Source organism: Acinetobacter sp. LUNF3 (assembly GCF_022699605.1).
Taxonomy (GTDB): domain Bacteria; phylum Pseudomonadota; class Gammaproteobacteria; order Pseudomonadales; family Moraxellaceae; genus Acinetobacter; species Acinetobacter johnsonii.
Window position 1 is genome coordinate 172,483 of record NZ_CP093968.1, and the last position, 230,686, is coordinate 403,168.

197 protein-coding genes, 12 tRNA genes, 3 rRNA genes, 3 pseudogenes and 1 riboswitch (2 of these 216 running past the window's edge) are annotated in these 230,686 nt (G+C 42.1%); of the genes and pseudogenes, 139 read left to right on the forward strand and 76 right to left on the reverse strand.

From position 1 onward, the window contains the following. On the reverse strand, positions 1-57 hold the 5' portion of the coding sequence (locus tag MN200_RS00865) for a hypothetical protein (protein WP_005401885.1). It extends 498 nt beyond the left edge of the window; the window shows 57 of its 555 coding nt (coding positions 1-57); the start codon lies at positions 55-57; its stop codon lies beyond the left edge, outside the window. Between the two features lie 335 nt (positions 58-392). Here MN200_RS00865 and MN200_RS00870 point away from each other — a divergent pair, with 335 nt between their 5' ends. Further along, the gene (locus MN200_RS00870) at positions 393-1,313 is read left to right on the forward strand and encodes a DMT family transporter (protein WP_058868687.1); all 921 of its coding nucleotides are present in this window, start codon (positions 393-395) and stop codon (positions 1,311-1,313) included. A 399-nt stretch (positions 1,314-1,712) separates the two neighbouring features. Here MN200_RS00870 and MN200_RS00875 read toward each other — a convergent pair whose 3' ends face one another. The 3 genes from MN200_RS00875 to MN200_RS00885 are packed head-to-tail and all read right to left on the reverse strand — an operon-like array spanning position 1,713 to position 4,638. Further along, on the reverse strand, positions 1,713-2,282 hold the full coding sequence (locus MN200_RS00875) for a Sua5/YciO/YrdC/YwlC family protein (RefSeq protein ID WP_010325660.1): 570 nt from the start codon (positions 2,280-2,282) through the stop codon (positions 1,713-1,715). Between the two features lie 45 nt (positions 2,283-2,327). Then, complete coding sequence (dprA, locus tag MN200_RS00880) at positions 2,328-3,461, reverse strand: DNA-processing protein DprA (RefSeq protein WP_058868688.1); 1,134 nt, start codon at positions 3,459-3,461, stop codon at positions 2,328-2,330. A 22-nt stretch (positions 3,462-3,483) separates the two neighbouring features. Continuing rightward, on the reverse strand, positions 3,484-4,638 hold the full coding sequence (locus MN200_RS00885; RefSeq protein ID WP_058868689.1) for a LysM peptidoglycan-binding domain-containing protein: 1,155 nt from the start codon (positions 4,636-4,638) through the stop codon (positions 3,484-3,486). Between the two features lie 120 nt (positions 4,639-4,758). Between MN200_RS00885 and def the strand changes: the two genes are divergently transcribed. The 9 genes from def to MN200_RS00930 all read left to right on the forward strand — a co-directional run bounded on the left by def (position 4,759) and on the right by MN200_RS00930 (position 15,669). Continuing rightward, positions 4,759-5,292: a peptide deformylase gene (gene def / locus MN200_RS00890; protein ID WP_004684452.1), complete on the forward strand. Its 534-nt coding sequence runs from the start codon at positions 4,759-4,761 to the stop codon at positions 5,290-5,292. 90 nt (positions 5,293-5,382) lie between these two features. Beyond that, positions 5,383-5,820, forward strand: coding sequence for a DUF2946 family protein (locus MN200_RS00895; RefSeq protein ID WP_058868690.1), 438 nt, complete (start codon positions 5,383-5,385; stop codon positions 5,818-5,820). A gap of 72 nt (positions 5,821-5,892) precedes the next feature. After that, the gene (locus MN200_RS00900) at positions 5,893-7,938 is read left to right on the forward strand and encodes a TonB-dependent copper receptor (protein ID WP_058868691.1); all 2,046 of its coding nucleotides are present in this window, start codon (positions 5,893-5,895) and stop codon (positions 7,936-7,938) included. A gap of 712 nt (positions 7,939-8,650) precedes the next feature. Then, positions 8,651-10,188: ribosomal RNA gene (locus MN200_RS00905) — 16S ribosomal RNA — on the forward strand. 61 nt (positions 10,189-10,249) lie between these two features. Next, a tRNA-Ile gene (locus MN200_RS00910) sits at positions 10,250-10,326 on the forward strand. Between the two features lie 103 nt (positions 10,327-10,429). Beyond that, a tRNA-Ala gene (locus tag MN200_RS00915) sits at positions 10,430-10,505 on the forward strand. Between the two features lie 435 nt (positions 10,506-10,940). Further along, positions 10,941-13,834 (forward strand): 23S ribosomal RNA (locus MN200_RS00920). Between the two features lie 175 nt (positions 13,835-14,009). After that, positions 14,010-14,124: ribosomal RNA gene (gene rrf, locus MN200_RS00925) — 5S ribosomal RNA — on the forward strand. Together the 16S, 23S and 5S rRNA genes with 2 tRNA genes alongside form the textbook arrangement of a ribosomal RNA operon. Before the next feature lie 252 nt (positions 14,125-14,376). After that, positions 14,377-15,669 carry a glutamate carboxypeptidase gene (locus MN200_RS00930; RefSeq protein ID WP_242759924.1) on the forward strand — a complete coding sequence of 431 codons (1,293 nt, stop codon included), beginning with the start codon at positions 14,377-14,379 and terminating at the stop codon, positions 15,667-15,669. A gap of 273 nt (positions 15,670-15,942) precedes the next feature. Here the strand turns inward: MN200_RS00930 and MN200_RS00935 are convergent, their stop codons facing one another. Continuing rightward, complete coding sequence (locus tag MN200_RS00935; protein WP_010325666.1) at positions 15,943-16,170, reverse strand: hypothetical protein; 228 nt, start codon at positions 16,168-16,170, stop codon at positions 15,943-15,945. Between MN200_RS00935 and MN200_RS00940 the strand changes: the two genes are divergently transcribed. Together MN200_RS00940 and MN200_RS00945 are read left to right on the forward strand one after the other, a co-directional pair. Then, positions 16,169-18,574, forward strand: a complete 2,406-nt coding sequence (locus MN200_RS00940) for a YgiQ family radical SAM protein (protein ID WP_058868701.1) — start codon at positions 16,169-16,171, stop codon at positions 18,572-18,574. The two genes, MN200_RS00935 and MN200_RS00940, sit on opposite strands and share 2 nt — an antisense overlap. Positions 18,575-18,979: 405 nt before the next feature. Next, positions 18,980-19,522 (forward strand): DUF2726 domain-containing protein, encoded by a 543-nt coding sequence (locus tag MN200_RS00945; protein WP_005401019.1) that lies wholly within the window; start codon positions 18,980-18,982, stop codon positions 19,520-19,522. 61 nt (positions 19,523-19,583) lie between these two features. Here MN200_RS00945 and MN200_RS00950 read toward each other — a convergent pair whose 3' ends face one another. From MN200_RS00950 to mdtD, 4 genes are all read right to left on the reverse strand, one after another. Beyond that, entirely contained in the window at positions 19,584-19,940 is a 357-nt protein-coding gene (locus tag MN200_RS00950) for a RidA family protein (protein WP_004692897.1), read from the reverse strand. A 538-nt stretch (positions 19,941-20,478) separates the two neighbouring features. Continuing rightward, positions 20,479-21,540, reverse strand: coding sequence for a DNA polymerase IV (gene dinB, locus MN200_RS00955; RefSeq protein WP_058868702.1), 1,062 nt, complete (start codon positions 21,538-21,540; stop codon positions 20,479-20,481). A gap of 136 nt (positions 21,541-21,676) precedes the next feature. Next, positions 21,677-22,390, reverse strand: coding sequence for a GH25 family lysozyme (locus MN200_RS00960; protein ID WP_058868703.1), 714 nt, complete (start codon positions 22,388-22,390; stop codon positions 21,677-21,679). A gap of 170 nt (positions 22,391-22,560) precedes the next feature. Beyond that, positions 22,561-23,955, reverse strand: coding sequence for a multidrug transporter subunit MdtD (gene mdtD / locus MN200_RS00965; RefSeq protein WP_058868704.1), 1,395 nt, complete (start codon positions 23,953-23,955; stop codon positions 22,561-22,563). 160 nt (positions 23,956-24,115) lie between these two features. Between mdtD and MN200_RS00970 the strand changes: the two genes are divergently transcribed. Further along, complete coding sequence (locus MN200_RS00970; protein WP_058868705.1) at positions 24,116-26,023, forward strand: choice-of-anchor I family protein; 1,908 nt, start codon at positions 24,116-24,118, stop codon at positions 26,021-26,023. Positions 26,024-26,189: 166 nt separating this feature from the next. Beyond that, positions 26,190-27,164, forward strand: coding sequence for a hypothetical protein (locus MN200_RS00975; RefSeq protein WP_004978518.1), 975 nt, complete (start codon positions 26,190-26,192; stop codon positions 27,162-27,164). A 59-nt stretch (positions 27,165-27,223) separates the two neighbouring features. Here MN200_RS00975 and MN200_RS00980 read toward each other — a convergent pair whose 3' ends face one another. Beyond that, a complete protein-coding gene (locus MN200_RS00980; RefSeq protein WP_004692887.1) occupies positions 27,224-27,844 on the reverse strand; it encodes a TIGR00730 family Rossman fold protein in 621 nt (206 codons plus the stop codon). Positions 27,845-28,179: 335 nt separating this feature from the next. On the opposite strand from MN200_RS00980, the gene MN200_RS00985 reads away from it, so the two are divergent. The 6 genes from MN200_RS00985 (at position 28,180) to MN200_RS01010 (ending at position 37,011) form a co-directional block, all read left to right on the forward strand. Next, a complete protein-coding gene (locus tag MN200_RS00985; protein ID WP_004978531.1) occupies positions 28,180-29,760 on the forward strand; it encodes a TerC family protein in 1,581 nt (526 codons plus the stop codon). Between the two features lie 70 nt (positions 29,761-29,830). After that, positions 29,831-30,298, forward strand: a complete 468-nt coding sequence (locus MN200_RS00990; RefSeq protein ID WP_242759925.1) for a YchJ family protein — start codon at positions 29,831-29,833, stop codon at positions 30,296-30,298. A 59-nt stretch (positions 30,299-30,357) separates the two neighbouring features. Further along, complete coding sequence (locus MN200_RS00995) at positions 30,358-31,002, forward strand: trimeric intracellular cation channel family protein (protein ID WP_004692884.1); 645 nt, start codon at positions 30,358-30,360, stop codon at positions 31,000-31,002. 102 nt (positions 31,003-31,104) lie between these two features. Then, positions 31,105-32,424 carry an MFS transporter gene (locus MN200_RS01000; protein WP_242759926.1) on the forward strand — a complete coding sequence of 440 codons (1,320 nt, stop codon included), beginning with the start codon at positions 31,105-31,107 and terminating at the stop codon, positions 32,422-32,424. Positions 32,425-32,962: 538 nt separating this feature from the next. After that, positions 32,963-35,182, forward strand: a complete 2,220-nt coding sequence (gene parC, locus MN200_RS01005; protein ID WP_010325678.1) for a DNA topoisomerase IV subunit A — start codon at positions 32,963-32,965, stop codon at positions 35,180-35,182. Positions 35,183-35,331: 149 nt separating this feature from the next. Further along, complete coding sequence (locus MN200_RS01010) at positions 35,332-37,011, forward strand: AMP-binding protein (protein ID WP_151835740.1); 1,680 nt, start codon at positions 35,332-35,334, stop codon at positions 37,009-37,011. Between the two features lie 51 nt (positions 37,012-37,062). Here the strand turns inward: MN200_RS01010 and MN200_RS01015 are convergent, their stop codons facing one another. After that, on the reverse strand, positions 37,063-37,443 hold the full coding sequence (locus tag MN200_RS01015) for a hypothetical protein (RefSeq protein ID WP_242759927.1): 381 nt from the start codon (positions 37,441-37,443) through the stop codon (positions 37,063-37,065). 107 nt (positions 37,444-37,550) lie between these two features. On the opposite strand from MN200_RS01015, the gene MN200_RS01020 reads away from it, so the two are divergent. Together MN200_RS01020 and ppa are read left to right on the forward strand one after the other, a co-directional pair. After that, a complete protein-coding gene (locus MN200_RS01020; protein WP_005401007.1) occupies positions 37,551-37,955 on the forward strand; it encodes an MAPEG family protein in 405 nt (134 codons plus the stop codon). 118 nt (positions 37,956-38,073) lie between these two features. Next, positions 38,074-38,601: an inorganic diphosphatase gene (ppa, locus tag MN200_RS01025; RefSeq protein ID WP_058868713.1), complete on the forward strand. Its 528-nt coding sequence runs from the start codon at positions 38,074-38,076 to the stop codon at positions 38,599-38,601. A 102-nt stretch (positions 38,602-38,703) separates the two neighbouring features. Here ppa and MN200_RS01030 read toward each other — a convergent pair whose 3' ends face one another. After that, positions 38,704-40,029: an OprD family outer membrane porin gene (locus MN200_RS01030; RefSeq protein ID WP_010325681.1), complete on the reverse strand. Its 1,326-nt coding sequence runs from the start codon at positions 40,027-40,029 to the stop codon at positions 38,704-38,706. Between the two features lie 459 nt (positions 40,030-40,488). Between MN200_RS01030 and MN200_RS01035 the strand changes: the two genes are divergently transcribed. After that, positions 40,489-41,259, forward strand: a complete 771-nt coding sequence (locus tag MN200_RS01035) for a TorF family putative porin (protein WP_058868714.1) — start codon at positions 40,489-40,491, stop codon at positions 41,257-41,259. Between the two features lie 346 nt (positions 41,260-41,605). Further along, on the forward strand, positions 41,606-42,376 hold the full coding sequence (locus tag MN200_RS01040) for a TorF family putative porin (RefSeq protein ID WP_058868716.1): 771 nt from the start codon (positions 41,606-41,608) through the stop codon (positions 42,374-42,376). A 71-nt stretch (positions 42,377-42,447) separates the two neighbouring features. On the opposite strand, the pseudogene MN200_RS01045 reads toward MN200_RS01040, so the two are convergent. Continuing rightward, a pseudogene (locus MN200_RS01045) lies at positions 42,448-43,098 on the reverse strand (ATP-binding protein); the annotation flags it as partial. 114 nt (positions 43,099-43,212) lie between these two features. On the opposite strand from MN200_RS01045, the gene MN200_RS01050 reads away from it, so the two are divergent. From MN200_RS01050 to MN200_RS01075, 6 genes are all read left to right on the forward strand, one after another. Beyond that, positions 43,213-43,908: a heteromeric transposase endonuclease subunit TnsA gene (locus MN200_RS01050; protein WP_032047828.1), complete on the forward strand. Its 696-nt coding sequence runs from the start codon at positions 43,213-43,215 to the stop codon at positions 43,906-43,908. Beyond that, on the forward strand, positions 43,905-45,794 hold the full coding sequence (locus tag MN200_RS01055) for a Mu transposase C-terminal domain-containing protein (RefSeq protein WP_032047827.1): 1,890 nt from the start codon (positions 43,905-43,907) through the stop codon (positions 45,792-45,794). Before MN200_RS01050 ends, MN200_RS01055 begins: the two co-directional genes overlap by 4 nt. After that, entirely contained in the window at positions 45,791-46,642 is an 852-nt protein-coding gene (locus MN200_RS01060) for a TniB family NTP-binding protein (RefSeq protein ID WP_000073961.1), read from the forward strand. Before MN200_RS01055 ends, MN200_RS01060 begins: the two co-directional genes overlap by 4 nt. A 19-nt stretch (positions 46,643-46,661) precedes the next feature. After that, entirely contained in the window at positions 46,662-47,753 is a 1,092-nt protein-coding gene (locus MN200_RS01065; RefSeq protein WP_000622362.1) for a TniQ family protein, read from the forward strand. Positions 47,754-47,772: 19 nt separating this feature from the next. Continuing rightward, positions 47,773-49,188 carry a hypothetical protein gene (locus tag MN200_RS01070; protein WP_004777765.1) on the forward strand — a complete coding sequence of 472 codons (1,416 nt, stop codon included), beginning with the start codon at positions 47,773-47,775 and terminating at the stop codon, positions 49,186-49,188. Between the two features lie 68 nt (positions 49,189-49,256). Continuing rightward, positions 49,257-49,895, forward strand: coding sequence for a hypothetical protein (locus MN200_RS01075; RefSeq protein WP_000530048.1), 639 nt, complete (start codon positions 49,257-49,259; stop codon positions 49,893-49,895). Here the strand turns inward: MN200_RS01075 and MN200_RS01080 are convergent. Beyond that, a complete protein-coding gene (locus MN200_RS01080; RefSeq protein ID WP_001289337.1) occupies positions 49,884-50,987 on the reverse strand; it encodes a hypothetical protein in 1,104 nt (367 codons plus the stop codon). The two genes, MN200_RS01075 and MN200_RS01080, sit on opposite strands and share 12 nt — an antisense overlap. Positions 50,988-51,474: 487 nt before the next feature. Between MN200_RS01080 and MN200_RS01085 the strand changes: the two genes are divergently transcribed. The 11 genes from MN200_RS01085 to MN200_RS01135 all read left to right on the forward strand — a co-directional run bounded on the left by MN200_RS01085 (position 51,475) and on the right by MN200_RS01135 (position 62,465). Next, positions 51,475-52,155 carry a DUF305 domain-containing protein gene (locus MN200_RS01085; RefSeq protein WP_023188004.1) on the forward strand — a complete coding sequence of 227 codons (681 nt, stop codon included), beginning with the start codon at positions 51,475-51,477 and terminating at the stop codon, positions 52,153-52,155. Positions 52,156-52,245: 90 nt separating this feature from the next. Then, a complete protein-coding gene (gene fdx / locus MN200_RS01090; RefSeq protein ID WP_023188003.1) occupies positions 52,246-52,587 on the forward strand; it encodes an ISC system 2Fe-2S type ferredoxin in 342 nt (113 codons plus the stop codon). A gap of 84 nt (positions 52,588-52,671) precedes the next feature. Beyond that, complete coding sequence (locus MN200_RS01095; RefSeq protein WP_023188002.1) at positions 52,672-53,115, forward strand: hypothetical protein; 444 nt, start codon at positions 52,672-52,674, stop codon at positions 53,113-53,115. A 49-nt stretch (positions 53,116-53,164) separates the two neighbouring features. Then, a complete protein-coding gene (locus tag MN200_RS01100) occupies positions 53,165-54,364 on the forward strand; it encodes a TolC family protein (RefSeq protein WP_023270954.1) in 1,200 nt (399 codons plus the stop codon). 13 nt (positions 54,365-54,377) lie between these two features. Then, on the forward strand, positions 54,378-55,847 hold the full coding sequence (locus tag MN200_RS01105; protein ID WP_242759928.1) for an efflux RND transporter periplasmic adaptor subunit: 1,470 nt from the start codon (positions 54,378-54,380) through the stop codon (positions 55,845-55,847). A 17-nt stretch (positions 55,848-55,864) separates the two neighbouring features. Then, entirely contained in the window at positions 55,865-58,999 is a 3,135-nt protein-coding gene (locus MN200_RS01110) for a CusA/CzcA family heavy metal efflux RND transporter (RefSeq protein ID WP_242759929.1), read from the forward strand. Between the two features lie 12 nt (positions 59,000-59,011). After that, positions 59,012-59,344, forward strand: coding sequence for a hypothetical protein (locus MN200_RS01115; protein WP_023187998.1), 333 nt, complete (start codon positions 59,012-59,014; stop codon positions 59,342-59,344). A gap of 40 nt (positions 59,345-59,384) precedes the next feature. Next, the gene (locus tag MN200_RS01120; protein WP_023270952.1) at positions 59,385-60,098 is read left to right on the forward strand and encodes a HupE/UreJ family protein; all 714 of its coding nucleotides are present in this window, start codon (positions 59,385-59,387) and stop codon (positions 60,096-60,098) included. Positions 60,099-60,108: 10 nt separating this feature from the next. Then, positions 60,109-60,798, forward strand: a complete 690-nt coding sequence (locus tag MN200_RS01125; protein WP_023187996.1) for a hypothetical protein — start codon at positions 60,109-60,111, stop codon at positions 60,796-60,798. 76 nt (positions 60,799-60,874) lie between these two features. Then, a complete protein-coding gene (locus MN200_RS01130; protein WP_023187995.1) occupies positions 60,875-62,182 on the forward strand; it encodes an MFS transporter in 1,308 nt (435 codons plus the stop codon). A 94-nt stretch (positions 62,183-62,276) separates the two neighbouring features. Next, positions 62,277-62,465 (forward strand): heavy-metal-associated domain-containing protein, encoded by a 189-nt coding sequence (locus tag MN200_RS01135; protein ID WP_023187994.1) that lies wholly within the window; start codon positions 62,277-62,279, stop codon positions 62,463-62,465. Positions 62,466-62,529: 64 nt separating this feature from the next. On the opposite strand, the gene MN200_RS01140 is transcribed toward MN200_RS01135, so the two are convergent. Next, positions 62,530-63,402, reverse strand: a complete 873-nt coding sequence (locus MN200_RS01140; protein ID WP_023187993.1) for a DMT family transporter — start codon at positions 63,400-63,402, stop codon at positions 62,530-62,532. Positions 63,403-63,427: 25 nt separating this feature from the next. Beyond that, the gene (locus tag MN200_RS01145; RefSeq protein WP_023187992.1) at positions 63,428-64,018 is read right to left on the reverse strand and encodes a pyridoxamine 5'-phosphate oxidase family protein; all 591 of its coding nucleotides are present in this window, start codon (positions 64,016-64,018) and stop codon (positions 63,428-63,430) included. A 167-nt stretch (positions 64,019-64,185) separates the two neighbouring features. Between MN200_RS01145 and MN200_RS01150 the strand changes: the two are divergent. Then, positions 64,186-65,058 (forward strand): annotated as a pseudogene (locus MN200_RS01150) (LysR substrate-binding domain-containing protein). Positions 65,059-65,113: 55 nt separating this feature from the next. Here MN200_RS01150 and MN200_RS01155 read toward each other — a convergent pair. The 3 genes from MN200_RS01155 to MN200_RS01165 form a co-directional block, all read right to left on the reverse strand. Continuing rightward, positions 65,114-66,706: a hypothetical protein gene (locus tag MN200_RS01155; protein WP_023187991.1), complete on the reverse strand. Its 1,593-nt coding sequence runs from the start codon at positions 66,704-66,706 to the stop codon at positions 65,114-65,116. 133 nt (positions 66,707-66,839) lie between these two features. Beyond that, the gene (cueR, locus tag MN200_RS01160; RefSeq protein WP_023187990.1) at positions 66,840-67,298 is read right to left on the reverse strand and encodes a Cu(I)-responsive transcriptional regulator; all 459 of its coding nucleotides are present in this window, start codon (positions 67,296-67,298) and stop codon (positions 66,840-66,842) included. Between the two features lie 10 nt (positions 67,299-67,308). Beyond that, positions 67,309-69,795: a heavy metal translocating P-type ATPase gene (locus MN200_RS01165; RefSeq protein ID WP_242759930.1), complete on the reverse strand. Its 2,487-nt coding sequence runs from the start codon at positions 69,793-69,795 to the stop codon at positions 67,309-67,311. 120 nt (positions 69,796-69,915) lie between these two features. Here MN200_RS01165 and MN200_RS01170 point away from each other — a divergent pair, with 120 nt between their 5' ends. Then, a complete protein-coding gene (locus MN200_RS01170) occupies positions 69,916-70,230 on the forward strand; it encodes a metalloregulator ArsR/SmtB family transcription factor (RefSeq protein WP_023187988.1) in 315 nt (104 codons plus the stop codon). Positions 70,231-70,454: 224 nt separating this feature from the next. Here the strand turns inward: MN200_RS01170 and MN200_RS01175 are convergent, their stop codons facing one another. Together MN200_RS01175 and MN200_RS01180 are read right to left on the reverse strand one after the other, a co-directional pair. Further along, positions 70,455-72,143, reverse strand: a complete 1,689-nt coding sequence (locus MN200_RS01175) for a hypothetical protein (RefSeq protein WP_023187987.1) — start codon at positions 72,141-72,143, stop codon at positions 70,455-70,457. A gap of 40 nt (positions 72,144-72,183) precedes the next feature. Continuing rightward, a complete protein-coding gene (locus MN200_RS01180) occupies positions 72,184-73,188 on the reverse strand; it encodes a cation diffusion facilitator family transporter (RefSeq protein WP_023187986.1) in 1,005 nt (334 codons plus the stop codon). Positions 73,189-73,638: 450 nt separating this feature from the next. Here MN200_RS01180 and MN200_RS01185 point away from each other — a divergent pair, with 450 nt between their 5' ends. The 6 genes from MN200_RS01185 to MN200_RS01210 all read left to right on the forward strand — a co-directional run bounded on the left by MN200_RS01185 (position 73,639) and on the right by MN200_RS01210 (position 81,584). Beyond that, a complete protein-coding gene (locus MN200_RS01185) occupies positions 73,639-74,820 on the forward strand; it encodes an efflux RND transporter periplasmic adaptor subunit (protein WP_023187985.1) in 1,182 nt (393 codons plus the stop codon). A gap of 3 nt (positions 74,821-74,823) precedes the next feature. Continuing rightward, positions 74,824-77,988 carry an efflux RND transporter permease subunit gene (locus tag MN200_RS01190; RefSeq protein ID WP_008942230.1) on the forward strand — a complete coding sequence of 1,055 codons (3,165 nt, stop codon included), beginning with the start codon at positions 74,824-74,826 and terminating at the stop codon, positions 77,986-77,988. Beyond that, positions 77,985-79,466: an efflux transporter outer membrane subunit gene (locus MN200_RS01195; protein ID WP_008942231.1), complete on the forward strand. Its 1,482-nt coding sequence runs from the start codon at positions 77,985-77,987 to the stop codon at positions 79,464-79,466. Before MN200_RS01190 ends, MN200_RS01195 begins: the two co-directional genes overlap by 4 nt. 76 nt (positions 79,467-79,542) lie before the next feature. Then, a complete protein-coding gene (locus tag MN200_RS01200; protein ID WP_008942232.1) occupies positions 79,543-79,926 on the forward strand; it encodes a hypothetical protein in 384 nt (127 codons plus the stop codon). Between the two features lie 7 nt (positions 79,927-79,933). Further along, positions 79,934-80,476, forward strand: a complete 543-nt coding sequence (locus MN200_RS01205) for an ester cyclase (protein ID WP_023270948.1) — start codon at positions 79,934-79,936, stop codon at positions 80,474-80,476. A gap of 16 nt (positions 80,477-80,492) precedes the next feature. Continuing rightward, complete coding sequence (locus MN200_RS01210) at positions 80,493-81,584, forward strand: cation diffusion facilitator family transporter (protein ID WP_008942234.1); 1,092 nt, start codon at positions 80,493-80,495, stop codon at positions 81,582-81,584. A gap of 185 nt (positions 81,585-81,769) precedes the next feature. Here the strand turns inward: MN200_RS01210 and MN200_RS01215 are convergent, their stop codons facing one another. From MN200_RS01215 to MN200_RS01245, 7 genes are all read right to left on the reverse strand, one after another. Further along, positions 81,770-83,689, reverse strand: a complete 1,920-nt coding sequence (locus tag MN200_RS01215) for a hypothetical protein (RefSeq protein WP_058868718.1) — start codon at positions 83,687-83,689, stop codon at positions 81,770-81,772. A 44-nt stretch (positions 83,690-83,733) separates the two neighbouring features. Next, a complete protein-coding gene (locus MN200_RS01220) occupies positions 83,734-85,128 on the reverse strand; it encodes a dsDNA nuclease domain-containing protein (RefSeq protein ID WP_023187982.1) in 1,395 nt (464 codons plus the stop codon). Positions 85,129-85,130: 2 nt separating this feature from the next. Next, on the reverse strand, positions 85,131-85,592 hold the full coding sequence (locus MN200_RS01225) for a Mov34/MPN/PAD-1 family protein (RefSeq protein ID WP_005314752.1): 462 nt from the start codon (positions 85,590-85,592) through the stop codon (positions 85,131-85,133). Between the two features lie 5 nt (positions 85,593-85,597). Then, positions 85,598-87,310 (reverse strand): ThiF family adenylyltransferase, encoded by a 1,713-nt coding sequence (locus MN200_RS01230; RefSeq protein ID WP_046128204.1) that lies wholly within the window; start codon positions 87,308-87,310, stop codon positions 85,598-85,600. Continuing rightward, positions 87,310-88,323, reverse strand: coding sequence for a nucleotidyltransferase (locus MN200_RS01235; protein ID WP_046128205.1), 1,014 nt, complete (start codon positions 88,321-88,323; stop codon positions 87,310-87,312). The genes MN200_RS01230 and MN200_RS01235 overlap by 1 nt, the downstream gene beginning before the upstream one ends. A gap of 113 nt (positions 88,324-88,436) precedes the next feature. Further along, positions 88,437-88,616, reverse strand: coding sequence for a hypothetical protein (locus tag MN200_RS01240; protein ID WP_001141890.1), 180 nt, complete (start codon positions 88,614-88,616; stop codon positions 88,437-88,439). 205 nt (positions 88,617-88,821) lie between these two features. After that, positions 88,822-89,904: an XRE family transcriptional regulator gene (locus MN200_RS01245; RefSeq protein WP_046128206.1), complete on the reverse strand. Its 1,083-nt coding sequence runs from the start codon at positions 89,902-89,904 to the stop codon at positions 88,822-88,824. Between the two features lie 428 nt (positions 89,905-90,332). On the opposite strand from MN200_RS01245, the gene MN200_RS01250 reads away from it, so the two are divergent. The 3 genes from MN200_RS01250 (at position 90,333) to MN200_RS01260 (ending at position 92,487) form a co-directional block, all read left to right on the forward strand. Next, entirely contained in the window at positions 90,333-90,980 is a 648-nt protein-coding gene (locus tag MN200_RS01250; protein ID WP_046128207.1) for a hypothetical protein, read from the forward strand. Positions 90,981-91,074: 94 nt separating this feature from the next. After that, positions 91,075-92,043: an IS30 family transposase gene (locus MN200_RS01255; RefSeq protein ID WP_005804963.1), complete on the forward strand. Its 969-nt coding sequence runs from the start codon at positions 91,075-91,077 to the stop codon at positions 92,041-92,043. A 168-nt stretch (positions 92,044-92,211) separates the two neighbouring features. After that, entirely contained in the window at positions 92,212-92,487 is a 276-nt protein-coding gene (locus tag MN200_RS01260) for a hypothetical protein (protein WP_032047823.1), read from the forward strand. Between the two features lie 168 nt (positions 92,488-92,655). Here the strand turns inward: MN200_RS01260 and MN200_RS01265 are convergent. Both MN200_RS01265 and MN200_RS01270 read right to left on the reverse strand, forming a co-directional pair. Then, positions 92,656-93,501, reverse strand: a pseudogene (locus MN200_RS01265) (magnesium chelatase domain-containing protein); the annotation flags it as partial. 65 nt (positions 93,502-93,566) lie between these two features. Continuing rightward, a complete protein-coding gene (locus MN200_RS01270; RefSeq protein ID WP_058868719.1) occupies positions 93,567-93,794 on the reverse strand; it encodes an accessory factor UbiK family protein in 228 nt (75 codons plus the stop codon). A gap of 276 nt (positions 93,795-94,070) precedes the next feature. Here MN200_RS01270 and glnK point away from each other — a divergent pair, with 276 nt between their 5' ends. From glnK to MN200_RS01305, 7 genes are all read left to right on the forward strand, one after another. After that, on the forward strand, positions 94,071-94,409 hold the full coding sequence (gene glnK / locus MN200_RS01275) for a P-II family nitrogen regulator (protein ID WP_004281042.1): 339 nt from the start codon (positions 94,071-94,073) through the stop codon (positions 94,407-94,409). Between the two features lie 59 nt (positions 94,410-94,468). After that, the gene (locus MN200_RS01280; RefSeq protein ID WP_058868720.1) at positions 94,469-95,863 is read left to right on the forward strand and encodes an ammonium transporter; all 1,395 of its coding nucleotides are present in this window, start codon (positions 94,469-94,471) and stop codon (positions 95,861-95,863) included. Between the two features lie 151 nt (positions 95,864-96,014). Continuing rightward, a complete protein-coding gene (gene nrdR / locus MN200_RS01285) occupies positions 96,015-96,473 on the forward strand; it encodes a transcriptional regulator NrdR (protein WP_004692852.1) in 459 nt (152 codons plus the stop codon). A gap of 14 nt (positions 96,474-96,487) precedes the next feature. After that, positions 96,488-97,591 (forward strand): bifunctional diaminohydroxyphosphoribosylaminopyrimidine deaminase/5-amino-6-(5-phosphoribosylamino)uracil reductase RibD, encoded by a 1,104-nt coding sequence (gene ribD / locus MN200_RS01290; RefSeq protein WP_058868721.1) that lies wholly within the window; start codon positions 96,488-96,490, stop codon positions 97,589-97,591. After that, positions 97,588-98,886, forward strand: a complete 1,299-nt coding sequence (locus tag MN200_RS01295; protein WP_004692850.1) for a DNA adenine methylase — start codon at positions 97,588-97,590, stop codon at positions 98,884-98,886. Before ribD ends, MN200_RS01295 begins: the two co-directional genes overlap by 4 nt. A 23-nt stretch (positions 98,887-98,909) precedes the next feature. Continuing rightward, positions 98,910-99,569 carry a riboflavin synthase gene (locus MN200_RS01300; protein WP_004978564.1) on the forward strand — a complete coding sequence of 220 codons (660 nt, stop codon included), beginning with the start codon at positions 98,910-98,912 and terminating at the stop codon, positions 99,567-99,569. Positions 99,570-99,714: 145 nt separating this feature from the next. Beyond that, a complete protein-coding gene (locus tag MN200_RS01305) occupies positions 99,715-100,263 on the forward strand; it encodes a VTT domain-containing protein (RefSeq protein WP_242759933.1) in 549 nt (182 codons plus the stop codon). Between the two features lie 86 nt (positions 100,264-100,349). On the opposite strand, the gene MN200_RS01310 is transcribed toward MN200_RS01305, so the two are convergent. The 3 genes from MN200_RS01310 to MN200_RS01320 are packed head-to-tail and all read right to left on the reverse strand — an operon-like array spanning position 100,350 to position 102,865. Beyond that, entirely contained in the window at positions 100,350-100,985 is a 636-nt protein-coding gene (locus MN200_RS01310; protein ID WP_125273430.1) for a hypothetical protein, read from the reverse strand. Between the two features lie 31 nt (positions 100,986-101,016). Beyond that, on the reverse strand, positions 101,017-101,424 hold the full coding sequence (locus MN200_RS01315; RefSeq protein ID WP_242759935.1) for a DNA polymerase III subunit chi: 408 nt from the start codon (positions 101,422-101,424) through the stop codon (positions 101,017-101,019). Continuing rightward, positions 101,417-102,865, reverse strand: coding sequence for a leucyl aminopeptidase (locus MN200_RS01320; protein ID WP_242759936.1), 1,449 nt, complete (start codon positions 102,863-102,865; stop codon positions 101,417-101,419). Before MN200_RS01320 ends, MN200_RS01315 begins: the two co-directional genes overlap by 8 nt. A 158-nt stretch (positions 102,866-103,023) precedes the next feature. On the opposite strand from MN200_RS01320, the gene lptF reads away from it, so the two are divergent. The 4 genes from lptF (at position 103,024) to MN200_RS01340 (ending at position 108,062) form a co-directional block, all read left to right on the forward strand. Beyond that, positions 103,024-104,124 carry an LPS export ABC transporter permease LptF gene (gene lptF, locus MN200_RS01325; RefSeq protein ID WP_242759937.1) on the forward strand — a complete coding sequence of 367 codons (1,101 nt, stop codon included), beginning with the start codon at positions 103,024-103,026 and terminating at the stop codon, positions 104,122-104,124. Positions 104,125-104,126: 2 nt separating this feature from the next. Next, a complete protein-coding gene (gene lptG / locus MN200_RS01330) occupies positions 104,127-105,197 on the forward strand; it encodes an LPS export ABC transporter permease LptG (protein WP_242759938.1) in 1,071 nt (356 codons plus the stop codon). 123 nt (positions 105,198-105,320) lie between these two features. Then, complete coding sequence (gene gpmI / locus MN200_RS01335) at positions 105,321-106,868, forward strand: 2,3-bisphosphoglycerate-independent phosphoglycerate mutase (RefSeq protein ID WP_131229850.1); 1,548 nt, start codon at positions 105,321-105,323, stop codon at positions 106,866-106,868. An 18-nt stretch (positions 106,869-106,886) separates the two neighbouring features. Further along, on the forward strand, positions 106,887-108,062 hold the full coding sequence (locus tag MN200_RS01340; RefSeq protein ID WP_131229852.1) for a S41 family peptidase: 1,176 nt from the start codon (positions 106,887-106,889) through the stop codon (positions 108,060-108,062). A 4-nt stretch (positions 108,063-108,066) separates the two neighbouring features. Here MN200_RS01340 and MN200_RS01345 read toward each other — a convergent pair whose 3' ends face one another. The 3 genes from MN200_RS01345 to MN200_RS01355 are packed head-to-tail and all read right to left on the reverse strand — an operon-like array spanning position 108,067 to position 111,729. Further along, positions 108,067-109,488 (reverse strand): sigma-54 dependent transcriptional regulator, encoded by a 1,422-nt coding sequence (locus tag MN200_RS01345; protein ID WP_242759939.1) that lies wholly within the window; start codon positions 109,486-109,488, stop codon positions 108,067-108,069. 15 nt (positions 109,489-109,503) lie between these two features. Continuing rightward, the gene (locus MN200_RS01350) at positions 109,504-111,072 is read right to left on the reverse strand and encodes an ATP-binding protein (protein WP_242759940.1); all 1,569 of its coding nucleotides are present in this window, start codon (positions 111,070-111,072) and stop codon (positions 109,504-109,506) included. A gap of 21 nt (positions 111,073-111,093) precedes the next feature. Then, positions 111,094-111,729 carry a response regulator gene (locus MN200_RS01355; protein ID WP_010325697.1) on the reverse strand — a complete coding sequence of 212 codons (636 nt, stop codon included), beginning with the start codon at positions 111,727-111,729 and terminating at the stop codon, positions 111,094-111,096. Between the two features lie 215 nt (positions 111,730-111,944). Here MN200_RS01355 and MN200_RS01360 point away from each other — a divergent pair, with 215 nt between their 5' ends. Beyond that, complete coding sequence (locus MN200_RS01360; protein ID WP_125273423.1) at positions 111,945-113,000, forward strand: serine hydrolase; 1,056 nt, start codon at positions 111,945-111,947, stop codon at positions 112,998-113,000. Between the two features lie 86 nt (positions 113,001-113,086). On the opposite strand, the gene thrC is transcribed toward MN200_RS01360, so the two are convergent. The 4 genes from thrC to xerD form a co-directional block, all read right to left on the reverse strand. Next, complete coding sequence (thrC, locus tag MN200_RS01365; RefSeq protein WP_242759941.1) at positions 113,087-114,226, reverse strand: threonine synthase; 1,140 nt, start codon at positions 114,224-114,226, stop codon at positions 113,087-113,089. Positions 114,227-114,291: 65 nt separating this feature from the next. Then, complete coding sequence (locus MN200_RS01370; protein ID WP_131229857.1) at positions 114,292-115,596, reverse strand: homoserine dehydrogenase; 1,305 nt, start codon at positions 115,594-115,596, stop codon at positions 114,292-114,294. A 127-nt stretch (positions 115,597-115,723) separates the two neighbouring features. Then, positions 115,724-116,533 (reverse strand): DsbC family protein, encoded by an 810-nt coding sequence (locus tag MN200_RS01375; protein ID WP_078390102.1) that lies wholly within the window; start codon positions 116,531-116,533, stop codon positions 115,724-115,726. A gap of 126 nt (positions 116,534-116,659) precedes the next feature. After that, positions 116,660-117,577 (reverse strand): site-specific tyrosine recombinase XerD, encoded by a 918-nt coding sequence (gene xerD, locus MN200_RS01380; RefSeq protein ID WP_010325702.1) that lies wholly within the window; start codon positions 117,575-117,577, stop codon positions 116,660-116,662. Positions 117,578-117,757: 180 nt separating this feature from the next. On the opposite strand from xerD, the gene MN200_RS01385 reads away from it, so the two are divergent. The 5 genes from MN200_RS01385 to ftsW all read left to right on the forward strand — a co-directional run bounded on the left by MN200_RS01385 (position 117,758) and on the right by ftsW (position 122,875). Then, complete coding sequence (locus MN200_RS01385) at positions 117,758-118,018, forward strand: FeoA family protein (protein WP_010325703.1); 261 nt, start codon at positions 117,758-117,760, stop codon at positions 118,016-118,018. Beyond that, positions 118,015-119,874, forward strand: a complete 1,860-nt coding sequence (locus MN200_RS01390) for a ferrous iron transporter B (RefSeq protein WP_131229859.1) — start codon at positions 118,015-118,017, stop codon at positions 119,872-119,874. The genes MN200_RS01385 and MN200_RS01390 overlap by 4 nt, the downstream gene beginning before the upstream one ends. Positions 119,875-119,901: 27 nt before the next feature. Continuing rightward, complete coding sequence (locus MN200_RS01395; protein ID WP_058868734.1) at positions 119,902-120,153, forward strand: DUF6587 family protein; 252 nt, start codon at positions 119,902-119,904, stop codon at positions 120,151-120,153. A gap of 159 nt (positions 120,154-120,312) precedes the next feature. Then, positions 120,313-121,659, forward strand: a complete 1,347-nt coding sequence (gene murD, locus MN200_RS01400; RefSeq protein ID WP_058868735.1) for a UDP-N-acetylmuramoyl-L-alanine--D-glutamate ligase — start codon at positions 120,313-120,315, stop codon at positions 121,657-121,659. A gap of 19 nt (positions 121,660-121,678) precedes the next feature. Further along, positions 121,679-122,875, forward strand: a complete 1,197-nt coding sequence (gene ftsW, locus MN200_RS01405; protein ID WP_058868736.1) for a putative lipid II flippase FtsW — start codon at positions 121,679-121,681, stop codon at positions 122,873-122,875. A 152-nt stretch (positions 122,876-123,027) separates the two neighbouring features. Here the strand turns inward: ftsW and gluQRS are convergent, their stop codons facing one another. The 6 genes from gluQRS to MN200_RS01435 all read right to left on the reverse strand — a co-directional run bounded on the left by gluQRS (position 123,028) and on the right by MN200_RS01435 (position 129,477). Further along, entirely contained in the window at positions 123,028-123,948 is a 921-nt protein-coding gene (gluQRS, locus tag MN200_RS01410) for a tRNA glutamyl-Q(34) synthetase GluQRS (RefSeq protein WP_242759942.1), read from the reverse strand. Between the two features lie 2 nt (positions 123,949-123,950). Further along, positions 123,951-124,478, reverse strand: coding sequence for an RNA polymerase-binding protein DksA (gene dksA, locus MN200_RS01415; protein WP_004692816.1), 528 nt, complete (start codon positions 124,476-124,478; stop codon positions 123,951-123,953). 209 nt (positions 124,479-124,687) lie between these two features. Continuing rightward, positions 124,688-125,485 (reverse strand): 3',5'-cyclic-AMP phosphodiesterase, encoded by a 798-nt coding sequence (gene cpdA / locus MN200_RS01420; RefSeq protein ID WP_078425930.1) that lies wholly within the window; start codon positions 125,483-125,485, stop codon positions 124,688-124,690. Between the two features lie 10 nt (positions 125,486-125,495). Continuing rightward, positions 125,496-126,116: an NUDIX domain-containing protein gene (locus MN200_RS01425; RefSeq protein ID WP_168159852.1), complete on the reverse strand. Its 621-nt coding sequence runs from the start codon at positions 126,114-126,116 to the stop codon at positions 125,496-125,498. A 75-nt stretch (positions 126,117-126,191) separates the two neighbouring features. Continuing rightward, on the reverse strand, positions 126,192-128,084 hold the full coding sequence (gene thiC / locus MN200_RS01430) for a phosphomethylpyrimidine synthase ThiC (protein WP_224467684.1): 1,893 nt from the start codon (positions 128,082-128,084) through the stop codon (positions 126,192-126,194). Between the two features lie 144 nt (positions 128,085-128,228). Then, a riboswitch (TPP riboswitch) is annotated at positions 128,229-128,356 on the reverse strand. A gap of 68 nt (positions 128,357-128,424) precedes the next feature. After that, a complete protein-coding gene (locus MN200_RS01435) occupies positions 128,425-129,477 on the reverse strand; it encodes a hypothetical protein (RefSeq protein WP_242759944.1) in 1,053 nt (350 codons plus the stop codon). A 280-nt stretch (positions 129,478-129,757) separates the two neighbouring features. Between MN200_RS01435 and MN200_RS01440 the strand changes: the two genes are divergently transcribed. Then, entirely contained in the window at positions 129,758-131,086 is a 1,329-nt protein-coding gene (locus MN200_RS01440; protein ID WP_242759945.1) for a TolC family outer membrane protein, read from the forward strand. An 89-nt stretch (positions 131,087-131,175) separates the two neighbouring features. Continuing rightward, complete coding sequence (gene phoU / locus MN200_RS01445; protein ID WP_004692799.1) at positions 131,176-131,892, forward strand: phosphate signaling complex protein PhoU; 717 nt, start codon at positions 131,176-131,178, stop codon at positions 131,890-131,892. Positions 131,893-132,296: 404 nt separating this feature from the next. Here the strand turns inward: phoU and MN200_RS01450 are convergent, their stop codons facing one another. Continuing rightward, positions 132,297-132,569 carry an oxidative damage protection protein gene (locus tag MN200_RS01450; RefSeq protein WP_004978611.1) on the reverse strand — a complete coding sequence of 91 codons (273 nt, stop codon included), beginning with the start codon at positions 132,567-132,569 and terminating at the stop codon, positions 132,297-132,299. 12 nt (positions 132,570-132,581) lie between these two features. Beyond that, complete coding sequence (argH, locus tag MN200_RS01455; protein ID WP_242759947.1) at positions 132,582-134,015, reverse strand: argininosuccinate lyase; 1,434 nt, start codon at positions 134,013-134,015, stop codon at positions 132,582-132,584. Here argH and MN200_RS01460 point away from each other — a divergent pair. The 31 genes from MN200_RS01460 to MN200_RS01610 all read left to right on the forward strand — a co-directional run bounded on the left by MN200_RS01460 (position 134,006) and on the right by MN200_RS01610 (position 164,322). Beyond that, positions 134,006-135,160, forward strand: a complete 1,155-nt coding sequence (locus MN200_RS01460; protein ID WP_171518781.1) for a histidine kinase — start codon at positions 134,006-134,008, stop codon at positions 135,158-135,160. The two genes, argH and MN200_RS01460, sit on opposite strands and share 10 nt — an antisense overlap. Positions 135,161-135,211: 51 nt before the next feature. Then, positions 135,212-135,952, forward strand: coding sequence for a LytTR family DNA-binding domain-containing protein (locus MN200_RS01465; RefSeq protein ID WP_004978616.1), 741 nt, complete (start codon positions 135,212-135,214; stop codon positions 135,950-135,952). 117 nt (positions 135,953-136,069) lie between these two features. After that, positions 136,070-136,990, forward strand: coding sequence for a hydroxymethylbilane synthase (hemC, locus tag MN200_RS01470; RefSeq protein WP_242759949.1), 921 nt, complete (start codon positions 136,070-136,072; stop codon positions 136,988-136,990). A gap of 12 nt (positions 136,991-137,002) precedes the next feature. Next, a complete protein-coding gene (locus MN200_RS01475; RefSeq protein ID WP_242759951.1) occupies positions 137,003-137,782 on the forward strand; it encodes a uroporphyrinogen-III synthase in 780 nt (259 codons plus the stop codon). Next, positions 137,779-138,621, forward strand: coding sequence for a hypothetical protein (locus MN200_RS01480; RefSeq protein ID WP_242759952.1), 843 nt, complete (start codon positions 137,779-137,781; stop codon positions 138,619-138,621). Before MN200_RS01475 ends, MN200_RS01480 begins: the two co-directional genes overlap by 4 nt. A gap of 4 nt (positions 138,622-138,625) precedes the next feature. Continuing rightward, positions 138,626-139,819: a heme biosynthesis protein HemY gene (locus tag MN200_RS01485; RefSeq protein WP_242759953.1), complete on the forward strand. Its 1,194-nt coding sequence runs from the start codon at positions 138,626-138,628 to the stop codon at positions 139,817-139,819. Positions 139,820-139,826: 7 nt separating this feature from the next. Further along, positions 139,827-140,255: a thioesterase family protein gene (locus MN200_RS01490; protein ID WP_058868750.1), complete on the forward strand. Its 429-nt coding sequence runs from the start codon at positions 139,827-139,829 to the stop codon at positions 140,253-140,255. A gap of 127 nt (positions 140,256-140,382) precedes the next feature. Beyond that, positions 140,383-140,730 carry an H-NS histone family protein gene (locus MN200_RS01495; RefSeq protein WP_171056712.1) on the forward strand — a complete coding sequence of 116 codons (348 nt, stop codon included), beginning with the start codon at positions 140,383-140,385 and terminating at the stop codon, positions 140,728-140,730. Positions 140,731-140,927: 197 nt separating this feature from the next. Beyond that, positions 140,928-141,638, forward strand: coding sequence for a type II secretion system protein N (gene gspN / locus MN200_RS01500; RefSeq protein WP_058868751.1), 711 nt, complete (start codon positions 140,928-140,930; stop codon positions 141,636-141,638). After that, positions 141,638-142,462 carry a type II secretion system protein N gene (locus MN200_RS01505; protein WP_242759954.1) on the forward strand — a complete coding sequence of 275 codons (825 nt, stop codon included), beginning with the start codon at positions 141,638-141,640 and terminating at the stop codon, positions 142,460-142,462. Before gspN ends, MN200_RS01505 begins: the two co-directional genes overlap by 1 nt. A 39-nt stretch (positions 142,463-142,501) precedes the next feature. Beyond that, entirely contained in the window at positions 142,502-144,859 is a 2,358-nt protein-coding gene (gspD, locus tag MN200_RS01510) for a type II secretion system secretin GspD (protein WP_114392533.1), read from the forward strand. Between the two features lie 86 nt (positions 144,860-144,945). After that, a complete protein-coding gene (locus MN200_RS01515) occupies positions 144,946-145,689 on the forward strand; it encodes an FHA domain-containing protein (RefSeq protein ID WP_114392530.1) in 744 nt (247 codons plus the stop codon). Positions 145,690-145,773: 84 nt separating this feature from the next. Continuing rightward, complete coding sequence (gene gph, locus MN200_RS01520; protein ID WP_242759955.1) at positions 145,774-146,442, forward strand: phosphoglycolate phosphatase; 669 nt, start codon at positions 145,774-145,776, stop codon at positions 146,440-146,442. A gap of 111 nt (positions 146,443-146,553) precedes the next feature. Beyond that, entirely contained in the window at positions 146,554-148,047 is a 1,494-nt protein-coding gene (gene trpE / locus MN200_RS01525; RefSeq protein ID WP_114392526.1) for an anthranilate synthase component I, read from the forward strand. A gap of 98 nt (positions 148,048-148,145) precedes the next feature. Then, positions 148,146-148,221, forward strand: a tRNA-Thr gene (locus tag MN200_RS01530). A 54-nt stretch (positions 148,222-148,275) separates the two neighbouring features. Further along, a tRNA-Tyr gene (locus MN200_RS01535) sits at positions 148,276-148,359 on the forward strand. 41 nt (positions 148,360-148,400) lie between these two features. Then, positions 148,401-148,476, forward strand: a tRNA-Gly gene (locus tag MN200_RS01540). A gap of 17 nt (positions 148,477-148,493) precedes the next feature. Then, positions 148,494-148,568: transfer RNA gene (locus tag MN200_RS01545), tRNA-Thr, on the forward strand. Positions 148,569-148,714: 146 nt separating this feature from the next. Beyond that, entirely contained in the window at positions 148,715-149,905 is a 1,191-nt protein-coding gene (gene tuf / locus MN200_RS01550) for an elongation factor Tu (protein WP_010325730.1), read from the forward strand. Between the two features lie 48 nt (positions 149,906-149,953). Next, positions 149,954-150,029: transfer RNA gene (locus MN200_RS01555), tRNA-Trp, on the forward strand. Positions 150,030-150,105: 76 nt separating this feature from the next. After that, the gene (gene secE / locus MN200_RS01560; protein WP_004692774.1) at positions 150,106-150,546 is read left to right on the forward strand and encodes a preprotein translocase subunit SecE; all 441 of its coding nucleotides are present in this window, start codon (positions 150,106-150,108) and stop codon (positions 150,544-150,546) included. Between the two features lie 7 nt (positions 150,547-150,553). Beyond that, complete coding sequence (gene nusG, locus MN200_RS01565; RefSeq protein WP_004692772.1) at positions 150,554-151,087, forward strand: transcription termination/antitermination protein NusG; 534 nt, start codon at positions 150,554-150,556, stop codon at positions 151,085-151,087. A 118-nt stretch (positions 151,088-151,205) separates the two neighbouring features. Next, on the forward strand, positions 151,206-151,634 hold the full coding sequence (rplK, locus tag MN200_RS01570; RefSeq protein WP_004668262.1) for a 50S ribosomal protein L11: 429 nt from the start codon (positions 151,206-151,208) through the stop codon (positions 151,632-151,634). Positions 151,635-151,637: 3 nt separating this feature from the next. Further along, on the forward strand, positions 151,638-152,333 hold the full coding sequence (rplA, locus tag MN200_RS01575; protein ID WP_010325731.1) for a 50S ribosomal protein L1: 696 nt from the start codon (positions 151,638-151,640) through the stop codon (positions 152,331-152,333). Between the two features lie 301 nt (positions 152,334-152,634). Beyond that, the gene (gene rplJ, locus MN200_RS01580; RefSeq protein ID WP_010325732.1) at positions 152,635-153,141 is read left to right on the forward strand and encodes a 50S ribosomal protein L10; all 507 of its coding nucleotides are present in this window, start codon (positions 152,635-152,637) and stop codon (positions 153,139-153,141) included. 48 nt (positions 153,142-153,189) lie between these two features. Beyond that, positions 153,190-153,555, forward strand: coding sequence for a 50S ribosomal protein L7/L12 (rplL, locus tag MN200_RS01585; protein ID WP_004692767.1), 366 nt, complete (start codon positions 153,190-153,192; stop codon positions 153,553-153,555). Between the two features lie 301 nt (positions 153,556-153,856). Then, positions 153,857-157,945, forward strand: a complete 4,089-nt coding sequence (gene rpoB / locus MN200_RS01590) for a DNA-directed RNA polymerase subunit beta (RefSeq protein WP_010325733.1) — start codon at positions 153,857-153,859, stop codon at positions 157,943-157,945. A gap of 141 nt (positions 157,946-158,086) precedes the next feature. Continuing rightward, a complete protein-coding gene (rpoC, locus tag MN200_RS01595) occupies positions 158,087-162,286 on the forward strand; it encodes a DNA-directed RNA polymerase subunit beta' (protein WP_010325734.1) in 4,200 nt (1,399 codons plus the stop codon). A gap of 88 nt (positions 162,287-162,374) precedes the next feature. Beyond that, positions 162,375-162,929 (forward strand): tetratricopeptide repeat protein, encoded by a 555-nt coding sequence (locus MN200_RS01600; RefSeq protein ID WP_242759956.1) that lies wholly within the window; start codon positions 162,375-162,377, stop codon positions 162,927-162,929. Positions 162,930-163,276: 347 nt separating this feature from the next. Beyond that, positions 163,277-163,816 (forward strand): hypothetical protein, encoded by a 540-nt coding sequence (locus MN200_RS01605; protein WP_005400975.1) that lies wholly within the window; start codon positions 163,277-163,279, stop codon positions 163,814-163,816. A 149-nt stretch (positions 163,817-163,965) separates the two neighbouring features. Beyond that, positions 163,966-164,322, forward strand: a complete 357-nt coding sequence (locus MN200_RS01610; protein WP_078425777.1) for a DNA transfer protein p32 — start codon at positions 163,966-163,968, stop codon at positions 164,320-164,322. A 47-nt stretch (positions 164,323-164,369) separates the two neighbouring features. On the opposite strand, the gene MN200_RS01615 is transcribed toward MN200_RS01610, so the two are convergent. Then, entirely contained in the window at positions 164,370-164,888 is a 519-nt protein-coding gene (locus MN200_RS01615; RefSeq protein WP_242759957.1) for a DUF4442 domain-containing protein, read from the reverse strand. A gap of 82 nt (positions 164,889-164,970) precedes the next feature. On the opposite strand from MN200_RS01615, the gene MN200_RS01620 reads away from it, so the two are divergent. The 5 genes from MN200_RS01620 (at position 164,971) to htpG (ending at position 170,768) form a co-directional block, all read left to right on the forward strand. Beyond that, a complete protein-coding gene (locus MN200_RS01620; RefSeq protein WP_242759958.1) occupies positions 164,971-165,855 on the forward strand; it encodes an alpha/beta fold hydrolase in 885 nt (294 codons plus the stop codon). Positions 165,856-165,956: 101 nt separating this feature from the next. Further along, positions 165,957-167,327: a Na+/H+ antiporter NhaC family protein gene (locus MN200_RS01625; RefSeq protein WP_004978663.1), complete on the forward strand. Its 1,371-nt coding sequence runs from the start codon at positions 165,957-165,959 to the stop codon at positions 167,325-167,327. 315 nt (positions 167,328-167,642) lie between these two features. Continuing rightward, positions 167,643-168,245 (forward strand): OmpW family outer membrane protein, encoded by a 603-nt coding sequence (locus MN200_RS01630; RefSeq protein ID WP_004978667.1) that lies wholly within the window; start codon positions 167,643-167,645, stop codon positions 168,243-168,245. A 160-nt stretch (positions 168,246-168,405) separates the two neighbouring features. Further along, positions 168,406-168,750 carry a lysozyme inhibitor LprI family protein gene (locus tag MN200_RS01635; protein ID WP_184117849.1) on the forward strand — a complete coding sequence of 115 codons (345 nt, stop codon included), beginning with the start codon at positions 168,406-168,408 and terminating at the stop codon, positions 168,748-168,750. 98 nt (positions 168,751-168,848) lie between these two features. Further along, positions 168,849-170,768, forward strand: coding sequence for a molecular chaperone HtpG (gene htpG, locus MN200_RS01640; protein WP_242759959.1), 1,920 nt, complete (start codon positions 168,849-168,851; stop codon positions 170,766-170,768). A gap of 180 nt (positions 170,769-170,948) precedes the next feature. Here the strand turns inward: htpG and MN200_RS01645 are convergent, their stop codons facing one another. The 4 genes from MN200_RS01645 to MN200_RS01660 form a co-directional block, all read right to left on the reverse strand. Then, entirely contained in the window at positions 170,949-172,100 is a 1,152-nt protein-coding gene (locus MN200_RS01645; RefSeq protein WP_242759960.1) for a hypothetical protein, read from the reverse strand. Positions 172,101-172,177: 77 nt separating this feature from the next. Next, positions 172,178-174,217: a hypothetical protein gene (locus MN200_RS01650; RefSeq protein WP_242759961.1), complete on the reverse strand. Its 2,040-nt coding sequence runs from the start codon at positions 174,215-174,217 to the stop codon at positions 172,178-172,180. Positions 174,218-174,227: 10 nt separating this feature from the next. Next, positions 174,228-174,407 carry a hypothetical protein gene (locus MN200_RS01655; RefSeq protein WP_017397192.1) on the reverse strand — a complete coding sequence of 60 codons (180 nt, stop codon included), beginning with the start codon at positions 174,405-174,407 and terminating at the stop codon, positions 174,228-174,230. 274 nt (positions 174,408-174,681) lie between these two features. After that, positions 174,682-174,843, reverse strand: a complete 162-nt coding sequence (locus MN200_RS01660) for a hypothetical protein (RefSeq protein WP_004692748.1) — start codon at positions 174,841-174,843, stop codon at positions 174,682-174,684. Between the two features lie 459 nt (positions 174,844-175,302). Here MN200_RS01660 and MN200_RS01665 point away from each other — a divergent pair, with 459 nt between their 5' ends. Continuing rightward, a complete protein-coding gene (locus MN200_RS01665; RefSeq protein ID WP_242759962.1) occupies positions 175,303-175,503 on the forward strand; it encodes a dodecin family protein in 201 nt (66 codons plus the stop codon). Positions 175,504-175,601: 98 nt separating this feature from the next. Here the strand turns inward: MN200_RS01665 and MN200_RS01670 are convergent, their stop codons facing one another. After that, a complete protein-coding gene (locus MN200_RS01670; RefSeq protein WP_039890315.1) occupies positions 175,602-176,291 on the reverse strand; it encodes a DsbA family oxidoreductase in 690 nt (229 codons plus the stop codon). Between the two features lie 234 nt (positions 176,292-176,525). Between MN200_RS01670 and MN200_RS01675 the strand changes: the two genes are divergently transcribed. The 3 genes from MN200_RS01675 to MN200_RS01685 all read left to right on the forward strand — a co-directional run bounded on the left by MN200_RS01675 (position 176,526) and on the right by MN200_RS01685 (position 178,323). After that, complete coding sequence (locus tag MN200_RS01675; RefSeq protein WP_242759963.1) at positions 176,526-177,041, forward strand: hypothetical protein; 516 nt, start codon at positions 176,526-176,528, stop codon at positions 177,039-177,041. 147 nt (positions 177,042-177,188) lie between these two features. Next, positions 177,189-177,938 (forward strand): hypothetical protein, encoded by a 750-nt coding sequence (locus tag MN200_RS01680; RefSeq protein ID WP_242759965.1) that lies wholly within the window; start codon positions 177,189-177,191, stop codon positions 177,936-177,938. Positions 177,939-178,050: 112 nt separating this feature from the next. Next, on the forward strand, positions 178,051-178,323 hold the full coding sequence (locus MN200_RS01685) for a hypothetical protein (RefSeq protein ID WP_005400961.1): 273 nt from the start codon (positions 178,051-178,053) through the stop codon (positions 178,321-178,323). 57 nt (positions 178,324-178,380) lie between these two features. Here the strand turns inward: MN200_RS01685 and MN200_RS01690 are convergent, their stop codons facing one another. Then, on the reverse strand, positions 178,381-179,079 hold the full coding sequence (locus tag MN200_RS01690) for a hypothetical protein (RefSeq protein ID WP_242759966.1): 699 nt from the start codon (positions 179,077-179,079) through the stop codon (positions 178,381-178,383). 285 nt (positions 179,080-179,364) lie between these two features. Here MN200_RS01690 and tehB point away from each other — a divergent pair, with 285 nt between their 5' ends. The 4 genes from tehB (at position 179,365) to MN200_RS01710 (ending at position 184,505) form a co-directional block, all read left to right on the forward strand. Beyond that, positions 179,365-180,234, forward strand: coding sequence for an SAM-dependent methyltransferase TehB (gene tehB, locus MN200_RS01695; protein WP_242759967.1), 870 nt, complete (start codon positions 179,365-179,367; stop codon positions 180,232-180,234). Positions 180,235-180,313: 79 nt separating this feature from the next. After that, positions 180,314-181,543 (forward strand): DNA cytosine methyltransferase, encoded by a 1,230-nt coding sequence (locus tag MN200_RS01700; protein ID WP_242759968.1) that lies wholly within the window; start codon positions 180,314-180,316, stop codon positions 181,541-181,543. After that, positions 181,518-183,656, forward strand: a complete 2,139-nt coding sequence (locus tag MN200_RS01705; protein ID WP_242759969.1) for an ATP-binding protein — start codon at positions 181,518-181,520, stop codon at positions 183,654-183,656. The genes MN200_RS01700 and MN200_RS01705 overlap by 26 nt, the downstream gene beginning before the upstream one ends. Further along, complete coding sequence (locus MN200_RS01710; protein ID WP_242759970.1) at positions 183,657-184,505, forward strand: hypothetical protein; 849 nt, start codon at positions 183,657-183,659, stop codon at positions 184,503-184,505. It abuts the gene before it with no gap. Positions 184,506-184,555: 50 nt separating this feature from the next. On the opposite strand, the gene fadA is transcribed toward MN200_RS01710, so the two are convergent. Together fadA and fadB are read right to left on the reverse strand one after the other, a co-directional pair. Then, on the reverse strand, positions 184,556-185,728 hold the full coding sequence (fadA, locus tag MN200_RS01715) for an acetyl-CoA C-acyltransferase FadA (RefSeq protein WP_242759971.1): 1,173 nt from the start codon (positions 185,726-185,728) through the stop codon (positions 184,556-184,558). A gap of 12 nt (positions 185,729-185,740) precedes the next feature. Further along, positions 185,741-187,894, reverse strand: a complete 2,154-nt coding sequence (gene fadB, locus MN200_RS01720; protein ID WP_242759972.1) for a fatty acid oxidation complex subunit alpha FadB — start codon at positions 187,892-187,894, stop codon at positions 185,741-185,743. A 479-nt stretch (positions 187,895-188,373) separates the two neighbouring features. Here fadB and lpxO point away from each other — a divergent pair, with 479 nt between their 5' ends. The 6 genes from lpxO to pgsA all read left to right on the forward strand — a co-directional run bounded on the left by lpxO (position 188,374) and on the right by pgsA (position 193,975). Continuing rightward, positions 188,374-189,288 carry a lipid A hydroxylase LpxO gene (gene lpxO, locus MN200_RS01725; RefSeq protein ID WP_125273387.1) on the forward strand — a complete coding sequence of 305 codons (915 nt, stop codon included), beginning with the start codon at positions 188,374-188,376 and terminating at the stop codon, positions 189,286-189,288. 218 nt (positions 189,289-189,506) lie between these two features. Further along, complete coding sequence (locus MN200_RS01730; RefSeq protein ID WP_010325754.1) at positions 189,507-189,914, forward strand: PH domain-containing protein; 408 nt, start codon at positions 189,507-189,509, stop codon at positions 189,912-189,914. A gap of 155 nt (positions 189,915-190,069) precedes the next feature. Beyond that, on the forward strand, positions 190,070-190,414 hold the full coding sequence (locus MN200_RS01735) for a DUF2185 domain-containing protein (protein ID WP_242759974.1): 345 nt from the start codon (positions 190,070-190,072) through the stop codon (positions 190,412-190,414). Between the two features lie 159 nt (positions 190,415-190,573). Beyond that, positions 190,574-192,373, forward strand: coding sequence for an excinuclease ABC subunit UvrC (uvrC, locus tag MN200_RS01740; protein WP_242759976.1), 1,800 nt, complete (start codon positions 190,574-190,576; stop codon positions 192,371-192,373). A 113-nt stretch (positions 192,374-192,486) separates the two neighbouring features. Next, complete coding sequence (locus tag MN200_RS01745; RefSeq protein WP_242759977.1) at positions 192,487-193,281, forward strand: thioesterase family protein; 795 nt, start codon at positions 192,487-192,489, stop codon at positions 193,279-193,281. Between the two features lie 106 nt (positions 193,282-193,387). Then, entirely contained in the window at positions 193,388-193,975 is a 588-nt protein-coding gene (gene pgsA, locus MN200_RS01750; RefSeq protein WP_058868783.1) for a CDP-diacylglycerol--glycerol-3-phosphate 3-phosphatidyltransferase, read from the forward strand. A gap of 53 nt (positions 193,976-194,028) precedes the next feature. On the opposite strand, the gene MN200_RS01755 is transcribed toward pgsA, so the two are convergent. Continuing rightward, positions 194,029-195,831 carry an ABC transporter ATP-binding protein gene (locus MN200_RS01755; protein ID WP_131229874.1) on the reverse strand — a complete coding sequence of 601 codons (1,803 nt, stop codon included), beginning with the start codon at positions 195,829-195,831 and terminating at the stop codon, positions 194,029-194,031. Between the two features lie 128 nt (positions 195,832-195,959). On the opposite strand from MN200_RS01755, the gene MN200_RS01760 reads away from it, so the two are divergent. Continuing rightward, positions 195,960-196,592 carry an alpha-ketoglutarate-dependent dioxygenase AlkB gene (locus MN200_RS01760; RefSeq protein ID WP_131229876.1) on the forward strand — a complete coding sequence of 211 codons (633 nt, stop codon included), beginning with the start codon at positions 195,960-195,962 and terminating at the stop codon, positions 196,590-196,592. 6 nt (positions 196,593-196,598) lie between these two features. Here MN200_RS01760 and MN200_RS01765 read toward each other — a convergent pair whose 3' ends face one another. Next, positions 196,599-197,369: an IclR family transcriptional regulator C-terminal domain-containing protein gene (locus MN200_RS01765; RefSeq protein WP_004692725.1), complete on the reverse strand. Its 771-nt coding sequence runs from the start codon at positions 197,367-197,369 to the stop codon at positions 196,599-196,601. Between the two features lie 446 nt (positions 197,370-197,815). Between MN200_RS01765 and MN200_RS01770 the strand changes: the two genes are divergently transcribed. Genes MN200_RS01770 through MN200_RS01780 form a run of 3 tightly spaced genes read left to right on the forward strand, consistent with a single transcriptional unit; the run spans position 197,816 to position 201,149 of the window. After that, positions 197,816-199,897 (forward strand): FUSC family protein, encoded by a 2,082-nt coding sequence (locus MN200_RS01770; RefSeq protein WP_131230978.1) that lies wholly within the window; start codon positions 197,816-197,818, stop codon positions 199,895-199,897. Between the two features lie 2 nt (positions 199,898-199,899). Further along, positions 199,900-200,106 (forward strand): DUF1656 domain-containing protein, encoded by a 207-nt coding sequence (locus tag MN200_RS01775; RefSeq protein WP_005400946.1) that lies wholly within the window; start codon positions 199,900-199,902, stop codon positions 200,104-200,106. A gap of 35 nt (positions 200,107-200,141) precedes the next feature. Then, entirely contained in the window at positions 200,142-201,149 is a 1,008-nt protein-coding gene (locus MN200_RS01780) for an HlyD family secretion protein (RefSeq protein ID WP_058868787.1), read from the forward strand. A 122-nt stretch (positions 201,150-201,271) separates the two neighbouring features. Here MN200_RS01780 and ruvX read toward each other — a convergent pair whose 3' ends face one another. The 3 genes from ruvX to recN form a co-directional block, all read right to left on the reverse strand. Then, entirely contained in the window at positions 201,272-201,715 is a 444-nt protein-coding gene (ruvX, locus tag MN200_RS01785; protein WP_058868788.1) for a Holliday junction resolvase RuvX, read from the reverse strand. Then, a complete protein-coding gene (locus MN200_RS01790) occupies positions 201,708-202,262 on the reverse strand; it encodes a YqgE/AlgH family protein (RefSeq protein WP_058868789.1) in 555 nt (184 codons plus the stop codon). Before MN200_RS01790 ends, ruvX begins: the two co-directional genes overlap by 8 nt. A 112-nt stretch (positions 202,263-202,374) precedes the next feature. Then, entirely contained in the window at positions 202,375-204,036 is a 1,662-nt protein-coding gene (gene recN / locus MN200_RS01795; protein ID WP_058868790.1) for a DNA repair protein RecN, read from the reverse strand. Between the two features lie 392 nt (positions 204,037-204,428). Between recN and MN200_RS01800 the strand changes: the two genes are divergently transcribed. From MN200_RS01800 to MN200_RS01810, 3 genes are all read left to right on the forward strand, one after another. Next, positions 204,429-204,752: a pyrimidine/purine nucleoside phosphorylase gene (locus tag MN200_RS01800; protein WP_004692718.1), complete on the forward strand. Its 324-nt coding sequence runs from the start codon at positions 204,429-204,431 to the stop codon at positions 204,750-204,752. 142 nt (positions 204,753-204,894) lie between these two features. After that, complete coding sequence (gene rlmB, locus MN200_RS01805) at positions 204,895-205,644, forward strand: 23S rRNA (guanosine(2251)-2'-O)-methyltransferase RlmB (RefSeq protein WP_004692717.1); 750 nt, start codon at positions 204,895-204,897, stop codon at positions 205,642-205,644. A 33-nt stretch (positions 205,645-205,677) separates the two neighbouring features. Then, positions 205,678-206,595 (forward strand): DMT family transporter, encoded by a 918-nt coding sequence (locus MN200_RS01810; protein ID WP_242759978.1) that lies wholly within the window; start codon positions 205,678-205,680, stop codon positions 206,593-206,595. A gap of 14 nt (positions 206,596-206,609) precedes the next feature. Here the strand turns inward: MN200_RS01810 and coaE are convergent, their stop codons facing one another. From coaE to pilB, 4 genes are read right to left on the reverse strand one after another with little or no spacing between them, the layout of a single operon-like run. Then, entirely contained in the window at positions 206,610-207,209 is a 600-nt protein-coding gene (coaE, locus tag MN200_RS01815; RefSeq protein ID WP_242759979.1) for a dephospho-CoA kinase, read from the reverse strand. Positions 207,210-207,215: 6 nt separating this feature from the next. Continuing rightward, a complete protein-coding gene (locus MN200_RS01820) occupies positions 207,216-208,076 on the reverse strand; it encodes an A24 family peptidase (RefSeq protein WP_242759980.1) in 861 nt (286 codons plus the stop codon). Further along, positions 208,076-209,302 carry a type II secretion system F family protein gene (locus MN200_RS01825; RefSeq protein WP_242759981.1) on the reverse strand — a complete coding sequence of 409 codons (1,227 nt, stop codon included), beginning with the start codon at positions 209,300-209,302 and terminating at the stop codon, positions 208,076-208,078. The genes MN200_RS01820 and MN200_RS01825 overlap by 1 nt, the downstream gene beginning before the upstream one ends. A gap of 30 nt (positions 209,303-209,332) precedes the next feature. Beyond that, positions 209,333-211,045 carry a type IV-A pilus assembly ATPase PilB gene (pilB, locus tag MN200_RS01830; protein ID WP_242759982.1) on the reverse strand — a complete coding sequence of 571 codons (1,713 nt, stop codon included), beginning with the start codon at positions 211,043-211,045 and terminating at the stop codon, positions 209,333-209,335. Between the two features lie 279 nt (positions 211,046-211,324). On the opposite strand from pilB, the gene tpiA reads away from it, so the two are divergent. The 11 genes from tpiA (at position 211,325) to MN200_RS01885 (ending at position 218,574) form a co-directional block, all read left to right on the forward strand. Further along, positions 211,325-212,116, forward strand: a complete 792-nt coding sequence (gene tpiA, locus MN200_RS01835) for a triose-phosphate isomerase (protein ID WP_242759983.1) — start codon at positions 211,325-211,327, stop codon at positions 212,114-212,116. Between the two features lie 13 nt (positions 212,117-212,129). Then, positions 212,130-212,459 carry a preprotein translocase subunit SecG gene (gene secG, locus MN200_RS01840; protein WP_168159357.1) on the forward strand — a complete coding sequence of 110 codons (330 nt, stop codon included), beginning with the start codon at positions 212,130-212,132 and terminating at the stop codon, positions 212,457-212,459. 53 nt (positions 212,460-212,512) lie between these two features. Continuing rightward, positions 212,513-212,597: transfer RNA gene (locus MN200_RS01845), tRNA-Leu, on the forward strand. Positions 212,598-212,646: 49 nt separating this feature from the next. Then, positions 212,647-212,723: transfer RNA gene (locus tag MN200_RS01850), tRNA-Met, on the forward strand. A gap of 73 nt (positions 212,724-212,796) precedes the next feature. Then, a tRNA-Met gene (locus tag MN200_RS01855) sits at positions 212,797-212,873 on the forward strand. Positions 212,874-212,941: 68 nt separating this feature from the next. Then, positions 212,942-213,018: transfer RNA gene (locus tag MN200_RS01860), tRNA-Met, on the forward strand. Between the two features lie 89 nt (positions 213,019-213,107). Next, a tRNA-Met gene (locus tag MN200_RS01865) sits at positions 213,108-213,184 on the forward strand. 228 nt (positions 213,185-213,412) lie between these two features. Next, positions 213,413-213,937, forward strand: a complete 525-nt coding sequence (rimP, locus tag MN200_RS01870; RefSeq protein ID WP_004692708.1) for a ribosome maturation factor RimP — start codon at positions 213,413-213,415, stop codon at positions 213,935-213,937. 39 nt (positions 213,938-213,976) lie between these two features. Beyond that, positions 213,977-215,461, forward strand: coding sequence for a transcription termination factor NusA (gene nusA, locus MN200_RS01875; protein ID WP_004692706.1), 1,485 nt, complete (start codon positions 213,977-213,979; stop codon positions 215,459-215,461). 9 nt (positions 215,462-215,470) lie between these two features. After that, a complete protein-coding gene (gene infB, locus MN200_RS01880; protein ID WP_005400936.1) occupies positions 215,471-218,170 on the forward strand; it encodes a translation initiation factor IF-2 in 2,700 nt (899 codons plus the stop codon). After that, entirely contained in the window at positions 218,170-218,574 is a 405-nt protein-coding gene (locus tag MN200_RS01885; RefSeq protein WP_004978763.1) for a ribosome-binding factor A, read from the forward strand. The genes infB and MN200_RS01885 overlap by 1 nt, the downstream gene beginning before the upstream one ends. A 382-nt stretch (positions 218,575-218,956) precedes the next feature. Here MN200_RS01885 and MN200_RS01890 read toward each other — a convergent pair whose 3' ends face one another. From MN200_RS01890 to MN200_RS01935, 10 genes are all read right to left on the reverse strand, one after another. Next, positions 218,957-219,355 carry a Na+/H+ antiporter subunit G gene (locus MN200_RS01890; RefSeq protein WP_004692702.1) on the reverse strand — a complete coding sequence of 133 codons (399 nt, stop codon included), beginning with the start codon at positions 219,353-219,355 and terminating at the stop codon, positions 218,957-218,959. Between the two features lie 11 nt (positions 219,356-219,366). Further along, positions 219,367-219,642 (reverse strand): monovalent cation/H+ antiporter subunit F, encoded by a 276-nt coding sequence (locus MN200_RS01895; protein WP_058868798.1) that lies wholly within the window; start codon positions 219,640-219,642, stop codon positions 219,367-219,369. Continuing rightward, complete coding sequence (locus tag MN200_RS01900) at positions 219,639-220,160, reverse strand: Na+/H+ antiporter subunit E (RefSeq protein WP_004692699.1); 522 nt, start codon at positions 220,158-220,160, stop codon at positions 219,639-219,641. The genes MN200_RS01895 and MN200_RS01900 overlap by 4 nt, the downstream gene beginning before the upstream one ends. Before the next feature lie 2 nt (positions 220,161-220,162). After that, entirely contained in the window at positions 220,163-221,971 is a 1,809-nt protein-coding gene (locus MN200_RS01905) for a monovalent cation/H+ antiporter subunit D (RefSeq protein WP_058868799.1), read from the reverse strand. After that, a complete protein-coding gene (locus tag MN200_RS01910) occupies positions 221,971-222,336 on the reverse strand; it encodes a Na+/H+ antiporter subunit C (RefSeq protein WP_004692695.1) in 366 nt (121 codons plus the stop codon). The genes MN200_RS01905 and MN200_RS01910 overlap by 1 nt, the downstream gene beginning before the upstream one ends. 1 nt (position 222,337) lies before the next feature. Then, entirely contained in the window at positions 222,338-225,178 is a 2,841-nt protein-coding gene (locus MN200_RS01915) for a monovalent cation/H+ antiporter subunit A (RefSeq protein WP_058868800.1), read from the reverse strand. Positions 225,179-225,540: 362 nt separating this feature from the next. Beyond that, positions 225,541-226,905, reverse strand: coding sequence for an AAA family ATPase (locus MN200_RS01920; protein ID WP_242759984.1), 1,365 nt, complete (start codon positions 226,903-226,905; stop codon positions 225,541-225,543). Positions 226,906-226,943: 38 nt separating this feature from the next. Continuing rightward, entirely contained in the window at positions 226,944-228,446 is a 1,503-nt protein-coding gene (locus MN200_RS01925) for an AAA family ATPase (RefSeq protein WP_004692691.1), read from the reverse strand. A gap of 11 nt (positions 228,447-228,457) precedes the next feature. Continuing rightward, positions 228,458-229,240, reverse strand: coding sequence for a bifunctional phosphoribosyl-AMP cyclohydrolase/phosphoribosyl-ATP diphosphatase HisIE (hisIE, locus tag MN200_RS01930; protein ID WP_004978775.1), 783 nt, complete (start codon positions 229,238-229,240; stop codon positions 228,458-228,460). A 189-nt stretch (positions 229,241-229,429) separates the two neighbouring features. Then, on the reverse strand, positions 229,430-230,686 hold the 3' portion of the coding sequence (locus MN200_RS01935) for an NAD(P)/FAD-dependent oxidoreductase (RefSeq protein WP_242759985.1). 30 nt of this gene lie beyond the right edge of the window; only the last 1,257 of its 1,287 coding nucleotides appear in the window; its start codon lies off the right edge, out of view; it ends in the stop codon at positions 229,430-229,432.

Here is a 230,686-nt window from a genome sequence, read left to right on the forward strand (position 1 = left end):
GCACGCAGCCAAAGTAAGTGTGGCCATACAAACTGTGGTTAAAAGTAACTTTTTCATAACGACATCCTTCTATCGGGAAATATGTTTTTGGAGGCCAGAGTCTAAGAGCAATGACCAATCAATTAAAAAATACGTTCGCTAGAACAGCATCAATACGATGCAGAGATCGTTGACATTGTTCTATGGTGTTTTTGTAGAGTGAAGCTGCTGAAATGCATCAATTTATTGAAATGTATAGTTTTATATTGTCTTAATATTATGTTTTTTATGAATTTTATATTTTAAGATAAATGTATCAATTATGTGTGATACCCAAATGATATTCGAATAAATCATAAAAATGTTTTACCATTCATTTAAATTTTGCAAACAAAAGCTAAACGGGAAAAAGAATGAGTACCACACCACAACGTATGTATTGGGCTTTGAGTCTCCCTATCATTGCCGTACTCATTTGGTCGATCAATATTGTCGTTACGCGTTATGTAGCTGATTTCATTTCGCCAGTCAGTATTAGTTTTTATCGGTGGTTCTTTGCCTTCATTCTGTTAACACCTTTTGTCGTGCGACCTTTATGTCGGCAGTGGGCATTAATCCGAGCGCATTTGGGTCAGTTGGCAGTGCTAAGTGCATTTGGTCTGGTGTTGTATCAGGGCTTAGCCTACACCGCAGCGCACTATACGACCGCGACCAATATGGGACTGATTAATGCCTTTATTCCAATCTTTACCATTTTTGTTTCACTGCTGATCTTAAAAGATATTCCAAATCGTTTTGCGATGATTGGTAGTATTTTATCTTTTGCAGGTTTGGTGTATATCATTGGGCAGGGCAATCTTGCAGGCTTAGTTCAATCGGGTGGGCATTTGGGTGATGTCCTGATGGTGGTTGCGGTATTCTTCTATGCCTTTTATGGGGTGTTTTTAAAAAAGTGGCAATTGCAAATTCCCTTGATGTTGAGCCTCTATGTACAGATCTTTTTTGCACTGCTTTACCATTTACCTTTTATTGCCTATTTCGGTCTCGATTCAATCAATAGTCAAAATGCGGCAAGTGTCATGTATGCCAGCATTTTCCCTTCCTTAGTTGCCCCTTTACTATGGATGTTGGCTATTACCCATTTAGGGCCGAATCGAACCAGTATTTTCATGAACTTGATGCCTGTATTTACCGCAGTCATTGCCTATGTCTGGTTGAAAGAGGCGTGGACGTTTTATCATACAGTCGGTGGTGTGGTCATTATCTGTGGTATTTTACTTGCACAGCGTAAAACAGCATTAAAAACGCCACCTTTAGCAAACTCGATGGATTGATATTGATTAAAAAATAGTCATTTAAATTATTTTTTTAATAGAATAATTCATTAATAAGTTAATTTATTAATACTATTTTAGATGATGAATGTATTTAATGTATGCAAAAGCTGATTAAAAATAGGTAGATAATTTGAATTATATTTTAATTATCTCCATTAATCAGCGTTTTAACGCTGTTTTTAATATAAAAAATCTATTTGTTTAGAAATGCAATTTGCTACATAATACGCGCACTGCAAACTTAGGCCAATGTCAAAACGGGTATTAAGTGTTTGCTCATCAGTTTTCAGACCCTCTGGATGTGATTACACATCCTTTTTTATGCTCAGCCATCCCTATATGGCTGAGCTTTTTTTTGTCTATTTTTCAGTAAAAATCCTGAGAAAGAGCATGCTTTTAAGCACGAACCACGGCTCCAGTTTCGGCATCGAGTATGCGACTCGGTTCTTGGCTCAAGCCTAGGTCACCATTCAGATAATTCACTTGTTGCGCAAAGTAGTGATTGGCATCTTGTAGTGAACGAGCAGGTGGCAATCCAGCGGGGTTGGCACTGGTTGAGACAATAAAGCCTTGAAAAGCATTGCAAAGCGCCACACAAATCGGATGTGTGGTTACCCGTACAGCAACTTTAGGGTGATTGCCTTTAATCCATGTTGGAATGTGTTCATTTGCAGGTAACAACCACGTGGTTGCGCGTTCTGATGGACTGCGATCGCTCCAGCTGTCGATCACTTGTTGACGGATGTGGGGATCTAAATGTTCTAAAAGCGGTTCAACTTGAGCAATTTGCCCAGCCAGTAAAATTACCCCTTTTTCAATCGGGCGTTGCTTAATCTGCAAAATATCTAGAAAGGCCTGTTCGTTATACGGATCACAGCCTAAACCCCATACTGCTTCTGTTGGATATGCTAAAACTTGACCTTGTTTTAAACATTGCGCCGCTTCAGTCACAGAGGTGGTAATCATTACACTTTGTACCTTTTATTGATTCATAAAGGGTTATTGTGAACCTTATTGGCTGGAACGGCAACGCAGATAATTGCCAGCTTGTTGTTGTGCAAGCCCCAAAATTTCCAGTTCCATTAACTGGCTGGTGAGTGTGGCAATATCGGTGTTAAGTTTGAAATTAAGTTGATCCATATTTTGTCCCACCCAATCCAGTTGATTATAAAGTTCGAGTAAATTAGATGGGATCTCAATACTAGCGCTTGGGGTGGTTTCTTGTGACTGGGATTGGCTATGCCATTGAGTGGGGAGTGCCAAGTCTTCAATGATTTGCTCAGGATGATCGACCAAAATCGCCCCTTCTCGGATCAGTTGATGACAGCCTTGATGGTGTTCACTGTAAATATGACCGGGAATCGCAAAAATGGTTTTCCCTTGTTCAGCAGCAGATTTGGCTGTGCCAAGAGAGCCACTTTTGAGTGCGGCTTCTGCAACCACAACCCCTAAACTCAATGCACTGACGATGCGGTTTCGCCGTGGAAAATTATGCTGTAAAGGCGGTGTATGTGGTAAAAATTCAGTAATGATACAGCCATTATTTTCTAATATTTGCGTACGCAGTGTTTGATGTTGGAAAGGATAAGTGAGATCTAAGCCCGTGCCCATCACTGCAATGGTACGTTGATATTTTAAGCCGCCCTGATGTGCCGCTGCATCAATGCCTTCAGCCAAACCACTGCAAATATAAAAGCCCTTTTCGGCGAGGTAATAGGCAAAGTCATAAGCCACTTGTTTGCCGTGTGGACTGGGTTTTCGACTGCCGACGATAGCAACTTGAGGTTGGAGTAAACTTTGTGGATTGCCCTGACCAAATAAAATCGGTGGCCGGTCAGAATAGGGCAGCAACTGCGAGGGATAATGACTTTCAGTATCAAGCAAAATAAAATCACAATTGGCTTGGACGTCATGCAGTAAAGTTTGTAATTTGATTTGGCCAGCAGGTGTTTGGATTTCTGTGACACGTTGTAGATGGCTTTTGTGTAAGCCAAGATTTGGCCAGATCTGAAGATTGGAGGCAGCAACAGCTTTTGTGCTTGTGCCAAAATGCTGCTGTAGCTTTTGAAAGCTCGATAAAGAATGCTGAACTAAATACCACAGGGTGATTGTTGCAATCTGTTCATGTGATAAAGAGTTCAGCATATATACACCTTAAGGCAACGGATTATTTATCCACTACAGAGGGAGAAATTTTCGCGCCCAAGTTCATTGGTAGTTCGCTGTCGAGCACATAAGCATAGCTGACACGGTCAAAGGTTTTAAATACCATGATATTACCGATACGCTCCGTTGGAAGGGTCAGTTTTTCATTGGTTTTTGGATCACGAATTTCTTGACCCTTTTGACTAACCGAGAACACATAACCCGATTGAACGCCATCCACTGTGCCACGGTCAATGGTTACAACTGAATGCTTCGCAGCTAGACCAATCGAACCTTGAACACGAATCACTTGTCCACCCCCAGTCACATCTTGTGCATGTGTTGGGTAGAACAAGGTTGGAAGCATGGCATCGTATTCAGGCAGTACGCGATAACCACGACGTACTTCAGAATTATACGAATCTGTGATTTCTAAAGTGGACATGTCATTTTCACCACGAATGGCAATGGCTGAGCCAACCTGAGTCAATTCTAGACCTAGATTTTGTTTTTTGCCCTCTGCATCCGTCACAATGTACGGTTCGCCTTCACGGTAAATCGCGTAGCGTTGACCGACTTCAATGCCTTGGCCACGTGCATAAACGGTTTGCCCTGTACCTGCAATGACACGCTGATCGGCAGCGCCAACGATATACGGTGTACCTTCCAAAGATTCCTCTGAAAGAATAGTGCTGTGTTCAAGCCAGTTTTTAATGTATTCCAGTGGAATGACAGGAATGGCATTGTTTAAAGACTCAACGCGTGCTTGAGGTTGAAGTTTAGTGCCGCCTGTATAACGACGAATAATCCCTTCACAGCCATCACCTTCATCTTTACCAATAATTGGACGGCCTTCATGAGTACACATCAATAAACGGTCACCTGGGAAAATCCAATGCGGATTTTTGACGTGTCTATTGCTGGCCCAAATTTCAGGCCAACGCACAGGATTGTTTAGGAAACGTTTAGAAATATCCCAAAGGGTATCGCCTTTTTTCACCACGTAAACATTTGGTGCATTGGCTTTTAAAGCAGGAGGATTGTAATTTCGTGTAGGTGCAGCTTGAGCTGTTGAAGTGACGCCAGCGCCAACACTTACGCAAACCGCAAGTGCTAACATGTGTTGCTTAAACCCCAAGGCACTAAAAGATGGCATGCCCATAAAAACCTTTTTCATTATCATAATTCCTAAAATTATGTATGTAGTTGCGTTATAATAACGATATTACACACATTTTTTTGATCAAGCATTCCCTTCATTTGGTTTTTTGATCAATGGCATAATTGAGGACGCAGTATGGCCTTATTACCTATTTTAAGTTTTCCTGATCCCCGTCTTCGTACCATTGCAGAACCCGTCGAAGAAGTTACTGATGAAATTCGTCAGCTGGCTGCAGATATGTTTGAAACCATGTATGAAGCGCCAGGCATTGGACTTGCCGCGACACAAGTTGATCGCCATATTCAGTTGATTGTCATGGACTTATCTGAACATAAAGATCAACCTTTGGTATTCATTAACCCCAAAGTTACCCCATTGACTGAAGAAACGCAGCCCTATGAAGAAGGCTGCCTATCAGTTCCCCAAATATACGACAAAGTTGAGCGCCCGTCACGCGTAAAGATCGAAGCAATTAACCTTGAAGGTCAAGCATTTGAGATCGAAGCTGACGAACTTCTCGCTGTTTGCATTCAACATGAAATGGATCACTTAAATGGCAAATTGTTCGTCGACTATTTGTCACCACTGAAGCGTCAACGTGCACGTGAAAAAGTGGAAAAATTGACCCGTCAGCGCCAAAAAGACAAAGTGGCTGTAAAACGCGGTTAAGTTTTTTTGCTTAAAAATCATCTTTAAAGTGAGCCCAATTTCGATTGGGCTTTGTTATACTGGCCGCGTTCTCAATTCGGATGGAATGGATTGTTTTTTAGAGCTGCGTTGCTACTCTCTTGTGTAGCCGTGTTTTTACAGATTGCTGTTTTTTTACAGCCTTTACTACCGACGCAATATCAAATTGCGCCGGTCTGTGAAACCATTTCGCGTGCGCTTTTACTCAAACCAGTTGAACATCTCAGTTCTCATGCTGAAAAGCATTCCACACATCATCATGAAATGCAGGCTCAGCATGAACTCAGTTCACAACCTGCCGAACATAATCATCATGATGCAAGTCATCAATGCCAATACTGTACGGTATATGGCAATCTCGTGTTGCCGCCTGATTTAGAGTTAAAAGCGGTACTTGACCGTATTCAAGTCCGTTTAATTGCATTCCAAAAAGCCTTTGCGCATGTTTGGTTTGCACTGCAACAACTCTTCTTACTGCCTCAAGGGCGAGCACCTCCACTGTTTGCATAAACCTAGACATATTTTTTTCGGGTCTTAACGGACTCTAGCCTAGTTGTATTTATAGATTCAGTGAGAATAAAAATGGCTCAGCCTACATTCTTTTTACAGCCTCTTGCGGCTGCGATTTCTCTTGCTTGTTTTTCAAGCGTAGTATTTGCCGCTGAAGCAGACAGCGCACACATTTTAGCGCCTATCGTGGTGACGGCTCAGCAGGGTAATGATGCCCATGGTCTGATTGTACATGCTGACCCTAAGCAACCCACTCAGCCAATTCCTGCGGTTGATGGTGCAGCCTACCTACAAAGTATTGTGGGTTTTAACCAAATCAAAAATGGCGGGGCGAATGGTGATGTCACCTTCCGTGGTATGTTTGGCTCACGTATTAAAATCCTCACAGATGGTACGGAAAATTTAGGCGCATGCCCAAGCCGTATGGATAATCCTGCTTCTTATGTTTCTCCTGAAAGCTATGACAAAATCACAGTCGTGAAAGGGCCACAAACTGTTCAATATGCGCATACGGGTTCAGCCGCAACCGTTATTTTTGAACGTGAGCCTGAACAGCTCACTTCGGCGAAACCTTATCGTGGGCAAGCCAGTGTCATGCTTGGTTCTTATGGTGGTTTGGATCAGAATGTTGAAGCCGCCGTTGGTGATGAAACGAAATACGCACGTTTAAATGCCAACCGTTCGATTGCAGATAGCTATCAAGATGGAGCTGGCAATACGGTTCCGTCCGATTGGGAAAAGTGGAATGCAGATCTCGCGTTGGGTTGGACTCCGAATGAGGACACATGGATAGAGCTGAAAGGTGGGAAGAGTGATGGTGAGGCAGTCTATGCTGGACGTAGTATGGATGGTTCTAAGTTTGCTCGCGAAAGTCTGGGTTTACATGTTGAAAAGAAAAACATTAGTGAGGTGATCAAAAAAGTCGAAGCGCAAGTGGACTATAGCTATAACGATCATGTCATGGATAATTTTCGCTTAAGAACGCCACCGACAATGACCATGACGATGCATGGTATGCAGATAGCTGTGCCGAATAAGATGGAAATGGAAGTAACGCGCCGTACTTTGAATGCGCGTGCTGCAATGACTTCTGAATGGGACAAAGTCAGCCTGATGACAGGAATAGACTCACAGCGCAATAAGCATGGCGGCAATATGATTATGTATGCAATGCCGAGTATGAATTCTCCCTTTAAAACCAATATGGAATTTGAGTCTTATGGGGCTTTCGGTGAACTGAGTTATGCATTCAATGATCAGCATAAACTGGTGACAGGTGCACGCGTCGATCAAGCGAAGATCGATAACTTAGCTACTGATACAGAACGTAAAGAAACCCTGCCAAGTGGTTTTGTTCGAATTGAAAGTGAACTTGCGGAACATGTTAAAACTTACGCAGGTTTGGGTTATGTAGAGCGTGTGCCTGATTATTGGGAATTATTTAGTACCAAATACCATCAAAGTACAGGTACGACCTTTGCTGATTTAGAGAATGAAAAAACCGCGCAGTTTGATGCAGGCTATCAATATGAACAGGGTGCATTTAAATCTTGGGCTTCAGTTTATGCAGGTTTGATTCAAGACTATATATTAGTGGCATATACTCCGACAGGCTCAATGGGGCGGTTGGAAGCCAAAAGCCGAAATGTCGATGCAACCATTGCAGGTGCTGAAGCAGGTGTGGCTTACCAGTTGACGGATCAAATTCAAGCGGACATCAGTGCCATGTATGCATGGGGTGAAAATACGACGGATCACACCGCTTTACCGCAAATTGCACCATTAGAAGGACGTTTCAATCTACGCTATGTGCAAGAGAAGTATAATCTCGGTTTGTTATGGCGTGTGGTGGCAGCACAAGATCGTACCAGCTATCGAGAAGGTAATATCATTGGATACGATTTAGAAGACAGTAAAGGTTTTGGAACTCTGTCTTTAAATGGGACTTATAATATCCAAAAAGATCTAGACCTTTCAGTCGGAATAGATAATGTGCTGAATAAAAACTATGCCGAGCATTTGAATAAACTTGGAAGTTCAGGTTTTGGTTATGCTGCAACAGAACAATTCAATAATATTGGACGTAATTATTGGGCGCGTATCAGTATGAAGTTCTAAATATATGTGATTATCGAAAACAGCCATTTTAGAAATAGAATGGCTGTTTTTGGTTCTAAGATAGAAGTTGACTGAGAAAACAGCATTGTGAGTGGATATTCACCATAAAAAGTAGAAAGAAACAGCGATTTAGATAAAATATTTAAATATTATTTTGATTTATTTTTATTTAAATTAATTAAAACAATGTATTAAGTTTAATTTGTCCGAATGTGATGGAGCGGTTTAAGGCGCTAACTAGGAAGTAGATAAATTTATTAAAAAATATTTTATATAAATAACAGATACTTATAATTTTATGAGTTTGAAAAATAAACATGCAGAATATTTATTGAGTAAAGGGGGTTGTGTTGGTTTGGAAATGCTGTAGAATGCACATCCATCGGCGGTGATGTTGATTAAAACTTGTTGAGAAACAAGGATTTAGCCCAAACGGTAGAATCTGGAAGTCTTGAATAAGTTTGAAAATAATTAACAAAACCAGTTGACTTCTTCTTGAAAGAGAGTAGTATAGCCGACCTAGCTTGCTGATGACGAATCAGCAAGAAGATCATTAAGAGATTATGAAGAACAACTTGTGTGGATTTTTACTGATTGATCGATCGAAAATATTTCATTGATTGATGGTAAAAATTACTCGAAGTTTATTTGAGAAATATTTGTCAGAAAATTGATGAGCCAAGATTTGTAGCCATAAGCTACTAATGATTTTTAACTGAAGAGTTTGATCATGGCTCAGATTGAACGCTGGCGGCAGGCTTAACACATGCAAGTCGAGCGGGGAAGGGTAGCTTGCTACCTAACCTAGCGGCGGACGGGTGAGTAATGCTTAGGAATCTGCCTATTAGTGGGGGACAACATTCCGAAAGGAATGCTAATACCGCATACGCCCTACGGGGGAAAGCAGGGGATCTTCGGACCTTGCGCTAATAGATGAGCCTAAGTCAGATTAGCTAGTTGGTGGGGTAAAGGCCTACCAAGGCGACGATCTGTAGCGGGTCTGAGAGGATGATCCGCCACACTGGGACTGAGACACGGCCCAGACTCCTACGGGAGGCAGCAGTGGGGAATATTGGACAATGGGCGGAAGCCTGATCCAGCCATGCCGCGTGTGTGAAGAAGGCCTTTTGGTTGTAAAGCACTTTAAGCGAGGAGGAGGCTACTTGGATTAATACTCTAGGATAGTGGACGTTACTCGCAGAATAAGCACCGGCTAACTCTGTGCCAGCAGCCGCGGTAATACAGAGGGTGCGAGCGTTAATCGGATTTACTGGGCGTAAAGCGTGCGTAGGCGGCTTCTTAAGTCGGATGTGAAATCCCTGAGCTTAACTTAGGAATTGCATTCGATACTGGGAAGCTAGAGTATGGGAGAGGATGGTAGAATTCCAGGTGTAGCGGTGAAATGCGTAGAGATCTGGAGGAATACCGATGGCGAAGGCAGCCATCTGGCCTAATACTGACGCTGAGGTACGAAAGCATGGGGAGCAAACAGGATTAGATACCCTGGTAGTCCATGCCGTAAACGATGTCTACTAGCCGTTGGGGCCTTTGAGGCTTTAGTGGCGCAGCTAACGCGATAAGTAGACCGCCTGGGGAGTACGGTCGCAAGACTAAAACTCAAATGAATTGACGGGGGCCCGCACAAGCGGTGGAGCATGTGGTTTAATTCGATGCAACGCGAAGAACCTTACCTGGTCTTGACATAGTAAGAACTTTCCAGAGATGGATTGGTGCCTTCGGGAACTTACATACAGGTGCTGCATGGCTGTCGTCAGCTCGTGTCGTGAGATGTTGGGTTAAGTCCCGCAACGAGCGCAACCCTTTTCCTTATTTGCCAGCGAGTAATGTCGGGAACTTTAAGGATACTGCCAGTGACAAACTGGAGGAAGGCGGGGACGACGTCAAGTCATCATGGCCCTTACGACCAGGGCTACACACGTGCTACAATGGTCGGTACAAAGGGTTGCTACCTAGCGATAGGATGCTAATCTCAAAAAGCCGATCGTAGTCCGGATTGGAGTCTGCAACTCGACTCCATGAAGTCGGAATCGCTAGTAATCGCGGATCAGAATGCCGCGGTGAATACGTTCCCGGGCCTTGTACACACCGCCCGTCACACCATGGGAATTTGTTGCACCAGAAGTAGGTAGTCTAACCGCAAGGAGGACGCTTACCACGGTGTGGCCGATGACTGGGGTGAAGTCGTAACAAGGTAGCCGTAGGGGAACCTGCGGCTGGATCACCTCCTTAACGAAAGATTGACGATTGGTAAGAATCCACAACAAGTTGTTCTTCATGACGATGTATCTGAGGGTCTGTAGCTCAGTTGGTTAGAGCACACGCTTGATAAGCGTGGGGTCACAAGTTCAAGTCTTGTCAGACCCACCATGAGCAAGACTTAAAGCACTGCTTTAAGGCGAAGCGCAAGGCAAACGAACGTGAGTGAGTGCGCAGGCTATAATCTGATACATCGAATCAAAAATGATAAGCTGGGGACTTAGCTTAGTTGGTAGAGCGCCTGCTTTGCACGCAGGAGGTCAGGAGTTCGACTCTCCTAGTCTCCACCAAATTTCAAGACAAGAAAACTTAAAGCACTGCTTTAAGGCTTTTCCTTGAAATTTAAGCAAGAAGCTATGCTTCGCGCAGATAGGTTGGATTACAGAAATTAGTAAGTAGATAACTTATTAACTTCTGTGATTTATCACAGTTTCCTGACCTGACGAAGGCTGGAAAAATCATTAACAGAATATATTTGAGTTGAAATAATTTGTTCATACTCGTTTTTAAGATCGACATTAACAGTGATTTATTACTGATTGATGAAGATTGAAGAAATGAGTTACTAGCGAAATTAACTGAATCAAGCGTTTTGGTATGTGAATTGAATTGAAGCTGTACAGTGTTTAAGTACACAGAACAACAAACTGTAAGGAAGTGATGAGAAATCATCATAGACTGTCTTAATCCTACTTGTAGGGATTAACGACTGTTTGGGGTTGTATAGTCAAGTAATTAAGTGCATGTGGTGGATGCCTTGGCAGTCAGAGGCGATGAAAGACGTAATAGCCTGCGATAAGCTCCGGGGAGGCGGCAAATATCCTGTGATCCGGAGATTTCTGAATGGGGAAACCCACCTGTCATAAGGCAGGTATCGTATGATGAATACATAGTCATACGAGGCGAACGAGGGGAAGTGAAACATCTCAGTACCCTTAGGAAAAGAAATCAATTGAGATTCCCTCAGTAGCGGCGAGCGAACGGGGAAAAGCCCATTAAGTCATATCAGTTTTAGTGGAATGCTCTGGGAAGTGCAACCATAGTGGGTGATAGTCCTGTACACGAAAGGGCTGATATGATGATGTCGAGTAGGGCGGGGCACGTGAAACCTTGTCTGAATATGGGGGGACCATCCTCCAAGGCTAAATACTCCTGACTGACCGATAGTGAACCAGTACCGTGAGGGAAAGGCGAAAAGAACCCCTGTGAGGGGAGTGAAATAGATCCTGAAACCGCATGCATACAAGCAGTGGGAGCCGACATGTTCGGTGACTGCGTACCTTTTGTATAATGGGTCAGCGACTTACATTCAGTAGCAAGGTTAACCGCATAGGGGAGCCGTAGAGAAATCGAGTCTTAATAGGGCGTTTAGTTGCTGGGTGTAGACCCGAAACCGGGTGATCTATCCATGAGCAGGTTGAAGGTTGGGTAACACTAACTGGAGGACCGAACCCACTGTCGTTGAAAAGCCAGGGGATGACTTGTGGATAGGGGTGAAAGGCTAATCAAACTCGGTGATAGCTGGTTCTCCCCGAAAGCTATTTAGGTAGCGCCTCGGACGAATACCATTGGGGGTAGAGCACTGTTTCGGCTAGGGGGTCATCCCGACTTACCAAACCGATGCAAACTCCGAATACCAATGAGTACTATCCGGGAGACAGACTGCGGGTGCTAACGTCCGTAGTCAAGAGGAAAACAATCCAGACCGCCAGCTAAGGCCCCAAAATTATAGTTAAGTGGGAAACGATGTGGGAAGGCATAGACAGCTAGGAGGTTGGCTTAGAAGCAGCCACCCTTTAAAGAAAGCGTAATAGCTCACTAGTCGAGTCGGCCTGCGCGGAAGATGTAACGGGGCTAAAACTATATGCCGAAGCTGCGGATTTGCAATTTATTGCAAGTGGTAGGGGAGCGTTCTGTAAGCCGATGAAGGTGTATTGAGAAGTATGCTGGAGGTATCAGAAGTGCGAATGCTGACGTGAGTAACGACAATGCGAGTGAAAAACTCGCACGCTGAAAGACCAAGGGTTCCAGTCCAACGTTAATCGGGGCTGGGTGAGTCGACCCCTAAGGCGAGGCCGAGAGGCGTAGTCGATGGGAAATTGGTTAATATTCCAATACTTCTATGTAATGCGATGAGAGGACGGAGAAGGTTAAGTCAGCCTGGCGTTGGTTGTCCAGGTGGAAGGTTGTAGGCATGTATCTTAGGCAAATCCGGGGTACTCTATGCTGAGAACTGATAGCAAGCTGTACTTGTACAGTGAAGTGGCTGATACCATGCTTCCAGGAAAAGTCTCTAAGCTTCAGTTACATAGGAATCGTACCCGAAACCGACACAGGTGGTCAGGTCGAGTAGACCAAAGCGCTTGAGAGAACTCTGCTGAAGGAACTAGGCAAAATGGTACCGTAACTTCGGGAGAAGGTACGCTGCCGACGGTGATAGGATTTACTCCTTGAGCTATTGGCAGCCACAGAAACCAGGCCCCTGCAACTGTTTATTAAAAACATAGCACTCTGCAAACACGAAAGTGGACGTATAGGGTGTGATGCCTGCCCGGTGCTGGAAGGTTAATTGATGGGGTTAGCGTAAGCGAAGCTCTTGATCGAAGCCCCAGTAAACGGCGGCCGTAACTATAACGGTCCTAAGGTAGCGAAATTCCTTGTCGGGTAAGTTCCGACCTGCACGAATGGCATAATGATGGGGGCGCTGTCTCCAGCAGAGACTCAGTGAAATCGAATTCGCCGTGAAGATGCGGTGTACCCGCGGCTAGACGGAAAGACCCCGTGAACCTTTACTGCAGCTTGACATTGAACTTTGATCTTACTTGTGTAGGATAGGTGGGAGGCTTTGAAACCGAGACGCTAGTTTCGGTGGAGCCAATCTTGAAATACCACCCTGGTAATATTGAGGTTCTAACTCTGTCCCGTTATCCGGGACGAGGACCATGTCTGGTGGGTAGTTTGACTGGGGCGGTCTCCTCCTAAAGAGTAACGGAGGAGTACGAAGGTGCGCTCAGCGTGGTCGGAAATCACGCGTAGAGTATAAAGGCAAAAGCGCGCTTAACTGCGAGACCCACAAGTCGAGCAGGTACGAAAGTAGGTCTTAGTGATCCGGTGGTTCTGTATGGAAGGGCCATCGCTCAACGGATAAAAGGTACTCTGGGGATAACAGGCTGATACCGCCCAAGAGTTCATATCGACGGCGGTGTTTGGCACCTCGATGTCGGCTCATCTCATCCTGGGGCTGAAGCAGGTCCCAAGGGTATGGCTGTTCGCCATTTAAAGAGGTACGCGAGCTGGGTTTAGAACGTCGTGAGACAGTTCGGTCCCTATCTACCGTGGGCGTTGGAAATTTGAGAGGATCTGCTCCTAGTACGAGAGGACCAGAGTGGACGAACCTCTGGTGTACCGGTTGTGACGCCAGTCGCATCGCCGGGTAGCTATGTTCGGAAGGGATAACCGCTGAAAGCATCTAAGCGGGAAGCCTACCTCAAGATAAGATTTCCCTAGGACTTTATGTCCTCTAAAGAGCCGTTGAAGACTACGACGTTGATAGGTTGGATGTGGAAGCATAGTGATATGTGAAGCTGACCAATACTAATTGCTCGTGAGGCTTGACTATACAACACCCAAACAGTTGGTGTTGTGGTTCAAATCACTGCAAACAACTTGATTTAGTTATAAAGCTAGATAAAATATCCAACTCAAATATACCTGTTAATAACTCATTTGATGAAAGTTAGGCACGAAGAGCACTGCTCTGAGGTTAGACCCAACGAATAGTCATAAACAGTTGTGCTGGCGACAATAGCAAGAGTGAACCACCTGATCCCTTCCCGAACTCAGAAGTGAAACCTCTTAGCGCTGATGGTAGTGTGGAGTTATCCATGTGAGAGTAAGTCATCGCCAGCTCATTAATTCTAAATCCCCCTCCGCTTAAGGCTGAGGGGGATTTTTTTATGCTGAATATATTAAATAATAAAAAATAAACGAATCAATCGCCTAATTGAGGTTTAGGATAGGTTTCTACATACTGATTTACTTATTTATCGATCATGACATTTAATCTATCTAACATTTTTTATTTTTAGATTTTTAAAAATATTGAATAGTCGATCAAATGTTCATTGTTTGTTAGCAATATCTTTAAATGGAATAATGAGTATGTCTAATAAAATTCAATATCAACTGAAAAAACTTCCTTTAATCTCATGTGCGTTGTTGAGCTGTTTAGCTTTTGGGCAAGTACATGCTGTATCTAATGATCAGGTCAAACATCTGGTTGAGTCAGAAAAAAAGAATTATTTAAATACTCTAGAGGCTTTAGTCAATATTGAGTCGGGGAGTAAAGATCTTGCCGGCGTGAATAAGATCGCTAAATATGTCGCCGAACAATTAAAAACGACAGGTGCTGAGGTCAGTATTGTAGAAGCCAAAGATATATATCGTATGGATGATACGCCTCAACAGACTGGTCCAATGGTAAAAGCTGTTTTAAAGGGTAAAGGCAGCAGTAAAATTATGCTAATTGCTCATATGGATACGGTGTATTTAACAGGGATGTTGAAAGACCAACCTTTTAAAATGGAAGGGGATAAAGTTTTTGGTCTCGGAATTTTAGATGATAAACAGGGGGTTGCTGCGATTATTCATACGCTTGATCTTTTGAAAAAGTTGAATTATCAAGATTATGGCACGATCACAATCTTACTTAACTCCGATGAGGAGATCAGTTCGCCAGGTTCACGCAAACTGATTACTGAAACTGCACAAGACCAAGATGTAGTTTTGTCATTTGAAGGTGGTGGTAAAGACGGCAGTTTACGTTTAGCCACCAGTGGGATTGGTGCAGCATATTTAGAGGTTCACGGGAAACCTGCACATGCAGGGGTTAAGCCTGAAGCAGGCATAAATGCACTGACAGAATTATCAGATCAAATCTTACAGTTACAAGATTTATCGAATCCTAAAACAGGGTTGAAATTAAACTGGACTGTGGCAAGTGCAGGTAAAGTGCGTAACGTGATTCCAGACCTTGCAACTGCACAAGCAGATGTTCGTGCTTTGCAAGTTAAAGATTTTCAGCAAGTGGAACGTGTATTACAGGAAAGGATTAAACGTAAAAAGTTAGCTGACAGTGAAGTTAAGTTAAAGTTTGAAATGCGTCGCCCACCTTTAATGGCAAATCCACAGGCAAAAAAATTGGCTGAACAAGCACAGCTTATTTACAAAACTGATTTTAACTTACCAATGAAGGTCTTAGCTGAAGCAACAGGTGGTGGTACAGATGCTGCATTTGCTGGCTTAAATTCGAAAGCAGCGATTTTAGAAGGCATGGGCTTATCTGGTGATGGTGCGCATTCGAATAATGCTGAATATATTCTAGTCGAAAGTATTGTGCCGCGTTTATATTTAGCGACAAAGTTGATTATGGACTTATCGACCGCTCAAAAATAATAAAGTTGGTATGAAAGAACTGAACTGATTTGAGTTTTTACATGATGAAAGATGGTGTTTATTTTTAGCAGCATCTTTCATTAATCTAAATATCAGAATCTTATAGGGAAATGGATGAGATCTTAAATAAAAACTATATAAAGTGAGGGATATTCTGAGAGATCGGCAGAGCTATAGTTGATGTTACTTTTTTCATTCTTTGCTGGATAATTTAGCGGAATCTGTTGGGTCTCGATGTATTGCTTGCTGTCCCAAGTGATTGGACCTTAGTCTTTATTCTTTAAGGAATGAAGGGCCAGCTTTTGTCTCTTCACTGTCGAATTGTTTCTTTTTAAATAAAAACTTCGAAATTACGTTTGCATAAAAAAATAAATGATAACGTGCTGTATATGATGCTTTTTTAACCAAGCAAGCTGAATGTAATTCATGGTAAAATGATCGGCTTTCATCTTTGATCTTTATTTGAGATCTTTCATCTGCCAGCCGAGAATTGCTAGCCATGTCTACTGCTTATACTATGCAGACCGCGCCTAAAGCGTTGTTTGATTACGACAAATATTGGGCGTCATGTTTTGAACCTGCGCCATTTTTGCCGATGTCGCGCGAGGAAATGGACCAACTCGGTTGGGATAGTTGTGACTTTATTTTGGTCTGTGGTGATGCCTATATCGACCATCCATCATTTTGTTCGGGCATTATTGGCCGTACGTTAGAAGCACAAGGTTTCCGTGTCGGGATTATTGCACAACCTGATTGGACGAATGTTGAAGCATTTCGCGTTTTGGGTAAGCCAAATATCGCTTGGGGTGTGACTGCTGGGAATATGGATTCGATGATCAACCGTTATACGGCTGATCGTAAAATCCGTTCTGATGATGCCTATTCGCCAGATAATTTACCCAATAAACGTCCAGACCGTGCAGCAACCGTATATTGCCAACGTGTACGTGAAGCATTTCCAGATGTACCTGTATTGTTGGGTGGAATTGAAGCGTCTTTACGTCGTATTGCACATTATGACTATTGGTCAGACAAAGTTCGTCGTTCAGTGTTGATGGATTCAAAAGCCGATCTTTTGATGTATGGTAATGGTGAGCGTTCAATTACTGAGGTGATGCATCGCTTAGCCAAAGGCGAAAAAATTCACGAAATTACAGATGTTCGCGGCACGGCATTTATCGTGAATAAATTAAACCGTCCATCTAAAGCCAAGTTTGTGGAAATCGCATCGAATGATGTGGATACCATTGGCCGTGTTGATCCGATCATCAATCCCTATGTGATGACTGAAGATTTAGATGGCTGTGAAATTGAAAAAGATAAGGGTAACTCTTTAACCCAATACCAAAATTTCCAAAAAGAAATTGTGACGAATCAAATTGTTCGTGAAGGGGATAAACTCGATCCTGATACACAAATTGTGCAGTTACAGCCGTCTTCAAAGGCAATTAAACATAAATTACCGCCGCGTGAGCTGGCTGTGATTCGTTTGCCTGCATTTGAAGCAGTGGCAGATGATCCCGTTTTATATGCCCATGCCAACCGTATCTTACACCTTGAAACCAATCCAGGAAATGCGCGTGCTTTGGTACAAAAGCATGGCGAGCGTGATGTTTGGTTAAATGCTCCACCGATTCCGTTAACGACGGAAGAAATGGACTATGTGTTTGATTTACCTTATGCACGTCTACCGCATCCTGTCTATGCTGATGCGCGTTTCCCTGCATTTGATATGATCAAATTTTCTGTCAACATTATGCGTGGCTGTTTTGGTGGCTGTACCTTCTGTTCGATTACAGAACATGAAGGACGCATCATTCAAAACCGTTCAGAAGAATCGATTTTACGTGAAGTTGAAAAGATTCGTGATACTGCACCGGGTTTTACCGGCATCATTTCTGACTTGGGTGGGCCTACAGCAAACATGTATCGTTTGCACTGTAAAGACCCTGAAATTGAAAAGAACTGTCGTAAACCATCATGTGTTTATCCGGGTGTTTGTCAAAACCTACATACCGATCATGCACCTTTAACGCAGCTATATCGTAAAGCACGTGAACTCAAAGGCATCAAAAAGATTCTGATTGGTTCAGGCTTACGCTATGACTTAGCGGTACTCAACCCTGAATATGTGAAGGAATTGGTTCAGCATCACGTCGGTGGTTATTTAAAAATTGCACCTGAGCATACCGAAAAAGGTCCATTGTCTAAGATGATGAAACCGGGAATCGGAACTTATGATCGTTTCAAGCAAATGTTTGATCGTTTCAGTAAAGAAGCAGGTAAAGAACAGTATTTAATTCCGTACTTTATTGCAGCACATCCGGGTACGACTGAATATGACATGATGAATTTGGCGATTTGGTTGAAGAAAAATGGTTTCCGTGCAGATCAGGTGCAGACTTTCTATCCATCGCCAATGGCCACAGCAACGACCATGTATCACACGGGTAAAAATCCATTAGCAAAAGTGGCACGTTATACTGAAGATGTTGATATTGTGAAAGGTGAGAAGCGTCGTCGTCTGCATAAGGCGTTCTTGCGTTACCATGATCCAAATAACTGGCCATTACTTCGAGAAGCTTTAAAAGAAATGGGTCGCCAAGACTTGATTGGTAACTCGAAACAGCATTTGATTCCAACCTATCAACCGCAAGGCACAGAAGGTCAGTATCAGTCTGCTCGTAAGAAAAACTCAACCGTGGATGGTGATTCGCAAAAACGTAATGGTGATAGCCGTAACCAACAAGCGAAAAATCAATCTCGTCCATCAAATACCAAGAAGCGTCCTGAACGTGGTCAGATTTTAACGCAACATACAGGTTTACCACCGCGCGAAACAGGTGACGCCAAGAAGCCATTTGGACATTCCAAGTCAAAACCGAAGTCTAAGTCACGTGCTTAATGGCAATTGAATATAAAAAAGGATGCTACGGCATCCTTTTTTAGGATCAATCTTTTTTATTGCGTTAGAAAAATAGCTTAGAGATTGGCTTTTCTGCCATCCGTCGGGAAAATTGGGTCAATCCGAAGAATCATATTGCACGTGAATGAATCACTCTATTACAGTGTAGATAGGCTACAGAGCCAAAATTTCATTCGGATTAAAACAAAACGTGTTACAACGGATGACATTGCAAAAAATTGTTTAGTTTTATCAGCGTTTGTTTGATTTTAGCTTTAGTTTTTTTATTGCGTGGTTTGGGTAAATGGTCAGTAGGTTATACTGATCGGATAAAATAGGTTATACTGATCGGATAAAAATCGGTGTGATACCGAAAATTATAATAAAGATGAAAAGGATACAAATATGACAACTTATATGGTAATTGGTAGCGTGTTGTTGATACTGGTCATGATTTTAGCGAGTAAAGCGTTGATCCCTAAGACCAAGCAGCAAGATAGTGCATTAAGACAACGTGCTATTTTTAGTATGCATGAACAACTGACTTATACTCGTTTGAAAGAAATTTTACCGCATCATACTGTGCTGGCACATGTATCTTATGATGCCTTACTCACTACAAAATTTTCGCGTACACGAAATAAATACCGCAATTTGGTGGCTGATTTTGTCATTGTGGATAGTGCACAACAAGTTTTGGCAGTGGTTGCTTTAGAAGATCCGCTTTCACTGAAACGTCCACAAAAGGCACAGTTTCAGGATGCGATCCTCGATATGGCTGGCTATAAAGTGATTCGTTATGAAGAAGTGCCTGACTATCATCAGTTACGTGAAGATTTTTATGGCGATCTCTATGCCTCATCGCGTTTGACTAAAGATAAGCATGCGACCAAAAAATATGATTACTATAATGCAGCACAAACTCGAAAATTACGTCTGATCGGCTAACTGAATCTCAGCGCGCATCATAAAAACATGAAAACTCATGTTTTTATGATGCATGTATTTTTTATGCAGGTTTCACTGCAACAACGGTTAACTCTACCAATACTCGTGGATCATAAAGTTTAGCTTCAACACAGGTACGGGGTAAGGCATCAATGTCTGCAACCCAAGCATCCCAAACTTCATTGAACGCTGCATAGTCATTTTCAATGTCTTTTAAATAAATCGTCACCGATAAAATATGACTTTTATCTGTGCCTGCATCAGCTAAAAATTGGTCAATCATGTCGAATGTTTGTTGGGTTTGACCTTTAATATCGAGATCAAAGTCAGACGCCAGTTGACCTGCCAAATGAACGAGGTTGCCAGCAATCGCAACTTCAGAAAAACGATTTGAGACATGCAAACGTTGAACCGTCATAATGTATGCATCCTGTGTGATGAGTATAAAAATAGAACATAAAAAGTAGTTCAATAGCCTACCACAAACTCATGTATGACAGATGGCTACGATGTTGGCTTTCAATCAGATGCAGAATTTTACAGCGTGAAGGATCAAATCTATTTCTGTAGGTAAAGTGAACAGAGGGAGATAAATGGATAGTTGATATCAATATATCGACGTGGGAATTACAAAAGATGAAGGAACAGGATCAATAGGGAAATCTTTTACAGGCTTTATAAAAGTATTTTTTGGAGGAGTAAATTGTTTTGATGGTAGAGCACTGTTCTGCAATATAGGGAGGAATACCATATAAATATCAGAGATGTCCTGTAATCTTCGGATTTGATCGTCACGCCAATCACAGGACGTATGCTAAAAGTAAAGGTAAGTTTTAGCATCTCAGCGGTTACATGGATAAATGCAGCGCGTCATTAGATTACTCTAAAAACACAGTTTGTGAATGTTAAATTGCATTATTTTTGTTCTTTTGGTTAAAAAGTGACTGATTGAGCAATCAGTCAGACCATAAAGAGAGCTGGGGTAGAGGCTCTTGAGTCGAAAGTGCATAGACCCCAACACCGATAAGACGAAATTGTTGATCCGGTGTGATTTGCATTTCTTTGAGTAAGATATCTAAGGTCATTTGTAGTTCAGTTTGATGCTTTAATGGCGTTTTGAAGCTTTTACTGTGCTGTAAGGTTTGAAAGTTTTTCAGTTTCAGTTTGACGGTGACACCGCGGGCATACAGTTGCTTTTTCTCTAAGCTTTGCCAGACTTGTGCAATCAACTTGGGCCAAAATGGGAGACATTGTTCAAGGATTAAGTCATCATCAAAAGTGGTTTCTTTTGAAATTTGCTGACGTTCTCGTTCCGCTTGTACAGGACGCTCATCAATCCCTTGTGCATATAGATAGAGCTGTTTTCCATACTTGCCAAAATGATGAATCAGGATATTTTCATCTACATGCTGTAAATCACCTAAAGTTTCAAGTTTGAGCGCATGTAATTTTTCTTGCATAACTTTACCCACTCCGGGGATTTGTTTAAGCGGCAAGTGCTGAATAAACTGCTGAACTTGTGAGGGTTTAATCACGCAGATACCATTGGGTTTATTCCAGTCCGAAGCAACTTTGGCTAGAAACTTATTCGGTGCTACACCCGCAGAGGCGGTCAGTCCTGTGCTCTGAAAAATATCAGCACGGATACGTTCAGCAACCTCTGTGGCGCTGGCCAGTTGTTGTAAATTTTCCGTCACATCTAAATAAGCTTCATCTAAGGAAAGCGGTTCAATGAGTGTGGTATAACGCTTAAAAATTATATGAATTTGCTCTGAGACCGTACGATATTTAGCGAAATTAGGTTCAATTACTATCACTTCAGGGCAGCGTTTTTTGGCTTGAGTCATCGACATGGCAGAGCGGAGTCCGTAGCGACGTGCAGGGTAGGATGCAGCTGCAATGACAGCACGGGGATGGTGTGAAGAAATCACCACAGGTAAATGCTTTAAGTCGGGACGATCAAGTAACTCCACAGAGGCATAGAAGGCATCCATGTCGATGTGAATGATTTTTCGCATGCTGAATTTTAATATTGAAATCTAAGGCAGTATTGCACTATTCAGATCGATTGCGTAGTCCTGTATGCGGCATAAGCGACATAGTTTGACTTGGTGTTTTTTGTATTTGAACTTCAATGCTGAGCTTGGAACTGCTCTACTTGATCGGTAAGTTTTGTGGCAGTTGATAAAGCCCTTGGCGCTCTAAAAAGCTGATCCAATCTTGCTCTGAGCCTTGAAATACATTGAGATCCACCAAGGTTGGTATGCCTTTAATTTGACCTTGGCTGGTGTGTTGCCAAAAGGTCCATTTCGGATTGCCTTTGAGCTCAGGCTGGCCTTGATATTCACGAATCCAAAGGGGAGTTTGTTTAAATTTATCGACCAAAACAATATTATAAAATGCTTTAGAGGTATAAAAAATGGGTTGCAAACCATAGTGTTGATAGAGTTGGTCGTGCATGACCTGAATTTCTTTGAGCAGCTGTTCTCTGGTATAGGTGTTGATACAGTTGCTGTCATATTCCAAATCAATCACAGGCGGCAAACTATCGGTTTTCTTCGGCACAGTTTCGATAAAGTTCTGCGCCTGAATCTGGCCATCACGGCATAAACGATAAAAATGATAAGCCCCGACCAAAAAGCCTTGTTCACGAGCTTTGAGCCAGTTGTCCTGAAATTTACGGTCTTTGAAATCGCCCCCTTCGGTGGCTTTTAAATAAACGAATTTAAACTCTTGGGGAGAAATGGATTGCCATTGGATGTCGCCCTGATGATGAGATACATCAAAGCCTTTTATCGGATACTCTTGGGCAGATGCGATATTGTTCTGCAAGAAAAAATAGGTGATCCCCAGTCCGATACATAGCATCACTACACAGGCAAGTATGTAATAGGGATATGAGGTTTTTGACGGCGTGGAAACTTTCTTTCTTGCGGACATGCTTTTGCAGGTATTGGTTTTTAGCTCATCATCATAGCTCGAATTTGCGGAACTGACCATGATGATTATGGTCAGTGAATGGCAGCACTTTGTATCTGTTATTCATCCACGGTATCTTTGGGGATGTGCCAGAAAATAGCTGCGGTAATCAGGTTAATACATCCTAAAACAATTAAGGTGTTATGGAATGCCATGACGATGTGATCTGTGCCCCAATATGCCGTAAAGACATTGACCAAAGTACCTGCCAGAGCCACGCCAATACTCATCGAAACCATCATGATCATTGACAAAAAACTGTTGCCACTGCTGGCATCTTGTTGTGGTAAATCTTTCAGCGTGAGGGTGTTCATAGATACAAATTGCAGTGAGTTCAGCATACCAAAAATAAAGAAATGCAGCGCGCGCAGCCAAGTTGGGGTGTCTGCGGTATTGAGGGCAAAACTGGCGATACATGCACCAACCAACAAGGTGTTAACCAAAAGCACGTGGCGATACCCGAAGCGCTGAATCAAGTGACGAATGATGGGTTTTGAGGCCAGTGAGCCTAGCACTGTTGGAATCATCAAGAGGCCTGTCACAAAAGGTTCAAAACCGAAAGCTACTTGGAGCATGAGTGGCATCAAAAAGGGCATAGCATTGCCACCGAGGCGAGCAAAGAAGTTACCTAAAATACCCACGGCATAAATGCGGTTACGAAACAGTTTACTGCGAAATAGCGCATTTTGATGGGTATGTGCATGATATGCATACCAAAGCGCAGTCACCAAGCTCAGTACAATCAGCCCCATACTCCACCATAAAGTCAGGTGCGGACTGGCAAAATTTTCAATCCCTAGAGATAGCCCTGCCATGGTGATCACCAACAGGATAAAACCCCAAAAGTCAAAACGCGGTACATTCTGCTCGGTGACATTCGGCATGGCTTTAAAGCTAATCAGGACACCTAACAGCCCCATGGGGAGGTTAATCAGGAAAATCCAATGCCATGTACTGACTTCGACCAACCAGCCCCCGAGTGTTGGACCAATCAGAGGGCCAATCAGTCCCGCGAGACTCATCAAACTCATGGCTGATAAAAACTGCGTCCGCGGAATGACTTTGAGCATGGCTAAGCGGCCAACAGGGAGCAATAATGCACCACCGATGCCTTGTAGCACGCGATAGAACAACAACTCATTTACGCTTTCAGAAAAGCCACAGCCCAGTGAAGCAAGGGTAAAAATGATAATGGCACTGAAATAAGTATTGCGCACCCCAAAACGGTCGGCGAGCCAGCCACTCAAGGGAATACAGGCAGCAACGGCAAGCACATAGGCCACCACCACGCTATGCATTTGCAGCGGGTCTTCATTTAAACTGACTGCCATAGCCGGTAGAGCAGTATTCACAATGGTAGTATCTAAGCCTTGCATAAAAAAGCCAATCGAAACCAGAAGTACCAAAAGACGGTACTCAGGAGCGAGTGCTTGATGGGTCGGCGTTTGGTTCATAGATACAACAAAGTGAAATTTTTAAACAGTTTAGCTTAATTTAAGTTGGACTGTTGTTGCGAATGTGCATTTATCACATGCCATCAAATTGACATCTCTACGTCATGTGTTTGCAACGCGTACGTCATACATTGGTTAAATTTGAACCGATATTTAGATCATGATGAATAAAACATATAGTGCTGTCTTTTTGGCATGCATGGGGTGGGGCTTAGCGGGGTGTAATGACAGTGATGATGCGCAAACCATCACATCACCACCAGTGGTAGAGGAAGCCACGCCGAATAGTATTGAACTGGTTCATCTTGCAAGTTATGAGTCGGGGATATTTGGACAGAGTGCAGCGGAGATCCCCGCCTATGATGCTGCGAGTAAGCGTCTGTTCGTGGTGAATGCACAAAAGGGCATGGTCGATGTTTTAGATTTCTCCCAGCCAGCGCAACCGACATATATCCAATCTTTGGATGCCAAAACTTATTTAGCCAATTCCGAAGTGAATAGTGTCGCGGTGCATAATGGCATCGTGGCACTGGCGGTTCAGGCTGAGGATAAAACCCAAACTGGTATTGTGGCTTTCTTTAAAGCACAGGATCTCTCTTTTATCAGCCAAGTCAACGTGGGGGCTTTGCCAGATATGTTGACCTTTACGCCTGATGGTCGAAAAGTACTGGTAGCGAATGAAGCGGAACCGAATGAAGGGTATCAAGTCGATCCCGAAGGTTCGGTCAGCATTATTGATATTTCAGATATTCAAAAACCAACAGCAAGCATTGCGGGCTTCCACGCATGGAATGACCGTAAACAAGACTTATTAGATGCAGGCATTCGTATTTTTGGCCCAGACATCAGTCAATACCCAAATGTTGCTAACGTAGGTATTCAAACGACCACCGTTGCACAAGACCTAGAGCCTGAGTACATCGCAGTCAGTGCTGATGGTAAAAAAGCATGGGTTAGTTTGCAGGAAAACAATGCGATTGGGGTTTTAGACCTAGAAAAAAATCAATTTGTTGATCTTTTCCCGATGGGCTACAAGGACCATAGTTTGCCTGAAAATGCCTTGGATGGAAGTGACCGTGACTGTGCTATTGGCCAAGACTCTTTGGGGCGTAGTATTACAGAATGTGCAAAAGATGCAGGCATGATTAATATTAGTTCTTGGCCAGGGCTATATGGCATGTATATGCCCGATGCCATTGCACAATATCAAGCCAACGGCAAAACCTATTTGGTCACGGCCAATGAGGGGGATGCCCGTGAATGGCTAAGGGATGAAGCCAAATACTTTGAAGGCGGGGACTTAAATGCTGGTTATGCTGAAGAGATACGCATCAAACATTTGTTTAAAAAAGCAGGTTTTGACGCCAAAGGTGATTATGCCGCGCATTTACGTCAACTTGCACCGGGCGTAAAAGGGGCAAAATTAAACCCCGAGGTGTTTAAACCTTGTCAAACGGCTGATGCAACAGAAGTCTGTGCGGACAATTTAATTAAAGATTCACAAATTGGACGTTTGACCATTAGTTGGACGCAAGGTTATCAAAAAGATCCACTGACTGGTCTGCCGGAGCTAGATGAAAATAGTCGTCTGACTTATGACAAATTATACGCCTATGGTGGTCGTTCGGTGAGTATTGTCGACCCTGAAACCAAACAGATTGTATGGGACTCGGGGAGTGAGTTTGAGCAAAAAATTGCGGAGCTGTTCCCAGAGCAATTTAATAGCAATCATGAAGCATTTAAATTTGATGACCGTAGTGACAATAAAGGCCCTGAACCTGAAGGTGTGACTTTGGGTAAAATTGGTGCAAAGACCTTTGCCTTTATTGGACTTGAGCGTGCCAGTGGCATCATGGTGTATGACATTAGCAACCCGAATCAGGCTAAATTTGTTCAGTACCTGAACCATCGCAACACCACGGAAACAGAAGTCACGAAGCAAGGGGACTTAGGCCCAGAAGGTTTGATCTTCATCGCGGCGAAGAATTCACCCAATGGTCGTCCGCTGTTGGTGGTGGGAAATGAAGTCAGTGGTAGTACAGCGGTTTATGAAGTCAAACTCAATTAAAAAACTGAACTTTGAATTTGAAAAAAGAGCACTACGGTGCTCTTTTTTTATGGCGCTACATAAAATATATGACAGGGATGTCATGAAAATGAAATAAAACCGTCATAATCTTTGGCAAACGTCCAAGGGCACTGTCTTGGAATAAATTATTCAAAAGGTTGGTTTTATGACAATCGAAATTTTGATGGTGATAGGCTTCTGTTTAGCGGCTTATTCTATCGTCGGAAATGATGTGCCACAGACATTAGGTACGTTTATTTCATCCAATGCACACCGTCCATGGTGGGTGCTTTGGCTCTTTATCAGCAGTATTTTGGTTGTGGTTTTGATTTATGGTTGGTATGCATCTGGTGTGGGTGATGCATCATATGGCCGTTTAGAAACGATCCCTTTTCCTGAGGGTGGGGTCACGTGGCTCTATATTGTGCCACCGATTTTACTGTTATTTTTAACCAAATACGGAATCCCCGTCAGTACTACTTTCTTGGTTTTAACCATTTTCTCGCCTGCAAGTTTAGGCTCGATGATGGTGAAATCGATGATGGGCTATGCGGTGGCCTTTGTGGTTGCGATTATTGTCTATCGTTTTGTGATGCGCCAAGTCGCGAAGTATTTTGCGAAAACCCGTAATCAAGAACCGTCGCATATTTGGATTGGGCTACAGTGGGTCTCTACGGCTTTTCTGTGGAGTCAGTGGCTGATTCAAGATTTGGCCAATATTTTCGTCTATGTACCCCGTCAAGTGCCGTTTTCATTTTTACTGTTTGCCATCACGGTCTTTGTGGTGTTGTTGGCGGTGATTTTGTACCAACGTGGTGGTGCGATTCAGAAGATTGTTGATACCAAAACAGGTGTCACCGATATTCGTGCAGCGACTATTATTGACTTTATGTATGCCCTGATTTTGTTGGTCTTCAAAGAGTGGAGCAATATTCCAATGAGTACCACATGGGTATTCTTAGGTTTACTTGCAGGTCGTGAGTTTGCAATGTCGATGATTTTTGATGAAGTAAACAAACATCGCACTTCGCGTAACGTCAGTAAAGATGCGATGAAATTGATGTTTGGTTTAGCCATGTCCGTGATTTTGGCGACCACACTGCCGTGGTTCTATAACTTTGTCACCCATTATGGGCAATAAACGCACATGTTAAAAAAGCGAGCTCTAGGCTCGCTTTTTTATGGCATTAAGAACAGGGTTTAAATGGCAAAGTGTGCTGGACTGCCGAGGTTGGCAATGGCTGAATAAATCTGTTCAGCATGGTTGCATACAATTACTTTTGCGCGGTGCTGTGGCGGTAGAAAACCTTCTTCTACTGCATGATCCAATTGTGTAATCAGTGCGTCATAAAAACCATTGACGTTATAAATCATCATCGGTTTTTGGTGTTGGTTCAGTTGTCCCCAGGTTGCCACTTCTAAAATTTCTTCAAAAGTGCCTAAACCACCGGGTAGTGCGACAAAGGCGCTTGCACGTTCGGCCATTAAGGCTTTGCGCTCATGCATGGTTTGTACAACATGTAATTCGGTCAGTTGGTGATGCGCAATTTCATAATCCAGCATAAATTCTGGAATGACGCCGACTGCTTCACCGCCGTGGCTAATCATGGCATCGGCCACTTGTCCCATGAGACCAATGCTGGCACCCCCATAAACCAGACCAAAACCCTGTTTAGCTAAACCTTGTGCCAGTGCAATCGCTTTTTCTTGATAAATCGGTTTATTGCCTGAACGAGAACCGCAATAAAGTGCGATCAGAGGTTGAGTGGTTTGAACATTTACTTCAGTGTTGAGAGAGGATATTTTTAATTCACTATTCATGGCGTATGTTTTTACCTTTTGCTTTATCTACTTTTTCTCTCTTAGTTTAAGCAAGAAATGTGACGGCAAGCTGTATTTAATCTAACAATCGGGTAATAATTTGTTAAATCTTTTAAAACAGTGCGCTTTTGAAAAAAAGATGAATTTCATGTAGATCTTGCCTATACTTATTTCCTGTTTTACAACACAAGAACGAACATGGGTAGTGGTAGTTGTCGCTCAAGACATCTTCAGTTTTCCGAAAAAAAATTACAGCCATTGGTGCTGAATCTTCCTTTTCATCCGCTTAAGTTGCGTTATGCACCATATATTTCCCCTCGACAGGAGCAGATCACATGATATTTGAATGGATGTCTGATCCTTCTGCGTGGGTAGGGTTACTCACTCTAGTGGTGCTGGAAATTGTGCTGGGGATTGATAACTTGGTTTTTATTGCGATTTTGGCGGAGAAACTTCCACCAGAACAACGCAATACGGCCCGTGTTGTTGGTTTGATCCTTGCGCTCTTAATGCGTTTGGTGCTGTTGGCCTCAATTGCTTGGGTGGTGACACTGACCGAGCCGCTGTTCCATATCTTCGATCATCCTTTCTCAGGACGGGATTTGATTCTTCTGTTTGGTGGGGTGTTCTTACTGTTTAAAGGCACCATGGAACTGCATGAACGTATTGACGCCAAAGTGGTTCAGAAAGAAGAAAGTCCAGCCAATGCTGTGTTTTGGATGGTGATCGTTCAGATTGTAGTTTTGGATGCTGTGTTTTCCTTAGACTCGGTGATTACAGCAGTCGGTATGGTTAAACACCTGTCTGTAATGATGATTGCGGTGATTATCGCCGTGGGCATTATGTTGTGGGCATCGAAAGCCTTGATGGAATTTGTCAACAAACATCCGACCGTGGTGATTTTGTGTCTCGGCTTCTTGATGATGATCGGTTTCTCATTGATTGTCGAAGGCTTTGGTTTCCATATTCCAAAAGGTTACTTATATGCCGCGATTGGTTTCTCGGTGATTGTTGAATTCATCAACCAAACCATGCGCCGTAATCAAGAAAAAATGGTCACCACTACAGACCTTCGCTATAAAACTGCATCTGCGGTGCTGCGAATGTTGGGCGGTAAAAGTAGTGATCATGCCTCTGAGCCTGAAGATGTCCTGGCAACTCGCGCTTATGCGGATGAAGTATTTGATCCTGAAAATGGGGTCTATCATAGTGTCTTGGTGCAAGGGGTGCTGGGTTTGTCCGAGCGTCCTGTGAAGTCCGTGATGACACCCCGTCCAGAGTTGGAGTGGATTGATTTAGAAGATGAAGAAGCCTCAATCAAATCACAACTACTCAGTATTACGCATTCGCGTTTAATTGTGGCACGGGGCGAGTTAGACAACATCGCCGGTGTGGTGCTGACCCATAAAGTTTTAAACGAATATATCGAAACCGGTGTACTCGATTTTGATAAACATTTACGTGAACCTGTGATTGTGCATGAAAATGCACAAGTCCTGATGGTGATGGAACAATTGCGTCAAGCACCGTTGCAAATGGCTTTGGTCTTGAACGAATACGGCTCGATTGAAGGGATTGCCACGCCGATTGACGTATTAGAAGCGATTGCAGGGGAGTTCCCCGATGAAGATGCGGAAGACAATGTGGCTGAAAGCTTAGAAGATGGTAGCCTGATGCTCGATGGCTCTACTGATATTCGCCATGTGTCGTTATTGTTGGATCGTGATTTGGTCGATGAGTCTGATCAGTACTCAACCTTGTCTGGCTATATCCTATTCCATTTAGGCCGTTTACCTGAAAATGGCTCTAGCCTTGAAGCAGATGGCTGTATTTTTGAAGTGGTGACGATGGATGGGCACAAAATTGAAAAAGTGCATGTGATTCCAAAGTCGGATCTGCACAAGGAATCATCTTAAAACAAACCTTAATCTGTTTTGAACAGGTTAAAATAGCTCGCAATGTCGAGCTATTTTTTATGGAAAAATCATGAGTAATGTTGAGTGTCCGTGTGGGCAGGGTGAATATGAAAAGTGCTGTCAGCCTTTGCACTTGGGACAAAGCCGTGCGCAGAGTGCTGCTCAACTTATGCGCTCACGTTATAGTGCTTTTGCCAAACAGCAAATTGATTACATTGTGCAAACCACAGCGTTGGGGCAGCAACAGGCTCTAGATGTTGCAGCAATTGCTGAGTGGAGTCGACGCAACCAATGGGTGAAGTTAGACGTCGTGCAGGCCAATGAAAAACTCGATAAAAACCATGCCATGGTCGAGTTCAAAGCCCATTATCATGATGGCAAATCGCCACAGATACATCATGAAATTTCACATTTTGTGAAACATGCCGAGGCATGGTATTTTTTAGATCCAACCACTGAAATGCAAATCACCATGAAACAAGCGTGCATCTGCGGTTCAGGGAAAAAATTTAAACAATGTTGTGCACAATTTTTATAATTTTAAGCAAATTTGGCTTAGAATAGCGCGCATCAATTAGCCTATATGGAATCCAGGCGATGTTACTCACTATTATTTATATTATAGCGATCACAGCAGAGGCAATGACAGGTGCACTGTCGGCGGGTCGGCGTAGTATGGATTGGTTTGGTGTGGTGATTATTGCCTGTGTCACAGCACTGGGTGGCGGTTCTGTCCGCGATGTGTTGTTGGGACATTATCCGTTGACTTGGGTCAAGCATCCTGAATATCTGATGCTGACCTGTTTTGCCGCTTTTATGACGATTTTGATTGCCAAGTGGATGCGCCATTTACGTAATATCTTCTTGGTGCTCGATGCTCTGGGCCTGATCGGTTTTACCATCATTGGCTGTCAAATTGCCTTAGAAATGGGACATGGTTTTGTGGTGTCTGCGGTCGCAGGAGTTCTGACAGGGGTATCGGGCGGTATCTTACGTGATATTTTGTGTAATGACGTCCCTTTGGTCTTCCGCCGTGAACTGTATGCCAGTATTTCTTTTGTCGCGGTGATTTTCTATTGGGGCTGCATTCAGCTCGGTTTATCACTTGAGCTGACTGTGATTTCGACTTTGATCTTTGGCTTTAGTTTACGTTTAATCGCGATTTATTTCGGCTTAGAAATGCCGAAATTCATTTATCAAGATGATGATGAGCAATCGGCTTCCTCGAAAGATGCGAGCTAAAATAACGGCGATTTGACCGCCTTATTTGTATAAAAAAGCACATAATGATAAAGCCTGTTGAGAAAGCAGCCCGCTATCTTTTCCCGCTTTAGAGGCCGAGCTATGGATTTAGTTTCTCGCATACAACGCTTACCGATCGGTAAATTTCACTACACCCTGTTGTGGGTCATTGGCTTGGGCTGGATGTTCGATGCCATGGACACGGGGCTGATTTCTTTTATTTTGGCAAAAATGGCCGAAGATTGGCACATGAGCCCAACCGAGAAAGGTTGGGTGGTCTCCATTGGCTTTGTCGGAATGGCGATTGGTGCGGTGTGCTCAGGTGGTCTGGCCGATCGTATTGGGCGTAAAACAGTTTTTGCCGCGACCCTAGTGATTTACAGTTTAGCGACGGCAGCCTGTGCCTTTGCCCCGAACTTAACGTGGTTGTTGGTGTTTCGTTTTATTGTGGGTTTAGGCTTAGGTGGACAGTTGCCAGTAGCGGTGACCTTGGTCAGTGAATACATTCCTGCGCAGGTGCGTGGGCGTTTTATCGTGCTGCTAGAAAGTTTTTGGGGGCTAGGTTGGCTTTGCGCTGCATTGGTGGCGTATTTTGTGATTCCAAAATTTGACTGGCATATGGCCTTCTTAATCGGTGGAATTCCTGCACTGTACGCCATTGTGATTTGGTTCAAAGTGCCTGAGTCAATTCCTTATCTCATTAACCGTGGTCGTATTGTGGAAGCGCATGCCTTGGTGCAGCAGATTGAACGCCAATGCGGTGTGGAAGTGATTGAACATATCATCGTTAAACCAGTGGCAGAAAAAAAGACCGTGTCTTTTACGCAGCTCTGGTCGGGTACATTTGCACGTAGAACCTTGATGTTATGGCTGATTTGGTTTGGCATTGTTTATTCGTATTATGGCATTTTTACATGGTTACCCAGTTTGCTGGTGAAGCAGGGGTATAGCATTGTTCAGTCTTTTGAATATGTACTGGTGATGATTTTGGCACAGCTTCCGGGTTATGTGGCCGCAGCATGGCTGGTCGAAAAGTTGGGGCGTAAAGCAACCTTGGCAGGTTTTATTGGCATGTGTGCAGTCTCAGCGTATTTCTTTGGTCAAGCTGACACTGTGAGCATGATCATGTTCTGGGGCTGCCTGATGTCATTCTTTAACCTCGGTGCATGGGGCGTGTTGTATACCTATACCCCAGAGCAATATCCAACCAATATCCGGGCTTTTGGTTCGGGCTGGGCATCGGCCATTGGTCGTATGGGCGGTATTGTTGCACCGATGGTGGTGACGCATATGATGGTACAGAGCAATGGATTTAGTGCGATTTTCATGATGTTTACCGTGGTATTGCTTGCGGTGGCAGCGGTAATTTTGATTTTGGGTGAAGAGACCAAAGGCAAAACATTGGAAGAAATTGGACTGTAATTTAGTCCCTGCTGAAGATTGAGAGTCAGATGTGTTGAGACTCTCTGTCTCCAGTAAATCTCAAGATAAAATCTAGATGATGGATCTGAAAAATAGCCGATAACCAGATCCAACTCAGCAATAAAAAATTCAATCTACTCGGCTGAAATGTGGCCTATCAACGTTGCATTTTGATAAAAGTCAGCCCCGTACATGATGAGGCTATTTAAAATAGCTGCGACTTGATTGATGTGATCTACCCAATTGGTTGTGTCGCATTTTGGGCGAGGATGACCCGATTTTTTTGTCGATCGTATCGATCAAGTTGAGTGGGCTGAAGTTGCTTCATTGTTTTCATTGACGAGCAGAGATGAACACAGGAACTGAACTTCAAAATAATTAGTTGCTCATTTTAAAAAAAATGGATAATTTTACGACACTAGGAACATCTAAAGACGCAATTTGTCGTAGTGGTGTACGCTTTCACTTGTATAGGCAGAGCCTGCGACATAGCATAAGAACTTAAACAAAAAACGATTAATTAGGATGACAGGTTGTTATGACGAACCTTGCGCATCAAGCGACAGAAAACCGTTCCGTAGCAGAATTTACTGAACAAGCATATCTCAACTACGCCATGTACGTGATCATGGATCGTGCCTTACCGCATATCAGCGATGGTTTAAAACCTGTACAACGCCGTATTGTGTATGCCATGAGTGAATTGGGGCTGAAACACAGCGGTAAACCCAAAAAATCTGCGCGTACCGTTGGCGATGTGCTCGGTAAGTATCACCCGCATGGTGATTTGGCCTGCTATGAAGCGATGGTGCTGATGGCGCAGCCTTTTAGTTATCGTTATCCATTTATTGAAGGTCAAGGTAACTGGGGTTCTCCCGATGATCCGAAATCATTCGCGGCGATGCGTTATACCGAAGCCAAATTATCTCAGTATAGTGAAGTACTTTTGTCTGAACTGGGACAGGGGACTTGTGACTGGCAGGATAACTTTGATGGTTCGATGAAAGAGCCAGTGACTTTACCTGCACGTATTCCGAATATTTTGTTAAATGGTACCACGGGCATTGCGGTTGGTATGGCTACGGACATTCCACCACATAACCTGCGTGAAGTCGTAAAAGGGACCATTGCCTTAATTCGCAATCCAAATTTAAGCGATGAAAAAGTTGCAGAATATATTCCTGCCCCCGATTTGCCGACCAAAGCAGAAATTATTACGCCACCTGAAGAGCTGTTAAAAATACAAAGCACAGGTCGGGGCAGTTACCGTATGCGTTCGGTGTATCGCATCGAAAAAAATGAAATTGTGATCACGGACTTGCCTTATCAAGTGTCAGGTTCGAAAGTTATTTCGCAAATTGCAGATCAAATGCAGGCGAAAAAACTGCCTTTGGTGAGCGATGTACGAGATGAATCGGATCATCAAAACCCAACCCGTTTGGTCATCGTACTGCGCTCAAATCGGATTGATGCTGAAGCGGTAATGAGTCACCTTTTTGCCACCACCGATCTTGAGTCGAGCTATCGGGTCAATATGAACATGATTGGTGCGGATGGCCGTCCACAAGTGAAATCGATTCGTCGTATTTTGCTGGAGTGGATTGAAATTCGAAAGGAAACTGTTACCCGTCGTCTGCAATATCACCTGAATAAAATTGAAAAACGCTTACATATTTTGGGCGGTTTGATTATTGCCTATTTAAATATTGATGAAGTGATTCGTATTATTCGTGAAGAAGAACAGCCCAAAGCGGAGTTGATGTCACGTTTTAATATTGATGATATTCAGGCCGAAGCCATTTTAGAACTCAAGTTGCGTCATTTGGCCCGACTTGAAGAAATGGAAATGCGCCGTGAGCAAGAAGAGTTAGAGGCCAAAGCTGCACTGATTCGTGAACAGTTGGCTAATCCAGAGTCTTTAAAAGCTTTGATCATCAATGAACTCAAAGATGATGCGAAAAAATACGGCGATGACCGTCGTTCACCAATCGTGCATCGTGCAGAAGCGACGGCGATGAGTGAGCAAGACTTCATGCCTGCTGATCCTGTGACTGTGGTCTTGTCTGAAGCGGGGTGGATTCGCTCAGCCAAAGGTCATGAAGTTGATGCCGAAAACCTGAACTTCCGTGCGGGCGATCAATACCTTAGTCATGCGCAAGGCAAATCTAATCAGCGCGTGTATGTGCTGGATGAGTCAGGGCGTAGTTATGCACTAGCCATTAATAGCCTACCGTCCGCACGTGGTTTGGGAGAACCGTTGAGTTCAAAATTGTCCCCAGCCAGTGGTATTGGTTTTAAACAAGTCTTTATTGCTGATGATGAAGCCGAAGTCATAGCGCTAAGTAGCAAGGGGTATGGTTTTAAAACACAGGCAAAACAGTTAGATACCAATGCAAAAGCAGGGAAAGCCTTCCTTACTTTACCTGAAAAAGCCACAGTTATGCCGTTAACCAGTGTTGATCAGGCCACCCATTTGGCGTTATTGACCTCAACGGGTCGTTTGTTGATTTTAGAGTTGTCAGAGTTGCCTGTTTTAAATAAAGGTAAAGGTAATAAATTGATACAACTTGAAGAGAAAGATCAAATTGTATTCATGACAAGATTAACGCTAGATGAAATACTGCAAGTCGTTGCAGGACAGCAGCAATTAAAATTGAAGGGTGATGACTTGCAAAAATACATAGGCAAAAGAGCATCAAAAGGGCAGTTATTACCACGTGGTTATCAAAAAGCAAATAAACTGTTAGTTCAGAGATAAAACTAGCATCCATTGATCAAAATACGTTATATATGGTATGTATGCGGGAAATGGATGCAATATTAAGCAACACAAGTTAAATAAAGAGCGCTTAATATTGAGAACAACAGCTGAGAATTTAAGGATTACTGATAGGAGAATCGGGCGATATGGAAAAGATTTGGTTCGCAGAATACCAAAAAACGGGGATTCCAGAGACTGTAGAATTGCCACCAGAAAATACGTCATTGGTTGATGTATTTGAAAGAAATTTCCAAAAATTTGGCTCTCGTGATGCTTTTATCTTTATGGATAAAGTACTCACTTTTAGTGAGTTAGAAGAAGCAAGCCGTAAATTTGCAACGTATTTACAAAGTTTGGGTCTAGCAAAAGGCTCACGTGTCGCTGTGATGATGCCGAACGTTCTGCAGTATCCTATCGTTGCTTTGGGTGTATTCCGTGCAGGTTTAGTACTGGTTAACGTCAATCCACTGTATACCGCGCGTGAACTTGAACATCAGTTAAATGACTCGGGTTCAGAAGTTTTAGTGATCATCGAAAACTTTGCCTCTGTTTATCAAGCGATTAATGGTAAAACGCCAGTTAAACATGTTGTGATTGCCTCTGTAGGTGACATGTTGGGTGCATTAAAAGGCACCCTGGTGAACTTTGTATTACGTTCTGTGCGTAAGCAAATTCCAGCATGGAATATTCCTGGCCATATTCGCTTTAATGCGGCAATGTCGAAAGTTAGTGCAAGCAACTATAAGCGACCAAATTTAACTTTAAGTGACACAGCGGTTCTTCAGTATACAGGTGGTACGACAGGTGTGTCTAAAGGTGCCGAACTGACGCATCGTAACCTTGTGGCGAACATGTTGCAGTGTGATGGTATTTTCCAAAGTAAATTTGGTGCACAAGACGGCCAACCCGATGACCGCATTTTCTGCGCATTACCGCTTTATCACATTTTTGCGTTTATGGTTTGTGCGATGTACGGTATGTACAAAGGACAAGCGAATGTTTTGATTCCAAACCCGCGTGACTTACCAGGGGTAATGAAAGAATTACGTAAATACCAACCATCATTTTTCCCAGCAGTGAATACACTATTCAATGCTTTAGTGAACAATGAAGAGTTTAAGCAACTCGACCACAGCAAATTGAAAATGGCGATGGGTGGTGGTATGGCTGTCCTTCCTTCTACAGCAGAAGCGTGGAAGCGAATTACTGGAACCAACATCATTGAAGGTTATGGTCTATCTGAAACTTCACCTGTGGCAACGGCAAATCCGCCAGCGTCAGAAGAATTTAGCGGCACAATTGGTATTCCATTGCCATTAACTGAAGTTGCAATTTTGGATGATGATGGGAAGGAAGTTGCACTGGGTGAACAAGGTGAGATTTCAATCCGTGGTCCACAAGTGATGCGTGGCTATTGGAACCGTCCAGATGAAACGGCTAAAGTGATGACTGAAGATGGTTTCTTCCGTACGGGTGACATTGGTGTCATGGACCCTCGCGGCTATGTGAAAATTGTAGACCGTAAGAAAGACATGATTTTGGTGTCAGGCTTTAACGTTTACCCTTCAGAAATCGAAGAAGTGGTTTCAAAGCATCCGAAAGTATTGGAAGTAGCTGCCATTGGTGTACCTGATGAAAAATCAGGTGAAGTACCAAAACTCTTTGTGGTGAAGAAAGATCCATCTTTAACCACAGAAGAAGTATTGGCATTCGCGAAAGAGAACTTAACGGGTTACAAACGTCCGCGTTATGTTGAATTCTTGGATGAGTTACCGAAATCAAACGTAGGTAAAATCTTACGTAAAGATTTGCGTAAAACAGCATAAGTTGAGTCCTAAAAAAAGCGCCGAATGGCGCTTTTTTTTCTATTTCTATTTTTAGTTTTTCATTAGCCAACGGTCGATATAGGGACGGCCAATACCCAAAATACCGATAAAGGTCAACATGGTGCCACACTGGCGACTAAAGGCTGGGAATGCAAATGTGCCATAGCTAAGTACATTGTCGATGAAGCAATAGATAGTGACAGCAATCAGCCAATACCAAAGTGTTTGGCGTCTAATCCCAACCATCCAAAATGCAATGATCAGCATGACCAGTGTGCCAAGAGTCGAACCAATATTCATATTGGCACAAATGACCGCCAATAAAAATGCAGTAACAGGAAGCACAATCTTTAAAACACGATCTACTTGGCGTTGATGTTGGCGCTGAATTTCGAGCACGTCGAACATTTCTTTTTGATCAGGGCTAGCCATGCAGGAGTCTCATTGGGAAATTATAAAAACACTATAATTTAACCAAATTTATCCTCGGAATGCCATGCTATGATAGCCGTCGAAATGATCTTGATGAGAAAAAACCAATGCAAAGCATTAGCGGGATTATTTATCTCATTTTAATTGCTTGTTTACTGCCTTACGTATTTACAATCATTGCTAAAAAAACAGCAGGATTTCGCGCCAAAGATAATCAGCATCCGCGTGAATTTCTCGCCAAGACGACTGGTCTGGCAGCACGTGCCAATGCGGCACAGCAAAATAGCTTTGAGAGTTTACCCTTATTTATTGCCGCTATCTTAATGGCTGAATATATGGTGATTCCGCAAGTGGTCACCATGACGTTTGGTATTGCCTATCTTGTCTTTCGTGTGGTGTATGGTATTTGCTATTTGGCCAACTGGTCGACGCTTCGATCGATCGTTTGGCTGTTGTCACTGCTTTGTCCTATTTGTTTATTATTGTTGGTCATTCGACTGACGATGGGCTAAGTGCGAAACATACATATTTTCACCCAGTGGATGTATAATCGCAGAAATATTTTTTTCTCAAAAACCGTTATAATCGATGCGGTTTTTTAAAAGATTTAACTTGTTAAAGAGTGATGTTATGAGCTACAGCAATATCCCTGCGGGTAAAGATGCACCGAACGATATCTACGTGATCATCGAAATTCCTGCAAATGCAGCACCAATCAAATATGAAATTGATAAAGATTCGGATGCACTTTTTGTAGATCGTTTCATGGGTACAGCAATGTTCTACCCAGCGAACTATGGTTATGTACCAAACACCTTGTCTGAAGATGGTGACCCATTAGATGTACTTGTTGTAACGCCGCATCCAGTTGAACCAGGTTCAGTGATTCGTTGCCGTCCTGTGGGTAAATTGAACATGGAAGATGACGGTGGTATCGATGCGAAATTAATCGCAGTTCCACACGACAAGTTAACGCCAATTTATAAAGACGTGAAAGAATATACCGATCTTCCACCTTTACTGATTCAACAAGTTGAACACTTCTTCGCGCACTATAAAGACTTAGAGCCAGGGAAGTGGGTTAAATTAACAGGTTGGGAAGGTTCTGAAGTTGCTAAGCAAGAAGTGTTGAAAGCAATCGAAGCTGCTAAAAAATAATTTTGAAAAAATAAAGCCTGATTTTATTACCCTAAAATCAGGCTCATAAAAAAACCGCCATTCAATTGAATGGCGGTTTTTTATGAATTGATCTAAAGTGAATTAGAACAGTTTCACAGGAATATCAAGGAATAAACGCCATTCATTGGTTGAGCCAATGACATTGCTGACATATTGACCAGAAACATTATTATAGGTATCACTTGAACGTAAGTAAGAATAGCGAACACGTAGGCTTGCATCTTTCAATGCACCTGTTTGAACTGTATATTTGACTTGGTTAAAGAACTCATGTTCTTCGGCTTGGTCAATGATTTTTGAGCGATCTGTTATTTTAGCGATATCAATATCCCAACCATAAACAAATGCAGTTGTCCAGTTTAGACCAGGTAAACCGTGATTTTTGAAGTTGTAGTTATATTGTAGCCCGACAGATTTTTCATCATTACCATTAAAGTCACCTAAATAGGAATTAGGGACATAGATACTTTGTAAACCATCAGCATTATAGCCATAGTCATACCCAGTATTACCTGTGTTATCTTGATAAGAAAGCATGACATTATGTACATCTTTGCCATAGCCCACTGAAACAGCCCAAATCGAGTTTTTGCGGTTTGCTAGATCATCTGTGGTATGTGAATCAGTGAGCGCATCTTTATCCCATTTTGTATGATAACCCATGGCATCAAGTGTTAAGGTACTCTTGTCTTTTAAGCTTTGGGTAAAGTTTACATTGGCATAATGACGTTCTAGCTTATCTTGAACATCTAAGCCATAATACGATGAATTGAGTTGATCATTAAATTTATATTTAGCACCCCAAACTACTGCACGATCAAGTCCTTGACCTGTCACATCTTTATCGGTACTAATTTGGTTTGACATTTGGTTTTTTGTGAATTTACCTGCAACCACATTTAGATTTGGAATTTCATTACTTTCAATGAAAACACCTGTGTAATACTCAGGCACTAAACGGGCTTGATTACTTGCCATGACAGGAAGTGTTGACACCTGTGTACCATAAGTCACGGTTGTGTTGGAAATACGTGCTTTCACATTGGCACCACCACGAGCCCAATGATCATAAGCAAATCCACGATCATCTACAGGAATCATTTGATTACCCGTATTATTATTCGCACCAAGCTTGAAAGATGCATCACCTACTACGCCAACACCAAAGCCAACAATACCCTTTGTAAAGCCTGATTGAAGATCAAAAATGGCAGTTTGAGCAGTTGAGCTTGTATCATTTGTTAAACCGTCTTTTTTATCACGATTTAAAAAGCCTGTGCGGAATAGCACTGATCCTTCAGCGCCTTCAACGAAACCTTTAGATTCACTTTGCTCACTCGCAAAAGCTGTTGATATAAGTGCAGTTTGTACTAAAACTGCTAATGCTAATTTTTTTGTGTTTTGCATTGGGGAGCGAACCTTATACAAATTGGATGGAAAGAGAACAGCAATTGTATAAGTAATCGCTGAAAAATTTTCATTTTTATTTAACATATTCAACTAAAGTAATGCATTTTTTTGTAAGTGATATGTTTGAAATATTTTAATTTTGGTTAAAATATTCGGTTTGATAAAATAAACCTTTATAAAACATTGAATTATTTTTCTCCTCTTAATTCTGTTTTTTGCTATGTATTGCAGAAAATAATATATAGACTGTGAGGTCATTTTAGCTTATGAATCAAAGTGTTCAGTCATTTCTAGTCGTCTGGAATCGGTTCAGAATAACCTATACCCAGATTGGAAAATGATGAATTACACAGCAGTTGCCTAGATAAAATTGACCTATTGTTAAAAAATAGCTTTAAAATTTATGGGTATGGAATCAGTAAATGATTCATGTCTAAAGAGATTTTGAGAGCTTAAATGCATAAAAATTCACATAAAACTGCACTATTTTTAATTTTTTTCACTGGCAGTGTGTCGGTCAACGCAAGCGAGCCCCAGCAACAAAGCTCAAAAGGTGTGCTCAGTGGAAGCCTTGCTGTGCTCAGTCAGTATATTTATCGTGGGGGGATTGAAAATGATCAGCCTACCTTGCAAGCAGGGCTTGAATATGAACATGCATCTGGCCTATATGCTGGTTATTGGGCTTCAACACTGAATTATGATGCAGCAGATATCAGCAAAGATCACGGTGTTGAGCATGACTTTTATATGGGTTATGCAGGCACACTCAGTCCAGATGTAAGCTACCGCTCGCATATTGTGACTTATTTATATAATGATGGCGGCTCGGTCTATAGTGAGGATCGCACAGAACGCCGAAGTACAACTGGAGCGGAATTTGTAAATAGTCTGAGCTATAAAGACTTTGATGTAGGCGTCACGGTGGCTTTAGTGGATGTGAGCTATGCCAACGCGGGCGATACTTATTTAAGCCTTGCACATCATTATGCTCTTCCACAACACTTTCAATTCAATAGTTCAATTGGTGCATCGATTTATCGGCAGCATGATGATGCCATACTCACTACAGAGAAGAACTTTACTGTTAATGAAGTTCGCTTAGGCCTGAGTAGGCCCTTTGCAGAGACAGGGATCGAGATGTCTGCGGATTATATTTATGGTGTACATAACCGTATGGGCGAGGATTTAGAAGACTATCTAGTGCTGGGTTTAACTTACAACTTCTAAATTCTGTAGATATGAAAAGTGCATCCAGATCGGTTGGGGATGCACTTTTTTTATGCACTTAAAAACGTACCTTCCAAAGATGAGTCTCAAAATAGCGCATATTGTAAACAATTATGTTTGCTTGATGGGCTTGGCTTCAATTCACCGCGAAGATGTTTAACGATCAAGCTGAGGGTGAGCTCAATTTTTTATATTTTATAAAATTTTAACAAAAACAATAATTTATAATTATTTTGTAAAAGGCGTATCTGATGTTGAATTGAATGTGGCATAGCTATTGCTAATACCTACATGAGTTTATCGAAATAACCAAAAAACGTCGGATACGATGTGGGGGAATCAAACAATGAAATTTGCACTTAAAGCATTATCTTTAGCTGTGGTGGCTTCAGCTTCTACATTCACTTTCGCAGATGACGAGCCAGCATTACCGTTTGGTTTCTCTTTTAGCGGAAGTGCTGCTGTAACAACCGACTATCGTTTCCGTGGTTTAACTCAAACCCAAAATGATCCAGCGGTACAAGCGGGTTTTACTTTGGCACATGACTCAGGCTTGTATTTGGGTCTTTGGGGTTCAAATGTTGACTTTGGTGAAGGTTCACCGAGCTTAGAGCTCGATCCATCGATTGGGTTTGCAACAACATTAGAAAGCTTTGCCAGCAAGCCAGTGCTTGATGTGGGTATGGTGTACTACAACTATCCAAGTGCAGATGATCTGAACTGGTTAGAATTTTATGGCAAATTAACCTTTGCGAGTGTCTTTACTGAAGGAGACAGTCTACTGACCAATGTAAACTATACCAATGACTATGTTGCAGCAGATACAGACAGCTGGAACATCAATGCTGGTTATGCAATTCCATTTGGTTCAACGGGCTTTGGTGGTGTCGCGAATGTGGGTTATACCGTGGTCAGTGATGAAGATAAATATTCATTTGGTGATGATGACAATTATGTCGATTGGAAAGTGGGTGTGACCTATGCATTCCAGTCTATTCCTGGTGCAACAGCAGAATTGGCAGCAGTAGGAACCAATATTGATACTGATAATCTGGATCATGTGACAGCACGTGGTGTAGAAACAGGTGCCGTGTTTACCTTAACTAAAACTTTCTAAGTTTTCGCATCTTCAAAACCCCTCTAGTCCTAAGGACTAGAGGGGTTTTTTTATGTGGAATTTAGCGATTTTTAGGCATTTTGCTGTCGGTAGGAGAGAGCTTCAGTCAAATGTCCCGTTTGAATGTGCTCTGACTGGGCCAAATCCGCAATGGTTCTGGCCACTCTTAAAATCCGGTGATAACCCCGAGCAGACAAATTTAAACGCTGTTGTGCTTTTTCAAAGATTAAAGCCGCTTGTCCATCTAGCGGTGCGAATTGTTCGAGTTGTTTGGGTGATAAAGCCATATTGAGACAAGCTTGGCGCTGCATTTGCCATTGATAAGCTTGAATCACGCGCTCACGTACAGTTGCCGAGTCTTCTACGACTTGTGTGTCTTGTAATTCAGACGCATGCAAGGGTGGTACATCAATATGTAAATCAATTCGATCCAGCAAAGGCCCGGAAATACGGTTTTGGTAGCGTTTAATCGCCTCGGCTGAGCACTGACAACGGCTATCTTGATTAAACGCATAACCACAGGGACACGGATTCATTGCGGCAATTAGTTGGAAATTGGCTGGAAAGGTGATCTGCCGTGAAGCACGCGAAATCACAATCTCTTTGGCTTCAATCGGCTGTCTTAAAACCTCTAAAACCTTGCGGTCAAACTCTGGTAGTTCATCTAAAAACAGCACGCCTTTATGTGCCAAAGTAATTTCACCGGGTTTGGGTTGTGACCCGCTGTCATTTCCAAAGAACTATGCGACAATATGAGCTAGGGTCAATGACTTAGACTGCCTTTTACAAATAACTATGCGACAAATTTTATAAAGAACTATGCAACGGAACCCAGAATGAACAATCAATCATGCGACACCGTTAACATCGTACCAGCTCGAAGAAAAATTGGTAATACACGGATTAGTGTATCTGGTTTATACCCTTTTAAAAAAGATTCGGCAGTGGCCTTTGAATCAACACTGGAACGCGATTTTCTCATTCGATTAGAGGTTGACCCTAATGTTCTTGCTGTTGAATCTCAACCCTTTACGATTGAGTATTTTGATAATGGGCAGAAACGAGTTTACACCCCTGACTACCTGGTAACTTATAAGCATGATGATTTTCTTCCATTTATTGCACCTAAACTGGTTGAAGTAAAACCTACAGATGAATTGCAACTTAATTTACATCTATGGAAAGCTAGATATCGTGCTGCCATGAGGGTATGCAAAGAAGAGGGTTGGAAATTTCATATTGCACATGAGGGTCGTATTCGGGACCAGTTATGGTCGAATGCCATGTTTTTACAAAAGTACCGAAAGATGGAATTTCCCCCTGCTGATTCAAAGCACTTATTGGATTATGTGAGAGATCGAGAAGTAGTAACTTTTGAGACTCTATTAGCCAGACATTTTCTTGGCAAATGGGACCGAGCAAATGGAATTAGTCAAATCTGGTATTTAGTTGCTCATGGTTATCTGGTTTGCGATTTAAGTGCACCTTTACAGCCATCTACTGAACTCTGGGTAAGTGGGAGTTTGTCATGAATGATAGACGTGTGAATATCAAAATAGCTGCTGGGGAACCTGTTCAGATAAAAGGGATTCCTCATACGATTATTGAAGTCATTGACCTGAAATCAGTTTTTGTTGAAAACAATAATACAGGTAGGAAAAATATTGCGGCTATCAGTGAATTAAGGCCGTCAATAGCTGTGGAACAGCATGAAGATCTAGAGCTCATCGCTGATAAAGACTGGATTGAGGCTGAAAGACGTTTCAACATCATCCGTCCTTTCATTGAGGGAGGCGTGAGTGGTCGTAAGGAAGTAGAGTTACGAGCCCAAGAACATGATATTAATCCAGCCACTATCTATAGATGGTTAAAAATCTATAAGGCATATGGAACTATTGATGGATTGCGGCCCAGAAAAGAGGGATTGCCACAAGGCAAGAAGATAATTAATAAACATGCTGAAGCAATCATTGAAAAAGCCATCAAGGATTTATACCTAACTAATCAAAGAATAAGTGTTCAAAAAGTTGTACTTGAAGTGAAACGCTTATGTCATGAATACCATATCCTAGAGGTGCCTCATGCCAATACAGTAAGAAATCGTATTGCAGCGATTAGCCAGAGAGACTCTCTTCGTAAGAGGGGACATAAGGAAAAGGCCGATAACAAATTTACACCTGCCGCAGGGAAATTCCCTCATGCTGATTATCCACTTGCCGTCGTACAGATTGACCATACGCCTGTTGATCTTATTCTGGTTGATGATTTTAGCAGGTGTCCTATAGGACGACCTTTTCTTACGTTGGCAATTGATGTGCGTTCAAGGGTAGTTGTGGGATATTACTTATCATTAGATGCCCCCTCTGTTATGTCTATTGCAATGAGCGTTTCTCAAGCTGTACTGCCCAAAGAGAAATGGCTAGCTTCGCGCAAGATTCAAGCTGAATGGCCTGTCTGGGGAATTATGAACACCATTCATGTCGATAATGGACCTGAGTTTCACTCAGAAACTTTCAGAAATGCTTGTATGGCACATGATATTCGTCTGGAATACCGACCAGTTAAAAAACCACGTTTTGGCGGGCACATTGAACGTTTGATGGGAACATTTGCAACCGATATTCACGCAGTTCCAGGAACAACTTTTTCAAATATTTTTGAAAGAAAAGGCTATAACTCAGATGCGGAAGCAGTTTTCACATTCTCCGAATTTGAGGACTGGCTGATTGATTTTATCTGTAATGTTTACCACAAAAGGAAACACTCTGCTTTAGGTACTTCTCCACTACATGCTTTTGAGTTAGGTATCTTTGGTGATAAAAACACGTTAGGTTCTGGGGCTGCTAGATTGCCTGCAAATGATCATAATTTCTTTCTTGATTTTCTACCAAGTTTTGAAAGGACGATTCAAACAACAGGTGTAACAATTGATGGTCTTGCTTATTATGCTGATGTACTAAGAGGTTGGATTAATGCTGTAGACCCTGATAATCAAAAGGAAAAACGTAAATTTATCTTTAGGCGTGATCCAAGAAATATTAGTGAGATATGGTTCTTTGATCCCGAAATCAAAAATTATTTTAAGGTTCCTTTAGCGGATCAAAGTATTCCACCATTTAGTATTTGGGAACACAAAAAGATTCAGGAACTGAAAAAGGAAACTGGCGAATATCTAAAAGATCATGAACTTGGACAGGCTCTAGCTAAACTTCGGGAGCGTGTTCAGGAGGCAAGTACTAAAACTCGACGGGCTCGCAGATCACATCAGCGCAGTACCCAACATCAACAGAGTGTTAACCCTGCTTCAATTCAGGGCAAAAAACCTCAACAAGAGAGTACGATTTTGGAGCAACAGCTTGAAAACGTATATGGTTTATTGCCTCTCGATGAGCTGGAAAATGATGAGGATATTTCATGAGTAACTATTCACATGTTTTTCAAGAGTTTCGCCCTATTGTGGAACAGTCTAATGAGGACAGACTCTACTTCCTGGAAGAGGACCGATGGATTGGGTATCCAGCAGCCAATGACTTGTTAGACCAATTGAAAGGATTCCTGACACTTCCTAAGCGGAGCCGTATGCCCAACTTACTGGTATTGAGTAAGCCAAATAATGGTAAAACCTCAATTATTAACCAGTTCTTTAAGCTGTATGGGGAGGGTTATGTCAATGCAGAAAATAATGCAGTAAAACCTGTAATCATTGTACAGGCACCTGTTTCCCCTGATGAAAAAGCTCTGTATATGGCTATTCTTGATAAGTTCTGGGTTCCTTTTCGAGAAAGAGATCCCGTTGCGAAGCTACGTTACCAAGTGGTCCATTGCCTTAAACTTTATGAGGTAAAGCTCCTCATTATCGACGAAATGAATTCTCTATTATGTGGCAGTCCGATTAAGCAAAGAACAGTAATGAATGCGATTAAGTATTTGTGTAATGAAACACAGATACCCATTGTTGGGTTTGGTACAGAAGAAGCAATTAGTGTTCTGCGTACTGATCCACAGCATGTCAGCCGTTTTCGTGTGGTTAATTTGCCCTTATGGAAACTAGATAAAGACTTTCAAGCTATGGTAAATAAATTTGAGAAAGTTCTTCCCCTCAAACAGGCTTCAAAACTGGCTGAACCAGCAACAGTAAAATATCTGCATGATATTACAGATGGAAACTTAGGTAATCTGCGAACGATTTTACGGGACGCCGCAAAGAAAGCTGTTGTTTCTGGTCAGGAGTTTATCGACCGTAGCTTGCTAGAAAGTGTGAAATAAGCAATGTGGAGGACTAGGTATGATAAGTGCAACAGAAATCCATTCATGGTTTATTCCCACGGACTTAAAGCAAGATGAGGCATTATCTTCTTGGTTGATACGTGCCGCACTTGACAGTGGTTGTGACCCATTAAGTTTAACTGGAGTACTTTGGCCCAAATGGCGAATCTGGTCTGTAGATGTAGATCGTGGTTTAAGTGCAGAGCAAGTACAGGTATTGATCAATACGACAAAAATTGATGAAAGCCAATTTAATTCTGCTACGCTTCGCAATTTTTTAATTAAATATAATCTGGATAATCAAACTCTTGATGCATGGTACTTGGTATTAGGTACAAGAAACCGTAAGCATCGAGGTGGCTGGCAATATTGTCCTGAGTGTCTATCTGAGGATAATGTTGCCTATTTCCGTCTGCCTTGGCGTTTTGCCTGGCATACAGGTTGTATAAAACATAATCAGCATTTACATGATCAATGTCCTCATTGCCATAATGCTATTCAACCTAGACGTCTTGAAGCCCCTGATCAGGTTATGACTTGCTGTTCAATATGTAAAAAAAGTCTATTGGAGGTTAATAAAAGCCTTGTGGATTGTCATGCCTTGGCATTCCAAAAAATCTTTGATCAATTCCTGGAACAAGGCTGTGCAACCTATCAAGACAAGTTGATTTCAGTAACTGATTGGTTAACGGTGATTAAGTTATTTTCACAATTTATTAGAAAAGCTTTAGCTGGCTCAGTAAATGGAAAAGGATGGGCTTTTCTTGAACAACTCAGAATTCAGGTGCCCCATCCTGAGCTTATATCGAATGGATTGGCTGTTAACCAACTTCCAGTTACCGAGAGAGAACGGCTATTTTCCTGTATTTATCAATTACTCATTATTCCCCAGGAAAAGTTTATTGAAACAGCAAAATCTTTAAATATGAACAGGTCTTCATTTTGGGATAAGAGAAACCAGTTGCCAGCCATATTAAGGCCTGTTGAAGAACAATTAGGCTCGATTTATCGGAACTACCCTCCAAAGAGAGCATTGGTAGCTACCTTTAAACCTAAAAGTAAGGAGACTGTAATACGCAAGTTTTTAAGATTAAAAAGAAAACTAGGGTAACTTTTGGGGGGACAACACCATGCCTCAGTGTGATGAATGTGGTGATGCGGTTGAAAAGATACACCGACTTTATAAACAGCGTAACTATTGCCATAAGTGCTATGTACGAGTTTTTAAAAAACAGGATTGTCCGTCGTGTGGTAAAAGTTCCAGATTATATAAAGCTGATAACTTGGCCGTTTGCCAACAATGTGAAACCAATAGACCTTGCATTAGATGTCAGCGTATTGATTACCCTATAGGAAAAATAACGGAGCAAGGCCCTGTTTGTAATAGTTGTTCAGTTTATTTTAGAGAGTTTCAAGCTTGTGAACGGTGTGGTGTGACATCACAACGCTTATCTCGTATCAGCCGTTTTGGAGATAATTTAAGAGTTTGCCCAAAGTGTGCAACCCGTGATTACCAGACATGCCAAAGTTGTAGAAGATATAGGTTGATTGAACAGGATGTTGTGTCAGGCAAAATGCTTTGTAAGAAATGTTTGACCTGTCCACCACTTCAATGTCTAACTTGCCAGCAACAGATTCCTGCTGGATATGGGAAATACTGTGAATTATGTACATGGCGAAGAATATTGGGGAATAGGATTAAGGAACTGGTTAATACATTAGTAAATCCAAGCCTCAAAGGTTACTTTAAAGATTATATGAATTGGCTTGATCATGAGGTTGGACCGCATAAGGCTGCATTACTAATTCGTAAACATATTCATTTTTTTGAAAAGACCAGTGATCTTTGGGGAGATCAGATCCCAGACAATGACTCTTTATTACATAGACTAAGAACAAGTGGTTTACGCAAATATGAGCTGCCCATCCGGTGGTTGGTTGCAGTACATCACCTGCATATAGATACCCAATCTAAAGGCCACTGTTCTGAATTTGACCAACTGAGAAAACTGGCGAACTCATGTCCTGGTTCATCGCTTTCAGCCCAAATTCTTCAGAACTATTATCAGGTTTTAATAAATAAAATGGATTTAGGGAAAACGAGTATACGTTCTGCCCGTTTAGCCATGAAACCAGCATCTGCTTTAATGCTGTTGGTAAGTCAATCACGATTAGATTTACCAACAATGTGGCATGTAAAATATTACTTATTTAAGTCCCCTGGACAAGCTTGCGCTATTGTTGGCTTTCTTAATTTTTTAAACAAGAATTATGATACGAACCTTGATACGTCATGGGTACTAGATGAAAAAATAACAGAAAAAAGTAATATGAAGAAACTGGAAAAACAATTGTTGGCCATCATGAAAGCCCCAGAGGAAAATTTTAATGAACTAGAGTGGATAAAGTTAGGATTGATGTATTTTCATAATTTGGATAAATCCTTTTTTAATCAAATGGATAGTATTAATTATAGGGGGCTGAATGATGGCTTTGAAGTGAGGTTTGGTGATCAGCAATATTGGATACCTAAATTGCTTGTATAACTGGACCATATAACGCTAATGTAGCTACATAAAGTTAAAACTGAATTTTGGGCTTCCAGAGGGTATGTATGGGGCAATTAGGTCATGAATATTGTGTTCATAATGGATTCAATAGGTCTCATGCAGGGAAATATGTTTATTCACTTGCTACGTTTATATCTTGGATATTGATTTACTTTTTACTGAAGTTCTTGGGTGGATTGTCTCCTTATTGGAATGTCATCATTTCTAGTGCTATCACTGCTTTATTATTTCTTACTTTTTATTTTCTATTTGATAAATGGATATGGAAAACAGGTTTATTTTTCAAGATTCTGAAATATCCTGATATTTCGGGAGAATGGTCATGTAAAGGTATCTCTGATTACCAAGAAGAAAATTCTGAAATGATTAAGCACAATAGAGAGTGGATTGGAAAAGTAACAATTTTACAAAGTTGGGATAAAGTAAGAATCAGATTAGAAACAGAATTTTCCACATCTGACAGTATTTCTGCTGCAATTATTTATGACGAAATTGAAGAATACAAAGTTCTTTATAGTTATGAAAACAAACCAAAAGATTTAGATCATGAAGAGTTACGTATCCATCGAGGATTTGTAGAGCTGACACTTCATAAAGACAATAAAAGTGCCAGTGCTAAATATTATAATGTTACTGGTCGAAGAACCATGGGAACAATGTTATGGGAAAAATTAGATAACTAATGGATAAGAGCCAATGGTTTCGTCATATAGGTAACCCAAATCTTTACGTATTTCCGTAACGAGTTTATCTAAGGCAATGCTCATTGTTGTGAGAGAGGTTTCTTTCTGATAACTATCAAATATTTTTCTGGTCATATCAGGTGTATATAAGCTATTTCTATAGTTTGGGTTATGATACAGATAATCAAAAAATCTTTTTGTTTCAAGAACTATTGCTAAAGCATTTGTTCTACCTTTCTTTAAATTTTCTAGATTGGAATGATACATAATAGAGGCTAGATCAAAACTACTTAAGTAAATTACTTTGCCCTCTTCAACTAAATCGGCTTTTATTGTTTTACAAAGGCGGATAGATTTTTTCAATCCTCCATCAGCATAGTATTTACATTTGTAATCTATATAAAAAATATGCTTGAAAGGTAAGTTCATCAATGTAGTAGGAGTTTTATTATCTAGAATATTGACTCCTCTTAAATAAAGGTGCTTTTGTTGTTGGTACTCATATGTTTCTACCCAATGAGAGGGTACAACATCTACATCCCGAGGAAGTGATCCACCTGTTAAAGTTATAGATTTAGCACCAGTAGTATCAATTGTTACGGCAGGATATGCTTGTCTTAATTCATAAGTGCACGCGTTCCTGAGTTCTCTTAATATTTTTATATCATCATGACGTAAAGTACCTAAATAACCCTCTGTACGATAATGTGATTTGTTAAGTACAAGTAAATCAACATCACTTACACCTTTGATATGAATATTTAGGGGAACTGACCCTTGTAATCTGTATTCTGTGACAATGTTATGATTATTTAGTAGCCTAGGCTCTAATTGTTTTTCAATTCTTTTAGCAGTTTCAATACTGATTTCTGTGTAACGTTTACTAACTTCTTGCATTGCTCCTACTGCATAACGGATAGATGGTTTGTCTGATACAATCTGCCATTTTTCTATTGTACGTTTTAATTCATCAAACTCATTAAATGAAGTTACGCCTGCTGTTACACTATCAAAAGCATTGTATGTAAGGTCAGTACCTTTTCGTCTTTTCTCTAATCTGTTCAATCTTTTATAAAAATCAATTTCAGACATTGTGAAACTCAAAAAATAGTAGTTATGGTTAAAATAATTATACCTTAATAATTATTTTAAGGTTTTAATAAATAAGGTTTTATTGTCATAAATGCTCAAATTTAAGATGAGAAGTAAGATAATTTTTAAGTATAAAGTTTGAGAATGTTTGTAGTCTTTTGTAGTGCATCCAATAATCAAATAAATAATTGTGAAACCATGAAAACACATATCACATTTATATTTATATAAAAATATTATTTGTGATTGGAGGTGATTTTTTTAATTCTATTGATTATTGTGACTCACTACGGAGTTAATTGTATTTAAGTATTTGTTTTTAATTGTTTTATTTTTTAATTATTTTTATTTGATTAGGTGTTGACCTTACCATAATTGGAAAGAATAGAGTTACTACATCAAGGGTAATGATGTACCTGATAGGAAAGAATAACTTCCGAGCTTATTACCCATTATTTTTTCATAATTGTAGTAAGAGGATAACTCCATGAAACGCTTTGTTCCAATGTTAATGATCGGTGCGATTGTATTTAGTGCGGGGTGTTCCTCTTCTGACGCTCCAAAGGATAATTCAATGAGTGAGAATAAACATGAAAGCCATTCAATGCACCATGATATGAATGGTTCAGCTAAAACAGATAATCCATCTACAAATGCCTATATGGAAGTAAATACTCGTATGCACAGCGGAATGGGTATTGATTTCACGGGAAATGCAGATACTGACTTTATGTTGGGTATGATTCCTCACCATCAGGGTGCGGTTGATATGGCAAAAGTAGTTCTTCAATACGGCTCTGATCCAAAAGTGCGTCAGCTTGCTGAAGATGTTATCTCTGCCCAGGAGTCAGAAATCAAGATGATGAATGAATGGTTGGCAAAAAATAAAAATCATTCTGACAGCAAAAATGAAGATAGCCCATCAACTCAAGCATACATTAAGGTCAATGATGAAATGCACGCAGATATGATGGTTCCATTTACAGGAAATGCTGATGTTGATTTCATGAGAGGCATGATTCCCCATCATCAAGGTGCAATTGATATGGCTAAAGTAGTTCTTCAATACGGTTCTGATCCAGAAGTGCGTCAGCTTGCTGAAGATGTTATCTCTGCCCAGGAATCAGAAATCAAGATGATGAATGAATGGTTAAGTAAACATAAGTAGATACTTCTCTATTCGATGTTCTTTTAAATGAGGGGCTTTTTAAAGCCCCTTGTTTTATCTATAAATTTGATGAATTGAGGATTATGTTATATGCCAAAAATTATAGTTCTTCCGCATGAAAAGATTTGTCCACAGGGTGCGGAACTTGAAATTGAAAGTGGAAGTAATTTATGTCGAAGTTTATTGGATCATGGCATTCCCATAGAACATGCCTGCGATTTATCAGGTGCATGTACAACATGTCATGTTGTCGTGAAAAAAGGGTTTGATAGTCTGGAAGAAATGGATGATGTAGAGGCTGACTTACTGGATCGTGCTTGGGGGCTTACGGCTGAATCAAGACTATCTTGTCAGGTTAAAGTCCAAGATGAAAACTTGGAAGTAGAAATCCCCAAATACACGGTAAACTATATTTCAGATCATCATGAATAAGTGTTTCTAGTTTGTTTTTAAGACATTTACTTTTGAAACTTGATTAAGTATTCTTGGTACAGATAAAAGGTGAATCTGGTCAGTATGTCAAATAATAAGTTCATAAAACTTATTCTTGTATTTGTCCTGTTTTTGTTTTCAATAACAACTACGGGTGTTTATACATGGGCGCCTGTAATTGCTAAAAATTTAGACCATCACCATGATCTAAATATTTCTATTGTGTCTGGAGATATAAGTCACTGGACTCTAGTTCATCATGATAATCAAATTTCTCAGGAAGATACAAAAAATCATAATTGGAAAAGTTATGATCAATCTGCTTTACAACATTCAGTTAAGCCTATTACGATTCAAGAACATTTTGCTCTTGATCCTGTATTCTTCTTGAGCTTTGCCCTACCTCTTATACTACTTTTTCTTAGTTTTTTTGAAATACCTATTAGGTCTTTTGGATTTAGGAAAAGGCAATCTTTTATTAGTAACTCTTATACTTATACAAAAGCTTTAATCGTTTTACGTAATTGATTTTTCTATACAAAAAATAATTTTTCATTTTTTTTGTATAGGTAAAGTCATGTCTAAAATTTATCAGATATTTCTTACCTGTGGTTTGGTAGTCATGGCAGCACCTGCTTTTGCAGAGCAAGATTATGCCCGACTACAACAACAGGTATTAGCAAATGATGTAATTCTCAAGAGTTTGCAACAATCTCAGTCTGCGTATGATATCAATCAACAATATGCTGGGCGATTGAACAATCCAACTTTTAATATGGAGCTGGATAATTTAGGAAATTCCAAGCTTAAAGAACTTGATGGCCCTACTACCATGATTGGGCTTTCTCAAGATATTCCCTTAAATAATAAGTTACAGTTACGTAAACAACTGGCAGGATTTCAGGGCAACAATAATCAGTTTGAGATTGTAAAACGTCAGGCAGAACTTAAATCAGAATTAAGGACTTGTCTGTCAAACTGGTATGTTGCAACCCAGCGTGCTGAAATTTTTTCAACTGAAAGTAGTTTGTATAAGCGACAAGTCAATGTACTCACTGAAAAGTTAAAATTCGGTCGAGTGATTCCCTCTGATGTCCAGTTAAGTTCGGCATTGTCAGCAGAATCAGCTTTACGTCATCAAAATGAGTTAAAGAGGATTCAATATCAGAGAAACCTCTGCTCTAAGTATCTTCCTGATTTGCCAAATCAAGCCATTGAAGTGCCTCTAGATATTAACTTTTCCAATCGTGTCAGTTTATTGGAACAGGAAAGTGTCTTAAAAACACAGTTGGCAAAAACACAACTTGAATTGGCAAAAAGAGAGGCCGTACCTGATATTACATTGGGTGTTGGTGTCCGAAATTATCAGGAAACCAGTGACAAGGTATTTTTAGTTTCCACCTCAATTCCCCTCGCTGTCTTCAATCGTAATAAAGGCAATATTGCCATTGCTCAAGCTACCCAAGCCAATGCAGAAACCCAATCTGTCTGGGCAAATCGTAACGCTAAAATTGAATTGGAAAATAAATCGGTTGAGATTTCAAACCTGATTGATGCAATCAAGCAATATGACAGCACGGTATTACCCGCAGCCAATGAAAGTTTACGTATTGCTGAACTGGGCTATCAGGCAGGCAAGACTTCCCTATTGGAATTTAATAGTAATAAGCAAATTTGGTTGGATAAACAGTTAGCCCGTTATGACCTGTGGTTGGCTTTGCAAAATCAAATTGCAGAGATTGAGAAAAACTACGTCACCAATTTAGAACAGGAATAGGGGGAACACAAACATGAATAAAACCACCAATACTTTAATTGCAACAGGTGTTGTTGCATTACTGATTATCCTGTGTGCGATTGCTTGGTATAAGACAGGTAATAAACCAAAGGCGAATTCAGGTGAAACGGTAGAGGAAAGCGTTGCAGTTGCAGGTGATGAAAAAGGCCAACATGGTGGACGTTTATATCGAGATGGCGATTTCTCTACGGAAGTTAAGATTTTTGAGGAAGGTGTTGAACCTCATTTACGTGTATATGGCTATTTCAAGGATAAGCCCTTAAAGCCTCAAGAACTGACTGCAAATATTTTCATCAAGCGTCTTGATGCGGAACAAAATATTAGCTTTGTACCTGAAAGTGACTATCTGATTGGAAATGAAGTGATTTATGAACCACATTCATTTTTGATGATGATCAATGTGGAATATCAAGGTAAAAAGCATACATGGAGGTGGGACACCAAAGAGGGTCGTACCAATATTCCTGATGCCAGTCTAAAAAGTAGTGGACTCGAAGTATTAACTGTTCAGCCTATGATGTTTGAAAATAGCTTACAGCTTAAAGGTGAACTTAAATTTCCAGACAATTTTGAGAGTTTTATTACCCCTAAAGCAAGTGGCACACTGGTTAAAACCTATCGTACGATTGGTGATAAGGTCAGTAAGGGTGACTTATTGGCAACCGTACAAAGTCAGGATGTGATTCGTCTAAATGCTGAACGTACTATCGCTCAGGATACCTTGCAATTTACACGTAAAAAAATGGAGCAAGAACGGGCTTTATGGCAAAAACGTGTTTCCCCTGAAATTGACTATATTAATGCCAAACGTGAATTTGATAATGCTCAGGTCCGTGTCAATGAGTTAAATAACATGATTAGCTCATATGGTGGTTCTAGCAATGGAATGATTGAAGTACGTGCTGGCATGTCAGGTACAGTGTTGGAAATCCTCAGTGCCATTGGTACAAATGTTAATCCATCTACCCCGATGTTTAAAATTGCCAATACCTCACAGCTTTTGGCAGTGGTGAATATACCTGCTGATCAATTGAATGTGGTGAAAGCAAGCAATAAAGTCACCATCAAGTCACAGACAGCAGATTCAGAAGAAGCACTGGGGCGTATTAAATATATCAGTGATGTGATTGACCCTAAAACTCGTACCGCTCAAGCCTTTGTTGAAATTCCCAATCAGTTTAACTGGCGTTCAGGTCAGTTGATTTCAGCACAAATCTTTGAAAGTCAATCCATGAAACCGATGGTGGTGCGTGAAGATGCACTACAAACCTATCGTGACTGGGATGTAGTTTTTCTTCGTGTTGGTGATGACTTTGAGGTTCGTCCACTCGAATTGGGGGAAAAATTCAATGGCTTTGTTGAAGTCAAATCGGGTTTAAAAGTTGGACAAAAATATGCAGCAGGTAATTCTTATCTTATAAAAGCAGAGCTGGGTAAATCTGGCGCTTCTCATGACCATTAAAAGCAGGAGTAGCGAACATGTTTGACCAGATTGTAAAACTGTCAATCAAGAACCGTTGGTTGGTATTGATTGTATTTTTGTTTATCGGTGCATTTGGTGTCTATAACTATTTCAAACTGCCAATTGATGCAGTCCCTGATATTACCAATGTTCAGGTACAAATTAACAGCGAGGCTCAGGGACTCTCGCCACTGGAAATGGAAACTCAGGTGACCTTTCCAATTGAAACAGCCCTAGCAGGTATCCCCAATCTTAACTATACGCGTTCGGTATCAAGATATGGATTATCACAAGTCACTGTTATCTTTAAAGAAGGTACAGATATTTATTTTGCCCGCCAATTGGTGAATGAAAGGATTCAAGGTGTTGTACCAAGTCTGCCAAGTGGTATTTCCACTTCAATGGGACCTGTGTCTACAGGGCTTGGCGAAATCTTTATGTACACTGTTGAGAATGCACCCAATAATCCAAATCCAATGTCAGCTACGGATTTAAGGACATTGCAGGACTGGGTGATTAAGCCGCAACTGCGAAATGTTGAGGGCGTCAATGAAATCAATACCATTGGCGGCTATGTAAAACAATTTGTGGTACGCCCTAATTATGCTTATCTGCGGAGTATCGGCTTAGACCAACAGGTGATTGTTGAAGCCATTTCAAAAAATAGCATGAACAAAGGTTCTGGTTATATTGAAAAAAATGGTGAGCAATATCTTCTGCGTTCGGATTCACAAATTACATCCATCGAGCAAATCAGAAATATTCCAATTACCACAAGTAACGGCTATATCCTGCGTTTAAGTGATGTTGCAGAAGTGTCTATTGGAAACGAATTGCGTACAGGTGCAGCGACCAAGAATGGTCAGGAAATTGTACTGGGTACGGCATTCATGTTGATTGGCGAGAACTCCCGTAATGTTGCCCATGCTGTAGACCAAAAATTACAGGAAGTCCAAAAATCGCTACCCGAAGGTGTTGAAGCAAAAGCGGTTTATAACCGTACTACACTGGTTGATGCCACGATTGAAACAGTTAAAAAGAACCTGTTAGAGGGTGCAATCCTTGTGATTGTGGTTCTATTTATCTTTCTGGGGCATTTCCGTGCTGCACTGATTACTGCAATGGTCATTCCATTATCCATGTTGATGACCATTACAGGGATGGTCAATCAGAAAATCAGTGCCAACCTCATGAGTCTTGGTGCATTGGACTTCGGGATTATCGTTGATGGTGCTGTGGTGATTGTAGAAGCATCTCTGGCAAAACTTGCTTTAAAACAGAAAGAGTTAGGGAGAGTACTCACTCGACAGGAACGATTTGCCACAGTATTTGATGCCACCAAAGAATCCAGAAAAGCCATTCTTTATGGTCAGCTCATTATTATTCTGGTTTATCTACCTGTGATGACACTGACAGGTGTTGAAGGAAAAATGTTCACGCCAATGGCAGCAACAGTGGTGATGGCATTACTTGCAGCAATGATTCTCTCGATTACTTTTGTTCCTGCCATGATTGCATTGGTGACTACAGGCAAAGTAAAAGATGAAGAATCTAAAATCATTCATGGCATTAAGAAGTTTTATAACCCTGTTCTGAACTGGTCACTTAATCATCGAATGGTACTGGTTGCTTTTGTCGCAGGTTTCTTGGTCTTTAGTGCCAGCTTATCTAGTCGTCTTGGTTCAGAGTTTATTCCATCACTGGATGAGGGGGATGTGGCATTACACGCATTGCGTATTCCTGGCACGTCTTTAACTCAGGCAATCGAAATGCAATATGCACTTGAACGAGAGATTAAAAAGATTCCAGAGGTCAAAACCATTCTTGCCAAAATTGGTACGGCAGAGATAGCAACTGACCCTGTACCGCCAAACGTGGCAGATAACTATGTCATGTTAAAACCCCGTAGTGAATGGCCAAATCCAAATAAGGAAAAAGCTGATGTCGTGGCAGAAATTGAACGAGTTTCAAAAGGCGTTTATGGCAATAACTACGAGTTCACTCAGCCAATTCAAATGCGTTTTAATGAGTTAATTTCTGGTGTTCGTACAGATGTCGCTGTAAAAATCTCAGGCGATGATTTGGAACAACTGTTGGAGCTGGGCAATGAAGTTGCAGATATTCTTGAAACAGTCAATGGAACTGCCGACTTAAAAGTTGAGCAAATGTCTGGTTTGCCAATGGTTTCGATTGAACTTAAAAGGGACATGATTGCTAATTATGGTTTAGATGCGGAGGATGTTCAAAATAAAGTGTCTAGTTTGATCACTGGACAAACCGCAGGCAAAGTATTTGAAGGCGATAGAAAATTCGACATTGTCGTCAGAATGGAGGAAAGTTCGGTGAGCAATCTGGAAAAACTCTATCAAATTCCAATGCGGTTGCCAGATGGTTCAAATGTACTGTTGTCTGATTTGATTGAGCTAAAAACCATTCAAGGGCCAAACCAGATTTCTCGTGAAAATGGTAAACGCCGAATTGTTATCACTGCGAATGTGCGTGGAACAGATATAGGTAGTTATATTGCTGAAGCTCAAGCGAAAGTCGATTCCCAATTCAAATTACCAGAAGGTTACTGGATGTCTTGGGGAGGTACATTTGAACAGATGCAATCTGCTACCAATCGTTTGATGGTGGTTGTACCTGTAGCATTGTTATTAATCTTTAGCATGATTTACATGGCATTAGGGAATATTCGTAATAGTTTATTGGTCTTTACTGGTGTGCCATTTGCATTAACTGGTGGTGTCATCGCTTTAGCATTAAGGGATATTCCACTTTCAATCTCTGCTGCTGTGGGCTTTATTGCCCTCTCAGGTGTGGCGGTATTAAATGGATTGGTCTTAGTCACCGCAATTCAACGCTTGCAAGCTCAAGGTCAAAGTTTGGTTGATGCGGTAAAGCATGGTGCTTTAGAAAGATTAAGACCTGTATTAATTACGGCTCTGGTTGCTTCTCTGGGATTTATTCCAATGGCGTTAAATGTCGGCATTGGTTCAGAGGTTCAACGCCCAATCGCAACTGTAGTTATTGGCGGGATTATTTCTTCCACATTACTTACATTGATTATTCTGCCTACCTTGTATGTCTGGTTCAATCAAAGAGCCAAGCGTAAAGCAGAAGTAGAAAATTTCTCTGAGCAACAGGTTTAGGGAAGAAATGAAATGATAGGCATGGTGCAAGATAAAAAGTTTAAAGGAACAATGATGTGGCTTGTCTGCATCCTTAGTCTTGCATTGTGCCTGCATTCTAATACACATGTAACTGAAATCAGTTCATTTCAGAACGCACCTTATGCAGAAACACATCCACATGAAGTGAATCAACCGCATATACATAGCCACCAAGATACTTATCATGAACATTTTGTTGGTTATGATGTTGGTCAAAATATTAGTTTTATTGTACTGATTTTCAATTCTCAAATTATTGACAGAATCAAACACTATACCCTTTTAGTGATGAGTCGCATTTTTAAACCGCCAAAAAATGAATGAATTATCAATTCATCATTTAATTTTTTGGAGTTTAATTTATATGACAAGTTCTTTCTTGCAGTGGGTGAAATCAAGAAGCCGCTTAAAACTGATAGTAGTATTAAGCCTATTCTTGTTTAGCCCAATGTTATTTGCGCATGGTGTTTCGGAAGGTGACAAAGGTTACATTCAGGAAATCTACGGTGTCCATATCATCCCATTTATCTATTTGGGAGCGAAACATATGCTCACGGGATACGACCACCTATTGTTTCTCGTTGGCATTATTTTCTTCCTATATCGAATAAAAGATATAGGCTTATATGTCAGCCTTTTTGCCATTGGTCACTCAATCACCATGCTGATTGGTGTGTACTACAACATCTCAATGAATGCCTACATTATTGATGCAATCATTGGTTTCTCTATTGTTTATAAAGCCTTAGATAATTTGGGTGCTTATCAAAGATGGTTTGGGTATCAACCCAATACCAAAATTGCAACCTTAATTTTTGGTCTGATACATGGTTTTGGTTTAGCCGTCAAAATTCAGGAATATGAAGTCCCTAAAGATGGCCTATTGGCAAATTTAATTTCATTTAATGTCGGTGTTGAACTCGGTCAGCTCATGGCACTGTGCATCATTTTGCTATTTATGACCATGTGGCGAAAAACCCCTTACTTCTTTAAAACAGCTTATCAAAGTAATGTCTTTTTGATGTTTCTTGGTTTTTTATTGGTCGGCTATCAGCTTACTGGCTTTATCACACAATAAGGATTGAATTATGTACAACACTGAAATTCCAAAAAATATTCAACTTCCATCTTCCAAAAAGTTGATTAAATCAACAGTAATTGCAGCCATAAGTGCGGTAGTTGTATTAGTGACATGTGTGATGCCCGCTGAATATGGTATCGACCCAACAGGTATAGGAAAAGCCATTGGTTTGGTTGAGATGGGAGAAATTAAACAGTCTTTAGCCAAAGAAGCTGAACAGGGATTGGGCGAAAACACTGGCGGTTTTGCAGAAGAGTTTGATATTTCTGGACAAGATACTAGTGTTTCAGAGGCAACCCAAGCTCTAGGACAAACAGAAGCAAATACAAAGGTTTCAAATGAAAGTGAACCAGCCAAAATGATACCTGCTGTGACCAAAGAATCTATTTCGATTGACCTCAAGGCTGGTCAGGCAACAGAAGTGAAACTGGCAATGCCTAAAGGTGCAAGTGTTAATTTCGACTGGAAAACATCAGGTGGTGGTTTGAATTTTGATACACATGGAGACCCAGTGAATGCCCCGAAAGATTTTTATCATGGTTATGGCAAAGGTCGAAATGAAACTCAGCAATCAGGGACTTTAACGGCTGCATTTGACGGTAAACATGGTTGGTTCTGGCGAAACCGTAACAAAGAATCTGTCACAGTAACTTTAACAGTTGAAGGACAGTTTAGTGAAATAAAACGGATTTTTTAATCTATTTAAGGACATTTAAGGGCAATGCTCTTAAGTGTCCTATGGATAAAGCAGGTGAACTAGGAGAGCCGATAAAATGTTTACAGTATTAAAAAACACAACATATAGACATCTATTTCTTGCACAAGTGATTGCATTAATTGGTACTGGCTTAATTACGATTGCATTGGCTTTACTTGCGTATGATATGGCTGGCGAAAAAGCGGCACAGGTTCTCGGTATTGCACTGGCAATTAAAATGATTGCTTATATTGCCGTCGCACCTGTTGCCTCAGCTTTTGCAGAACGTTTACCCCGAAAAAAGGTTTTGGTTGGATTAGATATTATTCGGGCATTAACAGCACTTTGCTTACCATTTGTAACCCAAATCTGGCAGATTTACCTGTTAATTTTTATTTTACAATCCGCATCAGCAGCATTTACCCCTACATTTCAGGCAACGATTCCAGATGTATTGCCTGATGAAAAAGATTATACCAACGCCTTATCATTGTCCCGTCTAGCTTATGATTTAGAAAATATAATTAGCCCGATGTTAGCAGGGCTGTTATTGACAGTTATTAGTTATAACAATTTATTCTTAGGTACAGTCATTGGCTTCATTGGTTCAGCATTATTTGTTGTCAGTGCAAAACTACCTGTAGCAAAAATTCCTGAATTTAAAGGTATATATAGTCGAATCAAACAGGGGGCAAAAATATATTTTAATACTCCACGATTGAAAGCCTTACTTGCATTAAATCTAGCCATTGCTTCGGCAAGTGCTGTAGTTATTGTCAATACAGTGGTACTGGTTCAATCAACCTTTAAACTGACAGAACATGCAACAACTTGGGCGTTTGGTCTATTTGGTCTTGGTTCTATGCTTTCAGCATTTATATTGCCTAAAGTTCTTGATAAATTTAATGATAGAACCGTGATGTTAACAGGTACAACCATACTGACCATTGGCTTGTTCTCTGGCTATTTTATTCATTCCTATGCTTGGTTATTGGCATTGTGGTTTATTTTAGGTGTGGGCTATTCAGTGGCTCAAACACCAACAGGGCGATTAATTCGTAAATCAGCATCCAGTGAAAATAGAACAGCTTTATTTGCAGCACAATTTGCGTTTTCTCATGCGTGCTGGTTGATTACTTATCCATTAGTTGGGTGGTTGAGTACCAATGTGGGAACATTACAGACTTTTATACCTATGGCAGTAATTGCCGTTATTTCACTCATACTTGCGATGCGTGTATGGTCAGCTCAGGACGAAATGTATTTGGCTCATAATCATGATGATTTACCACCAGAACATGAGCATTTGCAACAACATCTGGTCAATGGAATCCATATTCATGAATATGTAATTGATGATTACCACCAGAAATGGCCAAAATAACTACTTTTTACTTAATTAAATTTTAGTAAGACTTGACCTTACAATTATGGCAAGGTTTATATTAAATAAATCTTGAATAATAGTGGAGATAAATATGGAATTTCATGTTGAAGGTATGACCTGTGGCGGTTGTGCCCGTGGTGTCACCAGAGCAATTCAAGCAGTTGATGCTAATGCAAAGGTAATTACTGATCCTCCAAATCGCAGTGTGAAAGTTGAAACAACTGCAACTCAGCAACAAGTGGTTGAGGCTTTAACAGAGGCTGGTTTTCCTCCTCGCTAAGAGTGAACAAAATAATAAAGCGACTCAAAGTAGTCGCTTTTTATTTCCAATAAAAAGCTAAAACTTAAGTATTTTTGGGAAGTTGAATTAACACCACCCCTCCAAGAATCAAAACTAATGCCAATAATTCAATTACTCCTATACTTTCTCCAATCATAGCGCCAATGATAACAGCCACAATTGGGGCAATATATGTAGCCCCAGCAGCTTTTACTGGTCCAAGCTTTTGAATGATGTAGTAATAAATGAAGAAAGCACCTCCCGTTCCCAACATCCCTAGGCCAATAATCACCCCCCATAGTGTATGGATGTCCGATGTAATCGCAGTAATATGGTCAAAGTCTGTTAGAAGCAACAATGTAAGTGTTGCGATGCCTGACTGCCATGTTGCTAATGCCACTGGAGGTAAGTTTAAGGGAGAAAGAAAATATCGGGCATAAACAAAAGAACATCCAACACTGAGTGTTCCAACAATCATCCATACGATACCCATCAAAGGGATCTCCTGTGTGCTTTCCCATGGTCTGGCACTTAAGATGATGCCTAGGAATCCTAGTATAATTCCAAGGGTCATCCGCTTTGTAGGTTGTTCCTCACGAAGAAATATGATGGAAGCCAAGAACGTAAAAATGGGAATAGAGCCACTAAGCAGTCCAGCGATACTGGTGGGAAGAAGAGCTGTTCCAGCGACAAACCCATAATAATAGAGTGTCGTTGCCAATACTGACATCACGGTGAAATGAGGGAGATAACGTAATTGCTGGCGATTGATTGCCCTTGTATAAATAGCAATCACTAAAAGAGGAAGAAATCCAAATAGGACTCGCAGGAATACGGTTTGTGAGGGGGAAATAAGGATAGTGGCCCATTTCATATAGATAAAATTTGTTCCCCAAATGATTCCAAGTAGAACTAGTGCGACATAAGCGCGAAGCATCTTATCTGTATCCTATTGAGTCAGTTTAGGGGTTAATCCAATGGCTATTCATCAAATTTCCATCGTTGTCATAAGTGAAATATGCACGCTGGTTGTTTTGGTGCTGCAATTGAAACCAGTCTAAAATCTCAATCTGGACAGAAATAACACCAAAACATGAATATCCATCTTGTCTTTCATCACTGTCTGTTTCTAGAAGTGAGTGGCAACCAGTGGTAAAAGCACACTCATCTCCTGGTGGTCCACCCGTATAGGTTCTCTGTGTCCATATACTCAATGATTGCCATGCCTGTTGAGCAACTTCAGTACCAGAAGCATGAAGTGTGGCAATACCTTTTAGGCGAAGCTGCAAACGCGTCTTTGAGCAAAACCCCAGAATGGTCGTAGATGGGTTTGCCAAGAGTTCATTCCATTTTGGACTGCGAATATCGGTATGGATCTCAAGAATACGTTTTAATTGATTTACATGTCTTAGCACGACCATTCTGGCCTGTGGCGTATCCTCTTTATCTACCGAGCATAGATTGATATAGCGGAAACCTGATTCAGGGGTGATAGTTGCCAATTCAAGTTCTTTCCAGGCCAAAGTATTAATTTGAATAAGATCATTTGCCATAACAGACACCTCAGTCAGGATAATTTTCCAGTCCTATACTTTATTTTCTAAAGGAAGACTCAGCATAAAAATTGCTTTTATTAGGACATTATTTCAACTAGTTGAATGACTTGCACACGATTAATAAACGCATTAGAGTGTAGAAAAACTACTGTCTATTTGGTTCTATGTTATCTCGTCGGAAACTCCCATCTTTAAATGCTTTGCGTGCTTTTGAATCGGCAGGACGGAAGTTGAGTTTCCGTGCTGCTGCGGATGAACTGGGAGTTACCCAAGGTGCGATTGCTCAGCAGGTCCGGGCATTGGAGGAACATCTGGGGGTTACACTATTTCAGCGTCTTCCAAGAGGACTGGCTTTGACTCCAGAGGGAGCTAATTACTTGGTCAATATGACTCATGCCTTTGATATTCTTACAGAATAAACGGAATCGATTTTGGATCAACCTGATAGCGTAACCATTAGTGTAACTCCGACGATTGCTGCCAAGTTGTTGATCCCTCTTTTAGGTAAACTACATACATCATTGCCTGATATCAAGCTGCATACATTAGCTACTGAAGCTGTATCAGATTTTGATCGGGATCAGGTTGATATTGCTGTACGCCTTACTAAAAAGTCATTTCCAGAGAATTTGGAAGCGCAGTTATTGTTCCGTCAGGAACTGATTGTTGTGGCAAGTCCTTTTCTTGTCCAAGATTTAACTCTTCCTTTAAAGCCTGAACAATTAATATCAATGCCACTTCTACATGATGCTCACGATAACTGGCCCAAGTTCCTAAATACAAATGTTAAGTTATCTGGACTTGTTTTTAGTCAAACCACTCTGGCATTAGACGCTGCTTTGTCAGGGCAAGGCATTGCGTTAGCATGCCGAGCCTTTGTAGATGAAGAGATTAAATCAGGAAAACTGGTACAGGTTGTTTCGGAAATAATGACCATTGAACCAAGTTATTATCTTGTACGGAAAAAATCCTCACACTCTAATACTACTGTGAACAAGATTTGGCAGTGGTGTATAGAATATCTTGGTACTAATTAAAAAACTCTTTAAGTAATTGACTTATATATTCTTACTTTATTGGTTATATATGTGGTCATATAGACATAACCTCTTTTTCATTTGCAGGTGTTATTGGAGTTAATGTGGTCATCCTTTTATATCGACCAAGATGGTGTTTGTTATCTGCTTTGATTTTGTAAGTATAATTTTTCTTGGATTTAGTATTATTAATTACAGATAAATTTGGATTAGTGAATGTATGTCTTATAAAAACATCTTTCTTTATATTCTCTTTGAATACATTGTCGAGCTCTATAATTATATTCTGTTGGATAATAATCTCACTACTTCCCATAAAGGTGCTGATAGATAGTAGAGAGTCCCTAATCAAGGTAAAAGTACAAGAAAATTTATTATTGATCTGAACTGCTTTTATTGCTTTGGCAGTTTCAAAAACATCGCGGTATTCTTCAATACTAAACGTAATGTCACTTTTGAATGGTAATTCGATATGAAGAACATTACAAATGAGTCTGCAATAATAAGTATATGATAGTAAAGGTAATAGTCTGGAAAAATAAGTTTTTCCAATTGAGGTGCTTGAAGAGAATACTTCTAAACCATCTATATATATGATTGCTTTGAATTCTTTACTATTTGACAATGATTTATAAAATTTAAAAATTTGATCAAAGTAAGGTAATTTAGATAAGTTTTTGTTATCCCATAACTGGAAGTTTAAATCCAGATTAAAACCATCCTTTATAGGTTGTCCAGAATATGGAATTTTATTGATTTTAAAACTTAGAAGATGATTATATTTCATGGAGGAAAAGGAAAAGGTTTCTTTTCCTAATATCAATTCATCTTCAAAACTCATAAGCGTTTCACCCTCTTCATCCTGTATCTCAACAATGGCAGTTCTTTTATTATTGGGCTCAATAATCAGGATGCCATCCTTTAGGTTCTGGGGAAATATTGAGTCTAGCCCTAATGAGTTGGTGGTTACCTTGGCAATATCACATGAGAGAGTTTGGCCATGATCTATTAAGTCCGAAAATTTTTCATTATATTCAGATGGATCAATAGGAATAAAGTTGATGATAACAGGATCATCTGTATCTTCTTTAACATTGATCTCAAAGTGGTTAGAACCATTGATAAAAGAGTATTCCACATCTAGCCGTGGGTCTAATTTATGAATATATGATTTTACAGCTCTTGCTACTTCTGAGATGGAAGTCTGCATTCGATCAGATAGGTTTACTCCTATACCTTGTAATAAGGTACGATGAACTTTGTAGTCTGCCTCATTCTGCGTATAAAGCCTTGAGTTTGAATTAATTTTTATTCTATGTTCTGCTTCTTTCTTCCAATGGTGCAATAAAGGGGCTGGATAAGCCTCTGGTTCCCTATCTATTTTTATAGAGCAATGTGCACAAAGCCAAATTGCATTATTGATGTCTTTTCTTTCTTCAGTTGTCATCTCTGCCTTATAGCGAGGACCACCGATAGATGCAGCACAAATATGTGCTGCTACACCTGTATCAATTACTTTTGTTGGATCAGTCGCTTGAGGCTCCACTGTTAGAACATAGCATTCAGGGTTTGAACAACAGTTTGATACTCTGCGACGTAGTGCATCAATTGTTCTTTGGGTGAAATTATCTCTTGTTCTTTTTGACATATATATTCATAAATGTAGTTAATTAATTAGATTTTGAAGAACTGATATTAGAAGTCAATAAGCTATATTGATTTATAAGAATTTTTATAGGTATGGCATAGGAGGTTATATTGATATAACCTCCCATTATTTGTCATTTCTTTCGGGTTAAAGGTGAAACGGAAAGCAGGTCATTATGATGGTGAACGTCCTTTATATCATTGTGGGGCTCTTGCAAACCTTCAAGAATCGGACAATCAGGTCTATTATCACCAGCACAGCAGTCGATTAAGTCCTTGAGAGTATTCGCCATTTGCTGTAGGTCATTGATACGTTCTTCCAGCTTTTCAATATGACCCTGAGCCAGGCGTTTGACATCAGCACTCTGTCTACTGCGGTTATTCCATAAATCGAGTAGGTCTGATATTTCCGCTACTGAAAAACCGAGTTCACGACTTCGTTTGATAAACTTTAAACGTTCAACATCATTTACTGAGTAAGAGCGATATCCTGCATTATTACGTCCAGCAGCGGGAATCAGGCCAATCTGCTCGTAATAACGAATCATCTTGGCGGTAACTCCTGAAGCTTTAGAGACTTTACCAATGTTCATCATATCCTCCTTAGCCTTGACTGACGGATGGTGACTGGAATCGACGTAAACGTAATGCATTACCGAGTACAAATACACTGGACAAAGCCATTGCACCTGCTGCAAAGATTGGGGACATCAGTATTCCATAGGCTGGGTACAATATACCAGCAGCAACAGGAATCAACATGGTGTTATAGGCAAATGCCCAGAATAAGTTCTGATGAATATTACCAATCGTTGCTTTGGACAAGGCAATCGCATTGGCAACACCTTGTAAGTTCCCTGACATTAACACGACATCGGCAGATTCAATTGCAACATCTGTACCTGTACCAATCGCAAGTCCCACATCAGCTTCAGCCAAAGCTGGCGCATCGTTAATACCATCACCCACAAAAGCGATATGGCCATATTTTGCTTTCAGCTCTTTAACCGCACTAACTTTACCCTCTGGTAAAACTTCAGCAATCACTTCATCAATACCCAATTGTTTGGCAATCGCTTGAGCAGTACGAACATTGTCACCAGTAACCATTGCCACCTTAAGCCCTAATTGGTGTAGAGCCTTAATCGCTGCTGGCGTTGTGGATTTGATTGGGTCGGCAACTGCAATAATTCCTGCTAGTTCGCCATCGACAGCAACATAAAGAGGGGATTTACCCTCATCACCAAGACGCTGAGCTGTAACAGCAAATGGAGCAACATCAATACCAAGTTGAACCATATAACGGTCTGCACCAATATTGATTTTTTCATTACCATTGATGGTTGCATAGACACCCATACCAGTGACTGAATCAAAGGTATCGACTTTAGGTAGAGCTAGGTTTTCACTTTTTGCCGCATCAACAATTGCTTTAGCAATCGGATGTTCAGAACGGGATTCGACAGCCGCAACCATGCCTAGAACATAATCACGCTCAAACAATTGGGTTACTTCAAAGTCAGTCAGCACAGGATGACCCTCTGTCAACGTCCCTGTTTTATCAACTGCAACAACTTTAGCATCTTTTAATAGTTGTAAGGCTTCACCTTTACGGAACAACACTCCTAACTCTGCACCACGACCTGTACCCACCATAATTGAGGTTGGTGTCGCTAATCCCATTGCACACGGGCAGGCAATGATCAGCACTGCCACAGCATTAACCAACGCAAAGGTTAAGGCTGGTGATGGACCAAAAATAAGCCAGACTAGGAATGTAAGTACTGCGGCAATCATCACCGCAGGGACAAACCATAAGGTAACTTTATCCACCACAGCTTGAATCGGCATTTTAGAACCCTGTGCTTGCTCAACCAAACGAATGATTTGAGCCAGCATAGTTTCGCCACCCACCGCCACAGCGGTAAAGGTCAACGTGCCATTCTGGTTAATGGTGCCGCCTACCACATCACTGCCGATGCCTTTCTCAACAGGGATTGGTTCACCCGTAATCATGGATTCATCAACAAAACTTTTTCCATCAGTGACTTGACCATCGACAGGGATTCTTTCACCTGGTTTCACAATGATAATGTCATCTGCAACCACTTGGTCTAGTGCAATATCTACCATTTGGCCATCGCGTAAAACATGGGCAGTTTTGGCCTGTAAGCTGACTAAACGCTGGATTGCTTCAGATGTTCGCCCTTTGGCTTTTGCTTCAAGAAAACGACCCAGTAAGATTAATGCCACAATCACCGCAGCAGCTTCGTAATATACATTTACCGTTCCTGTGGGAAGGATGTTGGGTATGAATGTGGCAACAATAGAAAATAGGTAAGCTGCTAATGTACCAACCGCAACCAGCGAGTTCATATCAGGTGCTAAACGGAGTAATGCAGGCAAACCTTTTAGATAGAATCTTCGTCCTGGAATAACTAAAACCAACGTGGTCAGGATGAATTGTAAATACCAGCTATTCTGCATCCCAATAGTTTGATCAATCAGTTGATGAACACCAGGGATAAGGTGAGATCCCATTTCCAAAATAAATACAGGCAAAACCAATAGGGTTGCAAGAATCAAATCACGCTTAAGTTCAGCACGTTCTTGATCTTTTTTCTCAAGCAGCTCTGTCTGGTCAGGAATAGAAGCTTGAATTTCTGTGGCATCGTAACCAGCTTTATCAATTGCGGTAATCAAGTCATCGACATTTGCTGAACCACTGACCGTTGCACGCTCAGTCGCAAGATTGACATTGGCCTCTTTTACACCTGCAACGGCTTTAAGGGCTTTTTCGACACGACCTACACAACTAGCACAGGTCATGCCTTTAATTGATAATTCAATATTATTTGCGGGCACGTCATAACCTGATTGTTCAATGGCATGAACCAGTACCTGACGATCCACAGGCTGATCAAGTACAATATCTGCACGTTCTGTCGCTAGATTGACCGAGGCAGACTGTACACCATCAACTTTTTTGAGTGCTGTTTCAACACGCCCAACACAGCTGGCACATGTCATCCCTTCAATTTTTAATGTAACTTTCATATTATTAGAAAGCTTATCTGTTGCCTTTCCCATAAGATATACCTATAGTGCTTACCCAATTATTAAGAGCATAAACCTTGCCATTATGGGAAGGTCAAGGGTAGAATATGTAAACATATATATTTTCTAAATAATAGGAATTTAAGTATTAGTATGAATTTTAATAATCACCCGATACCATTATCTCAAGATGAGATTATGTCTTTAGCTGAAACATTTCGGCTATTAGGTGATGCTTCACGACTTAAAATTCTACTTTTTTGTATGCGGGGGCCTAGTTCAGTAGGTGAAATCAGTGATGCTCTTGATTTATCCCAATCTTTAGTCAGTCATAATCTTCGTTTATTGCGTTCAGCTCGTTTAGTCAAAGGCGAAAGACAATCTAAACAAGTATTTTATGAGATTGATGATTTACATGTTAGTCAGGTTTTATTAGATATGGCAAGTCATATTAGTGAGGAGCACTAATTTATAGTAGTACGTAATGTATTGCAAAAATATCTAAATTAAATAACTTTAAGGGGAAAGAGGGTTATAGGAATTCTTTATTTTTATTACTCTAAACAAGAAATATATCATGCATTTATTTAAGTTATCAGTATCATCTACAAAAAGTTAAGATCAAGGGCATATAATTAAGAAATGTCTAGCTATATGCCTTGATATCTATTTGAGGAAAGTGCTATCTGTTTTTAACAGCAACTTGTAGTGTTATCTTCAAATGCACTTAATCGGCAGAAACAGGATGCTTCAATATTAATATCAGCCGAGGCAAGTGCTATATCACGTTGCAGCGAAATATCTCGAGCTTCTTTCTCTAGACCTAGTTTTGCTAAACACTCATAAAGTCCATGAAGACTCCATACATTGTTAGGGCGAATTCGGCGACGTCCAAGGTCACCTTCTAGCCCCAGTTCAATCCGATATTCTTGGGCTGCTACTTCAAAGTTTCCTTGTTCCATATTAAGTGCGCAGAATGCATGCCGAACTGGTTGTAACCAAGCTGGAGGATCACAATAAGGAAGAGCATCTTCTAATTTAATGCCTTCTCGCAAGATTGCGAATGCTTCTTTCGTATTACCTTTACGATACTCAATTTCGCCATGAATCATTTTGGCAGCAATTTTTAAAGCTTCGACCTCTTTAACAGGTATAGAGTTAAAGCGCTCTTCTGATACATTAGCTACTGCTTTTATAAAAGACTCTCTTTCTTTTTCGGCCTCTTTAACTCTTCTTAATGAAGCAAATGCTATGCCTTTTGCGTAGTGAATCATTGCGGTTGTGGAACTATATAGACCTTTATCTTTAGGTAGCTCAAGTTTCAGAATATCTTCCCACATGCCAAATCTAATCATAACATGTGGTAGTGTTGTGCAATGGCTTTCAGTTAAATTAGCCATTGGCGGTGTAGTGATATGTAGTACTTCGGGTGTTAAAATGTCATTGATACGATGAGCCATAAATAACGCTTCCTGTGATTTACCTGCCATCATTGCACCATAAGCACCTACCATTAAATTATGAACGCGATACAAGATATTCCAACCACCTGGATTCTTTTCTCTAGAAAAATATCTTTCATCGGCTGCGATTGCATCAAGATTAGAATAAACCACTCGACGCCAATCTCCGCATGCATTATCAATATGTGTGGACATATGGGCTAAATGTGACCCATCAGGTGATAAATTACGAAGGTTATCAGCAGCTGGCAATGCAACTTCAGGATAAGGTGACATTTCCATTAAATGTATATAGAGATGATTAATTACAGGATGACGATTTGCCCCAGGTTTAGTGAAAGCAACTTCAAGCACGTTTCTAGCTTCAACTGTACCTAAACCTATGGCTTCACCGGTATCTAAATCCCACAATTTACGAGGGCTCAAGCACATGAGTGCATCTGCAAACATTGCAGCTGCATCAAGATCATTAGAATATTTTTCATAAAATGATCTCATAGCTTGAGCATATGCAAAATTCAGCTCATGAAAGTCTTGTTCATCTATAGTCACGTGTTTTGGAAAGCGTGGAGCAAGGGCATCAATTAAATCTTTCTCAAATTGTGTCGCATTATGAGTCGCTGCTAACTTTGCTTGTTCCATAATTTCATTAATATATGGAATGGTATTCTGTAAGTCTGAAGGATCAAATAAATGCCAAGCTTTATTGTAATTTGGACCAGATGCAAAGGCGATGCCCCAATAAGCCATTGCGCATTTTGCATCATGTTCTAGAGCTTTCTTAAAACAATTTATGGCTTCACTCGGATTGAAACAATATGTCCATAATAAGCCACGATCAAACCAAAGTTGAGTATCAGGAGATGACGTAGTTATTTGACGCTGGTAATCTCCTAAATTGTAGTATTTATCAGACATTAAAGTCTCCTCATCAGTGAATAACAATAAAGATTTAAGGTTAGTGATTATGTCCAGCGTGTGGATCAATTTGAGTTGGGTTTTCTAAGCTACAAGTACTATTGCCTTGCCAATCAATGGCTATAGTTGGATGTTCAATAGAAAATTTGGATTTTAGCTCATTCTCAATGTTGAGAGTTAATGTCGCGAGGTCAACTCCATCTTTGGGTTTGACATGCAACGTTGCCATAGATCTACCTGATGTAATCATCCAAATATGTATATGGGTAATTTTTTCAATACCACTTACATTTTTCAAAAGATATTCAGTGATCTCTTGGGCATTAGCATTCTCAGGAGCACCCTCAAGTAAAATATGAAGAGTACGTTTAAATAAAGACCATGCGCTGCGTAGTACAAGTAAAGAAACTAGAACAGATAAAATTGGATCGATAGGAGTCCAGCCTGTGTACCAAATCACTATGGCAGCAATAATTGCTCCAACAGAGCCGAGTAAATCGCCCATTACATGGAGAATAGCTCCTTTAACATTGACATGTTCTGTATCGCCTCTTGTTAAGTACCATAAAACAAATAAGTTAACGAGCATACCTATAATAGCAACGATAAACATCGGTCCTGCCATGACAGGTTGAGGTGATTGAAAGCGTTCAATAGCCTCATAAATAATCCATCCAACGATTGCGAATAATGTAAGAGAATTCATTAAGCCAGCAATAACTTCGAATCGCATGTATCCAAATGTTTTTGAATTATCTGCAATGCGGCGACCGAAACGAAAGGCAGCATAAGCTAAACCTAAGGCAACGGCATCTGTAAGCATATGCCCTGCATCAGCCAGAAGTGCGAGTGAACCAGAGATGATTCCTCCAGTGGCTTCTACAAGCATGAACCCGAAAATGATAAAAAACGAAATCAGAATTTTTCTTTCGTTTCCGTTACTCACATCAGGAACATGTGAATGATCATGACCTTCATGCGAATGATCATGACCTTCATGCGAATGATCATGACATTTATGATTGTGATCGCGTTGATTACTCATGTATAAAAACCTAACATGTATATATTTTTACATATGAATATATGTTCATATGTAAAAATTGTCAAATTTAATTTATTAATTTTAATATAATCAATGGCATGTGCCATTTTTGAGCTAATAGGGAATCAAATTTTCTAAAGTAATACTGTTTTTACTTATTCTAAGAGAAATTTCTACTTAGGATAAAATGAATAATTTGACAGTCTAATACTGGAGGGATATTGCATGAATTTAATTTCCATAGACGGAGGTATGTTTTATAAAGCTGAAAAAACGGACTATTAAACTTATAGAAATTCACTTTTTAATAATTCATATAAATATATGTTCATTTGTATAATCTATTCAGATCACCCTATTGACCTTCCAATTATTGGAAACATTAGCATGTGTGCAACTGCTACAGAAACCTATCCAGAGTGATGTAGCTTTGCATAAAAGGTGAATATCATGAAAAAACGAATGACAGCGGTTGCTGTAGCAGTAGTGATTGCTATCTCAGGTGGTCTGCTGTACACAGCAAAAAATATATCGGATCAACCCAAGCAACAAGCTAGTTCAGCTCAAATGCCTATTCCTCAGGTTCCAGTTGCGGAAGTAATTACACAAGAACTTAATCCAACTGCCGAATATACAGGCTACTTATCGGCACCACAAAGCGTTGAAATCAAGTCCCGAGTCGGTGGTGTCATTAATAGTGTTAGTGTTCCTGAGGGCAGTTATGTTCGTAAGGGACAGGTATTATTTAAAATTGATCCTGCACCTTTTCAGGTTGCTCTGAAGACAGCCCAGGCACGACTGAAAGCAGCAGAGGTTCAGTATAGCCAGGCTGTTCTGGATTTTAACCGGGCAAATAAACTGGTCGAAAGTGGTGCCGTCTCCAATAAGGTTTATGACGATGCACTGGCAACCAAAAATAACCGTCAGGCTCAAGTACAGGAGGCTCAGGCAGCCGTCAGTGCAGCGAAGCTGGATTTATCTTATACCAATATTACAGCACCGATTTCAGGACGTATTGACCGTGTTCTTGTCACCAGTGGTAACTTGATTGCAGGTGGAAATACAGGCAATGCCACAGCCTTAACCACCATCGTTTCAGTCAATCCGCTGTATGTTTATTTTGACCTTGATGAAAAAACCTTTCTCAATCTAAAGGGACAAAATAAATCTGGACAATTCAACTTGCCAATCGAAATGGGATTGGCAAATACAGAAACTTATCCTTATACAGGGAAATTAAACTTTGTAAGTACTCAAATTGACCAGCGTACAGGGACGCTACGGGTTAGGGCATCTATTACCAATGATTCAGGTGAATTAGCACCAGGTATGTTTGCCAGAGTTAAGCTGACCACTGGAAATAAACAGTCCACCATTCTGATAGATGATCAGGCGGTGGGTACAGATCAGGGCAATAATTTTGTTCTGGTTCTTGGTTCGAATAATACGGTTGAATTTAGGCCTGTAACACTTGGCTCGGTCGTTGATGGATTGCGGATTATTAGCAGTGGTCTGCAAACTGGCGATAAAGTCATTATTAAAGGGCTGGTTCGCCCAGGAATGCAGGTCAAGCCAAATATCGTTCCAATGCAAACGCCTACTCCGACTGAAAGTGCCGCACAGGGGAAATAAGCCATGAAGAATTTCCCTCATTTCTTTGTTAATCGGCCAATATTTGCGGTCGTGATCTCTGTGCTGATCGTCATTCTCGGTGCTTTATCACTGTTTAAACTGCCATTGAGTGAATATCCAGCCATTACACCACCGACTGTACAGGTCATGGCAAGTTATCCTGGTGCCAACCCCAAAATCATTGCCGAGACGGTTTCCTCCCCTCTGGAACAAGCCGTGAACGGTGTTGAGAACATGTTGTATATGAGTTCTCAAACCGCAGCCGATGGCAAGATGGTACTGACCGTCACCTTTAAACAGGGTACAGACCCTGATAAAGCACAGATACAGGTACAAAACAGGGTTTCTCGTGCATTGCCACGCTTACCTGAAGAAGTTCAACGCATTGGTGTGGTCACTGAAAAAACCTCACCCGATATTCTCATGGTCATCAATTTGGTGTCATCCAACAAGAATCATGATCCACTATATTTGTCCAACTATGCACTGTTAAATGTGCGTGATGAGCTTGCACGTTTACCAGGTGTTGGAAATATCGAGATTGGTGGTGCTGGTGAATATTCGATGCGTGTCTGGATTGATCCTGAAAAAGTGGCTGCCCGTGGTTTAACCGCCAATGATGTGGTTGCAGCCATTCGTGAACAAAACATGCAGGTTGCTGCGGGTTCTGTTGGTCAACAACCAAATACAACATCGGCCTATCAAGTTACTGTTAATACGCTGGGACGTTTAACCACTGAAGAGCAATTCAGTGAAATCGTGGTTAAAGCTGGTGACACTGGACAAATCACACGCCTGAAAGATGTTGCACGAATTGAACTGGGTTCTGATGCTTATACCATGCGAGCTTTACTGGATGGTAAGCCAACATCTGCCTTACAAATCTTTATGACACCAGGTGCCAATGCACTCGATGTTTCAAGTGAAGTCCGTGAAACGATGGCAGAATTGAAGAAAAGCTTCCCTGACGGTGTGGATTATAAAATTCCTTATGATCCAAATATTTTCGTAAAAGCTTCTTTGAAATCAGTCATTACCACTCTGTTAGAAGCCATTGCACTGGTTGTGCTTGTTGTCATCCTGTTCCTGCAAACATGGCGTGCATCCATTATTCCTTTAATTGCCGTTCCCGTTTCACTGATTGGTACGTTTGCAATTATGTATTATTTCGGCTTCTCCCTAAATACATTGACCTTATTTGGACTGGTACTGTCGATTGGTATTGTGGTCGATGATGCAATTGTGGTGGTGGAGAACGTAGAACGGCATATTGCATTAGGCGAATCACCAAAAGAAGCTGCCCGTAAGGCAATGTCTGAGGTGACAGGGCCAATTATCGCGATTACTGCGGTTTTATCTGCTGTATTTATTCCATCGGCATTTCTTACAGGATTGCAGGGTGAGTTCTATCGCCAATTTGCCTTGACCATTGCGATTTCAACCATCTTATCTGCAATCAACTCTTTAACACTTTCACCAGCTTTAGCAGGTATCTTGCTTAAACCACATCAAGCTGGAAATAAAAAACGTGATTTAACCGAACGCTTATTTGGTTGGTTCTTTAGAGGATTCAATCGGTTCTTTGATAAGGCATCGGACAAATATGTAGGTGCAGTCCGCAAGGGGGTACGTTTAAGTGCCATCATGCTGATTTTGTATGTAGGTTTTCTTGGCCTAACTTGGTTAGGTTTTAACAAAGTGCCGCAAGGCTTTGTTCCTGCACAGGACAAGTATTATCTAGTTGGTATCGCCCAGTTACCTACAGGCGCATCTTTAGACCGCACAGAAGCTGTAGTTAAACAGATGACGGAAATTGCACTGAATGAACCTGGTGTGGAAAGCGTCATGGCATTCCCAGGCTTTACACCAAGTGGTCCAGTCAATGTACCAAACTCTGCCTTGATGTTTGCCATGCTTGATCCATTTGAGGCTCGTCAGGACCCCTCATTATCAGCAGGAGCAATTGCTGGAAAATTAATGGGTAAATTCAGTCAGATTCCTGACGGATTTGCGGGCATCTTTCCACCACCACCAGTACCTGGCTTAGGTTCTATGGGCGGATTCAAGCTACAAATTGAAGATCGGGCTGGTTTAGGCTTTGAAACACTGGCACGTGTACAGGGCGAGATTATGGCGAAAGCCTCTCAGACGCCTGAACTTGTCGGTATGCTTGCGAGTTTCCAGGCAAATGCTCCACAGATTGAAGTTGATATTGACCGTGTAAAAGCGAAGTCACAAGGTGTACCACTGACCGATATTTTTGAAACACTACAAATCAATCTGGGGTCAATCTATATCAATGACTTTAATCGGTTTGGTCGTACTTATCGTGTAATTGCTCAGGCAGATTCCCCATTCCGTATGCAACCAGAGAACATTAATCTGTTAAAGGTGAGAAATGCAGCGGGAGACATGATTCCGCTTTCGACCTTTGTCACGATTAAGCGTAGTTCTGGCCCTGATCGTGTTATGCACTATAACAGTTTCCCATCAGCCGATATTAGTGGTAACGCTGCATCAGGTTATTCATCTGGTCAGGCAACTGCCGCAATTGAAAAAATTGTGCAGGAAACATTGCCACAAGGTATGACCTATGAATGGACCGATCTGGTCTATCAGGAAAAGAATACAGGCAATACTGCGGTCATGGTTTTTGCTCTAGCAATTATTTTGGCGTTCCTTTTCCTTGCAGCTCAATACAACAGTTGGTCAATGCCTTTTGCAGTATTACTTATTGCACCAATGGCCTTGTTATCTGCGATTGTAGGTGTTTGGGTAACTGGTAGTGATAACAACATCTTTACCCAGATTGGCTTTGTTGTTCTGGTGGGACTTGCTGCAAAAAATGCCATCTTAATTGTGGAGTTTGCCCGAGCCAAAGAGGATGAGGGTTTGAATCCTTTTGATGCAGTACTTGAAGCAGCCCGATTAAGATTACGCCCGATTCTAATGACCTCAATTGCATTTATTGCTGGTGTGATACCACTGGTATTAGCCACAGGTGCTGGTGCAGAAATGCGTCATGCCATGGGTATCGCTGTTTTCTCTGGAATGCTGGGCGTGACAATCTTTGGTTTGCTGTTTACACCCATTTTCTATGTCGTCATTCGTAATTTTATTCTGCGTAGAGAACAGGCCAAAGCACTGGTACAGGAGGGTTCAAAATGAAAAATTTAACACTTCATTTAAACCGATACACCTTCCTCAAGAAAATGAGTGTACTAACCACTGCCACTATTCTTGCAGGATGTTCAATGGCACCCATATATGAGCGACCTGTCTCTCCTGTGTCGGAACACTATCCAACAGGAGAGGCTTATCCAGGGCTGCAAGTGAACAATGGAAAGCAAACAGTCGCAGCCGATATTGGCTGGCGTGACTTTTATACCGATCCTGTCTTACTCCAACTCATCGATCATGCATTGAAAAACAATCATGATTTTAAGGTGACAGCTTTAAATGTTGAGGCGATAGAAGCACAGTATCGTATTCGTCGTGCTGACCGTTTACCGCATGTGGGTGTTACCGCAGAGTCAGCCAGTCAGCGTTTACCGTCTGATCTTGCTTATAACCCCCGCATGTATCAGGTTGGTGTTACTTCGGTCGCATGGGAAGTCGATTTATGGGGCCGAGTACGCAGTCTGAGTGATCAGGCTTTACAGAACTATTTGGCTTCTAAAGAGGTCCAGACAGCATCACAGTTAAGTCTGGTATCCGCAGTTGCTAATGCTTATCTGGTCTATAAGGCCGATCAGGAAACGTTAGGTTTAACCAAGGCGACTTTGGCGACACAGCAGAAATCCTATGACTTGACCAGGAAACTTGTTGATGTTGGTAATGCAACCCGATTTGATTTACGTCAAGCTGAAATAGGACTGCGCACCGCACAAACCAATTATGCAAAATTCTTGCGTATTACTGCACAGGATCGTAATGCTCTGGTGTTACTTCTGGGTTCACCATTAACACAGGAATTGGCGGCCCAATTGGACCAGTCCCCCAAAATTCCTGATCAGGTTGTTATGCAGGATATACCAGTTGGTTTGCCATCGGATCTACTTCAACGTCGTCCAGACATTCGTGCCGCAGAACATAAGCTTCAGGCTGCGAATGCAAACATTGGAGCAGCCCGTGCAGCATTTTTTCCATCCATTACCCTAACGGGTTCGGCGGGTACGGCAAGTTCCAGTCTGGATAATCTATTTAATGCAGGTACAGGTGCATGGAGTTTTATGCCCAAGATTAACTTGCCCATATTTAATGCAGGTTTAAATCAGGCAAATCTGGATCGCTCACACATCATGAAGCAGATTGAAGTCATCAACTATGACAAATCTATTCAAACAGCTTTTCGTGAAGTTGCTGATGGGCTGGCTGGCAAGTCCACACTAGATGAACAGATCAAATCGCAGCAGCAAATGATTGCGGCCAGCCAGGATGCCCATAAGTTGGCAACCTTACGTTTTGATGCTGGTGAAGATAATTATCTCGCAGTCCTCGACTCACAACGAACTCTGTATGCATCTCAGCAGGCACTTATACAGACCCGCCTGGAACGCCTGAATAATCAGGTCAACCTCTACAAGGCATTAGGTGGAGGCTGGAATGAACATACCGTACAGATTGAACGTAAATCTTTGAAATAGCACATCGATGGAATTCATCTTTTGATGGAAAGAGATGAATTCCTGACAAGATGAAACAGAATATGAGGTCATATAAATGAAATTTATTATCCATGATATAGAAAACTTCCCATTTGTTGAGTTTAAGCAAGATCAGGCAGTTCCAGGTTATTCACCTCAATGGCAGTTGGAAATGCAGGAATTCTTGGAAATGAGCAGTCCGTTTGTGATTGTTTATGATCAATTATCAATGCAAGAAACACCTGAAGACTTTAAACAACGTGGTCTTTGGCTTAAAAACCATAAAGATGAACTTAATCAGTTATGTAAGGCAATTATCTGCATTGAACCTGATCAGGAAAAAAGAGTTGCCATCAGAAAGATGACGGAAATGGCTGTAAAGGCATTTGGCATTCCTTATGAAATCGTCAATACCAGGGAAGACGCCGAACGGATTGTGGATGAACTTATTCAAGTCTAAGGTGAATATGATGAACACTATTTATATCAATCAATTGAAGCAAGATGTTGATGGTCAAGGGAAAAAATCAAAGCCTTTTTTCATGACATTCTTACTCATTCTTATGACGTTAGGATTAGCTTCAATTTCGCATGCAAAAGCACCGATCAATACAGCTTTGGAAACCGTGGAGAGCTATCTTAATATCTGGAATGGTACGCAGCCAGATGACCTGACTAAAGTTCTTGACACGAATGTTGAGTATTTCAATACAAGTAATGAAGAAAACCGTAAAGGTACAGCATCTGTAATTGAGGTACCCAAGTTTTTATTAACAGTCATTCCTGATCGGAAGATGACGCTTACATCCCCGCCACTCATTGTTGGTGATAAGGTTGCTGTCGAATGGCAGCTTCAGGGAACCCTCAATAAAAAAGACCAGTCTGGTAAAAAAGACGCAAAAGTAATCACTTTTAAAGGTGCTTCATTTTTTGAGGTTAAAAATAATAAGATTATATACATCGGTGATTACTACAACAATCATCCATTGCGTAGTCAGTTAGAGCCATAATCAGGAGTGCTATAAAATGTCTTCGCACAACCATACACAAGATCACAAACATAACCACTCTGAACATGATCATAACCATGATCATTCTGGGCATAAGCATAGTCATGGTAACACCCATAAGCACAACCATGATCACTCAGGACACCATCATGGTCATGGTGGTCATGATCACGACCACGATCATGACCACAGCCATATCCCAAGTAATAAAAAAATTCTGACCATAAGCTTTTTACTGATTACCATTTTTATGGTAGTGGAATTTATAGGTGGTTTTATTACCAATAGTTTGGCCTTGATTTCAGATGCCGGTCACATGCTGAGTGACTCTGTTGCACTTGGTATTGCACTTGCAGCAGTCTTCATCGGTCAAAAACAGATTACCAAAAATAAAACATACGGCTATCAACGCTTTGAAATACTGGCTGCTGCATTGAATGGTATTACACTGGTTGGTATCGCACTGTATATCTTTATTGAGGCAATTCTACGGTTTCAGCAACCACAACATATTGAAGTACAAGGGATGTTGATCGTTGCTAGTATTGGATTGCTGATTAATATCATTGTTGCAGTAATGATTTTTAAAGGTAGTGATACCGAACACGACTTGAATATGCGAGGTGCTTACCTGCATGTACTCAGTGATTTGTTAGGTTCTATTGGCGCAATTGCTGCTGCGCTATGTATCTACTTCTTTGGATGGGCCTGGGCAGATACTTTAGCCAGTGTTCTAGTTGCAATACTTGTTCTTCGCAGTGGATATTCAGTTGTAGTAAAGGCTTCGCATGTTTTAATGCAGGGTACACCAGAAAAATTTGACTTGGCAGAAATCAAAGAAACCATTCTTCAAGACCAGCGAATTCAGGGTGTACATGATTTACATATATGGAGTCTGACAAGTAAACGTTATATTTTATCCTGCCATATTGTTGTGAGTGAAGAAATGAGTATGCAGGAAGTGCAGATACTCTTACATGATCTGGAGAATGTCATACAAAATCTAGGTATTGAGCATGTCACTATTCAGGCTGAAACATCACTCAACAATCACGATGATATTCATCATTGCATTATTGAAAATATACCAAAGGATTCAGAACACTGAGTTTAAAAAGGTTAAATATTCCTAATATAGGTGCTTATCTAATCACAAGTGGTACCCAAGTTTAATGGCACTTAAAAGTGCCATTAAACTATATATAATTCAATTTGATATGTAATAAAATTACCCATAGGAAAGAATTATGGACTAGGCTAAAAGAAGATGGTCACAATTGTAAGATTCGAATATTATTTTTCCTCCTTTTCCTCCTTTTCCTCCTTTTCCTCCTTTTCCTCCTTTTCCTCCTTTTCCTCCTTTTCCTCCTTTTCCTCCTTTAACTTGATATTCGTGATTCCAATTTTTCTTAGAGCATTCAATAACGTTGATTCACCCTCTGACAAGCCAGCAGATTTTGAATGTCTAAAAACAAATAATTGAGTAACCAAATTGGAGCCTAGGAGAGTTGTCGTATAAGAGCCCTCTGACAAAGGCAGGCTCTCCATGAGCCCAGAAATATACTGCTCAAATTGTTCTGCGGTTCTTGACCTAAATATTAGACCAGCATGCCCACGCTCCTTGAGAACACTTTCCCCATCTACAGTTGAAACGTAAGTCGCTGGTTGTATATCGAAAAGATAAACTGGAGGGCAATTTACAAGAGATAATCGGATGACCAATGCTCCACGAAGTGCTGTTTTATTTGAGTTTGCATAACACCAATTTTTATAAGTTTGTTTTTCTCCATCTGTAATATCTTTATTATTTAATGTTTCTGAATTAACGAAAAAGGCCATGAGAGTGGGTTTATCGCGGTAATCAAACTCTTCCTCAAAAGTATAATAGTGGACTGCATTGACAATACTGGGATTTAACGAGCGAGCCTTTAAACATGCATTCCATAGGCCCATGATTCTTCCATGATCTGGAGCTTCAAACTCTGTATCTCCATTAGTGGTCGGGTTAATTTGGACATTTAGAACTTCCTTAGAGCTATCAGGTTCTCCTGTACCAACTGTATTGGTTTCTTTAGTATTTTTCTTTCTCTGTGGCTGGGTGATGGTTCTTTCATACTTTGTTTTACTTTTTTCCCCGATAGGGCCTGAACCTAACCATGTAAATTCATGACCTAAAATAACCGATTGTAATAATGGTTTGCGCCCTCCTTGATCTTCAGATACGTTAATCTGACCAGGACCTAGTTGCAACTGAGGAGGATTAGGTGAGTTGACATCTACAGGTTTCTTAATGCGGTGAATTACCTTTGGAACACGTCTGATAAGTGTTTGATCAGGTAGTTCTATTCCAAGGATTGTCAAGGCTAAAAAAGCATTGGTGTCAGGAATACAAAAACCTGAAACCCTAATTTTTCTCGTTTCCTTATGCCATGGCATTACTTTAGGGTATATATGGTTTCTTTGGATAAAATCATCATGTTTTGCAATACTGCTAAATAAGATTCTTACGGCATCTTGGGTATATTTGCTATATTTATAGTAGGCAATAAATACATGATCATCTGTTGTGAGGCTATCACCTATAAGGATCGTCCAGGTGTTTTCTTCTTCTGGATGAGGGGTGTAGAGCCGTTCATGTCTTTCGGTCTCATCATATGTTGTCAGAATTCTAGGAAGTTCTGTAGAGAGACCATATCCTCTCACCAGAAACTCAAAACAAGGTACGAGTAGTTCCTTATATTCCTGATCCGTTAAGGAGAAAGAAATGCAATTCTCACGTTGGCTTGGATTAATATAAAATTTATTCTTGTCTGAGAAGAAATGATCTATTCTCCCTGTCTTTTCGTCTCGCTTATATGCTTGAACATAGGTATGTGTAAAATCCGTATGGTCAATATCAAACTCCCTTATTTCAAAGGGAAGATAGTCAACTAATCGTTCATGGTGCCAAACTGTTCCAATAGGCCAAGACACCAAATCTGTTATATTTGCATCAATAAAAATAAAATTATCTGTGGGTGTGTAATCTTCCAGAAGTTCCCTAAAAGCCACATGAACTTTAGGTTGAGCATTTCTACGATCAGCTTTTGCTAACGCTCCATACCACCACACCATTAAGAACTTTTCAGCATTGGATTCAAGAACTTTGAATGCCGGTGATTTTGTTTTATCTGGAGAGTTATCAGTATTTTTTTCATTAGAATGATTGTTCATGGTCAACCTCTCTATTAGTAATATTATCGACTAGTCAATTCTTCTTATATGCTCAGCTCGGCCGTAGGGATATATTGCCCATCTACCCAATCGTAAAGCTGAATATCACAAACACCATTCAAACGATGTCCCAAGACCATTGCAAAAACTGAGGGTGCTTTAATAAAGAGGTGTAATTTAGATAACTTATTTTCAGATTTGAATGAAACTAAAGCGGATTTTGCCTCTCTCACAGCAAGATTTAGAGTTTCCATATTATCAATCGCATAAGAGCTTTCTAGATTCAGTCTAGGTAAGCTCTTTACTTCATTTATTGTAGAGTCAATGTCTTTACCTATAGCTGTAGGAAATCCGATAGTAACTATGGCTTCAGTTTCTCCCTGTAGCTCAACAGGGGCGATTTTATTAAAAAATTGTCCCTCTTTCTGTTTATGGTCATCAGTGCGATAAGCGAGGCCATTATGTTCTATTTCAAGTAGGAAATTACGTGTGGCACTAAATACATAGCCAAGCATACATGCGGTGGACATTCTTTGTTTACCGTCTATAAGGAGGGTTCTACGGTCACCACTGCTATGAATGAAATCCCCAATCGATACCGCTTTTTTGATTAGGTTGTTCCAGTCGCTGGAGGTTTTTTGGGCACGATCAGGACCATTGAAATCACGAATATCTAAGTTTAAGTCTTGGTACTGACTGGTTGAAGTAGAAAGGTTAATTTTGATAGGATCTGATAGCCATTGGCTTCTATCTTCTTCAAGAGCATGGCAAATAAAATTTTCAAAGTCTTTGCGATGTATTGGACCAAAAGAAGAACGAGAAATCAATTTTTTAAACTGATCTCTTAACTGTTTGGCTTTACGTGTAGTGAGTTCGATATTGGATAATTTCTCTTCTATTTCGCCTATAAATACAGAGTCGCTATCTTCAGCATTGAAAGACAGGAAATCAACATGGTCAAGTGCAAACTCAGCAAGTGAGGTTTCGAATCCCTTATCGCTACACCACTGAATAATATCCTGACGACTTTTTTGTAAAATCACAGAATCGGCACTGTATGAAGAGCCAACGCCTCTAATTCTCTCAATCTGGGCAAGAAATGGGTGAAGTGTAGAGGTATAGAGTGGGCATACTAAACTAAAGCGAGTATATTCACTTGATGGAATATCAAACGCCTCCTTGAAGCGCTTAATTTCTTTCCAGAAGTCTGTAGAAGTCAGCGAATGATTTTTAGCTTCATACATGACACGCTGGAAATCTTTCTCTGAAGAGAAGTAGCAAACCTCAACATCACCTATTGATTCACTCACAATGTGACTAAAAGCACTTTCAGATAGCCATAGTGGCAGGTTCTTTAATACAAAGGCATCCTGATAATCAAACCCTACTCGTGCAATTGCACCACCAGTTGATTGTTTTTCTAACAGACTTGCACTCATTATTATCTCTCTAAATCCAGGGTGGATGGGTAACAGGAACCATCTGGTAGGTAGGTGTGGGCACTGCCCTCAAGATGATTGTTTTTTAAATGAAAAATCAGTAAGACTACAAAATTTGCACCCACTTTTGGGTCGGACACCAATTCCCTCATGGTGTGATGGTCTTTACTGCTGGGTTGTACACTAAAGAGAGGATGGCTATGCCATTCACCTAAATAGTTAAATTTTTGATAATTATTGTTTGTTGATTTATGAAAAAGGCGAATTGCTTTAATAGCATCCGTAATTCCACGTACAAAGGATGCTATCGTTCCACTCTTTTGAACAGTTAATGAGCTAACTCTAAAATGGTTTGTACCTATATGCTCACCCATTAAAACACCGCCACATTCGTGGGTTCCAGACTTCAACAGGGCTTTTATCAGTAAAATTTGTATATCAGTAGGAATGGATATTTTCAGCATTAGTATTAACCTTTCATCGGTTCAGGCTCTTCAATAGAATTGCCATTTTCACTTTCAGATATCTGTTTATCCGTAGGAGATTCCGTTACTAACGCACCTGAACAATCGATAGGATGGGTATCAAAAGGACATTGAAATATCCAATATTTACGGAACCCTATTAAATATGCTGAATATGGATAAGAGGATTGCTCATCAATTGTACATAAAGTATCTAATATGAACTGAGTCATAGACGCTGCAAGAGCCGTTACATCTGCATCTGATGCAATATATGTTTGGTTTTGTGTTTGAAAGCCGTAATTATTAACTTTGCCTTCTGGGATTGGTTCCAACGTTTGTAAGACACCATAAATATGATTGCGAAGCTCTAAAGGTGAGGCATCTAACGTTGGGCGACTACGGGCCATCATTGCTCCACCACCGCCACCAAAGATTTCACCCCATACCATTGGTATATGTTTTCTTTTAGCAATCGCAGCTAAGGTTAGAAATGTATGTGAGCTTGCTGTCGCATCAATAATCAGATTACATGTACCAATGGCATTAGCAATATTGGAATTTAAATGAGGATTTTCCTGTCCACCAATTTGCATTTCATACGTTTCAACCCGCATGTCTAATGCAGTTCGTTTTAATGCTCTTTCAACAGCATGGGTTTTAGCAAAGCCAACATCTAACCAGTTGAGTTCATTACGGACAAGATTCTGGGGTGCCAGAATATCATCATCAATAAGTAGAAAGTTTTTACAGCCAGACCGTGCCAGTGAAATTGCAATTTTACTTCCTAACGATCCAAGACCAACAATTACTATCTTTGCATCATTGATATTGCTAAATTGTGCTGGCAATCTTTGATTCTGATCATCATGTAGATTAATAGCTGGATAACTTACGAAAAGTGGTGCTGTATTATTAATTAAGAATAGTTCCAAGTTACCTTTTAAGTCATATAACAATAGAGGCTTTATGGAACTTGTGAATTCCTCCTGAGTAGGCCATAAATTGCCTAAAAAGGATTCTAACGAAAGTCGATCATTTACAGATTCCTTTAATAAAGGAACAGAATCAACTCTTATTGCCCATCCAGACAATTCAAATCTTTCATTAGAAAATGATGGGACGATGTCAGGTAGAGGTTTGTTCTGAATATTTGTTGGAACAATAACAGTCTTGTCCCGAAAGCTTGAGATGGCAACCTTAAAGTCCATTTTTTCAGGGTCACTATTTAAGAGTATGTGACGTAACATTGGTGTTTCAATGAACCTTTCTGAAATACCTCTTAATTTTTGACCTATTGTTTCAGAATGCCTAGAGGGCACAGGTTCTACATCCATCTCCAATACAGTCATTGCGTCTGTTAATAAAAGAATCTGGGCACTTCTAATTAGTTCCACTCCACTGATATTGGTATTCCAATTATCTGGACCGTATTCTAGACACAGCACTCCTGAGCCACCGTACTGGTGCAAGATACTCCATCTTTCACCAGATTTTTGTGGGCGTATATATGCTGGTAGCTCTGGGAAAAGCTCTGGATATACTAAAACACCATTAAAATCTATAGTTCCTATCTTGAGAGAGAAGTTTAAATGCAGTTCATTAGTGTCTGTTGAGTTCCACTCCTGAATCTTAAAACTGTTTTCCTCATTTTCAAGATCGGTCAATAACTGCCGTTCTTGAATCAAGCGTTCTAATGGTGTTTTTAGCAGTTCCATTACGCAAAGCCTCCTGGTTTATTTGGATAAACAGGGGTTGATGGAAATGTTAATCCTGCACCTAAAGCTGAACGGATTAAAGAGCTGGCCATATCAGCAGAATTTGCACTTTTGTGTGATGCCGAACGAGGAAAACGATTACCCAAGACCTGCCGCCATAGAGCTAATGCTTTATCATCATCTGTTTCATTTAAGGCATTTCGTGCAATAGCAGCTTGTTCTTTTACCTTTTCATAAAAGGTTTTGAACTCATCTGCTGTGACCGCAGAAAAAACATTATTGCCTGCAACACCAGGATCTTCTAAATGTGGAATTATGCCTAGTGACGCATAAATCCCATAAGAATCCCTGATTGTTTCTAAAAGATAAACAAACAACTTTTCATAGTTGGATTCGTAGTAATTCATATGATTGGCAACCAGGCATTCTAAAATGAATCCTTTTGGTCGTTTTAAATCAGATAAGTTCTCACGACGCCACCATTTAAATAGCTTCACAAGAGGCTTAAATCGACCATTTGCATTTTTATTCACCTCAACAGTCCACTCGGTATGGGCTGGAGGGTTGGTAACTAGCCATTCTTCAAGATGAATGTCTGGAATCAGATAGCCACCATATCCATCTGAAATGATAGGGACAACATCCATATCAACTTTTTTCAACTTAACATTTACTGAACGACGGTTAACGGTAAGATCGGTATATCCAATATCCTTTAATGCTGTATGGACTGCATCTAAGACAATTTGGGGATCATCGTTAATTGTATGGTTGGTGCGAGCAATAATATCTACATCTGGTCTTTGTGTAATCCCGCCTATGGTGGTCGGACGTACTGCCGTACTTCTTTTATAAGAACCTGATAAGAACGTATGCACATGTACTTTGCTGAATTCATTATGCACTTTTAAAGCATCACGAAGCGTATTATGTGCGCTTGAACAATCATTAACCGTTGTTGTAGATGGTTCAATATCGGAAAGTAGGTCAAGAAACTGCTGTTGAGTTGTCATAATTCTCTCTGAGCCCATGTACTAAAATGGGGCATAAATTAAGTGCGATCAGAAAAATTAAATAACCTACTGCTGTGAACTTTGTTGCACAGCAGTAGGTTATTTAACCTCGTTTACGATATTGAGTTTGAGTTATCAGGATCATCCGATTTTTTATTACGGATAGCATCCTTTTCTTCTTTCAATGGCCGAGTTCTGGGAAATTTAAAATATCCAGTTGGATGGACAATAATTTTTCCAGATTTATGGCGATAAGATTTACAAAACACGAAGTCTTGATTTTCGGTAGGCATTGTTAGCCCTCCTATTTTGGCGGCTCGTTTTTCAGGGCGCATACCAAAATAAGCGGGTAAATCTTGAGATTTACGGGCCTAAATGTTAGAATGGGGTTCTGACAGCCAGATCTAACATGAGGTATGCGTAGGGCTTAGAGCCATATGCCTTTCCTGTGTGAAAATCTATCAAGCCGACTCTACCCAATAGAGTCGGCTTTTTAATTTATGAAACCATCTCGATAGTCTCCATTGAATCTAGGTCAAAATAATATAGTTTTTTAAAGTCATCTTCATATAAGTCAAATAATTGAGATAACTCACTAATGACAGATGTTGATGTTTTTTTTGCGTCTATTGCGTAGTCAAAGAGCATTGAAGCTACTCTATATGTCGCTTCTCGATCCAATTCATTTGGTTCAACTTTACGATAACCACGCATAGCCATTTGCCGCCATAAATTGGCACTTTGACTTGAAGTTATAGTTCCTAACTCTGACGCCCTATAGATTAAGGCCGCCATTGAGGTTTTCCATTCCTTTTTAAGTCTTAGATAATGAGCTAAATTGGTTGAACCTAATTGATCAATAATTTTTTCTTCTGGCATTAAGAATTCGGCAGCAAAGTCATTTGCTTCTTTTTCCATGAACTCAGATGGCTCTTCATGGAGGACCAAATGCCCAAGCTCATGTGCTAATGTGAAGCGTATTCTGTCATTTGGTTGGTTTGCATTTAGAAATACGCATGGAGACACACCATGCATTTTTAAGGATACGCCATCAACATTGTTATCTTTAAAGTCGCATAAAAAGACTAAAACCCCTGCATCTTCCACAGTGGCAGTTAGGTTTTCAAGAGGTTCCTTTCCTAACGCCCACAATGATCTAAGCTTTTTAGCCGCTTCTTGAGGAGTGTTTACATCTAGGCCAATTTTAAAAGTTGGTAAGGAATTTTTTCTTTTTGGCACATTTGTGAACAATTCTAATGTTTGTACATGGCCCATTTTTAACATCATTTCAGCATTCATGCGGCTCAATGCTTTAGCTGTGGTAGAGCTTTTTTTTCTATATGCATGCAAACTAATTGGTAGTGCATTTAGCTTTTCAATATGTTCGAAAAATCGTATAGGGAAATGTAGGGCATTGGATAGATTTTGGATAACTTCATCGGAGGGTTTTAAGTCCCCACTTTCAATTTTAGATAATGAAGCCTGGGTAATAGACTGTCCCATTACAGCAATTAGTTCAGTTTGACTAAGACCACGAAAGTTTCGTGCAATACTAAGCATGTCAGGATTGAAATGAGTCATATTCACCTCCAAGATCATTGACTTACAGATCAAGTTAATCGAATGATAACTGAACAAAAAAGCATATGCAAATTTTTCTTCAAATTATTCCTAAAATGTTTCGTTTTTATCTAATCTTGCTTTATGTAGTAGTTTTTTTTTATTCAGGCACAATATATAGTGTTTTTGATTTTACATTTTATTTGATTTTTTTAAATTTACTTGAAATCTTATATCAAAATTTGAGCATGAGAATATTATGGCAAAGATAGAAAATGATCAGTGTTCTTGTGAGAGGTAGCTTAACTTTTGAGTATTTAGAAAAGGCCACTTTATTAAATCTTTGATCATTTTTTGGGAATGTTAAAGTGATTTATTCTTATAAAAATCAGGTTTAAGGGCGATTGGGTTTTTTGGGTAAGTTAATTTTGATTGTTTGAGGCGAGATAATGACTGAAGATGCGAAATGTAAGATTCTAGATATTCTGTTGGAAAAGTGGAAGAAAATTTTACTTGGGCGTTATCCTGGCTGTGAAGAGTTAATTGAATTAGCACTTAAAAGTCTTGAAGCATTAACAGAACGCTTTTATGGTTATGAACTTAATGATACCCAATTCGACACGGCTATTTTATTAGAACAACAATATCATCAAAGATTGGGTGAATTAATTGTTGCTGACCGTCTTTTAAGAGATGGATTTGAATTGAGTAGTAAAGATTTCGGACCTGATTTCAAAGCTACAAAAAACGGGAAAACAGTTTGGTTTGAAGTTGTTACTCCGAATCCAAATGATGAAATGGTGCAAATCTTGGAAGATGTGCAAGGACGGTTATTTCCAAAACATGAAACTAATTGTCGAGAGAATTCTTTAGCATTGTTGAAAATGACAGGGGTTATAGAAACTAAGGCTAATATTATAAAAGGTTATATTGAGAAGAAAATTATTCCTGAAGATGAGCCAGTTGTAATTGTTGTAAATGACTCATTGTTTTATCCACTAGATGTCTATATGGTTGGGGTAACTGAAGAGGTACAAAAAGGGTCAAGTGGCTTACCATTTGTTATAGAAGCTTTATTAGGGCAGAGTAAAACTTGAAGTGCGACATAAACCACCTAATTAATTTAAAGGGTTTATGGAGTATATAAAATTGTCATACCATCATCTTAACTTTGAAGATCGTACTGCATTAATGCTTGAGTCAAGAAAAGAAGGCTTTTCAGCCAGAAAATTTGCTGAACTTATTAAAAGACATCCTAGTACGATCTATCGTGAGCTTAAAAGAAATAGCATCAATGACGTTTATCAAGCTCGATATGCTTCTGATAACACTTTTGCTAGACGTAGACGTGGTCACAGAAAACTCAAAATCGATTCAATCCTCTGGAAATTTATTGTTGAAGCGATCCGTTGTTTATGGTCTCCTCAGCAAATAGCAAAGCGTTTAAAGACATTTCCTGATTTGGATCAAACAATGAATGTAAGCCATACAACGATTTATTCAACGATACGAGCATTACCCAAGGGTGAGTTGAAAAAAGACTTATTATCCTGTCTACGTCATGAAAATAAAAAGCGAAAAGCTAACGGTGAACCTAAAAAAGATTCTATATTACAGGATATTAAAACTATTCATGAGCGCCCAGCCGAAGTTCAAGAAAGAAAAATACCGGGTCATTGGGAAGCTGATTTAATTAAAGGTAAAGACAATAAAAGTTCGATAGCAACACTTATTGAACGAAATACACGGCTCTGTATCTTGGCAACATTACCTGATGCAAAGGCAGAATCAGTGCGCAAGGCTTTAACTGAAGCTCTGAAATATTTACCTGCAGAACTGCGTAAAACGTTGACCTATGACCGTGGACGCGAGATGTCAGAACATAAAATACTCGAAGAAGATTTAGGCATAGATGTATATTTCTGTGACCCACATTCACCTTGGCAAAAAGGCACATGCGAAAATATGAATGGTTTAATTAGGCAATATTTACCTAAAGGGATTGATTTAAATCAGGCAGATCAGCATTATTTAAATCAAGTTGCCATGTCACTGAATACTCGTCCTAGAAAGGCGTTAGATTGGCTTACACCATTAGAGAAATTTGCTCAGCTTGTTGATTATCATATGGCTTTTGAAACTGTCGCACCTCATGTTTGAATTCGCCTAGGTTTAGACAGGCCTTATTGGCAGCCTCCAGAATCCCCAACTGAGCCTTATCAACTTAAATGGAATACAAGAACTGATGTATTTAAAGATAATGGCAGCCCTGTATCAACAGATAGATTTCAATCGGACGAATATAAACATATATCTGGTGTGTTTGTAATGACTGCACGAGAAGATTACGGAATTAGCCTTTCTGTATATGGTGATGAAAAAAATGTAGGCTTATTGGTTAAGAACTTAAATAGTAATAATATTCTGCCAGATGGCCTACTTAAGACACGCACTTATGATAGTAATGAATTGCGTAAGTTAATAGATCCAACTATGCGTAAGCCAATAACTAGTTTAGTTACCCGCACTTTACATGGGCAGTATTTCTTCATGGTTCAGCATCTGAACAAACTTTCCCAAGAACATGTAATAGAGGAATCGTAGTAGAAAATAAATTTAATGAAAAATACAAATACAAAAGATATGGCTGAAGTTTTTTAAAAGTTAGGAATACATTTGACTATTTTGAAGCAATTTACTCTTCTTTTAGGTGTTATTAACTTTTTTAATTTTGTCGCACAGTTCTTTGTAATGTCGCATAGTTCATTGGAAATGACACCCGCCACCGACTAAGGCAACCGCAGAAGCTGTATGGTGCGGTGCACGAAATGGCCGCTGCCCAAAAGGATGTTGATGATTGGCCACCGAGTAAATACTCGCCACTTCCAAATTCTCTTGCGTGTTCAAGGGTGGGAGAATACTGGCTAAACGTGAAGCCAATAGGGTTTTCCCTGTCCCTGGCGGTCCTTTAAATAGCAAAGAATGACCGCCTGCTGCCGCAATCTCTAAGGCACGTCTCGGACGCAGTTGACCTTTAACATCGGCCAAATCAAATTTGTAGTGCTGTGAGGCTTTTAGCGCCGTGGGTTGAAACTGTTGGATGAGATGGTTTTGCGACAGATGCTCACAGACTTGTTTTAAATGTTGCGCTGCAAACACTTGAAAGTTGGGCAGTTGAGAGGCTTCTTGCGCATTGGCCTCAGGTAAAATCAGTTGATGCCCAGCTTGCTGGCAGGCAATCGCAATACTTAAAGTACCTGAAATTGGTCGCAGTTGCCCATCAAGTGCCAACTCACCTATAAATTCAAAATTTTCAGTTCCTTGCTCAGGGAGCTGACCAGAGGCAATTAAAATACCCAGTGCAATAGGCAAATCCAACCGCGAGCTGTCTTTGGGCAGATCTGCAGGTGCAAGGTTAATGGTGAGGCGTTTGGTCGGAAACTGAAAGCCACTATTGATAATGGCGGAGCGCACCCGATCTTTGCTTTCCCGAACGGCTGCTTCAGGAAGCCCCACAATGGTTAAAGAGGGTAGTCCTTGGCTCAGATGAACTTCAACTTCAACCGAAGGTGCGTGTAAACCGAGCAAAGCTCGAGTGTAAATTTTGGCAAAAGACATCTTTTGTTCCATTATAGTGCATTATTTTAATTCGTTATGCGTCTTTTATTGCACCAAACAGGTGCTCATTTTTTGTTCTGGATGCGTAACTCTAAAGCTTCCACTTGTTTCAATAAGTCATTTAAACGCAAATTGGCATTATTCAGCGCAGTACGTTGACGTTCAATTTCATCTTTGGAAACCAAATCCATCTTAGTGACTACTTCATTGAGCAGTGCGCGTAAATTATGTTCTAAGTCTTGTTTAGGTTGTTCGACTTGTTCCAGTATGGCTTGTAATAAAGTTTCAATCATTTCTATATCCAACAGTTGGAGACGTGACAGCAGTGTACCATTGCTGCTTCTGACTCTATAGCCTTTCAGATGAAATATGATTTCATCGATTGTAAAAAAATCATAAATCTTCGACTAAAAAACCTGAATTTTGAAGCTCAAAATGCATTTAAATGTATAGAATAGGGTATAAAGAAAACTCATGTCAGACTTTCTTTTCCCCCCCAACCTAAGAATTTTTGGCATGAAATTTGAACATAAAACCTTACTGGTGAAATAAGCCGAAGGAAAACAAACATGAAGCTCGTAACTGCAATTGTAAAACCGTTTAAATTGGATGATGTGCGTGAAGCACTGTCTGAAATTGGTGTTCAAGGGATCACGGTAACTGAAGTCAAAGGCTTTGGTCGTCAAAAAGGTCATACTGAACTTTATCGTGGCGCTGAATATGTTGTTGATTTCTTACCAAAAGTAAAAATCGAAATCGCGATCAGTGATGAAATGGTCGACGCGGTGATTGAGTCAATCACACGTGTGGCTAGTACCGGAAAAATTGGCGACGGTAAAATTTTCGTCACAAATTTAGAGCAAGTCATCCGTATCCGTACAGGTGAAACAGGTGCCGATGCCGTTTAATTTGGCATGAAGTTTGCTGAGTAACACATAACTCGCACAAATTAGGTTGGGGGATACGAATGAAAAAGATGCTATTCGCGCTGAGCTTATCTGGCGCACTTTTAGGTGGTTCTGTTGCTTGGGCTGAAGAAGCAGCAACAGCGCCAACGCCATCAGAACAAGTCACAGTGGTTGAAACAACGGATGTGGCTGCTCCAGCGGTTGAAGCCGTTGCTGCTCCAGTAGAAGCACCCGCACCTGCAGAAGAAGAACCAACATTAGATACAGGTGATACGGCGTGGATTTTAGTCTCCACAGCACTGGTTTTATTAATGACCATTCCAGGTTTAGCGTTATTCTACGGCGGTATGGTTCGTAAGAAAAACGTCTTAAGTACTATGGCACATAGCTTTGTTGCTGCAGCAGTGGTAAGTATTGCATGGGTCATCATTGGTTATACATTGGCCTTTGGTGAGGGCAATGCCTTTATCGGTGGCTTAGATAAGTTCATGCTGACTGGGATTACCACAGATGCACTCACAGGGACGATTCCTGAAGTTCTATTCGTTATTTTCCAAATGACCTTTGCCATCATTACAGTTGCCATTATTAGTGGTTCAATTGCAGAACGGATGAAATTCGGCGCATTTATCGCTTTCATCTCGATTTGGGTAGTCGTGGTTTATGCACCAATTACTCACTGGGTATGGGGCGGTGGTTGGTTAGCAAATGATGGCGCACTCGACTTTGCTGGCGGTACCGTTGTACACATCAACTCAGGTGTGGCGGGTTTGGTTGCTGCATATATGCTCGGCAAACGTATGGGCTTAGGCCGTGAATCAATGGCTCCACACAACTTGGCATTAACCGTTGTGGGTGCAAGCTTACTGTGGGTCGGCTGGTTTGGTTTCAATGGTGGTTCTGCATTGGGCGCAAACGGCTCAGCAGGTTATGCATTACTTGTGACTCAAGTAGCAGCAGCAGCAGCGGCAATCTCTTGGTTAATTACTGAAAAAGTTGCACGTGGTAAAGGTTCAGTACTTGGTGCTGCATCTGGCGCGGTTGCTGGTCTGGTAGTGATTACACCAGCAGCAGGGTTTGTGACTGTCGGCGGTGCACTGGCGATGGGTTTAATCGGTGGTGTGGTGTGCTTCTGGGGTATCAGTGCATTGAAACGTGCTTTAAAAGCCGATGACTCTTTAGATGCATTTGGTTTACACGGTGTGGGTGGTATTGTCGGTGCAATCTTAACAGCATTCTTTGCCAGCGATTTCATCATGGGCGACAAAGCACCAAGTGATGTGATGCATCAACTTTGGGTTCAAGTTGAAGGGGTATTGGCAACGATTGCATACTCAGCAGTATTAACCTTCATTATCTTAAAAGTGATTGATCTGGTGATTGGAATTCGCGTTGAATCTGATGATGAACGTATGGGTCTAGACTTGAGCCAACATGGCGAACGCGTGGACTAATCAATAGAATAATAAATAAACAGTATAATCAATATATTGTGTGAAACAGCCCGAAAGGGCTGTTTTTTTTCTATATCTAGCGTAAAACTCTACAAAACACCGAATTTTTGCTACACTCTAAAACCATTCAAATTTGTTCAATTTAACCACTATGCATTGTCCATTTTGCAACGCTGAAGACAGTAAAGTGATCGATTCACGTTTGGCCGCTGAAGGTTGTCAGATTCGTCGTCGTCGTGAATGTATTAGTTGTGGTGAACGATTCACAACCTTTGAAAGTTATGAAGTGGTCATGCCTCGTGTGATCAAGTCGGATGGCAAAAGTGAACCTTTTGATGAAGCAAAATTGCGTCGTTCCTTGATGCATGCTTTACAAAAACGTCCCGTGACGCAAGAGCAAATTGAAACCGTCTTGAGCGATATTCAGCTGCAAATCCGTCGTTTAGGTGAGCGTGATGTGAAATCACGCACCATTGGTGAAATTGTTATGCAATCTTTATTTTCGTTAGATCATGTTGCGTATGTGCGTTTTGCATCGGTCTATCAAGACTTTCAAGATGTCGACGCCTTTCGCCACCAAATTGAACAAATGCAACAACGTGAACATTAAGCGAGTTGGCATCCATGTCTGAATTACAGTCCAGTGCTTTACACGCCGACCAAGCTTGGATGAAACAAGCGATTGCTTTAGCACTGCAAGGTCAATACAGCACCAAGCCAAATCCAAATGTAGGCTGTGTCATTGTCAAAGATGGGCTGTTGCTGGGGATGGGTTATCACCCTCAAGCGGGTCAGCCACATGCAGAAGTTTTTGCGATGCGCGAAGCGGGCGAACAGACCCACGGCGCAACGGCTTATGTCACTTTAGAACCTTGTGCGCATTATGGGCGTACACCGCCGTGTGCCAAAGGGTTGGTCGAGGCAGGTGTGGCGCGTGTTGTGATTGCCTGTCCAGATCCCAACCCCTTGGTGGCCGGTAAAGGGGTACAAATTTTAAAAGAAGCAGGCATAGAGGTCGATGTCGGTATTTGTCAAGCCGAAGCACATCAGTTGAATGCGGGTTTTTTAAAAGCCATGGCTACTGGCATGCCTTATGTACGTTTAAAAGTTGCTTCTAGTTTAGATGGTCGAACGGCGATGGCTTCGGGTGAGTCAAAATGGATTACAGGCTCAGCGGCACGTTTAGATGTTCAGCATTTTCGTGCCATTTCTGGTGTCGTGATCACGGGGATTGAAACCGTATTGGCCGATGATCCTCAGCTCAATGTTAGACAGCTGCAGGGTGTTGCGGATCTGACAATGGTTGTACAACCGAAACGTCTGGTGTTAGACCGTCAAGGCCGCTTGCCTTTGACGGCCCAAATTTTACAGCAACCAGATACCGTGATGGTAATGGGGCCTTATCGGCAAGCATTGGCCGATGTAGGCGTGCTACAGTTTGCTGTACAGCCTTTAGATCAGTTATTAAAGCAGTTGGTTCAATCGCATCAGATTTACGATGTCATGGTTGAAGCAGGTGCAACGTTATCGACGGCTTTTTTACAAGAGAAGTTGGTCGATGAAATGATTAGTTATGTAGCACCGACCTTATTGGGTCAGTCTGCACGTGCAATGTTCAATGCTGAGTTTTCTCAGATGGCAGAGCAACTCCGCTTTAAGCTTATGGATGTCACACAATTGGGTGATGATGTGCGCTTAACGCTTATCCCTTCTCAAGAGTCATTATGAGTTCAGAGTCTACGGTTTATCATAAACGTCGTCACGCGGCACGTACCACCGATGAATATCTATTTCATCAACTTGTTCCTTATTTGGGGAATAAGCGCCGCCTGTTACATCTGATTTTAGAGGCACTCGAGAGTACAGGGACTTTAAACCGTGCAGATGGTCGTGCGCCTATTTTTGCTGACTTCTTTGCTGGTTCGGGCGTGGTCTCGCGTTTGGCGCGTCAAAATGGTTATCGGGTGATTGCCAATGACTGGGAACCGTATAGCCATGCCCTGAACCATGCCATTTTGGCCTGTACCGAAGCACCTGCATTTAAAGAGTTGGGTGGTTATCAAAAAGCCATTGATTATTTAAACCGCTTGCCTGAAGTTAAGGGCTGGGTAACGCATAATCTGTGTCCGCGAAATGATGAGATCTATGATCCAAGCCGAGATCGTTTGTTCTTCAAACGTCGCAATGGCATGCGCATCGATGCAATTCGTCAGCAAATTGCCACATGGCAGGCACAAGGTGCAATCGATGATGTGGAGATGTCTGCTTTATTGGCACCGCTGCTGTATTCAGCCAGTTTTGTCAGCAATACTTCAGGTGTCTTTAAAAGCTTCCACCATGGTTGGGGCGGTAAAACCCAAACAGCGCTAGAGCGGATTGAATCCTTGCTGTGGTTGACCCCAAGTCGTTTTAGTGAAGTGGGTGATAATAAGCAAAAGAACCCGATGGCTGAAATGTGGTGTGTCGATGCGCAGCATTTGGCCAACCAAATGAGTAGTTTTGAGGTCGATGTGGCCTATCTAGATCCACCCTATAACCAACATGCCTACAGCAGTAACTATCATGTTTTAAATGCTTTAACACTATGGGATCAGGTAGATTTACCAACACCAGACACCAAAGGTTTCAAAAGCGGAATTGACCGTGCGTGGCGCAAAGAGCGTCCGAGTCCTTATAACTCGTCAAAGTATGCCAAAGAGGCATATGAAAAATTACTGTCCACCATCAATGCACGTTACATTCTGACCAGTTATTCAACTGATGGTAATATTGAAGCAGGGGACTTGCTCAAAGCCAATTTGGAGCGAGGTCGCGTGACTTTATTAACGCAGGATGTACCGCGTTATCGCGTGAGTAAGCAGCGTCAGTCTGAGCGTGCGCGTGTGTTAGAGTTTATTGTGATCACTGATACCCATGCCAAGTCAGGTCCGCCAATTCGTCAGTTGCTTGGGCAGTTGTATCATTATGCCGAATTGGGTGGGGTCGATACATCTGGGGTCACGACACAGTTGGCGCTGTGGTAAAAATATAGAGGTAGAAATCAGAAATGTTTACAGGGATCATCGAAAGTCTAGGCACGGTTGAAAGCGTACAAAATGTCGGTGGCGATGTGCGGTTACGCATTGGTACGGATCTTGATATGTCAGATGTACATTTGGGTGACTCGATTGCCACCAATGGCATTTGCCTCACAGTGATTGACTGGGGTGAGCACTGGTATGCTGCCGATGTCTCACGTGAAAGTTTAAACCGAACCACACTGACCCACTGGAAAGTTGGCCAACGTGTCAATGTGGAAAAGGCGATGTTGCCCACCACACGTTTTGGTGGGCACATTGTGTCAGGTCATGTCGATGCTGTGGGTGAAATCACCGTTGTGCGTGAAGATGCACGCTCGCTTTATTTTGAAGTAACTGCGCCAGCCGAGATTGCACGTTACTTGGCAGAAAAAGGCTCGATCACGGTTGATGGGATCAGTTTAACCATTAATCATTTGCGTGGCCGTATTTTAAGCCTCAATTTAATTCCACATACGGCTGAACGAACCAACATTGGAACGTGGAAGGCAGGCAGTCAAGTGAACCTTGAAGTGGATGTGTTAGCACGCTACATTGAACGTCTGATGATGGGGGATAAGGCTGCGGAAACTACCCCACAATCTAAAATTAGTTTAGACTTTTTGGCACAAAATGGTTTCTTGAAATAGAAAAATCGTTTAGATTGCAGCAAGAATAGACAAAAGATGAGCTCCCTATTTGCCCAAAATGAGGGAGTTTTTCTTTTGAAATGAATAGGTAAGCAATTGAGTATGATGAAAGATAGTACGCAGTTCATTGCACGGATAGGTGACAATGATTGATTTTTTTCTCCATCTAGAACAATTATTGCCCGTACTGCTTGCAGAATACGGCCTTTGGATTTATGCGATTCTTTTTCTGATTATTTTTGCAGAAACCGGTTTCGTTTTTATGTTCTTTTTGCCGGGTGACAGTTTGCTGATTGCCATTGGTGCCCTATGTTCCAGCTCGGATTTAATCCATATCCATACCATGGGTATTTTGATGATGATTGCTGCGGTATTGGGTTATATCGTCAATTATTATACGGGTCAGAAGTTGGGCTTTAAATTTGCCCATCAGCATTCGCGTTGGCTGAAACCCGAATATATGATGAAGACCAATCAATATTTCTTAAAGCATGGCGGTAAAACTATTTTAGTGGCACGTTTTATTCCTTTTGTACGTTCTTTCGCACCTTTTGCTGCGGGCGCAGGGCATATGAACTTGGCGACTTTTATGTGGTACAACGTGACCGGTGGCCTGATTTGGATTGGTAGTTTGTTGGCGATTGGTTATGGTGTGGGCAATACCTTATCGTTTATGGTTGATGTGTTGGTTTGAGATCGAGACAGACCACATCAGCCGAGAAAAAACAAGGGTGCATAAAAAAACTCACCGCAGTGAGTTTGAGTGGAAGCCAAGGCCAGTTAGGCAGAGTTGGATACCACTTCATCAGAAAAGTCTGAATTTTTCAAAATATAGTCAATTTCTTCTTGAGCCGCGGCTTGTAGCTTACTGCGGTAGCTGGCGACGGACTCTTCAATTAAGGTTTCCGCTTCAAGCTCTAAACGTAAACGTACACTTTCTAACTCAGACAAAATTTGTGAGTCATCAATGCCAAATTTACCTTTGGCATAGTCCAGAGCTTGTTCAGGTGTTTTCTCGTAGCGTGCGGTATAGCTCAAAATTTCCTGATCGACACTTTGACGCATCACATTTAAAGCTTGGGTTTGCTCATTGAACTGACGGATTTCATCTTTTTTGAGGCTCTCCGCATAAGCTTCCTGCGCTGCGCGTTTGTCTGCCAGTGATTTTTCTAACGCTTGTTGTTTACGAATCCGCGCTTCTTCAATCAGCTGTGCTTTCAGATCGGCATACGCTTGTTCAATTCTTTGGGTCGAGACAGCTTGAGCACGTTGGTCTTGTTCAATCCAACTGTGCAAACCTGTTTCAGGTTTGAGTACATCGCAGACGCGACTCAGGTCATCAATAAAGGCCTGACGAACAGCATCAGGTACATTTAACCAGCGCTGTTTAAAATCTGGACCAACATTCAATGCCACTACGCATCTCCTTATTTAGACGGGGAATCATTTAAAGCTTGAAGGTTCGAGCTTCAACTCCGAGACGTCTATATTGTTTAAATTTTTCACGACCTTGTTGTTTGGCCGATTCGTTATTTTCAATAATTTCTATAATGTGGCTAAATTTTTCGAACTGTTCAAGAGCTTGATCGTTAAAATTGAACACAATCCAGTCGGATTGCTCAGGCAGTTGGTCTGAGATACAAATGCGCGCATCGATTTGATCAATGCCATGCGGAATAAAGCTCGTGTCATCAAAACTCCACAAACGTTCATCCAATTGCTGTTGTAGTTCAGGGTCGCTTGCATACAGCCAGATTCGCTCTGGCTGACGCAAGATTTTTCGACATAAACGACAAGTACTTTCGACTTGTCGTTCAGGACTTTGTTCAAACAAATAAAAGCTAATATTAGCCATTAGACTGCGCACGATGAGCTAAGAATTGCATCAATAATGGCACTGGACGACCGGTTGCCCCTTTATTGGCACCCGAGTTCCATGCTGTACCTGCGATATCTAAATGCGCCCAGCGGTAATCACGGGTGAAGCGTTGTAAGAAGCACGCTGCAGTTACGGCACCAGCTTTAGGCCCGCCAATGTTGGCAATATCTGCAAATGGAGAGTCTAACTGTTCTTGATAGTCATCAATCACAGGCATGCGCCAGACGCGGTCAAAGCTATTTTGACCAGCCTCAGACAATTCGGCCGCCAGTTTGTCGTCTGGGGTAAACATACCCGTTAAGACTGAACCGAGTGCCACGACACAGGCACCTGTTAAGGTTGCAATATCAATGACCAGTTCTGGGTTAAAGCGTTTTACATAGGTCAATGTATCGCACAGCACCAAACGACCTTCTGCATCGGTATTTAAAATTTCAACGGTTTGACCACTCATGGTGCTCACGATGTCACCTGGACGCGTAGCCTTACCTGACGGCATATTTTCAGCTGCCGCAATCGTACCTACGACATGAATGGCTAAACGTGATTCACACAGGGCACGGAGCGTCCCTAGAACCGATGCTGCACCACACATGTCGTATTTCATTTCATCCATACCAGCACCCGGCTTCAATGAAATGCCACCTGTATCAAAGGTGATTCCTTTACCGACCAAGACCACTGGGGCTTCAGTACGTTCAGCTTGATACTCAAGGGTAATAATACGGCCTGGGCGGTCTGAACCTTTGCTCACCGCAAGGAAGGAATGCATGCCCAGATCCGCCATTTGCTGCTCATCAAGCACATTAACACGGAGTAGGTCAGGATATTGAGCTGCCAGTTCTAAGGCTTGCTCTGCCAAATATTCAGGGAAACAGATATTGCCCGGACGGTTGCCTAAGTCACGAGCAAAGCTTTGACCTGATTGCACGGCTTCAATCAGTTTAAGTTGTGCAGCATTCAGCGGCGACTCAGCGGCAATCAGGCAGATCTGTTCAAGCACGTTGTCGGCTTTTTTTGATTTGAATTCATCAAATGCATATGCCGCTTGCGTCAAACTGAGGGCAAATAAATAATGGAGTTCAGCTGGAAGGGCTGAAAGGTCAATACTGATGTGTTTGAATTTTTTTTGTGAAGCTTTGATAATGGTTTGAGCAATTTTCACCAGCTTTGCTGCTTGTAATTCAGCTGCTTTACCGACACCCACCAAGGCTGCATTGGGGCTTGCTGGAATTTGACCAATGAGGCTCAAGGTTTCATTGAACGCGGCTTTAAACTGAGTTGCTTCAATTAAGTTGTTTAAATCATTAATTTGATAAGCATTTGCAAGGTGTTGCGTGTTTTCAGAATCTACTAATATCAACAAAAATTGGCTAGACGTATTCTCTGTGAATGACGTATTAATAGAGAGTTTCATAAGTTTTATTTAAGCCTTATAAAGTTTGAAAATGATTAAACCACTGAAACATTAACATGAATAGAGTTGCAAAGTGCAACAAGAGTACAGGTTTTATATTTTCACTATTCGGGTAAACTAGCGCTAGTTTTTATTCACCTATTTTTGGAAGAATTAATTTGATTATTCGGCGTTATCTGGTCAAACAAGTGGTGTCGACATCCTTGGTTGTGATCGCCTTATTGACCTTGATCATGATGGGCGGTCGTTTGATCAAGTATTTTGGCGTAGCCGCGCAGGGTCGCTTAGATGCAGGTATTTTATTTAGCATTATTGGCTATCGTTTGCCTGAATTTTTAACGCTGATTCTTCCTCTAGGCTTTTTTATTGGGCTGATGCTGGTTTTTGGTCGTTTGTATGTCGATCATGAAATGGCAGTACTCAATGGTAGTGGCGTCAGTCCTAACCAATTGGGGCGACTGCTGATTCCTATGACCGTGGTGTTTCTTGCTGTTCAAGCTGTGCTGATGCTTTGGATGGCGCCGTGGGGTGTTCGTCAGTTTGAGCAGCTCACCACCAGTCAGGCGGTGCGTACTGGTTTTGATTTGGTTCGACCCAAAGAGTTTATTTCATCGGGGCCTTATACCATTTATGCGGGTGACTTATCCGAAGACCGTAAGAACCTCAAAGACATCTTCTTCTATCAACGCGCTGAAGCAGAAGGTAAGCCTGATGTGATGATTTTGGCCAAAGAAGCCACGCGGGTTGAAATTGAAAATGATCCCGCCAATGTGGTGGATTTGGTGCAAGGTCGCCGTTATGAAATTTATCCGGGACAGCCGCGTTATAGCCAAGCCGAGTTTCAGTCTTATCGCCTACGTTTAGAAAATGATAAAGAAGCAAAGTTTGAAAGTGCCGATGTTGAAGCATTATCCACCATTAAACTTTGGGATAATCGTCATGATCCTGTCGTGGCGAGTGAGTTGGGCTGGCGTATTTTTGTACCGTTTGCCATTGTAGTGGCGTTGCTTCTCGCTGTGGCTTTATCTGAAGTGAGCCCACGTCAAGGACGTTACTTAAAGCTGTTTCCTGCATTGCTTATTTTTGCCAGTTTAATCGTGGCGCTGATGGCCATTAAAACCCGAGTCAGTAAAGAAGAAATGGGGATTTGGGCTTATCCAATGATCTTGGTGATTTATGCGATAGCAGCGGCTTTGTTTTCGCGTAAACAAAAGCTGGCCCCGAAAATTAAGAAAACATTACAACGAGCGGGGTCTTAATCATGTTTGCACGTCGTATAGTCGCAAAACATGTGACCAAAACCACCGCGATGGCGATGCTGGGTGCTACCGCTATTTTATCGGTCTTGCAAATTCTGTTTACCTATTTGGGTGAGCTAGGCTCCCTTAAAGAAGGTTATGGTGCTTGGGATGCTTTACGTTATGTACTGTGGGGAGCACCGCAATATCTCTATGAGATTCTACCGATTGCCGCGTTAATTGGCTCGGTACTGGGACTGGGCACTTTGGCTTCAAACAGTGAACTGATTGTGATGCGCTCGGTGGGGGTGAGTCTCTGGCGAATCGTCGGCTGGGTGATTCGTTCGGCTTTAATTTTGGTGGTACTGTCATTCGCTTTAAGTGAATGGGTGATTCCATATACCAATGAGCAAGCCAAAGGTGTGAAAAGCCATCGAACTGCGGCTGAACTTGGTGAAGTACGTGGTTACTGGACACGAGAAGGGCAGCGTTTTATTTATGTCGATTATGCCAACTCTCAAGGTCAGCTGAAAAATGTGCAAGTGGTCGACTTTGACAATAATGCTCGTTTGAAAGGCGTTTTAAATGCTGAGCAAGGTCAGTTTGTGCAAGATGGTCGTTGGATTTTAGAAAATACTGCCCAAGTTGATTTACTACCGACTGGCAACGCTGCGGCACAAAAGGCCGCTGAAACACCTTTGGCACTGGCACTGCAGCCGAAATATGTGCACATGGTGACGATTGACCCTGAAGACCTTTCACCGAGTCAATTGGTTAGTTTCATGAGCTATATGCATGAATACAGCCAAGTGCCTAAAACTTATCAGCTGGCTTTTTGGCAAAAAGTGGCGTCTCCATTTGCCTTGATTGCTTTGGTATTGATTGCTTGTTCCTTTATTTTTGGCCCACTGCGCCAACAATCGATGGGCTTTCGTTTGGTCATTGCACTGTTTACAGGCTTAGGTTTCTTTTACCTGCAAGACTTCTTGGGTTATGCAAGTTTGGTTTATTCACCTTCACCCGCATGGTTCGTTTTTGTGCCGATTTTACTGATGTTTGTCGCAGGTGGTTATTTATTACAACGTGCGCGATAACTGTACGATATTGAAGAAAACAATGCGGATGATGGTGTTAAACCATCATGCCTGCATAGAGTCTTGACCGAAAATTCGGTAAGATAGAGCGATGAATTTGTAGACAAAAAAAGAGTGCTTATTATGGCGGATGCAACTGCTGGCAAAATCCCTCACGTACTGGTCATTATGGATGGTGTGGGACACCGTGAAGCGATTGAAGACAATGCTTTTTTAGCAGCGAATCGACCGAATTTAACAGCGATTGAAGCAAAGCATCCGCATAGCTTAATTTCAGGTTCTGGTGAAGACGTGGGTCTGCCAGATGGCCAAATGGGTAACTCTGAAGTGGGCCATATGAACTTGGGCGCAGGTCGTGTGCTCTATCAAGACTTTACCCGAATCACTAAAGAGATTCGTACGGGTGCTTTTTTCGAGCATGAAGTTTTGGTTGATGCTGTTGAAAAAGCCAAAGCAGCGGGTGGTGCGTTGCACATCATGGGGCTATTGTCTGAAGGTGGGGTCCATTCACACGAAGACCACATTGTTGCCATGGCTGAACTTGCGTTAAAACGCGGTGCAACCGTGTATCTCCATGCCTTCTTAGATGGTCGTGATACCCCGCCACGCAGTGCACAGCCTTCTTTAGAAAAATTAGATGCATTGTTTGCTCAATATCCAAATCAAGGTCGTATTGTGAGTCTCATTGGTCGTTATTTTGCGATGGATCGAGATAACCGTTGGGACCGTGTGGAACAAGCCTATCGTTTACTCACAGAGTCTGAAGCAACACGTACTGCAGCTACAGCCGTTGAAGGTTTAGCATTGGCTTATGCCGCAGACGAATCTGATGAATTTGTCAAAGCAACACGCATTGGCGATGCTGTAAAAGTTCAAGATGGTGACAGCATCGTCTTTATGAATTTCCGTGCGGATCGTGCGCGTGAAATTACCAAAGCGTTTGTTGAAAAAGATTTTGCAGGCTTTGCGCGTAAAGTCGTACCAAACCTATCTAAGTTTGTGATGTTGACACGCTACCAAGCCAGTATTGATGCACCTGTGGCATATATGCCTGAAGCATTAAAAAACTCGATTGGTGAATATCTTTCAGATCTTGGTAAAACCCAATTACGTATTGCTGAAACTGAGAAATATGCACATGTGACATTCTTCTTCAGTGGTGGTCGTGAAGATGAATATCCAGGTGAAAAACGTATTTTGATTCCATCACCGAATGTGGCTACTTATGACCTCAAGCCAGAAATGAGCGCATATGAAGTAACCGATGAATTGGTGGCTGCGATTAACTCTGGTGAGTTTGATCTATTGGTGGTGAACTATGCCAATGGCGATATGGTTGGTCATACGGGCGTGTTTAATGCTGCAGTGAAAGCAGTGGAAGCCGTTGATTTATGCTTAGGCCGTGTCTATGAGGCGGTGATGGCACAAAAAGGCCATATGTTAATTACGGCTGACCATGGTAATGTTGAACAAATGCAGGATTATCACAGTGGTCAGGTGCATACTCAGCATACGACAGAATTGGTGCCTTTTATCTATGTCGGCCCAACTCAAGCAACCATTGCTGAAGGGGGCGTATTGGCCGATGTCGCACCAACCTTGTTAAGCTTGATGCATCTTCCTGTTCCAGCAGACATGCAAGGTCGTAACTTAATTACATTAGACGTATAAATCAATTTGGGTGGGTAAATGGCAAAAGCATCGTGGACTTCAATAGGTGTAGTGATTGCTTTAGGTCTGAGTCTGATCCACCCGATGGGGGCTGTTGCAAAAACTGCGGCAGCACCCGCTTTTGATGATGAACTGGAACAAGGTTATGTTGAGGTTCCAATTGAATCAATTCAACAATTTGTACAAATCTACGGTTTAGTCAAAGACAATTATGTGGCTGAACGTAGTGATGAAGCACTGTTTCAACAGGCTATTAAAGGTTTAGTCGGTGGCTTAGACCGTTATTCTCGCTATTTATCTCCTCAAGAATATAAACAACTGGTGCAATATACTGAAGGGGATTTGGCTTCAGTTGACTTCAGTTTAGAGTTTGATTCTCGCTTACAACAATGGCTGATTCGTGGATTAAAACCTGACTCAGATTCCAGTAAATTGGGCTTAAAAAATGGGATCTCCGTTTTTAAAGTGGATGATCAAGAGCTACGCAAGCTCAACCATGCTCAAGTCAATGAATTACTCAGTGGGGCAATTGGTAGTACCATTAGCCTACAGTTAAAAGCCAATTCAACGCCGATCAATTTAGTCCGAACCAAAAAGGTTGAAACCGATATTCAGGCGCAACTGTTGAATAACCAAGTTTTGGTGCTGAAAGTTCGTGTTTTCCAACAAGATACCGCCAACGAAATTCAACAGTTGATTGAAGAACACCATTCGTCGCGTCTAAAAGCAGTGTTGATTGATCTCAGGAATAACCCGGGAGGACTGTTGTCTGCTGCAGTGGAATCTGCCGATTTATTCTTAAATCAAGGGGTGATTGTTTCAACTCAAAGTCGTTCCGAAGGGGATCAGCAGTTCCAAGCTTTACCAAGTTTAGAATTTCAAAACTTAAAAGTGGGGATTCTGATTAATGACCGCTCTGCATCGGCTGCGGAGGTATTTACCGCTGCGCTGAAGGAGCATGGACGGGCGTGGGTGATTGGTGAAAAAAGTTATGGTAAGGGCGTGGTACAGAAACTATTTCCATTGTCGAATGGCGCAGCTTTGCAAATGACGGTATCTCACTATTACACCCCAAGTGGTCGGATGATTGAAGGGGTAGGGATTGCGCCAAATCAGGTGTATCCAATGCCACATGAACTCAAAGACGAAAGCTATGTTGAACATGTGGCAGAGATTCTAATTAACCGTCGTTAAGTCTCTAAACGGAATCGTCTTCGCCATCTAGCCCGAATTTCTTCAAGCGATAACGTAAAGAACGGAAAGACATGCCGAGCTTTTTAGCCGCCAGTGTTCGGTTCCAGTGGGTAAGATTGAGCGCATTCATCAAAATTTCTTTTTCAATTTTTTCTAAATACAGCTCTAAACCCTCTTCGGGTAATTTACGCGAAGGCATATGACTGAGTTGATCATTGCCAACAGTACCTTGTTGCGTGGCATTGGTATAGTTGGTCTGAGCAATCGGTCGCAGTGGGGCTGTTTGCAAGTGTGGTAAGTCGATACTGCTTTCATCACTTAAGGTGATGGCACGTTCCATCATGTTGCGTAGTTCACGCACATTGCCTGGATAATATTGGGCCAATAAAAACTCACGTGCACGTTCACTCAGTGGTTTGACAGGGATGTCCCATTCTTGGCAGATTTTTTGAATGAAATGTTGTGCCAAAAGAATAATGTCATTGCCACGCTCACGTAGAGCAGGCAGCACAATGTCCATGACATGGATGCGGAAGTACAAATCCTGACGGAACTTGCCTTGTTGCACCAGTGCTTCTAAGTCTTGATGGCTGGCACTAATCACACGAAAATCGACATCAATTTCGGTGTCACTCCCAATTGGGCGAATGCGTTTTTCTTGTACCGCGCGCAATAGTTTCACCTGCATAGTGAGCGGTAATTCAGCAATTTCATCTAAAAATAAACTGCCGCCATGCGCAGACAGAATCAGCCCCTGTTTGTCTTGAGTCGCTCCTGTAAAGCTACCCTTACGGTGTCCAAACAATTCACTTTCCATCAGTTCAGTCGGTATGGCACCGCAGTTGATGGCAATAAATGGTCCTTCATTACGATTACTTAGGCGATGTACCAGATTAGCCACCACTTCTTTGCCGGTCCCTGATTCACCTGTAATAAAGACAGGGGCTTGCGAGCGTGCAATTTTCTTTAAGGTGATGCGTAGCTGCTGAATAGGAAGGGACTGACCAATCAGTAGACGATGTTCAAGCGTATCTTCTTGGATATGCAGCTGATTGATGGGTTGATTAAAGGCTTTTTGTAAAAGTTGCTCTAAATGTTTTTGGTTGATTGGTTTACTGACAAAATCAAACGCACCAGCTTTAAGTGCTGCAATCGCAATATCCATATTGCCGTAAGCAGTCAGCACTGCAACAGGCAAATTAGGATAATTTTGAGCAATAAAATCGACCAAGCTCAGACCATTACCATCGGGTAAATTAAGATCGGTTAGACAGGCATCATATTGATGCGTTTTCAGGGCTTGAACCGCCTCTTGTAAGCGATAGGCAATATGTGTATCAATCCCCATCCGACTTAAAGACATTTGCATCAGTGTACATAAGTCTTGTTCGTCATCCACCAATAAAACAAGTGGTTTTTTTTCCACGTTTAACCCCAAAAATTACACGTCATTGTTTATACGGGGGCATTCAATCCGAAAGCATGCCCCTATTTTTTGTTCTACATAGTATAGCTTAGCTTGGTTGGCTTCGCAGAAACTATGGGATAAATATAATCCTAACCCAGTTCCATTGATTGAGGTACTAAAAAACGGTTGAAACAGGGCGGTTTGATCCTGTTTGGCGACCCCATCACCAAAATCGCGGACCTCAATATGGACGAGGTTTTTATAGCTATAGACACGAATTTGAATGTGATCGGCTTCAGCTGCATTATGCCGAATGGCGTTTCGAATCAGGTTGATCAGCACTTGTCTCAGTTGTTGTTCATCAAACTGAATCTGAGCTGGATCGGAAATGCGGTAATCAATTTGATCTTTGACATCGGGCAAATCTTCAATGATAAAACGTTCTAAAAAAGCGGCGACATCAATCAAGGTCGGATAGGTTTCTTTACTGCGTGCCATGCTCAGTGTATCGCCAATAATTTTATCAATCCGTGAGGCTTGTTTGGCGATCATGTTATGTAACAGGGCTTGCTCAGGATCGTTCACCTGCATCAATTCATTGGCTTGGGTGATGGCAGCCAATGGATTGCGAATTTCATGGGCAATGCTGGCAGAAAGTTGACCCAGTGCAGCCAGCTTGAGTTGTTGTACACGTTGATTAATTTTTTGTGCATCTTGCAGCACGAATAAGGTCAGTGTCTGATTCGGGACTTGAAGTTTTTGAATTTCGATCTGAATTTGAAAGCGGCTCAGTTGGGATGTAAATTGGAATTTTTCCCCATTCTTCAGTTGGTCGAATTTGAGTAGTTCAAATAAATCAGGCTGTGCCTTATATAAGGGATATTTGTCATAGGCATAAATCGGGGAGATGCCCAATAATGCACAGGCGGCAGGATTACTCAGCACCATGTGGCAGTTTTCATCGAGCACCAAATAGCCGAGCTCGGTTTGCTCTAAAATATAACGGTTAATGTTTTGCAGTTGGTCTAGCTCTTGGGACTGATAGAAGTTTAAATTTTCAAGGACTTGAAAACGTCGTACCGCAATTTGTCCAGACCCATAAACCACAAAGAACAAAAAGGCGAGCACGGCACTGTTGCCAATGGTATTCAGTGAACTGATTGAAAAGAGCGTTCCAATAAAGTGTTGATAAACCAGTGTAATCACTGCAATCAAGGTAATGATGAGCGCTTTTTGTTTATCGACCAATACACAAGCGGCAAAGATCGTGATCACAAACAATAAGCTTAACTGTAAGTTTGGACCATCGGTGGCAAAAGTGAGTAAACTGAGGCTAATGACATCGACGATAAACAACAAGGTGAGCTGAAGTGGTATGCGCTTGCGCACATTCTTGAGGCTCAATAGCTGAAAAGCACTGATAAAAATAAAGCCAATCAGGACAGAACGATACAATACTGGATATTGATAATTTAAAAATAGCTGCTCATAAGTCAGCAGATAAACCAACAACAAACAGCAACCAATAAACAGTCGATACGATGCATACCAAACACCTAGACGGTATTGATTTAACTGAATATTGGTTGAGTATTTCAGCATGCGGGTGTTAGTCAGCTTGCATCAGGGTTTGATTAAACCATAACGAATAGCAAGGTGAGTCAGCTTCACATCACTGTCAATGTTGAGCTTTTCAAAAATTCGGTAACGGTAAGTATTGACCGTTTTTACGCTGACAAAAAGCTTGTCAGAAATTTCTTGTGCACTGATGCAATTCACAACCATCATCGCCACCTGCATTTCACGTTCAGACAAAGCATCAAAAGGCGAGGTCTGTGTATCCGATAGATAAGAACTGGCCAGTTGTTCAGCAATATCAGCACTGAAATATTTGCCGCCTTGCATGACTTTATTAATGGCACGTACCATTTCGGTCACGGGCGCACCTTTGGTAATGTAGCCTTTGGCGCCAGCTTTGAGTAACAGGGAAGGATAAGGTTCTTCAGCTAGACCACTGACTGCCAGTACTTTGGTTTCGGGTGCGGTTTGTAGTAAGCGGCGTGTGGTTTCAACGCCACCAATACCTGGCATGTTGACATCTAACAGAACCACATTCGGGTGATATTGACGGACGAGGTTAATTGCTTCTTCACCAGATTCAGCTTGGCCAATAACTTGAACATCGGCATGGTCCTCGAGCATTCGACAAATCCCTGTACGTACTAACTCATGGTCATCTACCACTAAAACTGTGATCACCTAGCTCTTCCTCACTATAAAAACCATATTTTTTGTTACATAAAGCAAAATAAGCTTGCAATGAAACGACAAAATTAGCAATCCTATTCTTAGGCTTATTTGAAAAGATATGCACGCTGTCGACGGCAATGCTGTTCGCATTGTGTACAAATGTAAGGCATATTGGCGTGAATACGCAAATGTATCTTATGGGTTATGAAGTTGAGTGAAGAAAAGTGAAAAAATCAAATAAATTTTTAATGCATCTATTGGGATGGTCGATTGCAACGACGGTCAGTACCCATAGCTTTGCAGACTTGGTGATGAATCCGGGCTCGGGCCCTAGCCAAGCAAGCATGAGCTGGTCTGCAGCAGATGCAGAACAGTTTCTGAATGATGATCTCATGGAAGATCCTGAAGAGTACGCTCCTCAGGGTTCAACAAAAGTCACTACCAGTATTCGCAGTTCCAATGGTGTGGTAACAAACAACAGTACCTCGAAAACAGTACAAATTTTCGATACCTCGAAATATTCCAACCAACCCAGTGTGAATGCTCGTGCAGCACTGGTGATGGATGGCAATACAGGTGAAGTACTGTACAGTAAAAACAGTAATACCGCGCTGCCGATTGCCTCGATTACTAAGTTGATGACGGCGGTGGTGATTTCAGATGCGCGTTTAAATATGTCTGAAAACATTACTTTACAGCAAGCGGACTTTTCGTGTTCGGGTTGTAAAAGTTCAAGCTCGTCCCTGCGTGCAGGGGACAGTATGAACCGTGCAGAGGCATTGTTATTTGCATTAATGAAGTCAGAAAACCCAGCAGCATCGGCGCTTGCACGGACGTATCCGGGTGGTCGCTCAGCCTTTGTTTCGGCGATGAATGCCAAAGCCAAATCTTTGGGTATGAATTCAACCCATTATATGGAGTCGACAGGTCTACATCCAGGTAATGTCGCTTCAGCACGTGACTTGGGTATTTTGGTCAATGCCGCATCACAGTATGGTCTGATTCGTCAGTTCTCAACCACAGCCAGCTATGACTTTAACTTGGGCTATCGTGTATTAAAATCAAACAATACCAATGCCTTGGTTCGTAATGGTGGTTGGAATATTAATATTTCAAAAACAGGTTTCATTAATGAAGCCGGTCGTTGTGTGGTAATGCATACCACTTTAAATAACCGTCCAGCAGTGGTGGTGTTATTGGGTGCGGACTCATCTGCAGCACGTACCAATGATGCAACGCGCCTAATGAACTGGGCAAGCCAATTACCAAAACGTATTTAACCCGACTTTGTTTTTGTTCACTCAACAACGAAAATTGAGTCATAAAAAAGCCCTGCATATGCAGGGCTTTTTTTGTCTTCTCTCAATTACATGTTTGAAAGAATTGAATCGCGAACTTGTTCTAAAGTGGCATCGATTGATAGCATGACCGCATCAGAACACTGTTTGATCGCAGTATCTGGGTCTTTCAGACCATTACCTGTCACGGTACAGACAATCACAGAACCTTCCGCAATTTTTCCAACTTTGATGTCACGGATTGCACCGCCAATTGATGCTGCAGAAGCAGGTTCTACAAAGACACCTTCATACATTGAAAGCAAACGCTGTGCTTCTAAGATTTCAGCATCAGTCAGTTCATCGAACCAACCTTGAGAATCACGAACCACCGCTTTAGCATGGTTCCAGCTTTGAGGATTACCAATACGGATTGCCGTTGCAACTGTTTCAGGGTTCTCAACGGGTGCACCACGTAAGAATGGCGCAGCACCTGCTGCTTGGTAACCAACCATAGTTGGTAAGCCTTCAGGTTTAGGACCCGTGAATTGATCTGTTTCAGCGTCATAAATCACTTGCTCAAACTGATCCGCAGGTTGGTTAGCAACTGCTTCGGTATACCCCATCCAGTGTGCAGTAATGTTCCCTGCGTTACCCACGGGTAGGCAATGGTAATCTGGTGCACGGCCTAACTCATCTACGATTTCGTAAGCAATAGTTTTTTGACCTTGCAAACGGTATGGGTTGATTGAGTTGACGATGGTTACAGGGGCTTTATCGGCAATTTCTTTGACCAGACGCATACCGTCATCGAAGTTACCGCGGATTTGCATGGTGATGGCACCATACATCATTGCTTGCGCCATTTTACCCATGGCAATTTTGCCTTCTGGGATTAACACAAACGCTTTGATGCCTGCACGTGCTGCATAAGCCGCAGCCGCAGCTGAGGTATTACCTGTAGAGGCACAGATAATCGCTTTTGAGCCTTCTTCAACGGCTTTAGTAACCGCCATGGTCATACCACGGTCTTTAAATGAACCAGTCGGGTTTAAGCCCTCGTACTTCACATAAATTTCAACATTTTTGCCAATTAAACGTGGAATGTTCTCGAGTTTAATCAGTGGCGTATTACCTTCACCTAAAGAAATAGCGCGAGTAGTTTCAGACACTGGTAAACGGTCGCGATAACGGTCAACTAAACCAGTATAACGATTGGCATTCGACATGATGATGTTCCAATTGTGTGTAGAGCTTGGTGAGGAAGAGAAGAGCGTTCTTTTCCTCAACCCGATTAATTATCAAGCGATTCTAAACGAATTCGCACGATTTCGCCATGAATGACGGGTAAGGCTTGAATTTGAGCAAGTGCCTCGTCCATTTTTGATTCAACGACTGGATCAGTCAAAATCACGATTGGAATAAGGTCTTTTAAGCGTGGTTGTTGCATGATGGCATCGATACTGATGCCTGCACGGCTCAGAATCGTAGTTACATCGGCCAAGACGCCAGTTTGATCTTCAGCATTAATCCGGATGTAATAACCTGTAGTCATTTCTTCACGGCTTAACATGGGCACATTGGTCAGTGCTTCGAAGGCCAATTGTGGAATCGTTCCAGCGCCATCTTCGGTATACGAGATATCACGGACGATATCAATGACATCTGCAACGACCGCAGAAGCCGTTGGACCTGCGCCTGCGCCTGCTCCATAGTACAAGGTTGGGCCGACAGCATGTGCTTGTACCAAGACAGCATTTTTAACGCCGTTGACATTGGCAATCAGTTCTTCCGCAGGGATCAAGGTTGGGTGAACACGAAGTTCGATGCCATTCGCCGCACGACGCGCAATCCCCAAGTGCTTAATACGGAAACCCAGTTCTTCAGCATACTTCACGTCTTGCGCTGTGATTTTACTGATGCCTTCGGTATAGACTTTGTCAAACTGTAGCGGAATACCAAAAGCACACGATGCTAAAATCGTGAGTTTATGTGCAGCATCAATGCCTTCGACATCAAAAGTAGGATCAGCTTCGGCATAACCGAGTTCTTGTGCTTCTTTCAATACGTCTGCAAAGGCACGACCTTTTTCACGCATTTCAGTCAAGATAAAGTTGCCTGTACCATTGATGATACCCGCCAACCAATTAATCTTGTTTGCCGCTAGGCCTTCACGCATCACTTTAATGATGGGAATGCCCCCTGCAACCGCAGCTTCATAGGCGATTTGCACGGCATTGTCATCCGCCAGTTTGAACAGCTCATTGCCGTGTTCTGCAAGTAAAGCTTTGTTCGCGGTGACCACTTGTTTACCATGTAAAATGGCTTCTTTAATCACTTCATATGCAGGGTGGATGCCACCCATGACTTCAACCACAACATCGACATCAGGCTGACGCACAATGTCGAGTAAGTCAGCACTTTGCTTGACCTCATCGCCTAAATCTAAGTCTGGACGAGGGCGGCGTGTGCCGACATAGGTAATTTGAATTTCACGACCGGTGCGACGTTTAATCTCAGCAGCATTTTCTTTTAGTAGTTTAAGGGCACCACCACCCACAGTACCAAGACCGAGGATTGCCAGACGAACTGGTTTCACGTCACACTCCAATTTACTTATATATTGAACCAAGCCTAGATCATAGCTAAAAAAACTGTGAGACTCTAGGAGAGAAATCATTTTATGTTCAACTATAAATATTAGTTAAATAGCAAATAAAAATTAGTTATTTAAGACGATTTAATAATTCACTTGGGGCCAAATAACCACCGAGATATTCACCATCTTCATTGTAGATCGCAGGTGTCCCATTTACGCCCATGTTCAGACCCAACTGGTATTGATCTCGCACTGGGTTTTTACAGGTCGCTGGTGGAAGTTGAGCACCTGAAATTGCTTGATCAAAGGCAGCTTGACGGTCTGCGCTACACCACACACTTTCCATGGCTGGCATGAACTGTTCGCCACGCGGCCATGCAATGTAACGTACCTCAATGCCTTGGGCCGTGATTTCAGGGATATGCTCGTGCAGTTTATGGCAGTAAGGACAGCTGGCATCGGTAAAGACATAAACCACATGTTTGGTCTTACCTTTGGCTTTATAAACCAGTAGGTCTTCAGTTTTGAGCTCTGCTAGAAGCTTTTTGTTGGCTTCAGCTTGAAGATTGTCGCTGACGTTGTGGAGGGTTTTATCGCCCAAGCGAATCACATCACCTTGGATAATATATTTACCATCTGCTGTGGTATAAACCGAGCTCATCCCTTCAAGATTGACCCAAAATAAATTTGGCACTTCAGTGGTTTTGATATCGATGATTTTGGCATTGATATTGGCTGTTTTGAAATGCTTTTGAAGGGTATCAATTAAACGTTGTTTTGCATTACGTTCCGTCAAGGTCGACGCTTCACCTGTGGCTGGCGCGCTTGCTGTTAAAGAGTCTTGTTTTTTTTCTTCAGTGTTATTTGAACATGCTGTAAATAGAACACTTGAAGCAATGGCACAGGCAATGAACAATGGTTTACGGGTAAATAACATAGATAACCCTTTTTCTTTTGACTTTATAAAAACAGAGCGCCAAGCATAGCAAAAAAAGTACAGGACTCGGTAATACTTCGTAGTCTTCGTGCTAAAAACAGCCTTAAGTTATGGATGATCAAGACCTTAAGCCCTAGGGTGATGGCTGGCATGCAGTTGTTGCATACGCACTTGTGCGACATGGGTATAAATTTGTGTCGTGGACAGATCACTATGTCCCAATAGCATTTGTACCACACGCAAGTCAGCACCGTGATTGAGTAAATGCGTTGCAAAAGCATGTCGTAAGGTGTGTGGAGACAGTTCAGCCTGAATCCCTGCTTGTAAGGCATAGCGTTTAATGGCATACCAAAAGTTTTGCCGACTCATAATGCCGCCATGTTGAGTTAAAAATAGATAGTCAGTTGCAGATTTATATAATTGCGGACGGGACTCAATTAAGTATTTTTCGACCCATTCCACTGCGATTTGCCCCAAAGGCACCAGTCTTTCTTTATTGCCCTTACCTGTAATTCTTAAATAGCCTTGTTTTAAATTGATTAAGTCTAGGCGTAAGTTCAGTAGCTCAGATACACGCAATCCACAGGCATACAACACTTCAAACATGGCACGATCACGGAGCCCGAGAGCGGTTTCAATATCTGGAGCTTGAATTAAGGCATCCACGTCTTGCTCAGACAAATCTTTAGGCAGTGCGCGGCCAATTTTGGGTGTTTTATGTAGCGCGACAGGGTTGTCTGAACGCAGTTTTTGTTCCCGTAGAAATTTAAAAAAAGAACGCAGAGCAGACAGACAGCGCGCAATGGAGCGCGGGCTTTTGCCTTGCTTGGTGAGGGTCAGTAGAACATCGGCGACATCATCACTGCTCCATTCAGGCATGCTCACCCGACTACACTCGCTGCACTGCAATAAGTCAGAGAGATAAGCATTTCGGGTGTGTGGGCTGACGGTTTGTGCAATGAGATAATCTTTAAAGCCGTGTAAAAAACTGAGCTGAGTTGGAATTTGAACAGGCGCAGGCACACGCGGTTTTTTATTTAACATAAAGCTCTCAAGCACATCATCACGGAAAGACAAAAACAAGGAATAGGGGTTTTATTCAATGTAGTGTAATCATTCTCGCTTGTCGATGTGTTATAACAGATGCGAATCATTATCGAATCTGATTTGGTAATTATTCTCATTTGTTTGTATACTGTTCAAAATATTAAAGGGTTGGATGCGGTGCGTTTATCTGATTTAAAAGTCAAACAAACTGCCATCATTAACAAAGTGAATCATACTTTGGATGGCGAAGCTCAGACTGATTTGGTGGCTAGTCGTCTTGAAACATTAGGCTTTGTCGCAGGTACAAAAGTACAGGTGATTACCAAAGGTGTTTTTGGTGGCGATCCAATTTTAATCCAAGTGGGTTTTACACGTTTCGCCTTAAGAAAAGTTGAAGCTGAAAAAATTGAAATTCAAGTCGAAGGAGCACCTAGATGAGTGATGCCTTGCGTGTTGCCCTTGTAGGTAATCCAAACTGCGGTAAAACTTCGTTATTTAACCATCTCACTGGAACACGCCAAAAAGTAGGTAACTATGCGGGTGTAACGGTTGAGCGTAAAGTTGGTCAATTTACTCTTCCTTCAGGTCAAGCAGTTCGCGTTCTCGATTTGCCAGGGACGTATAGCTTAGATGCGACCAGTCCTGATGAAATGATTACCCGTGACGTGGTGATGGGGAAAATTGCAGACGAAGGTCAGCAAGATGCTTTCTTATGTATCGTTGATGCAACTAACCTCAAACTTCACCTTGGTTTAGTGATTGAACTGATTGCATTGGGCCGTCCAATGTTAATCGTTTTAAACATGATGGATGAAGCACGTCGCCGTGGTATGCAAATCAATACCCAAAAGCTTTCTGAGCGTTTGGGTGTGCCGATCGTTGAAACCGTTGCGGTACGTAATTCGGGTATTGAAAGCCTACTCAGCGCTTTAGAGCAGGGCAAATATGCCGTGCCTTATACCGAGCTGACGGGCTTAAAAGGTGACACAGCGCATGAGAAAGTAGAAAATTTATTACATGACGCCGTGCAGTACGTCGATGAAGAAGACAAGCGAACGGATTTTCTGGATAAGATTTTTCTACATCCAGTTTTGGGGCTAGTTAGCCTTGCAGTAATGATGTTTATTGTCTTCCAAGCCGTTTTTTCTTGGGCAGCGCCGTTTATGGATGGGATTGAAACCTTCTTTGGCTGGCTGGGTGAAACCATCGGTGGGTCAATTAGCCACCCTTTACTTAACAGTTTGGTGGTAGATGGGATTATTGCGGGTGCGGGCGGTGTCGTGGTGTTCTTGCCGCAGATTTTAATTCTGTTCTTCTTTATCTTGGTATTGGAAGAGTCGGGTTATTTACCGCGTGCCGCGTTTTTGTTGGATAAGCTGATGTTTAAAGCAGGTCTTTCTGGGCGTGCCTTTATTCCATTGTTGTCTAGCTTTGCCTGCGCAATTCCGGGCATCATGGCATCGCGTACCATTAGTGATCCGCGTGACCGTTTGACCACGATTTTTGTGGCACCACTCATGACGTGTTCAGCACGTTTACCTGTATATGCCTTGTTAATTGCTGCTTTTATTCCTGAACAAACCGTTTGGGGGATCTTCAATCTGCAAGGCTTGGTGTTGTTTGCTTTATATATGGCTGGGATTGTGAGTGCACTGTGTGTATCTTTCGTTCTGAAATTCTTCCATAAAGACAAGTCACAGCATATGTTGATGATGGAGTTGCCAAGTTATCGTTTCCCTGACTTAAAGAATATTTGGATTGGTTTACTTGACCGTGCCAAGATCTTCTTGCGTCGTGTGGGTGGCATCATTTTCGCGTTGTCTATTTTGTTGTGGTTCTTATGTACCTTCCCGCAAGCTCCTGAAGGCGCGACTTTACCTGAAATTGATTATTCATTTGCCGGGATGCTCGGTCATTTGCTGCAACCAATTTTTGCCCCGCTGGGCTTCAACTGGCAGATTTGTATTGCCTTGATTCCAGCCATGGCTGCTCGTGAAGTCGTGGTGGCAGCTTTAGGTACGGTATATGCCTTATCTGCTGTCGATGATGATGCCATGTCACAAGGCTTGGCTTCACTGATCAGTAGTGGCGGTGAGCTCGGCTGGTCGGTGGCGACTGGTCTGTCTTTATTGGTGTGGTTTATTTATGCACCCCACTGTTTGGCGACTTTAGCGACGGTCAAACGTGAAACAGGTTCATGGAAAACCGTGAGTTTTATGACCATTTACTTGTTTGGTTTGGCTTATTTAATGTCATTCCTGACTTATCAAATTGCAACGCATTATTTGGGCTAATTGGCGTAAATAGGCGAGGAGATTGAGATGATTGAAATTCTAATTGTTGCTGCTCTAGTGATCTGGAGTGCAGTGGTGGTATTTAAGAAAGTATTTCCTAAGACATCGGGTTCAGTTTTCACCTCCTTGTCTGCGCTGTGTGAGGCTCGCGGTTGGACCCGTTTGGCGACGTGGTTAAGGCCGTCAATGGCTGGCGGTTGTGGCGGAAACTGTGCTTGTCCGGCAACAGAAGACAGCAATGCGAAAAAGCCTGAAGTTCAAGCGGTGAAGTGGAAATAAAACGATTTTTGTTCACAAATTAAAAAGCCGTCCAAGAGGGACGGCTTTTTTACGCACTGACACAAAAAAAGTGCAGGAAAGTCAAAACAGAAAAAGCATTCAAAACAGCAAAGTGCTAACATTTCCGCAGATAAATCTCAGACCAAGCATGGGGCGAAAATGTTAATACAACGTGGTGGACTTAAGGTCGTTGCAGGACTCGGTATTTCAGGTGTTGCAGCGGTCAATTTTTTACATAACCAAGGCTACCGCGTTGCAGTAACAGACTCTCGATCGACCCCGCCCGGTCATGATCAAATTCCAGTGGAGATACAAACCAGTTTTGGTCAGTTTGATGCAGAGCTGTTGTTGTCTGCTGAAGAAATCGTTATTAGCCCTGGGCTCGATCCGAAACTACCTGAAATTCAAGCTGCGATTGCCAAAGGCATTCCCGTGGTGAGTGAAATTCAAATCCTACGCCGTGCAACAGATAAGCCAATTATGGCCATTACTGGGTCGAATGCAAAAAGTACTGTGACGACCTTGATTGGTCTGATGGCTGAACATGCAGGCGTGAAAGTCGCGGTAGGCGGTAACCTTGGTCGCCCAGCCTTGGACCTAACCAAAGATCAGCCAGATTTATACATTTTAGAACTATCGAGCTTTCAGTTAGAAACCACTTCAAATTTACAAGCTGAAGTTGCGGTGGTGCTGAATATGAGTGAAGATCATCTTGACCGTCATGGCGATATGATGGGCTATCACACCGCGAAGCATCGCATTTTCCAAGGCGTGAAAAAAGTCGTTCATAATCGTGATGACTCACTGACTCGTCCTTTGGTACCTGATGCTACGCCAATGCAAAGCTTTGGTTTAAATGCACCTGATATGAATCAGTACGGTGTATTAAGAGATGACGACGGTACGATCTGGTTGGCCCGTGGCCGCACACGTTTATTGAACAGTGCAGAGATGTATATTCAAGGCACACACAATGTGGCCAATGCATTGGCCTGCTTGGCTTTAGGTGAGGCAATCAATCTCCCGCTTGAGTCGATGTTGGAAACACTGAAAAGCTTTAAAGGCTTAGAGCATCGCTGTGAGTTTGTGAAAGAAGTTGAGGGTGTTCGTTACTATAATGACTCTAAGGGCACCAATGTAGGCGCAACACTGGCCGCAATTGATGGTCTAGGTGCTGCGATTGAAGCCCAAGGCGGCAAAGTCGCGATCATTTTAGGTGGTCAAGGCAAAGGACAAGATTTTAGCGCTTTACGTGAGGCTTTGAGCAAATACGTGAAGGTGGCTGTGTTGATTGGTGAAGATGCGGCGTTGATTGAAAAAGCCGTGGCAGGAACAACGACCTTACTGCATGCTAAGACTTTAGAGCAGGCGGTTGCACTTTGCCAAGCCAATACCCAAGCCCATGATGTCGTGTTATTGTCACCTGCATGTGCAAGTTTTGATATGTTCAGTGGTTACCCACAGCGCGGACATCAGTTTGTCGCTTGTGTGCAAGAACTCCACTAAAAATAATAAGGAAATTGAGATGGCTGAGTTTGCTCAGACAACGATCAATAAAATTAACCAGTTTTATAGCCGTTGGGCGCCGTGTGTACCCAGCGAAGTGACACCACGTAATGTGTTGATCTTCTGCGTCGTTGCGTTGTTGTGTTTAGGTTCGATCATGGTCGCATCTGCGTCGATGCCTTATGCTGAACGCCTTCATGAGAATTCATTTCACTATGTCCTTCGTCACGGGATTTCAATCGCGGTGGCTGGCGTTTTGGCCTATGCGGTATACCGAGTTCCGCTCAATGTTTGGTTCAATAACACCTTTCCGTTGTGGATTTTGACCATTTTACTGCTGGCTGCTGTGTTGGTCGTCGGTACGGAGGTCAATGGTTCGACCCGCTGGATTCGTGTTGCGGGCTTTACGTTACAGGCTTCTGAGGTTGCCAAAGTGATGATGGCGATTTTCACCGCGGACTATGTGGTACGGCGTGCCGAAGAAGTAAGAAATAACATCAAAGGCTTGATTCGTCTCGGCATCATTATGCTATTGACGGTGGGTTTGATTATTGCGGAGCCCGACTTGGGTGCAACCGTGGTCATTAGTTTGATGATGCTCGGGATTTTCTTCCTTGCTGGCGCGCCGTTGATTCAGTTTGGTATGGCTTTTGGTGCAATTTTTGCGGCATTTGTCTTTTTGATTGTGTTTGAGCCTTACCGTTTTGAACGTCTAATGTCTTTCTCAAACCCTTGGGAAGATCCGCTAGGCACTGGTTACCAGCTTTCCAATGCCTTGATGGCCTTTGGACGTGGTGAATGGTTTGGTGTAGGACTTGGCCACAGTGTACAGAAAATGGCCTACTTACCTGAAGCCCATACCGACTTCATGTTGGCTATTTTAGGTGAAGAGTTTGGCTTTTTCGGCATCACTACGGTCTTAATTCTGTCCTTTACCATGTTGCTGTGCTGTATCAAAGTGGGTCATCGTGCGCTGAAGAATCAGTACCTGCGTGCGGGTTATTTGGCTTATGGGGTATCGATTATTTTCTTACTGCAAATTTTGGTAAACGCAGGTATGAATATGGGTATGCTGCCAACCAAAGGTTTGACGCTACCTTTTATTAGTTATGGCGGTTCATCACTGATTATGTGTGCAGTGATGATCAGTTTGATTTTGAAAATTGATGCAACAACACAAAGTGCTAATCCAACCAAAGAAGAATCCAGCTTCTAAGCGGGTTGTTCTTTCATCACGCTTTCCGCAGACTAAACGTACTTTTCGTTTTATGCGGATAGCGTTTGAGCCCTTCTAAATTTTTTGAATTTCTTTCAATTCCAAACGTTGCGCACTAGACCTCGCGTTGAGTTTCTGCCGCAATCGTTTTGCTATAAATAGATACCGTGCAGGGTAGTATGGTGCGGAATTAGTGAAACATCCCATTGCGCAATGGCTTGTTGCAACATTCGTTCAGGGTGGTCTAACGCGACAGATGGCTGATTTAGAGCATGTATCGCTTGAGCGAGTAGTGCTGGTGCTTGGTTAAGATCCAGTGCCTGTGCCATATTTTGTTTAGACAACTTTTGCCCTTGATCATTCATGGCTAAAGGCAGATGCATATAGCTAAGACGTGGGTAATCTAGCAGCTGACCTAAATAAATTTGTCGCTCGGTATTATCCAATAGATCTGCACCACGAACCACATGGGTGATGCCTTGTAGGTAGTCATCTACCACTACCGCTAATTGATAGTTGATAATGCCATCGCGGCGTTTCAGTACAAAGTCACCGAGCTCATGTGCCAGTTGTGAGCAGTGTCGGCCTTGCAGAGCATCATCAAAACAAATCTCGACATCTTCTACTTTGACGCGAATGGCTTGTTGCTCAAAAGGCAGAGTAAGGTCACGGCAGGTGCCTGCATAAATGTGGTTAGAACCGAGCATTTTTCGGGTGCACTGACAGGCATAGACCAGTTTGAGTTGATGCAGTTGTTGAATCACGTCTTCGTATATATCGAGACGATCTTTTTGGAAAATAATATCCGCATCGGGCTGAAAGCCGAAAGCCTCAATACAACGCAAGATATGGCTTTCACTGTCAGGGTAAATACGCGGGATATCGGTATCTTCGATACGAACCAACCATGTGCCTTGATGTGCTTTAGCTTCGCAATAACTGGCAACGGCGGTGATGAGTGAACCAAAATGCAAAGGGCCGGTTGGCGATGGCGCAAACCGACCCACATAAGCCATCCTGTTGACCCCTTCCTTATGTAAAGGAGGGGTTGGGGGAGGATTATAGAATAACATGATTAACCGTTATTTTGCTTCTCTTTGATTTCTGCCAGTGTTTTGCAGTCAATACATAAAGTTGCTGTTGGACGGGCCTCTAAACGGCGCAGACCAATTTCGATGCCACAGGTTTCACAGAAACCATAGTCATCGTTTTTAATCGCTTCAATTGATTGTTCGATTTTGCGGATGAGTTTACGTTCACGGTCACGTGTACGTAGTTCAATTGCAAACTCTTCTTCTTGTGTCGCGCGGTCATTCACATCAGGCAAAGCGGTGTTTTCGTCTTGCATGGTGTTGAGTGTGCGGTCAACTTCTGACATCAACTCTGCTTTCCATGCCAACAAAATTTGGCGGAAGTGCTCAAGCTGACCTTCAGACATGTATTCTTCATTTTTTTTCGGCTGATAAGGTTCAATACCAAATAAGCTTGCAGTAGAACCACCGTCAGTCGCTTTAGGCTTAGTTTTGCGCACACGTTTTGTAGATTTTTCATCTACAACATCAGTTTGTTCGTCTAAGACAGTATTTTGGTTGTCATTCGCCATTTAGGGCAATCCTCATCATATACGTATCTTTAATACGCAAAAAATATGGTGATATGCAAGTGTTTTTATCCACCCTCGAGGAGATTCACCCTCGGGGGTCGTCATCATATAGACTTTTTAAGTATTTTGATAGTCTTTGATGTTTGGATTAAATTGATCACTTTTTCGTAAGAGCAACTAAGGTAATTGAAAACGATAAAAATGAAAAGTTAATAACCTGAAATTTCAACATTTATTTTTTGCTGTGCGTGTAAGACACGTTCTACGTGGGTTTCATGGCTACCATCTGCGTTTAATTGTAAAATACGATAACCTGGTGCCTGCTCATCTAAGGCGAAATGATCGCTTAAAGGCTTAAATTGGACACTAGTAGACGGCGTCGAGTAAAACTGAATGCCATGCCATTCACGCCATGATTCTTGATGGACATGTCCCGACAGCACAATTTTGACATTGTGGTATTTCGCAAGAACCGCAGTAAGGTCTTGGGTGTTCTTGAGTTTATGTTGATCAATCCATTTTGACTGCATTTCAAAAGGATGATGATGACAGGCAATCACAATGTGTTGCTGGGCAAATTCTTGTAGGATTTGTTCCAGTTGGTTCAATTGTGCTTCATCGACCCAGCCATCGATTTTACCTTTGACAGCACTATTGAGTAAAACCACGCTCCAAGGGCCGAAGTGAATCACATGAACTTTGTTTTGCTGCTGATGAAAAGGGAAGTGTTCGGCATTGTCATGATTGCCCGGAACCTGATAAAACGGCGTCTTTAAACTCTGCATAAAGTCTAAATAGCGTTGATAGGTTCGAGGCACAGGTACTTGTGCCAAGTCACCTGTATGGACGATGGCATTCAGCTGTGGGTGACGCTCAACAATATGTTGCATCACATGATGAAAGCTTTGCTCTGGATTCATACGTACAAACTCCAGATGATCTTGATCCATCAAGTGCGTATCTGAAATTTGGATAATGGTCCAATTTTTCTCATTATTTAAAGTCATGCCTGACCCCTTAGACATTCCTTGTCGTTTTAATCTGTTGTTGTAGCCATTGCAAGGCCATTATGACAGGCGCATTTCTGAGCCGACCATTGGAAAGTAATGTATCGATCTGCGCATAATCAATCAGGTGTAATAAAATATTTTCACCTTCATCGGGCATACCAAATACACCACCTTGTTCGGGTAAATCGGCCGCAGCACTATACAGATGAAACAGTTCCGCACAGGCACCTGCAGAAGGGTAAAAGCTAAACAGATGTTGTAAGTGTTCAATCTGACAGCCTGATTCTTCTAATGCTTCACGGCGAATACAACTTTCAGGTGATTCATCACCATCGAGTACTCCCGCAATAATCTCCAGCTGCCAAGCTGAATCTTGATCATCCATAGCACCAATACGAAACTGTTCAATCAAGGCAAATTTTTGTTGTGCATCATCATAAATTAAGACACCTGCCGCTTCAGGGCGCTGAATAAGCTCACGTGAAATCACAGCGGTGTACTCAGTTTGATTAAACAGGCGATGACGTAAATTTACTTTTTCTACTTGAACAAAACCCTGAAAAACAAAGGCTCTGTCTACAATTTGGACATCTTCACGGTGATATGTAGCTTGCTTAATTATGTTCATAAAGCGCAATCAGGATGAAATTTATCATTTCATCCTAACTGAGAATCGCATGATTACAAAAGGTTTTTTATCAGCTTACACTTTTTGGTACAAGTTTTGTCCGCTTGCATGGAATTGTTTTTTCATGCTATCGAGACCGGTTTCGACCTCTTCTTGCTGAATTTTATTCAGTGCAGCGTTTTGCTGGTTTTGTGCATAATCACGCACGTTTTGTGTGATTTTCATCGAGCAAAACTTGGGACCGCACATCGAACAGAAGTGCGCAGACTTGTGCGCTTCCTTCGGCATGGTTTCATCATGCATGCTACGCGCCGTGTCTGGATCAAGGCTGAGATTAAACTGATCTTCCCAGCGGAATTCAAAACGTGCTTTAGACAGAGCATTGTCACGAACTTGCGCACCCGGATGACCTTTGGCCAAATCTGCCGCATGTGCTGCAATTTTATAGGTGATGATGCCATCTTTGACGTCTTTCTTGTTCGGCAGGCCCAAGTGTTCTTTTGGCGTGACATAGCACAACATGGCAGTCCCATACCAACCAATCATCGCCGCACCAATCGCAGAAGTAATATGGTCATAACCCGGTGCAATATCGGTGGTTAATGGCCCTAAAGTGTAGAAGGGCGCTTCTTGGCAGACTTCAAGTTGTAGATCCATATTTTCTTTGATCATATGCATAGGCACATGCCCTGGACCTTCAATCATCACTTGCACATCATGTTTCCATGCACGATGGGTCAACTCACCTAAAGTGCGTAATTCAGAGAACTGTGCTTCGTCATTGGCATCTTGGATACACCCCGGACGCAGGCCATCACCTAAGCTGAATGACACATCATAGGCTTTCATGATTTCGCAGATTTCATCGAAATGCGTATAGAGGAAGTTTTCTTGATGATGGGCCAAACACCACTGTGCCATGATCGAACCGCCACGAGACACGATACCAGTGAGACGATTCGCCGTCATTGGAACATAACGTAATAAGACGCCTGCATGGATGGTGAAGTAATCTACGCCTTGCTCAGCTTGTTCGATCAGCGTGTCTTTGAAGATTTCCCACGTCAGGTCTTCTGCCACTCCATCGACTTTTTCTAAAGCTTGATAGATCGGTACCGTACCAATCGGAACAGGTGAGTTACGGATAATCCACTCACGGGTTTCATGGATGTTCTTCCCTGTGGAGAGGTCCATGATGGTGTCTGCACCCCAACGAGTTGCCCACGTCATTTTTGCGACTTCTTCATCGATTGAAGAGCCGAGAGCCGAGTTACCAATATTGGCATTGATTTTCACCAAGAAGTTTCGGCCAATGATCATGGGTTCAATTTCAGGGTGGTTAATATTGGCAGGGATAATCGCACGCCCTTCAGCCACTTCTTTGCGCACAAATTCAGGCGTGATTTCCATCAGGTTATGCGCACCAAAGTTTTGCCCCGCGTGTTGACGTGCATCGACCCCTTCACGTTGACGCTGATTTTCACGAATAGCGATGTATTCCATCTCAGGGGTAATAATGCCTTGTTTGGCATAATGCATCTGCGTGACATTGAGGCCTGCTTTGGCACGACGTGGTTTTTGAATATGGGCAAAACGAATATCAGCGGTACGAATATCCCGTAAACGCTCTTGACCAAAGCTTGAACTGAGGCTGTCTAACATTTCGGTATCATTGCGCTCTTCAATCCAGCTTTCACGGACATTGGGTAGACCTTTGTTCAGATCAATACTGACATTGGTATCGGTATATACACCAGAGGTGTCATAAACCATCACTGGTGGATTGTATTCACCGCCTAAGCCTGTTGGGGTTTCGGTCAGTTCAATCTCACGCATGGGAACTTGAATGTCTGGGCGTGAACCTTGGATATAAACTTTTTTAGAGGCAGGCAAGATACGGGTCAGATCTTTGGCATCTTGTTCATGTTGTGCTGAAATTTCAGCGGAAAGATTCGTTAACTGGTTCATTGCAATGATCCTTATGAATGACATCAACGAATCAAGCACGACCAAAAACGATGGCAATTGAAGCTATTTCTGTGTGTTGTTAATTTGGTGATACAAATGCAACGGATGTATTTCTACTGGAAATAGTTCAATGAAAGGCGTTCAGTTTTTAGATGGCTTGATTCCTACGCAGGTCTTAACCTGATCAGGTTCAACGGTACTCAGCTTCAAAACTTTATTGAAAAGTCTTAGCTGATCTCAGCGAGCAATTACTCGCGCTCCGTCAAGCGATGCATCATCTTAACATGCACTGTTGTTAAAAACAGCGACCTTTTTATTCAAAGTGTGAAAGGAGATTTGTTCAACGTTCTAAGCAAATGGCATCGCTTAAGCAGTCTTTGCCTTGATCGGGTTGGATCATACGCAGTTGGATAAAATGTACCAATTGTCTTTGTAAGAGTTGATCTGTACCGAGGCGCGGCACATGAGCGGAAGCAGGCAAGATGATTTGAGCCGCTCTTTGTTCAGGGCTGAGCGCCACGAACTGTAAAAATAAGCGCGCTTGATCCGTCACAATTGAATTTTTCAGTTCAGCGAGGCGTTTAATTTCTTCCAAATAGTTGCTTTGCACGGTATAGCCGTCGTAAATGCGTTGAGCATCCAGTCCGATAAACAAGAGGGTGCTATATAGGTTCAACAGATGACGTGCATCTTGGTGGTAGCTACTTTTCGGATATTGCTGTAAATAGTTTTCCCAATACAGCGCACGATCCGCAATTTCTTTGGCGTCAATTTTGACCTGACTCCCAATCACGGCTGGGTATTGATTTTGTGTCGCCAGATGTTCAATAAACGCTTGCTCTGCGACAGGGAGATAAGGCGCGAAAATTTTGGCTAAATATTCAGGGCTACGGCGGTAATGCACTTGTCCTTCGCCTGCATCAAACAGCTCGACATAAGACTGCCCTTGGTGTTTGATGAGGTATTGGTCGCGAATGGTAAGTTGCTCAAAAAGACTTTGTTGAATGGTCGGATGTTGAGCCATTTCTAGGGCATAGCTTTCAAAAGCACGCTGCTGTTGCGGTGTACGTTCAACCGATAAAAAGTCATGGTACATTTTATTGGATAAACCCAATAAATGCTTTTGTTGTGGAAAACCGAGTAAAGGTAAACACAGCTTAAGATCTTGATTGATTTGCTCTAAAGCAAAAGTCGTACGTTGTGCATCTATTTCCGACATGTTTTTGTCAATTTTTTGGCACAAGTCGGTTAAGTCTAAGGTTTGAGTCGAAGATGCTTCTATTTGTGCAGGCTCTTGAAAGCTGACAGGTTCAGGTTTTTGACAGGCAGCCAACAGCGCACACATAAAAATCAGTGCGTAAGGTTTAAGCGAAAATAAAGAAGAATGATTCACAGCGACTCGATCAAAAAAATCAGTTCAGCGACAACACAGTAGAGAAACTCCTTTTCTCCGTGCCTCATTTTATAGGGGGAATGGAATTTTTAATGTGTAGTATTGTGAATGAGTTTATTGAACGGGCTGTGACACTGTTCAATATTTACTTCATAATGAACAAATTAGTGGGCGCTATTGTAACCAGTGCAATAAAAAATATACGAAAATAATGACAACTCGTTTTAGTATAGCATTGCTCAGAACGAGGCCAGTGAGGCGGAAAGGTTGACTGAAAACAATGAAGATTAAATGTATCCTAGCCAGCTGTGTGTTGTTTTTCGCGCCGTGGAGTCATGCCTTGGATTTGGTCGACGCGTTACAACGCGCCAAAGTCAATGATCCTAACTGGCAAGCCAATTTACTCCAATATGAAGCAGATCAACTCAATTTAGGCATTGCTCAAGGCAACTTACTACCTACTATTAGTCTGTCTGGCAATGTGACTCGAAAAAATCAACCCATTGGGCAGGTGAGCTCTGTGCTTTCCATGCCCGATACGACCACCACCAAACAAGTGGCGATTACGGCGCGCCAACCCCTTTTTCGTTGGGATGCGTGGGAAGGATTGAAACAAGTCAAGACCTCCCTCAGTTTAAGTGAAGTCAATTTACAGCTACAGCGGCAGCAACACATTTTAGACGTGACGGAAGCCTATTTTAATGTACTGCGCCAACAAAGTTTAACCGCAGCCAATTTACAAGAAGAACAGGCTCTACTTGAGCAACTGAATATGATGAATGCCAAACTCAGAGAGGGTTTGGTGGCAAAAAGTGATGTGAGTGAAGCCAATGCACAATACCAAAGCGCACAGGCCAACCGTATTGCGACGCATGTACAACTGGTCTTGGCGCAGGAACAACTGGCGCAAATTATTGGGCCTTATCAAGAAAACTTGGCAGTGCTACGTGAAGACTTTCAGTTTCAAAAGCCTTATCCTGCAGAACTTTCAGCATGGACTAATTTGGCTCTCGCACAGAACCTAGGCATACAACAAGCACGCTTGCAACAGCGCTATGCTGAAGATCAAAAACGGGTTGAACAAGCTGCTTTCTATCCGCAAATTGAAGCCGTAGGAAGCTATGGTTATAGTGAGCAGACGCCTGAGAATATTATGTTGGCCAAAGGCAACTTTGATCAGATTGGTATTGAGATGAATTGGAATGTTTATACCGGTGGGCGAACCAAGAAGTCGATTCAAAAAGCCGCCGTCAACGTCAAAAAGTCTGAAGCTGAACTGGATGCCGCTATCCGTAAAGCCAATACCGAGGTGAAAAAGTCTTATTTGCAAGTGGAAACAGACCAAGCCAAGTTGCAAGCACGTAAAGCTGCCATGGAATCATCCAGCCTCGTCTCTCGTGCCTCACAAGCGCAGTATCAAGAAGGCTTAAAAACCATGGTCGATGTTTTACTGGCACAGCGCAATGCCTTTTCGGCCAAGCAAGATTATGTCAATGCTAAGTATGACTATCTGATCAATGTCTTGCATTTAAAGGCATCTGTGGGTAAGTTGACTGAACAAGATATTCAAGAAATGAATGCATGGTTGGTGGACAAAGCACGCTTATAAAAGGGTCTTGTCATCAAATCTTCACAATTGCTATGCTTTAATATCGCTCAATCTTTAGTCCCTCATGATGTTGCTGTGGAGTGCGTCCTTTGCCAAATAGTCCTGTTTTAAACCATCACATTTCTTCGCAGTTCAATGAAGATTTGCAGGATGTGAACACCAAATTTATGACCATGGGTGGTTTGGTAGAGCAACAAGTGGCAAATGCAATTCATGCGCTACTCGACACCGATGCCAACTTAGCGGTCGATGTTCAGTTTAAAGACAATGCGGTGAATCAGCTCGAACGTGAAATTGATGAAGCCTTGACCTTGATTTTGGCGCGTCGTCATCCTGCTGCGATTGATTTGCGTATGGTAATTGCGATGTCGAAAGCCAATACCGACCTAGAGCGTATTGGTGATGAAGCGGCGAAAATTGCTCGTATTGCGCAAAGCTTATGTGAAGACGGTGAATCCCCTCGCGGTTATATGGAAACGCGTCATATTGGTAACCAAGTCCGTGTCATGATTCATGATGCCCTAGATGCTTTTGCACGCTTAGATGCAGAACAAGCGCTACGTGTGATGATGGCCGATGCTGATATTGACCGTGAATATCAATCTGCAACGCGTACTTTGATGACTTATATGATTGAAGACCCGCGTCATATTGCGCGTGTGATTAATGTGATGTGGGTATTGCGTTCACTAGAGCGGATTGGCGATCATGCGCGTAATATCTCTGAGCAAGTGATTTACATGGTGAAAGGTTTGGATGTGCGTCATACCAGTTTTGAAGAAGTTGAAAAACATATCCAAAAATAAAAAAAAGTGAATCTTATTTTTCAAGCACAACTTCGGTTGTGCTTTTTAATGGTTGCTTAATTTTCGGATAAAAAAAATCTCAGACTTTGGGGGAAATCTGAGACTAAAATCGGGGATATTTATCGTTATAGATAAGAGGTTTCCCTCTATCCTTGAATGCCATTATAGGAAAGATGTTTTTCTGCGTCATGTAGGTTCTTGTAGTGTAATGTTGAGTTTTGCAAGGGTTGTGTAGCGCTATGTTTACACTTAATTATTTAGATACAAATAACGGCTTTATAGCGTAATGGAGTCATTAATATGTCATCTATTTGGGGTTTGGTCATCCCTGTGCTTGGATAGAACATTGTATGAATAAAAAGAAAAGCCCCGATGTCGGAGCTTTTCAAATGTGCAACGCTTTATCACGCCTCAGGCTTTAAGCCTTCTGCTTTTTCTAAGCTTTCATCATTGTTAAAGAACTTCTCACGTTGTTCTTCAAGAAACTTTTTCGCATCAGGTTCAAACACATTTAGGCGTTTTTCATTGATTAAAGTGGTTTGGTGCTTTAACCATTCTCCCCAAGCCTGCTTGGAGATGCTTTCAAAAAGTTCTTGGCCTTTTGCGCCAGGGAAAGGTGCAAAGTCTAAACCTTCCATTTCTGTTTGATATTTACGGCAAAAAACTTGTCGAGTCATATCTAGACGTCCTTATTGAGCATAAAGTTTTTCTAAACGCGCATGGGCACGTTCAATGGCAGCTTCGACTTGCGCAGGTGCAGTTCCACCAATATGGTTACGTGCATTGACTGACGCTTCAAGGGTCAGTGCCTTTTCAAACACATCCGCTTGAATTAAGTCAGAGAACTGTTGAAGTTGTTCAAGAGTCAATTCAGAAAGATCTTTTGATTCTTGAACACCTAAAGCAACGGCTTTACCCACAATTTCATGTGCATCACGGAAAGCCACGCCATTTTTAACAAGGTAGTCAGCCAAGTCTGTTGCGGTTGAGAAACCACGCAGGGCTGCTTCACGCATGATTTCAATGTTTGGCACCAAAGCAGGAATCATGTCTGCAAAAGCCATGAGCGACCCACGCACGGTATCAATCGCATCAAACAAAGGTTCTTTGTCTTCTTGGTTGTCTTTGTTATACGCCAACGGTTGACCTTTCATCAGTGTTAATAAGCTCATCAAGTCGCCATAGACACGGCCTGTTTTACCGCGCACTAACTCTGGAACATCTGGATTTTTCTTTTGTGGCATGATTGAAGAGCCAGTACAGAAACGGTCCGGAATGTTTACGAACTTAAACTGCGCAGACGTCCATAGAATGAGTTCTTCTGACATGCGTGATAAGTGCATCATGATCAAAGAAGCCGCAGCATTGAATTCAATACCGAAGTCACGGTCAGATACTGCATCGAGCGAGTTTTCAGAAACGGCTTCAAAACCCAGTAACTCTGCTGTAAATGCGCGGTCGATTGGGTAAGTGGTACCCGCAAGTGCTGCTGAACCTAAAGGCATACGGTTAGTACGTTTACGGCAGTCAATGAGACGCTCAGAGTCACGCACTAACATTTCAAACCATGCTAGTAGGTGGTGACCAAAAGTCACAGGCTGTGCTGTTTGTAAGTGGGTGAAGCCTGGCATAATGGTATGCGTGTTTTGAGCAGCAATACTCAAAATACCTTTTTGTAATTTTTTTAGTAATTCTAAAATGGCATCGATTTCATCGCGGACATAGAGGCGAATATCGATTGCCACTTGGTCATTACGGCTACGACCTGTGTGGAGCTTTTTACCTGTGATGCCAATCCGTTGAGTCAAACGCGACTCAATGTTCATGTGCACATCTTCTAGGTCAATACGCCATTCGAACTGACCCGCTTCGATTTCAGCTTGAATGGTGTTTAAGCCATTGATGATGTCATCGCGTTCTTGTTCAGTCAGAACGCCAACTTTTGCAAGCATGGTCGCATGAGCAATAGAACCTGCAATATCTTGTTTATAAAAGCGTTGGTCAAATTGTACAGATGCTGTAAATTCAGCAACAAAGGCATCAGTAGCTTCAGAGAAACGACCGCCCCACATACCCGAAGTTTGGGCTTGTGACGGATTTGAGGAATTAGAAGATGTGGTCATGTCGGCTCAATAAGATAAAAAGCGGTAGAACTCGCATGAGTATAACAAATTCAAGACAACTTGCCGAAGTTCAAGATGCGCAAAGTTTAACTTCCAGTATGGCTAAGCCAAATATCTCTTATTTATTTAGCAAAATCGTGCAATGGCCGCATTTGTTGGAATTATTTGTTGGTGGAAATTTGTTGGCCATGCTGTTGGCTTTGGCCGAGGCACAGTCTTGGTCAAACTTGGTGTTTGAGCATGTGCTGGGCTATATGCTTTACATTAATTGGGTTTTACTGTCTTTTGCTGCGCTGATGCAATATGGACAAAAAAAGTTGCAGAATTTGGGTCTGGGTATGACTTTATTGTCAGGCTTTTTTCTATTGCAGATCATTGTGTTGGTGACCACGCTCAGCCTTAATATACTGATCTTCTTTGGAGCTAATTTTAGTTTCAAAGGTTTGACTTCAGCCATCTTATGGAATGATGTGGCTTTGCATTTGGGTTATGGCTTGTTGTTAGGCAGCTTTTGTTTTCGTTATTTGTACCTAAGAGAGCAATGGTTTAGGCAGCAAAACAGTGAGCTGAATGCACGGGTACAGGCGATGCAAGCCCGTATCCACCCGCATTTTTTGTTTAATAGTTTAAATAATGTGATTAGCTTGATCGCGATTGATCCAGATAAAGCCGAACAGATGTTGCTCAATCTATCGCGTCTGTTTAGAGCCAGTTTCCAAGAACTCAAACTGGTCAAGCTCAGTGATGAAATTGAGTTGTGTCAGCGTTATTTGGCGATTGAGCAAATTCGCTTGGGAGATCGTTTACAGGTTGAATGGAAAATCGAGCATGCCGAATTGTGTAAGCAGGTACAAATTCCACTCTTAACTTTACAACCTTTACTTGAAAATAGTATTTTTCATGGTGTTGAAAAATTTTTAACTAAGAGTACGATAAGTGTACTGATTGAAATATTGCAAAATCAAGTTAATATCGTCATAACCAACCCATTTACAAAGGAAACAATTCATAAACGACAAGGACATGGTATTGCCATTGAAAATGTGAAGCAGCGTCTAGAAGCATATTTTGGGCGAACTGTGAGCTTTCAAACCTATGCAGGGGAGGGAATGTATACCACTGTTGTGCAGTATCAATATAAATAAGCCGCAGTGAACCTATAAAAATAAACAAGGTGACTGTTGGGGAGGAGATAAATGGACATCCTAATTTGTGATGATGAGCCTTTAGCAATCGAACGTTTGTCTAGATTGGTGAGTCAGCTCGGACATCAAGTGGTGGCAACAGCCTCACATGGTCAACAAGCAATTGAATTAACTCAACAATATGAACCAGATGTGGTGCTTTTAGATATTCAAATGCCAGAAATGGATGGGTTGACCTGTGCGCATTATTTGCGACAGCTTGAACCGATGCCTGCTTTGGTGTTTTGTACGGCTTATGATGAACATGCGCTCGATGCATTTAAGTCACATGCAGAAGGTTATTTATTAAAACCAGTGATGCAACAGGAATTGCAACAGGTGCTTGGTCACCTCACTAAATTAACCCAAGCTCAAATGAGCGAGATAAAACAAAAAGAAAATATGGACGAATTTAACGTAAAGCGACATCAAATCGCAGCGAAAACCTATCGTGGTGTGGAATTGGTGCCCATTGAAAATATTTATTATTTTTTGGCGGATCAAAAATATGTCACGGTACGCCACAAAAACGGCAGTGTCTTAATTGATGAAACCTTAAAAGACTTAGAGCATGAGTTTGGGGAGGCCTTTATTCGTATTCACCGTAATGCCTTGGTTTCAGTTCACTTTTTAGAAGGGCTTGAAGTGGTCAACTCTGGGCAGTATCAAGTGCGTTGCCGTGAGTTAGATGAGCGTCTAGCGGTGAGTCGACGGCATTTACCGGGTTTGCGTGAGCGCTTACATAAGCTTTAGCACACCAATTTAATGACTCTGCTGCTGATGAGACGGGGCGCTTTGGGCTGAATACATTTCCAATGGGGGAAATTCAGTTTAAGATAGTTTCATTCTTATTGGCACATACTAAAATTTATGAAAACCCTAAAGATCGCTACTCGACAAAGCCCGCTTGCTCTTTGGCAAGCTGAACATATCCGTGCTCGTTTAGAAGCATTGCATGCGGGGCTCACAGTAGAGTTGGTGACTTTTGTTACCCAAGGGGACAAAATTTTAGATACACCATTGGCAAAAATTGGTGGCAAAGGTTTATTTGTTAAAGAGCTTGAAGCAGCTTTGTTGGATGGTCGTGCTGATTTGGCAGTGCATTCGATGAAAGATGTTCCGATGGCTTTGCCTGAGGGGTTATCGCTGGCCGTCATTTGTGAGCGTGAAGATCCTTTAGATGCTTTTGTGTCGAATAGTTGCGTGAGTTTTGATGCCTTGCCACAAGGGGCGAAGGTCGGCACCTCGAGTTTACGCCGTAAATGCCAAATTTTAAAACAACGACCTGACCTAGAAATTATCGATTTACGTGGCAACGTGGGAACACGTTTATCTAAATTGGATGCAGGTCAGTACGATGCCATTATTTTGGCCAGTGCGGGATTAAAACGTTTGGGTTTGGCAGAACGTATCCGTCATACCATTCGCCCAGAGTTGAGTTTACCTGCCGTGGGGCAGGGCGCTTTAGGGCTAGAGTGCCGTGCAAATGATCAAACGGTATTGGATTTAATCCATCCTTTATTGCATGTAGAAACTGATACCTGTGTACGGGCTGAACGTGCTTTCAATGCTTATCTTGAAGGTGGATGTCAGGTACCTATTGCAGGCTATGCCACTTTAGCAGACAACCGCATCCATATCGAAGGGCGTGTGGGGAGTGTCGATGGGCAAACGCTCCTCAAAGCACAAGTGGCGGGCAATGCAGCTGAAGCCGAGCATTTGGGCGTTGTCCTTGCACAAGAGCTATTGGCTCAAGGTGCAGGTGATTTACTCAAAGCCTTTTATCACTAATATGTCTTAACGATGCTGTTTATTAATACGCGCCCTGTTGATCGCGCGGCAAGCCTCACGATGGCACTAGAGCAACAGGCCGTTGAGGTCTATCCATTGCCGTTACTGGAGTTGTTGCCTAGAGCATGGGATCATGATCTGGCACGCTTGTATCAGCAGTTAGCGCACACCCAAGTGATTGTGGTGGTTAGCCCTAGTGCTGTGCAGTTTGGTATGGCACATTTGCTGCAAAGCGGTTTAACGGTGTCCGATTTACGGCATATTCAATGGATTGCGGTTGGACAAAAAACAGCGCAGGCTTTGGCTGAATATGGTTTGGACAGTGTGGTGCCTGAGGTGGAAACCTCTGAAGGGATGTTACAACTGCCTGTTTTGCAGAACTTGGCCAGTGATGCGAGTATTGCATTTTGGCGAGGAGAAGGTGGGCGTCAGTTTATGATGGACACCTTAATGCAACACGGGCGTCTTATACTGAACTTTGTTTTGTATGAGCGCCATTGTCCAAATGAAACGATGCAGCAACAGGCTGAACTAATTCAATGTTTATCAGAACATAATTACTATGTCACACTAATCAGCAGTGAGGCCAGTTGGCTGAATTGGTTAGCTCTGCTGGACTCAAATATTCAGCTTCTGCAACAAGGACACTTTTTGGTGTTGGGTGAGCGTTTGGCACAGATCTTGAAGCAGTATCAAGAGCAAATGCATGTGTCATTTAAAATGAGTGTACTGAAAGATTTAAAGACAGCCACGATTGTACAGTTGTTACAAAGTGAGCAAGGGAACGCATGAAGAAGATTCTTATCATTGTATTGATGGCTGCATTGGCGTGGATTGCGAAGCTAAGTTATGACGTGTGGGGGCTGAGTACACAGCAAGCTACTTTGCTCAATGAAATGCACCAAATCGAACAGCGCAGCGCCAATTTGAACGATCAAGTCGTGGCTATGCAGCGTCAAAAAAGAACTTTGAAACAAGACTCAACAGCAGCGAATGCGACGATTAGCCAATCTGCCGAATTGGTGGTTGAAGGCATTGATCCAATTTTGTTTATTAAGCAACAGCTGGACTTGGTTGAGTTTGCCTTAAAGCAACAGCAGTATGTGGTGGCCATTGATAAGCTGGCTTTTTTAGATATGCAGTTGGAAAAATATAACTTGGCTGTGGCGTTGAAGCAAAGTTTGCATCAGGTCATAGCGCGAGATATGCAAACCATTCAGAAGTTTGTGGCTGAGCGCAATGAGCAGCAAGTGCTGATTAATCGTCAGCTGCAACAGATTGATCAGGCTTTAAGTCGGGAAATACAACAACCTCAGTTAAACACCACGCGCGATACTTCCGAACCCTTTTGGAAGCAATGGTTGAGGCTCGAACCTGCACAAGCACCTGCAACAGAATTAATGCAACGACAAATTGTGCTTAAAGAAGCTCAGTTACGCTTATTGTTGGCACGCCAAGCCTTAGCTTCAGGGCAATATACTGAATATCAAAAAGACTTAACTGATGTGATGCTGTTGATCCAACGACTTCCTGACCCTAAAGCCAAAGAGCTACTGAAACAACTGAATAAGCTGAAAACATTGGTGGTTGTCCCAACGCCTATTTTAAGTACGCGTGCGTTGTTGGGGTAATGGAATGAAACAAATACTGATTGCTTATGGTTTGGTGAGTTTAATTGCAATTGCTGCGTTGAGTGTCTTGAGTTATGGACATGGTGCGGGTTATGTCTACGTGTTTTGGCATGACTGGCAGTTACAAACCAATCTCTGGATCGTATTTATTGCGCTAGCACTGCTTAGTTTTAGCTTGCATTTGGTTTGGTTGGGGCTAAAACGGTATCTCAGTCGAGAAAAACGCAAAGCGGAAACTGTTTTTGATTTTAAAAGTTTGCATCCTTATGAACAACTGGCTGTGATTTGGTTGTTGGATGCAGGCCGAGATCAACAAGCCTTTATTCAAAATGCCTTCGCGCAATCGGGCTTGCTCAAAAGTATTATCGATGCACGTTTATATCTGATGCAGGAGCAGTTCCCTGAAGCCTTAAGCGCCTTGAGCCAAAGCAATGCAATGGCCTTTGAGTTGGCTGAACTGCAACGCATTGAACTGTTTTTAGCACAAGAAGAGGCAGAACAAGCCTTAACTCATCTAGAGTTTCTAAATCAACATGAACTGTCACCTTGGCTTAAAGACGTGCAAAGCGCTTATGAAGCGTGTTTAAAAGAGCTATGGGGACGTTTTGCGATTCAGTTTCCATGGCTTTATTTACGCTCAACCCAATATGGTCATTTAAATCAAGATGTGAAAAAAGCATGGCTGAAGCGTTTGTTGATAAAATTTGATCAAGCCAATTATGAAAATTTAGAGGATTTAAAACAACGTTATTTGGACTTATCTGATCAGATTTTCAGCCGCAGTTATGATGTTCAACTGCTGTGGCTTAAGTTATTAGCACGTATGCCAGATATGAGTGAACAGCACGAACACTTGTCGATTTATTTGCTCAATCAGCAGTTTAATTCGGAAGTATTTTATTTGTGGTTCCAGCAGCAACTTTTGAAACAGCAACCCGATTATGTGGACTTGCAGCAACACATTGAAGCATGGGAAGCGAAGTATACGAGTGTGCCGGTTTTGAGTTTTGCCAAGTGGCATATTTATACTGCTTTAGGCATGCAAGAGCAGGCAGATGCGTTATTAAGTTTATATCCCGATAATGTATTAATGAACTATTTAAGAATCAAATCGACTTTAAATGGTGATGAAGATTTAATTAAACAGTTAAATTTAATTTTTGAAAATAATGCAAATTTTGTAGAAATGAAAATATAGGTGCATAATGCAGAGCGTCTTAGATTACCCATTGGTTTATACTCAACCCGTGGCTTGGGGAGATATGGATGCCTTTGGTCATGTTAATAATGTCATGTATTATCGTTATGTTGAAAGTGCGCGTTTAGCTTATATTGAACATACGGGTATTTTATCTGCGGATGTACTGACTGTTGTTGCATCAAATCAGTGCAAATATTTAAAACCCGTATTTTATCCAGACCAATTAAAAATTAGTGCGCGTATTGAAGAACTCAGAAATAGTGCATTTCGTATGCACTATTTATTATGGAGTGAACAGCAACAGTCATTCGTTGCGGAAGCAGAAGCGGTCATTGTTTGTGTCGATAAAACCAATATGCAGAAAACATTAATTCCTGAACTGGTGCGTCAAAAACTCAAAGAATTTGAGTTAACCGTCGGTCACCAAATATAAATCTCTTTTTATTTATTTTAAAAGTCGCTAGACTATATAAATATTGTCTAAGTATTGTTGTTTAAGTCATGGATGAGTTGAGTCTTTGGTCTAATCAAAATATTATTAAATAGACTCAGTAAATAAAATGTTGGTTAATGGAGTTAATGTAATGCCAGATATTAGTAATTTGTCCGTAGAAGAGTTAAAGCGTCTACAAATCGAAGCGGAAGCTTTAATTGCATCTAAAAAAGATCAAGCAATTGAAGATGCTTATACCCAAATTAACGCGATTGCGGAAAATGTAGGCTTAAGCATTGAACAAATTTTAGAGTTTGGCGCGACTAAGCGTAAAAAAGGCACACGTAAGTCGGTTGAACCGCGTTACCGTAACAAAGGCAATGCTGCTGAGACATGGACTGGCCGTGGTAAGCAACCACGTTGGTTAGTGGCTCAGTTAGAAAAAGGTGCGAAGCTTGAAGATTTTCTAATCTAAGTCATCACCTTGTCACAGATGTGACCTAAGCTCAAAAAACCAAGCATCATGTGCTTGGTTTTTTTTATAGTTAAAGTTTGGTGTTGTTGTAAAATTATGCATAATGTCTATCAAAGAAAGACAAGAAATGAAGCAAGGAAGAATAATTGAAAGTTCGTGGTGGGAGAATCACAAAACCTAAATACATCACGTGGTGGATGTTTGCAGTCGTTGCCTTTTTAATTTTTGTTTTGCTGCAAATTCCTGCGGCATGGCTTATTGCAAAATTTTATAAAAACAACCAAGTTTTACATAACGTCAGCGGTAATATTTGGCATGGACAGGCCGATTGGCAAACTGGAAAATTGCGTGGAACTGTGCTTTGGACCACCCGACCTTTAGATTTACTGCTCCTTCGTGCAGGCACGAATCTCGAAATTTATAGTGCCAATACCAAGCTTGAAGGCGTTTTGGCCTATGGGTTTGGGAAAAAAATAATGGTGCGTGATTTAAACGGACAAATTGCACCCGAAACGTTAAAGTCGTTGGCCAATTGGCAATGGCCGAGTAATGCGATTCAGTTACAAGAAATTGATTTTAACTATAAAAAAGAGCAGGGATTTGATCAAGTGGATGGGGGAATACAATGGGCAGGCGGCGAACTCATGTATATCTTTGCGCAGCGCCCACAACAAATGCAGATTCCATCGTTGGCGGGTCGTTTGTCGCAGGAGCAAAATAAGCTGATGGTCGATTTACGCGATCAACGACAACAAAAACTGATGAACCTGACCATCGATCCAAGTCTGATGTTGGATGTGCAATTAACCCAGCGTCTCATGTTGAATGTCCCGTCATATCAAGGCAAAGCAGGCCTAGATAGTTATGTGGTGAGTTCACGTCAGCCTTTACTTAGTGGGGGTTTTTGATGGGTTTTGATCTGCAAAAATTACCAGAGCTGAATCTCAAACAGTTTGAACGTATAGCACCACTGTGCTTAATGCTTTTGATCTTGGCGCTATGCTGGAAGCTGGCTGGCTTATTTTGGCTTTGGGTGGCGCCACCACAAGTTATGCAAATGCCACGCGTTGAATTGGGTTCGCAGCAACCTCAAGTTCCGAATATTACCAATTTTGCGTTATTTGCAGAGCAAAGTAAGAATCCCGCAGATGATCAGCTCAATTTACAGCTACAAGGGGTGGTGGTTGGACAACCCAGTCAGTTCTCATCTGCTGTGATTAAGGCAAATAATGTAGCAGAGCGCTATCGGGTGGGGGAAAACATCGAAGGCAGCGCTTATTATTTGTCAGAGGTGTATTGGGATCGCGCGATTCTCAAAAATAACAGTGGGCAAACCCGAGAATTGTTCTTTCAAGGGATTGATAATTTAGATCAGCAAATTGTGCCCCCAGCAACAGCACCCGTTGCAGCGCCTGCTGTGAGTCAAGAGCAGCAAGCATTAGGCCAAGCAGTACAGAACTTACAACAAGATCGTGAGCAATATTTAAAAGATTTGGGTGTAAATACCAGTAATACAGGGCAAGGTTATCAAGTCACGGAGCAAACACCAGCTGCACTGCGAAGTCGTTTAGGCTTGCAGGCTGGGGATCAGATTATGTCTTTAAATGGTCAAACGATCGGACAGGGGCAAAACGACGCGCAGTTGTTAGAACGTGCGCGCCGTGAAGGACAAGTAAAAATAGAAGTGAAACGTGGTGATCGTATCATTACGGTACAACAGAATTTTCAGTGATCGAACATCACCAATATTAGTTAGGAATGACTTGGATTTATGGCTTTATTGAATCACCGCCCTGTTTGGGCACTGACAATCGCAGCGCCTTTGCTTGCCATGGTGAGTACAGCCAGCTATGCACAAACATGGAAAATTAATCTGCGCGATGCGGACTTAACTGCATTTATTAATGAAGTTGCCGATATTACTGGGAAAAACTTTGCAGTTGATCCACGGGTACGCGGCAATGTCACGGTGATTTCAAACAAAGCGTTGAATAAGCAAGAAGTCTACGACTTGTTCTTAGGGGTCTTGAATGTCAATGGTGTGGTTGCGATTCCTTCTGGGCGGACCATTAAAATTGTGCCTGACAGTAATGTTAAAAGTTCAGGCATTCCCTATGATGTTCGTCACCGTGCCACAGGCGATCAGGTTGTGACGCGGGTGATTTGGCTGGAAAACACCAATGCCAATGACCTGATTCCTGCACTGCGTCCATTGATGCCGCAGTTTGCACATTTATCTGCGGTGAATGGCACCAATGCACTGATTGTGTCTGATCGCGCCAGCAATATTTATCAGCTTGAGACCATCATCCGTAACTTGGATGGAACGGGACAAAATGACATCGAAGCGGTTTCGTTGCAGTCGAGTCAGGCTGAGGAAATGATTGGGTTGTTGGAAAGTATGAGTGGAACGGGCTCAATCAAAGATTTAAAGGGTTCCAGAATACGGATCCTTGCAGATAATCGAACCAATCGGATTATTCTAAAAGGAGATACCGCGACGCGTAAACGTATTCGCCAAATGATCGAGATGCTGGATGTGCCTGCTGCGGAGCGTTTGGGAGGTTTGAAGGTGTTCCGCTTAAAATATGCCAGCGCTAAAAGCTTATCCGAAATTTTACAAGGTTTGGTTTCAGGGCAGGCTGTTAATTCTAGCCAGTCTAACGACAGCAATAACAATAGCAATTCCAGCTATAACCAAAATAATAGTTCGAGTGAAGGTTCATCTTCACAGATTTCCACGCCAAGTATTAACTTAAACAGCCAGTCCAATCGCAATCAGAACAACATCACCAGCTTTAACAGTAATGGGGTCAGTATTATTGCCGATAGTTCGCAAAATGCACTGGTGGTCAAAGCAGACCCTCAGTTGATGCGTGAAATTGAGTCCGCTATTCAGCAGTTGGATACCCGCCGTCAACAAGTCCTGATCGAAGCGACTATTCTCGAGGTGGAAGGTAACGATGCCGACCAACTGGGCGTGCAATGGGCGATGGGTGATTTAAGTAGTGGTGTTGGGATTATCAATTTTGACAATATTGGTTCGAGTCTCAAAAGTATTGCTGCAAACTATTTAACGGGTGGCGGTGCGGGGGCTGCAAGTGCAATTGGCGCGGGTGGTTCGTTAATTCTTGGGGATTATAAAGAAGGCAGTGATGGCTCACGTCAGTTATATGGCGCGATGATCCAAGCATTAAAAAGTAATACCAAGTCGAATTTGCTGTCTACACCATCGATTGTCACCATGGACAATGAAGAAGCCTATATCGTCGTGGGTGAAAATGTGCCGTTTGTAACAGGCTCAGTTTCTACCACTTCTTCAGGTACAGCTAACCCCTACACCACCATCGAGCGTAAAGATGTGGGTGTAACGCTTAAGGTGGTGCCGCATATTGGTGAAGGTGGAACCATTCGCTTAGAGATTGAACAAGAAGTATCGGATGTCAAAACCAATAAAGGTGAAGCGCAGGATTTGGTCACCAGTAAGCGTGCGATTAAAACTTCAGTCTTGGCGGAACATGGCAATACCATCGTTTTAGGCGGCTTGATTTCGGATAATACGTCTTATTCACGCCAATCGATTCCAGGTCTTGGTGCAATACCGGGATTGGGACGTTTGTTCCGCTCAGATGGTAAGTCAGATCAGAAACGCAATTTGCTGGTTTTCATTCATCCGACGATTGTGGGGGATGGGGAGTCTGCACGTCGCCTTTCTCAGCAGCGCTACAGTCAGCTTTATAGTTTGCAGTTGGCCATGGATAAAGATGGTAGCTTTGCCAAGTTGCCTGAAAATGTCGATGATGTCTTCCAACAGCGCTTGCCTGTGACATCAACCAAACCGACCTTGCCACAATCGTATCAACAGGTGCCAAGCAGTCCAACCTCAACGCAGCCGATGGTTGAAACAACGCCTGTGGCCATTGAACCTGCGATTCGTAAACAGCCGATTGCTAATGTTCCTAAAAATACCACCTCGCGTCAGTTATACCCAACGGGTCACCCTTATATTGGCTTGAACCTAATGGAAAATGTTCAAGGTGGTCGAGTGGCACACATGGCACAGGCGGTATCGACAAGCTACTCCATCCCTGAGCGATATACTGAGAATATCTCGATAGGTTCAGCCTAGCTGTCCTGCCATTCATCTGTAAGGGGGATGAAATGGTAAAGAATATTCTCTGTGTTATCATAAATCAGCACATAGAGAGATAAGTCATGACTTGGAAAATACAAGCAATTACTGGCGAATTAACTGGTCAGGAAATTAGCATTGACCGTGATATGTTGGTCGGTCGTCATCAAACAGCGGATATTTTATTACAACAATCTGAAATTTCGCGTAAACATGCGGCTTTTTTACTGAAAGAACATGCTTTGTGGCTACAAGACTTGGGTTCTTCAAATGGCACATATGTGAATAATGTGCAAATTGCGGCAGAAACGTTGTTGAAGCAGGGTGATATCGTCCAGTTTGCAAGCTTAAAGTTTTCGGTCTTTGAGCCTGCTAAGGCGTTAGAAGATGTGGTGGAATCGGTAGCGGCGGCAACTTTGGGCGCAGCTGTGGTTGAAGCGCCGATTAGCCAGCCATCTGAAGCAGTAGCTGCTTCAGAAACGGCCCAAGCGGAAGTGAGTGCTGATGCACCTGTTGTTGAGCCAGAACAGCCGAAAACGGCAGCACAGCATATGAACGATCAGGGCATACCTGAGCTAAAAGAACGTGATGGTAATGTGAGTTTAACGCGTGATGGTATGCCGCAAAATGTCGGTATTCCGAAACCCGCTCCTATTCCTGCAGGGGTGGATTTGACTGCGCCTAGCGTGCCTCAGGTTGAGAACAACGAGGCTCCAAAAGTACAGGTTGAACAAGAGGCTGAAACTCAGAAAAATGCCTCGCTGGGGTTAATCTCGATTATTGTCTTGATTATTTTAGCGATTATTGCTTGGCTGATGTTCAAATAAAACGCAGATCACACTACAATCAAGGCATGCTCAAGCATGCCTTGATTGTTTTGGGCAGTACACGATAAAAATGGGTGAGGGTGAATGAATATTGCAAATTTGGCACAGCGAGAGGTTTTACTTTTCGATCTAGACGGAACCTTGGTGGATTCAGCAACAGATTTACATCGTGCCATGAATATGAGCCTGAATGCATTGCAACTGCCTACCGTTACTGAAGCACAGGTGCGGGTCTGGGTTGGTAAGGGAACAGCACTGTTTTGTCAAAGTACCTTGCAACATTTAACAGGTAAAGTTGATCCTGCCCAGCAACAACAATTGTTGGATACGTTTTTAAAAATTTATAATGCCGACCCATGTGTGGAAACTCAGCCTTTCGATGGCATTCTTGAGTTTTTAGAATGGGGCTTGGCACAAAAGAAAACCATGATTTGCGTGACCAATAAACCTGAAGCGCCTGCGCGTGCTATTGTTGATCATTTAGGCATGACCCATTATTTTGCTGATGTCATCGGCGGCGATCGTTTCGAAGAGCGCAAACCTCATCCGCGCCAATTGTTACATTGTGTTGAGCAATATGCACAAAGCAAAGATCAGGTCTTAATGATTGGGGACTCATCCAATGATGTTGAGGCTGCACGCCGTGCGGGTATTGATTGTGTTGTGGTCAGCTATGGCTATAATCATGGTGAAAATATTTTAGACTGTCAGCCACAGCAAGTGGTGGATAATCTGTGTGAACTGATCGGGTAACTTTGTAAACGAAGGAATGAACATGAGTAAACATATGACTTTTCGATGGCGAAACTCCAAGCACTAATTTTAAAAACTGATCACGCCATATTGAAAAAATAGAGAACACTCATGACAACGCAAACTCAATTCGATCAACTCAAAACAGCGGGTTATAACCTGATTCCTGTCTATCGTCAGCGCTTAGCCGATACTGAGACACCATTGTCGGTCTTTGCTCGCCTGAAAGAGCATAAGCAAGCCTATTTGTTTGAATCTGTGGAAGGTGGGGAGAACTGGGCGCGCTATTCTATTATTGGTTTAGGTGAATCTACCGTGTTCTCATGCAACGCGGGTGAGCTGACCATTCAACAAGCCGACGGCACTATAGAAAAGCAACCCTGTACAGATCCGTTCCAATTCATCCGAGATTTTCAGTCGCGGTATAAAGTACCTACTCAAGCTGATTTACCTGCTCTGCCAAGCTTTACAGGGGGCTTGGTGGGCTACTTTGGTTATGATGCGGTACGTTATATTGAACCGCGTTTAAACAACGCGCCAGAAGCAGATCCAGTGGGTTTGCCTGATATTTGGATGATGCTGTCTAAAACAGTGATTGTGTTTGATAACTTAAAAGATACGCTATTCCTGATCGTGCATGCCGATGTGGTTGACGCGGATGCGTATAGCCAAGCCCAGCAGCAACTGGATGCATTGGAAGATTTACTCGCAACGCCAATTAGTCTAAAAGCCACGCCGCATACTGCACCGCATTTTGAGTCACTCACGGGCAAAGCAAAATTCTTAGAATCGATTGAAACGGTGAAAGAATACATCCGTGCGGGCGATGTGATGCAGGTGGTACCAGGGCATCGCATGGTCTCTGACTTTGATGGTGAGCCTTTACAAGTCTATCGTGCGCTACGTCATTTGAACCCATCGCCTTATTTGTTCTTGGTACAAGGGCAAACTTTGGAAAATAATCAGCCTTTTCATATTGTCGGTTCTTCCCCTGAAATTTTATCTCGCCTTGAAAATGGGATTGCAACCGTACGTCCGCTGGCAGGAACGCGTCCACGTGGTAAAACCAAAGAAGAAGATTTAGCGCTTGAACAAGACTTGCTGTCGGATGAAAAAGAGATTGCTGAACATTTAATGCTGATTGACTTGGGTCGAAATGATGTCGGTCGTGTCTCGAAAGTTGGCAAAGTGCAAGTGACTGATCAAATGGTGATCGAGCGTTATTCACATGTCATGCATATTGTTTCCAATGTACAAGGCGAAGTTCGTGATGATGTGGATGCCTTGGATGTTTTTAAAGCAACTTTCCCAGCAGGCACACTTTCAGGTGCGCCAAAAATCCGTGCGATGGAAATTATTGACCAAGTTGAGCCCGTAAAACGTGGAATTTTTGGTGGTGCTGTTGGTTATTTAGGCTGGCATGGCGAAATGGACATGTCGATTGCAATTCGTACCTGCGTTATTCGTGAAAATAAGGTGTATGTTCAGGCAGGAGCGGGGCTTGTTTATGACTCAAATCCTGAATCTGAGTGGAATGAAACCCAAATAAAAGCTCGCGCAGTGATCAAAGCGGTTGAATTATCGTCAAACGGATTGATTTTGTGAGTTTTTGACGTTTTTTTTGAAAAAAACACTTGCAAGGATTTTGAGTTTTGCTAAACTGCACACCGTTCCGATACGAAACGTACGAAACACTAAGAAACGCCGGCATAGCTCAGTTGGTAGAGCAACTGACTTGTAATCAGTAGGTCCACAGTTCGAATCCGTGTGCCGGCACCATCTTAGAAGGTTGAGTGGGTTAAGTAAAGAGCGACACTGAAGTAAGTGTAAAATGGTGAGGTTCCCGAGCGGTCAAAGGGGGCGGACTGTAACTCCGCTACGAAAGTTTCGAAGGTTCGAATCCTTCCCTCACCACCAATTTTAAGACTTTAAGAAAGTGGTCTTTGTACCAACATCGTGCGGGAGTAGCTCAGTTGGTAGAGCGGTAGCCTTCCAAGCTACATGTCGCGAGTTCGACCCTCGTCTCCCGCTCCATTTGAAGTTTTATATTTGCTCTTATAGCTCAGTGGTAGAGCACTCCCTTGGTAAGGGAGAGGTCTCGAGTTCAAATCTCGATAAGAGCTCCAGATTACAGTTTAGTAGAATTTCTACAAATTTTTAAAGAAGCAGGCTTATTAGTCTGCTTTTCAAGTATTTGGTGTTTGATTTTTTAGGCGATGTGTCGATACTGAGTTGTTTATACCTGTGTTCGACGTAAACGAGGAAGATGAACATGGCTAAGGCTAAGTTTGAACGTAATAAGCCACACGTTAACGTGGGCACAATCGGTCACGTTGACCATGGTAAAACAACTTTAACAGCTGCAATTGCAACTGTATGTGCGAAGAAATTCGGTGGCGAAGCGAAAGACTACGCTGCAATTGACTCTGCACCAGAAGAAAAAGCACGTGGTATTACAATTAATACTTCACACGTAGAATACGATTCTCCAACTCGTCACTACGCACACGTAGACTGCCCGGGCCACGCCGATTATGTTAAAAACATGATTACTGGTGCTGCTCAGATGGACGGCGCGATCCTTGTATGTGCAGCGACTGATGGTCCAATGCCACAGACTCGTGAACACATCCTTCTTTCTCGTCAGGTTGGTGTACCTTACATTCTTGTATTCCTTAACAAGTGTGACCTTGTTGATGATGAAGAACTTCTTGAATTAGTAGAAATGGAAGTTCGTGAACTTCTTTCTACTTATGACTTCCCAGGTGATGACACTCCAGTTATCCGTGGTTCAGCTCTTCTTGCACTTAACGGTGACGCTGGTCAGTATGGCGAAGAAGCAGTTGTTGCGCTTGTTGACGCGCTTGATACTTACATTCCAGAGCCAGTACGTGCAATCGACCAAGCATTCTTAATGCCAATCGAAGACGTATTCTCTATTTCTGGTCGTGGTACAGTAGTAACTGGCCGTGTAGAAACTGGTATTGTGAAAGTAGGCGAAGAAGTTGAAATCGTTGGTATCAAAGATACAGTTAAAACAACTGTAACTGGCGTAGAAATGTTCCGTAAACTTCTAGACGAAGGCCGTGCGGGCGAGAACTGTGGTGTTCTTCTACGTGGTACTAAGCGTGAAGACGTACAACGTGGTCAAGTACTTGCTAAACCAGGTGCAATCAAGCCGCACACTAAATTCGATGCAGAAGTATACGTACTTTCTAAAGAAGAAGGTGGTCGTCACACTCCATTCCTTAACGGTTACCGTCCACAGTTCTACTTCCGTACAACTGACGTAACTGGCGCGATCAAATTGCAAGATGGCGTTGAAATGGTTATGCCTGGTGACAACGTAGAAATGTCAGTAGAATTAATCCACCCAATCGCAATGGACCCAGGTCTACGTTTTGCGATCCGTGAAGGTGGCCGTACAGTTGGTGCTGGTGTAGTTGCTAAAGTAACTGCATAATTATAAAATAAAATTACAAATTGGGGTTTCGACTCCAATTTGTTTTGCAGGTCAGTAGTTCAATTGGTAGAGCGTCGGTCTCCAAAACCGAATGTTGGGGGTTCGAGTCCCTCCTGGCCTGCCAACTTTTTTATAAAAGACGCTTGATGTCGGCAAAACTGGTCATATAATAAGTCGCGAAACCTACGACGAGTACAAAAATGTCGAATGAAAAATTACGCGACGCACAAAGCGACGCGGCAATCCCTCAAAGAAATAATTCTGCTGAAGTAGTTAAATCTGGTTCTCCCCTAGACGTCGTCTTATGGATTATCGCATTGATTTTATTAATTGGTGCGACCATGGTGAATCAACACCTACCAGCGTATTGGGCACCAGCCAACGATATCTGGGTGCGCGTTGGGGTAATTTTGGCTTGTATCATCGTGGCATTCGGTTTATTATACGCCACCCATCAAGGCAAAGGCTTTGCTCGTTTGTTGAAAGACTCACGAATTGAGCTGCGTCGAGTGACTTGGCCAACGAAGCAAGAGACCATGACCACATCTTGGCAGGTGCTTGCGGTTGTAGTTGTTGCATCCATTTTATTATGGTGTTTTGACTACATTTTGGGCTGGTTAATGAAGTTTATTATCGGGTAAGAGAGCTATGAAACGTTGGTACATTATTCATGCCTATTCAGGTTATGAAAAACAAGTGATGCGTTCACTTAATGATCGAATCCAGCGTAGCGCTGTAGCCGATAGCTTTGGTGAAGTCCTTGTTCCTACCGAAGAAGTGGTAGAAATGAAGGATGGTAAGAAACGTAAATCTGAACGTAAGTTCTTTCCAGGCTATGTATTGGTCGAAATGGAAATGAATGATGAAACTTGGCACATTGTTAAAGAATGTCCAAAAGTTTTAGGTTTTATTGGTGGTACGGCTGAGAAACCGGCGCCAATTACCCAACGTGAAGCAGATGCGATTCTTGCTCGTGTACGCAATACTGGTGAAGCACCACGTCCGAAGACGATGTTTGAACCAGGCGAAGAATTACTCGTAATTGACGGTCCATTCACAGACTTTAAAGGTGTGGTGGAAGAAGTTCTATACGAAAAGTCACGTTTAACGTTGACCATTAATGTATTTAATCGACCAACTCAGGTTGAGCTGGAATTTCGCCAAGTCGAAAAATCAGTTTAATTCGAAGTGGTTGAAAAACGCCTGGCTTATTTATAAGTCAGGCATTGTTGTTGTAACGGTATCGTTACTTAGAAATTGGGGAGCCTTCATCGGCGTTTGTACCCAGAGGTAATTTGAAATGGCTAAGAAGATTGACGGCTATATCAAGCTGCAAGTTCCAGCTGGTAAAGCGAATCCATCTCCACCGATTGGTCCTGCATTGGGTCAACGTGGTGTTAACATCATGGCATTCTGTAAAGAATTCAATGCTGCTACACAAAAACTTGAAGTTGGTTTACCAATTCCAGTCGTGATCACTGTGTACAACGACAAGTCGTTCACATTCATCATGAAAACTCCTCCTGCATCTATTCTTCTTAAGAAAGCTGCTGGTATCCAAAAGGGTTCTGCTGTACCTAACAAAACTAAAGTTGGTAAGTTGACTCGTGCTCAATTGGAAGAAATCGCGACTACTAAAGAACCAGATTTAACTGGTGCTGATTTAGACGCACGTGTTCGTACCATCGCTGGTTCTGCACGTTCTATGGGCTTGGAAGTGGAGCTATAAGACATGGCAAAGTTAACTAAACGTCAAAAAGCCATTGCTGCTGCTATTGAAGCAAACAAAGTTTACACTTTAGAAGAAGCCGTAGCTGTTCTTGCTGGTCTTCCTGCTGCGAAATTCAAAGAATCTTTGGATGTTGCGGTAAACCTAGGTGTTGACCCTCGTAAATCTGACCAAGTTGTTCGTGGCGCGACTACACTTCCTGCAGGTACTGGTAAAACTGTACGTGTAGCTGTGTTTGCTCAAGGCGCTGCTGCTGAAGCTGCTAAAGCTGAAGGCGCGGACGTGGTTGGTTTTGATGACCTTGCTGAAAGCATTCAAGCGGGTAACCTTGACTTTGACGTAGTGATTGCTGCTCCTGATGCAATGCGCGTTGTTGGTAAGTTGGGTACGATTCTTGGTCCACGTGGCTTAATGCCAAACCCTAAAGTGGGTACTGTAACTCCTGACGTAGCTGGTGCAGTTAAAAATGCAAAAGCTGGTCAAGCACGTTACCGTGTAGACAAAGCGGGTATTATCCACGCTGCGATCGGTCAAGTAGATTTCTCTGCTGAAGCTGTTCGTCAAAACGTTGAAACTTTGATTGCAGACTTGAAAAAGTTAAAGCCTGCGACATCTAAAGGTGTATACATCAAAAAGATCACTTTGAGCTCAACTATGGGTCCTGGTCTTGTTGTTGATGTAAACAACGTTTCTAACTAAGTTTAACTTAGACAGAATTTTAAAGCCCTGAGTAATATTTGAAGCGCTGCTTCAAATATTACGCAAGAGAAACCGGTTTCGGACTACTTGCAAACTTAGGCAAACTTTGAATTGGTAAATGTAGATTTATCAGCGTCAAAGACCTCAGGCGAGAGTAATTTCGATTACTTTCTTAATTTCCCAGCCTGAGTAGACGCGGTGGTGTGATTTGTTCATCCTCCGCGTGTAAGTTCAGTGATGAACTTGCGAATTGGGAGTGTACTTCGCGTAAGTACATAAATCACCGTTAGGAGGTTTTACAATGGCTCTTCTTATCGAAGGCAAAAAACAGATCGTTGCTGAAGTAACTGAAGTTGCTTCTACTGCGTTTGCTGCTGTTGTTGCTGACTACCAAGGTTTAACTGTTGAGCAATTAACTGCTCTTCGTGTTGAAGCTCGTAAGTTAGGTGTTGCTACACGTGTTGTACGTAATACTTTGGCTAAACGCGCTCTTCAAGATACTCCATTCAATATCTTGAACGACAACCTTGTTGGCCCAACAATTTTAGCTTTCTCAACTTCTGCAGATGATATGGGTGCTGCGGCACGCTTATTCGAAGAATTTGCGAAAACTAACAAAGCATTTGAACTTAAAGCTGCTGCATTTGAAGGCAAACTTTATCAAGGCGCAGAAGTTAGCGTTATCGCGAATCTTCCAAACCAAGAGAAAGCGCTTACTATGCTTGCAAACGTTCTTCAAGCTCCTATTTCGAAATTGGGTCGCTTACTTACAGCGCTTCAAGAGAAAAACGAGTCAGAAGCTGCATAAGCTCAAACTTAAACACACATCATTCAATACCCATTTGGAGTTACTCTCATGGCTTTAACAAACGAAGAAATCTTAAACGCAGTTGCTGAAAAAACTGTTCTTGAACTTGTTGAACTTATTTCTGCTTTCGAAGAAAAATTCAACGTATCTGCTGCTGCTGTAGCTGTAGCTGCAGGTCCTGCTGCTGCTGCTGCTGAAGAGCAATCAGAATTCAACGTTGAGTTGACTTCTTTCGGCGCGAACAAAGTAGCTGTGATTAAAGCAGTTCGTGAAATCACTGGTCTTGGCTTGAAAGAAGCTAAAGACATGGTTGAAGGCGCTCCTTCAGTTCTTAAAGAAGCAGTTTCTAAAGAAGAAGCTGAAGAACTTAAGAAAAAACTTGAAGAAACTGGTGCTACTATTACTATTAAGTAATGTTACCAGGGGGGGAATATTAATTTCACCCCAAAAATTGGCTGATGGCTCTTGGGTCATCAGCCTTTTTGCGTTACAATAATCGGCTCGATTTTTGTTTGCTTGGTGGAAAATCCATCAAATTAAAATAAAGAAAAGAATCAAACGCTTACCAATATTTTTCAAATTTAAAAATATTGGTAAGCGTTTCAATACCACTGAAAATTGCAGCATTTGTAAAAAGTGGTGGCCATATCGGCCTGCGTAATTCCTTCTGAGCCCGTTCTGCAGGCGGGCTCGGTTTACTTTCCGAGGACTCCAGATGGCATACTCATATACCGAAAAGAAACGGATCCGTAAGAATTTTGGTAAATTGCCTAGTGTTATGGATGCTCCGTACTTGCTCGCGATTCAAGTCGACTCGTACAGAACATTTTTACAAGATGGCAAATCACCAAAAAACCGCGAAGATATCGGTCTGCAAGCCGCGTTTCGTTCAGTTTTTCCTATAGAAAGTTATTCTGGCAATGCTGCTTTAGAATTTGTTGAGTATAGTCTTGGTAAGCCTGAGTTTGATGTACGCGAATGTATTCTTCGTGGCTCAACTTATGCAGCACCAATGCGCGTAAAAATTCGTTTGATCTTAAAAGATCGCGAAACTAAATCAATTAAAGACGTGCGCGAGCAAGAAGTGTACATGGGTGAAATGCCACTCATGACCGATAACGGTACATTCGTTATTAATGGTACTGAGCGTGTAATCGTATCTCAATTACACCGTTCACCGGGCGTGTTCTTTGACCACGATAAAGGCAAAACTCACTCTAGTGGTAAAGTGCTTTATTCTGCGCGTATTATTCCTTACCGTGGTTCATGGTTAGACTTCGAATTTGACGCAAAAGACCTTGTATTTGTGCGTATTGACCGTCGTCGCAAATTACTCGCGACTGTGGTTCTTCGTGCTTTGGGTTATAACAATGCGCAAATCTTAGACTTGTTCTATGAAAAAGTGCCTGTATACCTAGACATGGGTAGCTACCAGATTGACCTTGTTCCAGAACGCTTGCGTGGCGAAATGGCACAATTTGACATCGTAGACAATGATGGCAAAACCATTGTGGAGCAAGGCAAGCGTATCAATGCGCGTCATGTGCGTCAAATGGAAGCTGCTGGCCTAGAAAAGCTTTCTGTGCCTGATGAGTACTTATACGAGCGTATTACTGCAGAAGACATCCCTCTTAAAGATGGTGATGTGATTGCAGCAAATACCTTACTCAGCCATGAAGTGATGGTGAAATTGGCTGAAGGTGGTGTTAAACAATTTAACATTCTATTCACCAATGACATCGACCGTGGTTCATTCGTTGCAGATACTTTACGTGCCGACACCACGACAGGCCGTGAAGAAGCATTGGTAGAAATCTACAAAGTAATGCGTCCAGGTGAGCCACCAACGAAAGAAGCGGCTGAAAACTTATTCAATAACTTGTTCTTCTCTTCAGAGCGTTATGACCTCTCTCCAGTGGGTCGTATGAAGTTCAACCGTCGTTTGGGTCGTCCTTACGAAGTGGGTACCGATCAGAAGTCTCGTGAAGTTGAAGGCATTTTGTCGAACGAAGATATCACTGATGTACTCAAAACATTGGTTGAAATCCGTAACGGTAAAGGTGAAGTCGATGATATCGACCACTTGGGTAACCGTCGCGTGCGTTCAGTAGGTGAAATGACTGAAAACCAATTCCGTGTTGGTCTAGTTCGTGTAGAACGTGCTGTTAAAGAACGTTTAAGCCAAGCTGAAACAGATAACTTGTCTCCGCAAGATTTGATCAATGCGAAACCAGTGGCTGCTGCAATCAAAGAGTTCTTTGGTTCAAGCCAATTATCTCAGTTCATGGACCAAAACAACCCATTGTCTGAGATTACGCACAAACGTCGTGTATCGGCGCTTGGTCCTGGTGGTTTGACACGTGAGCGTGCGGGCTTTGAGGTACGTGACGTACACCAAACTCACTATGGCCGTGTATGTCCAATTGAAACGCCTGAAGGTCCAAACATTGGTTTGATCAACTCGCTTTCTGTTTATGCGAAATGTAACAATTTCGGTTTCTTAGAAACTCCATACCGTAAAGTGGTTGATGGTCGTGTAACGGATGAAGTGGAGTATTTATCTGCCATTGAAGAAGTAGGTACTGTGATTGCACAGGCCGATTCTGGCGTAGATAAAGACGGTAACTTAACAGAAGAATTTGTTTCTGTACGTCACCAAGGTGATTTCGTACGTATGCCGCCTGAAAAAGTGACGCATATGGACGTTTCTGCACAGCAGGTTGTTTCTGTTGCTGCATCACTCATTCCATTCCTTGAACACGATGACGCCAACCGTGCATTGATGGGTTCAAACATGCAGCGTCAAGCTGTGCCTACATTGATTGCTGACAAACCGCTTGTAGGTACAGGCATGGAAGCAAATGTAGCGCATGACTCTGGTGTGTGTGTGATTGCGGGTCGTGGTGGTCGTATCGAGTTTGTCGATGCTTCACGTGTCGTGATTCGTGTCAACGAAGACGAAATGGTTGCAGGCGAGGCAGGTGTAGATATCTATAACCTAATCAAATATACACGTTCGAACCAAAACACTTGTATTAACCAAAAAGTTCTTGTGAAACTTGGTGATAAAGTCGGTCGTGGCGATGTATTGGCTGACGGTCCATCAACAGATGGCGGTGAGCTTGCACTCGGTCAAAACATGCGCGTTGCGTTCATGACGTGGAATGGTTACAACTATGAAGACTCGATCTTACTTTCAGAGCGCGTACTTCAAGAAGACCGTTTAACGTCAATTCACATTCAAGAATTGTCGTGTGTTGCTCGTGATACGAAGTTAGGCGCAGAAGAAATTACTGCGGATATTCCTAACGTAGGTGAAGCTGCACTGTCTAAGCTTGATGAATCAGGTATCGTATATATCGGTGCTGAAGTGACTGCGGGCGATATCCTTGTAGGTAAAGTAACGCCTAAAGGTGAAACGCAGTTAACACCAGAAGAAAAATTGCTTCGTGCAATCTTTGGTGAAAAAGCAGCTGACGTAAAAGACTCATCTTTACGTGTTCCATCAGGTACCAAAGGTACAGTGATTGACGTTCAAGTGTTTACACGCGATGGTCTTGAAAAAGACGAACGTGCGCAAGCAATTGAAAAAGCTCAGCTTGATTCATACCGTAAAGACTTGAAAGAAGAATACAAAATCTTCGAAGAAGCAGCACGTGAACGTATTGTTCGTTTGTTGACAGGTCAAGAGTCTAACGGTGGTGGTACAACTAAGCGTGGCGATAAGCTTTCTGCAGACGTATTGTCTGGTTTAGAGTTGGTTGATTTACTTGAAATCCAACCGACTGATGAAGCTATTGCAGAGCGTTTAACTCAAATTCAAGTGTTCTTGAAAGAGAAGAGCTTCGAAATTGATGAGAAATTTGCAGAGAAAAAACGCAAACTTTCTACAGGTGATGAATTAACAACAGGTGTATTGAAAGTTGTTAAGGTTTACTTGGCTGTTAAACGTCGCATCCAACCGGGTGATAAGATGGCGGGTCGTCACGGTAACAAGGGTGTTGTTTCTAACATCTTACCTGTTGAAGACATGCCACACGATGCCAATGGTGTTCCAGTCGACATCGTATTGAACCCACTGGGTGTACCGTCACGTATGAACGTGGGCCAGATTCTAGAGACTCACTTAGGTATGGCAGCGAAAGGTCTTGGCGAAGAAATCGACAAGATGTTAAAAGCGCAACGTACTGTACTTGAGCTTCGTGGATTCTTAGACAAGATTTATAACAAAGTTGGTGGCGAGCAAGAAGATCTTGATAGCTTAACTGATGATGAAATTTTGGTGCTTTCAGGTAACTTGCGTGCGGGTGTTCCACTTGCAACGCCAGTATTCGATGGTGCTGAAGAATCACAAATTAAAGACTTGTTAGAGCTTGCGAACATTTCACGTACTGGTCAAACAGTATTGTATGATGGTCGTACAGGTGAGCAGTTTGACCGTCCTGTAACTGTAGGTTACATGTACATGTTGAAACTGAACCACTTGGTAGACGACAAGATGCACGCGCGTTCTACTGGTTCTTACTCATTAGTAACTCAACAGCCGCTTGGTGGTAAAGCACAATTCGGTGGTCAGCGTTTCGGTGAGATGGAAGTCTGGGCGCTTGAAGCATATGGCGCAGCTTACACGCTTCAAGAAATGCTTACTGTTAAGTCGGATGACGTTGAAGGTCGTACCCGTATCTATAAGAACATTGTAGATGGTAACCATTATATGGACCCAGGTATGCCTGAATCGTTCAACGTATTGACCAAAGAGATCCGTTCTTTAGGTATCAACATTGAACTGAAAAATGGTGACTAAGTTTCTCCATTGAATCTCCCCAGCCTCTCTTGTTCAAAGAGAGGCTTCCTCGAAAGGGAAGCGGGGAGATTTCTCAGTTAAAAAACAATATTTGTGACCCAGTTGTGTAGTGAAAGTCTCCACAACACACGGAGAAAAAAATTGAAAGACTTGCTCGATATCATGCGCAAAAAGACGGATTCAGACGGTCATGCTCCAGTTGAGTTTGATCGCATCCGTATTGGTCTTGCGTCACCAGAAATGATTAAGTCATGGTCTCATGGTGAAGTTAAAAAGCCTGAAACCATTAACTATCGTACGTTCAAACCAGAACGTGATGGTTTATTCTGTGCCAAAATTTTTGGTCCAGTCAAAGATTACGAATGCTTGTGTGGTAAATACAAGCGTATGAAATACAAAGGCGTCATTTGTGAAAAATGTGGCGTTGAAGTAACAACTGCGAAAGTTCGTCGTGAGCGTATGGGTCACATCGAGCTGGCGTCTCCAGTTGCACATATTTGGTTCTTAAAATCACTTCCGAGCCGTATCGGTCTATTATTAGACATGACTTTACGTGATATCGAACGTGTATTGTATTTCGAATCTTACGTAGTAACTGACCCAGGTATGACTCCATTTGAGAAATACCAACTTCTTAATGATGAAGAATACTTCAACGCTTTAGAAGAACACGGTGATGAATTCACTGCGAAAATGGGTGCAGAAGCTGTTCAAGACTTGTTAAAAGACATCGATCTTGAAAACGAAATTTCACGTTTACGTGAAGAAATTCCAAATACAACGTCTGAGACTAAGCTTAAAAAAGCGTCTAAGCGTTTGAAGTTGATGGAAGCGTTTAAAGAGTCGAACAACAAGCCAGAATGGATGGTGATGAATGTACTTCCAGTACTTCCACCAGATCTTCGTCCGTTAGTACCACTTGAAGGTGGTCGTTTCGCGACTTCTGATTTGAACGACCTTTACCGTCGTGTGATCAACCGTAACAACCGTTTAAAGCGTCTTCTTGACCTTGCAGCGCCAGACATTATCGTACGTAACGAAAAACGTATGTTACAAGAGTCTGTAGATGCATTGTTAGACAACGGTCGTCGTGGTCGTGCAATCACGGGTTCGAACAAGCGTCCATTGAAATCTTTGGCTGACATGATCAAAGGTAAGCAAGGTCGTTTCCGTCAAAACTTACTTGGTAAGCGTGTTGACTATTCGGGTCGTTCGGTAATTACTGTAGGTCCTACTTTACGTCTGCACCAATGTGGTCTTCCGAAGAAAATGGCACTTGAATTATTCAAGCCATTCATTTTCGCGAAACTACAAGCATCTGGCCAAGCAACAACCATTAAAGCTGCGAAGAAAATGGTTGAGCGCGAAACTCCAGAAGTTTGGGACGTTCTTGCTCACGTGATTCGTCAACACCCAGTGATGTTGAACCGTGCGCCTACACTTCACCGTTTGGGTCTTCAAGCATTTGAACCGATCCTGATTGAAGGTAAAGCGATCCGTCTTCACCCACTCGTTTGTGCTGCGTTTAACGCCGACTTCGACGGTGACCAAATGGCGGTACACGTACCATTAACACTTGAAGCGCAGTTAGAAGCGCGTGCGTTAATGATGTCGACCAACAACATTTTGTCTCCAGCGAACGGTGAGCCAATCATCGTACCGTCTCAGGACGTTGTCTTAGGCTTGTATTACATCACTCGTGATGCGATCAATGCCAAAGGTGAAGGCATGGTGTTTGCAGATACTCACGAAGTTAACCGTGCACTTGCAACAGGTCAGGTAAATTTACACGCTCGCGTAAAAGCACGTGTACACCAGACTGTGATTGATGAAAATGGTAACCGTGAACAGCAAACCATTGTTGTGGATACCACACCAGGTCGCTGCTTACTTTGGGAAGTTGTGCCAGAAGGTATGGATTTCCAACAAATCAACGTTGAGATGACCAAGAAAAACATCTCTAAGTTGATTAACTCTTGCTACCGTAAATTAGGTCTTAAAGATACCGTGATCTTTGCTGACCAATTGATGTACTTAGGTTTCCGTCAAGCGACACGTTCAGGCGTATCGGTCGGTATGGAAGACATGGTGATTCCACCTGCGAAGTACTCAATTATTGAAAAAGCAGAAGTTGAAGTTCGTGAAATTGAGCAACAGTTCGAACAAGGTTTCGTAACTGCGGGCGAACGTTACAACAAAGTTGTCGATATTTGGGCACGTACCAACGACCAAGTAGCGAAAGCGATGATGGACAACTTGTCTTTTACCACTGTTAAAAACAAACAGGGTGAAGATGAGAAGCAAAAATCATTCAACTCGATCTATATGATGTCTGACTCAGGTGCCCGTGGTTCGGCAGCTCAGATTCGTCAGTTAGCGGGTATGCGTGGTTTGATGGCGAAACCAGATGGTTCGATCATTGAAACTCCAATTAAAGCGAACTTCCGTGAAGGTTTGACAGTACTTCAGTACTTCATTTCAACACACGGTGCGCGTAAAGGTTTGGCCGATACAGCACTGAAAACAGCAAACTCTGGTTACTTGACACGTCGTCTTGTAGACGTAGCGCAAGACTTGGTTATTACTGAGCCTGACTGTGGTACTTTGGGCGGTCTTGTAATGACTCCGTTCATTCAAGGCGGTGACGTGATCGAGAACTTAGGTACTCGAGTACTGGGCCGTGTTGTTGCTGAAGATGTGAAAAAAGCAGGTTCTGACGACGTTATCCTGCCTCGTAACACTTTGATTGATGAGAAACTTGCAAACTTCCTAGAAGAGCAAGGTGTCGATGAAGTTAAAGTACGTTCAGTGGTTGCGTGTGAATCTACATTCGGCGTATGTGCGAAATGTTATGGTCGTGACCTTGCGCGTGGTCATCAGGTGAACCCTGGTGAGTCTGTGGGTGTTATGGCTGCACAATCGATTGGTGAGCCGGGTACACAGTTAACAATGCGTACCTTCCACGTAGGTGGTGCTGCAAGCCGAACGTCTGCTGCAAACAGCGTACAAGTACGTAACAAAGGTACTGTGCGTTTCCACAATGTGAAAACAGTACAACATGCCAAAGGTCACTTGGTATCGACTTCTCGTTCAGGCGAAATCGGTATTGCGGATGATTTAGGTCGTGAGCGTGAGCGTTATAAACTGCCATATGGTGCGTCTATCTTGTTGAAAGATGGCGAAGCTGTAGAAGCTGGCGGTATCGTGGCGACTTGGGATCCGCACACACACCCACTTGTAACAGAAGTTGCAGGTAAAGTACGTTTCAGCCAAATCGCTGATGGCGTAACTGTTACCTCTAAAACTGATGATGCAACGGGTATGACGACGATTGAAATCTTACCTGTGACTGCACGTCCTGCGTCTGGTAAAGATTTACGTCCTGCGGTTGTTCTTGATACGACGGATGGTGGTGAGCAGTTCTACTTCCTACCACAAAACACGATTCTTTCTGTCCGTGATGGCGAAACAATTGGTGTGGGTGACGTTATTGGTCGTGTACCTCAAGAAACTTCACGTACGCGTGACATTACCGGTGGTCTACCGCGTGTAGCTGACTTGTTCGAAGCGCGTAAACCGAAAGAGCATGCAATTCTTGCTGAAATTTCAGGTGTTGTGAGCTTTGGTAAAGAGACTAAAGGTAAGAACCGTTTAGTGATTACTCCAGATGATGGTTCTGAGATTTACGAAGAACTGATTCCAAAATGGCGTACCATGAACGTGTTCGAAGGCGAACATGTGAACCGTGGTGAGACTGTTTCTGATGGTCCACAGAACCCACATGACATCTTACGCTTGAAAGGCGAAGTTGCGCTGACTAACTACATCGTGAACGAAGTTCAAGACGTCTACCGTCTGCAAGGTGTAAAAATCAACGACAAGCACATTGAAGTGATCGTACGTCAAATGTTGCGTAAAGTTGATATCACTGATGGCGGTGATACAAGCTTCATCAAAGGCGAGCAAGTGGATTACATCCGCGTGATGCAAGAGAACCAAGCTGTTCTTGCGCAAAACAAGTTCCCTGCGAAGTTTGAACGTCAATTGATGGGTATTACCAAAGCGTCGCTTTCTACTGACTCGTTCATCTCTGCTGCATCGTTCCAGGAAACCACTCGTGTGTTGACTGAAGCGGCTGTAACAGGTAAAGAAGATGATTTACGTGGCTTGAAAGAGAACGTAGTTGTAGGTCGTTTGATTCCTGCAGGTACGGGTCTTGCGTATCACTTAGAGCGTCGTCGTCAAGAAGCTGAAGCTGCAGAGCATGAGCTTGTAAATGACTTCTCTGATGTGGATCAAGCATTAAGCCAAGCATTTAGCGATGAGTTTAACGGTCTATAATTAGCCCTTTAAATGCATGAAAAAGCCACCTTCGGGTGGCTTTTTTTATATACTTGAAAAATAATATTTAATTTTTTTGGGGGATATAGTGAATTTAGAAAAAGAACTAGAAGATTTAGAGATCGAAAGTATAAAAATAAGTGCTTTGGATAAGCATTATGAAGATTTTAATCGAGGATTAGAGGCATATGATAATGGGGATCATGAGCAAGCTATTTTATGTTTTAAACAAATTACTACAGAAATTGATAGTGAATTGTATGCAAAAGCACAGTTAGTATTAGGAATTATTTATGCTGAGAAAGACCACAATAAAGGTGCTATTGAATGCTGGAAGCAAGTACCAGAAAGTGAGATGGATATATATGCACAAACTCAATTTAATTTAGGGATTATTTACCAAAAGTTAGGAAGTTATGAAAAAGCAATAGAACACTGGAAACAAGTTCCAAAGACGAAAAGTGCTTTGTATGCAAATGCTATTTTTAATATAGGTATTGTATATCGAGAACAAGGAGATTTTGAGAAGGCAATAGAGTTTTGGAGACAAGTACCTGACAATGAAGTTCAGACTTATGCCCAAGCCCAATTTAATTTAGGACTTGCTTATCAAAAGTTAGATGATTGTGGCTTTGTTGCATAAATATGTAAGCATCTGATTTAAATTAAATTTAATTTTGGATCAAAAAATAATCAAAACTTTTAAAATCATATAGTTATGAAATCTTTGTGCAACAAAGCCGTGAAAAAATGGTTTTTGAATACTTATGTTCTCGCGGCCAAATAATTCGAAAAGGTAAAGAGGCAGTCAAAGTCAAAATTTCACAAAAACCATTTCGTTGATTCAGCCACCTTCGGGGGGCTTTTTTTGTCCTTTTGTTACAGAAGTGGATTTAAGCTTTTATAAATTTCACATTTTTCCTATATTAAAAATATAAGTACACAAATCTCCTTACTTCATTAACGATTAAAAAATAGAGGTGGTTCCACATGAAATTGACATCAAAACTATTGGGCTTAAGCATCTTCGCATTTGTGAGCCAAACGATGGCAGCGCCGATGCCGAATACCATCACCGTGGAGGATAAGGCGGTTGTACCGATTGTCAAAACACAGATTATTCGCAGTGTCGCGGGTCAAGACCCTGTGCGGACGACCGAAGCGACTATTTTTGAAGTGAAAAATGGCGGTAAAGATATTGTGGCGCGTGAAGTGGTTCTCGAAGAAAATGCCAGCCAATTTTCAGATAAAAAAATGTCGGCACCGATTGTGCAAAAGGGTAGCGTGATTGTTCCGACATCCAAAGTTGAAGTGAAATCGACCTTGAGTCAAGGTGGTGTTGTCCTTGCAGAAGGTAAGCAAGTTGATGCACAAGGGGTTGAGTTTAAGAAAGGGCAGCAACCTGTACGTAAGGAGCTGAAACTGGATCAAGTGAAAGATCCGAATAGTCAAGAAAGTGTGACGCGTGCGGTGCTCCAAGAAAATGGCACCACCACCAAAGATGTGGTTGTGGTGAAAGAGCCTGAATAAGCTTGAGTTGAATACGGTAAGAAGCCCTCTCAGGAGGGCTTCTTATTTACAAATTTTCAGCAATAGCACCTGTAACCGTAACATTTCACGGGTTTTAAGTTCATACTGATCTTTTATGCTGTAAGAAATAGCCAATAAGGACAAATCTCATGAAAAAGTATATGAGCATTATTGCAGTGGCATCTTTTTCGACGATGCTGTTGGCAGGTTGTGAGAATATGAGTGCTTCCGAGCAACGTATTGGGACAGCGGCTTTAGGCGGTGCAGTAGGTGGTGCTGCGGGGAATAGCCTCGGTGGCGGTGTAGGTGCAGCCATTGGTGGCGGTGCTGGTGCAGCTGTGGGCAGTAAAGCTCAAGGTGGCTCAAACCGTAGTGCAACCTACAGTGGTGTTGGCGGTGCGATTGGTTCAGCAGTGGGTAAAAGCGTGTTTGGTGGTAATACCGGCGCAGCCATTGGTGGTGCCATCGGCGGTGGTGCAGGCGCTGCAATTGAAGAACGTAAATAATGTTTTAAGTTCAGATTTTCAAAAAGCACTTCATGAAAGTGCTTTTTTTATAGCTGTGCCGGTTTAGGTTTTTTACGACGGATATATAAAGTCTTTTCCACTTCGGCAATTCGAATGCCAGCTTCATCATAAATATTTAAGGTATAAATACGATGTACGGGGGCATAGTTGTCGGCCAGTTGTTTCACGGTCGCGATTTCTTGGGCATCGAGGTGAAAGTCTGCATAGACTGTACTGCGCCCTGGGCTGAGAAATTGGATAGAGGCTGCTTTGTCCCAAACAATATACTTATTACCTAAGTGGTGCATCAGCAGGGTCATATAAAAAGGGTCGACCATCGCATATAAGCTCCCGCCAAAATGTACGCCGACAATATTTCGGTTTTGTTGAGTGAGGGGCATTTTGACGCGAATATGGTAGTGTTTAAGGTCAAATTTTTCAATTTGAATCCCTGCACCTTTAAAGGGAGCAAAATGATTGAGAAAGTATTTCGCGACAATCGGCTGTGTCACAAGTTTTTTAAAATGCTCATTTCGGTCAATGGTATCTGATGAACTTCTATCCATACTAGAGAAGATCAAATCAATTGGTATTGATCGTTTTGCCAGTAAAGTATAAAAAATAGTCAATAACAATAAGGAGCTGAATATGGAGCAGCAAAGTTACTGGGTACAAACTACAGATCAGCAAAGACTTTATGTGAAAACATGGGGCAATGCGAACAATCCTGTGCTGGTCTTGGTGCATGGCTATCCAGATAATCAAGAGGTCTGGGAGCCTGTGATTGGGAATCTGGTGCAAGATTATTATATTGTGACCTATGACGTTCGCGGTGCAGGGATGTCGAGTGTGCCGCGTCGTACACGGGCCTATGCCTTGCCTCAGCTATCACTAGATTTGGAAAGTGTGGTGAATAGTGTGATTCCGCAGCTTAGCTTTCATCTAGTTGCGCATGACTGGGGAGCGATTCAGTCATGGGAGTCCGCGACTGAGCCAAAATTTAGAGAGCGTATGCTGTCATTTACCACCATTTCAGGCCCATGCTTAGACCATGCCGCATTTTGGATGCGTGAACAGTTCGTACAACACAAGCCTCAATTTTTTAAGCAGTTAACGAAGTCTTGGTACATTGCGGCCTTTCAGCTGCCTTTTTTAGCACCGACAGTATGGCAGTTTTTTAGTCCTAAGCAATGGAGCAAAGTTTTATCGCGTTTAGAAGGACGCTCAGACTTACCGCTGAATCATCACATTGTTGCCGATGGTAAATACGGGGTTGCGCTCTACCGCGCGAACTTTATCCAACGCCTGACGAAACCTCGGGAACGCTTTGCAATTTGTCCCGTACAAGCGATTGTGTTGGAGCAGGATCAGTTTGTGAGTCCAGCGTTAATCGATGAAATGCCGAAGTGGGTCGAGAATTTTCAACGGGTGAATGTAAATGCCAACCACTGGGCAATCTTGAGCCAGCCAGAGGTAATTGCTAAAGAAATCAAAAGGTTTGTTCAAAACTGGCGTTGTGTTGAAGCCAGCTGAAATGATCTGTGAAAGAGAAAGGCGCTAGCGACCTGTAAGGGCAGAATTTTTTGGTTATTTTCTGATAAAATGCGCCTTTCTTCCAAGTCACTCTTTTCACTATGTTCGCAATTCTTGCCGCTATTGGGGTCATGTTTGGACTTTCATTAGCTCGTGTGCCTGTAGTATTTGCATTAATTATTGGTGCTGTCACAGGCGGTTTATTGGCTGGTTTAGGGCTACACGGTACCCTCGAAGCATTTAATAATGGGCTTGGGGGCGGCGCAAAAATTGCGTTGGCTTACGGGGTCTTAGGTGCATTTGCTTTGGCTTTGGCACGCTCAGGTTTACCTGACTTGTTGGCCTATAAGCTTATTAAAACATTGAAAGGTTCGAGCAATGAAAAGGCACAAAATCGGGTTAAATATCTGATTTTTATAACCGTCGCGTTAGCAGCCATATGTTCACAAAACGTCATTCCTGTGCATATTGCGTTTATTCCAGTCCTGATTCCTCCTTTATTAAGTGTGTTTAACCATCTTCAGTTAGATCGTCGACTAATTGCTTGTGTTCTAACCTTTGGCTTGGTTGCCACTTATATGCTGGTGCCATTTGGATTTGGTGCGATTTTCCTGAATGACATCTTAGGTCAAAATATTAATACTTTCGGGCAACCCTACGGCTTTAAAATCAATTATGCCGATATCCCTTCAGCAATGGCCATTCCTGTTTTTGGCATGTTTGTTGGTTTATTGGTTGCTGTATTCTTTAGTTACCGTAAGAAACGTGTATACGAAGAAGTACATGTGGAACCAGTGCAGCAAAGTATTTCTTCTGAACTTGATATCACGGGTGAGAAGTCTAAGCCTGAAATTTCAAAGTTTACGTTATCTATGGCTCTCATTGCGGTAGTTGCTACGCTTTGGGTACAAATTGCATCAGATTCCATGATTTTAGCTGGTCTGGTTGGTGTTGCGATTTTGAGCTGTGCGGGCATTTTTAAATGGAAAGAAGCAGATGATGTGATTATTAGCGGTATGCGAATGATGGCATTAGTTGGTTTCATTATGATTGCAGCACAAGGTTTTGCATCTGTTATTTCTGCGACCAATCAAGTGCCAGCATTGGTAGAAGCATCAGTGCAATGGATTGGTTCTAGCCAAGGACTCGCTGCATTTTGGATGCTATTGATTGGCTTACTGATTACTTTAGGAATCGGTTCTTCGTTCTCTACCATTCCAATTTTAGCAATTATTTATGTGCCTTTGTGTATCCAGTTTGGTTTCAGTCCAGCGGCAACCATTGCGATTATTGGTACGGCTGCGGCACTTGGTGATGCGGGTTCTCCGGCTTCTGACTCCACTTTGGGACCGACTTCGGGTTTGAATATGGATGGTCAGCATGATCACATGAAAGACAGTGTGATCCCGACTTTTATTCACTTTAATATTCCACTCATGATTTTTGGTTGGATTGCGGCTATGGTGTTGTAATTTACCCTCCAATTATTATAAAAAGGCGATTTTAAATCGCCTTTTTTATTATTTATTCAGATTAAAATAATCGGGTTTATAATGTTAATTCGGATTAAAAAGGTTGGGATTAAAATATATTTATTTTGATTTTTCGTTATTAATTTAAAACCAATTAAAATGGTATATTTAATATTTAAATTAACTAAAAACAATAACTTAAAAATGGTATTTAAAATACATTATTATTATAATTGCATATTAATTACACTCTTGTTTATGATGAGTTAATGTTAATTTTTATATTAATTATTTTACAAACAGAGGTTGTTTGAAATGTTGAAGCAAATTGCTCTAATTACATTAATGGGTCTTTCTGCATCTGCTGCAATGGCAGGTCAATGGCAAGTCAAAGTCGGTGGATCTGCAATTGCGCCAACGCAGGACACGAAAATTGCGAATGGTACATTAACGGTTGAAGCAGATAGCGAACTCGCGTTTACGCCATCGGTTGAATATTTCTTTAATGACAATATTTCTGCAGAGCTGTTATTGGCGACACCAATTAGCCATGACGTGACAGTAAATGGTAGCAATGCTGTAAAACTGAAGCATTTGCCGCCAACAGTGACTGCAAAATACAACTTTAAAAATTCAACAGGTTTCACGCCTTATATTGGTGTCGGTGCAACAGCATTTATTGCTTGGGATGAAGAAACTTCAGGTGTACTCTCAGGAACTAAAGTTAAAGTCAAAGATGACTACGGCTATGCTGCTCAACTTGGTTTTAATTACCAACCTGCTGATGCAAAAAACTGGGGTGTGTTTGTTGATGTTCGTTATGCGGACTTAAACCCAAAAGTTGAAACTGTGGTTGAAAACTTCAAATTAGATATCGATCCAGTGATTTATACCCTCGGTTATAGCTACAAATTTTAATAATCAAAAGTAGCTTTTTAAGAACCTCATCGATGATGGGGTTTTTTTATGCAAAGACTCAAGTTGAATAGTGGTCAACGTTGAAATAAATCACGATGATTCAGTATTAAAAGAAAATCATCTATAGAATGGATAGAAACAGAATAAGAGAGTTATAAAAATGAAATCTATGCTCGGGATCGGTTTAGTCTGTGCTTTGGCGTGGAGCATGCATGCTCAAGCAGCAAGTTTTAATTGTGATAAAGCAAAAACGACGACAGAACATGCGATTTGTGAGTATCGCCAAATCAACGATGCCGATGTGAAAATGGCCACCACCTATACCATCTTAAAACGTCTTGTTCCGATGGGGACACGTGGCTTGATTCAAGATGAGCAAGTGAAGTGGTTGAGTCTCCGTGACCGTTGTGGTACTTCACAACGTTGCCTCATGGATGTGTATAAAATGCGCCAGCAGCAGTTAGAACTACAGCTAGATCGTATTTACCGTCAGGGCCCATTTTAAAAAAAGCAAAAAAACTTGCGATTGCTATTGAAAAACGTATTGCTCACTCCAATTCATTAATCATTCTCTATAAGACTTAATACATTAAGGAGCGATTGATGAGCGAGCAAAACGTACATAAACATAGTTTCCAAGCTGAAGTGGCTCAGCTATTACATTTAGTGACGCACTCACTGTATTCAAATCCTGACATTTTCCTACGTGAATTGATCTCAAATGCATCCGATGCCTGCGATAAATTGCGTTTTGAAGGCATTAATCATCCTGAATATTATGAAAATGACCCGGACTTACATGTGCGCGTCAGCTTTGATGAAGCCAATCAAACACTGACCATTTCAGACAATGGGATTGGTTTAACTGAACAAGAAGCGATTGACCACTTAGGTACGATTGCTAAGTCTGGAACCAAGGACTTTATGTCTAAGCTCACAGGTGACCAAAAATCAGATGCACAACTGATTGGTCAGTTCGGTGTCGGTTTCTACTCGGGCTTTATTGTGGCTGACAAAATTACCGTAGAATCACGCCGTGCAGGTGTGGATGCTGATCAGGCGGTACGTTGGGTCAGTGCGGGCACGGGTGAGTTTGAAGTCGAGCAGATCCACAAAGACAGCCGTGGTACCGATATTATTCTACATTTGCGTGAAGATGCGTTGGACTATTTACAGCCGCATAAAGTGAAGCAAATTATCAATAAATACTCGGATCACATTAGCCTGCCGATTGAGATGCAAAAAGAGGTTTGGCAGCAAGAAGAAGCGGTTGAAGGTGAAGAGCCAAAACCGGGCCAGTATGTGAAAACGGGTGAGTGGGAAGCGATTAACTCAGCCAGCGCCCTGTGGACACGTAATAAAAATGAAGTGACTGAAGAGCAGTACATCGATTTTTATAAGAATCTCAGCCATGATTTTGAAGCCCCACTGGCATGGGCGCATAACCGCGTTGAAGGCAGTACCGAATATACGCAGTTGTTGTATGTACCGAGTAAAGCTGCTGCGAATATCTTTACCCGTGAAGCCAAAGCGGGGATTAAGCTCTATGTAAAACGTGTCTTCATTATGGATGATGCGGATAACTTGATTCCAAACTATTTACGTTTTGTTCAAGGGGTGGTCGATAGTGCCGATTTACCATTGAATGTCAGTCGTGAGTTGTTACAAGAAAGTCGCGATGTGAAAACCATTCGTGAAGGGAATGCACGCCGTGTATTGACCATGCTGGATGCTTTAGCCAAATCGGAAGATGAAAAAGATCAAGACAAGTTTAAAACCTTCTATCGTGAATTTGGTTCAGTGTTAAAAGAAGGTTTGGGCGAAGACTTTGGTAACCGTGAGCGTATTTTAAAACTTTTACGCTTCTCAACTTCAAACAATGATGCGGTGAGCACTTCTTTACAGGACTATAAAGCGCGTATGCCAGAGGGGCAAAAAGCGATTTACTATGTGACTGCAGACAGTCTCAATGCCGCGAAGAACTCGCCACAACTTGAGCTGTTTAAGAAAAAAGGCATTGAAGTCTTACTCATGGCAGACCGTGTTGATGAATGGGCAATGGAATTTGTGCATGAGTTTGATGGCACACCCATGCAAAACGTGGCGAAAGGTGCAGTCGATTTAGGTGATTTACAAGATGCCGAAGAGAAGAAAGCACTTGAGGCAGCCGCAGAGCAGTTTAAACCTGTGGTTGAAAAATTGTCTGATTCATTGAAAGCAAAGACCAAAGAAGTCCGTGTGACCACACGTTTGGTCGATTCACCAGCCTGTTTGGTGACAGGTGAGGGAGAGCTTTCGCCACAATTGATTCGTATGCTGCAACAAGCGGGTCAGGCCGTACCTGAAAGTAAGCCAATTTTGGAAATTAACCCAGAGCATCCATTGGTGAGAAAATTAGAAAATTCGGCACAGTTTGATGACTTGGCCAATGTGATTTTTGACCAAGCGGTGATTGCTGAAGGTGGCTTACCTGATGATCCTGCCGAATATATCAAACGGATTAACAGCTTATTGCTTCAATAAACCATGATATTTTTAAAAAAAGCCTATCTCTAAGATAGGCTTTTTTATGTCATCCAATTGGATGAAGAACCTTAATGTCTTTTGAACGTATTGATTAAATCGGTGGAAAAGAACCTGATGTGAATATCCGTGGATAAGTGAGAACTTATCCACAGTTCAGCCTAAAGATTCATCACGGCCTTAAAATAAGGCTTCAAAACGCACCAAGGCGCTGACATAATGGCTGCGGTCTTCACGGTGATCGTTAAAATAATTTAAATCACCTTGGATATAAAACCATTCTCTTAAGAAGGGTTGACGCCACGAGACAAAAGGCCCCCAACGGTTCAAACGCAAGTCGTCGTTGTTGTAGAAACCGCCAGTGTAAATGCCGTAATTAAAACGATTGCCATGAAAGAATTGGTGTTGTCTAAAGCTATAGTTATCCCAGAGCAGATCATCATCTTGATCGTCGGCATAGGTCAGGCTGAACTGATTGGATAAAAAGGCTTGATTGGGGCGTGCATGGGTCAGCTCTAGGTTGGTACGTAAATAATTTTCACTGTCGATACCATAACGATAAATCTGTTCAGCATAAGCGCGAAAATCATTGTCGAGTTTCCATTCTCTCGATAATTTGATACGCGCGTAAATATCATCCCCTGAACGGACCCCTAGGTCGAAATCAGTTTCAAAAGGAAGGCGATCTGACAGTTGTGACCACCTTAATGCTATTGAACTATTCGCATCACGGGTTTGGCGGCGGTCAAATGTTTTATCGTTATTCGCACTGGGTGGATTTTCATTGGTAATTGCAACATTGTTTTGTAGTTCATTATCTAATGAGTCATCCCCAAATACGACACTGAGTTTATGTTCTAAAGTTGGAAGTTTGACTCGACCCCGAATACGCGGTTTTACATCATATTCATCATGTTTATTCCAGCGGTTATCGACCAAGACCCGTAAGGTGGCTGTAGCCGGTTTTTTAGGATCAGTTTCACCAAACCAATTGTCCATTTTGGCGGCTGTTCGGTCTGCCCAGTTTCGAACTTCTTTTTGCTGGCGGTCGACCCATGTGCGTTCTTCAGTGAGATCAGTCGTGGGCACAATCAGCTCGTCCGATTCTTCAGGTAGAACGGTTGGAAGTGAGTCGATCCACTGTGGAATTTGGTATAAAAGTCCACTACCGTTGGGGGACGATGCGATTTTGTCAATTTCAGCCACATCGTGAGGCGGCACAAAATGTTGTGTGTTGGTGGTATTGCTTTCTGCCCAAGCCACGTTGACGCATGTACCTAAACTTAAGCAGAAAAATAAAGAGATAGATCCCACATGTTGAGTTCTTAGCATGCTTTCGTACTTTATTGTTCTTCGATGTTTTAGTGTTGTAAATTTCACATAAGAACACAAGTAGAAAATACAAAACTCTACAACTTGCTACCAAGTTGTTTTTGAATAGAATCAAATAATTGAAACACAGTGATAGGTTGAGGTAAAGTAGAAATGGTATTTTGAATCAGTTGCCAACTGACGCCGTGCTGTCGGTCTAAGACCAAGCATGGATATGCGATCTCGGAACGTGAGAGTTCAACACGTTTTTGACCATGAATTACTCGAATTTTTTGTCGTTCTTTTAACACTAAAATGGGGGTATTTACGTCTGCGGAGCTTTCTTCAAACTGGATGAATTTACGGCTATTGAGTAGATCGGCCAGAATAAAGGGGTGATAGTCCTCAATATGCCAGACCAGTTTGGCCTGTTGGGTATACAGCTGAAAAATCGAAAACACATCATGCATGTGACCCTGTAGCTGATCCCATTCAATTTCGCGAATGGCTGCGAGTTGATGCTGACAACTCTGGGCAAATTGTTGACTTAGGCGAATGGCTTCCGTGGGACTATCAGCACCGAATAGAGCCAGATATCTAAGAAACCTTCCGTGCTGATTAGTCTGTTCTGCCAAATAGATGGGATAGTCCAAGCAGTGATCGAGTTGGTCGCTGTGGATCAAAAAATCGATATTTTGATTGATCTCAGTGCGCTCTAAAATGTCGAGGCCATAAAACCTAGGATCTAAGTTTGGTTGATGCAGCGCGCGCAATTTCGCTTGATATTGCCCCAGATTGATCTGTGTGGGCAGTATGGGTTGCGCAGCAGTGGCCCATGTTTCTGAATTTTCTGTAGGGCTATCCTGCAAAACAGGGCATGGTGCTTTCACCTCGCTTTCAAGTGGATTTTGCTGATGAGATACAAATGAAATGTCTGTGTCTTGTGGTTCAGCTAAGATCGATCGCTTTTGGATAAAGTCCTGAATGGCAAGCGTTGAAATAGATGCACTTGGCTTGAGTTCAAATCGAATAGGTGTAACGGCCTCAATGATAAATTCATCCTGAGGTGGAGATAGCCCATCACTTAAAAGAGGCAGATTTCTGAGAATCAAATGATTTTCTGCTGATACTTCAGATTGAAGATCTAAATCTGTTTTTACAATATCGACCTGATTTTCAAGTTCCTTATCTTGTTTGATGCTTGCCTCAATAGCATTAATAGAGATCACTTCTTCTACAGTGTTTTGTTTACAAGAGCTGAGTTTAGCTTCTTCAATTTGAGTTGCATTTGGGTTGCTGTCGAATGTGGGGTGTATTTCGGTATTGAAATGAAGTACTGCTTCAGCCTTAGATAAAACTAGACCAGAATCTGGGCTGACTTCGGGGAAGAATGATTCTGACTCTTGGGGCTGTTTAGCCGATGTATCATTTGTAGCAATGCTTAAAAGCTCAATACCCGTGAAAACAAAAGCATTGCTAACCACATTTTCCTGTGCCTGCCCAATAGCAGTTTTTTCATCGAATATTGTTGCAGCAGGGACGATAAGCTGGTCTCGTGCAACTTCTGCAACTTCTGCAACTTCTGCAACTTCTGCAACTTCTGCAACTTCTGCAACTTCTGCAACTTCTGCAACTTCTGCAACTTCTGCAACTTCTGCGGATATTTCTGGTGTGGTAAGAAAATGTGTGTTGTCGGGCTGTTGAGCGCTTTGTGCGTGGCTCAAAAACCATTGGTAAGCGTGTTCAAACTTTATGTGCCATGGGCTGCTATTCAGTGTAGCTGGAGTGCTTTGAAAAGCAATTTGCCAACCTAAACCTGATTTATATAAAACACCCCATGCGAAAGCCGTCTGCTGTTTTAAGGCATCGGTTAAAGCAGACTCATATTGAAACAGTCCAATGTAGGCATGCTGGTAAGGGCTTTGTTGTATCCAGCGTTCAGCCGCAGCTTGAGGTTGCGTCAGTGCCTTATAGGCTTCGAGTTGTTTTTGAAAAATGGGTTCATCACAGAGTGCAAAAATTTCACGGATGCGTTTTTTCGAGCGCGCAATTTCAAAAAAAGACAGAGGTTGATGTTCCAAACCATCAATCAATTGATGCAGTTCTTTGATCAGCAGTGCTTTTTCGATTGCTTTCATGCGCTGAACTCTAAAGTTGTTTTTGTGCTTGTTCCAAGTAGCTTGCCAAAACCATATTGATGGCCAGTTCAAGTAATTTATATTCGGCTGAAGTCGGCTGCGTATACTGCTGTGCAAACGCAATCAATTGATCAAGGTCAATGGCTTGGGGTGTAATACGACCTTGGATAAGGGCTTGTAAATTTTGCATAGGCATGTGCTATTGAGTGCATTTAATTTATTGGTTTTGGAATTCAGTCTTCTTGTTTGATCATAATTATAAAAGAGTAAATAGGCAAAAATTATTCTGCAAGTGATACGAGAAAAGGGTAGTGAAAAATGTAGATAATTTCGATTTCAGCACAGATTGAATTAAATATTTTGCCCTAGAGGGTTCATAGCTGAAATTTTTTGTCAGTTCTTTGCAATTTTGGGCAAAAAAATAGGCAATCAACATTGCCTATTTTTGACCAAGTCAGCACAAATTACGCTTCTTGATGTGGTGCAGCCGCAGGAGCATCAGCCGTTGCCGTTTGAGTGTCTGCTGGTTTTTTTACAGGAAAATCTGGAACAAAAACAACTTGTGCAGAAACAGTTGCAGAAAGAGCCATTACAGCGACAGCCAAAGCATATTTAACAGCGTTCATGATATTTCCTCTAAAAAGGAGGTCTCACTAAGGAGACTGGGAGTTTTAAAAAGATAAATTTCGCATGAATAATATCAAAAAATGATCGATTTAAGCGCTGGTTTAGGCCATTAAAAGATGAATGGTGAGTTCATTTATTGTTAAAAAACAATTAATTATAATAAATACTCTAGTCTGGTATAGAGTTTTTACTCCAGTGCTAAGCTGTTTAAATTTAAAGTGAAAATTTAGATTTTCAAGTTTGAAATGAAGCTTGAAAGTAGGACTTTTTTGTCTGAAATGAGACCTGAAAAAGGACTTGGAGTTACATGATTAATTGTTTAAATATTCATCATTTTGAAGTCTTTTGATTGTGCATACTGTGTAAGTTTTTGCTGTGGAATGTTTAAGTTATCTATTTTTGATTAAAAATTCACCTAAGATGAACAGGCAAAAACAACAATAGCTGAGGACAAACAGATGGCCATTGCAAAAGTGGTAGAAGTCAATTCAAGCAGTGCGAAAAGTTTTGAAGATGCGATTCAGACAGGGATCGCAAAAGTCACCGAGACGGTGAAGAATGTTCAAGGTGCTTGGATCAATGAACAAAAAGTGGTGATTAAGGACAACGAAATTGTAGAATATCGGGTCAATCTTAAAATTAGTTTCTTGGTCGATTAAACACAAGTCCATTTTTTTATAACCTATAAAAAATCCCCGCAGATCGGGGATTTTCTTATCTATGGATAGGGCTCAGTTAAGCTCTAAATCCAGTATCCTTATGATTGTTTTGGTGTTTCACAAGACTCATCGGAACACTGTGCCGCATTATTTTCTTCTGTTGGCATTTGTGCTTTTTCAAGGACTTGTAAAAAGACTTCACGCGGCTGTGCACCCGCTAAAGCCACACGTTGATCGAAAACAAAGAACGGCACACCCGTTACCTTCAGTTGTTCACGCGCCACTTCTTGGTCAAACTTCACGAAATCTGCGTATTCGTCAGAATCCAGCACATCATCTACTTCAACTGGGTTTAAGCCAATACGAGAGGCCACATCTTCAATGGTTTCACGTTCACCAATCGGTAAACCTTGCGTCATATAGCTAAAGAAAAAGGCTTCTTCGGCTTCATTGCCTAAACCGTGGCTTTGAGCAAGGTGGATAATACGGTGTGCATTGAAACTGTTGCCTGAGTTGGCATTTTCCCAGTTAAATTCAATGCCTTCTTCCGCAGCCATTTTGGCAATATTACGTTGCATCTCTTCAACTTCAGCCACTGTGCGGCCATATTTTAGTGCGAGACGTTCTGAGTTCGAAATTTCTTGGCGTACTGGTGCATCTGGATCCAGTTCAAAACTGTGCCAGTGCACTTCCAATTCTACACCAGCCTGTTCAGCTGCCGCTTCTAAACGTTTTTTGCCAATATAACAAAAAGGACAAACAACATCTGACCAAATATCTACACGCATGGGATTTCTCAAAATAGTAAAAAGAGCAACTAAGGAAATGATGGGGATGAGTTATAAAATTTAAAGCAGGGTCATTAAAAAAAGCTGTTTCGTTATGGATTCAATCAGTTGAACCCTTTGGGCTTGACCGTTTATCTGACAACTACGCAGCATAAAGATCGAAAAATATACAATAGGGTTAAGGCGCTTAGTTTGAGCACGCCTTTTATATCTCTTATCGTTTGGGATTGTTTTATGAAATTTTTAAATTATCTTCCCGTTTTTTGTTACGCTCTTCTTTTTATGCCGACTTTGTTGCAAGCCAATGGTGAGATTGTAAGTCTACCGACTTTTAAAACCATGGCGGAATCAGAGCTACGTGCTGAAACGGGTGTGATTCCTTATCAACAGGATGAAAATATTCGTAAAGCCTTGCAGCACCGTATTGTTCAGTTGCAGGATGATGCACAGTCTTTTGTGGTCGATCCGACTATCACTCAAAATGTAGATATTTTGCCCCCTGCGGTCACCGCAGATCTAAATTCTGTGCCGCCTTTGTTACGTGAACATGTTTTGAACATCGCCGCTGGTTTGCAGTCGTCTAATCCAACTGAAGGTTTGTATATTATGTTACAGCCGTTTGGCATTGACCGTAATGCGACCAATGTACAAATTGCCCGTGAACAAATTTCGATTGGGCAGATTGATCGGAATTTTATGCAAGGGATTCAACAGAATAGTCAGCAACCGAGAACACCTCCAGCGAAGTAATACTTCCTAATTCATTTATCGCCAGTACATTCCTCATCCACTTGGGGAGGGTACGGCCTTAGCATCCTCAAAGATCGATAACATGTTGAAATATTGATCATGTGCCTTTATTTGATATGATGAAAAGAAATGAAGAGGAAGCTGAACATGCGACGTATCGTGTTGATTTTAGTTCTTGCGACCAGTGCCGTTTTTGGTTGGATGTTTTATCAGTATTCTCAACAACAAAAAGAGCAGCAGCAGCTACAAAGCTATGAAACGGTGCTGTATGAAAAGACCGAACAAATTTACAAACAAGCTCAAGATTGGACCACACCGATTCAAGTCGATGTAAAAGACCCACGTCTGACAGGTGACTATCAAATTATGGCGGAGTTTGTGCTCAGTCATATGCTGCAGAATGCCGAAGCGCGTAATCAATATCTACGAGATTTAAAAGCCTTAAATTGGGATCAATTTTTAAATATTGACCGATTAAGCAAAGACAAAAAGAACAATTATTCTGAAACGGAGCAAATGCTGAAAGACGTACATGCCGTTGTCGATAGCTATGCACAGCAGGTTGAACAACGTCAAAAAGAGGCCATTGCTCAGGCCAAAGATTTAGCAATATCTGCGCGATTCCGCCATCAACTGACTGACAGCATGAAAGCCGGTGAAAAAAGCCATGAAGCCACCCGCCTGTTTAGTCTTGAACAACAGAATTTAGCCAAGGCGGATCAAATTTTCTTGGTGCTAAAAAATAACCAATGGGAAAAGAAAAATAACACCTTTATGTTTTATGAAGATGCACCACTACAGCAGTTTAATGCGCTGTATAAAGAGATTTTGGCACTGAATAGCCAGATGCAGCAGGTCGAAAAACAGACCCAAAAAGAGGTAGAACAGAAGTTATAACACCGTACAAAGATGACAGTCTTGTAAGCGGACTGTCATCTGTTGTTCAAAATACGCTGCTAGAGTAAAAGCATCACAACGATGACGACTTTTCAGTGCAGGCAGGTGAGTCATGAGAACCATACACGTTTTTGATGATATTCAGCATGTGTATAGTGAGTTTGTAGAAAATAAAAACTATCCAAAATTAGAACGTTTAAGCAACTGGGGGAAGAATCGTTTTTTCTTCAACCAATATTTCAAAATGATTGAAGACTGGCACCACACCGAACAAATCGTGATTCAGTTTAACCAACAGTACTTCAGTCTAGATACGGGCAGCGCGCCTGACTTTATGGACAAAGAAAAGTATATGGCTTGGTTGATGGGCGAACTCTTAATTTAAATCTTTCACAAAACAGCACAGCGCCTGATCCGTTCTAGGCGCTGTGCTTGTATTGAATTAATCAAAAATTTTATCGGCTGCTTGAAACGGTAGGCTGACCACGTCGATTGCCACAGCAAAGGGCAGTAACACTAATTTTTCAAAAGAATTCATGCCTGACTTCGATTTATAACTTTCCTCTTGATGGGTATAAATGCTCACCTGATAAGGCTTACTCAAGGCTTTTAAAGACGCTAAATTGTTCGCCGCAGGGTAAACCACACCTGCCAGTTTGATCTCAAAACAGAAACGCTGCGCAAACATGCGTTCATCGCTGGAACTTGAACATTCCTTCGCGCCATTTTCAATAAAAAATTCCAGATCTTTCTTGCTGATGTCTTCTTTGAGCTTCACATAAGACAGTGGCAGTGTTCCCGTAAAATGACCATCATTCTTTTCTGAATAGAAACTTAGTTCTCGGGTCACTTGAATATTTTTCGGGTCTAGTTTTCCAATCAAACTGACAAATTGGGGCCCGCCTTGGGTAAGGATATAACTTTTTTGTTGCCCCGCAATCACTAAACTATGCGCAGGTAAATTCGGCAGAGGCTGAGCAGGCTTGCCAAAAGCCACCACTTGGTCTTCGATCAAGGTGACTTGGTTGGTACGGGTATAGGTTTTATTGTCTTTGGTCATCAAGGTTTTGGTGGCACAGCCTGTGAATAATGTTCCCATGACGCCTAAGCAGATGATGGTTCTTAAAGGTGATGCAAACATCGATAGACTCCGAATCATTTGAAATATAGTTAAGCTGAATTTTTATTGTCTTTAAGCCTATCATTAAAATGTTCAAAAAGGCGTCAAAGCTCAAAAGTTTAACGTCATGAAAGTTCTATGAGTCGCTCAATGTAGGGGAGCGACAGATTTTATTTCTTACACATCTGTAGTTTTTAGTCACTGAATGAATGTTCATTTGAGTCTGAACTGGCTATGATCATACAAGCGTTCAATAATAAAAGATGGACTGGCGAATACGTCATAACAAAGGTGGGGACTAGGCTGATGCAAGACTTGATTTGTTATAAAGAACTTCCTGTGTGGACTGCGCAGGCCATTCCGCAAGGGTTTAAAAATCAACACAATACCAAAGCAGGCACGTGGGCAAAGTTAAAGATTTTTCAAGGTGAGCTGAGTTTTGCTTTTCTAGATGAGGCAGGTCAAGTGCAATCTGAGCATCTATTTACCCCTCAGCAACAGCCACCATTTATTCAGCCTCAAGCATGGCACAAAATTGTTTCGACCAGCGATGACATAGAGTGTCAGTTGCAATTTTACTGTACCCCGCAGGATTATTTTTATAAGAAATATCAGCTTTCACCTACGCACTCAGAAATTTTGGCGGCTACGCCGTATTTACACGGTGGTCGGGCTTTGGATATCGGCTGTGGGCAGGGGCGAAATTCGCTGTATTTAAGCCAGCAAGGCTTTGAGGTGGATGCTTGGGATGTGAATCCGCAAAGTTTGCAAAAATTACAGCAAATAATAGATGCCGAAGGTATTCAAAAGATTCATGTGCAACAGCGTGACCTCAATGCTGACCCAAGCTTTACTGGCAGATACGACTTTATTTGCTGTACGGTGGTGATGATGTTTTTAGAAGCGCCAACGGTGAAACCATTGATTGCGCAGATGCAGCAAGCCACAAATGTAAATGGGTTGAATTTGATTGTGTGTGCCATGGATACAGATGATATTCCTGCGCAGCCTGACTTTCCATTTGCGTTTAAAGCAGGAGAGTTAAGTGCTTTGTATGAGGGTTGGAATATTGTGAAATACAATGAAAATGTAGGGGAGCTGCATCGGGTCGATGAGCAGGGCAATCGAATTAAACAGCATTTTGCGACGTTATTGGCGCAGCGAATAATTGATTAGCATTATATTTTTTATAACATATATATAACCTAGGTTATATTCGATAGAATTAGACTGGGTTATTTTATAAATTTTATCTATGAAGCGTTATCAGGTCTTAGATTTGTTTTCGGGTGCAGGGGGAATGGCTGAAGGTTTTCTTCAAGCTGGCTTTGACATCCCTTTTGCATCTGATAGAAGTCCTCAAGCTGCATTGACATATGAATATCGTCATAGAGAACAGTTGGGTTACAAACTTGATTATTTTTGTGGGGATGTTCAAGAGCTAGCAGAAGAAAAAAAGCTCAAAGAATTTTTAGGAAAAGATTTTTTTAATATAGATGTCATTTGTGGTGGACCACCTTGTCAGGGTTTTAGTATGGCGGGGAAAAGAAACCCAGATGATTTAAGAAATCAGCTTGTTCGTAGTTATATCAGTATTTTAAAGCAGGTACAGCCAAAGTATTTTGTGATGGAAAATGTTACAGGTATTTTATCTGCAAAATTTTCTATATATCAAGGTCAAACTCAAAGTTATGAAAATGAATTAGTAACTAAGGTTCTTTTGAAAGAGTTTGCAGAAATTGGTTACGAAAATGTTGTTATTAAAACTTTAGATACAAGTGATTATGGTGTTCCACAACGAAGAAAGCGTGTGATTTTTTTAGGGACACGTGATGATATCAACATTCAACTTGTGCATCCTGAACCTTTAAAATCTCAAAAAATCACTGCTAGAAATGCTCTTTCTGATTTAGAGAATATAGAAATTGGTTCAAAAATTGAAGAGTATAAAAATCAGGCAGAATCTAATTATCAAATTAATTCAAGAGCTGGGCATACTCCTAATTCAAAAGGTAAAAAAGTCAAAAGTAAGAAATTAGCTAATCATGAAACAAGCAAACATACTTCGCTTGTAATGGAGAGATTTGGATTACTTTCCCCAGGTGACGACTTTAAAAAAATTTATAATAATTTATCTGAAGAGCAACAAGAGCGTTATAAGACTCGTAAACATAATTGCCGTCGTATGTTGCCGAATGAGCCATCACCGACTGTTCTTACATTACCTGATGATATGGTCCATTACTCAAAAAATAGAATTTTAACTGTTCGAGAATTAGCGCGTTTACAGTCATTTGATGACAGTTTTGAGTTTTTGGGAAAAAGAACGACAGGTGGAATTCTGAGAAAGCAGGAAACACCTCAATACACATTAGTAGGTAATGCTGTACCACCATTATTAGCTAAAGCAATTGCATTAGAAATTAAGAAAAATTTAGAGTTATTGGATATAAAAGATTATGACAACAGAAAAGTTGCACTTTAAAACGAGTTCGGGGATTAAAAGTATTGTTGGTAAAGATTTGATTACTGACAAGTTTGTTGCTATTTTTGAGTTGGTTAAGAACTCATATGATGCTGGTGCAAAGCAAGTAACTATTACATTTGATAAAGATAAAATTATAATAGTGGATGATGGACATGGAATGTCCAAAAATGACTTGGTTGAAAAATGGCTAAATCTAGCTTACTCAGAAAAAAAAGAAGGATCTTTAAGTAATAAAGAGCGTATCTATGTAGGATCTAAAGGCATAGGAAGATTTTCCGCCGATCGGTTGGGTAGTAAGCTTACTATTACTACAAAAGTGAAAGATGAAAACTTACAACATATCGTATGGATTGATTGGAATAAATTCGATGAAGATTTGAAAACATTGTTTGAAGATGTATATCTTGATTATGAGGAGTCAAGACTATTTGATTTAAATGTTGAATCTTACACAAAAATTGAAATATGTAGTTTACATGATAAATGGTCAAAAGATGATATTTCAAAAGTCAAAGAAAGCTTAAGACGCCTAAAAAACCCATTTATAAATGATGATGGTTTTCAAATTCTGTTTATAGACTCTACTGACTTATTGGAAGCTAAAGAATATATAAAGAGTAATATTGCTGAGGTATTGAAAGACAAAAGTATTACCATTGAAGCAAAATTTGAAAAGAAAATTAGTGTTAAATTATTTGATAGAGGGGAAAAAATTTATGAAGTTGAGTCAGATAATTTAACGAATCTTAATACCTGTCCAATAGGAGTTAATGTTAATTATCTAACTACATCTGCTAAGATGGCATTTACGAAAAAAATGAAGGTTGAACCTGTAAATTACGGTAACATTTTTATTTATAAAAATAATTTTAGAGTTATGCCGTATGGAGAGAAAGATCATGATTTATTTGGCTTAAACATGAGGAAAACTCAAGGTCATAGTAGATATCTTGGAACACGTGAAATAATAGGATTTATAGATATCTATGATAAAAAAAATAATTTTTTCAGAGAAACGTCTTCTCGAAATGCAGGTTTTGTAAACAATATTTACTTGTCTCAACTTGAGAGCCTTTTTATGGAATATATCATCCGACCTTTAGAATCATATATGGGTCTTATTTCATGGGGAGAATTTAAGGTTGATGATTTTGAAGAAACAAAAGAGGTTTTTTTTGATGATATTGAACTAACTGAAACGGATAAATTTAAAAAATATATTACTAGGAAGAAAAAACTTGTTTTCTTTAAAAATGATTTAAGTTTTGAAGAAAATAAGCCTGAAAAAAAACTGGAACAAATAGTAAAAAATATTTCTAATGAGAAAAAGAAAGAAATTGAACCATTAGTTAAAGAAGTAAAAAAACAAGTTGAAGATCTAAAAAAAGTATCTAATGATCAAGCATTAAGATCTCAAAAGCAGCAAAAAGATATTAAAGCTTTAGAGCACCAAAATCGTAATTTATCTTCTAGGAATAGGACAGCTGAATCCTATATAGAGCAAATTACTCATCATTTTACAGATTTATCTGAAAGAATTTTTTATGATTCTGCAGACTTATTAGAAATTTATAATCAAATAGACAATCAAGAATTAAAGTCTGGGTTAATATCAATTATTAGTAACTTGAAAGGCTATATTGTTGAACTTGATGATTTTAAGAATATTTTGATTGATACTAGTTATGATGTCAAATCTGCGATTAATAACTTAGACTGGCTTGAAATAGCAAAATGGTATTTTGAGAGGAAGTTAAAGAATAGTAGAGATTTTAAGGTGATTATTAGTGGTGATTTAAATTTAAAAAAATGGTGCAGAACTTCTAGAATTTTAGATTTAACGATGGTTTATGAGAATTTTTATAAAAATTCAAAAGAGCACGGTGCAAAATTTTTAAATATTGAATTTACTGAAGAAAAAATTTTATTTTCTAATGATTCAAAGCCTATTGAAGAAGAATTTTTATTGAAAATTTTTGATGATGGTTTTTCAACTAAACCTAACGGTACGGGAATAGGTTTGAATCAGATTAAGAGATTTATTAATTCTCAAGAATTGTCAATAAATGTAAATAATATTAATGGATTGGTTGTATTTGAGGTTCAATAAATGAGATTAGATTTTAATATTGCACTTATTGATGATGATATAGATGATACCCTAAGAGATAGAGGTGTCAAAAGACTAGAGCAATTATTGGGGAGTCATATAAGAAAAAAGGGCTTTAATCCTTGTTTTAGGAAAGAAAAATCTTCAGTACCAATATTGGAATTAAGTACATCTGAAAAAAAACGGATGGATTTATATTTAAGTGATAATAATTTGAGTAATAATTCACAACAACATAACACTAATGAAGAAGATGGAGGAATCGAGTTATACTTAGCATTAAAAGAGCATTTTATTTGTGATTTTATTTTGTATTCACGATCAGATAAATCTACAATAGTAGCTAAATTAGTTAAAGATTTAAGTGAAAAACAAAATCCAAATTTATTCACACGGTTTTCATTTATAGAAAGAAATAGCACTAATGAAGAGTGGATAGGTGATATTTTAAATATAGTCAATCATATTATTACTAGAAGAGAAGAGTTAAATAATTTAAGAGGAATCTTTGCTCAAGTAATGTCTCGTGTTCATCATAAAATGATTGAAAGATATGGTATTCCTAAAAATTTAGGTCTTGCTGATAGTATTAAGTATGCAAATGACAATCGAAAAATCACGGCTACAGATTATGTGGAATTATTGGGGCTGAAAAATATTAGAAATGGCTTATTGCATAATGATGAGTTTATCTGCCCTGAGAAAAAAGTTCGATGTATATCTTATAAAAAAATTGAGTATTCTTCTGTATCCAGAAAGATATCGGAAAGAGATGCTTATATCTATGAAACGGATGATTTTGATGTGTACCGAAGAAAATTGTATACACTTTATGATCGTTTTAAATAAAGAAACCCCGCAATAAGCGGGGTTTTTTTATCTCAGTATTTAACTAAATATTAAACACGTTCGATAATAGTCGCGATACCTTGACCAAGGCCGATACACATGGTCGCAAGACCAATTTGCGTATCTTGTTGTTCCATTACGTTCAACAACGTTGTTGTGATACGCGCACCAGAACAGCCCAATGGGTGACCAAGCGCAATCGCACCACCATTGTGGTTAATGATGTCTTGCTTTTCATACACACCTAAGCCTTTCATGACTGATAAGCCTTGAGCAGCAAATGCTTCATTTAACTCGATGGTTTGAATATCCGCCATGCTTAAGCCAGCACGGTTAAGCGCTTTTTGTGTCGCAGGAACTGGACCATAGCCCATGATCGCAGCATCACAACCTGCAACCGCCATAGAGCGAATCACAGCACGTGGCTTAAGACCTAAAGCTTGAGCACGCTCAGCAGACATCAGTAACATTGCAGACGCACCATCAGACAAAGCTGAAGATGTTGCCGCTGTGACTGTACCGCCTTTCGGGTCAAATACAGGACGTAATGCAGTGAATGCTTCAATGTTCGCATCTGGACGAATCACTTCGTCGATGTCGCATAGGATTTTGAAGCCATTGGCATCATGACCTTCAACGCCTACGATTTCGTTTTTGAAACGGCCTTCTTGCGTTGCAGCCCAAGCGCGGCGGTGTGATTCAACACCGAAAGCATCTTGTTCTTCACGCGAAATGCCATTCATACGACCGAGCATTTCAGCGGTTAAGCCCATCATGTTCGACGCTTTTGCATAGTGCTTAGACGCTTCAGGGTTCAGGTCGATGCCGTGCATCATCCCTACGTGACCCATGTGCTCTACACCACCGATGATGAAGATATCACCTTGGTTGGTTGCAATCTGTGCAGCAGCGGTGTGAAGCGCTTGCATAGATGAACCACAAAGACGGTTAACCGTTTGACCTGCCACAGTTTTTGGAAGGTCAGCCAATAAACCAATGTTACGGCCAATGTTCATACCTTGTTCTAGAGTCTGGTTGACACAGCCCCAGATCAGGTCTTCAACTTCATTGGTGTCAAACTGGTTACGAGCAACTAAAGCACGAACCAATTCAGCCGATAAGCTGTCAGCACGTACATTGCGGAACATACCGTTTTTGGTTTTACCCATTGCTGAACGTACGCCATCAACGATGACAACGTCACGTGGATTTAAAGTAGCCATTCACGTTGCTCCTTAACCGTAGAATTTTTTGTTGTTAGCAGCCATGTCACGCAACATTTGTGGCGCTTCATAAGCCTTACCTAAGTGTGCGTATTTGTCGCAAAGTGCAACGTATTCAGCAACACCTGTTTGGTCGATGTAACGGCATGGACCACCACGGAATGGAGGGAAACCGACACCCATAATCATCGCCATGTCTGCTTCAGAAGCAGTCGCGACGATGTTGTCTTCTAGGCAACGAACAGTTTCGTTACAGAAAGCAAGCATCATACGGTCAATGATTTCTTGAGCATCAAACTCGCGTTTTTCTGCAGTTGCCACAGTAGCAACAAGCTCATACGCAGTTGGATCAACCACTTTGGCTTTCTTACCTTTACGGTCAAGTTCGTATTTGTAGAAACCAACGTCATTCTTTTGACCAAGACGTTTGTTTTCGTACATGGTTAAAGTTGCGCCTTTGTAGTCTGGCTTCATGCGGTCAGGGAAACCTTCCGCCATAACTTCTGCACCGTGTACGCCTGTATCGATACCCACAACGTCGATTAGGTAAGCAGGACCCATAGGCCAGCCGAATTTTTCCATGACTTTGTCGACTTGTTGGAAGTCAGCGCCGTCTTTCAATAGCAGGTCAAATGCACCGAAGTAAGGGAACAATACGCGGTTTACAAGGAAACCAGGGCAGTCGTTCACAACGATTGGTGTTTTACCCATTTTCTGAGCAAGAACCACAGTGGTCGCAATTGCTTCAGGTGAAGTTTTTTCACCACGAATCACTTCGACCAATGGCATCATGTGCACTGGGTTAAAGAAGTGCATGCCGACAAAATTTTCTGGACGTTGTAGGTTTTCTGCCAAACGTGTGATTGAAATGGTTGAAGTATTTGAAGCAATGATCGTGTTGTCACGTACTGATTTTTCAGTTTCAGCCAACACAATGCCTTTGACTTTTGGATTTTCAGTCACGGCTTCAATCACGATATCTACTTCTTTAAACTCGTCGTAGCTTAAAGTTGGACGGATGCGCGCAAGAGTTTCACCCATTTGAGCAGGTTTCATCTTCTTACGTTCAACTTGTTTGGTCAGTAAGCCATTGGCTTCTTTCATACCCAAAGCAAGTTGTGGATTACCAATGTCTTTCATGATAATAGGTGTGCCTTTGCTTGCCGCTTGGTAAGCAATACCACCACCCATGATACCCGCGCCTAATACAGCCGCTTGGTTTACAGGGTGTGCACCTTTTTCATATTTCTTCGAAGTTTTCTTCACCACTTGGTCATTGATGAATAGACCAATTAATGCACCTGCTTGTGGTGTAATGGCTGCTTTTGCAAAACCAGCCGCTTCAGCTTGAAGTGCTTCATTACGTGGAAGGCTTGCACCTGCTTGTAATGAGTCAAGAAGAAGTTTAGGCGCAGGGTATTGAGCAGGATTTGCTTTTGCAAGAACTGCACCTTTCGCCGAGTTGAACGCCATTATTTGTTCGATTGGGTTCAATTTAACAGGGTCAAGTTTTTCCTGACGTTTTGCTTTCCAGTCTACACGGCCAGCAAGGGCTTGTTTAACCAAGTCAATCGCAGCGTCTTGTAGTTTGTCTGCAGTAACTACGGCATCAACCGCACCGTCTTTCAGTGCCGCAGCAGGTTTTTTAGGATTAGCCATGGCCATCCATTCAACTGCATTGTCGATACCAATTAGACGGCTTAAACGAACCGTACCACCGAAACCAGGGAAGATGCCCAGTTTGATTTCAGGAAGACCGACTTGAGCCGCTTCTGACATCACACGATAGTCACACACGAGACACATTTCAAAGCCACCGCCCAATGCCATACCATTGATTGCAGCAACTTTAGGAATTTCTAAATCTTCAAACGCGTTGAAGATGTCGTGAACAGGCAATGCCCAATCCACAATCGCTTGTTCGCCTTGAGCGAAGTTTGCACCAAATTCAGTAATATCTGCGCCAACGATAAATGTAGATTTAGCCGAAGTAACGATTAAGCCTTTGATGTCACCGTTTGCTTTAACAGCGTCAATTGCAGCTTTAAAATCTTCAATCGTTGCACGGTTAAATTTGTTGACCGACTCACCTTGTAAGTCAAAGCGGAATTCTGCAATTCCGTCCGAAAGCATTTGGACGGTAATGGCATTGCCAGCGTGGATCATGCCTGATCTCCTTTATTTTGGAGGACTTCTAAGTTGATGTTATGAAGCGTGTGCGATACTTCTGCACACATATATGCCTCGCTAATCTTACGATAACTATATCGAAAAAAAATATAGCAAGTTGTATCAAGCCGTGACGCAAGGGTCATCTATTTTTATTCAATTATTTCGTGTGCTTGCGTGATGTATTTTTGAATGATGCGGCCTAAATAGAGTGAAGTTTTTGTTTCGGTTAAGATTTTTTATGGATGAGTGATTAAAAAATGATTAGACAGCGTCCTTATATTTCAAGTCAATATTTGTGCCGATTTTGGCAATTTAGTCAATGCTGCACTTGCAGGTAAACCCAAACAGAATGAAAACTTGTGATGAAAAGCTGGAAATAGGACGTACTTTGCAGCGTATGTTATAATTCGCAGTCTAGACCGAATACCGGTCTTTTTCTTTTATTTCGTTTTCTTTGGTTTCCAGGTTTTCATATGATTAAGTGGATCATTCTGGCGATTTTTATTCTTTCTGCACTTTATATTCAGCAACGTGGGAAGGTTCGTCACTCGTTTTATCGTCAATTTTTCGATCATTCAACGATTCTTGCACCGATTAACTACCTCATGTACATGTTTTCAAAGGTGCCGAATCAGCCGTATATCGACACTCAGCATTTTCAAGACTTAAAAGTGTTGGATGAAAACTGGGAAATGATTCGTGATGAAGCAAAAGCTTTATATGAGAAAGGCGGAATTAAAGCATCGAGTAGTTATGATGACTTGGGGTTTAATTCCTTTTTCAAAACAGGCTGGAAGCGTTTTTATCTGAAATGGTATGACTCTGCACATCCCTCAGCCGCTGAACTTTGTCCAAAAACGACGGCGTTGCTGAAAACCTTGCCGACCATTAAAGCCGCGATGTTTACCGAGCTGGCACCTGACAGCCGTTTGGTTCGTCACCGTGACCCTTATGCGGGTTCATTGCGTTATCACTTGGGGCTGATCACACCGAACGATGACCGCTGCTTTATTGATGTGGATGGTGAGCGCTATTCATGGAGGGATGGTGAAAGTGTGGTCTTTGATGAAACTTATATTCACTATGCCGAAAACACCACGGATCAAAACCGCATTATTTTCTTTGCTGATGTCGAGCGTCCTTTAAAGACACGTTTTATGGAACGTTTCAATCATTGGTTTGGTAAAAAAGTCATGACCGCTGCTAGCTCTCCAAATGAAGCAGGGGATCAAACGGGTGGGCTGAATAAAGTCTTTGGTTATGTCTATCAAGTGCGGATCAAAGCCAAAGCTTTGAAGAAAACCAACCGTCAACTGTACTACTTCTTAAAGTGGTTCTTAATGCTCGGAATTTTCTTCCTGATCTTTGTTCGACCTTATGTGTTTTAAAGAACATTAAACGCCCTCAGGGACATTTTTTATTTAGGCAGAAAAGGGGGAAGCCTATCTGCCCTTTTGATTTTTCTATTTATTTCAAGGCTTACAGTGGATTTGAACCACGCATAGCTTTATGCTCTATCCAGTTAAAACTAAAAACAACATGAGCGCGTATCTGTGTCATTTTTAAGATCGCAACTTATAATTTAGATAAAGCATGAGGTTTCAAGGTGCAAAAGTTTCGTTCGAAGATGGACTGGTGGTTTTTGGGGTTTATTATTGCGATGTCAGGTCTGTTGGCCCAATTGATTTTGACCACCTATGGCAAAGGGATTTTGATGCAAAATCTCTTGTTCGTTGTCGTCTATGCCTTGACTATTGTTTTGCTGTGGTGGCCGCTGTGGAGTACTCGCTATGTGGTCGATCAGGAGCAACTGACAATTCGCAGTCTCTGTTTTAAATGGATCATTCCCTTGACTGCGATACAGTCTGTTTCTGAAACAGATAATTCCATCAGTTCACCAGCCTTGTCCTTAGATCGTCTAAAGATTGAATACTTAAAAGAGGGCCAAACCAAAACCATTTTGGTGTCACCGAAAGATAAAGTAGCGTTTAAAGCTGCATTAAAATTGTCATAAATACAGTCTTAGGTAAGTTGTATGCTTTACGGGCCTAAGCGAGTGAAAGCCTTGCTCAAATATGCCGTGAAGACTAAAGTAAAATAAACTTGAGTTCTGTTCATCCCACAAACCTCCACATGCAAAACGTCTACTTGCCGTTGAAGGATATGCTTATGAAGTCGTATCAATTGAGTCCGACACAAATTCAAACTTTAGTACCGCATATGGGAAGTTGTATCGCATCAGATATGATTACGGTGCAAGGCCTAAAAGTGGCCTACATGTACCGTGAAGAAGCACAATCTAGCGATGAAAGTGGTTGGGTTTTTTTATCGGGTGAAGAAGGAGATGACTATATTGAAGACCCTGAAAATTTAGGTTTTTATGAGGTCAATGTGATTGCCAACTATGATGCGGACATCATTGCTCACTTAAATGCGCCTGCGGGAAGTCACTTTGCCCGCAATGAACAAGGTGTGTTTGAACGGATCGATTTTGAAGAGATGGATCTGGAATAAGCCTTCAATCTCAGTATCAATGTCTTTTGCCAGCAGACTGGTTTTGAAATGCACTTTCATGTGCTTGAAATGCGTCAGACCTGCCCAATCTAAAAGACAGATCAAAGGCTAAGCCTACGCAGAACAGTTGACGGCGAGCCGAGAAAACTAGGGAACCCTGTGAACGAAAACGCACGAGAACATATCGAAAAAATTTTAGCCAATATGACCACACTGCCGGGCGTTTATCGCATGCTCGGCAAAGATGGTGAACTGCTGTATGTGGGCAAAGCAAAAAATTTAAAAAATCGTGTCTCGAGCTATTTTGTCAAAACCATTGAACACCCGAAGACGCAGGCTTTGGTAGCACGTATTTATGATATCGAAACCTTAGTTGTTCGTTCCGAAACTGAAGCGCTGCTGCTTGAACAAAACCTGATTAAGCTGCATCGTCCTCCGTATAACATTATGCTCAGGGACGATAAGTCCTATGTGTATATCTTTGTCTCTGCCGATAAACCTTATCCACGGATTGCATCGGGTCGAGGCAAAGGCAAACACCAAGTTGGAAAGTTTTTTGGACCGTATCCGAGCGCTTATAATGCACGGGATACTTTGTTGGTTTTGCAAAAGCTGTTTAATGTTCGTCAGTGTGAAAATAGCTATTTTTCACAGCGTAAGCGTCCTTGTTTGCAGTATCAAATTAAACGTTGTTCAGCGCCATGTGTGGAACTCATTAGCCCTGAAGAGTATAAAAATGATGTCGATAACTCGATTCGTTTTTTACAAGGGGACACCAAAGAGCTGAATCAAGAACTGATTGCGAAAATGGAGCAAGCGGCCGAAGCCTTAGAGTTTGAAAAAGCGGTGTTTTACCGTGACCGTATGGCGCTGCTGCGGGATGTCCAGTCTCAACAAGCCATTTATAAGCTCAAAGGTGAGGCCGATATTTTAGCGATTGCCTATCAGGCAGGGGTGACCTGTGTGCAGATTATGCATGTGCGTAACGGGAAAATGCTCGGAGGTAAAAGCTACTTCCCAGATATGCTCGGAGAGGGTTTGGGGCAAATGCTGGCCGACTTCATAGCGAACTTTTATTTCCAAGTGGCGGATGAAGTACCCAGTGAGGTGATTGTAAATGTCGAATTGCCCGATCGAAAAGAACTGGAACAAGCGTTACAACAACAGTTTGAGAAGAAAGTACAGATTAAACATAGCGTACGTGAGACACGTGCAGAGTGGTTAGAGCTGGCACAGATGAATGTGCAGCATGCGATCAAAGGGCAATTGGCCAATCACTTTGAACTGAATGAGCGTTTCCATCAACTTGAACAAGTGGTGGGGCGTCCGATTGATCGGATCGAATGTTTTGACATCTCACATACCATGGGCGAAGAAACCGTGGCTTCGTGTGTGGTGTTCGACAGTGGCGGCATTCGTAAGCGCGATTATCGTCAGTTTTCAATTCAAGACATTACCGCGGGTGATGACTATGCCGCAATGCGTCAAGCGCTGACCCGTCGTTATAAAAAAGCCATGCTGCCTGATTTATTGCTGATTGATGGTGGTAAAGGGCAGTTGCATATGGCGATGGATGTCATGCAAGAGCTGGGTTTAGAGGCCTTTATGGTCGGGGTGTCAAAAGGTGAAGGGCGTAAACCGGGCCTTGAAACCCTACACTTTACCGATGGAACTAAAATTCAGTTGCCTGAAGATCATAAAGCGTTGCATTTGATACAACAAGTACGTGATGAGGCGCATCGGTTTGCGATTACTAAACACAGGGCTAAACGTGATAAAAAACGGGGTTCATCGATTTTGGAAGTGATTCCGGGGTTGGGGCCGAAACGCCGCCGCGATTTATTGACGCACTTTGGTGGGATTCAAGGGGTGTTGAAAGCCTCCGAAAAAGACTTAACCCTAGTCCCCGGTTTGGGTGAAGTGATGGCGCGCATCATTTATAAAGTCTTGCATGAATAGAACAGCATCCATTGCGTTGGTAAAAGTGCTCATTGACGCATGGGTCATTGATCATTCACATTGGTTGAATTGTGTTGTAAAGATATGAACGGAATTTAAAACAAGGATGCCACATGTCACTTCAACACAGTTATCAAGCTTTAGCAGAACAAGAATGGATTGATATTCCTACAGGTTGGTTACAAGGACGCACGATCTATGGGGGACTGGTCGCAGGTTTAATGATGCAAAAAGCATTGTTGGCTCTTGCCGATGACACGAAGCATTTGCTCAGTTGTAGCGTGACTTTTGTTGGCCCAGTACAACAGGCCAAAGTTCGTTTAACCAGCGAGATTTTACGTCAAGGCAAGTCGGTTACGACCTTGGAAGTACGTTTATGGCAGGATGATGCAGTTCAAAGCATTTTAGTGGCAAGCTTTGGGACACAGCGTGAATCGAGTATCCATGTTCATCAAGAACCTGTAGCACCCGCGTTTCCATCGGTTGATGGTCTGACAACAACGCCGCATCATCCGCTTGCACCTGAGTGTTTTAAGCAGCTGGATATGGTTTGGGTGACAGGACAGTATCCGTGTACAGCCAGCCCAAAGCCTGACTTTTCTGGCTGGTATCGCTTTAATCCAGACTTACATGAAAATCGAGACATGACCGTAGCCGACCTCATGGTGTCGATGGACATTTGGCCACCAGGGGTGCTACCGATGTTTAAAAGTATGGCACCCGCCAGTTCGCTAACATGGCATTTGACCTATGTGCATCCGTTGAAAAATCAGTTACATGATTGGATGAAATACCACGTTGAAACGCAATATGCTGCGGGTGGATATTCCACCGAAGCCGCTTATTTATGGGATGATCAGAATCGTTTAATTGCAATTTCACGTCAAACAGTTACCGTGTTTGCCTAGTGACACCTTAGGTCAATTCGTATAAAGTGGGCGCTATTAACGATGGATTAAACCTCAAAAAAGTGTGCATTTTCATCGTACATGAGGGAAACAACGGGCGGTGTTTATGACTACAGGTCGCATCCTGAATATTCCTAATATCTTGACCTTGGCGCGTATTGCCTTAATTCCGGTCTTTTTGTTGGTGGCCTATTGGCCCCCTGTAATGGGTATCGCTGAACAAGCGGTAAGTATGTCTCGTCATATTTTGTTGACGTCTATTTTTGTCGTTGCAGCGGTGACAGATTGGTTCGATGGTTATTTGGCGCGGACTTTAAATCAGACCTCTGCATTTGGGCGTTTCTTAGACCCAGTGGCGGATAAATTGATGGTGGCAGCCGCACTGATTGTGTTGGTGCAGTGGAAACCTGAAATTTCGATGGCATTTGCGGCGATTGTGATTATTTCCCGTGAAATTACGGTGTCAGCACTGCGTGAATGGATGGCAGAGTTAGGCGCACGTACTAATGTAGCCGTGTCTACGGTTGGGAAATATAAAACCGCTTTTCAAATGATTGCGATTACCGTGTTCTTACTGAATTGGCAGCCGCTTGAATTGTTGGCTTATGCATTGTTGTATACCGCAGTAATTTTGACTTTATGGTCGATGTTTATTTATCTCAAAGCGGCTTGGCCGTATTTAAAACAGCCTTGATTGTTAGATTTTTAAGAAGCTCCTGCGGGAGCTTTTTTTGTACCTGAGATTCATTAACTATGCGTTTCTTCCTCAGTATCATCTTCAAAAGTCTTGGCAATTTTTTCAATATTGAGGCTCTTGGCCATGGCATCGAAAATTTCTTTATAGACCCCATCCTGACGGTACAGCGCTTCATGTTCCCCATGTTCAGCAATACAACCTTCCTTCATGACATAGGTATAATCGGCATCTATAATTTGCGACAGACTATGCGAAATAATAATCACCGTTCGCCCTTGTTTGATCTCATCGAGGCTCTGTTTAATTTGCTCGCTAGCAATCGCATCGAGGCTGGCGGTTGGTTCATCCAGAAAAATAATCGGTGGGTTCTTGAGGAACATCCGTGCCAGCGCAATGCGTTGTTGTTGCCCGCCTGAAAGCATCAGTGCATCGGATTGGTAAGCTGCGGGTAACTGCAAAATTTGTTCATGAATAGAGGCTTTTGCTGCGGCAGCATAGACCTCTTCATCACTGGCATTGATTTTTCCATAGCGAATATTGTCTAAAATACTGCCTTGGAAAATGTGATTTTTCTGTAAGACGAGGCCAGTGTGATCGCGTAAATAGGCGGTGTCGATGTCTTGTAAATCAATTCCATCGAGCTCAATTTTTCCTGCATCAGGCTGATAAAATTTATCTAATAGGCTAATTAAAGTGGATTTTCCTGCACCAGATAAGCCCACCAAAGCCGTGATTTTGTTGGGTCGAATTTCCATGTCGATTTGTTTTAATGCGTGATGACCATTGGGGTAGAAAAAATCGACATTCTTTAAGGTGAATTTACCCTGAATTGTGGGTTTGAGCGCACCACTTTGCTCGATTTCATCATCGGCTTCTAAAATTTTAAAAAAGCTTTCCGCGTAAATCATTGCATCATTGACTTCATCATAAATACGGTGCAATGAACGAATTGGCGCAGAGACATTATTAAACAGCAAAATATGAAACATGATCATGCCAATGCTCATTTGTCCATCGAGCACAAAGTACGCCGTGAGGATGATGATTAACACAATCCCGATTTGTTCAATAAAGGTCTTTAAGCCATCAAATAAAAAGCTGAGTTGACGCGTTTGCATCTGGTTATCGGTCAGTGCTTTTTGTAGTTTCAGTTGTTTAGTCGATTCAATGGACTCTCGGTTAAAGGACTTAATCACGCTAATCGACTGGATAATACTGAGAATGCCTTGGCTCTTTTTTTCACGGCCATCACGCAGGTTGCGCCGCCATCCGCCCAGTTTCTTCGCTTGTTGGAAGGTCAGCCAAAAGTAAATTGGGATAATACTGGTCGCCACCAAACCGACGTAGAAGTTGGCATAGTACATCAGCCCCAGTGCCACAATGGCACTGCTAAAAAGTGGCAAAATATCGATAAAAAAGATTTGTACCAGACGGGTCAGTGAACCAATGCCACGGTCAATTCGCGTTTGTAGCTTACCCGCTTGGTTTTGATCGGCATTAAAAAAAGCCAAACGGTAGCTAAGGAATTTTTCGATAATACTTTGCGCCAAGTCTTGCGATACCAGAATGCGGAGCTTTTCCCCATAAAACTTTTGACCAAACTGCACCAAGGCACTGATGATTTCTTTACTGAGTAAAATCATAGAAATGGTGATCAAAATATGGAGGCCTTCGGTCAGTCCTTGGCCTTGTTCGACCAGACGGTTGATACTGTCGACAGCATATTGCAAAGTCAGAGCATTGACCTGAGCAGTGAAGGAACCAATCAGCGTCAGGATCAAGGTCGCAACTACCAATATCCGATAGGGGCGGACAAAGGGGCGAAGCTTTTGAAACAACTGCCAAAGGTTCATACATGCTTCTTTTTATTGTGAAAGTTCACATGAGTGTATGCATAAGGAAGCTAGGCGACAAGCTGTGACTTTGTTTTGATTTGTGTCGTTCTAAATTCAGTTAAACTGTTTGCAGAGGAGGAAAAGTCATGACCTTAGATCTGTTTAGTCCTGAACCGCAAGCAAACTTGCTCCCATTCGATGGGCAGGTGCAGGACTTGGGCTTGATTTTAACGGCAGAGCAAAGTGCAAAATATTTGGATTATTTTTTAGCACATTTGGCATGGCAACCTGACGAGGTCGTACTGTATGGCAAACGTTATGTCACGGAACGAAAAGTGGTGTGGTATGGCGATGCCGAGTACCAATATCACTATTCGGGCAGTGCCAAGCAAGCACTGTTATGGAATCCAGCTTTGTTTCGTTTAAAACAACATATTGAGCAATTGGTGGGACATCCATTTAACTCGTGCCTAGCCAATTTATATGAAAATGGCAGCCAAGCCGTGGGCTGGCATAGTGATGATGAGCCTTCACTACGTTCGCCGCAGCAAGAAAATGTGGTGATTGCCTCACTCAGTTTTGGCGCAACTCGTAAGTTTTGCTTTAAGCACAAGTTTAAACAGGAAAAAGTCGAGCTGATGTTGCACAGCGGGCAATTGATCGTGATGCGTGGACAGACACAGCGCTACTGGAAACATGCTTTGATGAAATCTAGCAAAATCACTGAGCCGCGTCTGAATTTAACCTTTCGCTACTTCTATCCAGCGCCTCAAAGCTAAGTTGAGTTAAGCCTCAATATTATGCAATAGATGGCATTTCTGTTCGATTTGTAAGGCGCTATGTCTTAATATTTCGACCATTTTTTTCAGATCGACAAATTCAAACCGATTTTTTGAAGCCAATAAAGTCAGTGCCAACGGTGTATCTTTGGGCGAAAATTTGACTGGTACAGACAGACTGGCGAGGTTGGGATCAAACTCGCCATTGGAAAAATAATAGCCTTGTTTCTTAATGGCTTTCATTTTCTGTAAAAATTCATCTTGGCTTGCAGCAAAATTGACCTCGGCCAGCTGAGCCGAAAATTTTTGATAATATTCAATAATTTTAGCTTTGCTGAGCTGTGAAATCACCACTTTAGGCGATGAACCCAAATACACGGGACGTGGGCAACCACGCCCATAAGAAAATAACTCAAGGTCTTTAAAGACTTCACCATATAGGTCAATACAGTGCTCTGCGTTGAGCTGGGTGAGGATACAGCAAAACTCCGTTCGCTCAACGATGTCTTGCATAAAAGGAATGCTGATTTGTAAGAGTGGGTCTGTGGTTCGAGAGATATAGTCCAACACAGCAATTTGAGAGCCTAAAGTATAGTCACCACTGGTTCCACTTAAGCGCTGTAAAAGTCCTGCGGATACCAATTCCTTTAAATAACGATAACTGGTGGGTTGTGATAGTCCCAGTTCGGCACTGATGATATCGACATTGATAATCGGACGTGACACAGAAAAGAGGTCTAAGACAGTGAGAATTTTACCGAAACTTGAAAGTGCCATAAGAACCTACTTAGTCAAAATAAATGCCATTTGAACGACAGTTACTATATAACAAAAACCCTAGACTCGACATGGCTTTCGTCCTGAGCGCATGGCTTTCGTGGACTTTTATCAGCATTTGCAACTCAATAAAAAGGATGAAATATGATCTTAAAAATATGTAAATTATCATATTAAGATATTGTTATTGACAAAAAAGCGTATTTTTGGAAAAATTATCATCACAAATATCCTTAATGAATAATACTTTTGTTATTTGTTGAGCTATTTTCTTTCCTTTCAACATGGCGCTGTCTTTGACCATGTCTGTAAAAGACTTCATTTATTGAATTATTTTTTCATCCGTCTTCGCATGAGGTGAGGACGAAGTGATGCTGTTTGTCTGAGCAATGCTGTGTTGAAGAGTTGTTTAAATGTTGTCATTCAGCGCATTTAGAGATGAATTTATGTTCCTCACCAAACAGTTACTCGCATTCCGTCCAAATAAATTGGACTGGATTTTTGCGACGAAAACCTTTTTGGCAGGCATGCTTTCACTTTATGTCGCATTTTCTTTAGATTTGGCTTATCCCATTTGGGCGATTGGAACGGTCTTCGTCATCGCAAACCCATATGCGGGTATGACCTCCTCAAAAAGTCTTTATCGGGTGTTGGGAACGTTGTTGGGGGCGATTGTTTCGATTGCAGTCACGCCAAACCTGATCAACACTCCAGAATTGTTCACATTATTTTTAGCCACATGGGTCGGGTTTTGTCTATATTTTTCATTGTTGGATCGGACGCCGCGTAGCTATATTTTTATGTTGGCGGGCTATACCACGGTCATTATTTGCTACAACATTGTCTATAACATTGAAACCACTTCCATGTTTGATATGGCAATTGGTCGCTGTATTGAAATCACGGTGGGAGTACTGTGTAGTGCAGTGGTGAATGCGGTACTGTTTCCCATGCATATTGGTCCCGTAGTCAAAACCCGTGTTTCACAGACTTTTCAAGACACCCGAGCGGTTTTTGATCAGATTCTGACAGATGATGTTAAGGCCATTAATTACAGCACTACACTTAGTCATATCACGCGGGATATTGCCGATATTCATGTGATGGCTGTGCATTTGAGCTATGAAAAATCGACCTTGCAGGGCATGACCAAACCGCTCCAAGAAATGCTGCATCAACTCAGTATGTTGGTGACAAACTTGGTGGCCATGGCCGAGCGAATTCAGCAGTTAGATCACATTGACTCACGCTACCGTCCAGCTTTAGAAAAAGTCCATGTGCAGATCGTCGAGTTTTTGCAAGGCGATCAAGCCATTTTAGAACAAGAACTAAATCATTTGCCTGAACAATTTGAGTCGAGTTTCCAAGATGTGTTTGACAGTGCCTTGCCACAGCAGCAAGTTATATTGGCCAGTTTAAAAATGGATGTCCGTCATTTTATTCAAAATATACGTGCCATTAAGTTGATTTGGCAGCGTATCCAACAAGGCGATGACAGTTTACCTGCGACCGTGATCCCGATGAGTACAAACTATCCCAACTTACATCGAGATCATGGCGTAGCCATGCGTGGCGGCATTTCAGCTTTTATTGTGGTGCTTGTGGCAACTGGTTTTTGGATTATCAGTGGTTGGAAAGCCGGTTTTATGATGGCAGAGATGGCCGCTATTTGTGCCTGTATTCTGACCAGCATGGACAATCCTGTCCCTGCCTTAAAAATCTTTATCCGTGCCAGTCTGTATGCGGCGATTATTGTCTTTATTTATGCTTATGGCATCTTTCCGCACATTAGCGCTTTTTGGATGTTGGCTCTGGTGTTAGCCCCTTTTTGTATGTACTGTCTGATGCTGTTTTTACACCCACCACTCACAGGTTTGGCGCTACCTTTGATAATGGGTGTGGTCATGGGCTTAAACCTGCAAAACCGTTATCACCTTGACCAAGTGATGTTTTTTGATGCATCGATTGGAACGGTGCTTGGCCCCATCATTTCTGTCTATGTGATTCACTTGGTGCGTGCGATGTCGCCGGACATTACCGCCAAGCGAATCCTGTCTTTACATTATAAAGCAGTACGACAAGCGCTTTATCTACCTTATGGGGTGGAGTTTAGAGTGCATTTGCGCAGTATGTTGGATCGGATAGGCGTACTGAATACCAAATTGGTACAGTCCGATCGCTTGAAGCAAAAAATCAATTTGGCCCTGATTGAATCCAGTGCGGTGATTGATTTAACTCGGGTGCAAGAACTGATTGAAAAAATGCCTGTGCAGTCCTCTATCACACTGCATCTACAAGAACTACAAAGCCAAATGGATGATTATTTCCACGCGAAAGAATTAGACCATAGCGACCTACAGGTCAGACAACACATTTTGGACAAAATTCAGATCATTCAGGCCGAGCTTATACAGCTGCAAGATCTAAGCATTGCTCGGCGTTTGCAAGTTTCACTGAATAATATTCAAAGCAGTCTTTGTCATGCGACATGGGACGAAATGTCTCAAGTCCGTTTGTTGGGAGCATAACGATGGGTGAACTTAATATCTATGGTGTGTATGTGCCAGTTTTGGTCATTCAGGCGGTATTGGCCTACATCGTATTACGGTTACTCATGCGGGTGACCGATCCTTGGGTCGACAAAGGCTGGATTTTTTTACCCAGTATTTTTTATTTATGCCTCTACATTACAGTGCTTGGCATGGTCCATTGGGGTTTTATCGTGAGCTTTGCCTAAGCGCACATCTGATTGAAATGAATGAGGTAAAAGAAATGGCATCCTTTGATTGGCGTAAACTGAGCCGTCCCATCACTTTAGTGCTGATTGCGGGTATCGCGATCGCGGTGCTCGTGCATCTTTGGCATTATTACAATGCTGAACCGTGGACACGTGATGGGCGGATTCGTGGTGATGTGATTCAAGTATCTTCCGATGTTTCAGGCTTAGTCACTGAAGTTTTAGTGCATGATAATCAAAGCGTCAAACAAGGGCAGGTGCTGTTTAAAATTGATGTGGCGCGTCAGGCGCTTGATGTGGAACAAGCCAAATCAGACTTGGCTAAAGCCAAAGCCAGTTTGGCGGCTGCCGAAGCGGAGCTGTTTCAAAGCAAAGCCAATTTGACTAAATCACAAGCCAATAGTCACTTGGCTGATAAAAATGCAGAACGCTATGCCAATTTGATGGATGGTGCTATATCAAAGCAAGAACAAGATCAGATGTTTGCCGTACGAGATCAATTACATGCCGAACATGAACAAATGCAAGCGGCGATTCAGCAGGCCAAAGCCAATATTGCGCAGCAACAGGCGTTAATCGATGTAGCCACCAGTCATTTACATTTGGCTGAATTAAACTTGAACCGTTCCGAAGTCGTAGCACCCGCCGATGGCACACTGTCTAATTTTGAGATGAAAGCAGGGAATTATGTCAAAGTGGGGCAAGCGGTAGCGGCATTATTAGATCGCTCGCAGCTTTATGTGGTCGGTTATTTTGAAGAAACTAAGTTAAATAAAATATATTTGGGTGCGCCCGCTACTGTACAGTTGATGGGGGACTCAAACATATTGAAAGGACATGTGCAGGGGATTGCTTCAGGCATTGAAGATCGTGAACGAACTACAAGTACAGGTTTATTGGCCAATGTAAACCCAACCTTTAGTTGGGTGCGTTTAGCGCAGCGCGTTCCTGTGAAAATTGCACTGGATGAGATTCCGAAAAATGAATTGGCCTTTGTCGCTGGGCGAACCGTAACGGTACATATTACCGAGTCACAGCACTAAATTGAGCTCTGTTCATTTCAAAAAAAGCATCCGATGAGAATGCTTTTTTTAGAACGCTATTTGCTGTGTTGAGGACAGTATCAATCATAAAGCCCATGTCATTTGTTTTAAGAAAGTCTTACTTAAGGTGTAAGACCCTCAGGATCGCGATACCAGCTTTCAATAAACAATGTTGCGGCAAGGCTATCAGCAGAAAGTTTTTTACCTCGGCCTTGCGCATGGTAATGGCTCAGCTCATCACGGGCTGCACGAGTACTTAAGCGTTCATCCACCATCCATGTTTCAATATTGGTTTGATGGCGTAAACGACGTGCGAACTTACGTGCTCGAGCAGATAATTCTGACTCGCTATCATCCATATTGAGTGGTAGACCGACTAAAAATACATTGGGTTGATATTGTTTAATAATTTTATGCAGTTCATCCCAATTGGGGATGCCATCTTTCATTGGAAACAAAGCCAAAGGTGTTGCACTTTCAATCAGTGATTGACCGACTGCCATGCCCATTTTTTGTGTACCAAAATCAAATGCCATAATCATTTGAGGTGTGTTTAAATCAGGCATGTCCAATCTCAGATGACAACCAGGTTCTGTCGAGCCCCAACTTTTTGTAGGCAGCATCCCAACGGTCGTTATAAGGAATATTAAAAATCAAATCCATATCAGCATCACAGACCAACCAATCACCACGAGCGAGTTCATCTTCCAATTGGTTTTTGGTCCAGCTGGCATAACCCAAAGCAATTTGATAGCGACCCACGCCTTCGTTATGCGCAATCGCATCTAAAATATCTTTAGACGTGGTGATACAGATATTTTCGCCCACCGCAATGGAAGAGTGCCATGTCGGCTGACCCGTATGTAAGACAAAGCCAGCTTCTGGACGCAAAGGTCCACCTTGGAGAACATCATGTGGTCGTACGTGATCGGCTTCAATTTCAAGATCATTGAGCAGTTCTTTGACTGAAAGTCCTGAAGGGCGGTTGATGATGATGCCTTGAGCACCTTCCTCATCGTGTCGGGCCAAATAAATCACGGTATGGGCAAAGACTTCATCTGCCATATCGGGTGGGGCAATGAGACAGCGATGCGTCAGATATTGTTTGCTCACCTAAAGGCTTCTCCTTGAAATTAAAATGCTTCTAGTCAAATGTTGTTCTCTACCACGTTACTAGACTAATGCACTTTCTCCAAATCTTTTTTTGTGATCCAGTCTACATAAATTAGGCAGATTGAAACTTCAACTGACGTAACTGCTTGGCATGTTGTAGCGTGGTGTCATTAATTTCAACGCCGCCTGTCATGCGTGCGAGTTCATCGATACGCTCATCTTCTTCTAAGTTTAAAATGGTACTACTGGCAGGGTCGGTCTGACGTTTTTTCACCAACAAGTGCTGGTCAGACTGTGCAGCAACTTGAGCTTGGTGGGTAATACACAGAATTTGCACATGCGAACCCAAGTCGGCCAAGAGACGACCGACAATTTCGGCTGTGCCACCACTAATGCCGACGTCAATTTCATCGAAGACTAAAACTTCAGCTTCAGTTTTTTCAGCATTCATGACTTGCATCACCAACGCGATACGTGACAACTCACCCCCTGAGGCAACTTTGGCCAAAGGTTGCGGTGGGATGCCTTTGTTGGCGGTGAACAGTAATTGGATAAAACTCAGACCTTCACTAGAGACCTGCTCCATCGGCTCAAACTTAAACTCAAAGTGCGCTTCAGGCAGAGCCAATTGTTTGACCTGTTCGGTTAAATGTTTTGCCAATGGTGCGGCTGCATCGCGACGAATTTGGTCGAGGTGCTGGGCTTTATTTAACAGGTCCTGATGCGAGACTTCAACTTGCTCAGCAAGTGTTTCTGGATCTTCTAATAAATGGAGTTGTGCCAGTTCAGATTGCCATTGTTCATGCTCTTGTTTTAAGTGTTCTGGCTGCGTGCGATACTTACGGGCAAAACGGTGGAACATCTCAAGCTGGGTGTTCAACTCTTCCATGCGTTCTGGGTCATAGCTTTGACGGTCAATAAACTGACGTAGATTAGCCGTGGCATCGTCAAGCTCACTTTGTGCATTCAGCAAAGACGTATGAATCTCGGCTAATTGTTCACTGCGTCCTGCATGTGACTCTAAGCGGCGAATAATACTGGAAATTTCTTGATTAATATTTTGTTCAGCATCATCTAAGGCCGTAACAGCATAACTACAGTCCTGCATGATATTTTCATGATGGGACAAGCGATCAAACTCTTGTTCAATCTCTTTATAGTCGATTTGCACCACATCTTCGAGTTCTTCTAATTGTAAACTCAAGGTATCCATACGCTGTTTACGCGTGGCTTGAGCATCCAATGCTGCTTGGTGCTGACGAATGTCTTTTTGCCATGTGCTATAGGCTTCACGCACAGCTTGCGCTTCTGGGTAGAAGTTATGATAGAGGTCTAACCAGCGTCTTGGATAAGGCGGTTCTAATAGCTGTTGTTGACTGTGTTGACTATACAGTTGTACCAGCAAACGCCCGATTTCTTTCAATTCAGCTAAGCTGCTCGGACGACCATTAATCCATGCTTTGCTACGGCCAGTGGCAAAAATAACCCGTCTTAGATGAATTTCGCCTGACTCATCATCTAACTCATGTGCCTTTAGCCATATGGCTTCAGGGCTGTGCTCTTGATAGCTGAAAATAGCCGTGACATCAGCTTTGTCTGAACCGAAACGGACATAGTTTGTGTCAGTACGTTCTCCCAAACAGGCGGACAGTGCATCTAGCAATAATGATTTGCCTGCACCTGTTTCCCCAGTCAGGACATTAAAACCTTGATCGATATCAAGTGCTAAGTGATCGGCTAAAGCAAAATTAATTAAAGTTAAATGTGTCAGCATAAACGCATCCGAGCTGCGAAAAGTTTTAGTTTAAGATAGTGAAGTTTTATTCAGCCGACAAGACGGCAACGCTATTCGTTTTGTGCAAAGTCGGCTTATTTTAACGTGAATCTGAAAGTCGACCTAGCAGATTTTTTTAAATCCGACTGTTATAGCAAACTTAGCACAAACGTGTTGGTATGCGATGTATACGGAAAGAGCACGATTCAGCGAACGGATCGCATCGGCAAAAAACACGCCAAAATAGGCTAGAAATTGAGGCAATTGTACGATGGTCGGACTTTAACAAAATATTGATTGAGGAGAATAAAACATCGATTGATTAGTTAATCGCACATCTTTAAACTAGCGAATCAATACGAATATAAATGCGCATTATCTGGAGTGTACGCATGTCAACTCAGTTCGACCATGTCTCTGTCATTAAAAAATCCAATGTTTATTTTGGCGGTTTATGCATCAGTCATACTGTGCAATTTGAAGATGGCACCAAAAAAACGTTAGGGGTCATTCTTCCGACAGAACAAGCTTTGACGTTTGAAACACATGTAGCAGAGCGTATGGAAATTATTTCAGGCGAATGCCGTGTACAAATTGCAGACAGCGAAGAGAGCGAATTGTTCCGCGCGGGTCAGTCTTTTTATGTGCCTGGCAATAGTCGTTTTAAAATTGAAACCGACGAAGTGTTGGACTACGTGTGCCATTTAGAAGGCTAAGCTTTCAACTGATACTCGCCAAGTAATTTCAAGCGAAATCGGTTAAACTATCCGTTGCACAGCAATCCTGTAAAGTCAGCTTTACAGGATTTTTATTTTGGCACATCGTGTCGATGGTCATTTATCTTTTTAGAGGTCCTACATGGCTAAACCTGAATATTTCTATGGCGTTCATTCGGTGGAGTCATTGTTGGAACTTGAACCTGAACGCGTACTAACGCTTTTTACTTTAAAAGGGCGTGATGACCAGCGTTTAAAGCGTGTACTTGAGTTGGCTGAACCTTTTGGTATTAGCGTACAACAAACGGGTCGTGATCGATTAGAAAAAATGGCGGGCTTACCGTTCCACCAAGGCGTTGTGGCAGCGGTCCGTCCTAATCCAGTTTTCAATGAAAAAGATTTAGAAGCCTTACTGAAGCAATCGCCAAATTGTTTATTGCTGGGTTTAGACCAAGTCACCGATCCGCATAACCTCGGCGCATGTATCCGTACCGCGGCTGCAATGGGCGTTGAGGCCGTGATTGTGCCTCGCGATCGTTCTGCAAGTTTGACCCCGACCGCGCGCAAAGTTGCGGCAGGTGGCGCTGAAAAAGTCAAATTTATCCAAGTGACCAATTTGGCTCGGACTTTAGCGCAAATTAAAGATGAGTTTAATGTGCGTGTGGTCGGTACCATGTTGGATGAAAAAGCCTTGCCGCTACAACAGTTCGATTTTACTGGAACGGCTGTATGTGTGGTGATGGGTGCTGAAGACACAGGTCTGCGTCCAATTACTCAGTCTCAATGCGATCAAACGGTTTATATTCCGATGGCGGGCAATCTACAAAGTTTGAATGTCAGTGTAGCAACGGGTATGGCTTTGTATGAAGCATGCCGTCAACGTAATGTCTAAGTTTTTTTTAATTCCCAATTTAATTTAAGCACAATGATGACCCCTCAAAAACAAGGCTATGTATTTATTGCCATCACCATGTGTATTTGGGGGGGATTTACCTTAACGGCGCGGCTCAGTGCCAATTGGGGCATTGGTGCGTGGGATATTACCGCCTTACGTTTTCTCTTGGCGTTTTGCATCTTAATGCCGATCTTGATCTATAAAAAAGATACCGCCTTTTTGTGGAAGAAAGAGCCTTTTATTTTGGCGATGATTGGAGGGGTGTGTTACTGCATCACCGCTTATAGCGCTTTTCATTATGTGCCTGCGGCACATGCTGCGATCTTTCTCAATGGCTGCATTCCACTTTGTACAGCTGTTGCAGCTTATCTTTTATTTCGACAACCATTTGACCGGCATACTTGGCTCAGCCTCAGTATTATGTTGCTGGCACTGGCGGCCATGAGTGGACTGATGTATCAAGAAACAGGTATTGCTTTTAGTTTAGGTGATGGCTTGTTTTTCCTCAGTGCTGTGCTGTGGGGAACATTTACCGTTTTATTGAGACAATGGAAACTGTCGGCATGGCACTCCATGGCAGGTGTTGCGATTTGGGCTGCGATTATTTTTGTGCCGATTTATGTTTTATTCCTACCCAAAACCCTAGCGCATGTGCAACCTGTGCAATTGATTGCTCAGGTGGTATTTCATGGCGTGTTTGTGGTAATCGTGGCGACCCTCACTTATGTGGAAGCCATTAAGCGTTTGGGGGCATTTAAAACAGGCAGTATTGTGACGTTGGCGCCTTTTATTGCTGCGATTATTGCGGTTCCTTTGCTCAATGAACCTTTGAGTGTTGCCATTTTATGTGGTCTTGTAGGAATGGGGATCGGGGCCTTGCAGCCATGGCGTTGGATACGGCAGGACAGTCTGAAAGCCCAACTCGTACAACAAAAAAAGCAGTCATAATCGACTGCTTTTTTTTAGACTTCTGAATGGGCCAAATACTTTAAATGCAAAGGTCTGAGTTGTGCGTATAAGTGTTCCAAGTGCCCATCATTTACCACAATATCATCGGCTAACGCTTGTTTTTGTTCACGGGACATTTGCGTTTTAATGATGGTTTGAATTTGCTCAATGGTTTGATGGTCGCGCTGTGAAGCGCGGAGAATTTGGATATCAGTTGAAGCATCGATCAAAAGCGTATGTTGCGTCAGTTCATGCTGATTGGTTTCAAAAAGTAGCGGTGAAACCAAAATTGCATAAGGGCTGGTCGCAGCTTGTAATTGTTGCATGATGGACTGACGAATTGCAGGGTGGGTGATCTTTTCCAATTGCTTACGGGCAGACGGGTCCTGAAAAATGTGTTCACGTAAAGCGCGTCGATTCAGTTCGCCATTGTCCAGTAAGGCCCACTCGCCGAAGCTGCTTTGAATTTGCTGAAGTGCGGGTTGCCCTACAGCAACAATCTCTCGAGCAACCACGTCAGCATCAACTACCTGTATGCCTTGTTGTTCAAACCAGTGGCTTGCGGCAGATTTTCCACTGCCAATCCCGCCTGTCAGACCTAAAATAAATGACATATTATTTTAATTGCCTAAGTATATTTTCATAATTTGCTCACCCCACAAAAAGGCAATCCATCCTGCGATGGCAATATACGGACCAAAAGCAAAAGGCTGATTTTCTTTACGGACTTTGAGCAGGATGATGCCGATAATGGCGCCTACGAAAGAAGAAAGTAGCACAATCAGTGGTAGTAGCAAAGGACCCATCCATGCGCCTAAAGCAGCAAGTAACTTAAAGTCACCATAACCCATACCTTCCTTGCCTGTGATGAGCTTAAACAGATAGTAGACAATCCATAAGCATAAGAAACCAATGATGTAACCCCAAATGGCCGCTGTCGGTGTGGTGTAAATCGCATAACTATTGACCCCTAAACCCAGACCTGCAAGGGTGAGGGTATAGCGATCAGGTAAAAGTTGAGTGTCAAAATCAATAAAAGTTAAGGTGATTAAAATGTAAGTGAGTACGAGACCGAACAGCATTTGGACTGTTGGACCAAAGACTGCAACCACGACCAATGCACAAATGGCGGTCAGGAGTTCAATCGCAGGGTAGCGAATGCTGATCGGATTATGGCAAGTGCCACACTTTCCTCGTAGCAGGAACCAACTCATCACAGGGATATTTTGATACCAGTGTATGGCACTTTTGCATTTTGGACAGGTTGAGGCAGGCTTACTCAACGTGAGTTTCGTTTCATCAATAATCGGTTGCTCGGGATGAAGTAGAAGTTGGCAGTCGGTGCGCCATTCTTGTTCCATCATTTTTGGCGTGCGATAGATCACTACATTTAGAAAACTACCGATGCACAAACTAAAAACTCCAACGGCGAAATAAAGCGCCATTGGAGTATTGATCAGATAGGAAATTATTTCTTGCATTAAACCACAGAACCCATTTGGAAGATTGGTAGATACATGGCAATCACTAGGCCACCCACAAGTACACCCAAGACCGCCATGATCAGAGGTTCCATCATTGAGGTCAATCCATCCACCGCATTATCGACTTCATTTTCATAGTGGGTTGCAACTTTATCCAGCATGGCATCGAGAGCACCAGATTCTTCACCAATCGCTACCATTTGTACTGCCATCGATGGAAATTTATTGGTGGCACGCATTGCGAATTGAAGTTGTTGTCCTGTTGCGACATCTTCACGGATCTTCATCACGGCTTCTTCATAGACTACGTTATTGGTTGCACCCGCTGTAGACTCGAGGGCATCAATTAAAGGTACACCTGCAGCAAAGGTTGTCGATAGGGTACGGCTATAGCGTGCGATAATCGCTTTATAGACTAAATCACCGAAAATTGGGGCTTTCAGAGCGGCTTTATCCAGCATGTCACGAAACTTTTTACTGCGCTTTTTGGTTTCGAGTAAAGCGGTAATCACCACGCCAACGACAATAATCAAAATGAACCAGTATTTCTGCATCCAATCAGACATATTCACCACCATTTGAGTAAAAGCGGGTAAATCTGCTCCAAAGGAACTAAAAAGTCCTTGAAAAACAGGGACAACTTTGACCATCAAAATAATAGTCACGATCACCGCAACCACAACCACGGTTGCAGGGTATTTCATGGCCTTTTTAATTTTTTGTTTCAGTAATTCACTTTTCTCTTTATAGACCGCCACACGATCCAGCATGGTCTCAAGTGCACCTGATTGTTCGCCTGATTCAACCAATGAACAGAATAAGTTGTCGAAATATTGCGGATATTTTTTGAGTGCTCCTGCAAAGGTATTACCACCCTCAACTTCGCCTTTAATGCCGAGGACAACTTCACGCATAGACGGGTTTTCCAAGCCTTCAGCCACGATTTCAAAGCCTTGTACCAATGGTACACCCGCTTTCATCATGGTTGCGAGCTGTCTGGTGAAAATCGTGATGTCCAGTGTCGTCACTTTTTTCTTCATTATGCCTTCAAGAATATTCTTTTTCTTTTCTCGAATACTCTTGATAGTAATCCCTTGTTTACGCAAAGTAACTTTGGCGAGGGCAAGATTACGTGCAGGCAATTCCCCTTTAATTTTTGCCCCTTTACGATCAATCCCTTCATAATTGAAGGTTGGCATCATCTGTGCTTTTTTGACAGCCATGCATTTATCCTTATTCTTTCAATATTTCAATTATTCGCTGGTTACACGATTCACTTCTTGTAAGGAAGTGACCCCCTGCATAACCTTGAGTAAACCTGAACGACGTAAATTGTTAAATCCTAACTTTGCAGATGCTTCCGCAATCTGTAAGGCATTGCCATCTTCCATAATAATTTTTGAAATTTCTGGCGTGACTTTCATGACTTCATAAATACCAACACGTCCTTTATAGCCTTCACGGCACTCAGCACATCCCACCGGTTGATAAACTTTGAAGTCTGGATCTTTGATATCTGTTGAAGTAAAGCCCATTTCGAGCAAACTTTGTTCAGGAATATCGACAGCGGCTTTGCATTGGCTACATAAGCGGCGTGCTAAACGTTGTGCAATTACCAAATTGACCGATGTCGCAATGTTAAAAGATGGAACCCCCATATTGCGTAAGCGTGTCAGAGTTTCAGGTGCACTATTGGTGTGGAGTGTCGACATGACCATGTGACCTGTCTGCGCGGCTTTAATCGCGATTTCCGCTGTTTCAAGGTCACGAATCTCACCCACCATCACAATATCAGGATCTTGACGTAAGAATGACTTCAGCGCAGCAGAGAAGGTAAGACCGACTTTATTGTTCACGTTAACCTGATTAATGCCTTCTAAGTTAATCTCAACGGGGTCTTCTGCAGTTGAGATATTGGTGTCTTCTTTATTTAGAATATTCAAACCTGTATACAGCGATACCGTTTTACCTGAACCTGTCGGTCCAGTAATTAACAACATGCCTTGCGGTTTGTCTAAAGCCTGCATAAATAGGTCTTTTTGATTTGGTTCATAACCTAAAGCATCAATCCCCAGCATAGCACTGGATGGATCGAGAATACGCAGAACCAGCTTTTCGCCAAACAAGGTTGGAAGTGAGTTGACACGGAAGTCGATGGCTTTGCTTTTCGACAGCTTTAATTTAATTCGGCCATCTTGCGGGACGCGCTTTTCAGAAATGTCCATTTGTGACATGACTTTCAAACGAGAGGCGAGGCGAGTCGCCAGTTGTAATGGCGGACTGGCAATATGACGCAGAACTCCATCTACACGGTAACGAACACGGTAAGATTTTTCATAAGGCTCAAAGTGTAAGTCTGAGGCGCCCATACGAATCGCATCGATCAGTAATTTATTAATGTATTTGACGATCGGCGCTTCATCCCCTTGAGGTGAGTCATCTTCTTCGTCATTTGAGTTCTGATGGTCTTGCTCTAAGTCTAAATCAATATCTTCATCAGAAAATTCAAAGCTATCAGCTTGCGCGAAATTTTGTTCGATTAGTTTTTCAAGCTGAGGATGTTCAACAATAATCGCTTCAATGTTCATTTTAGAATTGAAACGAATCGCGTCGATTGCATCCATGTTGGTTGGATTGCTGGTGGCGATATAGAGGATATTGCCACGACGGTAAATCGGCAACATACGATGCTTGGTGATGAGTTTGTCTTCGACCAGATCCCGTAGAATTTGTACAGAATCATAGACACTTAAGTCAAAAACAGGCTCTCCAAACTCCAAAGAAATCGTCTCAGCGATCATTTGTGGGGAGAGTTTATGATTTTCAATCAGATAAGGAACGATGTCTTGCTGAGCCTTTTTTGCAGAGAGCATTGCCTGCTGCATATTTTCAGCAGTCATGCGTCCGTCTTCGACTAAGCGTCGAATGAAGCCTGTGAACTTAGGCAAACCATTTGATACTGACATTCCCCAGATCCTTAACTTCTCAATTGTTTATAATTGGTATCGTAAAATTATACTTTTGTTGCACAAAAATACCATATCTGAAAGTGTTGTCACCACCTTAATATCGATTAAAAGCATGAACTGGTCGTGATAGCAGGCGATTTTTTTACAAAAAGATGTCTTTATTTTCATTCGTATTATTTTGATTGCCGAAGAAATTCTAGAAGAAAACTATCTTTGAAAAATAAATACCGTGTAGAATGAGGCCGTTTTAATGAACTGTTTTGAATAGGGTGCTGTATGTCGGGTTCGACGATTAAGCCATGGGTTGTCGGCAATTGGAAGATGAACCCAATGCAGGCAGATGCCAAGCAATTGCTTCAAGAATTTAAACAGCTCTTGCAAGAGAATGAAATAGCAGAAGAAAAATGTAATATTGGGCTTGCGCCTGTGACGCTGGCTTTGACTTCAATGCAGGCTGAATTGGCGAATGCTGTACGTTCAGTTTTTACTGTGGCGCAAGATGTTTCGCGTTTTGGCAACATGGGTGCATATACGGGTGAGGTGAGCGCAGAGCTGCTCAAAGATAGTCAAATTGAATATGTTTTGATTGGTCACTCAGAACGTCGAGAATATTTTGCTGAAAGCGCAGCAATTTTAAATGCGAAAGCTCAAAATGCCTTAAATGCGGGTTTAAAAGTCATTTACTGTGTCGGTGAAAGCTTAGAACAGCGTGAATCTGGTCAGGCAGAAGTAGTCGTTTTACAACAAATTTGCGACTTGGCCAGTGTGGTAACGGCAGAGCAGTGGCCTCATATTGTGATTGCCTACGAGCCAATTTGGGCCATTGGTACAGGAAAAACTGCTTCACCAGAAGATGCGCAAACCATGCATGCTAAAATCCGTGAAGGCCTCACGCAAATTACCAGTCATGGCGCGAACATGGCCATTTTATATGGTGGTAGTGTAAAAGCTGAAAATGCAGTAGAGTTAGCGGCCTGTCCAGATATCAATGGTGCACTCGTCGGTGGGGCATCTTTAAATGCAACGTCGTTTTATAAAATTGTCGAAGCATTTGCAAATACAAAATAATTAGGAGTTCAGCATGCAAACTTTTGTGCTGGTAGTACATATTATCTTAGCTGTGTTGATGATCGTGCTGATTTTGGTCCAGCATGGTAAAGGTGCAGATGCTGGTGCTTCGTTTGGTGGTGGCGGTGCTGCAACTGTATTTGGTGCATCAGGTTCAGGTAATTTCTTGACCCGATTGACTGCGGTTTTGACGGCCTTGTTTTTTATCACCAGTTTGTCACTTGCTGTGTTTGCCAAAAAGCAAACCACAGATGCCTATAGCTTAAAGTCAGTGCAAACGACAAGTTCTGTACCTGCACAATCGACTGAAACTTCGCCAGCTGCACCTAAAACAAGCGAATAATTGGAATTAGTCCTTTCTTTTTTGTGGCGATGCTACTAGAATGCGTCACAGCTGCGGTGGTGGTGGAATTGGTAGACACGCTACCTTGAGGTGGTAGTGCTTTCGGGCGTGGGGGTTCAAGTCCCCCCTTCCGCACCAACTTATGAATCCAGAAGATTAAGTTGGTGTATGCAGCAAATTCTGTTGATGCGGGATGGAGCAGTCTGGTAGCTCGTCGGGCTCATAACCCGAAGGTCGTTGGTTCAAATCCAGCTCCCGCTACCAATCAATCTTATTTTAGAAGCAAACTAAAGTGAGTAACTTAAGTCATTAAGTTAAGAATATTTTTGCGTTTTGATGCGGGATGGAGCAGTCTGGTAGCTCGTCGGGCTCATAACCCGAAGGTCGTTGGTTCAAATCCAGCTCCCGCTACCAATCTTATTTTAGATGCAAACTAAAATAAGCAGTTTAAGTGATTAAATTGAATAATTTTTGCGTTTTGTTGCGGGATGGAGCAGTCTGGTAGCTCGTCGGGCTCATAACCCGAAGGTCGTTGGTTCAAATCCAGCTCCCGCTACCAATTTGATTTAGGTGCAACTAAATCAGAGCAAGTACGAAGTATTTAGATTGAAAAATAGTTCATATTTGTATATAATTTTTGCACGTTGATGCGGGATGGAGCAGTCTGGTAGCTCGTCGGGCTCATAACCCGAAGGTCGTTGGTTCAAATCCAGCTCCCGCTACCAAGTTTCTAAAAAGAGGCTCACAACAAGGTGGGCCTTTTTGCACAGTGGATATTAATTTTCTGTGCAATAATTGGGGCGATTACGCCCTTTTTTATTGGCTATCGTGTAGTGTCGATGTGAGCCGGATACGGTGAAAGTCAAAGTGTCATGTTCCACTACTACTATAGTTTGTATTGGCTTGTAGTGGTCTGTTTCGGCCATTGAATCGCACAAAAATGACGAGAGTAAATGAAGCTATCAAATAAAACTCAAGCACTCCAAGACTTAATTGCTCCTGCAGTGCAAGCCTGTGGTGTTGATCTTTGGGGGATTGAATTCCTTCCTCAAGGAAAACGTTCTTTATTGCGCATTTATATCGACAAAGCTGTCGACGAGAATGCAGAACCCATCATCAATGAAGATGGTGAAGAAGAGCAGGGCCGTGGCATCGGCGTACAAGACTGTGTACGCGTGACCCAGCAAGTCGGCGCAATGATGGATGTCCATGATCCAATTTCAGGTGAATATGCACTTGAAGTGTCATCTCCGGGTTGGGATCGTCCATTTTTCCAACTTGAACAATTGCCTGCATATATTGGTCAACAGATCGCTTTTCGTTTGATCAGTGCGGTCGATAACCGTCGTAAATTCCAAGCTAAATTGGTTGCTGTAGATCTTGAAGCTGAAATGATTCAAGTCGAAGTGGAAAAGCAACAGGTGCTTGAAATCGATAGTAATAATATTGATAAAGCCAATTTGGTCTATCAAGATTAATTCATTTAATAAATAAGAATCTGAACGAATAGGTGGCTTATGGCACGTGAAATTCTTACCGTAGTTGAAACGGTTAGTAATGAAAAAGGTGTACCTCGTGAAGCGATTTTCGAAGCCTTAGAACAAGCGCTTGTTGCTGCGACTAAAAAGAAATTTTACGAAGGAACAAACTCTGAAGAAGCTCAGCTTCGTGTAGAGATTGATCGTAAAACGGGTGAATACAGCACTTTCCGTCAATGGGAAGTGGTTGCGGATGAAGATCATGAGATGCCAGCATGTCAAGATGCGATTTCAGATGTTGATCCTGCACAATGGTCGATTGGTGATATTCGTGAGCTTGAAGTGCCTTCAATTGACTTCGGTCGTATTGCGGCGCAAATTGCAAAACAAGTCATTGTTCAAAAGATTCGCGAAGCTGAACGTGCGCTGATTGCAGATGCCTACGAGTCTAAAGTGGGTGAGTTGATCTACGGTGAAGTGAAAAAGCAAACCAAAGATGGCTTTATCATTGACTTAGGTGACAATGCTGAAGCGTATCTTGCACGTGAAGAAATGATTGCAAAAGAAATTTTGCGTCCGAAGCAACGTGTAAATGCGATTTTGTTTAATGTGAACCGTGAAGGCCGTGGTGCACAACTACAATTGTCACGTGCCAAGCCTGAAATGCTCATCGCTTTGATGAAGAAAGAAATTCCTGAAATTTCTGAAGAAATTATTGAGATTAAAGCGGCAGCGCGTCAACCTGGTGTTCGTGCTAAAATTGCTGTGAAAACCAATGATCATCGTATTGATCCAGTGGGTGCATGTATTGGTATGCGTGGTACACGTATCCAAGCAGTTCAGCAAGAATTGAACGGTGAGCGTATTGATGTTGTTGTATGGTCTGATGATCCTGCGCAGTACATTGCGAGTGCTTTAGAGCCGGCAGATGTATCGGGTATTGTGATTGATGAAGAAGAACGTACAGCGGACATTATTTTCGCAACTAGCGATCAATTAGCGCGTGCGATTGGTTCACAAGGTCAAAACGTACGTTTAGCCTCTGAACTTACAGGCTATAAACTCAACATGATGCTTGAAGATGAGTATCATGCTCGTCAGCAAAATGAAGCACAACAATACTTAGACCTATTTGTATCGCGTCTAGATATTGAAGAAGATTTGGCAATGGCATTGGTTGAAATGGGCTTTACTTCTTTAGAAGAGATTGCTTATGTTCCAGCTGAAACATTTGACGAAATCGAGCTAGATGCTGAAGTTGTTGAATTACTTCAAAGTCGTGCCAAAGAAGTTGCATTGGCTGATGCATTACAGCAGCAAGAAAACATCCAAGATCCAAGCGCGGAACTCGTTGCAATGGAAGGGATGACGCAAGAGATTGCTTATGCACTTGCAGCACGTGGTGTCATCACAATTGATGACTTGGCTGACCAAGCGACTGACGATATTGCTGATATTGAAGGTCTGGGTACAGAGAAAGCGGGTCAACTTATTATGAAAGCGCGCGAATCATGGTTTAACTAGGAGATCTACATGACGGATAAGACGATACAAGAGTTAGCTCTCAGTGTGAACCGCCCTGTTGAGAAGCTCCTAGAGCAGGTTCGTGATGCTGGTTTACCACAGCGTAAATCGGACGATATAATCTCTACTGAACAACAAGATGCCCTCGTGCACCATTTGAAGAAAATTCATGGTCAAGACGATGGTCAGGCAGGAAAAATCACGTTGAAACGTAAAACGACCAGTACCGCTAAAGTAGCGAGTACATCAGGTAAGGCAAAAACGATTAATGTAGAAGTTCGCAAGAAACATACATTTACCAAGCCAGATCCAGAACAAATTAAAGCGGAAGCTTTGGCAAAAGCGCAAGCTGAGCAACAAGCTCGTGCGAACGTTCAAGCTATGGTTGAACCAAAAGCTGAAACTCCAGTAGTAAATAAAGCGGCTGCAAACTTTGAAGCGATGCGTGCTGCTGCAAAGCAAGAAACGACGAAGCAAGAAGTAGCAAAAGCTGCGGTAGTTGTGAAGCGTAAATCAAACAATAAGCCTGTGGTTAAAGCACAAGTTAAAGTTGTTGAAACACCTGAACAGAAAAAAGCACGTGAAGCTCAAGCCGCTCAATTAAAAGCGACTGAAGAAGCAGCACGTCGTAAGGCAGCTGAAGAAGCGCAGCAACGTACACTTGAACAAATGCGTCAAATGGCATCTAAGTATTCAAACGAAGATGCAACTGCGACCATTCGTGTAGTGGATGATTCTCCACTTGCTGCGGGTCTGGTTGGTCAAGCATATGAAGACTCATTTGCGAAAGAAGACCGCGAAATCAAACGTGGTACCAATACGCCAGCTACACGCGCACCGAAGAAAGGTGGTCGTCGTGGTGAAGAGCAATCTTTCCGTGATAACTCGCATAAACGTGGTTTAAAAACAAGCTCTGCAAACAAGCATGGCTTTGAAAAACCGGTTAAAAAGCAAGTTTATGATGTTGAAATTGGTTCAACCATTGTGGTTGCTGACTTGGCTGCGAAAATGGCAGTTAAGGTACGTGAAGTAATTAAGTCACTCATGAAAATGGGTGAGCTTGTGACTCAAAACCAAGCGATTGATCAAGAAATTGCGGCATTAATCGTAGAAGAAATGGGCCATAACCCAGTTCTTGTATCGGATACACAAGCTGAAGATAACTTACTGGAAGCAGCAGAAGAAGCACGTGGCGCTCAAACGACTCGTCCTCCTGTTGTGACTATCATGGGCCACGTCGACCATGGTAAGACATCGTTACTTGACCGCATTCGTCGTGCTAAAGTGGCACAAGGCGAAGCAGGTGGTATTACACAGCATATCGGTGCTTACCACGTTACAACGGACAAGGGTATCATTACTTTCCTAGATACTCCGGGACACGCAGCATTTACTGCAATGCGTTCACGTGGTGCGAAAGCAACGGATATCGTCGTTCTAGTTGTTGCAGCGGATGATGGTGTAATGCCACAAACAGCTGAAGCGATTGATCACGCACGTGCTGCAGGTACGCCGATTATTGTTGCAATCAACAAGATGGATAAAGAATCTGCTGATCCAGATCGCGTATTAAATGAATTGACTGTGAAAGAAATTGTGCCTGAACAATGGGGCGGTGACGTTCCTGTTGCAATGGTTTCAGCACACACAGGTCAAGGTATAGATGAGCTTCTAGATATTATTTCAATCCAAGCTGAATTACTGGAGTTGAAAGCATCTGAAGAAGGTGCTGCTCAAGGTGTCGTGATTGAAGCACGTGTAGACAACAGCCGTGGTGCGGTAACGTCTATCCTTGTTCAAAACGGTACATTGAAAGTAGGTGACCTTGTTCTTGCCGGCGCATCTTATGGTCGCGTACGTGCGATGACAGATGAAAACGGTAAACGTATTCAATCAGCTGGTCCTTCAATTCCAGTTGAAATTTTAGGTCTGCCTGAAGCTCCAATGGCGGGTGATGAAGTTCTTGTTGTGAATGACGAGAAGAAAGCACGTGAAGTTGCCGATGCGCGTATGGATCGTGAACGTCAAAAACGTCTTGAGCGTCAAAGCGCAATGCGTCTTGAAAATATCATGGCGTCTATGGGCAAGAAAGATGTGCCTATCGTCAATGTGGTGTTGAAAACTGATGTACGTGGTACATTGGAAGCATTACACGTTGCTCTTGCTGACCTTGCAACAGACGAAGTTAAAGTCCGTGTTATTGGCTCAGGTGTTGGTGCGATCACCGAATCTGACGTGACACTGGCTGAATCTTCTGAAGCGGTACTTCTTGGCTTTAACGTACGTGCGGATAACGCAGCGCGTCAAAAAGCGGATGCTGACGGTATCGATATTCGTTACTACTCAATCATCTATCAATTGATTGATGATGTGAAAGCAGCGATGAGCGGTAAGCTTGCGCCTGAACACCGTGAAACAATTCTGGGTGTGGCTGAAGTACGTGAAGTGTTCCACTCAAGTAAGTTTGGTGCAGCAGCAGGCTGTATGGTACTTGAAGGTATGTTACACCGTAATAAACCAATTCGTGTCCTTCGTGATGACGTGGTTGTGTTCCAAGGTGAGCTTGAGTCACTTCGTCGCTATAAAGAAGTGGTTGAAGAAGTTCGTGCAGGTATGGAATGTGGTCTTGCGGTTAAAGGTTATAAAGACATCAAAGAAAAAGACAAGATCGAAGTCTATGATGTTCAATTGATCAAACGGAGTCTTTAATGGCGGGTAGTCAACGTCTTAAGCGCATGGCGGATACAGTACAACGTGAGTTGTCTGAACTGATTCGTCAAGAGTTGAAAGATCCACGCTTAGGTGGTCTTGTGACCATCTCTGCAGTGAAGGTTAGTCCAGACTTAGGTTATGCTGAAGTATATGTGACTGTGATGGGCCGTGAGCTTGGCGATGAGCAAAGTGAAGCAGCCAATAAAGAAACGCTAGATGTGCTGAACAAAGCATCTGGTTTCTTGCGTCACGAACTCGGCCGTCGTATTAAGACACGTATTACACCCCGTCTGCGTTTCCATTACGATAAAACCAATGCATATGGTAACTATATGTTTGGCCTGATTGCTGAAGCAGTAAAGGATTTACCCGCTGATGAAGCAAACAAAGATGATGAATAATTCAGTCTAACTGAATCAAAAAGCCACCTTCGGGTGGCTTTTTTATGCGGAGTAATGGCTGGAGCTAGATTAAGACTTGAGCGATATTGCATAGGATTATGATAGGGGAATAGGGGGTTGAGCTTTTAGGGATTATTTTGACCATCAAGTTGCTGTGAACTGGATTGATATGGGCAATGATTCACTAGGGGGAAGACTTTGATCATTTTAATTTTGAGTAGATTGATCAGCCCACCTATATTGGTCAATGTACTGGATGTGACACCATCCAATAAGTTTGAACCTTATCATTAGTACGATGTTCAAATTAGCGCAACACCACCATGTCAGTGCTGAAGCGCTAGAAATGTATTTATTTTTATATCTTTAAGGACACAAGCATTTAAAGACGATGTTCAGTGTCTTCATGCTTATTGCTAAAAGCTCTGCGACGAGTACGTTGCCAAGGAAGTGGACGGTTGAGTGCTTCTGGAACGTCACCGCTCAGCGAGCGTAAGCGCAAATGTAGCGCCGCTTGCGCCATCAAATTTGCCGATACAGGTGCAGTTAAGAAGGCAAACAGCGTTAATAACAGCTCAGCAAAACCAAAGCGTCCTTGAAATGCAGAATAGATCATTGCCGCGATCAAGAAGCTCCCTAAGCCTAAGGTGCTTGATTTGGTTGGAGCGTGCAGGCGCATGAATAAATCGGGCAGGCGCACCATTCCAATCCCTCCGACCAGCATGAAGAAAGTGCCGATCATGAGAAAAATGGAGACTAAAATTTCCATCGTAAGTTGCATCGATCTTGCTCCTAGTCAATCACATGACCTGAGGTGAAGTAGCGTGCTAAAGCGGCTGTAGAGACAAAGCCGAGCATCGCAACCAATAGCGCACCTTCAAATAATGAAGTGCTGACCCAGTAAATGCCTAAAATAATAATGAGGCAGATTGCATTTAAAAAGAGTGTATCGAGTGCTAAGAGTCGGTCTACAATTGATGGGCCGATAATTAAACGAATTAGGCACAGCAACATTGAAATGGTGACCGCGATTAAACAAATCCCGAGGGCATAAGGCAAAATAGTCATGCTTTGTCTCCTGCTTCGACACCAAAAATTTGCATCAACGGTTTTTCATAACGCGCTTTGATATTTTCAATCTCGGCATTTTCATCATCGGTGCTGAGGGCGTGAACTAAAATGTCCCCACGATCTTGATCGATGCCTGCTGAAACAGTGCCTGGTGTAGTGGTAATAATCATCGCCAGTAAGGTGTTTACTTCCTCATGTTGTGTTTCCAGCGGAACGCGAAACCATTTGGGTTGTAGACGATCAATTGGGCCGAGGACCAATTTAGCCACTTGAATATTCGACATCACAATGTCGTATAACACCACAAAAAATAGTTTCACCGCCGCTTTCCATTCAATATTTGGAGTATAAGTAATGAATGGTCTGATCAGACGCGGAATAAAAATAGCCAGTAAAAATGCCATCACTAAGCTGGCTGCGTCGACACTATGTGCCAACATTACCCAGCTCAGCGCAACAATCACCGAGACAAAAGGGTGGGGTAACCAACGTTCCAAAAACGACGTTTTTTTCATGTTTAAGGCTCCACCATCGGTTGTAGGCTTTCAGCATTGGGATTCACTTCAGCCTGTTGTTGCTGTTGCATTTGGCGTTTTTTGTATTCTGAAATATGTTCGCCTTCCAGTGTTTCTTCTGAAATTAAATATGGAATCAAATGTGCATTCGGATCCACCCGTTCGCCACCATATTTGGTTTCAGGTAAATTTTCGCTGTCGAAAGGTTGTACGCTAATGGTTTGCCCATGCTCATCAGTTTTGAGCAAAGTTTGTTCATAGAGCACATTATTTTGGATTTGCTCAGCCGTTTGGTAAGTGTACTTTTGAATTGGACCTGCAAACACCATATAAGCCATTAAACCGACCAACAAGAGATAGATGGTTTTGTCATTGCGCTTCGGTGCTTGTTCAGGCAAAGCTTGGTACACCGCATAAGCAGCTTCATTCGGGTTGTCTTCTGGTTTAGTTGCGCGCCAAAAAATCACGAAACCTACACGTGTAAACGCAATAATACTCAACAAGCTCACCACTAAAATGGTCACAATAATCAGCAATTGATACGGTGAGTGTGCGGTGGCTTGAAGAATAAACACTTTACCTAAGAAGCCACTAAAGGGCGGTAAACCTGCCATCATCAAGGCAATGGTGAAATAGGTTAACGCCACCACCTTATGCTGTTTCATTTGCGGTGCAATTTTAAAGTGGTCTTTAAACTCACCACGTTGAGAGGTAATCCAACCACTTAAAATGTAGAAAGCTGCCGCAATAATGGTACTGTGCACCAAATAATACAATGCCGCTGCCCATGCCAAGGTATTGAATAGGGAAATGGCGATTAAAATCGTGCCCACAGAAGACAAAATCATAAAGCCAATGAAACGACGTAAGCGTTCTGCGCCCATCGCGCCAATCACACCATAGACTGAGGTAATTAAACCAATCGGCAATAGAATGTATTGCAGGATTTCACGGCTAATGGCATCGTCAAATACGGTGCCATTAACACGTAAAATGGCATAAATACCGACTTTGGTCATGATGGTGAACAGTGCCGCCACAGGAGTGGTCGCGACCGCATAGGTTTTCGGTAGCCAAAAACCGACAGGTAGCATGGCTGCTTTAATGCCAAAGACTGTAAACAACAACAGCCCACCAGCAACAGCAATGCGATGTTGATCACCTTCTAATAGAGGCATCAAACGTGCAACATCCGCCATATTGAGGCTGCCGACGCTGCCGTAAATCATACCCAGACCAATCAGAAACAGAGCTGATGCCAACAAGTTAATAGTGACATAGTGAATGCCGAGTTGAAAACGCGCTTTGCCTTGGCCATGCAGTAACAGGACATAGGAGGCCATCAATAAAATTTCAAAGAATACAAACAGGTTAAATAAGTCGCCTGTTAGGAAGGCACCGGTTAAACCCATCAGTAGGAAATGGCACATGGCATGGAAATAACGGCCACGTTCATCCCATTCTTTGCTGGCAAACCACATCACTGGAACAGCCAAGCCGTAGGTTAAAACCAACATCAGGGCAGACAGTTGGTCGAGGACCAAAACAATACCAAATGGTGCTGTCCATTCACCAAGGTTATAAACACTGATTTGCCCTGAGCTGGCAAAGATCAGATAGTTGACCGCTGTAAATAAGCCCAACAGGCCAGAGGTATAACTGATGCCTCGACGCCACGGTTGTCGCCAGTCTTGTGCTAAAGAACCTGATCCTGGATTACCCAGTAATACCAAAATAAAGGCAGTAATGGCAGGAATTAAAATACTAAAAATTGGGGTGTGTTCGGTCCAAAATTGGATGAGGTCATTCATTATGGCTCATCCTCACGTGGGTCAATTTGTGGTATTTCTTCTTTAGAGTCAACGTGGTCGGTTCCTGTTTCATAACGACTGCGTAAAGCCAGTTGTACAATAAACGCCGTGGTAGCAAAGCCAATCACAATCGCGGTTAACACCAAGGCTTGTGGCAAAGGATCAGTGGCTTTGCTGGCTTCCGTGAGTACCGCGGGTGCATTAAGTTGAAGTCGCCCCATGGCAAATAAAAATAAATTGACGGCATAACCAATCATGGCCAAGCCAAGTACCACAGGGAAGGTACGGGCACGTAAAATCAGATAGATGCCTGTGGCAGTCAACAGACCAATAGCGGAGGCAAGTAACAGTTCTAAACTAATCATATTAATCCCCCTTTGGTATTGGACCAGACATACTAGAGTGACGCGAGTCCCCGAGTACTGAAATAAGTAGCATGGTCGCACCTACGACCGTGATATAGACCCCTACATCGAACAGTGCAGCTGTCGCTAGGTGCATTTCGCCTAAGATCGGTGGCGACACATAAAAGTGTGCACTGGTGAGGAAGGGACGTCCCCAGAACCATGCGCCTAAGCCTGTTAATCCTGCAATGACCAGACCTGTTCCAATCCAGATTTCATACAAACGACCAGACTTGGCTTTGAGCAGTTGTTCTGCATGATCCTGACCGAGTGCCATGTACTGAATAATCAAGGCCAAAGCGGTAATTAGACCTGCGATAAAACCGCCCCCAGGCAGATTGTGTCCACGCAGGAAAATATACAGACTGACCACCAAGGCAATAGGTAAAATCCAAGACGCAGTGATACGAAGCATCAACGGAGAGGGATTAAAACGGTAACTGAGACCTTGAGTCATGGTGGTGCCGTGGGTACGCATACCATCCATTAAGCACAGTGCACCAATGCCTGCGATGCCGAGGACGGTAATTTCACCGAAGGTATCGAAACCACGGAAGTCGACCAAAATCACGTTGACCACGTTGGTTCCGCCGCCTAATGGAATCGACTGCTGCATGAAGAACCATGAAATGGAGTTGTGATCACGGGTCAAGATGAGCCATGTGATCCATGCAATGCCGAGCCCGCCGCCTATTGCAATGAGGGCATCTCGCCAACGACGTGAGACACTCGACTCATAGGGAGTGAGTTGCGGTAAGAGCGATAAACTCATTAATAACAGTACGGTGGTGACCACGTCGACGGTGATTTGTGTCAAGGCCAAATCAGGTGCAGAGAAGCAGATAAAGACCATAGTCACGACTAAACCAATCGCGCCACTGATCAATACTGCTTTAATCCGTTCGTGGTGGAACCACAACATCATCCAGCACGAAGAGAATAACAGTAGCCATAGTACGACCGCTAAAGCAGGGGCATGGGTGAGTTCACGGGTACCTGTGGTCAGCCCTTGTCCTAAAAATGGAAGTGAGACTATGGCAATACTGAAGACCACAATCCAAAGAATATAGCTTTGTAATTTACCGTTTTCAGTCCAGCGTTTAAATTTGCGCGAGTTGAGCAGGAGTGACTTAAGGAATAAATCAAAGGCAACTCGACCTTGTAGACGACCTAGGTATGGATCGAGATCAATTTCTCGAATTTTGCTACCCTTCGCGAGACTGAAATAGAAAATCAGACCGCCAATCGATGCAATCACGCTCATCAATAATGGCATGTTAAAACCATGCCATAGGGCAAGATGTGCGCCTTCAAAGTCCATCACTTGGGTGCTGGCGCGTGCTGTGCTGTTGACGATGTTTTCAACCAAAAGGGCAGGGAATAAGCCGACTAAAATACATAGAATCGCCAGTAAAGTAGCGGGTGCACGCATGCCAAAAGGTGGCTCATGTGCATCTTTGTTCGGAACTTGTTTGCCCACTGGGCCATCGAAGAAAACCCCATGCACCAAACGCACGGAGTAAGCCACTGCAAAAATCCCCGCCAGTGTCGCGACAATCGCCGAGCAGATCAGCACAGGACCAGACAGATTGCTAAGCAGTTCAGTAAAGAACATTTCTTTAGATAAGAAACCGTTGGTCAAGGGCACGCCGGCCATTGATGCTGCAGTGACCATCGTCAAAGTGGCTGTATAAGGCAACAGTTGCCATAACCCACTAAGCTTGCGTAAATCACGTGTGCCTGACTCATGATCGATAATACCTGCGATCATGAACAGCGCTGCTTTAAAGGTGGCATGGTTAATAATATGGAAAATAGCCGCAGCCACAGCCAATGGTGATCCGATTCCCAAGAGACACATGATCAAGCCGAGATGGCTGATGGTTGAATAGGCCAATAAACCTTTCAGGTCTTCTTTAAAGATGGCAAAAAACGCAGCCATACACAGGGTAAATAGGCCAATAAAGGTGACCAAATTATGGAACAGTGCCGCACCTGCAAAAATGGGTAATAGTCGTGCCACCAAGAAAATGCCCGCTTTTACCATGGTTGCTGAGTGTAAATAAGCAGACACGGGGGTAGGGGCTGCCATCGCGTTGGGTAACCAAAAATGGAATGGAAATTGCGCACTTTTGGTAAAAGCACCGAGTAAAATCAGCAGCAACGTAGGAACAAATAACGCATGACTTTGAATCTGCGCTGTCATCGTCAAGATTTGATCAATCTCGTAGGTGCCTGTGATTTGGCCGAGCAAGATGAAACCACCTAGCATGGCTAATCCGCCCATACCCGTAATGGTCAATGCCATGCGTGAGCCACGTTGCGCCGCGTCGTAATTGCTCCAATAACCGACCAACAGAAATGAGGAGATACTGGTCAACTCCCAAAAAACGAGGAGTAATATTAAATTATTGGAGAGTGAAATTCCGAGCATGGCTGCCATGAACAACATCAGCAGTAGATAGAGTTTGTTGAGAGAATTTTTTGGGCCTAAATAAAAATAGGCATAAATATAAATGAGCGTCCCGATGCCACTAATCAGTAAGGCAAAGAGGAGGCCTAATGCGTCTAGACGGAAGCTGAAGTCAATTCCAAGCTGCGGCAACCATGACCACGACTGCGTAATGACAGCGCCATTAAACACCTCTCGTGCTTGGGTCAGTAATAAGCCTAAACTTGTCATACTGACCCCAACAGCTGCGAAGGCGGTTAGCCTGCGTGAGCTCTGCTTCAGTAATGAGACAAGGGTTGTGCCAAGTATTAACGGTAACAATATAATAATCGGTAGCACACTCGTTTCCATTGTCGTGAATAGGTCAAAACCTATTGGTGAATCTCATCTTTCAAGGATTACAGGACTGCAAAGAGCAGCCCAAGAGTCTCAATCTTGAAAGCCAATGTGAAATTTAAAAATAATGAAGTTGTGTTGCGCAACTCATGAAGCGTTATAGCAAAATCCGATTTCAGTTAGAAATTTGCAAGTAAAACCGATCATATAACATGACTAAAACAACATCAATCTTTTTTGCGCTGACGCAAAACATTATACGCGTGATGGTTGTTTCTTGGTGGATGACAGGCACTTTCTCAGTGCAAGAAATGTAAAAAAAGCGACCGTTGGTCGCCTGTTTTTGAGGGTTTAAATGGCTATGTTTATTAAGCAGGCTAAGTTAATGGATTTGCCGATGAAGCATCATCCTCAGCACTGAGTAAAGCAATCAAATGCTGTTGCTGTTCGGGAGAGAGTTGCTGTTGAATCTGTGTGAATAATTCAGCCACACTTAAATCTTGGGGTTCAGCCGCAATCGGTTCGGTGCTTCCACTCGTCGCTTCATGATTGGCAAGGTTTTGGTAAATCACATCGAACTGATGTTGCAGTGGTTCGAGTTGGATGGGACTTAATTGCTTATTTTCCAGTTTGAGGCATTGAAACTCACTGGCTTGTTCCAGCAACTCACTTCGGTTGCCTGAGGCGATAATTTGTAGTCGAGGAAAAGCCTGATTTAAACGTTTTAACATGACTTGCGCCATATTTTGATCCAATTGATGATCAATCGCATCAATCAACAGTACGCCGTCACCTTCTAAACAGGGGAATAGGCTTTCAGGATTGAGTAGGCATAAACGTCGCACAATATCGCCAACGAGCGCCACCCAGTTGCGAATACTATTGGAAAGCTGTTGATAGAGCATGATGTTGCCATGGTAGCGCACCATCAGTTGTAACTTGGGATGATATTGCAGATAAATATCTTCTATTTCGGGCAGAACGGTTGCTAACGCTTGCTTGAGTGCTTGTAGGCTGGGCGACTGGATATGTGCTTGAGCCTGAGCCAGTTTATAGCTTAAGGGAATATCGGGTGGCATGCTTTTGGGCTGATGCAATATCGTTTGTAAAAACTGTGCAGTTTGCGCATTTTCAATATCGCTGATTTCACGAAACCACTCAAAGAAGCGCGCAAAGGTGGTATAGGGAATAGCTGAAATTTCATAGGCATGTGCATGTTGGAAAATCAGGGGATTGTTCTTGCTGAGAATATTCATTTCATTGACAAAACGTTCCGCAGGATAATACGCAATCAACGGCAAACCTTGCAGTGGATCTTGTAGCGTTGCCTGCTGATATAGATTGACCAGTTGTTCGAGTTCCAAGGTTTCAACTCGGCTGATGCCAATTCCTTGTTGGTTTAAGGTTTTGTAGAGTTGCCATGTATAGGGTTCGGGCGCAGTATCGGCTGCCGTAGGTTTGAGATCATACAGCTCAGCGGGCACAGCAACTTGAATATCAATTTTGGACTGTAGGCGGTTCAGCATAATATCGTGATCTAACATCACCACACCTGCAGAGCGTAAATCTTTATAACGGGCCGCAAACCAAGTCAGAGCCTGATAGCTAAAACGTAAGATCGAGGTCTTGCCTGAGGCTTGATCGCCTAAAATTAAAGTGACGGGTTTATCGTGATAAGAAAAATCGACTTTAAGGTCAGCAAAATGCAGGATGTGTTTCAGGTGAATCGATTGAATTTTCATAGAACACCCGCAGCGGTTGTGACTATTTTTACATTCGACTATCCAACAACTTTACGTAATGAGCTTGGCATTTGTTTTTTCAGCTGTTGCATCAGGTCGTAAATGTGATGGATATTTAAACTTACTTTAGCACGTGTACAGGCCACGTAAAGCAGTCTTAACTCTTCATCACTAATTTTATGGTCTTTGTCGTTGACCTTAAACTGATAATCATCTTCGATGTGAACGCGGTTCCACTCTAAGCCTTTGGCTTTGTGTGCGGTGGAAATAATATAATCCGCTTGTTCAATCGGCGTAATCTTTGCAAGGGCTTTTTTGAGTGGATCGGTGCCATGATCATCCACCAATTTCACTAAAGGTTTGATGTCACTGCCGTCATTGGTTTCGCAGTATTCATGTACATCATGCCAAGAATTAAACCAGGCCAGTTCAGGCACATCGGTGACGCGCTTGCCTTGTTTGAGCATCGCTGCGGCATCGACAAAGCGGTTCAGTTTGACATGGTCGGCTTGTAGGCTGACTTTGTCGCCATGAACTAATCCTGAAAGCAGCAGTTCCATGGCGCGCGCATTGGTGCGACATAAAATCGCATCGCGCATTTTGGTATGGGGTTTGTTGACCACTTTGGAGTTGAGCAGAGGGTTGCCCATGAGCGGCACGGTTTCATTCAATGCGCCTAAAATAGCATTGGCATGCAATGCAATCTCTTCACCAAAACGGAACGAGGTGGTGAGACGGGACTCAGGCAAAGGCAGTTGTTGCATGGCATTGACTGCGCCGCGCCATGCATAAATCTGTTGGTGTGCATCTCCGACATAGATCACTTGTGTATTACGCTGCTTCAGTAAGATGCCCAACATCAGCGGATCGGCATCTTGTGCTTCATCAAACAACACATAGTCACTTGGGATATTGGGTTCAGACAACGCCCACAGTTTTAAATAAATATCGTGACCAATCCCAGCTTGATGATTGGGATCGATGGACTCTAACCAACGACGTTCAATGGCAGGGTAGAGGTGCTTTTGTAGTGAATCGATATCATCGGGATGTAACCAACTCGGTGCTTGTAAATGTCGCGGTGCAGGATACTGAGAACTGGTTGAACAGAAGTGACTCACAGCATTCGCCACAAGGCTGGCCAAGCGTGATGGCATCAACACATATTTTTCATAACGTCCGCCCATCATCCGTCTTAGGGTGATGGGTTCAAGGCGGTATTCTTTGGCAATAAAACTCGGACTTAAACGAGGCAGACGAAGTTTGTCCGTCACTCCACGTGGAACACTGCGAAAAGCAAGCGAGTGAAAGGTTCGGCAGTCGACATTGCCATGAAACTTCGTTTGCGCTTCGCTGGCAATGGCTTTGTTGAACGCTAAATACATGCCACGTCTTTGCGGCATAGCATCGCTAATCATTTGCAGTGTGGTGGTTTTACCTGTGCCTGCATAGGCAATCACTTTAAACGATTTGCCCAGACGCGCGTTATCAATGGCAATGGCTTGCTCATAAGTCGCGCTCGGTTTGATGATATTCGACACAGGCAATAAACTTAGTGGCTGCGGTTGGCTTTTTCAAGCAAACCAGAAAGCCCTTGACGACGTGCCAATTCATTAAGAACCACTTGAGGGTCTAAGTCGAAATAGCCTAAAACCACAATCGTATGGAACCAAAGATCTGCCACTTCATAGATCAAATCATTTTTATGGTCTTCATTGGCTTCAGATTTAAAATCCTTAGCCGCGATAATGGTTTCAACCGCTTCTTCACCGACTTTTTCTAAAATTTTGTTGAGACCTTTATGATACAGCTTCGCGACATAAGACGAGTCAGGATCAGCTGCTTTACGCTCAGCCATCATTTGACCGAGGTAGGACAAAACTTCAACTTGCTCAGACTGAGCCGTTGAGGCATTCATTGCCAATGTATGTGGATTTTTCGATTTTTCGCCATAAATCGCGTTCGGGTCTTTGAGCTGTGCATCCACAATTTCCCAGCCATTTGGCGTGAGTTTACGGTAGAAGCATGATTCACGCCCTGTGTGACAGGCAATTCCGCCGTGCTGTTCAATTTGCAGCACAATTACATCGGCATCGCAGTCGAGACGAATTTCATGTACGGTTTGAAAATGCCCAGATTCTTCGCCTTTGTGCCATAACTTGTTGCGTGAACGAGAGAAATATACGGCTTGGTTTTTCTCAGCCGTCAAAGCCAAAGCTTCACGGTTCATCCATGCAACCATCAAGACACGTCCCGTTTGGTGATGCTGTGCAATGGCAGGGACTAAACCTTGTTCGTTAAATTTTACTTCATCGAGCCATTGCAAATTGTTCATAAGATTTCACCAAGCGAATAAATATTGAGAGTGTTACGATGTTAACGTAGCGCGCTATAGTCTACGTGATTTAAACAGAATAGAGGAGAAACTTTCTACAGTTATCTCACAGCGGCTTAATTGATATATTTTAGAAATTCAACCATCAGTCACCCATCCAAAGCGGATGACGATGATTGTCATCGCATTCTACACAGAATGATTGTTTTGTTTTGCAATATCCCGATAGTTCATTTGACTGAACATGCCTAATTTTAAACCTGAAATCGTCACCGCCATTTCTTTACGGAAATAGGGGATTCGATACATCCAAGCAAAGCTTAAATCACGTAAACCACCTGCCCACCATAGGTCAGATTGGTAAAGTGGTGTGAGTAAACGACTTAAAAATTGATAGAACGCCGTCGAACTTTGACGGTGTTGATGATAAGTTTGCCAGAGTTGGACATAATCAAGGGCTTCATTTTTTCTTGCGCTTTGAACCGCTTGCCCCAAAGCCCATGCATCTAAAAGGGCCATATTTGCACCTTGCCCCAGTTGTGGACTCATCGCATGTGCTGCATCACCAATCACACCAATACGACCCTCACCAAACTTAGACAGCACCACATCACGATAATTTGCAGTCAACCATTGTGATTTTTTTTCAGGCTGGGCAATGACTTGTTCTAACCAATCCGCAGCAGGTTTCCACCGTTTAGACACTTGGTTTAACCAGTCGGAATGAGCTTGTGAGTTGTGTAGAAAGCTATTCAGTTGATGGCTTGGAAGACTCCAAAATACACTCGTTAGTCTTTGGTTGGGTTCATGTGGAACTGTACCGGTTGGTAAGATGCCCATCATGATTTTAGATCGATCATGAAACTGATGTAAAATTTCTGTATCTAATTCAAGGCATTCAGGAACAATCGTCCATTTCGCTCCCCAAGGATAAGCTTGATCAACCTTTACCCATTCTTTCGGTCTTAAAAGGCTGCGTGCGCCATTGGCAATGATCACAGCATCAAAAGCTTGATCAAATGATTCACCATCTTTTGTACCCAAAACTCGGACTTGATTGGATGTTTCTTCTAATTTTTGAATGTTGGTATTCATATACCATGTAATGAGTTCAGGATATTCACGGCATTTATTTTCTAAAACATGGCATAGAGTTGCTCGGTGGATACCTACACCATAAAAATCAGGATGCGCTTGTTGATAATGGCTATTGACCAGTAAATTTCCATTCGGTAACTGACCTTTGAGCCCAGTGACTTTTGCACCCAGTCTTAAAATCTCATCTAAAAGGCCTAAATGCTCAAAAACAGCTAAACCAGAGGGCTGAAGTAACAGTCCTGCTCCGACAGGTTCAAGTTCTGAGGCTTTCTCTAAAATACTGACTTGAATATTTTGTCGAGCCAGTAAAATAGCAGTGGCTAACCCTGCGGTTCCTGCACCGATGAT

Bases quoted from the DNA above. Each gene is read 5' to 3' on its own strand.
- MN200_RS00870 (WP_058868687.1), top strand. From the start codon at position 393: ATGAGTACCACACCACAACGTATGTATTGGGCTTTGAGTCTCCCTATC.
- MN200_RS00875 (WP_010325660.1), bottom strand. From the start codon at position 2,282: ATGATTACCACCTCTGTGACTGAAGCGGCGCAATGTTTAAAACAAGGT.
- dprA (WP_058868688.1), bottom strand. From the start codon at position 3,461: ATGCTGAACTCTTTATCACATGAACAGATTGCAACAATCACCCTGTGG.
- MN200_RS00885 (WP_058868689.1), bottom strand. From the start codon at position 4,638: ATGAAAAAGGTTTTTATGGGCATGCCATCTTTTAGTGCCTTGGGGTTT.
- def (WP_004684452.1), top strand. From the start codon at position 4,759: ATGGCCTTATTACCTATTTTAAGTTTTCCTGATCCCCGTCTTCGTACC.
- MN200_RS00900 (WP_058868691.1), top strand. From the start codon at position 5,893: ATGGCTCAGCCTACATTCTTTTTACAGCCTCTTGCGGCTGCGATTTCT.
- MN200_RS00930 (WP_242759924.1), top strand. From the start codon at position 14,377: ATGTCTAATAAAATTCAATATCAACTGAAAAAACTTCCTTTAATCTCA.
- MN200_RS00940 (WP_058868701.1), top strand. From the start codon at position 16,169: ATGTCTACTGCTTATACTATGCAGACCGCGCCTAAAGCGTTGTTTGAT.
- MN200_RS00935 (WP_010325666.1), bottom strand. From the start codon at position 16,170: ATGGCTAGCAATTCTCGGCTGGCAGATGAAAGATCTCAAATAAAGATC.
- MN200_RS00945 (WP_005401019.1), top strand. From the start codon at position 18,980: ATGACAACTTATATGGTAATTGGTAGCGTGTTGTTGATACTGGTCATG.
- MN200_RS00950 (WP_004692897.1), bottom strand. From the start codon at position 19,940: ATGACGGTTCAACGTTTGCATGTCTCAAATCGTTTTTCTGAAGTTGCG.
- dinB (WP_058868702.1), bottom strand. From the start codon at position 21,540: ATGCGAAAAATCATTCACATCGACATGGATGCCTTCTATGCCTCTGTG.
- MN200_RS00960 (WP_058868703.1), bottom strand. From the start codon at position 22,390: ATGCTATGTATCGGACTGGGGATCACCTATTTTTTCTTGCAGAACAAT.
- mdtD (WP_058868704.1), bottom strand. From the start codon at position 23,955: ATGAACCAAACGCCGACCCATCAAGCACTCGCTCCTGAGTACCGTCTT.
- MN200_RS00970 (WP_058868705.1), top strand. From the start codon at position 24,116: ATGATGAATAAAACATATAGTGCTGTCTTTTTGGCATGCATGGGGTGG.
- MN200_RS00975 (WP_004978518.1), top strand. From the start codon at position 26,190: ATGACAATCGAAATTTTGATGGTGATAGGCTTCTGTTTAGCGGCTTAT.
- MN200_RS00980 (WP_004692887.1), bottom strand. From the start codon at position 27,844: ATGAATAGTGAATTAAAAATATCCTCTCTCAACACTGAAGTAAATGTT.
- MN200_RS00985 (WP_004978531.1), top strand. From the start codon at position 28,180: ATGATATTTGAATGGATGTCTGATCCTTCTGCGTGGGTAGGGTTACTC.
- MN200_RS00990 (WP_242759925.1), top strand. From the start codon at position 29,831: ATGAGTAATGTTGAGTGTCCGTGTGGGCAGGGTGAATATGAAAAGTGC.
- MN200_RS00995 (WP_004692884.1), top strand. From the start codon at position 30,358: ATGTTACTCACTATTATTTATATTATAGCGATCACAGCAGAGGCAATG.
- MN200_RS01000 (WP_242759926.1), top strand. From the start codon at position 31,105: ATGGATTTAGTTTCTCGCATACAACGCTTACCGATCGGTAAATTTCAC.
- parC (WP_010325678.1), top strand. From the start codon at position 32,963: ATGACGAACCTTGCGCATCAAGCGACAGAAAACCGTTCCGTAGCAGAA.
- MN200_RS01010 (WP_151835740.1), top strand. From the start codon at position 35,332: ATGGAAAAGATTTGGTTCGCAGAATACCAAAAAACGGGGATTCCAGAG.
- MN200_RS01015 (WP_242759927.1), bottom strand. From the start codon at position 37,443: ATGGCTAGCCCTGATCAAAAAGAAATGTTCGACGTGCTCGAAATTCAG.
- MN200_RS01020 (WP_005401007.1), top strand. From the start codon at position 37,551: ATGCAAAGCATTAGCGGGATTATTTATCTCATTTTAATTGCTTGTTTA.
- ppa (WP_058868713.1), top strand. From the start codon at position 38,074: ATGAGCTACAGCAATATCCCTGCGGGTAAAGATGCACCGAACGATATC.
- MN200_RS01030 (WP_010325681.1), bottom strand. From the start codon at position 40,029: ATGCAAAACACAAAAAAATTAGCATTAGCAGTTTTAGTACAAACTGCA.
- MN200_RS01035 (WP_058868714.1), top strand. From the start codon at position 40,489: ATGCATAAAAATTCACATAAAACTGCACTATTTTTAATTTTTTTCACT.
- MN200_RS01040 (WP_058868716.1), top strand. From the start codon at position 41,606: ATGAAATTTGCACTTAAAGCATTATCTTTAGCTGTGGTGGCTTCAGCT.
- MN200_RS01050 (WP_032047828.1), top strand. From the start codon at position 43,213: ATGAACAATCAATCATGCGACACCGTTAACATCGTACCAGCTCGAAGA.
- MN200_RS01055 (WP_032047827.1), top strand. From the start codon at position 43,905: ATGAATGATAGACGTGTGAATATCAAAATAGCTGCTGGGGAACCTGTT.
- MN200_RS01060 (WP_000073961.1), top strand. From the start codon at position 45,791: ATGAGTAACTATTCACATGTTTTTCAAGAGTTTCGCCCTATTGTGGAA.
- MN200_RS01065 (WP_000622362.1), top strand. From the start codon at position 46,662: ATGATAAGTGCAACAGAAATCCATTCATGGTTTATTCCCACGGACTTA.
- MN200_RS01070 (WP_004777765.1), top strand. From the start codon at position 47,773: ATGCCTCAGTGTGATGAATGTGGTGATGCGGTTGAAAAGATACACCGA.
- MN200_RS01075 (WP_000530048.1), top strand. From the start codon at position 49,257: ATGGGGCAATTAGGTCATGAATATTGTGTTCATAATGGATTCAATAGG.
- MN200_RS01080 (WP_001289337.1), bottom strand. From the start codon at position 50,987: ATGTCTGAAATTGATTTTTATAAAAGATTGAACAGATTAGAGAAAAGA.
- MN200_RS01085 (WP_023188004.1), top strand. From the start codon at position 51,475: ATGAAACGCTTTGTTCCAATGTTAATGATCGGTGCGATTGTATTTAGT.
- fdx (WP_023188003.1), top strand. From the start codon at position 52,246: ATGCCAAAAATTATAGTTCTTCCGCATGAAAAGATTTGTCCACAGGGT.
- MN200_RS01095 (WP_023188002.1), top strand. From the start codon at position 52,672: ATGTCAAATAATAAGTTCATAAAACTTATTCTTGTATTTGTCCTGTTT.
- MN200_RS01100 (WP_023270954.1), top strand. From the start codon at position 53,165: ATGTCTAAAATTTATCAGATATTTCTTACCTGTGGTTTGGTAGTCATG.
- MN200_RS01105 (WP_242759928.1), top strand. From the start codon at position 54,378: ATGAATAAAACCACCAATACTTTAATTGCAACAGGTGTTGTTGCATTA.
- MN200_RS01110 (WP_242759929.1), top strand. From the start codon at position 55,865: ATGTTTGACCAGATTGTAAAACTGTCAATCAAGAACCGTTGGTTGGTA.
- MN200_RS01115 (WP_023187998.1), top strand. From the start codon at position 59,012: ATGATAGGCATGGTGCAAGATAAAAAGTTTAAAGGAACAATGATGTGG.
- MN200_RS01120 (WP_023270952.1), top strand. From the start codon at position 59,385: ATGACAAGTTCTTTCTTGCAGTGGGTGAAATCAAGAAGCCGCTTAAAA.
- MN200_RS01125 (WP_023187996.1), top strand. From the start codon at position 60,109: ATGTACAACACTGAAATTCCAAAAAATATTCAACTTCCATCTTCCAAA.
- MN200_RS01130 (WP_023187995.1), top strand. From the start codon at position 60,875: ATGTTTACAGTATTAAAAAACACAACATATAGACATCTATTTCTTGCA.
- MN200_RS01135 (WP_023187994.1), top strand. From the start codon at position 62,277: ATGGAATTTCATGTTGAAGGTATGACCTGTGGCGGTTGTGCCCGTGGT.
- MN200_RS01140 (WP_023187993.1), bottom strand. From the start codon at position 63,402: ATGCTTCGCGCTTATGTCGCACTAGTTCTACTTGGAATCATTTGGGGA.
- MN200_RS01145 (WP_023187992.1), bottom strand. From the start codon at position 64,018: ATGGCAAATGATCTTATTCAAATTAATACTTTGGCCTGGAAAGAACTT.
- MN200_RS01155 (WP_023187991.1), bottom strand. From the start codon at position 66,706: ATGTCAAAAAGAACAAGAGATAATTTCACCCAAAGAACAATTGATGCA.
- cueR (WP_023187990.1), bottom strand. From the start codon at position 67,298: ATGAACATTGGTAAAGTCTCTAAAGCTTCAGGAGTTACCGCCAAGATG.
- MN200_RS01165 (WP_242759930.1), bottom strand. From the start codon at position 69,795: ATGGGAAAGGCAACAGATAAGCTTTCTAATAATATGAAAGTTACATTA.
- MN200_RS01170 (WP_023187988.1), top strand. From the start codon at position 69,916: ATGAATTTTAATAATCACCCGATACCATTATCTCAAGATGAGATTATG.
- MN200_RS01175 (WP_023187987.1), bottom strand. From the start codon at position 72,143: ATGTCTGATAAATACTACAATTTAGGAGATTACCAGCGTCAAATAACT.
- MN200_RS01180 (WP_023187986.1), bottom strand. From the start codon at position 73,188: ATGAGTAATCAACGCGATCACAATCATAAATGTCATGATCATTCGCAT.
- MN200_RS01185 (WP_023187985.1), top strand. From the start codon at position 73,639: ATGAAAAAACGAATGACAGCGGTTGCTGTAGCAGTAGTGATTGCTATC.
- MN200_RS01190 (WP_008942230.1), top strand. From the start codon at position 74,824: ATGAAGAATTTCCCTCATTTCTTTGTTAATCGGCCAATATTTGCGGTC.
- MN200_RS01195 (WP_008942231.1), top strand. From the start codon at position 77,985: ATGAAAAATTTAACACTTCATTTAAACCGATACACCTTCCTCAAGAAA.
- MN200_RS01200 (WP_008942232.1), top strand. From the start codon at position 79,543: ATGAAATTTATTATCCATGATATAGAAAACTTCCCATTTGTTGAGTTT.
- MN200_RS01205 (WP_023270948.1), top strand. From the start codon at position 79,934: ATGATGAACACTATTTATATCAATCAATTGAAGCAAGATGTTGATGGT.
- MN200_RS01210 (WP_008942234.1), top strand. From the start codon at position 80,493: ATGTCTTCGCACAACCATACACAAGATCACAAACATAACCACTCTGAA.
- MN200_RS01215 (WP_058868718.1), bottom strand. From the start codon at position 83,689: ATGAACAATCATTCTAATGAAAAAAATACTGATAACTCTCCAGATAAA.
- MN200_RS01220 (WP_023187982.1), bottom strand. From the start codon at position 85,128: ATGAGTGCAAGTCTGTTAGAAAAACAATCAACTGGTGGTGCAATTGCA.
- MN200_RS01225 (WP_005314752.1), bottom strand. From the start codon at position 85,592: ATGCTGAAAATATCCATTCCTACTGATATACAAATTTTACTGATAAAA.
- MN200_RS01230 (WP_046128204.1), bottom strand. From the start codon at position 87,310: ATGGAACTGCTAAAAACACCATTAGAACGCTTGATTCAAGAACGGCAG.
- MN200_RS01235 (WP_046128205.1), bottom strand. From the start codon at position 88,323: ATGACAACTCAACAGCAGTTTCTTGACCTACTTTCCGATATTGAACCA.
- MN200_RS01240 (WP_001141890.1), bottom strand. From the start codon at position 88,616: ATGCCTACCGAAAATCAAGACTTCGTGTTTTGTAAATCTTATCGCCAT.
- MN200_RS01245 (WP_046128206.1), bottom strand. From the start codon at position 89,904: ATGACTCATTTCAATCCTGACATGCTTAGTATTGCACGAAACTTTCGT.
- MN200_RS01250 (WP_046128207.1), top strand. From the start codon at position 90,333: ATGACTGAAGATGCGAAATGTAAGATTCTAGATATTCTGTTGGAAAAG.
- MN200_RS01255 (WP_005804963.1), top strand. From the start codon at position 91,075: ATGCTTGAGTCAAGAAAAGAAGGCTTTTCAGCCAGAAAATTTGCTGAA.
- MN200_RS01260 (WP_032047823.1), top strand. From the start codon at position 92,212: ATGACTGCACGAGAAGATTACGGAATTAGCCTTTCTGTATATGGTGAT.
- MN200_RS01270 (WP_058868719.1), bottom strand. From the start codon at position 93,794: ATGATTGAAACTTTATTACAAGCCATACTGGAACAAGTCGAACAACCT.
- glnK (WP_004281042.1), top strand. From the start codon at position 94,071: ATGAAGCTCGTAACTGCAATTGTAAAACCGTTTAAATTGGATGATGTG.
- MN200_RS01280 (WP_058868720.1), top strand. From the start codon at position 94,469: ATGAAAAAGATGCTATTCGCGCTGAGCTTATCTGGCGCACTTTTAGGT.
- nrdR (WP_004692852.1), top strand. From the start codon at position 96,015: ATGCATTGTCCATTTTGCAACGCTGAAGACAGTAAAGTGATCGATTCA.
- ribD (WP_058868721.1), top strand. From the start codon at position 96,488: ATGTCTGAATTACAGTCCAGTGCTTTACACGCCGACCAAGCTTGGATG.
- MN200_RS01295 (WP_004692850.1), top strand. From the start codon at position 97,588: ATGAGTTCAGAGTCTACGGTTTATCATAAACGTCGTCACGCGGCACGT.
- MN200_RS01300 (WP_004978564.1), top strand. From the start codon at position 98,910: ATGTTTACAGGGATCATCGAAAGTCTAGGCACGGTTGAAAGCGTACAA.
- MN200_RS01305 (WP_242759933.1), top strand. From the start codon at position 99,715: ATGATTGATTTTTTTCTCCATCTAGAACAATTATTGCCCGTACTGCTT.
- MN200_RS01315 (WP_242759935.1), bottom strand. From the start codon at position 101,424: ATGGCTAATATTAGCTTTTATTTGTTTGAACAAAGTCCTGAACGACAA.
- MN200_RS01320 (WP_242759936.1), bottom strand. From the start codon at position 102,865: ATGAAACTCTCTATTAATACGTCATTCACAGAGAATACGTCTAGCCAA.
- lptG (WP_242759938.1), top strand. From the start codon at position 104,127: ATGTTTGCACGTCGTATAGTCGCAAAACATGTGACCAAAACCACCGCG.
- gpmI (WP_131229850.1), top strand. From the start codon at position 105,321: ATGGCGGATGCAACTGCTGGCAAAATCCCTCACGTACTGGTCATTATG.
- MN200_RS01340 (WP_131229852.1), top strand. From the start codon at position 106,887: ATGGCAAAAGCATCGTGGACTTCAATAGGTGTAGTGATTGCTTTAGGT.
- MN200_RS01350 (WP_242759940.1), bottom strand. From the start codon at position 111,072: ATGCTGAAATACTCAACCAATATTCAGTTAAATCAATACCGTCTAGGT.
- thrC (WP_242759941.1), bottom strand. From the start codon at position 114,226: ATGTCGAATGCCAATCGTTATACTGGTTTAGTTGACCGTTATCGCGAC.
- MN200_RS01375 (WP_078390102.1), bottom strand. From the start codon at position 116,533: ATGTTATTTACCCGTAAACCATTGTTCATTGCCTGTGCCATTGCTTCA.
- xerD (WP_010325702.1), bottom strand. From the start codon at position 117,577: ATGTTAAATAAAAAACCGCGTGTGCCTGCGCCTGTTCAAATTCCAACT.
- MN200_RS01390 (WP_131229859.1), top strand. From the start codon at position 118,015: ATGAGTGATGCCTTGCGTGTTGCCCTTGTAGGTAATCCAAACTGCGGT.
- MN200_RS01395 (WP_058868734.1), top strand. From the start codon at position 119,902: ATGATTGAAATTCTAATTGTTGCTGCTCTAGTGATCTGGAGTGCAGTG.
- murD (WP_058868735.1), top strand. From the start codon at position 120,313: ATGTTAATACAACGTGGTGGACTTAAGGTCGTTGCAGGACTCGGTATT.
- ftsW (WP_058868736.1), top strand. From the start codon at position 121,679: ATGGCTGAGTTTGCTCAGACAACGATCAATAAAATTAACCAGTTTTAT.
- gluQRS (WP_242759942.1), bottom strand. From the start codon at position 123,948: ATGTTATTCTATAATCCTCCCCCAACCCCTCCTTTACATAAGGAAGGG.
- dksA (WP_004692816.1), bottom strand. From the start codon at position 124,478: ATGGCGAATGACAACCAAAATACTGTCTTAGACGAACAAACTGATGTT.
- cpdA (WP_078425930.1), bottom strand. From the start codon at position 125,485: ATGACTTTAAATAATGAGAAAAATTGGACCATTATCCAAATTTCAGAT.
- MN200_RS01425 (WP_168159852.1), bottom strand. From the start codon at position 126,116: ATGAACATAATTAAGCAAGCTACATATCACCGTGAAGATGTCCAAATT.
- thiC (WP_224467684.1), bottom strand. From the start codon at position 128,084: ATGAACCAGTTAACGAATCTTTCCGCTGAAATTTCAGCACAACATGAA.
- MN200_RS01440 (WP_242759945.1), top strand. From the start codon at position 129,758: ATGAAGATTAAATGTATCCTAGCCAGCTGTGTGTTGTTTTTCGCGCCG.
- MN200_RS01450 (WP_004978611.1), bottom strand. From the start codon at position 132,569: ATGACTCGACAAGTTTTTTGCCGTAAATATCAAACAGAAATGGAAGGT.
- MN200_RS01460 (WP_171518781.1), top strand. From the start codon at position 134,006: ATGTGGTCATGTCGGCTCAATAAGATAAAAAGCGGTAGAACTCGCATG.
- argH (WP_242759947.1), bottom strand. From the start codon at position 134,015: ATGACCACATCTTCTAATTCCTCAAATCCGTCACAAGCCCAAACTTCG.
- MN200_RS01465 (WP_004978616.1), top strand. From the start codon at position 135,212: ATGGACATCCTAATTTGTGATGATGAGCCTTTAGCAATCGAACGTTTG.
- hemC (WP_242759949.1), top strand. From the start codon at position 136,070: ATGAAAACCCTAAAGATCGCTACTCGACAAAGCCCGCTTGCTCTTTGG.
- MN200_RS01475 (WP_242759951.1), top strand. From the start codon at position 137,003: ATGCTGTTTATTAATACGCGCCCTGTTGATCGCGCGGCAAGCCTCACG.
- MN200_RS01480 (WP_242759952.1), top strand. From the start codon at position 137,779: ATGAAGAAGATTCTTATCATTGTATTGATGGCTGCATTGGCGTGGATT.
- MN200_RS01485 (WP_242759953.1), top strand. From the start codon at position 138,626: ATGAAACAAATACTGATTGCTTATGGTTTGGTGAGTTTAATTGCAATT.
- MN200_RS01490 (WP_058868750.1), top strand. From the start codon at position 139,827: ATGCAGAGCGTCTTAGATTACCCATTGGTTTATACTCAACCCGTGGCT.
- MN200_RS01495 (WP_171056712.1), top strand. From the start codon at position 140,383: ATGTTGGTTAATGGAGTTAATGTAATGCCAGATATTAGTAATTTGTCC.
- gspN (WP_058868751.1), top strand. From the start codon at position 140,928: ATGTTTGCAGTCGTTGCCTTTTTAATTTTTGTTTTGCTGCAAATTCCT.
- MN200_RS01505 (WP_242759954.1), top strand. From the start codon at position 141,638: ATGGGTTTTGATCTGCAAAAATTACCAGAGCTGAATCTCAAACAGTTT.
- gspD (WP_114392533.1), top strand. From the start codon at position 142,502: ATGGCTTTATTGAATCACCGCCCTGTTTGGGCACTGACAATCGCAGCG.
- MN200_RS01515 (WP_114392530.1), top strand. From the start codon at position 144,946: ATGACTTGGAAAATACAAGCAATTACTGGCGAATTAACTGGTCAGGAA.
- gph (WP_242759955.1), top strand. From the start codon at position 145,774: ATGAATATTGCAAATTTGGCACAGCGAGAGGTTTTACTTTTCGATCTA.
- trpE (WP_114392526.1), top strand. From the start codon at position 146,554: ATGACAACGCAAACTCAATTCGATCAACTCAAAACAGCGGGTTATAAC.
- tuf (WP_010325730.1), top strand. From the start codon at position 148,715: ATGGCTAAGGCTAAGTTTGAACGTAATAAGCCACACGTTAACGTGGGC.
- secE (WP_004692774.1), top strand. From the start codon at position 150,106: ATGTCGAATGAAAAATTACGCGACGCACAAAGCGACGCGGCAATCCCT.
- nusG (WP_004692772.1), top strand. From the start codon at position 150,554: ATGAAACGTTGGTACATTATTCATGCCTATTCAGGTTATGAAAAACAA.
- rplK (WP_004668262.1), top strand. From the start codon at position 151,206: ATGGCTAAGAAGATTGACGGCTATATCAAGCTGCAAGTTCCAGCTGGT.
- rplA (WP_010325731.1), top strand. From the start codon at position 151,638: ATGGCAAAGTTAACTAAACGTCAAAAAGCCATTGCTGCTGCTATTGAA.
- rplJ (WP_010325732.1), top strand. From the start codon at position 152,635: ATGGCTCTTCTTATCGAAGGCAAAAAACAGATCGTTGCTGAAGTAACT.
- rplL (WP_004692767.1), top strand. From the start codon at position 153,190: ATGGCTTTAACAAACGAAGAAATCTTAAACGCAGTTGCTGAAAAAACT.
- rpoB (WP_010325733.1), top strand. From the start codon at position 153,857: ATGGCATACTCATATACCGAAAAGAAACGGATCCGTAAGAATTTTGGT.
- MN200_RS01605 (WP_005400975.1), top strand. From the start codon at position 163,277: ATGAAATTGACATCAAAACTATTGGGCTTAAGCATCTTCGCATTTGTG.
- MN200_RS01610 (WP_078425777.1), top strand. From the start codon at position 163,966: ATGAAAAAGTATATGAGCATTATTGCAGTGGCATCTTTTTCGACGATG.
- MN200_RS01615 (WP_242759957.1), bottom strand. From the start codon at position 164,888: ATGGATAGAAGTTCATCAGATACCATTGACCGAAATGAGCATTTTAAA.
- MN200_RS01620 (WP_242759958.1), top strand. From the start codon at position 164,971: ATGGAGCAGCAAAGTTACTGGGTACAAACTACAGATCAGCAAAGACTT.
- MN200_RS01625 (WP_004978663.1), top strand. From the start codon at position 165,957: ATGTTCGCAATTCTTGCCGCTATTGGGGTCATGTTTGGACTTTCATTA.
- MN200_RS01630 (WP_004978667.1), top strand. From the start codon at position 167,643: ATGTTGAAGCAAATTGCTCTAATTACATTAATGGGTCTTTCTGCATCT.
- MN200_RS01635 (WP_184117849.1), top strand. From the start codon at position 168,406: ATGAAATCTATGCTCGGGATCGGTTTAGTCTGTGCTTTGGCGTGGAGC.
- htpG (WP_242759959.1), top strand. From the start codon at position 168,849: ATGAGCGAGCAAAACGTACATAAACATAGTTTCCAAGCTGAAGTGGCT.
- MN200_RS01645 (WP_242759960.1), bottom strand. From the start codon at position 172,100: ATGCTAAGAACTCAACATGTGGGATCTATCTCTTTATTTTTCTGCTTA.
- MN200_RS01650 (WP_242759961.1), bottom strand. From the start codon at position 174,217: ATGAAAGCAATCGAAAAAGCACTGCTGATCAAAGAACTGCATCAATTG.
- MN200_RS01655 (WP_017397192.1), bottom strand. From the start codon at position 174,407: ATGCAAAATTTACAAGCCCTTATCCAAGGTCGTATTACACCCCAAGCC.
- MN200_RS01660 (WP_004692748.1), bottom strand. From the start codon at position 174,843: ATGAACGCTGTTAAATATGCTTTGGCTGTCGCTGTAATGGCTCTTTCT.
- MN200_RS01665 (WP_242759962.1), top strand. From the start codon at position 175,303: ATGGCCATTGCAAAAGTGGTAGAAGTCAATTCAAGCAGTGCGAAAAGT.
- MN200_RS01670 (WP_039890315.1), bottom strand. From the start codon at position 176,291: ATGCGTGTAGATATTTGGTCAGATGTTGTTTGTCCTTTTTGTTATATT.
- MN200_RS01675 (WP_242759963.1), top strand. From the start codon at position 176,526: ATGAAATTTTTAAATTATCTTCCCGTTTTTTGTTACGCTCTTCTTTTT.
- MN200_RS01680 (WP_242759965.1), top strand. From the start codon at position 177,189: ATGCGACGTATCGTGTTGATTTTAGTTCTTGCGACCAGTGCCGTTTTT.
- MN200_RS01685 (WP_005400961.1), top strand. From the start codon at position 178,051: ATGAGAACCATACACGTTTTTGATGATATTCAGCATGTGTATAGTGAG.
- MN200_RS01690 (WP_242759966.1), bottom strand. From the start codon at position 179,079: ATGTTTGCATCACCTTTAAGAACCATCATCTGCTTAGGCGTCATGGGA.
- tehB (WP_242759967.1), top strand. From the start codon at position 179,365: ATGCAAGACTTGATTTGTTATAAAGAACTTCCTGTGTGGACTGCGCAG.
- MN200_RS01700 (WP_242759968.1), top strand. From the start codon at position 180,314: ATGAAGCGTTATCAGGTCTTAGATTTGTTTTCGGGTGCAGGGGGAATG.
- MN200_RS01705 (WP_242759969.1), top strand. From the start codon at position 181,518: ATGACAACAGAAAAGTTGCACTTTAAAACGAGTTCGGGGATTAAAAGT.
- MN200_RS01710 (WP_242759970.1), top strand. From the start codon at position 183,657: ATGAGATTAGATTTTAATATTGCACTTATTGATGATGATATAGATGAT.
- fadA (WP_242759971.1), bottom strand. From the start codon at position 185,728: ATGGCTACTTTAAATCCACGTGACGTTGTCATCGTTGATGGCGTACGT.
- fadB (WP_242759972.1), bottom strand. From the start codon at position 187,894: ATGATCCACGCTGGCAATGCCATTACCGTCCAAATGCTTTCGGACGGA.
- lpxO (WP_125273387.1), top strand. From the start codon at position 188,374: ATGATTAAGTGGATCATTCTGGCGATTTTTATTCTTTCTGCACTTTAT.
- MN200_RS01735 (WP_242759974.1), top strand. From the start codon at position 190,070: ATGAAGTCGTATCAATTGAGTCCGACACAAATTCAAACTTTAGTACCG.
- MN200_RS01745 (WP_242759977.1), top strand. From the start codon at position 192,487: ATGTCACTTCAACACAGTTATCAAGCTTTAGCAGAACAAGAATGGATT.
- pgsA (WP_058868783.1), top strand. From the start codon at position 193,388: ATGACTACAGGTCGCATCCTGAATATTCCTAATATCTTGACCTTGGCG.
- MN200_RS01755 (WP_131229874.1), bottom strand. From the start codon at position 195,831: ATGAACCTTTGGCAGTTGTTTCAAAAGCTTCGCCCCTTTGTCCGCCCC.
- MN200_RS01760 (WP_131229876.1), top strand. From the start codon at position 195,960: ATGACCTTAGATCTGTTTAGTCCTGAACCGCAAGCAAACTTGCTCCCA.
- MN200_RS01765 (WP_004692725.1), bottom strand. From the start codon at position 197,369: ATGGCACTTTCAAGTTTCGGTAAAATTCTCACTGTCTTAGACCTCTTT.
- MN200_RS01770 (WP_131230978.1), top strand. From the start codon at position 197,816: ATGTTCCTCACCAAACAGTTACTCGCATTCCGTCCAAATAAATTGGAC.
- MN200_RS01775 (WP_005400946.1), top strand. From the start codon at position 199,900: ATGGGTGAACTTAATATCTATGGTGTGTATGTGCCAGTTTTGGTCATT.
- MN200_RS01780 (WP_058868787.1), top strand. From the start codon at position 200,142: ATGGCATCCTTTGATTGGCGTAAACTGAGCCGTCCCATCACTTTAGTG.
- ruvX (WP_058868788.1), bottom strand. From the start codon at position 201,715: ATGCCTGATTTAAACACACCTCAAATGATTATGGCATTTGATTTTGGT.
- recN (WP_058868790.1), bottom strand. From the start codon at position 204,036: ATGCTGACACATTTAACTTTAATTAATTTTGCTTTAGCCGATCACTTA.
- MN200_RS01800 (WP_004692718.1), top strand. From the start codon at position 204,429: ATGTCAACTCAGTTCGACCATGTCTCTGTCATTAAAAAATCCAATGTT.
- rlmB (WP_004692717.1), top strand. From the start codon at position 204,895: ATGGCTAAACCTGAATATTTCTATGGCGTTCATTCGGTGGAGTCATTG.
- MN200_RS01810 (WP_242759978.1), top strand. From the start codon at position 205,678: ATGATGACCCCTCAAAAACAAGGCTATGTATTTATTGCCATCACCATG.
- coaE (WP_242759979.1), bottom strand. From the start codon at position 207,209: ATGTCATTTATTTTAGGTCTGACAGGCGGGATTGGCAGTGGAAAATCT.
- MN200_RS01820 (WP_242759980.1), bottom strand. From the start codon at position 208,076: ATGCAAGAAATAATTTCCTATCTGATCAATACTCCAATGGCGCTTTAT.
- MN200_RS01825 (WP_242759981.1), bottom strand. From the start codon at position 209,302: ATGGCTGTCAAAAAAGCACAGATGATGCCAACCTTCAATTATGAAGGG.
- pilB (WP_242759982.1), bottom strand. From the start codon at position 211,045: ATGTCAGTATCAAATGGTTTGCCTAAGTTCACAGGCTTCATTCGACGC.
- tpiA (WP_242759983.1), top strand. From the start codon at position 211,325: ATGTCGGGTTCGACGATTAAGCCATGGGTTGTCGGCAATTGGAAGATG.
- secG (WP_168159357.1), top strand. From the start codon at position 212,130: ATGCAAACTTTTGTGCTGGTAGTACATATTATCTTAGCTGTGTTGATG.
- rimP (WP_004692708.1), top strand. From the start codon at position 213,413: ATGAAGCTATCAAATAAAACTCAAGCACTCCAAGACTTAATTGCTCCT.
- nusA (WP_004692706.1), top strand. From the start codon at position 213,977: ATGGCACGTGAAATTCTTACCGTAGTTGAAACGGTTAGTAATGAAAAA.
- infB (WP_005400936.1), top strand. From the start codon at position 215,471: ATGACGGATAAGACGATACAAGAGTTAGCTCTCAGTGTGAACCGCCCT.
- MN200_RS01885 (WP_004978763.1), top strand. From the start codon at position 218,170: ATGGCGGGTAGTCAACGTCTTAAGCGCATGGCGGATACAGTACAACGT.
- MN200_RS01890 (WP_004692702.1), bottom strand. From the start codon at position 219,355: ATGCAACTTACGATGGAAATTTTAGTCTCCATTTTTCTCATGATCGGC.
- MN200_RS01895 (WP_058868798.1), bottom strand. From the start codon at position 219,642: ATGACTATTTTGCCTTATGCCCTCGGGATTTGTTTAATCGCGGTCACC.
- MN200_RS01900 (WP_004692699.1), bottom strand. From the start codon at position 220,160: ATGAAAAAAACGTCGTTTTTGGAACGTTGGTTACCCCACCCTTTTGTC.
- MN200_RS01905 (WP_058868799.1), bottom strand. From the start codon at position 221,971: ATGAATGACCTCATCCAATTTTGGACCGAACACACCCCAATTTTTAGT.
- MN200_RS01910 (WP_004692695.1), bottom strand. From the start codon at position 222,336: ATGATTAGTTTAGAACTGTTACTTGCCTCCGCTATTGGTCTGTTGACT.
- MN200_RS01915 (WP_058868800.1), bottom strand. From the start codon at position 225,178: ATGGAAACGAGTGTGCTACCGATTATTATATTGTTACCGTTAATACTT.
- MN200_RS01920 (WP_242759984.1), bottom strand. From the start codon at position 226,905: ATGAAAATTCAATCGATTCACCTGAAACACATCCTGCATTTTGCTGAC.
- hisIE (WP_004978775.1), bottom strand. From the start codon at position 229,240: ATGAACAATTTGCAATGGCTCGATGAAGTAAAATTTAACGAACAAGGT.